The sequence below is a fragment of the Clostridiales bacterium FE2011 genome, from assembly GCA_017569305.1.
Classification (GTDB): domain Bacteria; phylum Bacillota; class Clostridia; order Christensenellales; family Aristaeellaceae; genus Aristaeella.
Genome location: CP069418.1, coordinates 346,029 through 576,714, shown reverse-complemented (window position 1 = coordinate 576,714; position 230,686 = coordinate 346,029). Strand labels below are relative to the sequence as shown.

229 protein-coding genes, 1 pseudogene and 1 riboswitch (1 of these 231 running past the window's edge) are annotated in these 230,686 nt (G+C 51.9%); of the genes and pseudogenes, 143 read left to right on the top strand and 87 right to left on the bottom strand.

What is annotated here, in order from left to right:
- The 11 genes from nadE to JRC49_02650 all read left to right on the top strand — a co-directional run.
- Window positions 1-18, top strand: the final stretch of a protein-coding gene (gene nadE / locus JRC49_02700) for an NAD(+) synthase (GenBank protein QTE71761.1). Its footprint begins 771 nt before the window's first position; the window shows 18 of its 789 coding nt (coding positions 772-789); its start codon lies beyond the left edge, outside the window; the stop codon is at window positions 16-18.
- The gene (gene pncB / locus JRC49_02695) at window positions 15-1,820 is read left to right on the top strand and encodes a nicotinate phosphoribosyltransferase (GenBank protein ID QTE71760.1); all 1,806 of its coding nucleotides are present in this window, start codon (window positions 15-17) and stop codon (window positions 1,818-1,820) included. The genes nadE and pncB overlap by 4 nt, the downstream gene beginning before the upstream one ends.
- 172 nt (window positions 1,821-1,992) lie before the next feature.
- Entirely contained in the window at window positions 1,993-2,730 is a 738-nt protein-coding gene (locus JRC49_02690) for an ABC transporter ATP-binding protein (GenBank protein ID QTE71759.1), read from the top strand.
- Window positions 2,727-4,388: a hypothetical protein gene (locus JRC49_02685; protein ID QTE71758.1), complete on the top strand. Its 1,662-nt coding sequence runs from the start codon at window positions 2,727-2,729 to the stop codon at window positions 4,386-4,388. The genes JRC49_02690 and JRC49_02685 overlap by 4 nt, the downstream gene beginning before the upstream one ends.
- A gap of 376 nt (window positions 4,389-4,764) precedes the next feature.
- Window positions 4,765-5,238, top strand: coding sequence for a hypothetical protein (locus tag JRC49_02680; GenBank protein ID QTE71757.1), 474 nt, complete (start codon window positions 4,765-4,767; stop codon window positions 5,236-5,238).
- A 123-nt stretch (window positions 5,239-5,361) separates the two neighbouring features.
- Complete coding sequence (locus tag JRC49_02675; protein ID QTE71756.1) at window positions 5,362-8,916, top strand: DNA polymerase III subunit alpha; 3,555 nt, start codon at window positions 5,362-5,364, stop codon at window positions 8,914-8,916.
- A gap of 5 nt (window positions 8,917-8,921) precedes the next feature.
- Window positions 8,922-9,362, top strand: coding sequence for a GtrA family protein (locus tag JRC49_02670; protein QTE71755.1), 441 nt, complete (start codon window positions 8,922-8,924; stop codon window positions 9,360-9,362).
- Window positions 9,359-10,285: an ABC transporter ATP-binding protein gene (locus JRC49_02665; protein ID QTE71754.1), complete on the top strand. Its 927-nt coding sequence runs from the start codon at window positions 9,359-9,361 to the stop codon at window positions 10,283-10,285. The genes JRC49_02670 and JRC49_02665 overlap by 4 nt, the downstream gene beginning before the upstream one ends.
- A 133-nt stretch (window positions 10,286-10,418) precedes the next feature.
- A complete protein-coding gene (locus tag JRC49_02660; protein QTE71753.1) occupies window positions 10,419-11,129 on the top strand; it encodes an ABC transporter permease subunit in 711 nt (236 codons plus the stop codon).
- 179 nt (window positions 11,130-11,308) lie between these two features.
- On the top strand, window positions 11,309-12,751 hold the full coding sequence (locus JRC49_02655; protein ID QTE71752.1) for a Gldg family protein: 1,443 nt from the start codon (window positions 11,309-11,311) through the stop codon (window positions 12,749-12,751).
- A 256-nt stretch (window positions 12,752-13,007) separates the two neighbouring features.
- A complete protein-coding gene (locus JRC49_02650; protein QTE71751.1) occupies window positions 13,008-14,498 on the top strand; it encodes a DUF4340 domain-containing protein in 1,491 nt (496 codons plus the stop codon).
- A gap of 145 nt (window positions 14,499-14,643) precedes the next feature.
- Here the strand turns inward: JRC49_02650 and JRC49_02645 are convergent, their stop codons facing one another.
- From JRC49_02645 to rpsM, 6 genes are all read right to left on the bottom strand, one after another.
- Entirely contained in the window at window positions 14,644-15,114 is a 471-nt protein-coding gene (locus JRC49_02645) for a hypothetical protein (protein ID QTE71750.1), read from the bottom strand.
- 253 nt (window positions 15,115-15,367) lie between these two features.
- Window positions 15,368-15,880: a 50S ribosomal protein L17 gene (gene rplQ, locus JRC49_02640; GenBank protein ID QTE71749.1), complete on the bottom strand. Its 513-nt coding sequence runs from the start codon at window positions 15,878-15,880 to the stop codon at window positions 15,368-15,370.
- A 17-nt stretch (window positions 15,881-15,897) separates the two neighbouring features.
- Window positions 15,898-16,842, bottom strand: a complete 945-nt coding sequence (locus JRC49_02635; GenBank protein QTE72771.1) for a DNA-directed RNA polymerase subunit alpha — start codon at window positions 16,840-16,842, stop codon at window positions 15,898-15,900.
- A 41-nt stretch (window positions 16,843-16,883) separates the two neighbouring features.
- The gene (gene rpsD / locus JRC49_02630; GenBank protein ID QTE71748.1) at window positions 16,884-17,480 is read right to left on the bottom strand and encodes a 30S ribosomal protein S4; all 597 of its coding nucleotides are present in this window, start codon (window positions 17,478-17,480) and stop codon (window positions 16,884-16,886) included.
- Window positions 17,481-17,498: 18 nt separating this feature from the next.
- Entirely contained in the window at window positions 17,499-17,900 is a 402-nt protein-coding gene (gene rpsK, locus JRC49_02625) for a 30S ribosomal protein S11 (GenBank protein ID QTE71747.1), read from the bottom strand.
- Window positions 17,901-17,956: 56 nt separating this feature from the next.
- Window positions 17,957-18,334, bottom strand: a complete 378-nt coding sequence (gene rpsM, locus JRC49_02620; protein ID QTE71746.1) for a 30S ribosomal protein S13 — start codon at window positions 18,332-18,334, stop codon at window positions 17,957-17,959.
- 157 nt (window positions 18,335-18,491) lie between these two features.
- Between rpsM and JRC49_02615 the strand changes: the two genes are divergently transcribed.
- The 10 genes from JRC49_02615 (at window position 18,492) to thiC (ending at window position 27,513) form a co-directional block, all read left to right on the top strand.
- Window positions 18,492-18,665: a hypothetical protein gene (locus JRC49_02615; GenBank protein ID QTE71745.1), complete on the top strand. Its 174-nt coding sequence runs from the start codon at window positions 18,492-18,494 to the stop codon at window positions 18,663-18,665.
- Window positions 18,666-19,163: 498 nt separating this feature from the next.
- A complete protein-coding gene (locus tag JRC49_02610; GenBank protein QTE71744.1) occupies window positions 19,164-19,397 on the top strand; it encodes a hypothetical protein in 234 nt (77 codons plus the stop codon).
- A gap of 256 nt (window positions 19,398-19,653) precedes the next feature.
- A complete protein-coding gene (locus JRC49_02605) occupies window positions 19,654-20,115 on the top strand; it encodes an Hsp20/alpha crystallin family protein (GenBank protein QTE71743.1) in 462 nt (153 codons plus the stop codon).
- Window positions 20,116-20,282: 167 nt separating this feature from the next.
- A complete protein-coding gene (gene ftsH, locus JRC49_02600; GenBank protein ID QTE71742.1) occupies window positions 20,283-22,115 on the top strand; it encodes an ATP-dependent zinc metalloprotease FtsH in 1,833 nt (610 codons plus the stop codon).
- 196 nt (window positions 22,116-22,311) lie between these two features.
- Complete coding sequence (locus JRC49_02595) at window positions 22,312-22,590, top strand: hypothetical protein (GenBank protein QTE71741.1); 279 nt, start codon at window positions 22,312-22,314, stop codon at window positions 22,588-22,590.
- 326 nt (window positions 22,591-22,916) lie between these two features.
- A riboswitch (TPP riboswitch) is annotated at window positions 22,917-23,025 on the top strand.
- 188 nt (window positions 23,026-23,213) lie between these two features.
- Window positions 23,214-23,948, top strand: coding sequence for an energy coupling factor transporter S component ThiW (gene thiW / locus JRC49_02590; protein ID QTE71740.1), 735 nt, complete (start codon window positions 23,214-23,216; stop codon window positions 23,946-23,948).
- Complete coding sequence (gene thiM, locus JRC49_02585) at window positions 23,932-24,729, top strand: hydroxyethylthiazole kinase (protein ID QTE71739.1); 798 nt, start codon at window positions 23,932-23,934, stop codon at window positions 24,727-24,729. The genes thiW and thiM overlap by 17 nt, the downstream gene beginning before the upstream one ends.
- Window positions 24,726-25,385: a thiamine phosphate synthase gene (thiE, locus tag JRC49_02580; protein ID QTE71738.1), complete on the top strand. Its 660-nt coding sequence runs from the start codon at window positions 24,726-24,728 to the stop codon at window positions 25,383-25,385. The genes thiM and thiE overlap by 4 nt, the downstream gene beginning before the upstream one ends.
- The gene (gene thiD, locus JRC49_02575; protein QTE71737.1) at window positions 25,382-26,188 is read left to right on the top strand and encodes a bifunctional hydroxymethylpyrimidine kinase/phosphomethylpyrimidine kinase; all 807 of its coding nucleotides are present in this window, start codon (window positions 25,382-25,384) and stop codon (window positions 26,186-26,188) included. The genes thiE and thiD overlap by 4 nt, the downstream gene beginning before the upstream one ends.
- Before the next feature lie 20 nt (window positions 26,189-26,208).
- Window positions 26,209-27,513: a phosphomethylpyrimidine synthase ThiC gene (gene thiC, locus JRC49_02570; GenBank protein ID QTE71736.1), complete on the top strand. Its 1,305-nt coding sequence runs from the start codon at window positions 26,209-26,211 to the stop codon at window positions 27,511-27,513.
- Window positions 27,514-27,583: 70 nt separating this feature from the next.
- Here thiC and JRC49_02565 read toward each other — a convergent pair whose 3' ends face one another.
- The 9 genes from JRC49_02565 to JRC49_02525 all read right to left on the bottom strand — a co-directional run bounded on the left by JRC49_02565 (window position 27,584) and on the right by JRC49_02525 (window position 34,460).
- Window positions 27,584-28,105 carry a hypothetical protein gene (locus JRC49_02565; GenBank protein QTE71735.1) on the bottom strand — a complete coding sequence of 174 codons (522 nt, stop codon included), beginning with the start codon at window positions 28,103-28,105 and terminating at the stop codon, window positions 27,584-27,586.
- Between the two features lie 21 nt (window positions 28,106-28,126).
- Window positions 28,127-29,476 (bottom strand): HD domain-containing protein, encoded by a 1,350-nt coding sequence (locus tag JRC49_02560; GenBank protein ID QTE71734.1) that lies wholly within the window; start codon window positions 29,474-29,476, stop codon window positions 28,127-28,129.
- 280 nt (window positions 29,477-29,756) lie between these two features.
- Complete coding sequence (locus JRC49_02555; GenBank protein QTE71733.1) at window positions 29,757-31,172, bottom strand: family 43 glycosylhydrolase; 1,416 nt, start codon at window positions 31,170-31,172, stop codon at window positions 29,757-29,759.
- A 125-nt stretch (window positions 31,173-31,297) separates the two neighbouring features.
- Window positions 31,298-31,765 carry a VanZ family protein gene (locus JRC49_02550; protein ID QTE71732.1) on the bottom strand — a complete coding sequence of 156 codons (468 nt, stop codon included), beginning with the start codon at window positions 31,763-31,765 and terminating at the stop codon, window positions 31,298-31,300.
- 14 nt (window positions 31,766-31,779) lie between these two features.
- Window positions 31,780-32,232 carry a GNAT family N-acetyltransferase gene (locus tag JRC49_02545; protein QTE71731.1) on the bottom strand — a complete coding sequence of 151 codons (453 nt, stop codon included), beginning with the start codon at window positions 32,230-32,232 and terminating at the stop codon, window positions 31,780-31,782.
- A gap of 28 nt (window positions 32,233-32,260) precedes the next feature.
- On the bottom strand, window positions 32,261-32,731 hold the full coding sequence (locus tag JRC49_02540) for a GNAT family N-acetyltransferase (GenBank protein ID QTE71730.1): 471 nt from the start codon (window positions 32,729-32,731) through the stop codon (window positions 32,261-32,263).
- A gap of 21 nt (window positions 32,732-32,752) precedes the next feature.
- Window positions 32,753-33,256 (bottom strand): methylated-DNA--[protein]-cysteine S-methyltransferase, encoded by a 504-nt coding sequence (locus JRC49_02535; GenBank protein QTE71729.1) that lies wholly within the window; start codon window positions 33,254-33,256, stop codon window positions 32,753-32,755.
- 4 nt (window positions 33,257-33,260) lie between these two features.
- Window positions 33,261-33,731, bottom strand: a complete 471-nt coding sequence (locus JRC49_02530; GenBank protein ID QTE71728.1) for a GNAT family N-acetyltransferase — start codon at window positions 33,729-33,731, stop codon at window positions 33,261-33,263.
- Window positions 33,732-33,788: 57 nt separating this feature from the next.
- Window positions 33,789-34,460: a GNAT family N-acetyltransferase gene (locus tag JRC49_02525; protein QTE71727.1), complete on the bottom strand. Its 672-nt coding sequence runs from the start codon at window positions 34,458-34,460 to the stop codon at window positions 33,789-33,791.
- A gap of 197 nt (window positions 34,461-34,657) precedes the next feature.
- Between JRC49_02525 and JRC49_02520 the strand changes: the two genes are divergently transcribed.
- Window positions 34,658-35,470, top strand: coding sequence for a hypothetical protein (locus tag JRC49_02520; protein QTE71726.1), 813 nt, complete (start codon window positions 34,658-34,660; stop codon window positions 35,468-35,470).
- Window positions 35,471-35,525: 55 nt separating this feature from the next.
- Here the strand turns inward: JRC49_02520 and JRC49_02515 are convergent, their stop codons facing one another.
- Window positions 35,526-36,716, bottom strand: a complete 1,191-nt coding sequence (locus tag JRC49_02515; protein ID QTE71725.1) for a peptidoglycan-binding protein — start codon at window positions 36,714-36,716, stop codon at window positions 35,526-35,528.
- Window positions 36,717-36,983: 267 nt separating this feature from the next.
- On the opposite strand from JRC49_02515, the gene JRC49_02510 reads away from it, so the two are divergent.
- Window positions 36,984-37,736, top strand: a complete 753-nt coding sequence (locus JRC49_02510; GenBank protein QTE71724.1) for a nucleoside phosphorylase — start codon at window positions 36,984-36,986, stop codon at window positions 37,734-37,736.
- 28 nt (window positions 37,737-37,764) lie between these two features.
- Here JRC49_02510 and JRC49_02505 read toward each other — a convergent pair whose 3' ends face one another.
- Together JRC49_02505 and JRC49_02500 are read right to left on the bottom strand one after the other, a co-directional pair.
- The gene (locus tag JRC49_02505) at window positions 37,765-38,532 is read right to left on the bottom strand and encodes a carbon-nitrogen hydrolase family protein (GenBank protein ID QTE71723.1); all 768 of its coding nucleotides are present in this window, start codon (window positions 38,530-38,532) and stop codon (window positions 37,765-37,767) included.
- A 33-nt stretch (window positions 38,533-38,565) separates the two neighbouring features.
- Window positions 38,566-39,240: a hypothetical protein gene (locus JRC49_02500; protein QTE71722.1), complete on the bottom strand. Its 675-nt coding sequence runs from the start codon at window positions 39,238-39,240 to the stop codon at window positions 38,566-38,568.
- Window positions 39,241-39,470: 230 nt separating this feature from the next.
- On the opposite strand from JRC49_02500, the gene JRC49_02495 reads away from it, so the two are divergent.
- Complete coding sequence (locus JRC49_02495; protein QTE71721.1) at window positions 39,471-39,860, top strand: cupin domain-containing protein; 390 nt, start codon at window positions 39,471-39,473, stop codon at window positions 39,858-39,860.
- Here the strand turns inward: JRC49_02495 and JRC49_02490 are convergent.
- Genes JRC49_02490 through JRC49_02475 form a run of 4 tightly spaced genes read right to left on the bottom strand, consistent with a single transcriptional unit; the run spans window position 39,824 to window position 43,276 of the window.
- Entirely contained in the window at window positions 39,824-40,471 is a 648-nt protein-coding gene (locus JRC49_02490; protein QTE71720.1) for a helix-turn-helix domain-containing protein, read from the bottom strand. The genes JRC49_02495 and JRC49_02490 overlap by 37 nt on opposite strands.
- A 15-nt stretch (window positions 40,472-40,486) precedes the next feature.
- The gene (locus tag JRC49_02485) at window positions 40,487-41,245 is read right to left on the bottom strand and encodes a TSUP family transporter (protein QTE71719.1); all 759 of its coding nucleotides are present in this window, start codon (window positions 41,243-41,245) and stop codon (window positions 40,487-40,489) included.
- A gap of 37 nt (window positions 41,246-41,282) precedes the next feature.
- Entirely contained in the window at window positions 41,283-42,395 is a 1,113-nt protein-coding gene (locus JRC49_02480) for a hypothetical protein (protein ID QTE71718.1), read from the bottom strand.
- Window positions 42,392-43,276 carry an EamA family transporter gene (locus JRC49_02475; GenBank protein ID QTE71717.1) on the bottom strand — a complete coding sequence of 295 codons (885 nt, stop codon included), beginning with the start codon at window positions 43,274-43,276 and terminating at the stop codon, window positions 42,392-42,394. Before JRC49_02475 ends, JRC49_02480 begins: the two co-directional genes overlap by 4 nt.
- Window positions 43,277-43,442: 166 nt before the next feature.
- Here JRC49_02475 and JRC49_02470 point away from each other — a divergent pair, with 166 nt between their 5' ends.
- Window positions 43,443-44,267 carry a hypothetical protein gene (locus JRC49_02470; GenBank protein QTE71716.1) on the top strand — a complete coding sequence of 275 codons (825 nt, stop codon included), beginning with the start codon at window positions 43,443-43,445 and terminating at the stop codon, window positions 44,265-44,267.
- An 18-nt stretch (window positions 44,268-44,285) separates the two neighbouring features.
- Window positions 44,286-45,116, top strand: coding sequence for a GNAT family N-acetyltransferase (locus tag JRC49_02465; GenBank protein ID QTE71715.1), 831 nt, complete (start codon window positions 44,286-44,288; stop codon window positions 45,114-45,116).
- A 57-nt stretch (window positions 45,117-45,173) separates the two neighbouring features.
- Here JRC49_02465 and JRC49_02460 read toward each other — a convergent pair whose 3' ends face one another.
- The 6 genes from JRC49_02460 to JRC49_02435 form a co-directional block, all read right to left on the bottom strand.
- Window positions 45,174-45,896 carry a hypothetical protein gene (locus JRC49_02460; GenBank protein ID QTE71714.1) on the bottom strand — a complete coding sequence of 241 codons (723 nt, stop codon included), beginning with the start codon at window positions 45,894-45,896 and terminating at the stop codon, window positions 45,174-45,176.
- Entirely contained in the window at window positions 45,896-46,600 is a 705-nt protein-coding gene (locus JRC49_02455; GenBank protein QTE71713.1) for an ABC transporter ATP-binding protein, read from the bottom strand. Before JRC49_02455 ends, JRC49_02460 begins: the two co-directional genes overlap by 1 nt.
- Window positions 46,593-46,958 (bottom strand): GntR family transcriptional regulator, encoded by a 366-nt coding sequence (locus JRC49_02450; protein ID QTE71712.1) that lies wholly within the window; start codon window positions 46,956-46,958, stop codon window positions 46,593-46,595. Before JRC49_02450 ends, JRC49_02455 begins: the two co-directional genes overlap by 8 nt.
- A 142-nt stretch (window positions 46,959-47,100) precedes the next feature.
- Window positions 47,101-47,763 (bottom strand): peptidoglycan-binding protein, encoded by a 663-nt coding sequence (locus JRC49_02445; GenBank protein ID QTE71711.1) that lies wholly within the window; start codon window positions 47,761-47,763, stop codon window positions 47,101-47,103.
- A gap of 173 nt (window positions 47,764-47,936) precedes the next feature.
- On the bottom strand, window positions 47,937-48,452 hold the full coding sequence (locus JRC49_02440; GenBank protein ID QTE71710.1) for an AAA family ATPase: 516 nt from the start codon (window positions 48,450-48,452) through the stop codon (window positions 47,937-47,939).
- Window positions 48,453-48,490: 38 nt separating this feature from the next.
- Window positions 48,491-49,639 (bottom strand): beta-lactamase family protein, encoded by a 1,149-nt coding sequence (locus JRC49_02435; protein ID QTE71709.1) that lies wholly within the window; start codon window positions 49,637-49,639, stop codon window positions 48,491-48,493.
- Window positions 49,640-49,867: 228 nt separating this feature from the next.
- On the opposite strand from JRC49_02435, the gene JRC49_02430 reads away from it, so the two are divergent.
- The gene (locus JRC49_02430; GenBank protein ID QTE72770.1) at window positions 49,868-50,371 is read left to right on the top strand and encodes a sigma-70 family RNA polymerase sigma factor; all 504 of its coding nucleotides are present in this window, start codon (window positions 49,868-49,870) and stop codon (window positions 50,369-50,371) included.
- The gene (locus tag JRC49_02425) at window positions 50,361-51,620 is read left to right on the top strand and encodes a hypothetical protein (GenBank protein QTE71708.1); all 1,260 of its coding nucleotides are present in this window, start codon (window positions 50,361-50,363) and stop codon (window positions 51,618-51,620) included. Before JRC49_02430 ends, JRC49_02425 begins: the two co-directional genes overlap by 11 nt.
- A 69-nt stretch (window positions 51,621-51,689) precedes the next feature.
- On the opposite strand, the gene JRC49_02420 is transcribed toward JRC49_02425, so the two are convergent.
- The 3 genes from JRC49_02420 to JRC49_02410 form a co-directional block, all read right to left on the bottom strand.
- Window positions 51,690-51,956, bottom strand: coding sequence for a hypothetical protein (locus tag JRC49_02420; GenBank protein QTE71707.1), 267 nt, complete (start codon window positions 51,954-51,956; stop codon window positions 51,690-51,692).
- An 86-nt stretch (window positions 51,957-52,042) separates the two neighbouring features.
- Window positions 52,043-52,624: a TetR/AcrR family transcriptional regulator gene (locus tag JRC49_02415; protein ID QTE71706.1), complete on the bottom strand. Its 582-nt coding sequence runs from the start codon at window positions 52,622-52,624 to the stop codon at window positions 52,043-52,045.
- The gene (locus JRC49_02410) at window positions 52,594-53,469 is read right to left on the bottom strand and encodes an EFR1 family ferrodoxin (protein QTE71705.1); all 876 of its coding nucleotides are present in this window, start codon (window positions 53,467-53,469) and stop codon (window positions 52,594-52,596) included. The genes JRC49_02415 and JRC49_02410 overlap by 31 nt, the downstream gene beginning before the upstream one ends.
- A 209-nt stretch (window positions 53,470-53,678) precedes the next feature.
- On the opposite strand from JRC49_02410, the gene JRC49_02405 reads away from it, so the two are divergent.
- From JRC49_02405 to JRC49_02375, 7 genes are all read left to right on the top strand, one after another.
- Complete coding sequence (locus JRC49_02405; GenBank protein QTE71704.1) at window positions 53,679-54,428, top strand: DUF5058 family protein; 750 nt, start codon at window positions 53,679-53,681, stop codon at window positions 54,426-54,428.
- Between the two features lie 16 nt (window positions 54,429-54,444).
- Window positions 54,445-55,128 (top strand): hypothetical protein, encoded by a 684-nt coding sequence (locus JRC49_02400; GenBank protein QTE71703.1) that lies wholly within the window; start codon window positions 54,445-54,447, stop codon window positions 55,126-55,128.
- A complete protein-coding gene (locus JRC49_02395) occupies window positions 55,125-56,564 on the top strand; it encodes a M20/M25/M40 family metallo-hydrolase (GenBank protein QTE71702.1) in 1,440 nt (479 codons plus the stop codon). Before JRC49_02400 ends, JRC49_02395 begins: the two co-directional genes overlap by 4 nt.
- A gap of 171 nt (window positions 56,565-56,735) precedes the next feature.
- Window positions 56,736-57,659: an SH3 domain-containing protein gene (locus JRC49_02390; GenBank protein QTE71701.1), complete on the top strand. Its 924-nt coding sequence runs from the start codon at window positions 56,736-56,738 to the stop codon at window positions 57,657-57,659.
- 20 nt (window positions 57,660-57,679) lie between these two features.
- The gene (gene fumC, locus JRC49_02385; GenBank protein QTE71700.1) at window positions 57,680-59,053 is read left to right on the top strand and encodes a class II fumarate hydratase; all 1,374 of its coding nucleotides are present in this window, start codon (window positions 57,680-57,682) and stop codon (window positions 59,051-59,053) included.
- Window positions 59,054-59,120: 67 nt separating this feature from the next.
- Window positions 59,121-60,317 carry a hypothetical protein gene (locus JRC49_02380; protein QTE71699.1) on the top strand — a complete coding sequence of 399 codons (1,197 nt, stop codon included), beginning with the start codon at window positions 59,121-59,123 and terminating at the stop codon, window positions 60,315-60,317.
- Window positions 60,314-60,556, top strand: coding sequence for a hypothetical protein (locus JRC49_02375; GenBank protein QTE71698.1), 243 nt, complete (start codon window positions 60,314-60,316; stop codon window positions 60,554-60,556). Before JRC49_02380 ends, JRC49_02375 begins: the two co-directional genes overlap by 4 nt.
- Window positions 60,557-60,604: 48 nt before the next feature.
- Here the strand turns inward: JRC49_02375 and secG are convergent, their stop codons facing one another.
- A complete protein-coding gene (gene secG / locus JRC49_02370) occupies window positions 60,605-60,832 on the bottom strand; it encodes a preprotein translocase subunit SecG (protein QTE71697.1) in 228 nt (75 codons plus the stop codon).
- A 201-nt stretch (window positions 60,833-61,033) separates the two neighbouring features.
- Window positions 61,034-61,720, bottom strand: a complete 687-nt coding sequence (locus JRC49_02365; GenBank protein QTE71696.1) for a GntR family transcriptional regulator — start codon at window positions 61,718-61,720, stop codon at window positions 61,034-61,036.
- A gap of 204 nt (window positions 61,721-61,924) precedes the next feature.
- On the opposite strand from JRC49_02365, the gene murB reads away from it, so the two are divergent.
- The 20 genes from murB to JRC49_02265 all read left to right on the top strand — a co-directional run bounded on the left by murB (window position 61,925) and on the right by JRC49_02265 (window position 86,335).
- Entirely contained in the window at window positions 61,925-62,803 is an 879-nt protein-coding gene (murB, locus tag JRC49_02360; protein ID QTE71695.1) for a UDP-N-acetylmuramate dehydrogenase, read from the top strand.
- Window positions 62,800-63,702 carry an RNase adapter RapZ gene (gene rapZ, locus JRC49_02355; GenBank protein ID QTE71694.1) on the top strand — a complete coding sequence of 301 codons (903 nt, stop codon included), beginning with the start codon at window positions 62,800-62,802 and terminating at the stop codon, window positions 63,700-63,702. Before murB ends, rapZ begins: the two co-directional genes overlap by 4 nt.
- Entirely contained in the window at window positions 63,702-64,688 is a 987-nt protein-coding gene (whiA, locus tag JRC49_02350) for a DNA-binding protein WhiA (protein QTE71693.1), read from the top strand. Before rapZ ends, whiA begins: the two co-directional genes overlap by 1 nt.
- The gene (locus tag JRC49_02345) at window positions 64,685-66,736 is read left to right on the top strand and encodes a hypothetical protein (GenBank protein QTE71692.1); all 2,052 of its coding nucleotides are present in this window, start codon (window positions 64,685-64,687) and stop codon (window positions 66,734-66,736) included. The genes whiA and JRC49_02345 overlap by 4 nt, the downstream gene beginning before the upstream one ends.
- Before the next feature lie 118 nt (window positions 66,737-66,854).
- Window positions 66,855-67,727 carry a hypothetical protein gene (locus JRC49_02340; protein QTE71691.1) on the top strand — a complete coding sequence of 291 codons (873 nt, stop codon included), beginning with the start codon at window positions 66,855-66,857 and terminating at the stop codon, window positions 67,725-67,727.
- A gap of 115 nt (window positions 67,728-67,842) precedes the next feature.
- The gene (locus tag JRC49_02335) at window positions 67,843-68,295 is read left to right on the top strand and encodes a 50S ribosomal protein L9 (protein QTE71690.1); all 453 of its coding nucleotides are present in this window, start codon (window positions 67,843-67,845) and stop codon (window positions 68,293-68,295) included.
- Window positions 68,296-68,393: 98 nt separating this feature from the next.
- A complete protein-coding gene (gene dnaB, locus JRC49_02330) occupies window positions 68,394-69,761 on the top strand; it encodes a replicative DNA helicase (protein ID QTE71689.1) in 1,368 nt (455 codons plus the stop codon).
- A 117-nt stretch (window positions 69,762-69,878) separates the two neighbouring features.
- Entirely contained in the window at window positions 69,879-70,838 is a 960-nt protein-coding gene (locus JRC49_02325; GenBank protein ID QTE71688.1) for a CMP-binding protein, read from the top strand.
- A 158-nt stretch (window positions 70,839-70,996) separates the two neighbouring features.
- Window positions 70,997-71,878 (top strand): hypothetical protein, encoded by an 882-nt coding sequence (locus JRC49_02320; protein QTE71687.1) that lies wholly within the window; start codon window positions 70,997-70,999, stop codon window positions 71,876-71,878.
- A 90-nt stretch (window positions 71,879-71,968) separates the two neighbouring features.
- Window positions 71,969-75,757, top strand: coding sequence for a hypothetical protein (locus JRC49_02315; protein ID QTE71686.1), 3,789 nt, complete (start codon window positions 71,969-71,971; stop codon window positions 75,755-75,757).
- 175 nt (window positions 75,758-75,932) lie between these two features.
- Window positions 75,933-76,640, top strand: a complete 708-nt coding sequence (locus JRC49_02310) for a response regulator transcription factor (protein QTE71685.1) — start codon at window positions 75,933-75,935, stop codon at window positions 76,638-76,640.
- A complete protein-coding gene (locus JRC49_02305; GenBank protein ID QTE71684.1) occupies window positions 76,637-77,935 on the top strand; it encodes a GHKL domain-containing protein in 1,299 nt (432 codons plus the stop codon). Before JRC49_02310 ends, JRC49_02305 begins: the two co-directional genes overlap by 4 nt.
- Window positions 77,936-78,019: 84 nt before the next feature.
- A complete protein-coding gene (locus JRC49_02300) occupies window positions 78,020-78,607 on the top strand; it encodes an accessory gene regulator B family protein (GenBank protein QTE71683.1) in 588 nt (195 codons plus the stop codon).
- 83 nt (window positions 78,608-78,690) lie between these two features.
- A complete protein-coding gene (locus JRC49_02295) occupies window positions 78,691-78,843 on the top strand; it encodes a cyclic lactone autoinducer peptide (GenBank protein QTE71682.1) in 153 nt (50 codons plus the stop codon).
- A 248-nt stretch (window positions 78,844-79,091) separates the two neighbouring features.
- Entirely contained in the window at window positions 79,092-79,430 is a 339-nt protein-coding gene (locus JRC49_02290; GenBank protein ID QTE71681.1) for a peptidoglycan-binding protein, read from the top strand.
- Between the two features lie 86 nt (window positions 79,431-79,516).
- Complete coding sequence (locus JRC49_02285) at window positions 79,517-80,419, top strand: hypothetical protein (GenBank protein QTE71680.1); 903 nt, start codon at window positions 79,517-79,519, stop codon at window positions 80,417-80,419.
- A 384-nt stretch (window positions 80,420-80,803) separates the two neighbouring features.
- Complete coding sequence (locus JRC49_02280; GenBank protein QTE71679.1) at window positions 80,804-82,927, top strand: extracellular solute-binding protein; 2,124 nt, start codon at window positions 80,804-80,806, stop codon at window positions 82,925-82,927.
- A gap of 85 nt (window positions 82,928-83,012) precedes the next feature.
- Window positions 83,013-83,663 (top strand): ABC transporter ATP-binding protein, encoded by a 651-nt coding sequence (locus JRC49_02275; GenBank protein QTE71678.1) that lies wholly within the window; start codon window positions 83,013-83,015, stop codon window positions 83,661-83,663.
- Between the two features lie 250 nt (window positions 83,664-83,913).
- Window positions 83,914-84,417, top strand: a complete 504-nt coding sequence (locus JRC49_02270; protein QTE71677.1) for a hypothetical protein — start codon at window positions 83,914-83,916, stop codon at window positions 84,415-84,417.
- Window positions 84,418-84,559: 142 nt separating this feature from the next.
- Window positions 84,560-86,335, top strand: coding sequence for a peptidoglycan-binding protein (locus JRC49_02265; protein QTE71676.1), 1,776 nt, complete (start codon window positions 84,560-84,562; stop codon window positions 86,333-86,335).
- Window positions 86,336-86,630: 295 nt separating this feature from the next.
- Here JRC49_02265 and JRC49_02260 read toward each other — a convergent pair whose 3' ends face one another.
- From JRC49_02260 to potA, 4 genes and pseudogenes are all read right to left on the bottom strand, one after another.
- Window positions 86,631-87,632, bottom strand: a complete 1,002-nt coding sequence (locus tag JRC49_02260) for an SEL1-like repeat protein (GenBank protein QTE71675.1) — start codon at window positions 87,630-87,632, stop codon at window positions 86,631-86,633.
- A 153-nt stretch (window positions 87,633-87,785) separates the two neighbouring features.
- A pseudogene (locus tag JRC49_02255) lies at window positions 87,786-89,748 on the bottom strand (extracellular solute-binding protein).
- Window positions 89,749-89,752: 4 nt separating this feature from the next.
- Window positions 89,753-90,532 (bottom strand): ABC transporter permease, encoded by a 780-nt coding sequence (locus tag JRC49_02250; GenBank protein ID QTE71674.1) that lies wholly within the window; start codon window positions 90,530-90,532, stop codon window positions 89,753-89,755.
- A complete protein-coding gene (potA, locus tag JRC49_02245) occupies window positions 90,529-92,106 on the bottom strand; it encodes a polyamine ABC transporter ATP-binding protein (protein ID QTE71673.1) in 1,578 nt (525 codons plus the stop codon). Before potA ends, JRC49_02250 begins: the two co-directional genes overlap by 4 nt.
- A 366-nt stretch (window positions 92,107-92,472) precedes the next feature.
- Between potA and JRC49_02240 the strand changes: the two genes are divergently transcribed.
- From JRC49_02240 to JRC49_02185, 12 genes are all read left to right on the top strand, one after another.
- Window positions 92,473-93,471, top strand: coding sequence for a hypothetical protein (locus JRC49_02240; protein QTE71672.1), 999 nt, complete (start codon window positions 92,473-92,475; stop codon window positions 93,469-93,471).
- Window positions 93,472-93,712: 241 nt separating this feature from the next.
- A complete protein-coding gene (locus tag JRC49_02235) occupies window positions 93,713-95,170 on the top strand; it encodes a glycogen synthase (protein ID QTE71671.1) in 1,458 nt (485 codons plus the stop codon).
- Window positions 95,171-95,422: 252 nt separating this feature from the next.
- On the top strand, window positions 95,423-96,364 hold the full coding sequence (locus tag JRC49_02230; protein ID QTE71670.1) for a ribonuclease Z: 942 nt from the start codon (window positions 95,423-95,425) through the stop codon (window positions 96,362-96,364).
- On the top strand, window positions 96,346-98,367 hold the full coding sequence (gene uvrB, locus JRC49_02225) for an excinuclease ABC subunit UvrB (GenBank protein QTE71669.1): 2,022 nt from the start codon (window positions 96,346-96,348) through the stop codon (window positions 98,365-98,367). Before JRC49_02230 ends, uvrB begins: the two co-directional genes overlap by 19 nt.
- Window positions 98,357-98,515 (top strand): hypothetical protein, encoded by a 159-nt coding sequence (locus JRC49_02220; GenBank protein ID QTE71668.1) that lies wholly within the window; start codon window positions 98,357-98,359, stop codon window positions 98,513-98,515. Before uvrB ends, JRC49_02220 begins: the two co-directional genes overlap by 11 nt.
- Entirely contained in the window at window positions 98,512-99,354 is an 843-nt protein-coding gene (locus tag JRC49_02215; protein ID QTE71667.1) for a hypothetical protein, read from the top strand. Before JRC49_02220 ends, JRC49_02215 begins: the two co-directional genes overlap by 4 nt.
- Window positions 99,351-100,052 carry a metallophosphoesterase gene (locus tag JRC49_02210; protein ID QTE71666.1) on the top strand — a complete coding sequence of 234 codons (702 nt, stop codon included), beginning with the start codon at window positions 99,351-99,353 and terminating at the stop codon, window positions 100,050-100,052. Before JRC49_02215 ends, JRC49_02210 begins: the two co-directional genes overlap by 4 nt.
- A 41-nt stretch (window positions 100,053-100,093) precedes the next feature.
- Entirely contained in the window at window positions 100,094-100,252 is a 159-nt protein-coding gene (locus JRC49_02205; GenBank protein QTE71665.1) for a hypothetical protein, read from the top strand.
- A 130-nt stretch (window positions 100,253-100,382) separates the two neighbouring features.
- Entirely contained in the window at window positions 100,383-100,859 is a 477-nt protein-coding gene (greA, locus tag JRC49_02200) for a transcription elongation factor GreA (GenBank protein QTE71664.1), read from the top strand.
- Between the two features lie 32 nt (window positions 100,860-100,891).
- Window positions 100,892-102,811 (top strand): lysine--tRNA ligase, encoded by a 1,920-nt coding sequence (gene lysS, locus JRC49_02195; GenBank protein QTE71663.1) that lies wholly within the window; start codon window positions 100,892-100,894, stop codon window positions 102,809-102,811.
- Between the two features lie 79 nt (window positions 102,812-102,890).
- A complete protein-coding gene (locus JRC49_02190; GenBank protein ID QTE71662.1) occupies window positions 102,891-103,382 on the top strand; it encodes a GNAT family N-acetyltransferase in 492 nt (163 codons plus the stop codon).
- A gap of 30 nt (window positions 103,383-103,412) precedes the next feature.
- Entirely contained in the window at window positions 103,413-103,667 is a 255-nt protein-coding gene (locus JRC49_02185) for a TIGR04076 family protein (protein QTE71661.1), read from the top strand.
- Window positions 103,668-103,719: 52 nt separating this feature from the next.
- On the opposite strand, the gene JRC49_02180 is transcribed toward JRC49_02185, so the two are convergent.
- Window positions 103,720-104,841, bottom strand: a complete 1,122-nt coding sequence (locus JRC49_02180; GenBank protein QTE71660.1) for a hypothetical protein — start codon at window positions 104,839-104,841, stop codon at window positions 103,720-103,722.
- Window positions 104,842-105,175: 334 nt separating this feature from the next.
- On the opposite strand from JRC49_02180, the gene JRC49_02175 reads away from it, so the two are divergent.
- The 3 genes from JRC49_02175 (at window position 105,176) to JRC49_02165 (ending at window position 107,002) form a co-directional block, all read left to right on the top strand.
- Window positions 105,176-105,838, top strand: a complete 663-nt coding sequence (locus tag JRC49_02175; GenBank protein ID QTE71659.1) for a cysteine hydrolase — start codon at window positions 105,176-105,178, stop codon at window positions 105,836-105,838.
- A gap of 166 nt (window positions 105,839-106,004) precedes the next feature.
- Window positions 106,005-106,475: a MarR family transcriptional regulator gene (locus JRC49_02170; GenBank protein QTE71658.1), complete on the top strand. Its 471-nt coding sequence runs from the start codon at window positions 106,005-106,007 to the stop codon at window positions 106,473-106,475.
- A complete protein-coding gene (locus JRC49_02165) occupies window positions 106,472-107,002 on the top strand; it encodes a flavodoxin (GenBank protein ID QTE71657.1) in 531 nt (176 codons plus the stop codon). The genes JRC49_02170 and JRC49_02165 overlap by 4 nt, the downstream gene beginning before the upstream one ends.
- A 158-nt stretch (window positions 107,003-107,160) precedes the next feature.
- On the opposite strand, the gene JRC49_02160 is transcribed toward JRC49_02165, so the two are convergent.
- Window positions 107,161-107,352: a helix-turn-helix transcriptional regulator gene (locus tag JRC49_02160; protein QTE71656.1), complete on the bottom strand. Its 192-nt coding sequence runs from the start codon at window positions 107,350-107,352 to the stop codon at window positions 107,161-107,163.
- Between the two features lie 218 nt (window positions 107,353-107,570).
- On the opposite strand from JRC49_02160, the gene JRC49_02155 reads away from it, so the two are divergent.
- The 4 genes from JRC49_02155 to JRC49_02140 all read left to right on the top strand — a co-directional run bounded on the left by JRC49_02155 (window position 107,571) and on the right by JRC49_02140 (window position 110,859).
- Window positions 107,571-108,767 (top strand): hypothetical protein, encoded by a 1,197-nt coding sequence (locus JRC49_02155; protein QTE71655.1) that lies wholly within the window; start codon window positions 107,571-107,573, stop codon window positions 108,765-108,767.
- A gap of 146 nt (window positions 108,768-108,913) precedes the next feature.
- On the top strand, window positions 108,914-109,480 hold the full coding sequence (locus tag JRC49_02150) for a DNA-3-methyladenine glycosylase I (protein QTE72769.1): 567 nt from the start codon (window positions 108,914-108,916) through the stop codon (window positions 109,478-109,480).
- 20 nt (window positions 109,481-109,500) lie between these two features.
- Window positions 109,501-110,058 carry a leucine-rich repeat domain-containing protein gene (locus JRC49_02145; GenBank protein ID QTE71654.1) on the top strand — a complete coding sequence of 186 codons (558 nt, stop codon included), beginning with the start codon at window positions 109,501-109,503 and terminating at the stop codon, window positions 110,056-110,058.
- A 165-nt stretch (window positions 110,059-110,223) separates the two neighbouring features.
- Window positions 110,224-110,859: a hypothetical protein gene (locus JRC49_02140; protein QTE71653.1), complete on the top strand. Its 636-nt coding sequence runs from the start codon at window positions 110,224-110,226 to the stop codon at window positions 110,857-110,859.
- Here the strand turns inward: JRC49_02140 and JRC49_02135 are convergent, their stop codons facing one another.
- The 5 genes from JRC49_02135 to JRC49_02115 form a co-directional block, all read right to left on the bottom strand.
- Entirely contained in the window at window positions 110,860-111,942 is a 1,083-nt protein-coding gene (locus tag JRC49_02135; GenBank protein ID QTE71652.1) for a phosphotransferase, read from the bottom strand. It lies immediately after the preceding gene.
- 1 nt (window position 111,943) lies between these two features.
- Window positions 111,944-113,149 (bottom strand): GGDEF domain-containing protein, encoded by a 1,206-nt coding sequence (locus JRC49_02130; GenBank protein ID QTE71651.1) that lies wholly within the window; start codon window positions 113,147-113,149, stop codon window positions 111,944-111,946.
- 296 nt (window positions 113,150-113,445) lie between these two features.
- Entirely contained in the window at window positions 113,446-114,651 is a 1,206-nt protein-coding gene (locus JRC49_02125) for an aminotransferase class I/II-fold pyridoxal phosphate-dependent enzyme (protein ID QTE71650.1), read from the bottom strand.
- Window positions 114,652-114,877: 226 nt separating this feature from the next.
- Window positions 114,878-115,342 (bottom strand): DUF3021 domain-containing protein, encoded by a 465-nt coding sequence (locus JRC49_02120; protein QTE71649.1) that lies wholly within the window; start codon window positions 115,340-115,342, stop codon window positions 114,878-114,880.
- The gene (locus tag JRC49_02115) at window positions 115,339-115,779 is read right to left on the bottom strand and encodes a LytTR family transcriptional regulator (GenBank protein ID QTE71648.1); all 441 of its coding nucleotides are present in this window, start codon (window positions 115,777-115,779) and stop codon (window positions 115,339-115,341) included. Before JRC49_02115 ends, JRC49_02120 begins: the two co-directional genes overlap by 4 nt.
- A 291-nt stretch (window positions 115,780-116,070) precedes the next feature.
- Here JRC49_02115 and JRC49_02110 point away from each other — a divergent pair, with 291 nt between their 5' ends.
- The 6 genes from JRC49_02110 to JRC49_02085 all read left to right on the top strand — a co-directional run bounded on the left by JRC49_02110 (window position 116,071) and on the right by JRC49_02085 (window position 121,674).
- Window positions 116,071-116,733 (top strand): lysoplasmalogenase, encoded by a 663-nt coding sequence (locus tag JRC49_02110; protein ID QTE71647.1) that lies wholly within the window; start codon window positions 116,071-116,073, stop codon window positions 116,731-116,733.
- Window positions 116,734-116,822: 89 nt separating this feature from the next.
- The gene (locus JRC49_02105) at window positions 116,823-118,292 is read left to right on the top strand and encodes an SH3 domain-containing protein (protein QTE71646.1); all 1,470 of its coding nucleotides are present in this window, start codon (window positions 116,823-116,825) and stop codon (window positions 118,290-118,292) included.
- 106 nt (window positions 118,293-118,398) lie between these two features.
- Window positions 118,399-118,842, top strand: coding sequence for a hypothetical protein (locus tag JRC49_02100; GenBank protein QTE71645.1), 444 nt, complete (start codon window positions 118,399-118,401; stop codon window positions 118,840-118,842).
- Window positions 118,843-118,934: 92 nt separating this feature from the next.
- Window positions 118,935-119,696: a 4Fe-4S dicluster domain-containing protein gene (locus JRC49_02095; GenBank protein ID QTE71644.1), complete on the top strand. Its 762-nt coding sequence runs from the start codon at window positions 118,935-118,937 to the stop codon at window positions 119,694-119,696.
- Window positions 119,697-119,701: 5 nt separating this feature from the next.
- Window positions 119,702-120,238, top strand: a complete 537-nt coding sequence (locus JRC49_02090) for a PadR family transcriptional regulator (protein ID QTE72768.1) — start codon at window positions 119,702-119,704, stop codon at window positions 120,236-120,238.
- A gap of 140 nt (window positions 120,239-120,378) precedes the next feature.
- Window positions 120,379-121,674, top strand: a complete 1,296-nt coding sequence (locus JRC49_02085; protein ID QTE71643.1) for an MFS transporter — start codon at window positions 120,379-120,381, stop codon at window positions 121,672-121,674.
- A gap of 44 nt (window positions 121,675-121,718) precedes the next feature.
- Here JRC49_02085 and JRC49_02080 read toward each other — a convergent pair whose 3' ends face one another.
- Window positions 121,719-121,970 (bottom strand): hypothetical protein, encoded by a 252-nt coding sequence (locus tag JRC49_02080; protein ID QTE71642.1) that lies wholly within the window; start codon window positions 121,968-121,970, stop codon window positions 121,719-121,721.
- A 257-nt stretch (window positions 121,971-122,227) separates the two neighbouring features.
- Here JRC49_02080 and JRC49_02075 point away from each other — a divergent pair, with 257 nt between their 5' ends.
- The gene (locus JRC49_02075) at window positions 122,228-122,536 is read left to right on the top strand and encodes a hypothetical protein (protein ID QTE71641.1); all 309 of its coding nucleotides are present in this window, start codon (window positions 122,228-122,230) and stop codon (window positions 122,534-122,536) included.
- Window positions 122,537-122,610: 74 nt separating this feature from the next.
- Here the strand turns inward: JRC49_02075 and JRC49_02070 are convergent, their stop codons facing one another.
- The 5 genes from JRC49_02070 to JRC49_02050 all read right to left on the bottom strand — a co-directional run bounded on the left by JRC49_02070 (window position 122,611) and on the right by JRC49_02050 (window position 127,138).
- Window positions 122,611-123,147 (bottom strand): ECF transporter S component, encoded by a 537-nt coding sequence (locus JRC49_02070; protein QTE71640.1) that lies wholly within the window; start codon window positions 123,145-123,147, stop codon window positions 122,611-122,613.
- 172 nt (window positions 123,148-123,319) lie between these two features.
- On the bottom strand, window positions 123,320-124,738 hold the full coding sequence (gene pyk / locus JRC49_02065; GenBank protein QTE71639.1) for a pyruvate kinase: 1,419 nt from the start codon (window positions 124,736-124,738) through the stop codon (window positions 123,320-123,322).
- 321 nt (window positions 124,739-125,059) lie between these two features.
- A complete protein-coding gene (locus JRC49_02060) occupies window positions 125,060-125,959 on the bottom strand; it encodes a hypothetical protein (protein ID QTE71638.1) in 900 nt (299 codons plus the stop codon).
- Window positions 125,949-126,176, bottom strand: coding sequence for a helix-turn-helix domain-containing protein (locus tag JRC49_02055; GenBank protein ID QTE71637.1), 228 nt, complete (start codon window positions 126,174-126,176; stop codon window positions 125,949-125,951). The genes JRC49_02060 and JRC49_02055 overlap by 11 nt, the downstream gene beginning before the upstream one ends.
- 17 nt (window positions 126,177-126,193) lie before the next feature.
- The gene (locus JRC49_02050; protein ID QTE71636.1) at window positions 126,194-127,138 is read right to left on the bottom strand and encodes a hypothetical protein; all 945 of its coding nucleotides are present in this window, start codon (window positions 127,136-127,138) and stop codon (window positions 126,194-126,196) included.
- A 229-nt stretch (window positions 127,139-127,367) separates the two neighbouring features.
- Between JRC49_02050 and JRC49_02045 the strand changes: the two genes are divergently transcribed.
- Complete coding sequence (locus JRC49_02045; protein QTE71635.1) at window positions 127,368-127,634, top strand: hypothetical protein; 267 nt, start codon at window positions 127,368-127,370, stop codon at window positions 127,632-127,634.
- Between the two features lie 32 nt (window positions 127,635-127,666).
- Here JRC49_02045 and JRC49_02040 read toward each other — a convergent pair whose 3' ends face one another.
- Complete coding sequence (locus tag JRC49_02040) at window positions 127,667-128,434, bottom strand: helix-turn-helix transcriptional regulator (protein QTE71634.1); 768 nt, start codon at window positions 128,432-128,434, stop codon at window positions 127,667-127,669.
- A 197-nt stretch (window positions 128,435-128,631) separates the two neighbouring features.
- Here JRC49_02040 and JRC49_02035 point away from each other — a divergent pair, with 197 nt between their 5' ends.
- Entirely contained in the window at window positions 128,632-129,270 is a 639-nt protein-coding gene (locus JRC49_02035; protein ID QTE71633.1) for a class I SAM-dependent methyltransferase, read from the top strand.
- Window positions 129,271-129,398: 128 nt separating this feature from the next.
- Complete coding sequence (locus JRC49_02030) at window positions 129,399-130,730, top strand: MATE family efflux transporter (protein QTE72767.1); 1,332 nt, start codon at window positions 129,399-129,401, stop codon at window positions 130,728-130,730.
- A 188-nt stretch (window positions 130,731-130,918) separates the two neighbouring features.
- Here the strand turns inward: JRC49_02030 and pap are convergent, their stop codons facing one another.
- Window positions 130,919-132,409 carry a polyphosphate:AMP phosphotransferase gene (pap, locus tag JRC49_02025; protein QTE71632.1) on the bottom strand — a complete coding sequence of 497 codons (1,491 nt, stop codon included), beginning with the start codon at window positions 132,407-132,409 and terminating at the stop codon, window positions 130,919-130,921.
- A gap of 283 nt (window positions 132,410-132,692) precedes the next feature.
- On the opposite strand from pap, the gene JRC49_02020 reads away from it, so the two are divergent.
- Window positions 132,693-135,098 (top strand): glycoside hydrolase family 3 protein, encoded by a 2,406-nt coding sequence (locus JRC49_02020; GenBank protein QTE71631.1) that lies wholly within the window; start codon window positions 132,693-132,695, stop codon window positions 135,096-135,098.
- A 123-nt stretch (window positions 135,099-135,221) separates the two neighbouring features.
- Here the strand turns inward: JRC49_02020 and JRC49_02015 are convergent, their stop codons facing one another.
- Window positions 135,222-135,572, bottom strand: a complete 351-nt coding sequence (locus JRC49_02015; GenBank protein QTE71630.1) for a DUF2500 domain-containing protein — start codon at window positions 135,570-135,572, stop codon at window positions 135,222-135,224.
- 196 nt (window positions 135,573-135,768) lie between these two features.
- On the opposite strand from JRC49_02015, the gene JRC49_02010 reads away from it, so the two are divergent.
- From JRC49_02010 to JRC49_01985, 6 genes are all read left to right on the top strand, one after another.
- On the top strand, window positions 135,769-136,227 hold the full coding sequence (locus tag JRC49_02010) for a GNAT family N-acetyltransferase (GenBank protein ID QTE71629.1): 459 nt from the start codon (window positions 135,769-135,771) through the stop codon (window positions 136,225-136,227).
- A 23-nt stretch (window positions 136,228-136,250) separates the two neighbouring features.
- Complete coding sequence (locus JRC49_02005) at window positions 136,251-138,827, top strand: phosphoenolpyruvate synthase (protein QTE71628.1); 2,577 nt, start codon at window positions 136,251-136,253, stop codon at window positions 138,825-138,827.
- A gap of 172 nt (window positions 138,828-138,999) precedes the next feature.
- Window positions 139,000-139,929 carry a YaiI/YqxD family protein gene (locus JRC49_02000; protein ID QTE71627.1) on the top strand — a complete coding sequence of 310 codons (930 nt, stop codon included), beginning with the start codon at window positions 139,000-139,002 and terminating at the stop codon, window positions 139,927-139,929.
- 401 nt (window positions 139,930-140,330) lie between these two features.
- Window positions 140,331-141,935 (top strand): sigma-70 family RNA polymerase sigma factor, encoded by a 1,605-nt coding sequence (locus JRC49_01995; GenBank protein QTE71626.1) that lies wholly within the window; start codon window positions 140,331-140,333, stop codon window positions 141,933-141,935.
- Window positions 141,936-142,204: 269 nt separating this feature from the next.
- A complete protein-coding gene (locus JRC49_01990; GenBank protein ID QTE71625.1) occupies window positions 142,205-143,023 on the top strand; it encodes a class I SAM-dependent methyltransferase in 819 nt (272 codons plus the stop codon).
- Between the two features lie 76 nt (window positions 143,024-143,099).
- Entirely contained in the window at window positions 143,100-143,315 is a 216-nt protein-coding gene (locus tag JRC49_01985) for a hypothetical protein (protein ID QTE71624.1), read from the top strand.
- A gap of 54 nt (window positions 143,316-143,369) precedes the next feature.
- Here JRC49_01985 and JRC49_01980 read toward each other — a convergent pair whose 3' ends face one another.
- The 8 genes from JRC49_01980 to JRC49_01945 all read right to left on the bottom strand — a co-directional run bounded on the left by JRC49_01980 (window position 143,370) and on the right by JRC49_01945 (window position 150,932).
- A complete protein-coding gene (locus tag JRC49_01980; GenBank protein ID QTE71623.1) occupies window positions 143,370-144,065 on the bottom strand; it encodes a metallophosphoesterase in 696 nt (231 codons plus the stop codon).
- 147 nt (window positions 144,066-144,212) lie between these two features.
- A complete protein-coding gene (locus JRC49_01975; protein ID QTE71622.1) occupies window positions 144,213-144,905 on the bottom strand; it encodes a YjjG family noncanonical pyrimidine nucleotidase in 693 nt (230 codons plus the stop codon).
- Between the two features lie 10 nt (window positions 144,906-144,915).
- A complete protein-coding gene (locus JRC49_01970) occupies window positions 144,916-145,518 on the bottom strand; it encodes a class I SAM-dependent methyltransferase (protein QTE71621.1) in 603 nt (200 codons plus the stop codon).
- Window positions 145,519-145,647: 129 nt separating this feature from the next.
- Window positions 145,648-146,952, bottom strand: coding sequence for a TlpA family protein disulfide reductase (locus JRC49_01965; protein ID QTE71620.1), 1,305 nt, complete (start codon window positions 146,950-146,952; stop codon window positions 145,648-145,650).
- Window positions 146,953-147,175: 223 nt separating this feature from the next.
- Window positions 147,176-148,036, bottom strand: coding sequence for an AmmeMemoRadiSam system radical SAM enzyme (gene amrS, locus JRC49_01960; protein ID QTE71619.1), 861 nt, complete (start codon window positions 148,034-148,036; stop codon window positions 147,176-147,178).
- Window positions 148,037-148,053: 17 nt separating this feature from the next.
- Entirely contained in the window at window positions 148,054-149,439 is a 1,386-nt protein-coding gene (gene amrA / locus JRC49_01955; GenBank protein QTE71618.1) for an AmmeMemoRadiSam system protein A, read from the bottom strand.
- A gap of 189 nt (window positions 149,440-149,628) precedes the next feature.
- Window positions 149,629-149,991, bottom strand: a complete 363-nt coding sequence (locus JRC49_01950) for a hypothetical protein (protein ID QTE71617.1) — start codon at window positions 149,989-149,991, stop codon at window positions 149,629-149,631.
- Window positions 149,992-150,158: 167 nt separating this feature from the next.
- A complete protein-coding gene (locus tag JRC49_01945) occupies window positions 150,159-150,932 on the bottom strand; it encodes a hypothetical protein (protein ID QTE71616.1) in 774 nt (257 codons plus the stop codon).
- 159 nt (window positions 150,933-151,091) lie between these two features.
- On the opposite strand from JRC49_01945, the gene JRC49_01940 reads away from it, so the two are divergent.
- The 4 genes from JRC49_01940 (at window position 151,092) to JRC49_01925 (ending at window position 153,961) form a co-directional block, all read left to right on the top strand.
- Window positions 151,092-152,237: a cation transporter gene (locus JRC49_01940; protein QTE71615.1), complete on the top strand. Its 1,146-nt coding sequence runs from the start codon at window positions 151,092-151,094 to the stop codon at window positions 152,235-152,237.
- Window positions 152,238-152,275: 38 nt separating this feature from the next.
- A complete protein-coding gene (locus JRC49_01935) occupies window positions 152,276-152,749 on the top strand; it encodes a GNAT family N-acetyltransferase (protein QTE71614.1) in 474 nt (157 codons plus the stop codon).
- 4 nt (window positions 152,750-152,753) lie between these two features.
- Window positions 152,754-153,173, top strand: a complete 420-nt coding sequence (locus JRC49_01930; protein ID QTE71613.1) for a pyridoxamine 5'-phosphate oxidase family protein — start codon at window positions 152,754-152,756, stop codon at window positions 153,171-153,173.
- A 170-nt stretch (window positions 153,174-153,343) separates the two neighbouring features.
- Entirely contained in the window at window positions 153,344-153,961 is a 618-nt protein-coding gene (locus JRC49_01925; GenBank protein ID QTE71612.1) for a helix-turn-helix domain-containing protein, read from the top strand.
- A gap of 60 nt (window positions 153,962-154,021) precedes the next feature.
- Here the strand turns inward: JRC49_01925 and JRC49_01920 are convergent, their stop codons facing one another.
- The gene (locus tag JRC49_01920) at window positions 154,022-156,391 is read right to left on the bottom strand and encodes a leucine-rich repeat protein (GenBank protein ID QTE71611.1); all 2,370 of its coding nucleotides are present in this window, start codon (window positions 156,389-156,391) and stop codon (window positions 154,022-154,024) included.
- A gap of 223 nt (window positions 156,392-156,614) precedes the next feature.
- On the opposite strand from JRC49_01920, the gene JRC49_01915 reads away from it, so the two are divergent.
- Entirely contained in the window at window positions 156,615-157,670 is a 1,056-nt protein-coding gene (locus JRC49_01915; GenBank protein ID QTE71610.1) for a leucine-rich repeat domain-containing protein, read from the top strand.
- A gap of 37 nt (window positions 157,671-157,707) precedes the next feature.
- Entirely contained in the window at window positions 157,708-158,796 is a 1,089-nt protein-coding gene (locus tag JRC49_01910; GenBank protein QTE71609.1) for a leucine-rich repeat domain-containing protein, read from the top strand.
- An 84-nt stretch (window positions 158,797-158,880) separates the two neighbouring features.
- On the opposite strand, the gene JRC49_01905 is transcribed toward JRC49_01910, so the two are convergent.
- From JRC49_01905 to JRC49_01890, 4 genes are read right to left on the bottom strand one after another with little or no spacing between them, the layout of a single operon-like run.
- Window positions 158,881-159,429, bottom strand: coding sequence for a flavin reductase family protein (locus tag JRC49_01905; protein ID QTE71608.1), 549 nt, complete (start codon window positions 159,427-159,429; stop codon window positions 158,881-158,883).
- A gap of 40 nt (window positions 159,430-159,469) precedes the next feature.
- Window positions 159,470-160,633: an iron-containing alcohol dehydrogenase gene (locus JRC49_01900; protein QTE71607.1), complete on the bottom strand. Its 1,164-nt coding sequence runs from the start codon at window positions 160,631-160,633 to the stop codon at window positions 159,470-159,472.
- 21 nt (window positions 160,634-160,654) lie between these two features.
- Entirely contained in the window at window positions 160,655-160,975 is a 321-nt protein-coding gene (locus tag JRC49_01895) for a carboxymuconolactone decarboxylase family protein (protein QTE71606.1), read from the bottom strand.
- A 23-nt stretch (window positions 160,976-160,998) separates the two neighbouring features.
- Window positions 160,999-161,850, bottom strand: a complete 852-nt coding sequence (locus tag JRC49_01890) for an aldo/keto reductase (GenBank protein QTE71605.1) — start codon at window positions 161,848-161,850, stop codon at window positions 160,999-161,001.
- 138 nt (window positions 161,851-161,988) lie between these two features.
- On the opposite strand from JRC49_01890, the gene JRC49_01885 reads away from it, so the two are divergent.
- Window positions 161,989-162,846, top strand: a complete 858-nt coding sequence (locus JRC49_01885; GenBank protein ID QTE71604.1) for a LysR family transcriptional regulator — start codon at window positions 161,989-161,991, stop codon at window positions 162,844-162,846.
- Window positions 162,847-162,875: 29 nt separating this feature from the next.
- Here JRC49_01885 and JRC49_01880 read toward each other — a convergent pair whose 3' ends face one another.
- The 9 genes from JRC49_01880 to JRC49_01840 form a co-directional block, all read right to left on the bottom strand.
- A complete protein-coding gene (locus tag JRC49_01880; protein ID QTE71603.1) occupies window positions 162,876-163,784 on the bottom strand; it encodes a transglutaminase domain-containing protein in 909 nt (302 codons plus the stop codon).
- 365 nt (window positions 163,785-164,149) lie between these two features.
- Window positions 164,150-164,443 carry a hypothetical protein gene (locus JRC49_01875; protein ID QTE71602.1) on the bottom strand — a complete coding sequence of 98 codons (294 nt, stop codon included), beginning with the start codon at window positions 164,441-164,443 and terminating at the stop codon, window positions 164,150-164,152.
- 39 nt (window positions 164,444-164,482) lie between these two features.
- On the bottom strand, window positions 164,483-164,851 hold the full coding sequence (locus JRC49_01870) for a hypothetical protein (protein QTE71601.1): 369 nt from the start codon (window positions 164,849-164,851) through the stop codon (window positions 164,483-164,485).
- Between the two features lie 79 nt (window positions 164,852-164,930).
- Window positions 164,931-165,227, bottom strand: a complete 297-nt coding sequence (locus JRC49_01865; protein QTE71600.1) for a hypothetical protein — start codon at window positions 165,225-165,227, stop codon at window positions 164,931-164,933.
- Between the two features lie 101 nt (window positions 165,228-165,328).
- Window positions 165,329-165,613 (bottom strand): hypothetical protein, encoded by a 285-nt coding sequence (locus JRC49_01860; protein QTE71599.1) that lies wholly within the window; start codon window positions 165,611-165,613, stop codon window positions 165,329-165,331.
- A 77-nt stretch (window positions 165,614-165,690) separates the two neighbouring features.
- On the bottom strand, window positions 165,691-165,972 hold the full coding sequence (locus JRC49_01855; protein QTE71598.1) for a hypothetical protein: 282 nt from the start codon (window positions 165,970-165,972) through the stop codon (window positions 165,691-165,693).
- 77 nt (window positions 165,973-166,049) lie between these two features.
- A complete protein-coding gene (locus JRC49_01850) occupies window positions 166,050-166,331 on the bottom strand; it encodes a hypothetical protein (protein ID QTE71597.1) in 282 nt (93 codons plus the stop codon).
- A gap of 90 nt (window positions 166,332-166,421) precedes the next feature.
- Window positions 166,422-166,706, bottom strand: a complete 285-nt coding sequence (locus tag JRC49_01845) for a hypothetical protein (protein QTE71596.1) — start codon at window positions 166,704-166,706, stop codon at window positions 166,422-166,424.
- A 24-nt stretch (window positions 166,707-166,730) separates the two neighbouring features.
- Window positions 166,731-166,976: a hypothetical protein gene (locus JRC49_01840; GenBank protein QTE71595.1), complete on the bottom strand. Its 246-nt coding sequence runs from the start codon at window positions 166,974-166,976 to the stop codon at window positions 166,731-166,733.
- Window positions 166,977-167,423: 447 nt separating this feature from the next.
- Between JRC49_01840 and JRC49_01835 the strand changes: the two genes are divergently transcribed.
- The 28 genes from JRC49_01835 to JRC49_01700 all read left to right on the top strand — a co-directional run bounded on the left by JRC49_01835 (window position 167,424) and on the right by JRC49_01700 (window position 202,092).
- A complete protein-coding gene (locus tag JRC49_01835; GenBank protein ID QTE71594.1) occupies window positions 167,424-168,137 on the top strand; it encodes a rhomboid family intramembrane serine protease in 714 nt (237 codons plus the stop codon).
- A gap of 441 nt (window positions 168,138-168,578) precedes the next feature.
- The gene (locus JRC49_01830) at window positions 168,579-169,631 is read left to right on the top strand and encodes a Fic family protein (protein ID QTE71593.1); all 1,053 of its coding nucleotides are present in this window, start codon (window positions 168,579-168,581) and stop codon (window positions 169,629-169,631) included.
- 127 nt (window positions 169,632-169,758) lie between these two features.
- Entirely contained in the window at window positions 169,759-171,261 is a 1,503-nt protein-coding gene (locus JRC49_01825) for an SAM-dependent DNA methyltransferase (GenBank protein QTE71592.1), read from the top strand.
- A 24-nt stretch (window positions 171,262-171,285) separates the two neighbouring features.
- Window positions 171,286-172,428, top strand: a complete 1,143-nt coding sequence (locus tag JRC49_01820; GenBank protein QTE71591.1) for a restriction endonuclease subunit S — start codon at window positions 171,286-171,288, stop codon at window positions 172,426-172,428.
- Between the two features lie 9 nt (window positions 172,429-172,437).
- On the top strand, window positions 172,438-174,279 hold the full coding sequence (locus JRC49_01815) for an AAA family ATPase (GenBank protein ID QTE71590.1): 1,842 nt from the start codon (window positions 172,438-172,440) through the stop codon (window positions 174,277-174,279).
- Window positions 174,280-174,334: 55 nt separating this feature from the next.
- Window positions 174,335-175,234, top strand: a complete 900-nt coding sequence (locus JRC49_01810; protein ID QTE71589.1) for a hypothetical protein — start codon at window positions 174,335-174,337, stop codon at window positions 175,232-175,234.
- Window positions 175,235-175,272: 38 nt separating this feature from the next.
- A complete protein-coding gene (locus JRC49_01805; protein ID QTE71588.1) occupies window positions 175,273-176,298 on the top strand; it encodes a hypothetical protein in 1,026 nt (341 codons plus the stop codon).
- Window positions 176,299-176,342: 44 nt separating this feature from the next.
- Complete coding sequence (locus JRC49_01800; protein QTE71587.1) at window positions 176,343-179,636, top strand: DEAD/DEAH box helicase family protein; 3,294 nt, start codon at window positions 176,343-176,345, stop codon at window positions 179,634-179,636.
- Window positions 179,637-179,690: 54 nt separating this feature from the next.
- A complete protein-coding gene (locus JRC49_01795) occupies window positions 179,691-180,536 on the top strand; it encodes a hypothetical protein (GenBank protein QTE71586.1) in 846 nt (281 codons plus the stop codon).
- A gap of 173 nt (window positions 180,537-180,709) precedes the next feature.
- Window positions 180,710-183,826, top strand: coding sequence for a trypsin-like peptidase domain-containing protein (locus JRC49_01790; GenBank protein ID QTE71585.1), 3,117 nt, complete (start codon window positions 180,710-180,712; stop codon window positions 183,824-183,826).
- Between the two features lie 106 nt (window positions 183,827-183,932).
- Window positions 183,933-184,517, top strand: a complete 585-nt coding sequence (locus tag JRC49_01785; GenBank protein ID QTE71584.1) for a zinc ribbon domain-containing protein — start codon at window positions 183,933-183,935, stop codon at window positions 184,515-184,517.
- A gap of 14 nt (window positions 184,518-184,531) precedes the next feature.
- The gene (locus tag JRC49_01780) at window positions 184,532-184,849 is read left to right on the top strand and encodes a hypothetical protein (protein ID QTE71583.1); all 318 of its coding nucleotides are present in this window, start codon (window positions 184,532-184,534) and stop codon (window positions 184,847-184,849) included.
- 662 nt (window positions 184,850-185,511) lie between these two features.
- Window positions 185,512-186,078: a zinc ribbon domain-containing protein gene (locus JRC49_01775; protein ID QTE71582.1), complete on the top strand. Its 567-nt coding sequence runs from the start codon at window positions 185,512-185,514 to the stop codon at window positions 186,076-186,078.
- Window positions 186,079-186,108: 30 nt separating this feature from the next.
- The gene (locus JRC49_01770) at window positions 186,109-186,702 is read left to right on the top strand and encodes a hypothetical protein (protein ID QTE71581.1); all 594 of its coding nucleotides are present in this window, start codon (window positions 186,109-186,111) and stop codon (window positions 186,700-186,702) included.
- Between the two features lie 14 nt (window positions 186,703-186,716).
- Entirely contained in the window at window positions 186,717-187,121 is a 405-nt protein-coding gene (locus JRC49_01765) for a hypothetical protein (protein ID QTE71580.1), read from the top strand.
- A 48-nt stretch (window positions 187,122-187,169) separates the two neighbouring features.
- Complete coding sequence (gene pepT / locus JRC49_01760) at window positions 187,170-188,372, top strand: peptidase T (GenBank protein QTE71579.1); 1,203 nt, start codon at window positions 187,170-187,172, stop codon at window positions 188,370-188,372.
- A gap of 51 nt (window positions 188,373-188,423) precedes the next feature.
- Window positions 188,424-188,735 (top strand): hypothetical protein, encoded by a 312-nt coding sequence (locus tag JRC49_01755; protein QTE71578.1) that lies wholly within the window; start codon window positions 188,424-188,426, stop codon window positions 188,733-188,735.
- Window positions 188,736-188,738: 3 nt separating this feature from the next.
- Window positions 188,739-189,314 (top strand): hypothetical protein, encoded by a 576-nt coding sequence (locus JRC49_01750; protein ID QTE71577.1) that lies wholly within the window; start codon window positions 188,739-188,741, stop codon window positions 189,312-189,314.
- Window positions 189,315-189,458: 144 nt separating this feature from the next.
- Window positions 189,459-190,034, top strand: coding sequence for a hypothetical protein (locus JRC49_01745; protein QTE71576.1), 576 nt, complete (start codon window positions 189,459-189,461; stop codon window positions 190,032-190,034).
- 360 nt (window positions 190,035-190,394) lie between these two features.
- Window positions 190,395-190,973 (top strand): hypothetical protein, encoded by a 579-nt coding sequence (locus JRC49_01740; GenBank protein QTE71575.1) that lies wholly within the window; start codon window positions 190,395-190,397, stop codon window positions 190,971-190,973.
- 225 nt (window positions 190,974-191,198) lie between these two features.
- Window positions 191,199-195,053 carry a hypothetical protein gene (locus JRC49_01735; protein QTE71574.1) on the top strand — a complete coding sequence of 1,285 codons (3,855 nt, stop codon included), beginning with the start codon at window positions 191,199-191,201 and terminating at the stop codon, window positions 195,051-195,053.
- Window positions 195,054-195,367: 314 nt separating this feature from the next.
- Complete coding sequence (locus JRC49_01730) at window positions 195,368-196,339, top strand: hypothetical protein (GenBank protein ID QTE71573.1); 972 nt, start codon at window positions 195,368-195,370, stop codon at window positions 196,337-196,339.
- A gap of 62 nt (window positions 196,340-196,401) precedes the next feature.
- Window positions 196,402-197,379, top strand: coding sequence for a hypothetical protein (locus tag JRC49_01725; GenBank protein QTE71572.1), 978 nt, complete (start codon window positions 196,402-196,404; stop codon window positions 197,377-197,379).
- Window positions 197,380-197,471: 92 nt separating this feature from the next.
- The gene (locus JRC49_01720) at window positions 197,472-198,263 is read left to right on the top strand and encodes a hypothetical protein (GenBank protein ID QTE71571.1); all 792 of its coding nucleotides are present in this window, start codon (window positions 197,472-197,474) and stop codon (window positions 198,261-198,263) included.
- Between the two features lie 54 nt (window positions 198,264-198,317).
- Complete coding sequence (locus JRC49_01715; protein ID QTE71570.1) at window positions 198,318-199,037, top strand: TFIIB-type zinc finger domain-containing protein; 720 nt, start codon at window positions 198,318-198,320, stop codon at window positions 199,035-199,037.
- A 67-nt stretch (window positions 199,038-199,104) separates the two neighbouring features.
- The gene (locus JRC49_01710) at window positions 199,105-199,335 is read left to right on the top strand and encodes a hypothetical protein (protein QTE71569.1); all 231 of its coding nucleotides are present in this window, start codon (window positions 199,105-199,107) and stop codon (window positions 199,333-199,335) included.
- A 130-nt stretch (window positions 199,336-199,465) separates the two neighbouring features.
- Window positions 199,466-199,750, top strand: coding sequence for a hypothetical protein (locus JRC49_01705; protein ID QTE71568.1), 285 nt, complete (start codon window positions 199,466-199,468; stop codon window positions 199,748-199,750).
- A gap of 221 nt (window positions 199,751-199,971) precedes the next feature.
- Entirely contained in the window at window positions 199,972-202,092 is a 2,121-nt protein-coding gene (locus JRC49_01700) for an FAD-binding protein (protein QTE71567.1), read from the top strand.
- A 240-nt stretch (window positions 202,093-202,332) separates the two neighbouring features.
- Here JRC49_01700 and JRC49_01695 read toward each other — a convergent pair whose 3' ends face one another.
- From JRC49_01695 to JRC49_01670, 6 genes are all read right to left on the bottom strand, one after another.
- On the bottom strand, window positions 202,333-202,608 hold the full coding sequence (locus JRC49_01695; protein QTE71566.1) for a hypothetical protein: 276 nt from the start codon (window positions 202,606-202,608) through the stop codon (window positions 202,333-202,335).
- Window positions 202,609-202,656: 48 nt separating this feature from the next.
- Complete coding sequence (locus JRC49_01690; protein QTE71565.1) at window positions 202,657-202,938, bottom strand: hypothetical protein; 282 nt, start codon at window positions 202,936-202,938, stop codon at window positions 202,657-202,659.
- Window positions 202,939-202,955: 17 nt separating this feature from the next.
- Entirely contained in the window at window positions 202,956-203,105 is a 150-nt protein-coding gene (locus JRC49_01685) for a cyclic lactone autoinducer peptide (GenBank protein ID QTE71564.1), read from the bottom strand.
- Window positions 203,106-203,159: 54 nt separating this feature from the next.
- Window positions 203,160-203,756 (bottom strand): accessory gene regulator B family protein, encoded by a 597-nt coding sequence (locus JRC49_01680; protein QTE71563.1) that lies wholly within the window; start codon window positions 203,754-203,756, stop codon window positions 203,160-203,162.
- 92 nt (window positions 203,757-203,848) lie between these two features.
- Window positions 203,849-205,147, bottom strand: a complete 1,299-nt coding sequence (locus tag JRC49_01675; protein QTE71562.1) for a GHKL domain-containing protein — start codon at window positions 205,145-205,147, stop codon at window positions 203,849-203,851.
- Window positions 205,144-205,851 carry a response regulator transcription factor gene (locus JRC49_01670; protein QTE71561.1) on the bottom strand — a complete coding sequence of 236 codons (708 nt, stop codon included), beginning with the start codon at window positions 205,849-205,851 and terminating at the stop codon, window positions 205,144-205,146. Before JRC49_01670 ends, JRC49_01675 begins: the two co-directional genes overlap by 4 nt.
- Window positions 205,852-206,144: 293 nt before the next feature.
- Between JRC49_01670 and JRC49_01665 the strand changes: the two genes are divergently transcribed.
- The 16 genes from JRC49_01665 (at window position 206,145) to JRC49_01590 (ending at window position 221,396) form a co-directional block, all read left to right on the top strand.
- The gene (locus tag JRC49_01665; protein ID QTE72766.1) at window positions 206,145-207,179 is read left to right on the top strand and encodes a 2-hydroxyacid dehydrogenase; all 1,035 of its coding nucleotides are present in this window, start codon (window positions 206,145-206,147) and stop codon (window positions 207,177-207,179) included.
- A gap of 159 nt (window positions 207,180-207,338) precedes the next feature.
- Window positions 207,339-207,842, top strand: coding sequence for a hypothetical protein (locus JRC49_01660; GenBank protein QTE71560.1), 504 nt, complete (start codon window positions 207,339-207,341; stop codon window positions 207,840-207,842).
- 213 nt (window positions 207,843-208,055) lie between these two features.
- Window positions 208,056-208,388, top strand: a complete 333-nt coding sequence (locus tag JRC49_01655) for a helix-turn-helix transcriptional regulator (GenBank protein QTE71559.1) — start codon at window positions 208,056-208,058, stop codon at window positions 208,386-208,388.
- A gap of 1 nt (window position 208,389) precedes the next feature.
- Window positions 208,390-208,887, top strand: coding sequence for a DUF2812 domain-containing protein (locus tag JRC49_01650; protein QTE71558.1), 498 nt, complete (start codon window positions 208,390-208,392; stop codon window positions 208,885-208,887).
- A gap of 277 nt (window positions 208,888-209,164) precedes the next feature.
- A complete protein-coding gene (locus JRC49_01645) occupies window positions 209,165-211,021 on the top strand; it encodes a Na/Pi cotransporter family protein (GenBank protein ID QTE71557.1) in 1,857 nt (618 codons plus the stop codon).
- Between the two features lie 232 nt (window positions 211,022-211,253).
- Window positions 211,254-212,096 carry an endo alpha-1,4 polygalactosaminidase gene (locus JRC49_01640; GenBank protein QTE71556.1) on the top strand — a complete coding sequence of 281 codons (843 nt, stop codon included), beginning with the start codon at window positions 211,254-211,256 and terminating at the stop codon, window positions 212,094-212,096.
- Window positions 212,097-212,346: 250 nt separating this feature from the next.
- On the top strand, window positions 212,347-213,672 hold the full coding sequence (locus JRC49_01635) for a L,D-transpeptidase (protein QTE71555.1): 1,326 nt from the start codon (window positions 212,347-212,349) through the stop codon (window positions 213,670-213,672).
- Between the two features lie 176 nt (window positions 213,673-213,848).
- A complete protein-coding gene (locus JRC49_01630; GenBank protein QTE71554.1) occupies window positions 213,849-214,550 on the top strand; it encodes an amino acid racemase in 702 nt (233 codons plus the stop codon).
- Between the two features lie 151 nt (window positions 214,551-214,701).
- Window positions 214,702-215,229 carry a histidine phosphatase family protein gene (locus JRC49_01625; protein ID QTE71553.1) on the top strand — a complete coding sequence of 176 codons (528 nt, stop codon included), beginning with the start codon at window positions 214,702-214,704 and terminating at the stop codon, window positions 215,227-215,229.
- Between the two features lie 62 nt (window positions 215,230-215,291).
- On the top strand, window positions 215,292-215,693 hold the full coding sequence (locus tag JRC49_01620) for a GNAT family N-acetyltransferase (GenBank protein ID QTE71552.1): 402 nt from the start codon (window positions 215,292-215,294) through the stop codon (window positions 215,691-215,693).
- 25 nt (window positions 215,694-215,718) lie between these two features.
- Window positions 215,719-216,468, top strand: a complete 750-nt coding sequence (locus JRC49_01615) for a GNAT family N-acetyltransferase (GenBank protein ID QTE71551.1) — start codon at window positions 215,719-215,721, stop codon at window positions 216,466-216,468.
- A gap of 21 nt (window positions 216,469-216,489) precedes the next feature.
- Window positions 216,490-217,203: a DUF554 domain-containing protein gene (locus tag JRC49_01610; protein ID QTE71550.1), complete on the top strand. Its 714-nt coding sequence runs from the start codon at window positions 216,490-216,492 to the stop codon at window positions 217,201-217,203.
- Window positions 217,204-217,302: 99 nt separating this feature from the next.
- A complete protein-coding gene (locus JRC49_01605; GenBank protein ID QTE71549.1) occupies window positions 217,303-218,343 on the top strand; it encodes a low specificity L-threonine aldolase in 1,041 nt (346 codons plus the stop codon).
- A 55-nt stretch (window positions 218,344-218,398) separates the two neighbouring features.
- Entirely contained in the window at window positions 218,399-219,394 is a 996-nt protein-coding gene (locus JRC49_01600) for an alpha/beta hydrolase (GenBank protein QTE71548.1), read from the top strand.
- Between the two features lie 36 nt (window positions 219,395-219,430).
- Window positions 219,431-220,318 carry an EamA family transporter gene (locus JRC49_01595; GenBank protein QTE71547.1) on the top strand — a complete coding sequence of 296 codons (888 nt, stop codon included), beginning with the start codon at window positions 219,431-219,433 and terminating at the stop codon, window positions 220,316-220,318.
- A gap of 181 nt (window positions 220,319-220,499) precedes the next feature.
- On the top strand, window positions 220,500-221,396 hold the full coding sequence (locus JRC49_01590) for a phosphotransferase (protein ID QTE71546.1): 897 nt from the start codon (window positions 220,500-220,502) through the stop codon (window positions 221,394-221,396).
- Here JRC49_01590 and JRC49_01585 read toward each other — a convergent pair.
- The 6 genes from JRC49_01585 to JRC49_01560 all read right to left on the bottom strand — a co-directional run bounded on the left by JRC49_01585 (window position 221,389) and on the right by JRC49_01560 (window position 229,738).
- On the bottom strand, window positions 221,389-223,713 hold the full coding sequence (locus JRC49_01585; GenBank protein QTE71545.1) for a bifunctional metallophosphatase/5'-nucleotidase: 2,325 nt from the start codon (window positions 223,711-223,713) through the stop codon (window positions 221,389-221,391). The genes JRC49_01590 and JRC49_01585 overlap by 8 nt on opposite strands.
- Before the next feature lie 397 nt (window positions 223,714-224,110).
- Complete coding sequence (locus JRC49_01580; protein ID QTE71544.1) at window positions 224,111-226,168, bottom strand: FtsX-like permease family protein; 2,058 nt, start codon at window positions 226,166-226,168, stop codon at window positions 224,111-224,113.
- Entirely contained in the window at window positions 226,165-226,929 is a 765-nt protein-coding gene (locus JRC49_01575; GenBank protein ID QTE71543.1) for an ABC transporter ATP-binding protein, read from the bottom strand. Before JRC49_01575 ends, JRC49_01580 begins: the two co-directional genes overlap by 4 nt.
- Window positions 226,930-227,041: 112 nt before the next feature.
- On the bottom strand, window positions 227,042-228,019 hold the full coding sequence (locus JRC49_01570) for a sensor histidine kinase (GenBank protein ID QTE71542.1): 978 nt from the start codon (window positions 228,017-228,019) through the stop codon (window positions 227,042-227,044).
- Window positions 228,020-228,023: 4 nt separating this feature from the next.
- Window positions 228,024-228,698, bottom strand: a complete 675-nt coding sequence (locus JRC49_01565) for a response regulator transcription factor (GenBank protein ID QTE71541.1) — start codon at window positions 228,696-228,698, stop codon at window positions 228,024-228,026.
- 104 nt (window positions 228,699-228,802) lie between these two features.
- Window positions 228,803-229,738 carry a methyltransferase domain-containing protein gene (locus tag JRC49_01560; protein QTE71540.1) on the bottom strand — a complete coding sequence of 312 codons (936 nt, stop codon included), beginning with the start codon at window positions 229,736-229,738 and terminating at the stop codon, window positions 228,803-228,805.
- A 260-nt stretch (window positions 229,739-229,998) separates the two neighbouring features.
- Between JRC49_01560 and JRC49_01555 the strand changes: the two genes are divergently transcribed.
- The gene (locus JRC49_01555) at window positions 229,999-230,583 is read left to right on the top strand and encodes a formate/nitrite transporter family protein (protein ID QTE71539.1); all 585 of its coding nucleotides are present in this window, start codon (window positions 229,999-230,001) and stop codon (window positions 230,581-230,583) included.
- The last annotated feature ends 103 nt before the right edge of the window (window positions 230,584-230,686 follow it).

Here is a 230,686-nt window from a genome sequence, read left to right as displayed (position 1 = left end):
AAGGACGGAGAACAATGAAAAAGGCACTGGCATTTTTCGGAGCATTTAATCCCCCTACCACAGCACACCTGGAGCTGGCCCGCTACGCACTGGAGCAGACAGGCCGCGAAACGGTGGTGTTTGTACCGTCCCGGTCGGCTTATATCCGGGAAGAACAGGGAAAGGACTATGCCTATTCTGACCGTGCCCGCCTGGCGATGCTCCGGGCGGCCCGTGAAAAACGGCCGTGGATGGCGGTCACTGACTATGAGCTGACGCTGGACCATCAGCCCCGGTCCTATGAGACCCTTTGCCGCCTGAAAGAAGAAGGGTATGACGCAGCCCTGCTGATGGGCTCCGACAAACTGACGGAATTGGAAACAAACTGGAAGTATGTGCGGGAGATTGCTGAGGAATTCGGCATTGTCTGCATGGAGCGGGCAGGAGATGACTGCGGGGAGATTATCCGTGGCAGCGCGTTCCTGACGGAGCTGATGCCCTATGTCACCGTGCTGAAAACACCGGAGGAAACAAAGAATATCTCCTCCACACAGGTGCGGGAACTGATTACCCGCGGTGAGACTCCCGAGGGGCTGGTGCCGGGTGAAATCCTCGGCCTGCTGGGCACGGAACGGAAAGAGCACGCAATGAAGCTGGATCCGATCATTACCTCCCTGCTGGATACCGACCTGTACAAGTTCAATATGGACCAGGTGATCTTCCACAAACACACGGACCTGAGCGGCGAATACTATTTCCGCTGCCGGAATGAGGGGATTGTTTTTACTCCTGAGATGTTTGAGGAAATCAACGCCCAGATTGACCACCTGTGTTCGCTGACCTTCACGAAGGAGGAACTGGACTACCTGCGGTCCATCCGCTTCCTGAAGAGCGACTATGTGGAATTCCTGCGGCTGTGGCGGCCGATCCGGGATTATGTGGAAACGCGGCTGACCAAGGATGGAACGCTGAAGATTACTGTGCGCGGACCGCTGTTCTCCGCCATGCAGTTTGAGATTTACCTGCTGGAGATCGTCAATGAAGTCTATTTCCGCCTGAAGTATGATTACAATGAACTGAGGAAGTCGGCGGAGGAACGGCTGGATGAGAAGATCAAAGCCTTCCAGACCGGAAAATACACCTTCAGCTTCGCTGAGTTCGGCTGCCGCCGCCGTCTTTCCCGGGAATGGGAGGACGAAGTGGTCCGGCGCCTGGCCACGGAGACAAAGAACTGCGTGGGTACCTCCAACGTCATGCTGGCAAAGAAATACGGGCTGAAGCCCATCGGAACCTATGCCCATGAGTTTGTACAGATGTACCAGGGCATTGACTCCATTCCGCTGGCGTATACCAACCATTACGCCCTGGAAGACTGGTATGACGAGTACCGCGGCGACAACGGAACAGCCTTGACCGATACCGTGACCACGGACCTGTTCCTGCTGGACTTCAACCGGGCCATGGTGAACAACTTTACCGGCGTGCGCCATGACAGCGGCGATCCCTATGAGTGGGGCGAAAAGATGATCGCCCATTACAAGAAGTACGGGGCGGATCCGAAGACGAAGCTGCTCCTGTTCAGCGACAGCCTGGATTTTGACCGGGCCCAGGCGCTGTACGATTACTTTAAGGACCGGGCGAAGGTATCCTTCGGTATCGGCACCTTCTGCTCCAACGATACCAGCGAGGAAGCGCTGAATATAGTCATCAAGCTGCAGACGGTGAACGGGCGTGCGGTTGCAAAACTGTCTGATTCGGCCGGAAAGACCATGTGCCGGGACGACGAGTATATGGAGTACCTGGAACGCTCTGTCGCGTTCCGCCTGAACCGCGAAAAATAAGGAAATACAAGCCTAAAGACGCTGTTGAGAAAATAGCGTCTTTTTTTATCCGCGGGCAGAAAAATAGGTACGGATATGTCTCTTATGATTGCATTTTTTTTCCAAACACAGTATGCTATCATCTGATACGTAAAAAACAAGCAAGGGCGGTGAAACCGCCGGAGGAGGACCCATGATTGAGATTCAGAACGTAACCAAAACGTACTCAAAGAATAATAAAAAGGCCGTGGACAACCTGTCCCTGAGTGTAAAGGGCGGCGAGCTGTTCGGCTTTATCGGGCCGAACGGCGCCGGCAAAACCACCACGATCAAAATGCTGACCGGCGTGCTGAAGCCCGATGAAGGCTCCATCACCATGGCGGGACACCGGATGGATTCCGAGCGCCTGGAGGCCCAGCGCCTGATCGGCTTTGTGCCGGACGGAAACGATCTGTATGACCGGCTGTCCGGTATGGAATACCTGAACTTTATGGCGGATATTTACCAGGTGAGCGCTTCCCGCCGGAAGGCCCACATTGAAAAATACCTGCATATCTTTGAACTGGAAGACGCCATCAACAGCCAGGTGCGTACCTATTCCAAGGGTATGAAGCAGAAGCTGGTCGTGATCGGCGCCTTGATTCATAATCCTCCGATCTGGATCCTGGACGAGCCCCTGGGCGGCCTGGATCCCCGGGCAGCTCACCTGCTGAAGGAAGAGATGATCCGTCACTGCAACGAGGGAAATACTGTGTTCTTCTCTACCCACGTGCTGGAAGTTGCTGAAAAGCTGTGCACCCGCATCGGCGTGATCGATCACGGTACTCTGCGTGCCCAGGGCACCCTGGAAGAACTGCGTTCCGGTGAAAAGAGCGCCAGCCTGGAAGACCTGTTCCTGCAGCTGACCGATGACGGAGGAGACAACGAATGAAAAGCTTTCTTGCACTGCTGCGGCTGCAGCTGCTGTCCAGATACGCGGACATGAAACCGCGTAACCTGAAGACAGCGCTGAAGGAAAAGAAAGGCCGCACCATTGGAATGATCATCGCGGTCATTTTCGCGATTGCATATCTCGGCGGTATGCTGTTCTATCTGGAAACCCAGATGATCGACATCCTGATCAGGCTTCACATGCCTGAAATGCTGGTGACCCTGGCGGTGGTCCTTGCCACCACGGGTACGCTGATCATGGCGTTCTTCTTCACCCTGAGCGTTTTGTACCTTGGCCGTGACGCGACTTATCTGGCATCGCTGCCGATCAAGCCCCGGACGCTGCTGAGCGCCAAACTGACCCAGGTGTGGATTTCTGAAACCTGCATTGACGCTCTGCTGATCCTGCCGGCCTGTATCCTCTACGGTGTAAAGACCGGCGCTGAAGCGCTCTTCTACGTCAGGATGATTGTGGTCTGGCTGCTGATTGCAATTCTGCCGATCTGCCTGATTGCTTTCCTGTCCAGCCTGTTGATCCGTCTTTCCGCTCTGTGGAAACACCGTGAAACGATTATGACCGTCGGCGGTATCGCCCTGCTGGTTGCCTATATGTTCCTGATGTCGAACCTTGGCGGCATGACCGGCAGCAGCACCACGGACGGCGGAGCGATGATGGAAAGCTTCGTAACGGGAAGCGCCAGCAGGTTCGCCGGCCTGACGAAGATGTTCCCGCCTGCTGAATGGGCTGCTGAAGGCATGCTGGGCCAGAACAACCAGATGTTCCTTGTATGGATCCTGGTTTCCCTGGCGGCTCCGGTCGTCATGGTATGGCTCCTGGGCTACAGCTACCGCAAGCTGTCCATGATGCAGTCCGAGACACCCGGCGGAAAGAAGAAAAAGTTTACCGGACGGGAATCCTTTACAGCCGGCGGCCAGCTGAAGGCCTGCATCCTGCGTGAAGTTAAGACGATCCTGCGGGTGCCGTCCTACGCGACCAATATCCTGCCGATCTGCTTCATGCCGCTGATGATGGTGATTATCTTCAGTGTGTCTATCGGCAAAGCCGGTGAAAGCCTGAGCGGACTGTTCCAGAGCATGCATCCGGCCCTGATCATGGGCATCCTGGCGGCAATGATGGCCTATATGGCGGGCATGAACCCCGCACTTTCCACCGCGGTGACGCGGGAAGGCAAAGGCCATGATTTCCTGACGGCACTGCCGGTGCCGACCATGACCTTTATCCGCGCGAAATTCATCGTGGGCTACGGATTCGGAGCGGCCGGCGTGATCGCTGCTTCAATCGTCCTGCTGATCATGTATCCTGGCGTGGAACTGCAGGTTATCATGGCGCTTGTGCTGTGCCTGCTGTTCAGCTATGTGAACTGCGCCCTGGCCCTGAGCCGGGATATCAAAAAGCCCAAACTGGACTGGGTGACAGAGCAGGAAGCTGTGAAGCAGAACTTCGGTGTGATGATCTCCATGTTCGTCTCCTGGGGTATCCTGATTGCCCTGGCGGCCCTGACTTACGTCCTGATTGACAAGCTTCACCTGGAGCTGCTGCCGATCTTCGGAATTCTTGCGGGTGCCTTGGTGATCCTGGCCATCGCAACACATGCGATCATGAAAAATAATGCGGAGAAGTATTACTGCAAGGGCTAAACAAAAAGAGGCGAAAGCCTCTTTTTGTTTTAATGAATACTGAAAACTTAAAACTTTGCGATCGCCGTATTCCATTTCTGCATCGTCATAGACTCGCAGAAATGGACGGCTGTAGCATGGGAGGCATATACCGCATCTTCAATCGTCGTGACTTCCCACTGGGAAGATCACTCGTTTCAGATGACCTCAGCTCTGACGAGATTTCTGCCACCGGCAGTCATCAGAGCTTCGCCCGTGCTAAAGCACGGATGCCTCCTCAATAACTTAAAAATGATATAGTGTTTTGGGCTTGTGAATCATTGTGATGGTGATGAGTAATTGACAGAAAATTGAGAAGGAAAGTATAATCAAGGCACTAACCGGAAGGGGAATGAACATGAAGAAGATTATCGGTCTGGTGGTTTGCCTGATGATGCTGGTGAGCGGGTTTGCAATGGCGGATCAGACGGTTGAACTGCTGCCCGGACTGGGCTATGTGGTGGACCTGCCGGATGATATGGAATATGTGTCTCCGGAAGCCTCGGAGAACGGTGTTGAGACCTATTTCAACAACGACCTGGAGATGGACTGCTTCTGCTATCCGAAATCTGAGGCTGAGAACCTGGGCATGGCGGAAACGCTGAAGGAAACCGTGAACGTGCTTAAGGAGAAAGGCTGGGAAGCAGAACTCCGGAAGGTGAACCGCATCACGATGGTATGCGTCCGGATGAAGGATGAATCAGACGGAGCTCCGGGGATCGGATACATCTTTGAAGACGGTGACCTGATGATTGAAATTGACTTCTGGTATGCCACCCAGGAAGCGGCTGACCGGACTGTGCAGATCATGTCTTCCATCAGGCAGGAGTAATCAATCGAATAATTGTATTTCAGCCGGATCCGTGAGGATCCGGCTTTGTGTTTATAACTTGATTTGTGGTATAATCAAGTGTTCATATTTGCACAAAATGGCGGTTCAGCCGCCGGAGGGATTATGAGCTTTACGCATCTTCATCTGCACACGGAGTACAGCCTGCTGGATGGCGCCTGCAGGATCAGTTCGCTTGCCGACCGGCTGAAAGAGCTGGGAATGGACTCCTGCGCAATTACGGATCACGGCGTACTGTACGGCGCGATCGATTTCTATAACGCGATGAAGGAAGCCGGGATCAAACCGATCATCGGCTGCGAAGCATACGTCTGCCGGGACCGGACGGACAAGTCCATGACCGGCCGCGAAAACAGCCACCTGATCCTGCTGTGCGAGAACAATACCGGCTATCAGAACCTGATGTACCTGATCAGTGAGGGCTTCCTGACGGGTTACTATTACCGGCCGCGGATCGACTATAACCTGATCCGGGAACATCATGAAGGCCTGATCTGCCTGAGCGCCTGCCTGAGCGGCGACCTTCCGAAAATGCTGCTGAACGGGCAGGATGAAAGCGCCCATGCCTATGTGCGGGAAATGCAGGAGATCTTCGGCGAGAAGAATTTCTATATTGAAATCATGGATCACAACCTGCGGGAAGAAAAGACCGTTCTGCCCCGGCTGATCAGTCTGGCCCGGGAAATGAATGTTCCGCTGGTTGCGACCAACGACTGTCACTACCTGGAGAAGAAGGACGCACATGCCCAGGAAGTGCTGATGTGCATCCAGACCGGCAAGACGCTGGCGGACGACCAGCGGATGCGGATGGAGACAGAAGAGCTCTACGTCAAGAGCGAAGAGGAGATGCGCGCCCTGTTCCGGCAGGTGCCGGACGCCGTTGACCGGACCCAGGAGATCGTAGATCGATGCAACGTCGAGTTTGAATTCGGTGTAACCCGCCTGCCGCACTATCCGGTGCCGGAAGGCGAAACCGCAAAGAGCATGCTGCGCCGCCTGTGCGGGGAAGGCATGAAGAAGCTCTATCCGGACGCCAAAGAGGGAGATGAACCCTATCAGCGGCTGGAATATGAGCTGTCCACCATTGAACATATGGGCTATGTGGACTACTTCCTGATCGTCTGGGACTTCATCCACTATGCCAAATCCCACGGGATCATGGTTGGCCCGGGCCGCGGCAGCGGCGCCGGCTCCATCGTGGCCTATACGCTGGGGATTACCATGCTGGATCCGCTGAAATACCAGCTGCTGTTTGAGCGCTTCCTGAATCCGGAACGTGTCAGCATGCCTGATATTGACGTGGACTTCTGCTACGAACGGCGGCAGGAGGTTATTGACTACGTGGCCCGGAAATACGGATCGGACCATGTGAGCCAGATCATCACCTTCGGTACCATGGCGGCCAAGGGCGTTGTGCGCGACGTGGGCCGGGTGCTGGGCATGAGCTACCAGGAAACGGACGCGGTGGCCAAGGCGATTCCCTTTGACCTGGGCATGACGCTGAACAAGGCGCTGAAGATCAGCCCGGTGCTCCGGGAAATGTATGACAACCAGCCGAAGGTCAGGGAACTGATTGATACGGCACTGACGCTGGAAGGGATGCCCCGGCATGCTTCCACCCACGCGGCGGGCGTGCTGATTACCGGTAAGCCGGTGGTGGAATTTGTGCCCCTGCAGCGGAACGACGAGGTCATCACCACCCAGTATCCGATGGGCACCATTGAGCGCCTGGGCCTGCTGAAGATGGACTTCCTCGGATTGCGGACCCTGACGGTGATCCGGGATACGCTGGACATGATGCGGGAAACCGGCAAGGACATGAAGCCGGAGGATATTCCGCTGGATGATCCGGCGGTTTATGAAATGATCAGCCGGGGCGATACGGACGGAGTGTTCCAGATGGAAGGCGCGGGCATGACCGGCTTCCTGACGAACATGAAGCCCAGCTGCTTTGAAGACATCATCGCTGCCATCTCCCTGTACCGTCCGGGCCCCATGGAATCCATTCCGCGCTATATCGCAGGCAAGGCGAACCCTGCCAGCGTAAAGTATAAAACTGAAAAACTGCGTCCGATCCTGGACGTGACCTACGGGTGTATGGTGTACCAGGAGCAGGTTATGCAGATCGTGCGTGACCTGGCCGGATACAGCTACGGCCGGAGTGACCTGGTGCGCCGCGCCATGGCGAAGAAAAAGCACAAGGTCATGGAAGAGGAACGGCAGATTTTCGTTCACGGCCTGACAGACAAGGACGGGAACGTCACTGTGCCCGGATGCGTGCGCAACGGCGTTCCGGAGAATGTAGCGAACGAAATCTACGATGAAATGATCGCTTTCGCCAGCTACGCCTTCAATAAGTCCCACGCCGCGGCTTACGGTGTGGTGGCTATGCAGACAGCCTGGCTGAAGCGGTATTATCCCGTGCAGTTCATGGCGGCCATGCTGAACAGCGTGTACGGCAATACCGGCAAGATTGCCGGATACATCCAGTACTGCCGGGGCCGGGATATTTCCGTGCTGCCGCCCAACGTGAACCGGAGCCGCTGGAAGTTTACAGTGGACCGGGACGCGGAAGGAAAAGCCGCGATCCTGTTCGGCCTGGGCGCAATCAAGAGCGTAGGCGAGAATGCTGTGAACGCGATCATCCGCGAGCGGGAAAGCGCCGGGCCTTTCCGGGATATCTTTGACTTCTGCCGGCGGATTGATACGGCGGAGTGCAACAAGCGGGTCACGGAGAGCCTGATCAAGGCAGGAGCCTTTGACGGCTTTGGCGCCAACAGGCCGCAAATGCTGGCAGTATACGAGGCTGCCATGGATGCGAACCAGGCACGGAAAAAGAAGAATGTATCCGGCCAGGTAAGCCTGTTTGATATGTTCGGCGGCGGGGAAGAACAGCCCATGTTTGACGCCGAACTGCGGCTGCCGGACATTCCGGACTGCCCGGCGAAGGCCAAACTGAAAATGGAAAAGGACGCCGCGGGAGTCTATATGACGGGTCATCCGTTGGATGATTATCGGGAGAAGCTGAAAAAGCTGACCTATACGGCGGCTGAAATCACCGAACCCGAAGAGGAAGCCGAGACTCCGGACCTGGACGGAATGTTTGTGGACCTGGGCGGCATCCTGACAGAGGTCAAGGAAAAGGCGACCAAGAAGGGCGACTATATGGCCTTTGTTACCCTGGAAGACATGACCGGACAGATTGAATGCCTGGTGTTCCCCAGGGTGTTTGAGAAATACCGGCTGCTGCTGAACACGGATGAAGCCGTGGTGATCAGCGGCAAGATCAGCGTACGGGAGGATGAAGCTCCCAAGCTGCTGGCGGAGCGGGTAACCCGGCTGGAAGAGTGGACAACGCAGCCCTCCACGCTGCGGCTGGAGGAATTCCGGAAGAAGCGGGAAGCACCGAAAACGGACGCCCAGCTGGCGGCTGAAGCAGAGAAAAAAGTCTTCCTGCGGCTGAGCCGGCAGGATATGGACCGGGCCGGTGCCGTGCTGGCGCTGTGCGCGGGAGAGATTCCGGTTTATATGCATATTCCGGAAGAAAAGATTACACTGCTGTGCCCGAAGGAAAACTGGTGCAGCGCGGATGAAAACTGCATCCAGCGGCTGAGGGATGTGCTGGGTGCGGAAAATGTGGTACTGAAACAAAAGGGGTGAGACTCATGGAACAGAAGAAGAGCCGGGCAGCGGAGATCATTCGGTTTGCCCTGACCGGCGGCGTCTGTTTTGTGGTGGAACTGGCCGTACTGATTTTGCTGAAGGGGAAGTTCGGCGTGGATACGCTGATTGCAACGCCCATCGCTTTCCTGATTTCAGTGATCCTGAATTACCTGCTGTGCGTCGTCTGGGTTTTCCGCGGAGCAAAGAACCGGGGAGCTGGCGCAAAGGCGGGCTTCCTGATTACCAGCCTGATCGGCCTGGGACTGAACGAGGTGCTGATGCTGCTGTTCCGGGTGCTCCTGGGTGAAGACGCTGTGATACTGACTTTCGGATCCAGAACGATCAACATGTATGTGCTGAACAAGTGCATGGCGACGCTGATTGTGATGATCTGGAATTACTTCTCGAAACGGGCGGTATTGTACCGCAGGGCAAAGCAATGATTGAACTGGAACATGTTACCAAGCTGTACGGAAGCATCCCGGGACTCCGGGATGTCTCGCTTCATGTTCCCAAAGGGCAGACGGTGGGACTGCTGGGCCGCAACGGCGCTGGCAAGACCACGGCGCTGAACCTGATGACCGGCTATTTTCCGCCGACAGAAGGCAAGGTACGGGTGGGCGGAAAGGATATGCTGGCTGACCCGCGGGCCTGCAAACGGATGATCGGCTATCTGCCGGAGAAGCCGCCGCTGTATGACGAAATGACGGTGGAGGAGTACCTGGCCTTTGTCAGCGAACTGCGGGAAGTGACCCGGAAAGCAAACCGGGAGCATGTGAACGAGATTATCGAGCTGTGCTCCCTGAAGGAAGTCCGGGAACGGGTTATCGGCCACCTGAGCAAGGGATACCGTCAGCGCGTCGGTATTGCGCAGGCACTGTGCGGCGCACCGGACGTCCTGATCCTGGATGAACCGACGGTCGGCCTGGATCCGCGGCAAACGGTGGAAATGCGGGAACTGATCCGGAAGCTGGGAAAGGACCACACGGTCGTATTCTCCAGCCATATCCTTACCGAGGTTCAGCAGCTCTGCTCCCGGGTGATAATCCTGAACGAAGGACGGATGGTACAGAGCATTGACCTGACGGAGAAACCGGCCGATACCCTGCGGCTGCGGGTACGTGCGGCCGGACGGAAGGAAGCCCTTCTGGGGGCCCTGAAGGGCCTGCAATGCGTACTGCAGGCAGAAGGAGTCAACAGTCCGGAGGCGGGCACAGCAGAGTTCCTGCTGACCTGTAAAACGGCAGATGAGCAGGGAAGGGCAACGGACCAGATTTTCCGGCTGCTGGCAGGGCTGAACGCGCCGATCCGGATGATGACGGAGGAGAAGGACAGCCTGGAGGAGATCTTCCTGAGAAACACATAAGTGTTTCACAGAAAGATCTCAATGAAAACTGAAAACTTAAAACTTAAGACTTAAAAATGATTAAGTTTGTAAGAGACCAGTGATTAGTGAAAAGTTTGCCTGCTGAAGGCAGGCAGGCGGAGAGGAGAAGACCATGAATACGATCCGGAAACGGGAGATACAGGGGTACTTTTATACTTCTGTAGGCTATGTGTTTATCGGGGTATTCCTGATTATTTCCTCCATCCTGTTTTATGTGAGTATACTCAGGACGCGAAGCGGTGAACTGCCGAATTTCATCTATACGATGAGCTATCTGTGGATGCTGCTTTGCCCGATCCTGACGATGCGCCTGCTGGCGGAAGAAAAGCAGAAGAAGACGGATCAGCTGCTGCTGACGAGCCCGGTATCCCTGCCGGGTATTGTGCTGGGCAAATACCTGGCCGCAGTGACGGTGCTGCTGATAACCGCGGGGATGACGCTGCTGTTTGTGCTGGTGGTAGCTCTCTACGGCAGGGTGTATCCGGCGGAACTGGCGGTAAACTACCTGGGATTCATCCTGCAGGGCTGCGCCCTGGCCGCACTGGATCTGTTCCTTTCGGGATGCGCGGGCACACCGGTGACGGCTGCGGTACTGGCATACGGCGCCAACCTGCTGCTGTGGATCCTGGATGAGATGTACGGCATGATCCAGGTGGAATGGCTTTCGGAGATCCTGAAATTCCTGTCCATATACCGGCGGAATGAGAACATGATCAAGCTGGGGCAGCTGAGTTTCGCTGCGATCCTGTATGACCTGTCCTTTATCGCGGCGTTCCTGGCACTGGCGGTGTTCAGGCTCGATCGAAAAAGATATACGCGGTAAAAATCCTGGATTTTTACCGTAATGAAAACTGAAAACTTAAAACTTAAGACTTAAAAATGATTTAAGTTTGTCAGTGCAGAGTGATGAGTGAAGAGTGTAGAGTTGCCCGCGGATGCGGACAGTGAAGGGCGAAGAGTTGCCCGCGGGATGCGGGCAGAAAGGAGAGAAAAACGCCATCCATGAGTAAAGGGAAGTTTAAAACCGGGAAGTGGAAATACGGTTCCGTATCAGCCCTGATGCTGGCAATGGTGCTGCTGGCACTGATTGCGCTGAACGCGGGCGTATACGCGCTGGAAAAGAATAAGGGATGGCGTATTGATCTCTCCTTTAACGGTATTCTGTCCCAGAGCGCGGAAACAAAGGCCGTGATTGAAAAACTGGATAAACCGGTTGAGATCTATGCACTGTTCCGGAAATCTTCTGAAAGGGACTGGCTGGAGCTTCAGGAACTGTTGAATAAGTATGCCGCGTCCAGTGATAAGATCACCTGGAAGCAGGTGGATCCGGCGGTTAATCCGCAGCTGCTGGAGCAGTTTTCGACCGATAACCTGGTGCCGGGAGAGTCCAACTTCATTGTCTGGTGTGAACAGACGAACCGCTTCAGAATCCTTGGCGGCGAGGACTTTATGGGATTGGGTTACAACCTTGAGACTGGCACAATGGAATATGACAGCCTGACGTTTGAAAGTGCCATTACCGGAGCGATTGCCTATGTGGTGAAGGACCGGGTGCCAAAGGCTGTGATCCTGCAGGGACACGATGAGTATGAACTACAATACCTGACAGACTTCCAGAACCTGCTGGAAGCCAATCAGTATGAAGTGGAATATCAGACCCTGAGGGATAATGAATATACGCCGGATCCTGAAGACCTGCTGATTTTCTTTAACGCACAGAAAGATCTGACGGATATTGAGATGACAAAACTAACGGAATTCGCCGCGAAGGGCGGCAGCTTCCTGTTTGTCTGTGATTATAGTGCCCCCCTGGCGAATATGCCCAATTATATGACATTGCTGCGGAGCTACGGATTTGAGCCGCTGGACGGCCTGGTTCGCGCCGATCCGCTGGACAAGAATTCCTATTACGAATCCAATCAGTATTTTCTTTTACCTGTGATGTGCTCTACGGATATCACGATGGACCTGGTGGGACTGGGCAGGGATTACCTGATTATTCCGGAAACGAGAGCCTTCGCGGAACCGGAAGAGGGAGACCGGAACCTGAGCGTAAGCGTTGTGCTTCGCAGCGCTGATACGGCAATCCGCCAAATTGACAGAACAAACATTGCACCCAGCGTAACAGACGGATATCCGCTGGCGCTGGAAGCCCGTCGTATCACCACGGAGAGTTATGTATCCAGAGCTTTTATCATTGGCTGCGGTGAGGTGCTGATAAGTAAATCCTTGTACTCGGTCACACACTGCCAGGAGCTGACGGTGAACGTGATGGAGTTCCTGCTGCAGAATGACGGAACAGGCCTGAATATTACGCCGAAGGATGCGGCACGTCCCGGACTGAAAACGGAAAGCCTGAGCCTGGGATCAATCCTGCTGATTGCCCTGCCGCTGTCGGTGCTGTTTGCGGCACTGCTGGTGCTGGGACCGAGGAAAAACAGATAACATCTGTTTTTCTAATGAATACTGAAGACAATATATTATCAAATGAATACTGAAAACTTTGCGATCGCTGTTACCAAAGTTCCTTCGAAACTTTGACAGCTGTAGCATGGGAGGCATTGGCCGTGCTGAAGCACGGATGCCTCCTCAATAACTGAAAACTTAAAAATAATAGTTACTGAATGCTATCCTAAAGTAAGCTGGATAGTTTATACATAAGATTAGTGGAAATAATAGAGGAATATAAAGCATGCAAAAGGTGGAGAGACAGAAGCATAAGGACCGGAAGCGGAGAAGGCTGACCGGGGTGATTCTGTGCGCTCTTTTGCTGGTGATCTGCGTTGCGGTTGGTTTGCTGCTGCGGGATAAGGCAGAGAAAACGGCATCCGAAGCGAACGTGAAATATGAAGCACAAACAGGCAATATCTTTCTGCACGAAGAAAGCGAACTGAAAAGCCTGACGCTGATCCAGCAAGGGAAAGATCCCTGGACCGTGGAGACAGACGCGGAAGGCAAACTTCATCTGTTGCATGAGGAAACAGGAGAACCCTCTTCCTGGACGGTGGACGAAAACATCGCAGAACTGCTGATGAGCGTGGCCACAAACCTGACCTATGACGACATATTCGCGGAAAAACGGTCAGAATGGGAAGTCGCTCTGGATGCTTTCGGCCTGAAGGATCCGCTGGTAACCGCTGTGTTCAGCTTCCAGGATGGCACAGATGTGACTGTGCATGTCGGGAAATCGGCTGATCCTGAAAACAACAGGTACTACTACATGTCTGTGGACGGAGATGAACACCTGTACGCTGTTTCGGCGGGTATTATGGACGATCTGAGCACGGAACAGACCCTGCTTCATCCGGTCCCGCGGCTGGAGATCCAGAGCGCACTGCTGGACAGAATCAGCGTGAAAAACGCAGACGGAAGCGTCCGGAAGGAATGGAGCCTGCAGGGAGACGTAAAGGACAGGGACGCGGCGGAAAACTGGCAGCTGACGGCGCCTTTTACTTACCCTGCGGATTACAACTCGATTGTAAACCTGAAGGAAAACGCCGGGAATCTACGGCTGGGTGTGTTTATAGAAGAGGCAAACGAAGAAACGCTGAAGCTTTACGGCTTTGAAGAGCCTTCGGCAATCCTTGAGTTCCATACGGCAGCAGGATCCACCGGTACGGTAGGGATGAGCGGCGTGTTTGACGTGAGCGACTGGGAAGAACACCTGTATACCCTGACTGTCGGTGGGAGCAAGAGTGAGATGTCTTCTTACGTCCTGTACGAAGGCTGTATCTATTCCGTCACCGATTTCACAATGAGCGCGTTCCTGAACGTGGAGCCCACAAGCACAGTAGCCCGTTATGTGGTTACTATCCCGCTGACCTCGCTGGAAAGCGCAGTGGTGGAGAAGCATGGCCAGGAGACGGTTTCCTACGTCCTGGAGCCTGTGGAGGATGCCGGGAACGGGGAAGAAGTGACGGAACAGACATATCGCTGCCTGAAAAACGGCGAAGAAATCCCGTATGAGACGTTTGAAGCTGCCTGGGACAGGCTGCTGACGGTGACGGTGAGCGGGAAGCTTTCACAGGAATATGAGCCGGGGAACGTGCATACCAAGTATACGTTCCGCACAGTAAGCGGCAGGACGCATATCCTGGAATTGTCTGACCTGGATCAGATGCACGACCTGGTTACGCTGGACGGAGCAAGCAGGTTTTATCTCATAAAAAACGGGATGACAGACTTGCCGTGAGAAGAAAACGACCCATGCAATGCATGGGTCGTTTTTAATGAATACTGAAAACTTAAGACTTAAAACTTAAAAATTTTATGTATCTGGACGGTTGTTCAGTCTTGGTTGCATCTGCTAATCATGTGGGTTTCATATCAGAAGGAAATTATAGTTCGTAGCCGATGATGTTTTTGCCGGTGTATTTGATGGTGATCTGATCGCCGGAGTTGAAAGCGGGAAGGGGCAGCTCGTTGTCCCAGTAATACCGCTGTTCACGGATGCCGTGTTTGTCCGGCTCGCCGAGGAGAATCAGCCCGGTGCAGTGTACGCCGTCCACAAGGGAGGGCTCTGCTTCCGCGTGGTCATAGATCAGCGTATCAGTGTGCGTACGGCCCTTCAGCGCGGACTGAACCAGCTTTTTATACCGGTGCAGCGGCAGGCAGAACAGCTCAATAAAGAAGACTGCAACGGCACAGAGAAGGGCAAACAGGACAACGCTCAGCCATTCCACCCGGATGATCATGGAATAGATGAACAGGCCCAGGATTACGGCCAGGATGACGCCCAGCAGGGTATAGCGCTTTTTCAGCTGGGAAGAGAGGGAGAAGAGGTCATTTTCCGAGTAAAGGTCTTTCATAAAAGCCACGCTTTCTTAAATTCATAATTCACAATTCATAATTCATAATTATGTGTTGTGCAGACATGAGAATATCATGATGGTTTATGGAAAAAATGTCAAGGCATTGAGTAAAAAAACGGAAATGGTCGTGTCGAAGGATGACATATAAACCCTATGTGTTGATATTAATACATAGGTTTTGAGCAATAAGAAAACTCCTGCCCTTGTGCAGGGGGCAGGAGTTTTTGCTTGCTTGATGTGTCGGTTAATGTCAGACCAGCTCGAGAATGACCATCTCGGCGGCATCGCCGCGACGCGGTCCGAGCTTGTAGATGCGGGTGTAGCCACCGGAGCAGTTCTTTTCCGCGTTGCGGGCCTTGTACTTGGGTCCGATTTCACGGAAGAGCTTCTCTACCACAGGATGCTTGTTGTCCTTGGTACGCTCACGGTATTCAGCCTTGTTCTCGTCGGCATTCTTGGCTTCCTTCAGATCGTAGAGGTAAGCCATCATGATGCGGCGGGCATGCAGTTTGGACGGAGCATCGTTCACCACTTCCAGGGTGACCAGCTGTCCTTTGTCGTTATGGGTTTCCTTGGTGGTGGAAACCGTATTTTCGCATTCGCGCACAGCCAGGGTAATCATCTTGTCGGCGATCCGGCGGACTTCCTTGGCCTTGGCTTCGGTAGTCGTGATCCGGCCGTTCCAGATCAGGTTGGTCACCTGGTTACGAAGCAGCGCCTTGCGCTGATCCGCGGTGCGACCCAGCTTGCGTTGGTTAGCCATGGGAATTCCCTCCTAAATTAGTCATCATTGGGGCGAAGGCCCAGACCCAGAGCGCTGAGCTTCTGCTCAACTTCTTCCAGGCTCTTACGGCCCAGATTGCGGACCTTCATCATGTCTTCCTGATTCTTCTGCACCAGCTCAGCAACGCTGTTGATGCCGGCACGCTTCAGGCAGTTATAAGCACGGACGGAAAGATCCAGTTCTTCGATAGTCATCTCCAGAACCTTGTCCTTCTTGTCGTCTTCGGGCTGCACCATGCTCACGGGCATGACCTGGTCGGTCAGGCTGATGAACAGGTTCAGGTGCTCATTCAGAATCTTGGCGGCGCTGGAAATAGCCTCTTCAGGCTTCAGCGTGCCGTTGGTCCAGATCTCAAGGGTCAGCTTGTCATAGTCCGTGATCTGACCTACGCGGGTATCTTCGACCGTGTAGTTGACTTTCTTCACAGGAGTGAAGATGGAGTCGATCGGGATCACGCCGATAGGCATGCTGGGGGTCTTGTTCTTGTCGGCGCTCACATATCCGCGGCCGCGATCGAGGGTCAGCTGCATCTGCAGATGAGCATCCTCATTCAGCGTGGCGATATGGAGTTCCGGGTTGGCGATTTCAACCTCATCATCCGTTTTGATATCGCCGGCAGTCAGTTCGCAGGGACCCTTCACATCGATGGTGAGCTGCTTGGGGCCATCGGCAAACATCTTGCAGGCCATAGTCTTCAGATTCAGGATGATTTCCGTTACATCTTCCTTGACTCCCGGGATCGTGGAGAACTCGTGCTGCACACCTTCGATGTGCACGGAAGAGACTGCCACGCCGGGGAGGGAGGAAAGAAGCACGCGACGCAGGGAGTTGCCCAGGGTGTGGCCGAATCCGCGTTCAAGCGGCTCGATCACAAAGCGGCCATAGCAGCCGTTCTGTCCAACTTCGACGCAGTCGATACGGGCTTTTTCGATTTCGACGATCATTTCGTTGTACCCTCCTCATTCGGGTTGTCCAGTAATCATTAACGGGAGTAGAACTCGACGATCATGTTCTCCTGAACCTGCAGGTCGATATCTTCGCGGGTGGGAAGAGCGTTGACGGTGCCGGTGAGGTTCTGAGCGTCGAAGCTGAGCCACTTCGGGATCAGCGTGCTGGTTCCTTCACGCAGACTCTTGAACATCTCCATCTCTTCGCTGCGCTTGCGCAGAGTGATCTTATCGCCAACCTTCACCTGGTAGGAAGGAATGTCGACTTTGATATCATTGACCCGAATGTGGCCGTGGCAGACGATCTGACGAGCCATACGACGGGTCTTGGCCAGACCAAGACGGAACACAACGTTGTCCAGACGCTGCTCCAGCAGGCGGAGCATGTTGTCACCGGTGATGCCCTTCATGTTGGCGGCCTTCAGGTAGTACTTGTGGAACTGCTTTTCCAGGACGCCGTATACGAACTTAACCTTCTGCTTTTCCTGCAGCTGGGCGCCGTATTCGGAGACCTTCTTGCGGCGGTTTCCGCCGGGATTGCGGGTGGATTTTTTATTGCCATAGCCCATAACGGCCGGGGAAATGTCGAACTTCCGGCATTTCTTGGCAATCGGATCTTTATTCACTGCCATTTCTGTCTGTCCTCCTTCTTACACGCGACGGCGTTTGGGCGGACGGCAACCGTTGTGAGGAATGGGCGTCACGTCCTTGATCATGTTCACATCCAGACCGGCGGCCTGAAGAGAACGGATAGCGGCTTCGCGTCCGGAACCGGGGCCTTTGACATACACTTCAACCGTGCGCAGACCGTATTCCATAGCGGCCTTGGCGGCGGTTTCAGCGGCCATCTGAGCAGCGAAGGGCGTAGACTTCTTGCTTCCGCGGAAGCCTAGACCGCCGGCGCTGGCCCAGGAAAGAGCATTGCCCTGGGTGTCAGTGATGGTCACGATGGTATTGTTGAAAGAAGAACGGATATGGGCAGCGCCGCGCTCAACGAGCTTCCGTTCGCGGCGTTTACGCGTAGCCTTCTTCAGCTTTTGCTTAGGTGCCATTGATTTTACTCCCTCCGTATTATCCGCATAAAAGCGGAATCAATTCAGTCAGAGACTTACTTGGTGGCTTTCTTCTTGCCGGCGATGGTCTTCTTGGGGCCCTTACGGGTGCGGGCATTCTGCTTGGTATTCTGTCCGCGAACGGGAAGGCCATGACGATGACGAACGCCGCGATAGCAGCCGATCTCAATCAGACGCTTGATGTTGAGCGAAACTTCACGGCGAAGATCACCTTCCACCTTCAGGTTGTGCTCAATGTATTCACGCAGCTTGCTGATTTCGGTCTCGGAGAGATCCTTTACCCGTGTGTCGGGATTCACACCGACTTCCGCGAGCATCTTCTGCGAAGTGGTCAGGCCGATGCCGTAGATGTAGGTCAGGCCGATCTCAACGCGCTTTTCTCTGGGCAGGTCAACACCTGCAATGCGTGCCATTTTAAGTAATACACCTCCGTATGTTGTTTGACCTAAATGGTCAACCGGGAAAAGTTTTGTTTCGCATGGGGCGAGGCAACCCAACCAGGCACCGCGAAACTCGACTCCATGTTGGCTCCTGGTGAAAGCAGGCGCACAACAACACTGACGGACTGCTATGGAAGGTGCAGTCTGCCAGCGCCTAAAGAGACGGGGTTTGATTTCCCACCGGAACACCCGTTTTTCAACGGATGCAGCCGCCCGGCGGCAAACCAGGGCTAACTTCCACAGTTTAGCACAAGGAAAGAAAAATGGCAATGAAAAATTCAAATTAAAAATTAAATTTTTATAAATATTGTTACAAAAGAATAAAATCTGCTAAATTGTGAGAATGGCAAAGTCCAAATGCAAAATTAGGATTGTCTCTTTGCAGAATGTGTTCCGGATATGTTGAGGGTTTAGATCCTGGAGGAGGGAGTCATACAGAAACATAGAAGCAGAACAGTCGGTGTAAGTACAACATCAGGCGGTGTGACATGGCAACAGTGACTAAGGGGTTGGCAGGACGCCCCTAAAACGCGGCAGATAAAAAGGAAATTACTACTGTTTTACTACTACTGGTGATATTTTGCCGAAAATATGAAAATCAACGCTATATGAAAAAACGCCGGCCTTTGAAAAACAAGGGTTCGGCGCTTTTTCAGCAGTAAATCATATTATTGATCAAGCGAATATGTTCCGGCTTTATCGGCTTAGCAGATTGATCAGTGCCAGCCGGATAAGGTTTATAGTTGACTTTGTTCGGCAACAGAGTGATTACTACTACGATTCTATGGAGGAGGAGTAGTCAATGAAAGTGCCGATCAATCAGAAATTCATTGAAAACACAAGGGTTCAGCGCTTTTCGGCAGCAAATCTTTTTTTGCTGATCGAGGAGAAGAATCAAGGATTCATGCTTCTGGATATTAAAAAAGGATTTGTCTTTCAACTGACAGTTAAATACTCAAAAATCCTGGATATATCTATGCAGAAAATTCAGAGCATTGATTTTGGAGACAAAAAATCCGCAAATGAAAATCTTTAGAAATACAATGAATTATCCAGAAATTCTCAGGAAAACAGACTAAGAGGGACAAAAAGCATACAGTCGCCGGATAACGGAGTAAATCGGCCAATCTTAAGTTTGACTTTCTTTGATCAATGAATATAATATAATCAGCGTTCGGGAGAACGGGGTGGCCGGAGACCACAAAGTGCACGACCTGCATAAAGGCCAGATTGCGACCCGGCATGACGGGTGAGAAGCCCGGCGATGAAGGCCATGAATGGAGGTTGTTATTATGAGTACTTATCTTCCCAGCGTATTTGGTGAGAACCTGATGGATGTCTTTGATGACCTTGACGGGAACTTCTTCCGTGGATTTACCCGTCCTGAGCATGTTCTTTACGGCAGAAATGCACAGCACATGATGAAGACGGATGTAAAGGAAACGGATGAAGGATACGAAGTCGATGTGGATCTGCCCGGATTCAAGAAAGAAGAAATCAAGCTGAATCTGGAAAATGGTTATCTGACCATAGCGACAGAGAAAGCACTGGAAAAGAAGCAGGAGAATAAGAAAGGTAAAGTCCTGCGCCAAGAGCGGTACACCGGCACAATGCAGCGCAGCTTCTATGTCGGTGAAACTGTGACCGAGGAGGACATCAAGGCGAAGTATGAAAACGGTGTGCTGAGTCTGACGATTCCGAAGAAGGAACAGCAGAAGGTTAATGAGAAGAAGCAGATCCTGATCGAAGGTTAACTGACATACCCGCCAATCGGCCCATGTATAGAAAATCAGAGGGCTCCGGCTCAATCGTGAGTCGGGGTCCTTTGCTTTTTCTGCAGTTTTTTTCCTGTTATTTCTTCCGCTTTTCACTTGTCCTTCATGTTCAGGATATAAGATACCATTAAGAAGGAGATGGTCTTATGATTAGTGATTCCAATCAGAATAAAAAGCCGCTCATTTTCTACATGGCTGTTGCAGTCATCGTGATTATGCTTCTGAATGCGTTCGTTTTTCCGATGCTTTTGCAGCGCCAGGTTCAGGAAGTCGGTTACAGCGATTTTCTGAAAATGGTGGATTCAAAACAGGTATCAGAAGTATCCATGGATGAAAACGGAGAACAATTGATTTTCATCACCAAAGGCAAAGACGGACAGGACAGCATCTGCAAGACAGCGGTTTTCCCGGATAGCAGTCTGCGCCAACGGCTGGAGGATGCCGGAGTCTCGTTTTCCGCACAAATCCCAACTCAGAACAATCCGCTGATCAGCTTTATCATCAGCTGGATAATCCCGATCGCACTGTTCTGGGCATTGGGCCGGATATTATCAAAGCGGATGATAGGCGGGATGAATGCGCTGAGCTTCGGTAAATCCGGTGCAAAGATTGTTGCTTCAGAATCAACGGGTGTAACTTTCGAAGATGTAGCCGGTGAGGAAGAAGCCAAGGAAGCACTGAAAGAGATTGTTGATTTTCTGGAACACCCGGGTAAATATGCCTCCATTGGCGCCAAACTGCCTAAAGGTGCGCTGCTTGTCGGACCTCCCGGAACAGGTAAAACTTTGCTGGCGAAAGCTGTTGCCGGTGAGGCCAAGGTTCCTTTCTTTTCCATTTCCGGCAGCGAATTTGTAGAGATGTTTGTCGGTATGGGTGCAGCAAAAGTCAGGGACCTGTTCAAACAGGCGAACGAAAAGGCACCTTGTATCGTTTTTATTGATGAAATTGATACAATCGGCAAAAAAAGAGATACCGGAGCCGGCATCGGCGGCAATGATGAGCGTGAACAGACTCTGAATCAGTTGCTGACAGAAATGGATGGCTTTGACGGGAAAAAGGGTGTGGTCATACTGGCAGCAACCAACCGACCTGAATCCCTGGATCCAGCTCTTCTGCGCCCAGGTCGTTTTGACAGAAGGATTCCGGTTGAACTGCCCGATGTCGGTGGCCGTGAAGCGATTCTGCGTGTGCACAGCAAGGGGATCAGAATGGCCGATAACATTGACCTGAAAGCTGTCGCCAGGGCAACAAGCGGTGCAAGCGGCGCGGAACTGGCCAATATCATCAATGAGGCAGCGCTGCGTGCGGTGCGGCTGGGCCGCGATACTGTAACACAGGACGACCTGATGGAAAGTGTGGAAACGGTTATCGCCGGTTATCAGCGTAAAAATGCAGTCTTGTCTGAGAATGAAAAAAAGATTGTTTCCTATCACGAAATCGGTCACGCACTGGTGGCATCTCTGCAGACCAATTCAGCACCTGTGACAAAGATCACGATTATCCCCAGAACATCCGGCGCTCTTGGATATACCATGCAGGTGGATGAAGATGAGCATTATCTGATGTCCCGTGAAGAACTGTATAATAAGATTGTTACCCTGACAGGCGGGCAGGCGGCTGAACAACTGGTTTTCCATTCCATCACCACGGGTGCGAGCAACGATATTGAAAAGGCTACCCGGCTGGCACGCGGGATGATTACCCGCTATGGCATGGGTGATTTCGGCATGGTGGCACTGGAAACACTGAACAGTCAGTATTTGGGTCAGGATACCTCCCTGGCATGTAGTCCTGCTTTTGCGGAAAAGGTTGATGAACAGGTGGTCGCGCTGGTAGAAGAAGCCCGGAAGAAAGCAGATAGTATTCTGCGGGAACACGAAGATAAACTCCATGAACTGGCAGCATACCTTCTAAACAAAGAAACAATTACCGGTGAAGAGTTTATGAGCATCCTGAAGGCTGATGATCAAAAGCCATAAACAGATCGACGGAACTGAACGCTATTGATTCCAGCATGCGTTCAATGCGTTTTACCGGGTAAGGCGAAATGCTGAATGGAGAAAGTGTTACTACAAGATTTTTGAACAGGCGAAAAAGGAGCATTATTTCTTTGCGGACGTGATTGGATGCCTGTACGTGGAAACTGGGAATATTGAGGCTTCCTTTTCATCTAAGATGATTGCGACGATCGATTCGGACAAGCCTATCTGGGATCAGCATGTATTGCAGAACCTGGGGCTGGAACTGAAGGGTAAGAATCCACGGGAACGGGTTGAGAATGCCATTCTGATCTATGATCGGATTGAAAGATGGTATAAGGATTATTTAACTACGGAAGAGGCGTGGAAGAACATCAAGGAATTCGATAGATGGCTGCCATCGTACAGCTGGATTCCGGATATAAAGAAGATTGATTATCTGCTTTGGAGCAGACGGGAGGAGAAATCCGAGTAGTAAAAAATCCCGTTTTACTACTTTTCTACTACTTTTGGCGGCCTCGATTTGCCGCATTTTGCCGCGTTTTGCCGAGCGATGAATTTCATTTTGGAAGGCGCGGGACAGAACTGACCCGCAGGAAACTGCGCAAAACGCGGCATCCTGCGGCATTAGGAGGCATCTTGTACCAGTGATTAAAATCTTATTTATCTGCCATGGGGATATCTGCAGTCCGGCTGCTGGCTTTTTTATGTTTTCGCGGAAAAGAACTTGTAATCCGACAGAAACCGGCATATAATCCTTTCCCGGAGCAGAAACGGGGAAACCCGCGGATGCCCGACAACTGAAAAACGCAGGGGAGCTTGTAGCGACAGGCTGAGAGGAAGGTATGACCTTCGACCCTTAAACCTGATGTGGGTAATGCCGCCGTAGGAAGACAGAATGTGTTGATGCAGGAGAAACCACAGAAGGTTTCTCCTGTTTTTTTCGTCTCCACTGTGTGTGGCGGGCCGAGGGGGAGCGCCCTGGGCCTTGTACAAAGCGATGGGAACCCGTGTTTCGGGGTGAGAGGGGAAAAGCAATTCCCGACCGAGCGAAGCATTACTGACTTCGTATTTCATACGAAAAAGGGGTTCACAAAAATGAGAAAGTCTGACGTTATCCTGAAACTGGTTGTCCTGTCCCTGCTGATTGCACTGGGCGTGGTGATTTCGCCTATCCTCCGGGTGGAAGGCATGTGCCCCATGGCGCACCTGATCAATATAGTGTGCTCTGTACTGATGGGACCGTGGTATTCACTGCTGTGCGCGACGGTAATCGGCATTATCCGGATGCTGACGATGGGTATTCCGCCGCTGGCGCTGACGGGCGCGGTTTTCGGCGCCTTCCTGTCCGGGGTATTTTACAGGATGTCCAAAGGGAAGATCCTGATGGCGGTCATCGGTGAGATTATCGGAACAGGCATTATCGGCGCGCTGGCCTCCTATCCGGTGATGACCCTGCTGTGGGGAAAGGAAGGACTGAGCTGGCTGTTCTATGTTCCTTCCTTCATATGCGGCACGCTGATCGGCGGAAGCATCGCCTATGTATTCCTGCGCAAACTGGCGTCCAACGGGATGCTGGCGCGGATGCAGCGGTCTGTCGGTTCCGTGGGTTATCACGACCAGCCGAGCGTGGTGGCCGACTCGCTGACCATTGCGGCGCTGGGCGGTATCCTCTGGGTGGTGATCAAGGTGGCTTCCACCGCCTTCGGACTGACTGCTCCCGCATGGAACACGGCGGCCATTGCCGCACCGGCCGTCGCGGCGGCCACGGGACTGATCTACTATTTCTGCAAGACAAAGAAGGTAAAGGAAGCAAATGCGAAAGCTGAATGAGATTCGCGCCGCGGTGAGGGACCGGCGTCCCCTGATCCACTGCATCACCAACCCGATCTCCATCAACCAGTGCGCCAACGCGGTGCTGGCGGCCGGTGCGCGTCCGATCATGGCGGAGCATCCGGCGGAAGTGAAAGAGATTACGGAGTCCGCGGACGCGCTGGTGCTGAACCTGGGCAACATCACCGACGTGAGGATGGAGTCCATGGAGATCGCCCTGCGGGCAGCGAAGGAGAAAGGCATTCCTGTGGTCCTGGACGCGGTGGGTACTGCCTGCTCCGGACTGCGGAGGGAATATGCCGCCCGGCTGCTGGCAACCGCCAAACCGGCGGTACTGAAGGGGAACTATTCGGAAATTTACGCGCTGTACCGAACGGCCTACCGTGCCTCTGGAGTGGACGCGGACGCGGCCCTGGGAGAGGACGAGGTCAAGGAAGCGGCGGGTGAGCTGGCAGGGAAGTACGGTATAACGGTGCTGGCCAGCGGGAAAACGGATATTGTGACAGACGGCACACGGTTTGCGCTGATCCGGAACGGTACGCCGCAGCTGGCCGCCGTAACAGGAACAGGCTGCATGCTGGGAGTGCTGTGCGGTGCCTATCTGCCGGTGTGCCCGGGAATGGAGGCAGCCGCGGCTGCCTGCGCCATGCTGGGATGCTGCGGGCAGATTGCCGAAACCGAAAAAGGCAGCGGCACCTTCCTGGTGAACCTGCTGGACGCCCTGAGCACGGTAACGGATGAGCAGCTGGAAGAACTCATTGAGCTGGAGGAGACAAGATGAAGCATTTTGACACGAGCCTGTACTTTATTACGGACAGTACGATGTACGAAGAAGAGGAGTTTCTCCGCCGGGTGGAAGCGGCGCTGCAGGGCGGCGTGACGATCATGCAGATCCGGGAGAAGAACAAGAGCACCCGGGCGTACATCGACCTGGCGGAAAAGGTACACGCGCTGACAAAACGGTACGGGGTTCCGCTGATCATTGACGACCGGGTGGACGTGGCGCTGGCCGTGAACGCGGAAGGCGTGCACCTGGGCGCGGAGGACATGACGGTAGCCGCGGCAAGGAAGATCCTGGGCGAGGACAAAATCATCGGCGCGACGGCGAAGACCGTGTCCTGGGCGCTGGATGAAGCCGCACAGGGGGCGGACTACCTGGGAGTGGGAGCCATCTATCCCACCACAACAAAGGTGAAGACAGTGCTGACTTCCACGGATACCCTCCGGGAAATCTGCGGAGCCGTGTCCATCCCGGTGAATGCCATCGGCGGTCTGAACCGAGATAACATTGACGTGCTTGCCGGGATTCCGGTTGCCGGAATCTGCGCCGTGTCTGCCATCATGAAAGCGGAGGATCCGAAGAAGGCGGCGGAAGAGCTGAAGGCCAGGGCTGAAGCACTCGGCCTGATCCGCCGGAAGGGAGAAACGGAAAGATGAAGACAGTACTGACCATTGCGGGAAGCGACAGCAGCGGAGGCGCCGGGATCCAGGCGGACCTGAAGACGATGACGATGAACGGCGTCTATGCCATGAGTGCCATTACGGCGCTGACGGCGCAGAATACTACAGGCGTGCGGGCGGTTGAGGAAGCTTCGCCGGAATTCCTGGGACAGCAGATTGACGCTGTGTTTGAGGACATTTATCCGGACGCAGTGAAGATCGGTATGGTGGCTTCCTGCGAGCTGATCCGGGTGATCGCGGAAAAGCTGCGGTATTACCGGGCGCGGAATGTGGTGCTGGATCCCGTGATGGTGGCGACCTCGGGTTCTGCCCTGCTCCGGAACGACGCCGTGCAGACGCTGATGACAGAGCTGCTGCCACTGGCCGCGCTGGTGACGCCCAATATTCCCGAGGCGGAGATTCTGTCCGGTATGCATATTGAAACCGCGGAGGACATGGTGAAAGCGGCGGAGCAGATCAGCAGCGCATATCACTGTGCCGTGCTGCTGAAGGGCGGACACAGCGTGAACGACGCCAACGACCTGCTCTGCGCGGACGGGAAGATCACCTGGTTTGAGGGAAAGCGGATTGACAATCCCAATACCCACGGCACCGGGTGTACGCTGTCCAGCGCCATTGCCTCCAATCTCGCGAAGGGGTTCACCCTGGCGGAATCTGTGCGGCGGGCAAAGGAATACATCTCCGGTGCGCTGGCAGCAATGCTGGACCTGGGGAAAGGCGCCGGACCGATGATGCACAATTTTGACCTGAAATCCCGTTTTGCCGAAGAAGCAAATTAATCTGAAAGGAAAGAAGAACCATGAGAGACTACACGACCCAGATGGATGCCGCAAGGAAGGGAATCATCACCCCGGAAATGAAGAAGGTTGCCGCCAAGGAATACAGGACGGAGGAGGAAATCCGGGACCTGGTGGCCAAAGGCCAAGTTGCCATCTGCGCTAACAGGCTGCATACCTGTATTGAACCCAACGGCGTCGGTTCCATGCTCCGGACAAAGATCAACGTCAACCTGGGCGTATCCCGGGACTGCAAGGACTATGACATTGAAATGCAGAAGGTGATGGCGGCAGTCGATATGGGCGCGGAAGCCATTATGGACCTTTCCAGCCACGGCAATACACAGCCTTTCCGCCGGAAGCTGACCGCGGAATGCCCTGCCATGATCGGTACCGTGCCGGTGTATGACAGCGTGATCCACTACCAGCGGGATCTGGCTACCCTGACCGCGAAGGACTTCATTGACGTGGTCCGCCTGCACGCGGAGGATGGCGTGGACTTTGTGACCCTGCACTGCGGGATTACCCGGAAGACCATTGAGCAGATCAAAAAGCACAAACGGAAGATGAATATCGTTTCCCGCGGCGGTTCCCTGGTGTTTGCCTGGATGAGCATGACAGGGGAGGAAAACCCCTTCTATGAATACTATGACGAGATCCTGGACATCTGCCGGGAATATGACGTGACCATTTCCCTGGGCGACGCCTGCCGGCCCGGCTGCCTGGCGGACGCCAGCGACGTATGCCAGATTGAGGAACTGGTGCGCCTGGGCGAGCTGACCAAGCGGGCCTGGGAGAAGGACGTGCAGGTCATGGTGGAAGGTCCCGGCCATATGCCGATGGACCAGATTGAAGCAAACATGAAGCTGCAGCAGACCATCTGCATGGGCGCACCGTTCTATGTGCTCGGGCCGCTGGTGACGGATATCGCTCCCGGATATGATCACATTACTTCCGCGATCGGCGGCGCAATCGCGGCGGCTTCCGGCGCGGCATTCCTGTGCTACGTTACCCCGGCGGAACACCTGGCGCTTCCGAATGTGGAGGACGTGAAACAGGGCATCATCGCTTCCCGGATCGCGGCGCATGCGGCGGACATCGCAAAGAAGATTCCGCATGCAAGGGATATTGATGACCGGATGGCGGAGGCCCGGAGAACGTTTGAGTGGGACAAGCAGTGGGAATGCTCCATTGATCCCGCCACTGCCAAAGCGATCCGTGACAGCCGTGCCCCGGAACATGACGACACCTGCTCCATGTGCGGCAAGTTCTGCGCGGTGAGGAGCATGAACAAGGCCCTGAACGGCGAGTATATCGATATTCTGTAAGCAATGAAAAACCGGCGGCCTGCCAGAGAATGAATGCTCAGCAGGACCGCCGGTTTTGTTATAAAAAATGTTAATTTTCGTCCGGCACAAAGACCAGCTGGCCGTCCTCCAGTTTGATGGTGCCCTGGGTTTTTGTGATCGGCTTATTGTAGCCGTTGGGTCCGCTTTTTTCGACGGTGAGACGGTCCGCAGTGACATCGGTGACGCCGTAATCATAGTCATATCCGTCCAGGATATAAATCTCGTGGCTGATGGGATCCATTACGACCACTTCATGACGGACCATGCCACTGCCGAACATCCGGCCGGTGACCAGGTCCACACAGCCGTCTCCGGTGACGTCAAACAGGTGGAAAGCAGGTTTGTTGTCCTGCAGGTAGGGAAGCCAGAAACCGGAAAATCCATTCCCGGAGTTGCCGAATTCAGAATACTCGCTGATGACATCTTCCAGCACGAGACCGTGGTCCCTGAGATTCTGCTCACCCGCGGCAAAGAGATCCTCCGCGGAAGCAAAGGACACACATACGAGCAGGAGGATTATTCCTATGCAGAGAATCCTCCCGGCGGTTTTTCGGATTGATGATGCGGACATGTCACAGCCTCCCTTGTCAGGTTATTTCCTGATTTCAGACAGAAGGGCATCTTTCTCATTCGGTACTTTGCCATCCATGACAGCCTCCAGCAGCGCCTGCAGGGCTTCGCCGACAGCTTTGCCTTTCAGGCCGGCGGCAATCAGATCCCGGCCGTTGACCGCCAGGTCTTTCAGGGTGAAGCAGGGCTGCTCTGCCAGGAGGGCGTCCAGGGCGGCCATGCGCTCCTTCAGCCGGGCATCCTCCCGCTCCTGTGTGGTATAGCCGGTGGCGACCCGGTCGGAACGATGGATGAGGAAGAGCGTCCGGAGATCTTCTTCCCCGAAACGGTTCAGCCGCCGCAGGAGGAAGGAACGATCCGTATTGATGGCCCCGCTTTCAGTCCGCAGGGGAATATCATGGTGCAGCACCAGGTTGCACAGCCGTTCCCGGGAGGCATTATCCAGATGCAGGGCTTCGGCGGTTTTCCGGGCAATCTGTTCTGAATATTTCTGGTGTCCTTTGTAATGCCCTTCACCCTTTTCATCTGTGGTGCGGGCAGCGATTTTGCCGGTATCATGCAGGAGCATGGTGAGACGCAGGATGGGTTCGGCCGGAACGCCTTCAATCCCGCGGACGGTGTGCTCCCAAAGATCATAGCTGTGATGATGGTTCTGCTGGTCGTAGCCGATCATGGGCCGGATTTCCGGAATGATTTCCGCCAGCACTTCCGGGTATTCCCGGAGGATCCGTCCGGCAGCCTTGCCGCAGAGCAGCTTCAGCAGTTCCTCCCGGATCCGCTCTCCGGCGACACGGGAAAGATCCGGCGCCATCTTCCGCAGGGCGGCGGAGGTGGCAGGTTCGATCGCAAAGTCATAGACAGAAGCAAAGCGCAGGGCGCGTAGAATGCGCAGGGCATCCTCGTCAAAACGCTTTTCCGCCTCGCCGACGCAGCGGATCAGGTTATCTGCGAGATCCTGCTGTCCATTGAAAGGATCGGCGAGTCCGGTATCGGGAGACCAGGCCATGGCGTTGACGGTGAAGTCCCGCCGGGCAAGGTCCTCAGTCAGGTTGTCCACAAAACAGACGGAATCCGGATGACGGTGATCGGTATAATCTCCGTCCACCCGGAAGGTGGTAACTTCATAAGGTTCATGGTTGACCACCACGGTCAGGGTGCCGTGCTTCAGGCCGGTTTCCACGGTGTGCAGATCATGAAAAACTTCCTGCATCTGTTCCGGCAGGGCGGAGGTACAGATATCCCAGTCATGGGGAGCAATGCCAAGGAGCGCATCCCGGACACAGCCGCCGACAACATACGCAGAGAAGCCAGCCCGCGTCAAGCGGGACAGCAGATTGGAAACAGCAGATGGGAGAATCAAATTACAATTCATAATTCACAATTCATAATTCACAATTATTAATTCAGAATTCAGAATTCAGAATTCAGAATTATTAGTGAAAGCCTACATGCTATTTGAGTCAAAAATTATTATAGCATTCTAAAGCATAATTGCTCAAGTATATGTAGTGATGAGTGAAGAGTGAAGAAACTGCCGAAAGCGAGGCTTTCGGCAGTGAAGTGATGAGTGTAGAGTGAAGAGTGTAGAGTTGCCGCTGCGCGGCAGTGAAGAGTGATGAGCGAAAAGTGAAGAGTTTCCGCAGCCATCTGCATTATTGAAGCGTGAAACTACGAAGGGCTGCGGAACCAGGACCGGTATAGGTGAAGTAAAGGGCGTGGACGCCGTCGGGGATAGCGACATCGGCGGTGTATTCGGTCCAGACGTTGGTAAATTCCACCGGGATCGTAGCCAGAGCGGGACCGTCCCAGGAGGTCTTCACTTCGAAGGCGCCGGAGCAGTAGCCACGGACCTCGATAGTGACGGACTTTATGCCCTTGCAGTCAAAGTATTTGAAGCCGCAGGTGGCGCTGTTAAGCATATTCATGATATAGGCCTGTTCTTCGTCGCCGTCTTTGCCGTCCTGGGTGATGCGGGGGAAACAGCCGTCCGACCAGACTCCGCCGCCGTAGCCGCCGGTATAGACAGCTTCCTTATCCGTGAACAGGTTACAGGCAATATAGGCCGGATAGGTGCCCCGGCCTTCCAGCGGGCCGCCGTTCAGGCCGCAGGAGGTCATCTCCACCTGGGCGATGGTGCCGTCCGGCAGGAGGGTCACTTCTTCTGCCATACCCTGGCGGCTGTAGGTGGTACCGTTGGTCTGGCGGTGATAGAAGATATAGGTTTTTCCATTCATCTGCACCAGACCGCCGTGATTGTTGCCGCCGTAGTACATAGGCTTACCGGCGGGTTTATAGCTGCTGATGCCGATATCGTTGTTGCTGACGATGACGCCCCTGTACTCAAAACCATGATCCGGATACCTGCTGACAGCATAGGCCAGTTCATGCATGACGATGGAAGAATAGACAAAGTAATACAGGTCTCCGAATTTCCGGATGGAGGAGGCTTCGAAGAACTCATGGCCTTCATAACCGGAACCGGCGCTGTAAGGACGGCTGGGCATAATGAAGACGGGCTCCTGCTCAATGGTCAGCATGTCCGCCGCCAGCTTTGTGCACATTGGGCCGTGGCGTGAAGCATCCATGGGAGAACAGAAACCGGTGTACAGCCAGGTTGTGCTGCCTTCTGTAATAACGCCGGGATCGAACTGGGGTTCATCCCCGGGCCGGTTGCCCAGCAGGCCGCCTTCCTGATCATGAACATGGCCGTAGAACTCATACTTGCCGGCGGGCGTGTCGCAGACTGCGACGGCGACACGGCTCTGCTTATCCAGCACATAATAGAGGTAATAGCGGCCGTCAGGTCCCTGGGTGACATCCGGGGCGTAAAGGCAGGCTTTGCCTTCCCGGTTGTCCGGGTCATCCGTCTTTTTATAGATGACGCCTTCATACCGCCAGTCTGCCAGGTTATCCACCGGGGCGGACCAGCAGACGTAGTCATTCAGACAGAAAACGTGACCGTTAAACCGGTCGTGGGAACCGTAAACATAAACCCGTCCGTTGAACACGTGGGGTTCGCCGTCGGGGATATATTCCCATCCGGGAAGATAGGGATTGAAAGCCTGCATATCTGACGCCCTCCTGTATCCATTTCCTGCTGATTATTATATATCAGGGAAAAGGGAAAATCATCAGACAAATCAAGGGTTTCAAGGGGACAAAAAAAGGAGGCAGGGGGTCCTGCCTCCAAAGATTATTTACGCAGCTTCCGGATGAGAAGAAGAAACGCGGCGCCGATGAGGACGCCCAGGCTGTTCTCCAAAAGATCGTCGATATCGCAGATCCCGCGATGGCTGACGAGCTGAACCAGTTCGACAGCCAGGGAAGCCAGGATGCCGGCAATCAAGGCGGTACGAACCTTCAGCCTGCTAAAAAGGGCACACAGCGCGGGAACGAGCGGTATAAAGAGAAGGACGTTGCTTTTGACGTTATAGATACTGTCTTCCTGAAAAGGAATGAGATTATAACGCACATCCATGACGGGCGATCGCTCGAAAAAGGTGAGGAAGGCTGTTGCCGCCAGCCAGAGAACCAGGGTGAACCCCTGCAGGATCCGGTTCGCGGCGTCCAGCCGCCTGAACAGCAGTACGGCGGTCAGCAGCATCCAGAGGAGTACGATGAGGCCGTTATGGTTATAGACAAAATCAAGAATGGTATTCATTGAGAACTCCTTTGTCAAAGGCTCAGAAGGTATTTCCAGGCGGGTTCCTCCGGATCGTGGAAATATCCTTCCTCCACCCGGTCCAGCTTATAGCCGCAGGACTCAAAGGCCTTCTGCATGGCAGTGTTAGTGGAACGGGTTTCTCCGCGGAAGAGGTACATGCCGTCGTTTTTCATATCCTCAGTGACCCGGTTCAGCAACCGGGAAGCGACGCCCTGGTTCCGGTAGTCCGGATGAACAGAGACGTTCATGATTTTGACGTAATCATATTCACCCTTCCAGTTATAGATGAAGACATTGCCGATCAGTTTATCCCCGTCGGCCATGGCGTAATAGACGGCTCTCTCGTCTTCCAGCAGTTCCTTCCAGTCCGCCAGCTTCCACCGGTCCGGGGCAGGGAAACAGCTTTCCTCAAGGGAAAGGATGGAATCAAGGCTTTCAATGCCAAGACGTTTAATTGTGTACATGATGGATCAACTCCTGTATGTTATTGTGTCAGTTTCCGGCCGGAGGCTGAATGCTCAGCACATATTTCCAGGCGCTTTCATCAGGATCCTGGAAGTAATGCTCCTCAATCCGGTCCAGCTTATAGCCGCAGGCTTCAAAAGCCTTCTGCATAGCTGTGTTGGTTGATCTGGTTTCACCGCAGAAACGGTACATACCGAGCTGTGTCATATCCTCGGTTACCCGGTTCAGGAGCCGGCAGGCGATGCCCTGGTTCCGATAATCCGGATGAACGGAAACATTCATGATCTTGACATAGTCGTGCTCACCCAGCCAGTTGCAGATGAATACATTGCCGATCAGCCTGTCGCCGTCCATCATTGCGTAATAGGTATCCCGATCTCTTTCCAGCAGCCTGCGCCAGTCCTCTTCCTTCCAGCGATCCGGTACAGGAAAACACAACTTTTCCAGGGCAAGAATGGCATCAAGGCTTTCAATGTCCAGCTTTTTAATTGTATACATGATACTTATATCTCCAGTTATTTATTTGCCGCAGGAGTATTGCTGCTCCAGCCGCAGCAGCCGGGTTTTCCGGTCGAGTCCGCCGGCGTATCCGGTCAGGCTGCCGCCTGCTCCTATTACCCGGTGACAGGGAACGATCAGGGAAACCGGGTTGTGTCCGACGGCACCGCCCACAGCCTGGGCAGACACAGGACATCCTGTCCGTGCCGCAAGCCTGGAAGCGATTTCTCCGTAAGTGACAGTCCGGCCGTAGGGAATGGTGAGCAGGAACTCCCAGACAAGGCGGCGGAAAGGGGTGCCCCGCAGATTCAGTGCGGGCGTGAAATCCGGAATCTTTCCGCTGAAATAACGATCCAGCCATTGTTCCGCTTCCGTAAAAACGGGCAGCATTTTGGGCTGATGATCCGCAGAAAGGGTCGCGGCAAAATGAGCCTGTCCGTCAAACCACAGGCCGGTCAGGCCGTTTTCGTCTCCGGCCAGGGTGATGCCGCCCAAGGGGGATTCATAATGATGTATGCAGTCCATTGCCTTACAGGATCTTTTCCATCCCGACTTTATAGGGAACAAGCCCCAGCTTTTCATAGAACGCCATGGCACCGGGATTGCAGCTCCAGACGTTCAGGGTTACGTTATAGGCGCCTTTTTCCCGGGAAAAGGCAAGAATATGATCATACAGCGCCCGGCCGACACCCCGGCCGCGGGCAGACTCGTTCACGCAGATGTCATCAATATAGACGGTGGTATGCTCCACCAGCAGCTGGCCGCCGGAATGCTGCATGATGCAGAACCCATGCCCCAATACCCGGTCATCTTCATCTGAGCAGACGAAAACCGGCGTTTCTTCATCCGCCAGGATCTTTTCCAGCTCAGCGGCATTGTATTTGGTTGCCGGGCCTTTGAACAGATCCGGCCGACCGTTGTGATGCACCATATCCACCTGGACCAGCAGATCCAGGATGGCGGGGATATCCCGCGATTCAGCGCGTCGGACGTTCAGCATGGTGATTTCCTTCCTTTTGTTGATTCATGAACAAGACAAAAGAACCGATCCGCAACCTCAATCGTCGCCTCTCGTCCTTGGAGCGGACTCGTTGCTCGTTTCGGTTGACTCATTCACCTCGCTTTCGCCTTTGGCGAATGCCCCACTGGGGCACCTCTCGGTTCGTTCCCCCCTTGTCCGGATCTCCCGGATCATGGAGTATTCATTCAGCAGGGTACCGTCCTTCAGGCGGATGGCATTGGGCCTGATGCCGGTAATCCGGAAGCCCATCTTCTCATACAGGGCCCGGGCACGGGCGTTTCCCTCGATAAAGTCCAGTTCAACCTGCAGGATGTCCGGATTGGCTTCCGCGATACGGATCATCTCCTGCATCATGACGGTACCGATTCCCTGGTTCCAGTAATCCTTCACCAGCGCGATTCCGACACTGGCACGGTGCTTCAGCTTGAGGTTTGTGGACCAGCGGATCTGGGCGGTACCAACCACTTTCCCGTCCGCCAGGGCGGTCAGGAAGGCTTCTGTTTCAGAAGCATTGATCCTTTCCAGATAAACTTTTTCAGACTCCGGAGTATACTGACTGCATTCCTCGGGATAGCGGAGGAGGAACTCCGTTTCACAGGCGGTCTGATACAGGTAATCCAGAATGCCCTGGATATCTTCCTCCCGCGGACTGCGGATCAGCACCTGCCTGCCGTTCTTCATGGTATATTCTGTCTCTTTGATAATCATGGCGCCGCCTCCGCTTCTGTTCTTTTTCCCGTGTATTTAGCGATCATGATAGCAGACGGAAACGTGTGCCGTCAACCGGAATAAAAACAATACAAAAACAGGGATAACTGTCACAAATGACGGAGTCAGTCGTTTAATAAACAGAGAGGTTTTGGCGGAGTCTGCCGTCAGGCCGGTTCAGAACGGAGGAAGGACGTATGAAACAATCGGGCAAAAGGGTCTGGTACAGCCACAGGGGAACGGTCATCGTATTCCTGGTACTGCGTATCCTGGTTGCGCTGACCGCAGTGCTTTCAATCATCCGCGGGGATTATGAATCGGTCTTTATCGCGGCGGTTACCTTCTTCCTGCTGTTCTTTCCCAGCATCCTGTCCAGAAAGCTGCGGATTGAGCTGCCGAGCACCCTGGAGATATTCCTGCTGATCTTCATCTTCGCAGCAACGATCCTGGGGGAAATCAACAAGTTCTATGTGCGCGTGCCCCACTGGGATACGGTGCTGCATACGATCAACGGATTCTGTTTTGCGGCTATCGGCTTTGCGCTGGTGGATATGCTGAACCGGCATGAGCGGGTTTCCCTCCGGCTGTCTCCGGTTTTCCTGGCGATTGTGGCATTCTGCTTTTCCATGACCATCGGCGTGCTGTGGGAGTTTTATGAATACGCGGGTGACCGGCTCTTTGTGCTGGATATGCAGAAGGATACCGTGATCCAGGAATTCAACTCCGTAACCCTGGATGAAACCCAGAACAACATTGCAATCCAGGTGAAAGACATCGCGGACGTGGCGGTGATCCATTCGGACGGGAGCGTCCAGCCGCTGGGAGTCGGCGGATACCTGGACGTGGGCATCCACGACACCATGAAGGACCTGCTGGTAAATATGGTGGGTGCGGTGGTGTTTTCCATTATCGGATACTGTTTTGTGAAGAAAAAGGGGAAAGGAAAGTTTGCACCCAGGTTTATTCCCCGGGTGCTGACAGATGAAGAGAAACCGGAGAAACCGGAATGAATACAAAGAACTCAGGCTGCCGGTTCGGGCAGCCTGAGTTCTTTTATTTCAGGGATCAGTCGCTGTAGTCCTCGGAAGCCGCGGACTTTTTCTTTGCGGTATCACTGTAAATCTTGTTCTGGGTGGCGGTGCCGGCTTTGCCGTCCGCGGTCAGGCCGTTGTTTTGCTGGAAAGCAATGACCGCCGCTTCGGTTTTCTCACCGAAATCACCGTCGACGCTGCCGTCCAGGTAGCCGAGATCCTTCAGGCGGTTCTGCAGCTTTTTCACTTCGCTGCCCGTGCTGCCGCGCTCCAGGGTTTCACCGCTGCCGGAGGCAGGTTTGGAACTGGAAGGCGCGCTGGAGGAGTACAGGGCTTCCAGGGTCTTCGGACCGGCCTTGCCGTCCGCCCAAAGCTTGGCTTTCTTCTGGAAAGCGATGACGGCCGCTTCGGTCGCGTCATCATAGGTTCCGGAAGCGGAACCGGACAGCCAGCCCAGCTCGATCAGGCGGTTCTGCATGGTTTTGACCTGCTTGCCGGATTTGCCGTGCTCCAGGTAGGTGTTCTCAGATACTTTCGGGGCTGCGGTGGCTTTCGACTCCTTCGAAGAAGAGGAGGAAGATTCCTTGGCAGAGGAAGTATTCGAACTGTTCAGCTTGGAGAGGGTTTTTTCCCCGACCTTGCCGTCCGCGGTCAGGCCGTGATCCTTCTGGAAAGCGATAACGGCTTTCTCCGTTGCAGGACCGAAATCTCCGTCCGCGGATCCTTTGTAGTATCCCAGCTCCTTCAGGCGCTTCTGCACCTCGCGCACAGCATCGCTGTCAGTAAAGCCCTTCTGCAGGCTCTTGGGAGTGGGAGAGGGGGCGTCAGCCGGTACGGGGGTTGAGGTGGAGTTAGTGGTGATGATGGGGCCGGAGGTGTTAAAGTAATCCGGAACAGGGGTGCTTTCACTGCCCAGAGGCTGAGGAGTGGACGCCGCAGTCAGGTCTATCCAGCCGTTGAAGTCATCGGTAAAGGCCTGGTCTGTGCCGGAGGTGGGCTCCACATAATCCGTGGGTTCGGGTTCGGGAGTTTCCGTAGGCTGCAGGCTGGCGTCAGTCGTGTCCGGGAAGATAACCTGGGGCTGAGCCGGCGGAACAGTGGCGAACTGCCCGGGCGTACCCTGATAGTTGTTATTTGTTTCATCCGCTGAGTTGTGGCAGCCTGCCAGCAGCAGGCACAGTGCCGCAATCACAGCCAGTATGATCAATTTCGTTTGCTTTTTCATGCTGCATTCCTTTCTGTATATCCAGGTTCCATTGCGCATTCCGTAAACGCGCGGGTAATCGGAAACTGCGGCTGTATTCACGGGGGAGAGGGGGGGACCGGCCAAATCAGTTTCCATATATATAAACGATTCCAAAGGGGGATTTGTTCCATCCCTGGCCGATACAGGAAGACTGCGGGAAAAGAAAACCGGTAAATTCGGCTTCCTGAAACAGGCACGCTGTGGTATATTATCCGGAAAGAAGACCAGAGGACGAGGAGCGGAAAGATGATTATTCATTCCTTTGATCCGGACAGCCCGGCAATCATTTCTCCCGGTGATTTTTACGGTGAGGCGCAGCATCTGTGCGACGTCTGCATCATTACCTTTTCCCATGTGATCTTTTCCCATGTGCTGGAGACCTTTCCGCACGAACAGGTGGCGGCAATTCATGCCTGCAACGGGATTACCCCGATCTATCTGCTGACGGTCAATGACCGGCGGATCGGGTTTTACCTGACCCACGTAGGCGCGGCAGGAGCCGGAACAGATATGATCGAGTGCCATCACATGACCGGCGCCACGAAGTTTGTGATGTTCGGTTCCGCAGGAAACCTGAACAAGGACGCGACCGCAGGAAAGTATGTGGTTCCTTCCGAGGCATACCGGGACGAGGGAATGTCCTATCATTACGCGGCGCCTTCGGATTATATCCGTATCCCCGGCGCGGTACTGGTTTCACAGGTGTTTGAGGAACTGAAGCAGCCTTATGTGCAGGGACGTGTCTGGACGACGGACGCCCTGTACAGAGAGACGAAAAACCAGACAGCCCTGCGGCAGCAGGAAGGCTGTCTGGCGGTGGATATGGAACTGGCAGGGGTACAGGCTGTATGCAGTTTCCACGGATTCTCGCTGTACAATTACCTGATTACCGGCGACGTGCTGGACGCTGAAGAATATACAGCGGAGGGCCTGCGGGAAGCCAATCATACGCTGAAGCATTTTTACCTGGCACTGGAGATTGCCAAAAAGCTGTTGTAAAAAAGGAGACGGATCGTCTCCTTTTTTCTTATAAAAGAGTGTCAGATATGGTTTTCCGGCCGAGCTCGCCAAAGCTGGGCTCTTTCTTTTCAAAATCGTATATCAGCAGCCCTTCCTTTTCGGGTTCCAGTTCACACAGGGCTTTGCCGGACGCATCAAACAACATGGTAGGGGCTGTCTGGAAAGACGCTGCATTGTTGACGGCAAGAACCGGACAGACATTTTCCACCGCCCGGGTCCGGATGTGCGCCCGGATCAGGTCATACCGGTCCGGATCCGCCTGGGCGGCAGTATCAGAAAACAGGATCACGTTCAGGTCGGTCTTTGCCCGGTACAGCTCCCGGAAATATTCCGGAAAACGTACCTCAAAGCAGATCCGGATCCCGATCTTCAGCGTTCCGGCCTGCAGGATACCGTCCCGGGTTCCCGGGGTAAAGTTCTCCTGATCCCAGCCCCAGAGGGCGCGTTTGTCATATTCCGTGACGGTGCCGTCGGGTGCAAAGCACAGGGCCGCGTTATAAAAGGAGGATCCCCGGCGGATGATTGTACCGGCGATGAGATGCATCCGGTTCTGTATGGCGGCTTTCTGAAGCTGTGTATGAGCCTCGTTTTTCCGCTCTTCATCGATCTCCTCAGGAGAGGGAAGTGCCAGGGGCGGATAGCCGGTCACAGCGCACTCCGGGAAAACAAGCAGCTCAACGCCTTCCCGGGAGGCCCGGGAAACCGCGTCCAGTATATGGGACATGTTTTCCGTGATGTTTCCGGTCACCGGAAACTGATAAGCACCGATTCTCATCCGAAGCTCCTTTCTTCAGGCTCCTTCCGGATATTACAGGACAAACATAAGGAACAGTACCGGAAATGCCTTCCTGATATCCCGGTTGAGCAGCAGCCAGGTGAGGCCGTAGAAGACGCTGACGAGCAGCAAAGCCAGACCGCCGGTTACGCTGCCTTTGGTAAGAATATGGGCCAGCCCCCAGGTCAGCCCGGCCAGCAGGCCGCCGTAGGGAATCATTGTCCTGTTCCCCTGATGGAACCAGGCTTCGAAGGCTTTCTGCCCAAAGGCGATGAGCAGATACACAAGGCCGGTTTCAAACACATAATAGATATACTGGAAGATAAACTTCAGCCAGCCGTTATAGCGGAATTCTTTAACTACTTTGGACCCGTTCCAGTCATACCAGGAGTAAACAAGCATCAGGACAAACAGGACTGCAATCACAGCCCACCGCCAGGGCTTTACTTTTTCCTGCGGGGCAAACAGATCAAATCCGCATTCTTTCTTCGCCTGTTTTGCAAGGAAGAAAAAGACTGCTCCCCAGCAGATACAGGTGAGAATCCAGTGGGAAATATTCTGGAAGGTTGACCATTCATTTGACGGACAGCCGTAGAGCATGGGTTCCAGTACAATCCAAAGCAGCACTTCAAGGCCGAGACCGGCAAAGGCGATCAATGCATATTCCAGGAACCGGATACCGGTTTTCCTGCTGACCTGCGTTTCCATTTTGCAGTTTCCTCCCGATGATGTGAAATGATAGAAGTGATAATAGCATTGTTTTCCATCTTCTGCATTAGAAGATAATTAAAAGCGGAAACGGATATCAATTCACAATTCACAATTCATAATTCATAATTATATATACTGCCAGTTGATCTGGTTTGAGCAATTTTATACAAGATCCGACTCCTGGATTTGGGTATTCTCTTCCTGTAAAACAGGAAGGAGGTAACCCTATGAACCATGAAACTTTTGAAGCCTTCAATGCCGGACATCTGTGCCAGGAGGACCGGATCATTCCTTTTGACCGGATTCCCTGGTCCGCGCATCCCGTGTTCGAGGGTGTGGAACTCAAACACATTATTACTGCCAAAGATACGGACGGGACATTCAGCTATCACCTGGTCCGGATCGCACCGTATAAGCAAATCGGCGATCATATCCACGAAACGCAGCTGGAAACCCATGAAGTGATTGCCGGAGAAGGCATCTGCGTCAATGACGGATACAGCCAGCGCTATGCACCGGGTGTGATTGCTATCCTGCCAGCAAAAGTGCACCATGAGGTACAGGCAGGCTCACAGGGACTTTATTTGTTTGCCAAATTCTTCCCGGCACTCTGCTGAGATTCTTCCCGGGCCGCGTCCCGGTACTGGGCGGGAGTCAGTCCCACCAGCTTGTGAAAGCATCTGTCAAGGTGGCTTTGATCGGAAAAACCTGTGTCATAAGTCACCCGGGAGATGCTTTTTTCTTCTTCCAGCAGCTTCTGGGCTTTCCTTACCCGGCACTGGATCTGAAACTGATGCGGGGTCAGGCCGAAAGCCTTCCGGAAGCGGCGAATCATATAGTATGGGCTGATGTGGGCGTCCTTAGCCATCTCCTGAATCAGATACAGATTTTCCGGCTGCTCCAGGAGGGCGGTGCGGATTTCCTGCAGATCCATATCTGTTTTCTCCGGCTCTGTGAGGATACAGAGTACCATCATGGAATAAGGCTTGCCGTCCACGGCATTGATCTCATGGAGGGTGTCCGGCGGAATCCGAAAGCTGTCTCCTTTTTCGCAAATCCGGCTTTGGTCATTGACAATAAGCCGGATTTTTCCTTCCTCCACGTATCCAAGAGTCAGATGGGAAGTGTGGGTATGGGGCGCATAGGATTTAGTCCAGTTCCGGTACCGGACGATTTCCATCCGGTCATTGGCCTTCCGGTAAGTGATGCCTTCGGATTGCTTTTCCATATAGCGGCCTCCGGATCAGAAACCGATGATGATCTTCAGGAACAGGAGCAGCAGAACACCCAGGATAACCGGGCGGACGATTCTGGTGCCCTTGTTCAGCGCCAGGCCGGAGCCAAGCCAGTTGCCGGCCATGTTGCAAAGGGCCCCGGCAAGCCCGAGCAGGAATACCACCTGGCCGTTCAGCAGGAAGACCACGAGGGAGGTGATGTTGGAGGTGAGGTTAATAACCTTGGCCTGGGCGTTGGCGGAGGAAACGGACATCCGGGCAAAAACCGTAAAGGCAATGATCAGGAAGGTGCCGGTTCCGGGACCGTAGAAGCCATCGTAGGCGCCGATGAGGAGGGCGGCAGCAACACAGATGATCATGGTCCGGCGGTCCGCCACCGCATCTCCGCCACGGTCTGTGAACAGATGCCGGTTCAGCACAAAGAAAGCCGCGACAGGCAGGACGGCAAACAGGATATACTTCATCACATTCTCGCTGACGAGCAGGGAAAGCTGCGCTCCCAGGGTTGAGCCGGCGAAAGCTGCCAGGGCGGCCGGAACGGCCAGCTTCAGGTTGATGAGCCCGTGACGCAGGAAGCGCCCTGTGGACAGACTGGTGCCGCAGGTGGAGGACAGCTTGTTGGTCGCGATGGCCTGATGAACAGGCAGGCCGGCCAGCAGATAGGCCGGGAGCGAGATCAGTCCGCCGCCGCCACCGATGGAATCAACAAACCCGGCCAGGAACAGCAGGGGACAGACGATCAGAAAAGATAAGGGAGTCAGGGTCACGGGACGCCTCCTGAGAAAATAATCAAAACCAGAATAATCAGCCGATCACAATACACCGGAGATAACGGCCTTCGCCGGCACCGGCTTCGGGCGGGGAAACAAATCCGTTTTTCACAAGGGCTTCATTGATGCTGCCGAAAAGGATGTGCCAGCATTCATTAGCCGTCTCCTTCAGGGGAACCCTGTGCAGGGACGGTGTGATCCCCAGATCCCGCATGCCTTCAAACACATTGGCAACAGGTTTGAGCAGAACCTTTTCGATCAGCTCCTCAATGGCATAAAAAACAACATCATGCTCCGGCCTGAAGACGGGGACACAGGGCTTTCCGTTCCGTACGTAGCCAAAGGCTTCAAGTGCACGGACTGCCCGGATATCCGCTTCCTGACCGGAAGCCAGGGATCTGGCAGCCCGCGTCAGGTCCGACGCGGACAGACCTTTCATGGCTTCATGGATGGAATCGAATGCGGGTGTCAGCTTTCCCTGCTCCTTCAGGCGGAAATAACGGAAGCAGTCCAGACGGTTGCCGTCCGCGTCACCAAAGGATTCAAGGGCGCAGTCTTCCTGCACGCACCGGTTGAAGGAACAAAGCAGCCTGTCTGAAAAAGCATCCAGGGCAGGGCTTTTTTCATAGAGGATCAGCAGGTAATCCAGGCCAGTGGGGTGGGACCGTCCCTCGGAGATGATATCTTCCTGAATGAGCCTGTCGATCATGGCGCCGTCCATACTCCAGCCGCAGAGCAGGTGATACAGGTTCCGTTCCGGAGAAAAACCGTTGTTTATCTTTCCGGCCAGTTCATAAAGCGGCTGCCTGCAGGACATGATGAGATCGGTGATTTTGCCGGCGGCGGAGGCAAAGTGATCCGCCAGCACGGAAGCATCCGATTCAAGGAATACGGGTGTGTCCAGGTAAACACGCTGCCCCTCCCGTCGCAGGACACCGCACCGGATCATACGGTCGATATACTCACTGCCGAACTGTCCGGCCAGATCTTCATACAAAACGGTTCCGGCTTCCCGGGAAACCATGGCTGAAATCAGCGGAGACAGGGAATCCATGAAGTTCCGCGGATTGTCCGGATGGAGGGCCTCATTCTCCTGATCCATCTGATCATACAGATAACAGGAAAACTGCTTTTCTTTGTATATCATTCACAGGCCTCCTGTACGTTCGGCGCAGGGCTCTTTTGCCGGGCCAGCCAGACATTATAGGCCAGGATGGAACAAACCACGATGATGGCTCCGGTGATTGCCAGGGCAGAGACTTTCTCTCCATAGAAGGCAGCAACAAGCAAGGGATTCATAATAGGCTCCATGCCGGTGATCAGGCTGGCGGTGACGGCAGGGGTGCGCTGAATGCCAATGGAGAAGAGAATGTAGGCGCCTCCCACCTGTACAACACCCAGGGCTACGATGGCTGCCAGGGTCGGCAGGGAGAAGTCTGTTTCTCCAAAGCACAAGGGTGTCATCACAAGGCCGGCGGTCAGCTGGCCAAGGAAGCAGGAGGAGATGGCATCCGCGTCCTTGCCGGTATTCATCATGAACACACCGGCATAGCAGACGCCGGACAGGATTGCGACGATGTTGCCGGTCAGGTTGCCGGCCTGGATGCCGTCCACAAAGAACAGCACCACGCCAAGCAGGACCAGGAAGCAGGTGATGAGATCCACCCGACCGGGCTTCTGCCGGTAGAGCAGGGCCATAAACAGGATGACGAATACCGGTGCGGTGAACTGCAGGACAATGGTGTTGGCGGCTGTGGTCAGTTTATTGGCAATGGCGAAAAGCGTGGTTACGCCGATCATGGAAAGGGCGCCGATCAGCACCCGGCGGTTGAAGACAATCCGGCGGTGGGTGACCAGCAGGTAAAGGCCGATGACGGCGGCGCCGATCAGGTTCCGGGCACCGTTGATGGCCAGTGCGGACCAGGGAACAAGCTTGATGAACAGGCCGCCTGTGCTGAAGCACACGGAGGCCAGGAAGACAAACAGTACAGCCCGCCGGTTCTTTCCGGCTTCATCCGGTTTACACATCGGTTCTTACGCTCTTTTCCGTCCTTGATATTCATTCAAAAAAGGGTTCGCGTCAGTTTACTATACCGTGCCCCAAAGGACAAGAGGTAACGTGGATTTTGCATGACAAGGCAGAAGGTATATGTTAGAATCAGCTCTGACAATCTGATGAAACGGAGTTATCTCCATGCGTGTAGAGATAATAAAAGACCTGGAGCCCTGGATGGATTTTATCCGGGAAGTAAACAGCGATCCGGAGTTGGCCAGCCCGTGTATCTGCACACCTTATTACTTTGAACGCAACCTGCTGATGGCAGTGAACCGCCCGGGACAGACCGTGATTGGAGTGTTTCAGGATGACGAGCCGGCAGGACTGTTCGTATTCATTGTCAGTCCGGATGACCAGAATGTTGAGATGAAGGTGAACGTCTGCCGCAGTGCGGAAGCTTATGAAGCAGTGATTGAATATATGCAGGAGGAGTACGCCGGTTATCAGGCAGATTTCGTATTCAACCCGGATAACCGCCTGCTGACGGACTTGCTGATCCGGAAGGGCGCAGCGTTTGATCCTGTACAGGTCAGGATGGTGTTTTCCGGCAACTGCCCCGCCATCGATACCGAGGGTGTGGAAGTGCTTTCCGAACGCTATCATGAACAGTACCTTACTATGCATACCCGGGACGTGTTCTGGACCGGGGACAAAGTAATCGAAGCGGACAAGTTCCGCGTGTTCATTGGCGTTGAAAACGGATCCGTGGCAGGCTATCTGGACGTGACCTGCAAGATGGGTGAAAATGAGGTTTATAACCTGCAGGTGAAGGATCCTGCCCGGGAAACGGAATGGAGCCGGAAACTCCTTGCGAAGGCACTGGAGATGAACCGGCCCAATGGAATGATAGTGCTGGCGAACGAAGATACCGCGGAGGTGAACCTGTTCGAATCCGTTGGTTTTGAAAAAGTACCGGAGCAGCGTTATGCTACGGTGACATGGATCCTGCCGGCTAAGAAATAATCAGAGAAGAAGAGAATTATGATGCAGACAGAAACAATCAAAAACCTGGAATCCTGGAACGACTTTATTAAGGAAGTCAACAGTGATCCGCGGTTTGCCAATCCTACAATTGCTACGCCGGAAGCGTATGAAAATAAAATCATCCGGGCGGTGGATGATCCTGAAAAGCTGGTGCTGGGTATCCTGGAAGACGGGGTACAGCAGGGGCTGTTCGTTTTCAGCGTCCTGAAGGATGACCGGTACATGGAAATGCTGGCCGGCTTTTCCCGCTCCGGAGAAGCATACGAAGTTATGGCAGAATACCTGCAGGAATGTTTTCCGGGATTTGAGGCGGATTTTGTATTCAACCCGGCCAATGACCTGCTGACAGACCTGCTGAAACGGAAAGGGGCGGAACTTGATCCGGAACAGCAGTTCATGAGACTAACCGGAAATCCGCCGGCTGTGGATACCGAAGGAATTGAGCTGCTAAGCGAATCCAGGAAGGAGCAGTACTTTGCCCTTCATAACAAGGATATGTACTGGACCGGGGAGCGAATTGCTGAAGAACCGGATTATTACCGGGTGTTTGTTGCCGTGGAGGATCAGCGGGTGGTCGGATACATAGACGTGACCTGGCCAAAGAGCCCCAATTATGTGTGGGACATACTGGTGGCGGAAGAATGCCGCGGCAAAGGATGGGGCAGGAAACTGCTTGCAAAAGCCATTGAAATGAACGAATCCGGCGGTATGGAGCTGGACGTGAATACGGACAATGCTTCGGCTGTCCGGCTGTATGAATCCATGGGTTTTACGAAAACGGAGGGACGGAATACGGTTTCCGCCTTCTGGAACATTCCGGAAGCATAAAAGTATGAAAAAGAGGGTGCGCATGAAGCGCACCCTCTGCTGTTCTGCAGAATGAGATTAAACACTCAGGTACCGGTCCATCAGCCGGGCTGTGATGATATACATCACAGTGGCGAGGACCAGCGCGATAGCAGACTGAAGCAGGAACACCGTAACAATCCCCAGGGAAGAGGGCACAAGGCCCATAATCTTCTGAATGCCGAAGTTGAGCAGCGCGAACAGGGCAAAGGTGATGACCATGTTGCCTTTTTGCCCGTTTAGCAGGGAAGAAGATATCACATCCGCAAGGTAGGCGGTGGTCACACTGCACAGGATGCTGCAGATTATATAGGCGAGCAGTGCGGCCAGGTGAGGGAACGTAGGGGTGAGACCGATTCCGAAATTCTCCAGGAATGTGGTGATAAACTTCAGTTCCTGCTTGATGAGGGAGAAATCCAGGAGGCAGAGCGCCAGCCCAACGGCACCGATACCCAGCATGGAAAGGCCGTTTTCCGCCACTTTGGCGCCGAGAATGCGGTAGGTGCTGTTGGGCGTCATGAACAGCATGTAGCCCTGGCGGGTGTTCATATCCTTGTGCAGGGTAACCAGGCTGATGATGCCGATCGCCAGCAGGCCGCAGAGGAAGGTGAACAGGAACAGGGACAGACCCAGGGTGGTGGTTGAGTCGTTGCCGGTCCAGTATCCATAGAGGAAGATGCCTTCAAAAATGACGAGCAGCGCGAGGAGAACCATTTTCGGAAAGAGGGTTTTCCTGAATTCATATTTCAAAAGCCGAAGCATTATGCCTGCACCTCCCCGTGACCGAAGATCGCACGGTAGCGGTCCGCCATGGAGACGCCATCCACTTCCCGCATTTCTTCCAGGTCCCTGACTTCAACCAGATGGCCGTTGCTGATGAACACCGCCCGGTCCGCGATTGCTTCCATTTCCTCCACCAGATGGCTGGACAGGAGCAGCAGCTTTTCCGGGACAGCTGCACTGAGAATCGCAGGACGGATTTCGTCCCGGGCAAGCAGGTCAATGCCGTTGAAGGGTTCGTCCAGCATATAAACCTTCGCATCCCTGGCCAGGGTCAGGGCAATTTTCATCTTGGCCACCATACCGCTGGAGAGGGTGCGGATTTTATCCTTTTCATTCAGGCCCATATCATGAAGCATACGCAGGAAACGCTCCATGGAGAAATCCTCAAAGAAATCCTGATAGTATTTTCCGGCGTCTTCAATGTTCATCCAGTCATAGAAATAAGGTTCCGTGGACATATAGGCAACGTCTTTGCGGCTTTCGATTCCAACGGGTGTTCCGTTGAAAAGGACTGTGCCGGAAGTGGGCTTTACCAGGCCCGCCGCCATCTTCATCCAGGTGGTTTTGCCGCTGCCGTTCGGCCCCAGCATTGCGTAAATATGCCCGGGCTCCATGGACAAAGACACACAGTCAACGGCGGTTTTGGCACCGTATTTCTTGGTCAGTTCCTTGCTCTCAAGCATGATCTGTATCCTTCCTTTCATTCAGAAGCCGGACCGCGTCATCACGATCCATTCCCAGCGCACTCAGGTCCCGGAGAAAGCGATCCGCCGCTTCCGAGGCCATCTGCGTGCGGAGGGTTGAGATGGTTTCCCTGTTTTCCGTGACATAGGTTCCCATGCCGCGGCGGGTTTCACAGAGCCCTTCACGCTCCAGCTCCTGATAAACTCTTGCCGCTGTATTCGGGTTGATGGAAAACTGCATGGCCAGGTCTCTTCCGCCGGGCAGTTTTTCCCCCGGGCCGATCGCACCGGTAACGACCGAACCCTTGATCCGGTTGACAACCTGCAGCCAGATGGGGCTCATGGGATCAAAGTCCATAGCCATCCTCCTTTGCAGTGACTTAGTGTACGATGTAGATAGTACACTATGATACACTGCCTGTCAATACCTTAATCAAAAAAAGATCGCACGGACGTATGCTGCCCGTGCGAAAAGGGGAAAAATATGGAAGGAAGGTGGATCACTTATATTGGCTGAGCCCGGATTCCGGACTGGTGGCGTACAGGTACAGATTGGCCAGCGTCAGGGGCCCGGCAATGCCGTCCGTGGAACTCAAGCCGGAAGCCTCCTGATATTTGCGGACGGCGTTTTCTGTATTGGTGCCGTAAATGCCGTCAGCGGAGCCGCCCAGGTAACCCATGGCGATCAGGATGGTCTGGACGGTCTTTACCCGGTTGCCGACAGAACCGTTGCACAGGGTGGAGTAGTCTCCGCCGAACACCGGATCCCGTGCGCCGGCTGCAATCTCCGGCAGGATCGATTTCAGCACAGTCGGAAACTTCTCAGTGGTTTTCGGAGTGACCTGTTTTGAGGTGGAAGCATTGTTCTTCTTTTTCAGCACTGCTTTGAGTGCGCCCTGCGTATCCGCGCCGGCGAGGCCGTCCACGGTCAGGTCGTTTGCTTTCTGGAACTTTTTGACGGCTTCCTCTGTTTTGGATCCGAATACACCGTCCGCCTTTCCTTTCAGGTATCCCAGGGAAATCAGGGATTTCTGCAGGGACTTCACATTGTCACCTGTGGAGTTGAGGGAAAGGGTGGCGGGTTTCACAGCGTAGGAAACGGTACAGACAGAAAGCAGAAGCACAAAAATCAGAAACAGGCTGATAAGCTGTTTTTTCATCATTCTGCGTTCCCTCCTTCAGAATTGGCAGTTTTTTACAATGAGAGGATATCACATTATTTCCAAAATGTAAACAGAATATTACAAAATAATTACACGCAAAAGAAAAATATTACAAATATTACATAAATAAACGATGCGTCCGAAGGCGCATCGTCCAATGCTTTGTACTGGTTTCAGGTTAAAATGGACAGGAGTCTGCTGAGGTTTTCCTCAACGGGCAGGGTGCCGTCTATGCGGGTAACGGGGCAGGAAACGGTATCCAGCCACTGCGTCACATAATCATCCGGGCGGCTGTCGGTCAGGGCGTACCAGCGCTGTTCCTTTTCATACAGATCGCCGCCGGGAAGCACCCGGTTCCCGAACTTCCGGTATGAACGATCCCGTACCCGGAGGCTCAGGATTTCCCTGGGTACCTCAATCAGCACGATATGATCCAGGAAGGCGGGCAGCTTGTCTCCGTAATCTCCTTTGACCGCGGCAAACACAAACCGGCGGTCCTTTTCGATCAGATCCTCCAGGTGCCGGATGACTTCCTCCGTGCTCCTGGGTGCTGAATAGAGATAGGATGGATCATCCTTTGGAAAGTATAAGTCCTCGTTGTCAATGAAACGGTATCCCAGGCGCTCCGCCAGCAGCCTGCCCAGGGTGCTTTTGCCGCAGCCGTTGAGGCCGCAGATCAGGATTCCCATATAAGTTGTTCCTCTGTTTCTGTAATCTGTGAGGAGAATCAGTCCAGCGAAGCGTACATGGAGGCCATCAGCTTCGGGATGAAGCGATAGTGTTCACCCGGAAGGTTGGTGGTCAGGTAGACGCAGGTGAGGTTTTCCTTCGGATCCACGCAGAACCAGTTGCCGAAGGCGCCGTCCCAGCCCCATTCGCCGACGGAACCGTTGATGTCCGCCAGCTCGGGATTGGTCATGACGCGCACACCCAGGCCGTAGCCGTAGCCCCGCTGGGTTTCCCAGCTGTCGCCCTTCCGCTGTTCCGGAGTCAGGTGATCTGTGGAGATCAGGTCAATTGTCTTCCGGCCGAGAATCCGGACGCCGTCCAGCGTGCCGCCGTGGAGCAGCATCTGGGCAAACCGGGAATAATCCTTTACCGTGGAGAACAGGCCGCCTCCGCCGCTTTCAAAATCCGGCTTGGAGACGGGATAATCCCGGTCATCCGGCTTCATGCCCTCAGTAATATGGTACAGGGTGGCAATCCGGTCGCGCTTTTCGGCCGGGACAAAGAAGCCGGTGTCGGTCATGCCCAGGGGATCAAAGATGTTTTCCTTCAGGTATTCACCCAGGGATTTGCCGGTCAGCACTTCCAGGACAACGCCCAGGATATCAATGGAAAAGCCGTACATCCATCTTTCTCCCGGCTCAAAGGCGAGGGGAAGCTGGCCGACGAGGTTGGCATATTCCACAGAACCCGGGAAGGGAAGGCCGCTGGACAGCCATTCGTTTTCCTTTTTGCTGCGGATCCGGCCCGCGGCGGTGTCTCCCCAGCCATAGGGGACGCCGCTGGTCATGGTGAAGAGCTGCCGCAGGGTCACTTCGCCTTTGGCATCCACGATTTCATAGGAACCGTCCGGCTTTTCCTTCGCGATCTTCGGGTTTTTGAATCCCGGCAGGTATTTGCTTACGGGATCCCAAAGCTTGAACAGGCCCTGTTCATAGAGCTGCATGATGCCGGCCACGGTGATGACCTTGGACATGGAGGCAATGGGAAAGATGGTATTGTCAGACATCATTGTTTTGCTTTCAATATCCGCGTATCCGAAGCTTCCTTCAAAGAGGACTTCGTCATTCCGCAGGATCCGCGCGGAGCAGCCGGCAATCTCGCCGGAGTCCACGAAGCGGCTGAGCGTGTTCTGAATCAGTTGGTTCATGGATATACCTCCTTCGGGGGTGAATTATTATTCGGAATGAGATAGTCGGATTATATCATTCTTTTGCGTCCCTGCACAGGGAAAAGATCTGTCGCCTGTGGGGGAAGCAGAAGCCGGGGTCCGGCGTTTCATGAGAGGAAAGAAAAGTTTTTCATTATGTTATATTTCCGGATCAATGATCCGTCTAAACAGGTGAAGGAGGTGAAGCCGGAAATGGAATCTGCCAGGATGCCCGGCAGCAGTCCGGAAGAAACGCTGGAACGGCTGATCCGGGAAAACGAAGTTTCCCTGAAACGGCTTTGCTATCTTTACCTTCACGACAGAAGCCTGGCGGAGGACGCCGTACAGGAAACCTTCCTGAAGGCTTACCGATTCCTGCAGGATTTCCGCGGGGAAGCCAATGAAAGGACTTACCTGACCCGGATCGCGATCAATACCTGCAAGGATATGCTCCGGACAGGCTGGTTCCGCCATATGGACCGCCGGGTCATGCCAGAGGAGCTTCCGGCCCGGGAAGAGGCTGATCCGTACCACCGGGAAGTGGCAGCGGCTGTGATGAACCTGCCGCGGAAGCTGCGGGAGGTGATCCTACTGTACTACTACCGGGGACTGAACATGCAGGAGATCGCGGAGGTGCTGAATATTACACAGCCGGCAGTGACGGGCCGGCTGAAACGGGCACGGGAAAAACTGAAAACAGAGCTGAAAGGGGGCGGCATCGATGAAGAATGAAAAGCTGAAGAACTGCATTGACGATGCTCTTTCCGATATCCGGGAAGATCCCTGGCTGTTGGGGAAAGTGCTTTCCCGTGCGAAGAACGAGGATGGTATGCCGGTGAAGAAGAGGATTACCCTGGGCACAGTGCTGATTATGCTGGTGATTGTCCTGTTGATGAGCGCGGGAATCGCGGCTGTCAGCGGATGGAATGTGCTGGATTTCCTGAATGAATGGGAAGATAAACCCGCTCCGTATATTATGAACACGGTACAGCAGGAGTCGGAAACGGAAAACGCCCGGCTGAAGGTAGAGTCCGTAGTCTATGACGGGGAAACGCTTGCTTTTGATATGACCCTGGAAAACAAGCATCCGGAAGTACCGATGTGGTGCTGGGTAGAGAAGCTTACCGTCAACGGAGAACCTTGCGAGCCGGGCATAGTCTGTGTTCCGGCCAGAAGCGGCAGCGAGGATGGATCGCTTGATGTGGTGAGCAGCGGCTTTGAGGACCAATGGCTGCCGAATGAGGAGTATCCTGACGGGATTGCAAAATGTGGAGAAATCGTCGATCTTTCTCTTATTCATGCTGGCAGAAAAGAGAGCGTCCATGTGGAGATGAGGGTGAGGACATATCGCCCCATCCGTCCCGTGACGCTAATTGATATCGACGGATCTTTCCGCGAAGAACTGGAACAGAAAGCAGCAGAAGGTTACTATGCGATACCGGGTTATCAATGGGATCAAATCCTCTATCCGGAAGGGCATTTCTGTCCTGAGGAAGACCTGAGTATCTGCCCTGAAGGCTGGTCCATTGCGGTTTCAGGCTCTCCGGAGGAGAATGGCATGGGCGGTATGACGGAGGAGCCCATGGAGATCAGTTTTGACGCCCCAAAGACAGAGCTGGTGGAAGGAACGGTTCATCTGCAGCCACAGGAAAGCTATGAAAACGAATACTGCACCGCGGTATTTGAAAAAGCCCAGTTTTCTCCCCTTGGACTGGAACTGACACTGCGGGTGAAACCGAAAAATGACCAGTGCGTGCCCAAGGGCGTCTGCCGCCTGGCGGACGGAGAAGGCAACCGGCTGACCGGGAGCAGCTTCTTTCCGGACGGGAGAGAAAGATATGCTTCTGATGAGTATGAAGGGGAACTGATCTGGCAATACCGGTGGAAGTTCCTTCAATTTGAGGAACTGCCGGATACCATAGCCCTGACCTGTACACTGGAAAACGGTGAGGAACTGTATTTCCCTGTGAAGGTCAGATAAGCAGAATAAATGAAACGGAGAACCGGAATAAACCGGTTCTCCGTTCTTATATCTGCCTGTTTTTTCTCCTTACCGGGAGCCGTTCCGGATGGTGCGGATGAGATAAAACCAGGCAACGGATTCAGGAATCATCAGGAGCAGGGCGACAGGGCTGACGAGCGCCCTGTGGAAAGCGAGACCCGGCCGGATGGCCGCATAGGTTACCCCGCAGGCCAGCCAGCTGAACAGGACGTCCATCACCGTCATGGCGATGATCCTGATCCGGCTGGATTTGTTCCGGATGGCGTCGGGTTTGGTTTCGGTTCCTGTCGGGTTTTCTCTCACTGTGAGACTCATGGTTCAATCCTCCTCGGGAGCATGTTCTTTTCCGAACGGTTATACGTATCCGCGCAGGAGGACGGCAGTAAAACTCAAGAAGTTTTTCAGAAGCTGATGATTCTTTTCCAGTATTCAGTTAATGCGTTACGGACTTTTTCAGACTTGAGATATACAGGATCCGGCTGTGTTTTACTCCAGATAATGGCCTCGGAGCCTTTAATAAGAATCCTCGCGAGCGTCATGTCATCCACATCCAGGGTATTTCCGATTGCTCCGCTTTCCTTCAGCCTGGTAAATGCACGGGCCAGCGGGGGGATCATTGCTTCCAGGGTTCTGTCATGCAGGGCGGAACGTACGGTCCAATGGAGTTTGTTTCCCTGAAACATGCGGGTGTAGGTATCAGCGGTCCGGCCAAGCTCGTTCAGGAAACAGTCAATGATCTGATCCATATTCAGCGTATCGTCATCCAGAATAGCGCTGACCCGTCTGGTATATGCTTCCATGAAACTTTCCGCCACTGCTTCAAAAAGCGCTTCTTTTGACGCAAAGAAATGATAGAAGCTCCCCGTGACAACATGGGCTTCCTCCAGAATCATTTTGACGGAAGTTTTTTCAAAACCATTTTCGAAAAAAACCTTAGCGGCGGCCTGGATGATTACGTCCCTTGTTTCGCCTCTTTTTGCCATAATTCCCTGTCCTTTGCAAGATCATTGGCCGAAATATACGGATTCCGGTACAGTTTACGCTTTTCCGGGAGCCCCATGAATCTGACAAGCAGCGCTTTCGAATCCGCCGCGTTCAGGAGCTTCCGGTCACCTTCTGTTATATTATACCCGATTGCACGTTTCGGACAACTGACAACGCATGCCATACAGTTGGCGCAGTGATGCTGAAAGGCAGGTTTTCCGTTTTCCAGGATAATATTCCCGCAAGGGCAGACCCTGCTGCACAGACCGCATGAAATACAGTCAGCGCTGATTGTAAATGGGTTGTCCGCATACTTCTGCAATTCCAGATACGGAGTCATGACACGCTCCCTTTTCCGCCGGATAAATGCGCCTGCACGGGGATAATCCCGTTTTCTTCGCCGGACAATATCCTCTGCAATTTTCCGAAGTTTCCGTTCAGCCTGCGGTACCATCAGTTTTGCGGAAGGGAAGGGTGGATACACAATGGCATAGTTGGCCACATTGTGTACCTTATTGCCGTAGTCCAGGGCTATTCCCCTGGCAGAAAGAATTCCGGCAAGTCTCTCACAGGCTATTCCACAAATAAAACTGGGCATAGCGACTGCAAATATATAGGCGTTCGGATTGACGGACAGTTTTTCCACAAAAGCGGCTGCCGGCGCAGGCATGGACCAGTGATACACAGGAAATATAAAGCCAATGACGTCACAGTCTGTTGCCGGTACTTCTTCCGGATTGACTCTCATGGATATGATTTCCGTATCCTTCAGCTGCTGTGCGATCACCCGCGCTGCCCGCATACTGTTTCCTGTTCCTGTAAAGTAGTAAATTCTTCCTTTCATGGATTGTCCCCCTTCAATATAGAATATCGTTCTACAAAATCATAACAGAGGGAGATCCCAGGTGTCAAGAGAAAATAGAATAACGTTCTATAAAGTTGAAAAGATAGATCCGTAATGAGCAGCAAGGAGAATAGTATATTCTTGAAGCCGGGTTCCTGATGTAATATAATTCTGATGATATCGGTTATCCGGACAGGAGGAATATGCATATGAGCGTTCTGGAGCAGCTGAACGGCGGAGGAGTGTATCTGATCTGCGGTTCAATCGTGGCATTTATTGCCGTGGTCTGTGTGATTTTTATGGTGCGCGCCTGGCGTGCGGGTAAAGCCCTGGGCATGGACGTGACCCGGATGAAACGGGCGGTTACGGCCAGCGCAACCTTCTCCGTTCTGCCCAGCGTGGGCATCCTGCTGGGCGTCCTGGCCCTGAGCGGGAGCCTGGGCGTACCGTGGCCGTGGCTGCGGCTGTCCGTGATCGGCGCCCTGCACTATGAGACGCAGGTAGCGGATGCGGCGGCGGAACAGCTGGGCGTCTCCCTGGGATCCGGCCAGATGACGGCCCAGGCCTTCCCGACGATCGCCCTGCTGATGAGCATCTGCATCATGTGGGGAATGATTCTTTCCACTCTTTTCAACAAGAAATACCTGCACCGGCTGCAGCAGGGCGGGAAAAAGGAAACCCGCACCGGCGGCGGTTTCGGTGACAAGGCGATGGCGGCCATGTTTATCGGCATGGTGAGCGCCTATATCGGCAGCTATGTCGGCGGATGGATTTCCGGCGGCGGGCTGTTCTCCTTCTCCGGCAGCTGGACGCCGCTGGCGGTTGTGGCCGCGGCGGCACTGGCGATGGCCGTGTTTACCTACTTCTCCGAGAAGAAGGGCATGGCGTGGCTGGACAACTTCTCCATCGCGGGCAGCATGCTGATCGGTATGCTGGCGGCGGTGCTGATCGGGCACTGAGAGGGGAGTGAGAGAAATGGACAAGCAGAAGAACTATGAAACTTACCTGAAATCCACCCACCGGCTGGGTCGGATTGTTTCCATGATTACGCTGGTGCTGCTGGTCGGCGCACCGTTCATGATCGGCACGCTGCTGGGCGCGGGTCCGGACCTGGGCGCGGTAGCCCGGGGCTTCCTTTCCGTAGGCCTGGTCTGGACGGTTTCCAGCGTGGTGGAATTCCTGGTCTACACGCCCATGCTGGGCGCCGGCGGAAGCTATCTGGCTTTCATTACCGGCAACCTGATTAACATGAAGATTCCCTGCGCCATGAACGCGAAGGAACTGGTGGACGCCAAATCCGGCACAGCGGAGAACGAGGTGATCGCGACTCTGTCCATCGCCACTTCCGCCCTGGTGACGATTATGGTGCTGGCACTGGGTGTGGTGCTGCTGATTCCGCTGCAGCCCGTGCTGCAGAGCCCGGTGCTGGCTCCGGCTTTTGCCAATGTGGTGCCGGCGCTCTTCGGCGCCATGGCCTATAAGTATTACCGGAAGGATCCGCTGCTGGCGCTGATTCCCCTGACGGTGATGATTATCCTGTTCACGCTGGTGCCGAGCCTGACGTCTTCCACCAGTTTCATGATCATTCCCGCCGGCGCGCTGGCGATTGCCCTGGCCTGGATGAAATACCGCCGGGAGACGAAGGGAGCAGGTGCATGATCGTACTGTGGATTGTGCTGGGACTGATCGGCCTGCTGCTGGTTCTGCTGCTGGCCGCGGTGATCCGCACCCTGTTGATTCCGGGAAAGCAGTCCACCTACCGGCCGGATCCGGATCCGGAACGGGCGGAAAGCTATGCCCGGAAGCTGGCTGACATGGTCCGGTATGAAACGGTGTCCGTGCCCGGAGAAGATCAGCGGGAGAAGTTCCTGGGCTTCCATAAGGTGCTGGAGGAACTGTTCCCCCTGGTGCACCGGGAACTTGAAAAGACGGAGATTGACGGCAACCTGCTGTTTTACTGGAAGGGGCAGAAAAGCGACCGCCCGCTGGTGCTGATGAGCCATCAGGACGTGGTACCCGCGGAAGGCTTCTGGGAACATGAACCTTTCTCCGGGGATATCGCAGACGGCAAAGTCTGGGGCCGGGGAGCCTCTGACACAAAGTGTTCGGTAATGGCCTTCTTCCAGGCGGTGGAAGAGCTGCTGGCAGAAGGATGTGTTCCGGCACAGGACGTGTACCTGTCCTCCTCCTGCACGGAGGAATGGGGCGGAGACGGATGCCCGAAGCTGGTGGCCGAGCTGGAAAGACGCGGGGTGAAACCGTATCTGGTCTGCGATGAGGGCGGCGGCATCATAACCGAACCCATCGGCGGTATTCACGGCAACTTTGCCATGGTGGGCGTGTTTGAAAAAGGCAAGGCGGACGTGCGATTCACCGCCAGATCCGGCGGGGGCCATGCCAGTGCTCCGCCTGCTCATTCCCCGGTGGCAAGGCTGGCTGCCTTTGTGAACGAGATTGAGACACATCCCGTTTTCCGGCGGAAGATGCCGAAGGAAGTGGCAGCGATGTTTGAAACGCTGGCACCTTATGCAGGCTTTCCGCTGAAGCTGGTGCTTTCAAACCTGTGGCTGTTCCGGCCGATCCTGCTGAAGGTGCTGCCCATGATCAGCGCGCAGGCAGGCGCCATGATCCGGACCACCATGGCCTTTACCCAGATGAGCGGATCCGACGCCTGCAATGTGCTGCCCCAGGAGGCGAGCGTTTCCGCCAATATGCGGTTTATTCCGCACCAGGGCATGGAAGAAAGCCTGGGGATTGTCCGGAAGCTGGCGGAAAAGCACGGGCTGGATATGGAAGTGCTGGCAGCCAATGATTACACAGAGCCGGTGGATATCCAGGGAGAAGCCTTCCGGACAGTACAGCGCGTGATTGCGGAAACTTTCCCGGGCTGTGCCGGAAGCCCCTATGTGATGACCGGCGCCACGGATTCCCGGTTCTATCAGAAGATCTGTGACAACGTGGTGCGGTTTGCTCCGGTAATCTACGGACCGGAACAGATGAAGGGGATGCACGGAGTCAATGAAAATATTGAGTATAATTGTTTGCCGGGAGCGGTGGATTTTTACCGAAATCTGATAAAGTCTGCAGGCAAATGAAATAAATACACTTTGTGAATTTGTGAAATATGGCTTCGCCATATGAAATACCGGCCGTCGGCCAATGTGAAATGTTTGCTTCGCAAACGTTGTATTTACTTTTAATTCGGATTGCAAGGTATCCGGGCAATATGGTAATATGACGGGGAAAATACAAGGAGGAATAAAGAGATGAAGCATAACGGAATGTGTTTCAGGCTGATCGCGATCGTGCTGGTGCTGATGCTGGTGTTTTCCTGCGGGAATGTGCTGGCGGAAGAAGGGGGTTCCTCCTGCCCGGCAGCGGAATCCGAAACCGTGGCAGCGCTGCTGAATGTACCGGATTTTAAATTCTTTGTGCGGGAAAACGGAATCGGCAAGGGTTCCTGCCCCATCTATACTGCCCCTTCGGAGGATTCCATCCGGCTGGCTGACGGAAAAGCGGCCTGCAACGTGGAGATCGAAATCAGCGTGGGCGGCTATGTGGACAGCTGGCTGATGGTCCGCTGCGAATTGAAGGACGGGAGAGCCCGCGTGGGCTATATTCCGCCGAAGTACTGCAAGCCCCTGAAGGCGAATATTTCCAAACTGACTCTTGTCAGCATTCCTGTGAAACTGGCTCAAAGCATTGATATCACGGACAACCCGCGTTCCAACAGCACGCCTTTCGGGACGCTGCAGAAGGGGACGGAAATTACCATACTCGGCAAGTATACCTATACCGGCAACTGGTGGTATGTGGAAACAAAACTGAACGACAGGCTGACCCGCGGCTTTATCGATCGTGACTGGGCGGCACTGAAGATCGACGGCAAGGTTTATACCGGCAATGAAGAGCTGGGTTTCCCGGCGCTTTCTCCGAGGAACACCGCAAAAACCGGCATGATCACCGTTAACGGCAATTCTGACGACGCCATGATCGTGCGGAGAAGGTCGGATCCGGAATCCAGCATGGTGGCCCGGATCTACGGAGGCGAAAGCTATCCCTGCTACGCTGAGGAAATCGGTTCCACAGAGAAGACCTGGTATTACATCTGGGTGGACGGCGTATGGGGATGGATCTCATCCGGCCATTCGGAGTACACGGCGAACGATGAAATCACAGACCTGGATTAAACGATAAGGACAGGAACAGCATGACGTACAGAACAGAACACGATTCCATGGGTGAGGTCCGCGTTCCTGCGGACCGGTACTGGGGAGCACAGACTGAGCGGAGCCGGAACAATTTTCCGATCGGCGCCGGACGGGAAAACATGCCGGAGGAAATTATCCGGGCTTTTGCCGTGCTGAAAAAGGCAGCGGCACTGGCAAACCGGGAACTGAAGCCGGCAAAAATGACGGCGGAAAAGTGCGATGCGATCCGGCAGGCGGCTGAGGAGATCCTGGCCGGCAAACTGGACGGGCATTTCCCGCTGGTGGTCTGGCAGACAGGCTCCGGTACCCAGAGCAACATGAACATGAATGAAGTCATCGCGAACAGGGGAAACGAGATCGCAGGGCAGAAGCTGCTGCACCCCAACGATGACGTGAATATGAGCCAGTCCTCCAACGATACTTTCCCCACGGCGATGCATATTGCCGCGGCGGAAGCCATGGAACGGACAGGCGCGGCCCTGACCCGGCTGAAGGATGAGCTGATCCGGCTGGAGAAGGAAAACGCGAACGTGCTCAAGTGCGGCCGCACCCATCTGCAGGACGCGACGCCGATCCTGTTCTCCCAGGAGATTTCCGGCTGGCGTTCCAGCCTGGAAAAGGATGAGGAACTGCTGAAGCTGGCGGAGAAACCGCTGCTTTCACTGGCCCTGGGCGGCACAGCTGTAGGAACAGGACTGAATGCCCCGGCGGGCTTTGACAGCCTTTCCGCCACGAAGATCGCGGAAGAAACCGGACTGCCCTTTGTGACAGCGGAGAACAAGTTCCACGCCCTGACATCCAAGGATGAAATGGTGTTTGCCCACGGCGCGCTGAAGGCGCTGGCGGCGGACCTGATGAAGATTGCCAATGATGTCCGGTGGCTGGCCAGCGGCCCGCGGCTGGGACTGGGCGAGATTATGATTCCGGAGAATGAGCCGGGATCTTCCATCATGCCGGGCAAGGTGAATCCTACCCAGTGTGAGCAGGTGACCATGGTGGCAGCACAGGTGATGGGCAATGACGTGACAGTCGGCATTGCGGCCAGCCAGGGCAACTTTGAACTGAACGTATTCATGCCGGTATGCGCCTACAACTTCCTGCAGAGCGCACGGCTGCTGGCGGAGAGTATGGATTCCTTCCGGGAACGCTGCGTCAGCGGTATCCAGGCCAACCGGGAAAAGATGCAGGAGAATGTGGAGCGGTCCCTGATGCTGGTGACAGCCCTGTCTCCGAAGATCGGCTATGAGAACGCGGCGAAGACCGCGCAGACAGCGCACCGGGAAGGGCTGAGCCTGCGTGAAGCGTGCGTTAAACTCGGTTTCCTGACGGAAGAAGAGTTTGACGCGGCATATCATCCGGAAGAAATGGTTTGAATGAGGTAGGAGGTAGGAGGTAGGAAGTGGGATGTATATCCTCCAGACTGCCTGCTAGCGATTGATAATGACGGAAAGACTGTATTACGACGACGCATACCTGTGGGAATTTGAGGGGAAAGTCACGTCGATAAAGAATGGGACGCGGCCGGGAGAATGGGTAATTACCCTGGACCGGAGCGCTTTCTATCCGACTTCAGGCGGGCAGCCCTATGATACCGGTACGCTGACCTTCGGCAAGGTGACCGCGAAAGTCACGGACGTGGAAGTGGACGCCGACGGGGAAGTCGTTCACACAGTGGACAAGGAAATCCCCGTGGGTACTGCGGTGCGCGGAAAAATAGACGGCGCACGGCGTACGGATCATATGGAACAGCATGGCGGCGAGCATATGCTGGCCGGCGCCATCTGGGAAAAGCTTGAGGGGACGACGATTGGCCTGCACCTGGGCCAGACGGAATCCACCATTGACGTTTCCCTGCCGGAAGGCCGGACCCATCTGACAGAGGAAGAAATCCTCATGCTGGAAAACACGGTGAACGAACGCATCCGGATGGACGCGCCGATCCGCTGCTGGTTCCCGGATGAGGATGAACTGAAGCGCCTGCCGCTGCGCAAAGCGCCCACAGTAACGGAGCATGTACGGATTGTGGCCATGGGGGATTTTGAAATGGTCGCCTGCGGCGGTACTCATCCTTCCTCTACCGGAAGAATCGGACTGATCAAGATTCTTTCCGCTATTCCGGCCAAAGGAAAAGTCCGGGTGGCTTTCGTGTGCGGCGGCCGCGCGGTGAGCCTGTTTCAGACCTATATGCGCTATGCCGACAAGGCCGGTGCGGCACTGAGCTGCCCGGTGGACAAGCTGTCCTCAGCGGCCAGCGACCTGAAATACAGGCTGTCAGAAGCGGAAAAACGGGCCAACCGGCTGGAGACCAGGGAGATCCTGGCATCCATGACGGAAGCCGGAAATACGGAAGACCTGCCGGGCGTGACGCTGTGCGTGCTGACCATGCCGGAGACTGACGGAAGGGCCGTGACAGCGGCGGTATCTGAGTATATTTCCGCCAAGGGCAGGGCCCTGCTCCTGTGCGCCGGAGAACGGCTGACCTTTGCCCGGTCTGCGGACGTGAAGATTGATATGAATGACCTGATCAAGCGGGTCGCCCGGGGCGGCGGCAGGCCGGATATGGCCAGCGGCGCGGGAATTCCGGAGTGTGTATCCGTGGCCCGGAAGATCCTGATGACGGAGGGAATCAGCAAATGACGGAAGAAAAAGACCTGATCCGGATCCGCTGGCACGTGGACCGTACCCAGGATCCGGCAATGTACATGCTGATCTGCCTTCATCCGGACTATCCGAACCTGCAGGTGAGCGTTTCCTCCGGCGAGGTGACCGAGCGGGTAGCCAAGGCAAAGCTGATGCAGGAAATGTTTGAACTGGGAGAAAAGCTGGGAATCGAGCCCAGAAGGCTCCGGTTCAAGATTAACGGAATTGAAGAGTAAAAGAAAACGGCTGCTTCCACGGAAGCAGCCGTTTAAATATCGATTGAATTACTTGATGACCAGCATGAGCAGGCTCAGCACAACGAAAACCGCGGCAGCGATCTTGGTGCACAGGGCAAGCTTGGCCTCGAAGGTCTTGGCCTTGGACTTGCTGAGATAGCTGTTGGACTGGCCGGTGATGGCGCTGATGCCGCCTTCTTCAGAAGACTGCATAAGAACGGAAACGATCATAAAAAGCGCTGCGATGATCAGCACGATAGAAATAACAGTAGCCATAAGAACAAAACCTCCTCGATAAATCAGCCCGCATATCATAACATAAGGGATTAACGATGTCAATTGAAAAACTGAATTCTCATGGAATTCAGTTTTTTCAAATTCACAATTCATAATTCATAATTCATAATGATGTGTGTTTTCCTATGTGATGGAAAAACCAAATACAATTCTGAACTCTGAATTCTTAATTCTGAATTATTACAGTTCCCGGTTCTGCTTCCTGGCAGCCAGGGCGGTGAGGCAGCATTCCTTACTGCGCTCAATGTGATGCTTCATCAGGGTTTCGAAAGCGGGCAGATCCTTCTGTTCCACCAGGTCCACCAGCTTGTGATGCTCCGCATTGGCGTCGGACCGGCGGTCCTCCTGACGGATGGCCATGGCGGAAAAGCGGCGGATGTATTCATCCTGGCCTTCAATGACCCGCAGGATGCGGTTCTTTCCGGAAATGGAGGTCAGCCGGGTATGGAAGTCACGGGCGATGGGGGAGAGGTTCTCCACATCGTTCTTCGCATCCAGCTCATCCATCCTGGCAAGCATTTCCCGCAGCTCGGCGATGTCTTCCGCCGTCGCGTTGGCAATGATGTCCGGCAGCGTCAGCATTTCCAGACTGTTGCGGATGGTGTAGATCTGCTCCACGTCATCAGCGGTAAAGGCGTGCACGATAACGCCCCGGCGCATGACGTATTCTACGAGACCGTCCCGTTCCAGCTTCCGCAGGGCTTCTCTCAGCGGCGTGCGGGAAATGTGAAGACGATCGGCGTAATCTGTTTCGACGATCCGTTCACCGGCAGGAATTTCACCGGTAATAATGGCCTTTTTCAGCACTTCGTAAGCGATTTCCCGAATGGGCCGGCTTTCCATCATAGGCTGGAATGACAGGGACATGCTCTTTCCTCCTCATCAATAAGTACAGAATTTTTTCTGCACTTTGTATACAAATTACAGCAAAAAAACAATTTTGTCAATAAGTTGCAGAGAAAGGGATAAAAACGGTATAATAATACGTTAAATTTATTTCCTGATTCTTTGATCAGAAAGCATATTTACAGAGATTACTGTTGCTGAAAGGGCAATGAAGGAGCGGGATACATGTTCGAGAAGTTCAACGCACTGGTGAATGAGCCGATGAGTGCGCACACGACGCTGAAGCTCGGCGGGCCGGCAGATTATATGGTTTTCCCCCATGACGAGGAAGAGATTGCCGCTTTGTTTGCCGAGGCCTGCGCAAACAACGTCCCGGTGACAGTGATCGGACACGGGAGCAATCTGCTGGTGCGGGACGGCGGTATCCGCGGCCTGGTGATCTGTATTGGAAAGAACATGCGCCAGATTACCCGGGAGGGCAACATCATCCGCGCACAGGCCGGTGCAATGCTGGGCACTGTGGCGATGGAAGCAGCGGAAGCCGGACTGCGGGGACTGGAATTTGCTTCCGGGATTCCCGGTACCGTGGGCGGCGGCGTGACTATGAACGCCGGCGCATATTGCGGAGAGATTGTGCAGGTAGTAAAGGAAGTACACGGTATTTATCCGGACGGCAGGAAGATCTGCCTGAGCCGGGAAGAAATGGACTTCGGCTATCGTCATTCTGTTGTAATGGAAAAAGGCTTTATCGTTACGGAAGCCGTTTTTGAACTGGAACCCGGTGATCCGGCTGTGATCCGCGCGAGGATGTCTGAGCTGAACGCGAAACGCGCTGAAAAACAACCGCTGGACCTGCCCAGCGCCGGCAGCACATTCAAACGCCCTGAAGGATATTACGCTTCCGCACTGATTGATCAGTGCGGCCTGAAGGGATACAGCATCGGCGGGGCACGGGTGAGCGAGAAACATGCCGGCTTCCTGGTGAATACCGGTAAAAGCAGCAAGGATTTCCTGAATCTGATGCAAAAGGTGCAGGATATAGTGGAAGAAAGGGCTGGTGTCCGGCTGGAGCCGGAGATCAGGATAATCGGTACAGATTTATGAGATATATCATCGTCACAGGCCAGAGCGGAGCGGGCAAGACGGCCTGCGTCCGCTATCTGGAGGATAAGGGAAGCTTCTGCATGGACAACATGCCGCCGATGATGCTTCCGAAACTGATCGAAGCCTTTGACACAACCCCGGTGAAGCACCAGACGGTGACGATCGCTGTGGACGTGCGCAGCGGTGAGTTTTTTGACGCCAACGCCGTGGCGAAAATGATCCGGGAACTGCGCCAGATGGGTCATCAGATTGAGCTGATCTTTATGGAGGCCAGCGACGAGACGCTGCTGGACCGCTACAAGGAGACGAGACGGGAACACCCCCTGTGCCAGGAAGGCCTGACCCTGATCGAGGCCATCGTGGAGGAACGCACCCGCCTGCAGCCGCTGCGGGAAACCGCCGGCTACGTGATTGATACCACGAATATGACTTCCCTGGCCATGAAGAAGGCGCTGGACAAGGCCCTGGGCGATCTGTCCGATACGGAACCGCCGATCCGGGCGGAAATCCTCAGCTTCGGTTTCAAAAGAGGCCTGCCGCGGCAGGCTGACCTGGTGGCGGACGTCCGCTTCCTGCCGAATCCTTTCTATATTGAAAACCTGTGCAGGCATTGCGGCCTGGATGAAGATGTGCGCAGCTTCGTGATGGATCATCCCACCACGCAGGAGTTTATGCGCCGGTATACGGAACTGCTGGATTTCCTGATTCCCCATTACCGGGAAGAAGGTAAGCGCCGGCTGGTGATCGCCATCGGCTGCACCGGCGGAGCCCACCGCTCTGTCGCCATAGCCGAAGCCCTGGGACAGTATCTGCGGGAGCAGGGACTGCCGACGGAAATCAACCACAGGGACCTGTTGCTGGAGCAGGCACGCTGGACAACGCCGGTTGAGGAGGAATAATGCGCACTTCGGACACGCGGAGCTTTTCCGCCGGGGTAAAGGAGGAGCTGATCCGGCTCCCCCTGGGGAAGTCCTGCTGCATGCTCAGCGAGATTTCCGCCCTGACCCAGACCTCCGGCCACCTGTCCTTCCGGGGCGGCGGCTGGATCTCCGTCAGTTACCGGCTGGATAACGCAGGTACGGCACGACGGCTTTTTCAGCTTCTGAAAATGCGCCTGGGGGCCGCACCCAAGCTTCATTTTGTCCAGACGAGCCAGCTGGGCGGCCGCCGGAGCTGTGTGCTGACCCTGGGAACGGATGATACGCGGGCCTTGTTGAACGCCCTGCATATGGCAGAGGAAGACGAGAACGGCCAGCTCCACCTGAAACATACCGTTCCGCGCCATCCCATGACGCGCCAGTGCTGCCGCCGGGCTTTCCTGCGCGGAGCATATCTCGGCGCCGGAACGATGACCAATCCGGAAAAAGGGTATCATTTTGAGTGGAAGGCGGATGACCGGCTGGCGGATACGCTGGAGAAGCTGCTGGAGAAATGCGAGCTGCCTTATCACAGCTACCTGCGGAAAGGCCAGCGGATCATTTACCTGAAGGACGCCCAGCAGATCTCCGATATGCTGGCTGTCATGGGCGCCGGCAGCAGCGTGCTGGAAATGGAAAATATCCGGATCAACAAGCAGCTGCGGGCCGCAGCGACGCGGGCTGCCAACTGCGATGAACATAACAGTGAAAAAATGCTGGACGCGGGCCAGAAACAGGCGGAAGCCATCCGCCGGATCTCACTTGCCCGCGGCCTGTTTACCCTGCCTCCGGCCCTGCGGGAAGTGGCGAGACTCCGGGTGGAAAACCCGGATATGAGCCTGCAGGAACTGGGAGAAATGATGGATCCGCCGGTGGGCAAGAGCGGCGTGAACCATCGGCTGCGCCGCCTGATGGAGATTGCACAGCAGGTGGAAAAAGAATACGGGAAAGGGGGAGAAGAAGCATGATGATCGCATCACTGGCATACTGCCTGATGTACCTGTTTTTCGGTGTGATGACGGTCCGCTTCCTGCTGCCCCGGCACCGCCCGCTGAACCGGCTGTGGCTGGGAATGAGCCTGGGCCTGCTGGAGGAAATGTGGCTGCCCGCCCTGGGCGCTTTCCTGTTCCGGTTTGAGGTGGAAGCGCATGCTTTTGCCGCGGGCGTCCTGTTTCTCCTGACCGTTTTGTGCTGGTTCCTGCGGGACAAGCGCACACCGGCGGAATGGGATGAAAAGGAAAGCGAGCTGCTCCGGCAACTGCTGATTATCGGTGTTCCGCTGACCATCCTGGGCATCTGGCTGCAGTACAGCCATGTGATGCGTGTGGACGCGGACGGAAACTGGAATGTGGGGCAGAGCACCTACGGGGATCTGCCGATGCACCTGAGTTTTGTCACCGGACTGGTCGGGAAGAAGTTCCCGGCGGATTATCCGTTCTTCCCCGGAGCGCGGCTGAGCTATCCCTTCCTGACAGACAGCCTGAGCTCCACCTTCTATCTGCTGGGATGCAGCCTGCAGGCTGCGGTGATCATTCCCGGATCGCTGATGATGGCCCTGTGCTATATGGGCGTGCTGGTGCTGGCACGGGATATGACCGGCGGCAAGAAGACCGCACTGCTGGCAGCGGCACTGTTCTTCCTGAACGGCGGACTGGGCTTCCTGTATGACTTTGACCAGGCAGGCAGCGGCACCTGGACGGTGCTGGATGAGGACGCTCCCTTCCTGACAAGGATGGGACAGACGATATCCGACTGGTTCTCCACCGCTGCGGAACGGGTTAAGCTGATCCTGACGGGTTATTACAAAACGCCCACCAACCAGCCGGATCCCAACAACCTGAGATGGAGCAATGTGATCTGCGATATGCTGGTTCCCCAGCGGACGACGCTGGGCGGCTGGTGCATGGTTGTGCCCTGCTTCTATCTGCTGAATACGGAATTCCGGGCGAAACTGCTGGACCGGGAGAACCGGAACCGGGGGCTGATCCTGCTGGGCATCTGGGCAGGAGCGCTGCCCCTGATCCATACCCACAGCTTCCTGGCCCTGGGACTGGCGTCCCTGGGTGCCATGTGCTATGACCTGATCCACGGGGATCCGAAGGCGCTCATGGAGCGCAGACCCAGGTGGAGAATCCTGCTCCGTTACGTGGTTTACGGCCTGATCGTCCTGGCACTGGCGGCGCCGCAGCTGTTCTGCTTTACCTTTGGCCAGGCCTTCCAGGAGGATTCCCATTCCTTCCTGAAGCTGCAGTTCAACTGGGTGAACAATCCGGGCGGAAACGGCATGCGGGATCTGTATCTCTGGTTCTATATCAAGAATATCGGCCTGCCGGTGCTGGCACTGCTTGCAGCGCTGTTTGAAAAGAAACCGAGGAACCGCCGGATTTTCTGGATGGCGCTGCCCATTATCCTGGCAGCGGAATTCATCCGCTTCCAGCCCAATGAATATGACAACAACAAGCTGTTTTACCTGGCGTGGCTGCTGTGCTGCATGATCATCGCGGATTGGGTATCCGGCCTCTGGAAACGCCTGGAGGGCTTCGGCGGAAGGCGGTTCCTGGCGGTACTCGCGGCGTTTGTTACCTTCTTCAGCGCCGGGCTGACGATCTGGCGCGAATGCGTTTCCGACTATATGGCTTTCAGCGCCGATTCCGTGGAAGCCGGCGAATACGTCCGGGACAATACTCCGCAGGACGCTGTGTTCATTACCGGAACACAGCACCTGAATCCGGTACTTTCCATCGCCGGACGGACAATCGTGTGCGGACCGGATCTGTGGCTGTACTATCACGGCTTCGATACGTGGGAACGGAACCGGGACCTGGAAGATTTCTATGAGGATCCGCAGGCAAACCGGGATGTTCCGGAAAAATACGGCGCGGAATATGTGCTCGTCTCCAGCTATGAGCTGAGCAGCTACAACGTAGACGAGGAAGGCCTGGAAGCATTGGGCGAAAAGGTCTTTGAAAACAGCGAGGCGAGCATCTACAGGCTTGCCCCTGCAAAAACCGAATAAAAGTGTAAATTTGGATAAAAATTCCTGTTCAAAAAGGTGGGATTGTGATAGAATAATCACAAATCCCGACCGGCGAGGCCGGATCACGTTTTATCAACTGAACAGGAGGAATATTTTCATGAAGAAGACCGGTATTGCTGCTATTGCCCTGCTCGCCATCGTGGCCATCGTCTTTGCTGTCCTGTACTTTACGGGAAACGGCGATCTGACCAAGGCTAAGAATGACCTGACCGCTCAGGTTGAGAGCCTGACCAATGACGCCACCAAGGCCGCGGAAGACGCTGCTGCTTCCCTGAAGACCGTGACGGATGAGAAAGACGCTCTCGCCGCTCAGGTTGAAACCCTGACCGCTGATGCTGCCAAGGCTGCTGAAGAAGCCGCTGCCCAACTGAAGGCTGTGACGGATGAGAAGGATGCCCTTGCTGCCCAGGTTGAAAGCCTGACTGCTGACGCCGAAAAGGCCAAGACCGATGCGGAAAGCGCACTGCAGACCGTGAAGGACGAAGCTGCCAAGGCTGCTGAAGAAGCTGCCACAGCTCTCCAGAGCGCGAAGGATGAAGCTGCTGCCGCTCTGCAGACCGCCAAGGACGAGGCTGCTGCCGCTCTGAAGACCCTGACGGAGGAAAAGGATACCCTGGCCGCGAAGGTGACCGAGCTGACCGCCGCCGCCGAGACGACCGTTACCGTCGCCGCGGATGACGTGAAGGCCCAGATCGAAGCGCTCACCGGCGAAAAAGACGCCCTGACCGCGAAGGTTGATGAGCTGACCGCCGCCGCCACCAAGGCCAAGGAAGAAGCAGAAGCCGCCCTGAAGACCGCTGCCGACGAAGCGAAGACCACCATCGATGGCCTGAACAAGGAGATCGAAGAGCTGAAGGCTGCCGTGGACTTTGACAATATGGACGAAAAGGGACTGAAGGGCATCGTCAAGAAGCTGACTGAGCCCCTGAAGAAGATCGGCCTGGAAATCAAGGAGATCGTTAAGGAATAAGATCCTCCCTGAGCTTGTATTTACCTGCCCGCTTTCATCTGAAAGCGGGCGTTTTTCTTGCTTTTTGAAGGGAAATGGGATAAAATATTCATAATGTGCAGGAGGTAGATTCAACATGAAGGTTGTATTGTTGAAGGATGTCAAGAATATTGGTAAAAGGGACGATATCGTTACGGTGAGTGACGGTTACGCCCGGAATTTCCTGTTTCCCCAGAAGCTGGCGGTGGAAGCCACTCCCGGAGCAATGAAGGAAATCCAGCGCAAGCGTGCGGCGCAGGACGCCCGTGAGGCGGAAATGCTGGCTGAAGCGAAAAACAAGGCCGCGTCCCTGAAGGATAAGGTGATTGCGCTTGAAGTCAAGTGCGGCGACAAGGGCCGTCTGTACGGCTCCGTGACCAGCGCCGAAGTGGCCGACGCACTGGAGAAGCAGCACGGCGTCAAGGTTGACAAGCGGAAGATCGATATCGGCGATCCCATCCGGGAAACCGGTATCCGGGAAATCTCCGTGTGGCTCTATTCCGGCGTGACCACATCCATGAAGCTGGACGTCCAGCCCATGAAAAAGTAATTCAGAATTCAGAATTATCAGCTATTCGCATCACAGAACCGGATTTGTCATTCTGAAGCGGGGTATAAAATCCGGACAGGTAAGAAGGAAATACAGGAATGGACATCAGGGAAGAAACGGGGAGCATGGTGCCGCCCAACAGCGTTGAGGCGGAGATCAGTGTCCTGGGCGCAATGCTGCAGGACAGCTCTGCTGTGCTCCGCGCGGCTGAACAGCTGGTGCCCGAAGACTTCTATCATCCGGAACATGCGGAAATCTTCCGTGTGATGGCGGAAATGAACCGCCAGCAGATGCCTATTGACCTGGTGACATTGCAGGCTGAACTGTCCCGCAAGGGTTCACTGGAAGGCGTCGGCGGAATCCGGTACCTGATGAAGATCAACGCGGACGTTCCCACCGCGGCCAACGTCCGGTCCTATATTGATATTGTCCGGGAAAAGAGCACCCTGCGGAAGCTGATTGCCGCGTGCAAAAACATTACCCGGGAATGCTACACCCAGGACAAGGAATTACAGGACGTACTGACCGGCGCGGAAAAGGCGATCTTTGATATCGTCATGAACCGCCAGGAAGGGGAAGAACTGAAACCCCTGAGCGAAGTGCTGGTCAACACCTATGAGATCATTGAGGAACTGGCCAGGCAGAAGGGCCAGATCGCCGGTGTCCCCACGGGATTCACGGACCTGGACAACATGCTGACCGGCCTGCACGGGGGCGAACTGATTATCATCGGCGCGCGCCCGGCCATGGGTAAAACATCCTTTGCCATGAATATCGCGGAATATGCCGCGGTGAACAAGGGCAAGGTGACGGCGGTATTCACGCTGGAAATGCCCCGGGAACAGATTGCCATGCGTATGCTGTGCTCTGACGCCCGGGTGGACATGCAGCGGGTCCGTAAAGGAACGCTGCATGACGACGACTGGGTCAAGCTGGCCAAGTCCCTGGGACCGCTTTCCGCGGCACCTATGTATATTGACGACACGGCGGCCCTGTCGCCCACGCAGCTGCGGTCCAGATGCCGCCGGCTGATGATGGACAAGGGCCTGGACCTGATCGTGGTGGACTACCTGGGACTGATGAAGTCAGACGGCAAGTCCGAAAGCCGCCAGCTGGAAGTCAGTGAAATCAGCCGCCGGCTGAAGGCCATTGCCCTGGAAATGAAGATCCCGATCATCGCCTGTGCCCAGCTGAGCCGTGCCAACAAGGACCGTATCGATAAGCGGCCGCTGCTGAGCGACCTGCGCGATTCCGGTTCTATTGAACAGGACGCAGACGTGGTTATGTTCCTCCACCGGGAGGAATACTACAATAAAGAGACCGAGGACAAGAACATCGGCGAGGTGATCGTGTCCAAACAGAGAAGCGGTCCCCTGGGAACGGTCAAGCTTGCCTGGCTGAGCGAGTTCACTACCTTCGCGAACCTGGCGAGGGAACAGATGAACGGCGGGGAAGCACCCTTTTAATCAATGCATAATGCATAATGCATAATGATGAGATACGGGACTGAACAATTCAGAATTCAGAAATAAGAATTCAGAATTATAAGATATCAGTACAGAGGTTATTGGAGAGAAGCGTTAATGGATAATTATTCGGTTTGCCAGCTGCAGCGGGACATGCGGTATGAAGGATTCCTGCTCATCCGTTCCGCGGAGAAGCGGAAGGACAGCAAAGGCAACGATTATGTGGATATGAATCTGACAGACCGGACCGGCGAGATTAACTGCAAGATCTGGAACTGGGATCCGGAAGCCGAAACTCCGGAAGCCGGACAGCCGATCAAGGTTCGCGGAACGATCCAGGAGTATAACGGACGGCTGCAGCTGCGGGTTGAAAAATGGCGGCTGTGCACGGACGACGACCCGGTGGATATGAATGCGCTGGTTCCCTGCGCACCGCGGAAACCGGAAGATATGCTGACAGATATCGAGGAAGCAATTGAGAGCTTCTCGAATGAAGACCTGAAGAAGCTGACCCGGGGAATGCTGAAACTGGCCGGAGACCGGCTGAGATGGTTTCCTGCCGCACAGCGGATGCACCACGCGGAACGCAGCGGCCTGCTGCATCACACCACGGATATGCTCCGGCTGGCGGACGCGATGCTGAAGATTTACCCCTGGCTGAACAGGGATCTGCTGATGGCCGGCGTGATCATTCACGATCTGGGCAAGATTGAGGAAATGAAGAGCGACCAGACCGGCAACGTCACGGACTATACCCGGGACGGACAGCTGCTGGGTCACCTGGTCCGCGGCATCACCAACCTGAACAAGGTGGCGGAAGAAGCCGGAGTGAGCGGGGAAAGCCTGATCCTGCTGGAGCATATGCTGCTGAGCCACCACGGTGAGAGTGAATTCGGCAGTCCCAAGCCGCCGATGTTCCCGGAAGCGGAAGCGCTACACTGGATCGATATCATGGACGCCCGCATGAATACCATGAAGAGCGTTACAGATAAAACGCCTCCCGGCGCCTTCAGCGAAAAGATCTTCAGCCTTGACAGGAGAGTTTATCATCCGCTGTACGGTGAGGAAGACGAGTAATTCAGAGTTATAACTTTACCAGGATGATGGAAGAAGATATGGCTGTGATACGTTCTATATGAATGTAGAGCAGAGTTATCCTGGAAGAGCAGAGTGAAGAGTTAAGAGTGAAGAGTATAGAGTGAAGAGTTTTACTTCGCAAAGGAGGAAACAAAATCATGTGGAAGAAAAGGATTCTCTGCCTGGTACTGGTTCTGTGCTCCATTCTGGTGCTGTCATCCTGTCAGAAGAAAGAAACCTTCATGACGCTGGACCAGCAGCAACAGCAACAGCAGCAACAGCAGCAGACTGCTTCTCAGTCGTCTGACGCGCAGAATCTCTTCGGGGAAACGGCGCTGCCGCAGCAGACTGCTAAAGACTGGGACAGCGGAGATTATAATCCGGCTTCTGAAGAGGGCGGAGACGAGGAATTCCTCGAGAACCTGAGCAATATCGTGGATGTTCAGACTCCTGCTCCCACCATGAAGAGCGAGTATGCCGGAGCTACCCCTGTGCTGGTCGACCCGATCGACAAGCCCACCCCCACGCCGCTGCCGCCGCTGACCTTCAGCTATCAGAAGTATACAGCATCGGCTCTCCATCTGACCTTCGAAGGTCCTGTGGGCTGGGTAGAAGATGACAGCATGCCGGATACCTACATCCTGACCAATCCGACGGCGGGTGTGGACTATGCGGCGCAGCTGTCTATCCAGCTGGTTCCCGTTGACAAGGCCAGGAACAAGAACGAGCTGATCAAGGAAGTCAAGACCAGACTGGACGAAATCGGCGGCACCTGCCTGAAGTATGAGCGCTCCCAGACTGCCGGTCGTAAGTTCATGAACGTGGATGGCGTCTATGCCAACTACAAGGCAACCACGCTGGATGGCGCCAAGATCGCGGGCCGTATGATCATCTCCTGCGTCAACAAGACGCTGTATATCCTGCACGTCAGCTATCCGCAGGGCTATACCGGCGACTATGTGGACAAAGTGTATGACAAGTTCCGTCACACGGTGAAGATTATCGATACGACCGCAGCTGCTGCCACCAAAACAAACTGAATCCTGGTTTTTATGTAAATACCGGTCACGACGCGCTCTCCGTTTACCGGAAAGCGCGTTGTAGTCTACTATCTGGAGGCAATTCTGAAGATGTTAAAGTCAAACCGCTGTATTGCGTTACTGCTCGTACTGGTGCTGCTGTGCGGGATGATCTCCGCAGCCCAGGCGGATGTGGTAACGCTGGGTATCTATTTCTGCGGCAGGAAGGTTTCCGCAGACGGTACGGAAAATATCGTCCGGCTGGATGGTACGTTCCGCGTACTGCAGAACGGCGATGAAATAGGTACCATCGAGGCGGGTAAAGGAACCCTGACCCTGCCGGATACGGAACGGATCCGGATTGTCCCCCTGGCGGAAACGATTGATCCCGAATGGGACCTGAGCAACGCCACCTGCGATGTAACGCCTGACGGCGGCTCAACCTACACCGTGCCGGTGATCGTGGAGCAGCTGAAGGACGGCGCCGCAGCGGCTCCCCAGGCTGCTCCCGCGGCAGAAACGGATACAAACGTCATTCCGCTTCCGGAAGATGAGAACGACGATGATACGGAAGAGCCGGAAGATTATGACGATGAAACGGACGACGAAGAGGATTTCGATGCGGAACCCGCACCGGTCAACAACGGTGCTGTGACCACACCGACAATGCCGCCTTACGATCTGTCCGCGATCGCTCCGACTCCGGAACCGGAATGGAAGATGCTGACTCCCGGAGATTCCGTCATCCGTATCTATGCTTATTCCGATTCGAACAGCAACGGCATACCTAACGAAGCCGAAAAGGGGATCGCCAATGTGATCGTCTGCCTGTTCACGGAAAATGAAGAAGCTGTGGCGTCCGTGACCACCGGTGCTGATGGATTTGCTGAGTTCGGCAATGTACCGGAAGGCAACTACCGCATCAAGGCAATCCTGCCCAGGGGCTGGGCCTTCAACAAGAAGAGCCGTGAACACGAGGCGTATGCCAGCCTGTTTGACTTTACGATTGACGGTGAAGCCATGAGCGACGTCTTCAGCGTCGGCGCAGGCAGTGTTGCCACCCCGGGAATCTCCCTGGGCAAGTGCCTGCACGTCAGCGGTACCTGCTGGTTTGAGACACAGGTGGACGGCCTGTTCTCAGACGGTGAAGCGGTGCTGCCGGGCGTCAAGATCGAGCTGGACGGCGAAAAGAACGGCCTGCATTATGAGACTGTTTCCGACGAGAACGGTAACTTCTATATCGACCGGGTACAGCCTGCCGCCTATAAGCTGCGGGCGTATACGCCGGAAGGCATGATGTTTACGCGGGCGGCTTCCCGTAACGGCAAGAAGACTGTGATTGCCAAAGATGGCGTGACCAGCTATTTTCACAGGCTTGACCTGAATGATAAGGAAAGCAAGGAAAAGCAGTATATCGGCTTTACCTGGTCCGGCATCATCTCCGGTATCTGTTTCCAGGATGCCAACTATAACGGCATTTATGACGAGGGCGATCTGCCCATGGCCGGCGTTAAGGTTACCGCGATCAAGCAGGCCAAGGATGAGGAAGCGGCCGTGACCTATTCCGGTGAGGACGGCACCTATGTGCTGAGCGGCCTGCGCGCCAACACCTATAAGATGCGGGCGCTCCTGCCGGACGACGGAAGCGACTTTACCAGGACCGTCAGCGATCCGCTGGGCAACCATTTCGCGTCCAGGCCGGGCAGACGGGAAAACTTCTGGCAGAACTTTGAACTGGCCAACTCCCAGCAGCGCGAGATGAACGTCGGCGTTATCTACCCGGCAACTGTTACCGGTTATGTCTATATGGACAACGACTTCTCCGGCGACATGAACGGGAAGGAAAAGATTGTGACCGGCTACATGGTGAAGCTCCTGGATGCGGATGGAAACGTCGTGGCCCAGGACAAAACCAGCGTGAAGGGTAAGTTTGAACTGAAGGACGTCCCGCCCGGAACGTACAGCCTGAGCGTGAACAACAGCAGCTTCCCGCAGCTGAAGGAATATGCCTTTACCCGCCTGGGCGAGGGCAACGTGATCCTGAACAAGACGAACGGAGAAGGTTATTCTGAAAACTTCACCCTGGGCCTGGGCGAAAAACGGTCCGGGATGGATATCGGTTTGATCAAGCCCGGCACTGTCAGGGGCAGCGTCTTTGCGGACCGGAACGACAACGGCGTCCGGGACGCGGATGAAAACGGCCTGACCGGTGTGACCGTCCGCCTGATGGGCGAGGAAGGCGAAGCCTTCAGCACCGTGATCGGTGAGGACGGTAATTACCTGTTTGACGCTGTGATGCCCGGCAGCTATACGCTGGAATACGTGCTGCCTGAGCATGCAGTATTCGCACGGACCACTGCCGGCGGCAATACCATTACCGGTGACGGAACCGGTACCAGCGCATCCTTCAGCATGAAGTCCGGCGACGAGGTGGAAGGCCCGGTATGCGGCGCCCTGACCCTCGGACGGATTGAAGGCAAGGCATGGATGGATCATGACGGAGACGGCGACTGCGGAGTCGATGAAGAATCCGCCGGCGGCATCACCGTCACCCTGACTCCCTCCCGCAGTGAACTGGAAGAGATTACCGCCACCACCGGTGAGGACGGCGCTTTCCAGTTGAACGACCTGCGCCCGGATACCTATACGCTGACCGTGAGCGCCCCGGCACAGTATGTGCTGAGCCGTACGGATAACCTGGACCTGCCGCTGATTGCCGGCAAGGACACCCAGTCTGTCCAGCTGCCCGTGATCATGGGCGCTGTCTGGAGCAATCAGCTGCTGGGTATTGTGATGCCCGCGTCCCTGAGCGGACAGTTCTGGCTGGATGAAAACAACAACGGACTGTTTGATCCTGACGAACAGACACCCGCCGGCTATGAAATCACCGTAACCGATGATAAGAACGGCAAGGTCTTTGATATCCTGCGTACGGATGAAGAGGGACGCTTTGCCACCTCCGGTATGATCCCCGGCAACTTTACCCTTTCCTACACGCTGGATGAACAGACCATCGCGCCGAAGGAAGGCAGCAGTGATTTCCGTGAGGAAAACGGCAAGCTGGTGCTTTCCGGTATCACCCTGGCGGAAGACGAGGAACGCAGCGGCCTGCTGCTGGGTATTGTCCGCTACACATCCATCGGCGGTACTGCCTGGATTGACCGCGGAAACGGCACAATGGAAACACTGGGCGGTACGGCTGTCTCCCTGCTGGATGAGCACGGAGAAGTCCTGAAGACTGTGACCACCGGCGAAAACGGCTCATACCGCTTTGACAAGCTGATGCCCGGCAGCTATCAGCTGGACGTGACGGTACCGGAAGGCTGCGTCATCATTGAACCCAATGATCACCGGCTGAGCGGAGACCAGATTTCCGTGATCACGGATACCGTGAACCGGAAGGGCACTTCCGACATGATTGACCTGAAGATGGCTCAGGATCAGATGAAGATGGATATCGGATGCGTCCTGCCCGGACGGATGGGCGACCTGTGCTGGGTTGATCTGGACGGAGACGGACTGCAGGGAATGAATGAACCCGGCATTCCGAACGTGAAGATTGTTCTGATGCGCGACGGCACGGCCGTGGCAGAAACGGTAACAGATCAGTACGGCTTCTACCGCTTTGACGATCTGTATCCGGCTTCCTACACGCTGCAGGTGACCGCTCCCGCTGAAGTCAAACCGACAAAGCACCGGACAGATATCCCGATGATCTCCTCCGTACTGGAAGAGGATGACAGGGAAATCTGCGAATCCGTTGAGATCCAGGTGGAAAGCGATAAGGCTAACTATAATGCTGATATCGGCTTTATCTGCCGGAAGAACGGCGTTTATCCCGCCGGCGTCGGAGAGGGCAAAACCCAGAAGTGGGTTGCCAGCTACAGCGACGACGACTAAGCAATATCAACCAAACAGAACGGCTGCTCCGAAGAGCAGCCGTTCTGTTTTATATAGTTGAAATACAAAAAAATTAATACAATATAAAAACACCAATAAACAGATTAAAAAGAGTAATTGAAACGTCTATATAATGGGAAAAATATGGTTGTGGGAAGGAATGTATCGAAATCATATGAATATTGCAATTTGTGATGACAATCCGGAAGATCGGTCACAATTGAGGGACATGCTGACGCCATACAATGCGAAGGAAAAACTGAATATCAAGGAGTTTTCTTCTGGCGAAGAACTAATAATGTCAAACGAGGAAAAATTTATCTGGGATATTGTTTTTCTGGATATAGAGATGGAAGGAATAACAGGCATTGAAACCGGGAAAAAGCTTCGTAAGCTTCGGAGAGATGTAATTGTCATCTTTGTCACTAGCCATATAAACTATGTTTCTGATGCGTTCAGACAGAACGCATTTCAATTTCTTGTCAAACCAGTTCAGGATAAGGAATTCAGGAAGGATTTTGAACGAGCTCTACGTTTATGGCGTAACCGACATAAACAATATGTAATAAAATCAGGAGATAAAACCTATGTCATAAAATACAGCGACATACTTTATCTCGAAGCATACCATCGACATATAAAAGTACACACAGAAAAGACAGACTATGAATGCATTGGTAAGTTGAATGACGAGTATCAGAAATTGAAACCCTATGGATTTGTTCAATGCCACCAGGGATATATCGTGAACATGGGATTAATATCAGGATTCAGCAAAACAGAAGTGACAATGAGTGATGGAAGTGAGGTGCCGATCAGCAGACGACTTTATACAGTAATGATGAGAGAATTTAACATGTATATTGCGGGGAAAATGGTATGATATGGTTGCTGTATATTATAGATCTGGTGGGTAATGTACTTGAAGAACTAATAGCTGTCTCTTATTTCAGGTTTATATCAGGAGAAAAATCCAAATCTCGTAAAGTGTTGATTGTCGTATGTGTGTCTTTGGCTTTGCTCAGAATGATTCCATATTTTACTATGGACGGAGAATATCCAACGATGATTGCCACCATCTTGTCTATTTTTTTTATCTCACTATTTTACAATTTGTCGTGGATAAAACGTCTCATATTTATACCTCTTCTTTTTATATTAATTGCAATATCTGAATTGCTCACAGGCTTATTGATGACAACATTGACCGGCATTCCACTGAATGAGGGAATGAATATGATTCTGTTCAGTGCTGGTGCAATTATGATTTCCAGAATGGTCATGTTCTCATTACTAAAAATAATACAGTATATGGTTCCATCCTTTGGAGAAAAAATACCTGGCTATCTGATGTGGCCATTGCTTATGCTCCCTGTAGCAACTTTTTTGATGGCTTGTCCCATGGCTGCCTATAGTTTTTCAGAAGGTCCATCAGACAAAACGTTATCAGCCACATGTGCTGTGATTCTGCTTGCTTTAACTAATGTTGCGCTGTTCTTGCTCATTGAACATCAACAGAAAGAGGAGAGAGAGAAAAACAGATTTTTTCTTGAACAGCAACTAACTGAGGAAAAAATGTCTTATTATCGAGAACTGACAGAACGTCAACAGATCAGCAATAAGACTATGCATGATCTTAAGAACCAGATGTTTGCATTAACTGAGGCTATAAAGTCAGAACCGAACAGGACAAGGGAGATTATAGAAAGTATTGCCGGGAAAATATTTGCGGCTTCACCAATGACTGTGACCGGAATAGAATCGGTAGATGCGCTCATTTTTTCGAAAAAACAAAAAATGGAACTGTATGGAATCAGATATAGTGAGTCTGTGCATTATTCTCCTGGATGCACTTTTGATCCGATGGATCTTTGCATTCTTCTGGGGAATCTGCTGGATAACGCAATTGAGGCAAACAATAAGGTAAAAGGCGAAGACAGATTTGTTTCACTGACGATGATGCAACAGGAAAGATGGCTGAGTATCACCGTAAAAAATGCAGCTGTGGAAACGACAATCATTGATGAAAACACAATCCATACAACCAAAGAGCTTAAAGAATTACATGGATTTGGACTGAAAAGCATTCGAGAAATAACTGACAGATACCAGGGGAATTGTACTTTTAGCTATGAAAATGGAGAATTTATCGCATATGTTTTCTTGCAGGATGCCTGATTGAACCGAAGTTGATGCGAAAGCAACCACTTTTGTTCAGGTAATTGATTATAATCGAGTTGGATGATATCTTCTTCGCAGGTGATGAAAGTGATTGAAGAACAGGCGAAAAGGATATCATCCTTTTATATCTCACACGGGGTGATCGATGAGAAGGAAAGAGAGATTTATGATTATTGTTATGAGATTCTTGTTTCAACTTTGCTTATCACATTCATCATCTCGTTGATTGGAATCGTGACAGATTATCTGGGTTGTACGATTTGCTTTATGGTGACATTCGCCATGTTGAAATCTACAGTAGGGGGATACCATGCAAACAGTCACTATGGTTGTATTGTCGGCACGGTGGGTATTTACCTGATTTATAGGACTCTGGCAGCTATTATTCCGATGGAGATTATGAGCAGATTGTCAGTGATTCTTACAGTGTTTTCCGGCTTGACAGTATTCTTTCTGGCACCTGTCGGTGTAGAAAAAAAGCCACTGGGAAAACGGCAAAGAAACATGTTGAAAAAGGAAAGCCGAATTATGATTTTATGCCTGATAGCTTTATCTTTAGTGATTATGAGAGGTGCCCCAAAGTACGCTTTCTCTTTGGATTGCGGAATGATGGCGGTTTCAATTACGTTGATCATCGAACATAGAAAAGCAAAGGAAGACAATCTATGAATGTATGGACAATAAGCAAAGATGCCAATTCAAATAACAGATGGTATAGGAAAAAGGCAACCTAAAAAGGAGGAAAAAACATTATGAACAAAATTACAAAATTCCTGGTTTACTGTGGTGGCATAATTTCGACTCTGGCAGTAGTATTGGGACGCATCTCTGCTGCACGTGCATGCAGTGTCTGGCTTTATCAGCCTAAGGTGCCGGAAGAAATGTTAAGAAAAAAAGAATGGTAATTGTTATACCAAGGATGTAATTGGGTATAACGGAGCGAAGGTTCCGGTTATATACAAAAGAAGGGGAAAGGAGATGAAAAAATGCGTGTACGTATTCGCAATCCCGGTAAAATAAAAATGTTCCCGCAAACAATGCCGGCGAAGCATTCACCGTAAAAACGGTGATAGTTGTGTGGGAACATAAATACATTATACCTAATCCCGAAAAATATCAAGAGATAGAGTCAATTATGAAAGGAAAAAAGAATATGAATAAGAAGATTAAGGTTTTTGCTCTTGTGATGGCTATTATGATGATTTTTTCCAGTATCGCTTTAGGTGAAACCTGGTCACAGAGGTATCATAAAAATGTATTGCGGAGAGGCTGCGGATCGAAAAACAGTCCGTCACTCAAGCCCTATGTAAAAAATCTTCAGGGAGACATCAATAATACCGGTTATGGATATTGTGGTGCTCCTGACGGTATTTACGGAAGCTTGACTTTTGACGGTGTATGGGCGTACCAGGAGTTTAAAGATCTTGATATTGACGGAATTGCGGGGAACCAAACAAAGAGCACATTGTTTTATGATCCGGAGCGGTATTAAGTAAGTGAACTTGCTCCATATGCATGCTATTTGGTATGCATATGGAGTTGTTTCTATAATTTCGATATCCAAAGAGGTGATAAGCTATGTATTTATCAAAAAAATTTTTCCGGATGGTTTTATGTGTCTTGCTTTATTGCTTGACCCTATTAATCCCTATCTTCAGTCATGCGGCGGATAATAACGGTACAGGAATTCGAGAAAAGATCTATCGGTGTATTCAAACAGAATTGGGATATACAAAGGAAGATCTGATTCTCAATAATCTTATCAATAATGATGATGGCAGTTGGGAATTTAGCTTCATCGTGAAAAACCCTGAAGAAATGACAAATGGTTTAGTGACAGGTAAAATGAATGCAGATGGAAAACTAAAATCAATCGAAGCACCGACTACTGTTTCAATGTTTGAATGGCTTAATCAGGAAATACGAAAGAGCATGTTTAACTATAAAGATGTATATAAACTTAAACAATTATGGGTGTCAAAACTGGACTGCATTCCTGAGGAAGAACAAAAACAATTTGATCGTTTGCATGAGTATAATCCGATTCTGGATTTTTTGCGGCATGATATTGTTTTACCGGATGAAAACTGTATTACCTATGAAAAAGCTGTGCAACAGAGTATCAATTATATTGAAAAAATAGATGGTTGGACAACAGAAATGACAAAACACATTGGGATTATATGCGAGGTAGTTCATATTCCTTCAGATATGGATCATCCTGTATATCAATTTATTTATACAGTTGCAAGCAATGCAGAGTTTCAAAAAGCTGGATGGCTTCACGAAGGATACACGGAGACTGATTCAAAGCGAATCAGAGACATGAGATCAGAAGAAAAAAAAGTCTTTGGCAGAAATATTCCTTGCGCTCTTAGCGTTCGTATTGATGCATTAACAGGCGAGCAGGTTGGAGATATTTATTTGGATACGCCGCCTGTAGAGGATTACGGGTTTACAGCAATTATCCTTTGGAAATAAAAAATGATAGAGCTTTATGGAAAAAGAGCGGCCAGCAAATTAAATAAATCATTCCAGTTTTTCAAAAGCATATTACAGAACTTGGATTTGTAATGATTGAAAATGAGTGGATAATGAAACGATCATAAAGATGAGAAAAGAGTTGATATATCATTTATTCATTATATGGTGGCGTTTCTTCCAGCTTGCGGCTAGACGAATTGTGGATCGTGTAGCAGTCAGAGAGAAGATCTGCCAGTATTGTGATGCTGTATTTGGTTATACAAAAGATGAGATAACATTTAACAATTAAATAAAAATGACAGATGGAATTTTATCCTCTGAGTCAAGAAGCTGGAATAAATGACAAATGGACTATTTAGCCTGATGGGAGGTTTGAGTTATATGAAACGGATTATGAGCATTATTATTATTATGATTGCTGTTTTTTTCTGCACATTATCCATAGCTGAAGAAAGCGTTGCTTATCACACACAAAAAATCCTGTTGAATGATGATTACACAGATTTGGTAATTTGTTGTGGAGGAACGCTGTATGTTCGATCTGAAAGTGGCATATACAAGCTTAATGGAGATGGAGAAAAAGCATTGCTCATTTCCGCATCAGAACTTCCTTCAGATATAGTATTGCTTTTGTCAGATCGTAATTGCATTTATGCGATACAATATAATAATGGAGAAGCGACGCTTATACAGATCGTAAAAGATAATGGAGAGATTATAAATCAACCAGTTCTGTTACTTGAGGATGTTTCATGGAAAAGTATATCAAATTGTGTTCTCCGGAACGGGGTTTTGTATTATGAAGCCAGCGACGGTGATTATTCGGATTCTTCTATTGTAATGGTAACGATCTCAGATAATACTAGACAATCCCTACAGATTGAAAACCTTTCCGGGTTTGATGTGATGAACGATGGCAGAATTATGGCGCTTACAATTGAGGAAGAATGGATGACAAGAAATGTGTTTTTGAAGATTATCTCTTCAGACAAAAAAGACATTATTGAATGGACGCAGATAGAAAATGAAGAATATTCGTCAAAGCTTCTGTATGATGAGTACACTGATACTGTCTATTTTATGGGACAGAGAGAAGTGTATAAAGTTCAGAAAGGCGAGCAGCCATTATTGACAGGTATATCTTTTTCACAGGATATTTGTTCCAGCTGCCTTCTTTCTAATGGTATCGCTATTGTTTCTGGGATTTCGTTGAATATATATTCATTCGGAGAGGGTGTATCCAGTCAACGCATGTCTCTAACCATTTGCGGGCCTTATGCTGAAGATGAGTTTTTTATTTCCTTTTATAAATCACATCCTATGACAGATATTCGTACGATTGACGCTTATACAGCTGAACCCGAAGAACGTTTTATCAGTGATATGCTTAATCAAAACCCAGAAATTGATATCTATATTCTTCACGATCTGAATCTTCTGAGAATGATAAAGAGTAAGGGGTATTATGTTGATCTATCTGTTTCAGATGTAATCAAGGAAAAGATCAGTCGCATGTATGAACCATTTAAACAAGCATTTACATACGATTGTAAAGTAGCTGCATTTCCGCATCCGTGGTATGTGTTTTTCACAACAATCAGTTATAATACTGATCTTTTTCATGACTTAAATCTTATGGTGCCAACTACTTGGAATGAATATTTTGATTTTTGTATAGAGTGGAAAGAAAAATATGAAGATGAGTATCCCGAAATTTACGTAAATCCTTTTGTGCATGATCTTTCTTTTGTTTCGCTTCTTGCACAATATGATGATGAAATGACACGGAATGGGGAAAAAGCTGATTATCAGAGCGAAATGATAAGAACTGTGCTGGAAAAGTACTTGAAAGTTCAGCAACTATATATGAACAATGAAAGTACAGGGAGACCGCTTTTTTATGACTATGACTTACAGGTGGCTTCTGATGATTCTGGAGAATATTATCTGTTACCTTTGACATTTATAAAGGAATCCGAACCAATATATACCCCAATGGAAGAAGACGTCTATTATTTCGTCGCGAATCCTTATAGTAATCATAAACAGGAAGCAGTGGATTGTATTGCTGCTGCTGAAGACATTACAAGGATGAATGATCCGTCGATATATACGGACATTCCAGATCTACCACTAGAGAACGCCTACTATGAAGAAGGATTACGTATGTATCAGGATACCCTAGATATGTTGGAAGCACGTAAAAAAAGTAATGAGGATGATCCTGATACATTATTGGAAATAAACGAAGAAATAGAAAAAACAACTGAGGAAATGAAAGATTATGAAGAAAATAAACGCTGGTGGTTTACTGAAGAGGATATGGTTCCATACAGGGAGATTAATAATCATGTATACTTTAGTGATTTTAATCCGATTCGAGAACTGCATAGCGATGATCCGGACTTTTTCAATCAGGTAACAGAAGAAAACTTGCCAAGCTTTCTTCATACACTTGATAATAGGATCAGAATGATTCGGATAGAGCAAGATAGCATTAATTGATCAATACTACATAAAAAACAAGCTCAAATAATATAACATAGAAATAATATAGGATACTATATCCAATGATTTGAAAGGAGAATAAATGAAGTTAATTGTCAGTCACCTGACAAAAGAAATCGAAGGAATAAGGATTCTTTCAGATGTGAGCTTTCAAATCGATGCGGGAGAATGCCTGGGTGTGATAGGAACAAAAGGAGCCGGGAAAACAACACTTGTTCATATTATACGAGGTATATATAAACCAACTTTAGGAACGGTAATGCTTGATGGCTGGAAAGATGGAAGCAAGGAATATACAGAAAAATTAAGCAAAGTAATAACAGTTCCAGAACAATCTGAGTTTTATGAGTTGTTGACTGTCTGGGAAAATGTTGAATTATACTACAGAATGTATTATCAGGGCATGAGTTCAGATGAGTGCTGGAAAAAGACTGAAAATGCATTGAGACAATTCGATTTATATGAAATAAAAAATCTGAAGATCACCTTTTTATCTGAAGACCTTCGACAACGGCTAGCTTTTGCTCGTGCAATTGTTGCTGATCCGGAATTGTTAATTCTGGACGAACCATTTCTAAGGGAAGAGATTGACAGCGCTTTGATGCTTGAAGATTGCCTATATAATTATAAAAGAAAGGGAACCAGTGTATTATTACTATCATCAGATCAAGCGATGACAGAAAAAATAAGCGATAGGGTGGTGTGGATCGGGGAAAAGTCATGTGTTGAATAATCATAGATACAGATGGGAAATGGTTTTTTTATGAGAATAGATATAGTAATTCTGGTAACGATTAAGTGGAATAACTAAATAGAAAGGGATCTGTATGTACGCATTTATATGGAAACGGATTACAGTGCTAAAACATACCTGGATCAGAGTCCTGCTCCTGATATCGTTGCCGGTTGTGTTAACGATGATATTATGCTTGCTTCGCTTGCCGGCAGAGACTGCAGCTGCGTATACCGCTGTTTGCGGGTTGATGCTATCAAGTACGATTGTCCATGATCCTGATGATTATCTTTTATATGAAATGCTTCTAGAGCGACCTGTGATGCGATTGAATTTTATATTATCTTATTTTATCATTCCCGGATTGATGATATATGCAACTTATTATATTCTGTCGGTATTTACAGCATCGCTTTTTCAAAGCCCGATTCGATGCATATGGACGAAGCCAAAGATTGTAATTGTTGGTGGTGCTTTTTCTGTTATTGCATTTGCGGTTAAAAACGGTCAGTTATATAATAACAGAAGATGGGTAGCCAATGTTTCTATGGCTTTATTTGCTGTGATAATTGTATTACCTATTCTAACAATGTGTGATGTAGTATTGATAAAGGAACACATTCTACAGGTCTTTTCTGTTGGCGCTATTTTGGGACTGATTGTTCTGGTATTGTTTATGTTGATACGTAATAACGAAAAAAGTATTGTGGCTTTGAAAGAAAGACGGAAAGACAGATTTACTGCCTCAAAATAAATCCCGACGGCTGCTCTTCGGAGCAGCCGCCTTTTTATATTTGTTGAATAAATACTTGCACAAAAGTTACGAAAGTATTAAAATATTAATGATACGCCGAAACAAAAATCGGCGGTCAACGATGACTTCCGAGGTGGTCTGGATGAAACGGTTGCTTACTTTGCTGTTGGCTCTGATCCTGCTGTTTTCCGCCTGCGCTTTTGCGGAGATGGAGGACGACGGAGATGACTCCAATCCTGTGCCGGTCGAGGCGGATGACGGAGACGATTCCAATCCGCAGCCCGTGGACATGATGGAGGATGAAGAGCTGGAAGTGCAGGAGGAAATCCTCCAGGGCAGGGTGCTGCAGTTCGGGGATGAAGGAGACGACGTCCTGGCGCTGCAGACACGGCTGAAGGATCTGAAGTACTATACCGGCAATCTGTCCGGCCGTTACCGGGAAGGTACCAGGAAGGCTGTTGAAACCTTCCAGGCTGATTTTGAACTGGACCAGACTGGCATTGCCGACCTGCGGACGCTGTCTATCCTGTTTTCCCTGAATCACCGGCCCCTGCGGTACGGCTCCTCCGGCGAAGACGTCAAGGAACTGCAGACGCAGCTGACGGAACTGGGATACTACAAGGGAAAGATCAGCGGCAATTACCTGGAAGCAACCCGGAAGGCCGTTGAGACCCTGCAGAAGAAAAACAACCTGGAAGTGAACGGCGTAGCCGACGCAGACCTCCAGGATATGATTGCGGCAGGACGAATCCTGAGCAAGAGCGAAAAGCCGGACGATACCAATACACCGGCTCCCAACCTGTCAAACTATCTGGTGGACGACAATGAAAACGGCGTGGCCGTGGCGGACGTTGCCTTTGAGAAGAAGCTGAAGAGCGGCTCCTCCGGCAAACTGGTCAAGACCATGCAGGAACGGCTGACGGAGCTGGGATATTACGAAGGCCCCATCAGCGGCAACTTCCAGAAATATACCACCCGCGCCGTCAAATCGATCCAGACCCAGAACGGCCTGGAGTCCACAGGTGTGGTGGATGAAGAAACATGGAACGTGATCTTTAACGACGCCCGGATCGTGATGCCCGGCGCGACGCCGAAGCCCACACCTGAACCCACCCCGGTGCCCTTCCACATTGTTGTGGACGTGGCAAACCAGGTAACCTCCGTTTATGGACGGGATGAGAACGGGGAATACACGGTACCGGTCCGGCAGATGCTTTGTTCCACCGGTATGAAAGCCACTCCCAGCGACGTGGGTGACTGGGTGCTGAACGGCCGTCATTCCACCTGGTGTATCTTCCCGAAGTGGGGCAACAGCTATGCCCGTTACTGGACGCGTATTAACGGCAGTATCGCTTTCCATTCCCCGATTTATACAGCGGTGAGCAACTCTGCCATGAAGATCAGCAGCTATAAAAAGCTGGGCCAGCGGGCCAGTCACGGTTGTATCCGCCTGGCGGTCTGGGATGCAAAATGGATTTATGACAATGTAGGCGTCGGAACAGTGGTTTCCATCGTTGAAGGTATGGATCCGGATCCGGAGCTCCGCGACGCGCTGAAGCTGCCGCCGCTGGACACGAAATACTGCACGCCGATCTCCACGCCGGTACCCACAGCGGAACCGGAATACAGCCTGGACAATGTGCCGCAGCTGGACAAGCGCCAGCTGAAGGAAAACAGCCAGGGCGAAGACGTCTACTGGCTCCAGAAGACGCTGAAGGACCTGGGTTACTACGATACCAAGGTCACCGGAAAGATGCTGAAGAAGACCGTGAAGGCGGTCAAAGCCTTCCAGCAGGATCACGGCCTGAGGGCCAACGGCGGCGTCAACCAGGAACTGATTGACCTGATTGCGGAGACCGCACGGAATGCGAAGAATCCGCAGGAGACACCGGCACCCATTGCGACACCTGCTCCCTAAGCGTAAAAAATACCGCTGCAGTTTGCAGCGGTTTTTTTCGCTTAGGGAGAAAACAGGAATCCATTTGGATTCCTGTTTTTAATGAATAATGAAAACTTAAAACTGAAAACTTAAAAATGGTGGTAAAAATCGTTTCCGAATGCGGAAGCGATTTTCTGAATAATATGCGTCCTTCGGACGTAGTAAGGGATTCCTCCACGCGCCCGCAAGCGGGCTTGGTCGGAATGACAGCTTTTGTTCAGGTTGGCAAATGTTTTCATCACATCTGGAAAAGGTTAATGTAATAATTTTGAATTTATTTAAACGCGTTATAGACCTGCAGGGCGGTTTCATGGCCGGCGAGGGCGGCTTTTTCATACCAGCTGAGGGCCTCTTCCATGTTCATCTCCACGCCCTGTCCGCACTGATACGCATAACCGAGGGCATACATGCTGCGGGCGTTTCCAAGTTCCGCGGCTTTCCGATACCATTCCAGGCACTTCTGGACGTCCTGGGAGACGATGGAGCCGGTCATGTACAGATAGCCCACATAGTCGCAGGCCAGATTGCTGCCTGCTTCCGCGGCCTTGAGATAGTATTCCATTGCCTTGTTCTGGTCTTTCTCCACGTCGTTTCCGCGGAGATAGAAGTAGGCAACGCTCATCCAGGCATCCGCGTCCCCGGCCTCAGCAGCCTTGTAATAGTAATCCAGGGCAAGGGCGTAGTTCTGCTCCAGGACGGAGCCGTCCTCGTAGAAGGAGCCGACATACCAGTGTCCCTCCGCACTGCCGAGATCGGACGCTTTCCGGTAGCAGTTCAGCGCTTCCACGGGATCCGATTTCATATCGATGCCCGCGTCATAGAGCCGGCCCAGGTACACCCAGGCGGGAGCATATCCGGCTTCACCGGCCTGCCGGAGGCAGGCGATGGCCTGATCGATATCCTTGCCGACGCCGATCCCTTTTTCATAGAACTGTCCCAGCCGGAGCAGGGAAGCCGGATCACCGGCGGCAGCCAGATAACGCACAGCCGGGAAGGCGACCTGCGGACGGGGATCCGCCGCCTGCTGCTCCAGAGAAGCCTGCTTTTCCTTGCCGCAGCTGCTACAGGTATCGGAAAGGTTCCGGGTGCCGCAGTCACAGCAGGTCCAGGCAATGGACAGCTCATGGCACTGATCGCAGATGTTCGTCGTGGTTTCCGCACCGCAATACAGGCAGATCCATGACGGTTCCTGCGCCGGTGCGGCTGCCAGGGCAGGGGCACAGAAAAGCAGCAGGACAAGCAAAAGGGAAAGGATGCGTTTCAATTCACATTTCATAATTCACAATTCACAATTAATGGTTTTAAATAACAGAATGGAAATCAAGCGTTTTCGGTGAAATTCAATTACCTTAACGCTGAAGGTTAATCATACAGCAGGATCAGAGTAATAATTCTGAATTCTGAATTCTTAATTCTGAATTATCTATGATTACTGCATCTGGACCTTGATCAGCAGCTCAGGGGTTTCATTCTGGAGCAGCTTGACGTACTGATAGATTTCATCCTTTTCGTAACCCATGCGGGGCAGGTAGCCTTCCACGCCGTCAAATTCTCCGCCGGGAGCGGTGACGTCCTCCAGCACCTTCGCGTTGGGGGAGGTGTAGCAGGTTTCCACGGTGATCATCATGCTGTTGTCATAATCCAGCACGTAGTTGATGAACTCATTGGCCAGCTTGGGATTGGCGGCGTTGGAGGGGATGAACATGCAGTCAATCGCGATGTTGGTGCCCTGGGTGGGAGCCCAGACAGCCAGCTTTTCATTTTCCATGCTGGCGTAGGCGGCGTCGCCGCTGTACATCATGGCGATCCACTTTTCACCCTGGGCCATACCGTCGATCATTTCATCGGTCACGAAGGAGGGGTGAATGGCCTGCTTCATTTTGACCAGCCAGTCATAGGCTTCCTGCAGTTCGTCAGGATTGTCGGTATTCATGGAATAACCCAGCGCCTTGAAGGCCATCATGAAGACATCACGGGGAGAGTCATAGATGAAGGCATGACCGTCCAGTTCAGGATCCAGGAGGATTTCCCAGCCCTTTTCCTCTACCTTGGCGGGATCGATCTTCGTGGTGTCATAGCAGAGCACAACGTTCTGCCACAGGTAGGGAGCGCTGTAGGTGTTATCCGGATCGAAGTAGAGCCCCTTCATGGTGTCAGAGATCTGATCCAGGTTGGTGACGATTTCTTTGTCCAGGGGCAGGATCCGCTCTTCCTTGATCAGCCGGTCGATCATGTAATCGCTGGTGACCACCACGTCGTAGGAGACGCCGGTCTGCAGCTTGGTATACATTTCTTCCGGGTTGCTGTTCAGGGAGTAATTGACGCGGACGCCGAATTCCTTTTCAAAGTTATAGATGACCTCATCATCGATGTATTCGCCGTAGTTGAACACATTCAGCGTTCCGTCCGCCAGCGCGAACAGCGGCAGGCACACCAGGCAGATGATGAGCAGGGCAGAGATCAGTTTCTTAGACATTTTGGGGTTCCTCCTTTTGGGCTTTTTTATCTTTAATAATGGGCACCAGGTTCGTGAGGAGCAGGATCAGGGCAACCACCACGACAAGCAGGGTTGCCATGGCGTTAACACTCAGATTATACCGCTTCATGGACTCAACGTACATGGAAATAGTGTTGATTCCGGGACCGGCGTTGAAATAGGAAACCACGAAGTCATCCAGGGACATGCTGAAGGCGAGCAGTGCGCCTGTCAGGATCGCGGGATAGATCTGGGGGATGATGACCTTGGTCAGGGCCTTCCAGGGGGTGGCTCCCAGGTCCAGGGCGGCTTCCGCCACGTTGTCATCCAGCTGCCGCAGCTTCGGCATGACGGACAGGATGACGAAAGGCGTACAGAAGGAAATATGGCTCAGGATCAGGGTAAGCATGCCGGGCTGAAGCTTGATGGACATGAACAGGAGCATCAGGCCGATGGCTGTGACGATATCCGGGTTCAGCACGGGCAGGTTGTTGATTTCCAGTACCACGCTGCGGATCAGCCGCCTGGCCTTGGACAGGCCGATGGCAGAGATGGTTCCCACTACCGTGGAAACGACGGTGGAAATGACCGCAACGATCAGGGTGACGTAAATGCTCTCCAGCATGGTACGGTCTTTAAAGAGGCTTTCATACCAGCGGAGGGAGAATCCGACGAAGTTGGTCTGGGATTTCCCCTCATTGAAGGAGAACAGCACCAGGTAGACAATGGGCAGGTAGATGAACAGCAGGACCAGCACCAGGTACAGGGAAGAGAAGATCCGTGAGGAACGTTTTGCCGGCTTTTTCTGCAGCGGTTCGCCTGAAATATCACCGGGCTGCTTCTGCTTGGCAGTTTCCAGCTCGGTTTCTTTCTGTAAACTGACCCCCGCCAGATATTTGTTACTGACATTTCCCATAATATCAGTCCTCCTCTGCGCTGCGGTCCAGCTTCCTGGTCGCCCACATGGCGGTGATGATAATCAGGGCCATGATCAGGGAGATGGCGCTGCCGAAGTTCCAGTCACCGGTTTTCTTGAAGCACAGCTCGATCAGGTTACCGATCAGGATGACTTCTCCGTTGCCCAGCATCCTCGGGATAAAGAAGCTGGACACGGCGGGCAGGAATACCAGCGTAATGCCGGAGATGATGCCGGGAACGCTCAGGGGCAGGGTCACCTTCAGGAAGGATTTCACATTGTTGGCGCCTAGGTCGTGGGCGGCAATGAGCAGGTTGGGATCCAGCTTGGCAATGGCGGTATGGATCTGGATGATCATAAAGGGCAGGAAGTCATAGACCATACCGATGAATACCTTGAACTCGCTGCTGAAATCGAAGTTCAGCAGGATGCCGCGCCAGGCATAGGTCTTCAGAACCATGTTGATCCACATGGGAAGGGTCATCAGCAGGATCATGAAGGTCTGCTTCCTGTCCGGCAGGTTCGCGATGAACAGGGCAGCCGGATAGCCGATCAGCAGGCAGACGACGGTGGTCAGCAGCGCGATGCGCAGGCTGGTGAGCAGGATCCTGATAAAATCGGGATCCCTGATGAACCGGGCAAAGTTATCCAGGGTGAACTGGAAGGTGAGCGTGCTGTTGCCGGTATTGGTAATCGCGTAAAGGAAAATCATCAGCATCGGAGCAACGATGAAAATGCCGATCCACAGGCAGTAGGGATAGCTCATCCGGAAGAAGGATTTCATTCCACCACCGCCTTATGCATGACATGGATATCATCCGGTCCGAAGAGCAGGCCTACCTTGTCGCCCACTTCGTGATGGGAAGTGGTTTCGACTTTGTATTCCCGGCCCTGGGTGGCGAAGGTGATATCGTAGGAACCTTCCTTGATGTCCGCAGGATCGAAATCGAACTTGACGTCCGTGATGTCGATGGAGGAGTCATCCTGCAGGTTCCAGGCTTCAGCGCTGGCCCAGGTCTTCAGGTCGGTGGAGATGGCCATGGATTCCTGGATTTCATCCGGGGTGATGAAGAAGTCCAGGGCGCTGATACCGATGTTGTGGCGGGCGTCTTCCACGTATTCCGGATGGACAACGTAGACCTTGACGGTCACCTCGGTGTGCTTGTCCGTGCCGAAGGTGATGGTATAGACGCCGGGACGGTTTTCAATATTGTGGCTGACGTGGGTCAGGGAGATGTCGCGGTTTTCATCGTCCCAGGCCTGTGCGTTGGCGATGGAGATGAAGTCCTGATCGGTCATCTCCTTGTTTTCCAGGTCGTCGGAGTCGACGTAGAAGTCGTTGGCGCTGATCTTCTCGCCGGCTTCCTCGTTATAGATGTCGTGCTGGGTAACAACGTTCATCTTGACGGTTTTGCTGGTACCGGTCTTGGTTTCCACCATCAGCTCATAGTGGACGCCCTTGAACAGCACGCTCTTAACTTCGCCCCGCAGGACGCCTTCCCGGGGCTTCACGATGGCGATATCTTCGGGACGGATCAGCACGTCCACCGGCTCGTTCTGCCGGAAACCGAAGTCTGTGCACTCAAAGGTTTTGTCGTCGAAACGGACTTTGTAGTCCGCCAGCATAACGCCTTCCATGATGTTGCTCTCGCCGATGAAGCGGGCGACATAGGAGTTAACAGGCTCGTTGTAGATTTCCAGCGGGGTGCCGATCTGCTCTATGGCACCGGCGTTCATGACCACGATCTTGTCGCTCATGGTCAGGGCTTCTTCCTGGTCATGGGTGACGAAGATGAAGGTGATGCCGACCTCCTGCTGGATGCGCTTCAGTTCCCGCTGCATCTCCTTGCGCAGCTTCAGGTCCAGGGCGCCCAGGGGCTCATCCAGGAGCAGCACGTTCGGCTCGTTGACCAGGGCGCGGGCGATGGCTACACGCTGCTGCTGACCGCCGGAAAGCTTGGTGACGTTCCGCTTTGCGTAGCCTTCCAGGTTTACCAGGGAAAGCATACGGTTGACTTTCTGGGTAATGATATCGTTCGGCTGCTTTTTGATGCGCAGGCCGAAGGCGATGTTTTCAAAAACATTCAGATGGGGGAACAGGGCGTAGCGCTGGAAGACGGTATTGATCTCCCGCTTGTAGGCAGGGACGTTGTCGATGCACTGGCCGTCAAAGATGACCGTGCCTTCGTCCTGCTCCAGGAAGCCGCCCAGGATACGCAGCAGCGTGGTTTTGCCGCAGCCGGAAGGACCGAGCAGCGTCACAAATTCATTTTCATAAATGTTCAGATTGACACCTTTAAGTACGATCTGGCCGTCAAAATTCTTGACGATATTCCTGAATTCGATCAGTTTGCGCATGCCGCTCTCTCCTTTTTCGTGTTTCCATAAGAATACAATTTAAATCATACTCAAAACCGGGGATCATGCAACAGATTCTTCCAAAAAATACAGGAAGAAAAATGTATTTTTTTCTGTAGTGATTTTTACCATTCCGGATACCCTTGAGACGTGATCGTTTCCAACCGCCAAACAGAAGGATCGGGGAGATGTTTAAAACATTGGCCTGGGAAGGCTCTGCCCCTACGGCGGGTATGGGCGGAGTACAGGAAAAACACATGGAAGGTAGGTTGAAAACAGGACGGCGGGGGAGTAATCTGTTCCGGAAGTGTTCCGGTAGGCTAAGGAGGGAAACCCGACCGGATAGAAAGAAAGGACTATTTTGGAATGAAGAAACTGACTACCCTGATGATGATCATGATGCTGCTGCTGTGCAGCGTTTGCCTGCCTGCCCTGGGCGAGGCAGCCGAAAACATGGAAACAGCGGCTGTGATTCCATACCGGTTTGCCTCCGCGGAGGAAGGCCGGGAACTGATGCTGGCCAATAAAGCGTATTATGATACTTTTAACGAGAACAAGATCGGATTCATCATGCACAAGAACGACGTGTCCATGGAAGAATACCTGGATTTCGCCGGGCAGCAGGTGCTGGACTGGACAGACGCGGAAAAGGAACTGATCGACCGCTGCATGGCTATTGTGGAAGCGTCCTTTGTTGACAATGGCTGGAAAATGCCGCCGCTGGAAACCGTCGTGTTTATCCGGACCACCATGGAGGAAGAGGGCGGCGCCTTCGGATACACCCACGGCACACAGATCTACCTTTCCGGCTCGCTGGAACAGTACGCGGCCCTGGCACCCGAGCAGATTGACGTGCCGGTCGCCACGATCCTGGCGCATGAGCTGTTCCACTGCCTGACCCGCTGCAATCCGGATTTCCGTAAGGATATGTACTCCATTATCCATTTCACGGTGGATGACGCGGAATATGAACTGCCTGCCTCTGTGATGGAATACTACATTGCCAACCCGGACGTGGAGCACCACAACTCCCATGCCACCTTCCTGATCGACGGGAAGGAGACGGAGTGCTACACCGCCTTTGTGACCACAAAGCATTGCGAGAACGAGAATGAAAGCTTCATGAATTTCGGCGTCACGGCGCTGGTGCCGGTGGATGGAACCGATACCTGGTACACCGCGGAACAGGCTTCCAACTTTGACGCGGTTTTCGGAACCAACACGGGCTACGTCATTGATCCGGAAGAATGCCTGGCGGACAACTTCTCCTATGCCGTGATCTACGGGGAGAAGGGACCGGAAGGAAACGGATATCCGAATCCGGAAATCATTGAAGCCATCAGCAAATATCTCATCGGAGAATGAGAGAGTTGCTGACTAATTCAGAATTATGAATTCAGAATTCAGAATTAATACTGATACCGCGAGTGGGTAAAGATGACAGATGGTATTCCTGAAAGTGGGAGTGCCATCTTTTCTTTGTTTAGGTACTTATAATTCTTAATTCTTAATTCTGAATTCTTAATTTCCAATACGCCTGTTATCTGGTATAATAAACGTAGAATGTCCAATCAACCGGGATCAGAATGACAGGAGGAGAGAGACCATGGCCACAAAACGGAGAATAGCCTTTGTCGGATCCGAATGCTATCCTTTTGTAAAAACGGGCGGTCTGGGAGACGTGATGTACGCGCTGCCCAGGGCGCTGGTAACCAGGGACTGCGAGGTACGCGTCATCCTTCCCCTGTATGCCTGCATCCCTGCGAAATACAAGGAAAAACTGGAATACAAAGGCTCCTTCATGATGGATCAGACGTCGGACGGGAGAAACTTCTACGTCGGCATCATGGAACTGGAGATGGATGGGGTTATCTATGACTTTATCGACAACCGGGAGTTCTTTGACTGGGGCAATCCCTATACGGGACTGTGGGAGGATATTCCCAAGTACTGCTTCTTTGCCAAGGCGTCCCTGGCGATCCTGAATTACCTGGACTGGGCGCCGGACGTGATTCACTGCCACGACTGGCAGGGAAGCCTGGTACCGCTGTACAAGCGGACGAAGTTCTGGAATTCGCCGGTGGGCAAGGCCAAGACCGTGCTGACGATCCACAACCTCCGGTTCCAGGGCATCTGCAGCATTGAGCACCTGAAGTATTGGTCCGGCCTGCGGGATGATCTGTTTGATTATCCTGTACTGAAGCACAATGAGGACGAGGCCAACATGTTCAAGGGCGGCCTGGCCTTTGCGGACCGGATTACCACCGTGAGCGAAACCTACGCCCAGGAGATCCAGACGCCGGCTTTCGGCGAGGGCCTGGACGCGCACCTGCGCTATCACAGCCCGCGGCTGAAGGGAATTGTGAACGGCATTGACGTGGAGCAGTGGGATCCCGCAAAGGACGCCCTGCTGGCTGCTCCCTATGACGTGGAAAACGCCGTGGAGCGGAAGAAGGAAAACAAGCGGGCCCTGCAGGAAAAACTGGGCCTGACCCAGGACGACCGGAAAATGGTCATCGGCCTGGTTTCCCGCCTGACGGACCAGAAGGGCCTGGACCTGGTGGACGCCATCTTCCCGCAGCTGATTGACGGAAACACCCAGGTGGCGGTGCTCGGCACCGGCGATCCGCGTTATGAGAGTGCTTTCCGCTGGTTTGAGGGACAGTATAAGGGCGACGTATGCGCCTATATCAGCTATAACGAAGTCCTGGCCCACGCGATCTACGCCGGCGCGGACGCCTTCCTGGTGCCCAGCCTGTTTGAGCCCTGCGGCTTGACCCAGCTGATCGCCATGCGCTACGGTACGGCCCCGATCGTCCGGGAAACCGGCGGCCTGAAGGATACGGTGCAGCCCTTCCGCGGCGACCTGAACGAAGGCAACGGCTTCACCTTTGACCGCTATGACGCGAACCTGCTGCTGGAGGCGGTAAACCAGGCCAAGACCGTGTTCTTTACGGACCGGGGCGCCTGGGACGAGATGGTGCGGCGGAACATGCGGAAGGACGTGTCCTGGGAACAGTCGGCGGAGAAATATCTTTCACTTTATGACGAGGTCATAAAGTGAAAGTAAATGAATACTGAAAACTTAAAACTTAAAACTGAAAAATAATGATTAGTGAATAGCTGTAAGTGATGAGTGATGAGTTTTCAGTGAAGAGTGTAAAGTTGCCGCTGCGGCGGGGGAGATTTCTCCACGCGGGCGCATGAGCGCCCTTGGTCGTAATGACAATATGAAGTCATGGATTGACCATAACAATTATGAATTATGAATTGTGAATTATGAATTCATAGTCTAATCCGGAGGATTGATTAACCGATGCTTGAGTTTTGCACGCTGGGGACCGGCGGGACACTGCCGATTCCCGAGCGGGCGTTATCTTCCCTTTATGTCCGGGTGAACGGGCGGAGCCTGCTGATTGACTGCGGTGAAGGAACCCAGGTAGGCATCCGCCGTCTCGGCTGGGGATTCCGCTGCCTGGACGGGATGCTGTTGACCCACTATCACGGGGACCACTGTACCGGCATCGCGGGTCTGCTGCTGAGCCTGGAAAAGGCGGGAAAGGATGAGCCCTTCCATATCTGGGGTCCGCGGGGACTGAAGCGCGTCGTGGAAGGACTGTGCGTCATCGTGCCCCAGCTTTCCTTCCCGGTGATGCTGCACGAGCTGCCGGCCGAAGGCGGGGACGTGGAGATGATCGGCCTGAAGATCCGGGCTTTCCCGGTGGATCACGGCGGCATTCCCTGCTTCGGCTACCGGATGGCGCTGGATCGGGGCGCGGTCTTCGACCCGGAAAAAGCAAAGGCACTGAATGTGCCCATGAAGGACTGGAAACGGCTGCAGCAGGGAGAAGCGGTGCATGTGGGCCTGAAGCGGATACTGCCCGGAGACGTGACCGGCGCGCCCCGCAAAGGGATCACGCTGGTGTTCTCCACGGACACCCGTCCCTGTGAAACGCTGGAAAAGAACTGCGCGGACGCGGATCTGCTGATCCTGGAAGGCATGTACGGCACGGAGGATAAGATGCCCCAGGCCCTGAAGAACCACCATATGCTCTTCCGGGAGGCTGCGGAGATCGCACGGAAAACGACGCCCGGGGGACTGCTCCTGACCCACTTCAGCACCAGTCTGGAGGATCCGGAGGAGTACCTGCCGGAAACGAGAACGATTTTTGAAAGGACCTGGGCCGCAAAGGACGGTGAGACCGTTGTGATGCGCTACCCGGAAGGCAAGGAAAAAGCATGGATCAGTTTGTCCTGAAGGCGCCCTATGCGCCCTCCGGAGACCAGCCCCAGGCCATAGAGGCGCTGGCGGCGGGCATCCGGGCGGGACTGAAGGACCAGATCCTTCTGGGCGTCACGGGCAGCGGCAAGACCTTCACCATGGCTTCGGTGATTGAAAGAGTACAGAAGCCCACCCTGGTCATTGCCCATAACAAGACGCTGGCGGCGCAGCTCTGCAGTGAGCTGAAGGCTTTTTTCCCGGACAGCCGGGTGGAATACTTCGTCAGCTATTATGATTATTACCAGCCGGAAGCGTACATCGCTTCCTCGGATACCTATATCGAAAAAGACGCCTCCATCAATGATGAGATTGACCGCCTGCGCCACTCGGCCACGGCGGCGCTTCGCGAGCGGAAAGACGTGATCATCGTCGCTTCCGTCAGCTGCATCTATTCCATGGGCGACCCCAGCGAGTATGAGGGACAGATGATCTCCCTGCGGCCGGGCATGGAATACAGCCGGACAAAGCTGATCCGGGACCTGATCGACATCCAGTATGAGCGCAACGACGTGGAGTTTGACCGGGGAACCTTCCGGGTCCGGGGAGATACGATCGAGATTATCCCTGCGGGTGAAAACCAGAAGGCCATCCGGGTGGAGCTCTTCGGGGATGAGATTGAGCGGATCTCCGTCATTGAGGCGGTCAGCGGCCATGCACTGGCTACCCTGGAGCATGCGGCGCTTTTCCCCGCGACGCACTATGCCACGGATCCCGCTCACATGGAGGAACACATCGGGGATATTGAAAAGGACCTGAAGCAGCGGATTGAGGAGTTTGAATCCCAGGGCAAGCTGCTGGAGGCCCAGCGTATTGCCCAGCGCACCCGCTACGATATCGAGATGATGCGGGAGATCGGCTACTGCCAGGGCATTGAAAACTATTCCCGGTATTTTGACGGCCGGAAGCCCGGGGACGCTCCCTATACACTGCTGGATTACTTTACCGGGGACTTCCTGGTGATGATTGACGAAAGCCACGTGACCGTGCCCCAGATCCGCGCCATGTACAACGGAGACCGGGCCAGGAAAAACACGCTGGTGGAATACGGATTCCGCCTGCCTTCCGCCTATGACAACCGGCCGCTGCTGTTCAACGAGTTTGAGGAGCGCATCGGCCAGACTATCTTTGTATCCGCCACGCCCGGCCCCTATGAGCGGGAGCGGGCACAGCAGGTGGTGGAGCAGATCATCCGGCCGACGGGCCTGCTGGATCCGGAGGTGATCCTGCGGCCGGCCACCGGCCAGGTGGATGACCTGGTGGGCGAGATCCGGAAGGTGACGGAAAAGGGTGAGCGGGTGCTGGTTACCACGCTGACCAAACGGATGGCGGAGAGCCTCACCGAGTACCTGAAGGAGCTGGACATCAAGGTGCGGTACCTGCACAGCGATATCCAGACCATGGAACGGATGGAGCTGCTGCGGGACCTGCGCCTGGGCGAGTATGACGTGCTGGTGGGCATCAACCTGCTGCGGGAAGGCCTGGACCTGCCGGAGGTCGCGCTGGTCGCGATCCTGGACGCGGACAAGGAAGGCTTCCTGCGGAGTGAAACCTCCCTGGTGCAGACCATCGGCCGGGCAGCCCGCAACGTGGACGGCCGGGTCATCCTGTACGGCGACCAGCTGACGGAAAGCATGGCAAAGGCCATGTCAGAAACCAACCGGCGCCGGGCCATCCAGGAGGAATACAACCGGGCCAACGGCATCACGCCGGAGAGCGTGCGCAACGCGATCCGCAGCGTGCTGGAAATCACGCGCAGGGTGGAGGAAACCGCTCCTGCGGCGTTGAATGAAGATGAACGTGCCGCCCTGATGCGGAAGATTGAGGACGAGATGCTCACCGCGGCGAAGGAGCTGGAATTCGAGCGCGCCGCGCAGCTGCGTGACAGGCTGCTGGAGCTCCGGGGTGAAGCGCCCATGAAGGACGATAACCAGAGCCGGCGGCACAGACGAAGGGAGAGAACAAGAAAGAGTGAACACTGAACATAAATCCGGGCATAAGCGTCTCTGGCTGGGGCCGGTGCTGCTGGCCCTGCCGTTCCTGGCGGTTATTGGTTTCGCGGCGTACCGATTCGGCCCCACGCTCCTGCGGGTCATCAGCGTGCTGATCAAGGGGGCCGTCGTATCATGAAAAAGTTTTTCGCGTGGTTTTTTGCCCTCCTGCTGACCGGCAGCCTGATCCTCTTCGGCGTGTGCCTTGTGGGCCATCAGGTGATTGCCCCGGCCATGGGAGACGAAGGAGCGCCCGTCAGTGATTCCCTGATCCGGGAGGAAAAGGACCTGGCCCGGGAACGGATCACCGCCCTGGCGGATCTGTACGGCTTTGATCCGGAACCGGTCGTTGCCGCCGTGAACGAGGACGTCCTGAAGGACCTGAACAGCCAGGCATCCCTGTGGTGGAGCAGCGTGCTGCGGGACGGCAGGGCAGGGAATGAGCTCCGCTGGGATACCAAAGAGGTGGAGCAGATCCTGATGGAGGATCCTGCTGTGCAGGAGAATCCGGATGAAGCGGCCTATTTTGCCTACTCTGTGTCGGAGGAGATCCATAAGAGCATTGTGAATATGGTACTGCCCATGCGCCAGCTGGTTTTCAGCCTCGGGCTGGAGAAGGCCGAAAAGCGGGTGGACCTGGTCAATATCGTGGAGTTTTTCCTGGGCATGCCCTGGGCGGCGCTGGCACTGTGCGCGCTGTTCGCCGGGCTTGCAGCCCTTTTTGACGGCCGGCCTCTCCGCCGGGCGCTCCGCTATATCGGTTCCGCCCTGGGAGCCGCCGCGCTGGTCATGGCGGCGATTGCGGTGCTGTATCTTTGCGCCGGCATCCTCCCGATGATTCAGGAGGCATCTGCCGGCCTGACCCTTCAGTACCAGAGCGTGGTCACCGGCTCCCTGCTGCTGACTGCCGGGATTGTGGCGGTGTTTGCGGCAGGCTGCGTAGTGTGCCTGCTGAAATGCCGGGAGAAGAAAGCATGAAAAGAGTGCTGACCGAATACACCTTCCGCACGGACCGGGTTGACCGGCCGCTGCGCCTGGCTGTGGCCTCAGACATCCACAGCTCGGCTTTTGACGACGTGCTGGAGGAGTTCGGCCGCTGCGACGCGGTGCTGGTTCCGGGCGACCTGGTGGACCGCCACCGGCAGAACAACAACAATGCCCTGCGGTTCCTGGACGTGGCGCCGGATTACGCCCCGGTGTTCCTGTCCATCGGCAATCATGAACGGAAGTATAAACACCGGGAGGAGTTCCTGCAGCGGGTGCGGGACAGCCGGGTAACCCTGCTGGACAACGAAAGTACAGTCTTTCAGGGCATCCGCCTGGGCGGACTTTCCAGCGTCCGGGGCGGCGTGCCGGACAAAGCATTCCTGGACCGGTTTGAAAAGGAAGAGGGCTACCGCCTCCTCATGTGCCATCATCCGGAGATGTACCGGGACTATGTATCCGGCCGGGATATTGACCTGACCCTCTGCGGCCACGCCCACGGCGGCCAGATCCAGATCGCGGGCCACGGCCTGTATGCGCCGGGGCAGGGATTCTTCCCGAAGCTCACCCACGGCCTGTATGACAACGGGAAGATGCTTTTGTCCCGGGGCATGACCAACGGCGCCAAACCGCGGGTTCCACGCATCGGCAACCCCTGTGAACTGATTATTCTGAACATCACCCCCGTGTGATGTATCCCCATAAAAGAAACACACAGAAAGGACGGACAGACATGGATCAGCAAGACCTGAAACTGCTTACGGACTGGTTTGACCAGAACCAGGATCACAAGCTGAATTTCATCGAAAAGGAAGCCATCAAGCTGGCAGTGAAAAAAGCCTCTACAGTCGGCGATCTGCTGAAGACCGCACTTGATCTGCTGAAGAAGTAAGGAATCCCCCAAAGCGTTGACAATTTAAGGGGAAGAAGGTATAATGCACTTCATCCTCAGAAGATCCTGAAACACCTTGTACCGGGAGCGGAAGCAGGGTGTTTCTCTTACTATGAAAGGAGTCTCCATCATGCCTGAAGGAACGATCCTGACCGAAAGCGGTCTGAAGAAACTGGAAGAGGAACTGGACTATCTTGTTTCCGTCCGCCGGAATGAGATCAGCGAGCAGATTGCCGTTGCCCGCGGATTCGGCGACCTGAGCGAGAATGCCGAATATGACGAGGCGAAGAAGGAACAGGCCAAGGTGGAAGAGCAGATTACCCGCCTGCAGGCTACCATCCGGACCGCCACCGTTGTTGCGGATGACGACATCACCACCGAGAAGGTGTCCATCGGTACCGTCGTAAAGGTGAAAGACCTGGATGACGGCGAGACCTATGAATACTCCATCGTCGGTGCGAACGAAGCGGATCCCATGGAGAACAAGATCTCCAATGAGAGCCCCGTGGGCGCGGGCCTGATCGGCATGAAAAAGAACCAGACCGCCACCATCGTGATCCCCGCCGGTACGCTCCGGTACAAGATCCTGTCCATTCGTAAGGACTAATTTAACGAATACAGAAAAGGAATGAAGCTGATATGGCAGATATGGAAGTTCAGAACCTGAACGAACTCCTCCAGATCCGCAGGGACAAGCTGGCGGAACTGCAGGCAGCGGGCAGGGATCCCTTTGTCATCACCAAGTATGACGTGACGCATCACAGCAGTGATATCCGGGACAATTATGACGAGCTGGAAGGCAAAGAAGTTGCCATCGCCGGCCGGATGATGTCCAAACGCGTCATGGGTAAAGCTTCCTTCTGCAACATCCAGGACCTGAAGGGCGGCATCCAGTGCTATGTGGCCCGGGATTCCATCGGTGAAGATCCCTACAAGGACTTCAAGAAGATGGACATCGGCGATATCGTCGGTCTGAAGGGTCAGGTTTTCAAGACCAAGACCGGTGAAATCTCCATCCATGCCAGCGAGCTGACCCTGCTGAGCAAGAGCCTGCAGATCCTGCCGGAGAAGTATCACGGCCTCACCAATACCGATATGCGCTACCGCCAGCGGTATGTGGACCTGATTATGAATCCGGAAGTGAAGGATACCTTCATCAAGCGGTCCAAGATCATCAGCACCATCCGCCGTTACCTGGACGGCCAGGGCTTTATGGAAGTGGAAACGCCCATGCTGGTTGCCAATGCCGGCGGCGCCGCTGCCCGTCCCTTTGAAACGCACTTCAACGCGCTGGATGAAGACTTCAAGCTGCGCATCTCCCTGGAGCTGTACCTGAAGCGCCTGATCGTCGGCGGCCTGGAGCGGGTCTACGAGATCGGCCGTGTTTTCCGGAATGAGGGCCTGGACACCCGCCACAATCCGGAATTCACCCTCATGGAACTGTATCAGGCCTATACCGATTATCACGGCATGATGGACCTGACCGAGAACATGTTCCGCTATGTGGCCCAGGAAGTGCTGGGATCCACAAAGATCGTGTATAACGGCATCGAAATGGACCTGGGAAAGCCCTTTGCCCGGATCACCATGGTGGACGCCGTGAAGCAGTACGGCGGTGTGGACTTCAACGAGATCCACACGGTGGAGGAAGCCCGGGCTGCCGCAAAGGCGCACAACGTGGCTTATGAAGAACGCCATGGCAAGGGCGATATCCTGAACCTCTTCTTCGAAGAGTTCTGCGAAGAGCATATGGTTCAGCCGACCTTCGTCATGGATCACCCGATCGAGATTTCTCCCCTGACCAAGATGAAGCCCGGCAATCCGGACTATGTGGAACGCTTCGAATTCTTCATGAACGGCTGGGAAATGGCCAACGCTTATTCCGAGCTGAACGATCCCATTGACCAGCGCCGCCGCTTTGCCAAGCAGGAAGAACAGTTTGCCGCCGGCGACGAGGAAGCCAACCATACGGATGAAGACTTCCTGAACGCACTGGAGATCGGTATGCCGCCCACCGGCGGTATCGGCTTCGGAATCGACCGGATGTGCATGCTGCTGACGGACGCCGCCGCGATTCGTGACGTGCTGCTCTTCCCGACAATGAAGAGCCAGGGCGCCGCGAAGAACGAGGCGAACAATGCCGCCCAGGCTGCCGCGAAGGAAGCCCGGGAAGCCGAAAAGATCGACTTCTCCAAGGTGGAGATTGAGCCCTTGTTCGCTGATTTCGTTGACTTTGAAACCTTCTCCAAGAGCGATTTCCGCGCGGTGAAGGTGCTGGCCTGCGAAGCGGTGAAGAAGTCCAAGAAGCTGCTCCAGTTCACCCTGGATGACGGCAGCGGCACGCCCCGCACCATCCTCTCCGGCATCCATGCTTTCTATGAGCCGGAAGAACTGGTCGGCAAGACCTGCATCGCCATTACCAACCTGCCGCCCCGCCCCATGATGGGCATTGAAAGCTGCGGCATGCTGCTCTCCGCCGTACACAACGAGGAAGGCGAGGAGAAGCTGCACCTGCTGATGGTGGATCCCCATATCCCGGCCGGCGCCAAGCTCTACTGATTACTGAGAACCTGGACAAAACAGATCACAGCCCCGTTTCCTTCACCGGAAAACGGGGCTGTTTTGAAAGGAAAAAGCATTGGAGAAAGAACTTCAGATCAGGCCTGTGAACGAATCCGACGCGGAATTCCTGTATCAGCTGATGAACTGCCCGTCTCTGCTGGAGCGGCTGAACGAGGTCCCGACCACCCGGCAGGACTGGACAGACGCCATCAGCGAGTGGCAGAAGGACGAGGATGAGGAAGACTATATCGTCCTGGCCGGAGATATCCGGACGGGCTGGCTGGGCGTTAACGGCCTGCGGGGAGGGGACGGCATCGCGTACCTGAAGATGGCGGTCTTCCTGCCGGAATACCAGGGAAAGGGATACGGAACCTGTTCCATCCGGGAAGTGCTGGACAGCCTGAAGCAGAGGGGCATTGAGCAGGTATTCCTGTACACCGACAGCGACAACGCACCTGCGCAGGCCTGCTACCGGAAGTGCGGGTTCACCGTTGCGGAAAACCTGACGGAGACTATGTCCAACGGCAAAGACGTGGACAGGGTGAAAATGGTATCCTGCCTGAAATAAGGGCAAATAAGATACACTTTGGAGGAAAATATGAGCTATACTGACCGGAAAGTCAAAGTTACGGTGGTTGAAAGCCACTGCCCCAAATATAAGGTGGGCGATGTGATCTGCTTTGAAGGAAGCGAGATCGACAAGGAGCACAGCGACAGAATCTGCATGGTCGCCATGAACGCACTGTATCCTTTCATTTACGCGTTCCGGCGGGGCGGCAACCTGAGGAACGGCCCGTATCAGTGCACCGACTGCGGTGAAACGGTCAAGTTCACGGTTGAAAACATGGACTGAAACAACAAACCGGCTTCATGATGAAGCCGGTTTGTTTTATGCGTGTGGTTCGTCAGCCGTTTTCTTCTCCGGTGAGTTCCGGGGCGGAGAGGGAAGCGACGGGGACAAAGCCGCGGAACAGGCCGTTGGCATTTCCTTCAATGTAGGCGTAATCCCCCAGGATTCCCAGCAACGTGACCTCGGCGCCTTCGGAAAGGACGGCGATGGATTCACCGGAGAACAGCGGGTCATCCGTTACCGTCGCGGTCTGCAGCACCGTGCGGACATCGCCGATCAGGGGCAGCGGGGAAACTTCCGCCTTCTTCGGCAGGGCCTTGGACTGGATATAGCCGACGCGGTAGTGGGAGGCGTCGATGGCGTACTGGATCATGATCCAGCCGTTCTGCTCCCCGAAAACCTGGATCCAGTCGTTGGTGGAGACGGTCGCCTTTCCGTTTGCGCCGCGCAGGTAGTTTTCACCCGGGCCGGAATAGACTTCGTACTTCTTGCCGCCGGTGAATTTGATCACTTCCGCGGACAGCGTTCCGCCCGGAAGCGTGGGGGCGATGGTCAGCTTGTTCCGTGCTTCCTTCAGCGTGCCGGGCAGGCTGCTCAGGTTTACATACCGCAGGTCTGTCTGCACGGTGCCGTAGGCGCTGCCCTGGTACTCTTCGGCGTCCTGGCCGCCGTAGTAGGCAAGGCGGGTTTCAGAGGCCACGATGGTGACCCAGGCGATTTCATCGCGGAATTTCCACAGCTGCCAGGTGCCGTTTTTCTGCTTATTATAATAGGCCCGCTTTTCAAAGCTGTGGATGTCAGAGGCCGCGTTATAGGGGTGTTCATAGTTCTGGATGAGGACGATGCCGCCCTTTTCCCAGTCTTCTTCAACGGTTACCAGCCCGGTGCCCTGGGGAATGGCCTTGCCGGTCTTTGCGTAGATGGACCAGCCGCTGCCCTTCGGATTCAGGACGTACAGGATGTTGGTTCCGTTTTCTGCCTGCATGACGACAAAGGCGGAGCCGGAATGCTCCAGGTAGCTTGTCGCCGTGTAGCCGGAAAGGGCTTCTTTCTTCAGGGCTTCGTGGATCTGATCAGGGATGGTGACCTGGTCCGTGGCGCTGTAGCCGTCCGCAAACGCGGCCGCGGCCGGGATCAGCAGGATTGCTGCCAGCATAACTGCAAGAAACCGCTTCATAACATATTCCTCCGTTTTTTCCTTATTTTCATCATATCATGTGCTGCAGTGAAATGAATGTCTTCACTATATCGTACGAAACAGGGGAGGCTTTCCTTCCATTTGTTCAAAAATGATTATTTACCGGAAACATGCAAAACTTGTATCATTAGCTTCCATTTTGGCATCGGCCGAGGCAGAAGAGGCATGATATAATTGATCCAGAGCAATTTGTATTCTGTATGCAGTCGTCATAAAGGGGGCAATCTATTCCGCTGCGGGAACGGAATGGAGACGGTACTGAACCGGTGTTTCTTTACGGCAGATGACAATTGAAAAAGGAGGAATCATAAGCATGACCAGAGGGACAAAAGCATTCAGTGTTTTCCTTTGCGCACTGTTGACGGTTGTTTTTTGCTTTGCCTGCACGGGGGGACTGGCGGAGCAGGCCGGCGGTGATCTGCTGCTGGTGATTGACATGCAGAACGCCTATACGGCGGAAGGCCCCTGGACCTGCCCCAATATGGCCCGTGCAACGGAACAGATCATTGCCCTGATTGAATCCGGCCGGTTTTCGGAGGTCATTTTTACCCGTTTTGACGCGCCGCAGGATCCTGTCGGCACATGGAAGGACTATAACGTCATCAACCGGGAGGTCAATGAGGACGTATGGATGAATGAGATGGTTCCTGAACTGGCACCATACCTTACACAGTATCCCGTCTTCTCCAAGTCCACATATTCGTCCATGACTGTTCCGGAAATCCGGGAGGCAGCGGAGCAGTGCACCGCGCGCGGCGGCTCCGTTGTGCTGACGGGCGTGGTCAGCGAGTGCTGCGTCCTGTCCACCGCCTTTGAGGCAATCGACCTGGGCTGCCCGGTGGTTTATATCACAGACGCCTGCGCCGGCTGCAGTGATGACCTGGAGGCGGCGGTTGTCAGTGTGCTGGCAGGACTGGATTATGTGCAGACCACGATCCTGGATAGTGCCGCATATCTGGAAAAGGCGGCGGAATAAATCCTGGCCCCCTGTATGATGTTTCCTGCCGGAGCCGGCCTGTAAAGGCCGGTTCTTATTTATGGAAACAGGCAGAAAAAGGTTGACAGAAAATAAGTAATATGTTACATATAATCTAAACATGTAATATATTACATGCTTTAAAAAAAGAAGGTGAGAAGATCTTATGAATTATGATGAAGCGATGGGCATGGGCAAGGTGGAGTTCGGGCAGATGCCGCCGCAGGCGTTCCTGCTGGGTCTCCTGAGCGCCTTTGATAACCGGTACCAGGCTTCCGCGGACAGCTTTATGAAGGAGATCACCTGGAAACAGTTCTTTGCCATCATCTGCGTCAAGCTGTGTAAAGAGCCGCCCACGCTGAACGATCTGGCGGAGATCATGGGCAGCTCCCACCAGAACGTGAAGCAGATCCTGCTGAAGCTGGAGCGCAAGGGCTTTGTCTCCATGACAACGGACGGAAAGGACCGGCGGAAGCAGCGGGTTGTGCTGACGGATTATTGCCGGCAGTTCTGTGAGAAAAACGACGCGCCCAGCCAGGCAATCATCGGCCGCATCTTTGAAGGCATTGATGAAGACAAGCTGAAGACCACTATAGAGACCATCATGACCATGGAAAGGAATGTGAGCAAGCTATGAAAACAATCGTGATTTACACTTCCCAGACGGGCTTTACGAAGCGCTATGCCGAATGGATCGCGGAAAGAATGAACGCGGACATCCTGGACCTGAAGGAGGCGAAGAAGAAGCCGGACAGCTTCTTTGGCGGATATGACGCCATCGTCTACGGTGGATGGTGCATGGCAGGGAAAGTGGCGAAGTCCACCTGGTTTCTGGGGAAGGCTCCCGGCTGGAAGGGGAAGAAACTGGCTGTTTTCGCTGTCGGCTGCAGCCCGGACGGTACTCCGGAGGTGGCTGAATCCCTGAAACAGCTGCTGACGGATGAACAGCGGCAGTATATCAAAGCGTTCTACTGCCAGGGCGGTATCAATTATGAGCGGATGAGCTTCCCTTACAGGATGGCCATGAAGATGTTCGCCAATTCCCTGAAGAATAAGAAGAACGCGACAGCCAAGGATAAGGAAATGGGAGAATTCATTGCGCAGAACCATGACCTGGCGGATATCCGGTTCATTGAACCGATTATCGCTTACCTGGAAGCATAAGAAAATCCCGGCTTCGGAATGAAGCCGGGTATTTTACTGGCGGCGATCTGTCAGGGACAACTCAACGCAAAGATGGCATTCATGCAGGTACCGATGCATGAATGCCTTTATGTTCAAGAGGGAAGGCCTCCTTCTTACATGGAAAGGAGACTGCAGCGTCAGGCGCCGATCAGCTCGGACCGCTTGACCTTGAAGTAGTCGGCAATGTCGTCAATCAGCTCCTCATCCGGAACAGAAAACCCGTGTTCCCAGTTGGACACGGTGCCGCGCATCAGACCGAAGATTTCATCCAGCGCAGCTTCACTCAAATTGCGGGACTGCCTTAATTCCCTGATCTTCTCGGCAAACATTGATATACCTCCTGTCGTTGTTTGACTTTCTCTGATCATCTGAATAAAGCATAATTCTCTTTTGTGAAAACGCAGTGAACTGATTGTGAAATCAGTGAACATACTATATGAACGTATGGGAAGTCCGGATTCTTCCCGTGCAAAAGCATCAGGAACAGATATTCAGAGTAAAACGTTGAATCAATGATATCCCTGATAACAGGAAAAGGAGAAAGTATATGAAGCGTAATCTGTGGATGAGGATACTGACAGCCTGCCTGTGTGCGGTACTGATGGTCTGCTCTGCATATGCAGATACAATCGTGGATATAGGTAAGGAAGGCTATGAGAGACTGGTATGGTGGGATACGCTGCCGGACGGACGGCTGCTGTTTGCCGGAAACCGGTCAGCCAAAGAACAGGACGATCAGGACCAGGCATGGCTTGTATGCCTGAATCAGGACTGTACGGTAAGCTGGGAATACCTGGACGAGACTGTGGGAACGGTTGGCTTTTATCATGCACATGTACTGCCGGATGGAACCATCGGAGTATGGTTCTGGCAGACAGGAGAAAATGAAGATACCATCTCAAGGCAGTCGCTGAAATTTTTCACCCAGGACGGCAAACCGACCGGAAAGGAAGTAGTGCTGACCTCGGATGAATATGTGACCATCAATAATGTTACTCCCTCGTACCTGGTGAGGAATCACCAGACAGAGAAAGAAAGCTGGAGTGATATGATTGACTGGGATGGCAATGTGATTACCCGATTTGGCGGCGAGGGAGGTATGCACCATCCATACTGCATGATTGAGGAGGAAGACGGGCTGATTCTGTTCGGTTCCCGCTGGACAGATGAAACGAAAGATAATATCACGAGGACAGACTTACAGGGCAATGTGATCTGGAAGAAAACAATACCCAGTCCGTGGCAGGATGATATTGAGCCGGAGATTGATTGCCCTGTGAGGACAGAGGACAGCGGATATCTGATCGTACAATATAATGATATTAACCAGCCTGAAACAAACGGGAGGAGCATGCGAACGGCGATAACAAAACTCGATCGGGACGGAAATGTTATCTGGACAAAACCGGTGGATGAAGAAGAGTCCGTGTGGTTTTATGGAATGACGATGTATAATGGGAAAACTGTCTTGGTATATGAACAGCCCGCATATAACGGAACACAGCGGTACGTATGGAGATTCCACTGGTTTGATGAGAGTGGCAATGAACTGGGGAAGACAGAAATGATGCCGGATGATCTGCTGGCGTTTTTTGAAGACCCGGAACAGAAAAACCTTGTTATTGAAGGGATTCAGCTTGTGCCTATGAAGGACGAATTATGGGGGATCGCGTCTGTGTTCGAAGGAGAAGAATATGGTTACGCCACGAGGAATGACGTTCTCATAAAAGTGCCTGAAGTCTGATCTGTAAATAAACAATGAACAGGCCGCCGCATAAAACGTATGCGGCGGTTTTGCTTTCGGGCGGTATAACGTGATATGATGGGTGCAGCAATCAAAACGGAGGATCACAGATGGGAAACTGCGACTGGGGTTTCACCTTCGAGGCAATGAAGGTTTACCATGATACGGAGTGGGGTGTACCGGTGCATGACGACCGGAAAATGTTTGAGCACCTGATGATGGAAGCCATGCAGTGCGGCCTGTCCTGGTCCCTGATGCTGAAGAAGCGGGAGATCTTCCGCGCCTGTTTTGACGGGTTTGATTATGACAAAATCGCGGCCTATGACGAGGCGGACGTGGAACGCATCCTGAACACGGAGGGGATGATCCGCTCCCGCCAGAAGATTGAGGCGGTGATCAACAATGCCCGGTGCTTCCGGAAGATCCGGGCGGAACACGGCAGCTTCTGCGACTGGCTGTGGAAGCACACCGGCGGAAAGACGGTTCTGTACATCGGCCATGAAAGCAAGGGAATCCCGGCAAAGAACGGCCTGTCGGATGAGATTGCGAAGGAGCTGAAGAAATACGGCTTCAAGTATATGGGCAGCATAACGGTGTATGCCCACCTGCAGGCCTGCGGCATCGTGAACGATCATGATCAGAACTGCCCCTGCTATCAACGGATCAACGCGGCCAATCCTACCGTGCGGAAGCGCAGGGACCGGGAAGGATAAGATGGACGGAGGAAGCACGGATGAAAACACGGAAGTTTGCCCTGATTGCCTGTCTGCTGTGCGCGGTACTGCTGGCCCTGTTTTTTGTACTCCACGACAAGGGACGTGCTCCGTCTGCCGGCGAGGGAAGCTGCGGCAAAAATCTGTCCTGGAAGCTTGAACAGGGAACGCTGACCATTTCCGGAACCGGATCAATGGACAATTACAGCGAGGTCCATCGCACCAAATACGGCGGCCAGCCGGACAGCGCATCCATCGGTACAAACAGCCCCTGGGACCTGGAAGATATAAAACATGTTGTGGTTCGGGACGGGGTCACCTCCATCGGATACTGCGCTTTTTCCGGCCATCCGGAGCTGCTCAGCGTCCGGCTGCCGGATACGGTGACCCAGATCGGCACCCTGGCTTTTCATAACTGTGCCGCACTGAAAGACCTGAACCTGCCGGATTCGGTGGAGCGGATCGGAAAAGACGCGTTCCAGAACTGCCTTGACCTGAAAAGTGTTACGGTGGGCAGGGGAAGCTTTGCGGAACAGTATTGCAAGGAAAACGGCCTGGAATGCAGGTATGAGGAATGAAACCGCAGCGGAAGAATGGCGGGATAAAAGAACAACATATTATGATGCTCACGGCTCCATTACGAAAACGTAAGCTCTATTTCAGGAAGCACACAGGTGACCGGATCGTTGATTAAGCATCCGGAAAAACCGGATAAGAACTGATTGTGTTGAGGAGTTAATGGAATGAATAAACTTTGTCTTTTGCTGATGACCGCTGTACTCTGCTGCACAGCCTGCCTGGCTGGGGCTGAAAATGAAAAAACCATGCCCGAGGCCTATGAGCAGGTCCTGGACATGGTAAAGAAGGGCATGGCCGGGGATCCGGACACGCTGGAAAATGAGGATTTCAATTCGGTCATTTATCTGGAGAACCACTACAGCAATCAGAAAGTCGGCTGGGCGCTTGAGGACCTGGATGAAGACGGGGAAGACGAGCTGCTGATCGGCCGTACCGCTTATGATCCGGAAACAGACGTCCTCTGGATTTTTGACATCTGGACCATGGCGGAGGGCAAAGCCCAGCTGTTTGAGCGGGGCTGGGAACGCAACCGCATGTACCTGACGGCGGAGGGCGGCAAAAAATGCTACGGCCTGTATTTCGAAGGCGCCAACAGCGCGTTTGAGAGCATTTTTGAGCACTGCCTCATCCGCGGCCTGGAGAAGAGTGAACAGGAAACCATTATCTGCTTCACCGATATCGATACGGATACCGTCACCTGGACGCTGAATGACGCGGAGATCGAAGAGGCGGAGGCCCTGAAGAAGATCGACGAATGGAGGAACATCATCTGCCCCGTGGAGATGACGGCGCTGGAATAATCAGATGACAGCCAGCTGCTCTTCGGGCAGTTTGGCAATCAATGAAAGCAGGCTGAGTATTTCACTTTTCAGATCGGTGCCGAGGGCATACCTGAAATAGCATAATACCGGCCATTGGGCAATCATGACAATCCAGGCATACCATACGAGGGCCTGCCTTTCCAGATCATCAGCCTGATAGATCCGGAGCATGGCGCTCATTTGCTCCCGATAGGAAAGAAGCGCTTTATTCAGCCGGAGACTTGCAGTCTCCGGTTCTTTGTTTTCCTCATCGTAATCGAAGCCTGCCAGATTGACCAGCTGATTAACAATGACTTCTGTTCCGGCCAGGTTGAAGTCGATAAATCCGGCAAAATGCTGATCCGCGTCGATCAGGATATTGGAGAAGTTCTCATCACCCTGGAAGACGCATTTCGGCAGCTCTCTGTATACGGATTTCAGCTTGCTCCGGATATCCTCATGCCGTGCCTGCAGCTTCTCCGCGAGAGCATCTTGCTTCAGATCCTTCAGGAGACTGATCAGCGTGTTGAAGTTCTCCTGCTTTTCATCAATGCCGCCGGGAAGGTCAAAAGGGGACAGGTCAAAAAGACTGTACATACCCATAACGGGCGACAGATCTGCGTTTTTGTTTCTTTGTGCAAAGCGGGCAACGGAAGCCTGTATCTCATGCACAAGCTCCGGCTTGTTCTTTATATCCTCGCTGCCGGCAAGCGGCATGTCGATATATTCGGTCAGATAGCATTTCATTCCGTTCCAGGAATGCAGGTAGTTTCCAAAAGGATCAGCCAGGAAACGGGGACAGCAGATACCGGATTCCAGATATCTCTGCACCAGCCGGGACAGGTCATCCAGTCTTGATTCCGTCATATCCGGTGCGACACAGAAACGGAGCACCCACTTGTTTCCGATGATATAATTCAACCGGATATCAGAAGGGCTCCGCGTAGTATCGATCAGTCGTATTGCCCCTGTACAGGATATACCGTAATCCCTGAGGATCGGGATAATATCCGCACGCCGGGGAACCGGAACCCCTTCCGGGAACCGGTCGCCTGTCTGAAAAGAATCTTGAGGATAGTTCATATTACATTGCCTTCAGGATGCTCTTACGTTCATACATATGCCGGTCTGCCCGCTCAAACACACGGCGGTAACTGTTGTCCTGGCCGGGCCGGAACTCCGCCAGGCCGCTGGCAACCACGGCATTGCCGCAATGAACGTTCATCTCCACATGGGTTTCAAAGGCTGACATCAGGATTGACCGGTTCCGGTAGTCTTCTCCCTCCAGCAGGGCCACAAACTCGTCGCCGCCGATGCGGTATACGGGGCTGTGCTGGAACTGCCTGCAGATCATTTTGCACGCTTCCTGGATGTACCGGTCTCCGGCCTCATGGCCCAGGGTGTCGTTTACCTGCTTCAGGCCGTTCATATCAAAGACAACCACGCCGAATTCCCGGATGCTTCCGTCGGCGATCCGCTCATCCAGGTGCTTTTCTGTTTCAACGTAGGCATGGGTATTCTTCACACCGGTCAGGGAGTCGGTATAGGCCAGGTGCCGGGCGGAGCCCAGCTCCATCTTCTGGCGCTGCTCGCGAGCCAGTATTTCCTCCAGCTCCTTGCGGCGGTCTTCCTTCATATCGCCCACAACAAAGGTGTGCAGGATGCAGACGCTCAGCAGACAGCCCATGGAATACATGGGAAGCAGGGGATAAAGCACCTGAAGCACAACCATCACGGTCATCGTGACCCCAAAGGATCCGATGGCTTTGTAGTGGCGTTTGATGGCTTTTTCAGCTTTCCGGGAAACGACGAAAACATAGATGGCGGTGGCAATAAACAGCAGTACCTGGAGTCCCAGCAGGATGTACCGCATCATGCCCGCGTGGTAGTTGCCCGCGGGGTCAAACCAGAACATCAGGGGGGCGAAGATATTGAGGAACAGGACCAGGCCCACCAGTACCAGGAACATCCATCCGGCGATGGAAAGGAACTGCATGAGCTTGCCGTTCAGCTTCAGGTAAAGGAACACATACCGGGTCCACATGAACACGGTGGCGGCCATGGCAACAAAATACAGCACGGTGTCCGCCGTTGTAAGCGCAACAAGACGGGCGTCATAGAAGACGCCCCACAGGATATCTGCTATATAGAACAGCGCCACGGCCAGAATCAGTCCGCGGTATGCGTCCGCGGCAGGGGTACCTTTCCGGTAGTGGGCGTTTCGTATAACGTCGTAGTTGACGATTACGTGTACCAGCAGGGCCAGCAGGCCGGTCGTCGAGTAGGTCATTCAAGCAACTTCCTGAAAATTTATTCAAAAGTTCCAGCCAATCGCCGGACCTGAAAATGATCCGAAGAAAACGATTGCATGGAAACTGTCAGAATCGGTTTATCATTTGTGCCGGATATTACATCTATAACCGGTACACTTTCTGACATGGCGGTATTATACCATATCAGGCGCAAATCCAAAAGCCTAATGTACAGACATTTCAACGGTTTCAGGCATTTTTTACAGAATTGTAAAAACCTGCGGAGCACAACTGAACACCGCAGGTTTGGTTTGCTTTTGATCCTGTCCAAAGATTATGTCCGGAACACATACTGCTCCAGCCGGCCGAAGGCCTCCTGCACTTTGTACAGGGGCAGGGCCAGGTTCATCCGGATACACCAGGGACCGTTGAACAGCCAGCCGGGCTGCCAGGCGACGCCCACATCGGTTCCCTGAACCAGCAGCTCATCAATGGTCAGGTTATGGGCCTTGCACCATTCCTCGCAGTCCAGGAAGAGCATATAGGTGCCTTCCGGCTTCATGACGGAGACGCCCGGGAAGTGATCCCGGATAAAGTTACAGGCAAAGTTGATGTTGCCGCTCAGGGTTTCGCGGAGCTCATCCACCCATTCTTCGCCTTCCGGACCGTAGGCACCGATGAGTGCGTGCATGGAAAGTACGTTCATGTTGTTGTAATCGCTCATGGTGGACGCCTTGCCCTGGCGATCCCGGAGCCAGTCGTTATAGATGATGTGGTAGCTGCCTACCAGTCCGGCCAGGTTGAAGGTTTTGGACGGGGCGTAGAAGGCGGCGGTGTGGTTCCGGGCATATTCGGAGACGGACTGAACCGGCATGTGCTTATGCCCGTTGAGGGTCAGGTCAGACCAGATTTCGTCTGAAATCACCCACACGTCATGCTTTTCAAAGATCTCCATGGCTTTCCGGATCTCCTCCGGTTCCCAGACCCGGCCGCAGGGATTGTGGGGGCTGCAGAAGATGGCCGCGTGAATTTTGTTTTCCACAATCTTCTTTTCCATGTCCTCGTAGTCCATCCGCCAGACGCCGTCCGCGTCCCTGACCAGTGGGTTGTGAACGAGATGGTAGCCATTATAATGCAGGGCATGGGTGAAGCCGATGTAATGGGGCGTCTGGATCAGTACGTTGTCTCCGCGGGAGCACAGCACATTCAGGGTGGAGAGCACTCCGCCCAGCACGCCGTTTTCATAGCCGATGTGTTTCTTTTCCAGGCCGGTAACGCCGTTGCGCTTTTCCTGCCAGCGGATGATGGACTGGTAATACTGATCTGAGATATTGAAGTATCCGAAGGCCGGGTGCTGTACCCGGCGGATAATCTCTTCCTGAATCGCGGGACAGGTGGCAAAGTTCATATCCGCCACCCACATGGGGATGGCGTCAAAGCCTTCCTTCGGCGCACCGGGCGCCCCTTCATGTCCGATGTCATCCAGGGCAATGGCATTTGTTCCGCGGCGGTCGGGAAGGGTGGTAAAATCGTATTTCATGTGAGGCCTCCCAAATAAGAGATGACAGTATTATAGCATAGAGTAAGGGTGTAAATGAAATAAATCAGCTTCGCTGATTTGTGAAATATTTGACTTCCGTCAAATATGAAATATTGAGCCGCAAACGGCTCAATGTGAAATATTCGGGCTTACGCCCGGATATGAGAGTAAGTTGTTTCCTGATTCTGTAAAAGAAAAACCGCCCGCGCGAAGCGGACGGTGAAGATCATACGTTCTCTTTCATTTTCCGGTTCAGGTCGTTGACGCCTTTGCGCATGCGGTTGTACTCAATAATCCAGATGGCCGCGTAGATGGCCAGGAAGATGCCGATGTAGGTCAGGAAGCCGCCAAGGCTGTGCTTCATCCACTGCATGAAATAGGCGATCGGCAGGGTGATCAGGGCGACCACCAGCAGGTGAACCACGGTCATCTTCGTCAGGCTCCAGTCTGTTTCCCAGATGACGGTCGCGCCGGCGAAGACCGCGCCGTACAGCAGGGAGCAGATAAACTGGATCAGTACGGCGTTGATTTCGGAACCGCAGTCCTCAATCAACGCGGGGACAACCGCATAGTAATGTCCGTCTCCCTTGCACAGGGAAATGATAATGGTAATCACGGTGCTGATCAGCAGTCCGATGGGCATGCCGATCAGGGCGCGCCGCAGCGCTTTATTCCAGAGCTGTTTATTCATATGCCCAATACCTCCTTGATTTTTGACACATAACGTCTTGAAACGTAGGTTTTGCTTCCGTCAGCCAGTATGACGCAGATTGTGCCGGTAAAGCTCAGGTCAAAGCTCCTGACCTTTTTCAGGTTGATGATTTCCGAGTTGGAAATCCGCACAAAGCGCGAGGACTTCAGCCGCTCCTCGGCTTCGTAAAGGCGAAGCCGAAGCGTGTATTCACCCGTGGGAAGCACGGCGTATACCTTGCCGTTCGCGGCGTAAATCCTGAGGATATCCTTTTCGTCCAGAACGGTGACGGTGTCCTCACGGAAACCGGCGATCATCTTTGGCTCGGATTCGGACAATGCCTGTACCAGGGCATTGACTTCCTCCGTGAGCTCATTTGCCATGACAATCACCTTTGGTTCTGTGACCGATGGATCGATTCTGACTTCAACCTGCACTTTTCTGGCTCCTTTCTCCCGGGTGATTGCATTATATGGGAAAGGGGAAAGGTTTTCCACTGTTTTGCGACAAGTGGTCGAAAAAGAAACATAAACGGATGAAATATCGCTTCGCGATGTGAAATATATGACTTCGTCAAATGTGAAATATTGAGCCTGCGGCTCAATGTGAAATATCCGTGCTTACGCCCGGATGTGAAAGTATGTTTTGCCTTGCCTCTGTAAGGGGATGGGTGATATGATACTGAAAGACAGAAAGACAATCAAAAGAATATACAGGAGGATTCGACGATGATGTATGCGCTGATCCCGGTATGCCTGTGCCTGATGGTATTGTTCCTGATGAAGGAAAGTAAGAAGGAATATGTTCCGGCGGTAATCCTGAAGGGCCTGGCATCCGCCTGCTTTGTGATTCTGGGTTTCCTGCTTTCCAACGGGTCGAAAACCGCACAGCTGATCACAACCGGCCTGCTGCTGGGCGCCATTGCGGACGTGTTGCTGAATCTCCGTCTGGTCTTTCCTGAAAAAGGACAGCCCATCTTCCTGATCGGCATCCTGGTATTCCTCAGCGGGCATATCCTGTACCTGGTCGCGGTGATGAGGGGCGCGGCGCACTGGTGGATCTGCGTGATCGCCGGGGTCATCCTCACAGCCCTGCTGATGACGTGGATTTTCAAGCAGATCACGGCAAAGAAGGCGTTCAAGATCTTCGGCGTGGTCTATATCGGCGCCATTGTGCTGCTGAACTGCGTAGCCATCGGGAACCTGATTGTTTCGCCGTCGGCCTTCAATGCTGTGTTCGCGGCCGGGGCCATCCTGTTCCTGCTCAGCGATATTGTCCTCATCCTGAATACCTTCGGCAAGGAAACGAAGCAGAGCCTGCGGGTAACAAACATCAGCCTGTATTATGCCGGGCAGATCCTGATTGCCCTGAGCCTGATGTTTTTGAAGTGAGAAACGGCAGCAGGAATGTATTTCCTGCTGTTTTTTATTGGGAAGAAATGGATGCTGTATCCCGTTTCAATAAACGGAGGTGGCTGACGATGAAAACCACAAAACAGAAACGTCTCTTTATGCTTGTGCCGGTATGGCTGCTGCTCTTTGGACTGCTTCTGTGGGCAGGGACGGCGTTGGCCGGCTCGAACCCGTTGCATGTGGCGGTGAAGAAAGGGAACGGGATCTCCGTGTATACGGCTTCTTCAGGATCAACAAAGGCCGGAATCCTGTACAACGGATATGACAACGAACTGTCCCTGGATCAGACCAACGGGAGATATGAATGCTATCTGACCGGCAATTATTCGGTGTGGATCGATCTGAAAAAATCCTCCCAGATTCCGGAACCGGAATGGCACGACGGAATGGACAACGATCAATGGGATGCAGACTATGCTGAATGGGAAAAAAATCTGCCCTGCGATATCTTTCTGGCGGAAATCATCGAAGACGATTCGCCTGTTTACAGTACACCACAGAACAAACATGTATTGGTCCGCCATGCGAAAGGCACCCTGGTCAGGGTATGCGGTGAATTTGGAAACGATTACCTGGTGGAAGCCTATTCTGCGGGCTTTGTGGCGAAAAACGCGGTACGCAAAGTTTCTGACCTGACGACGGAACAGCGCGATTTCCCGTTTATCTATGACAAACTCCCGGTTCAGACAGTTTATGCTTCCGAAAAAGAGCCGGTATACTTTACGACCTCGGCGAATGGATACAATGAACAGTCCACTTATTATGGATATACAGAAAATACGGAAGTGACTGTTCTGCGGGACCTGGGAGACTGGGTACAGCTGGAGTATGGGATGTTTGTGGAAAAACGCTTCCTGGATCCGGAAGGAGCACATTCCTATCCGACAGCCTGGGTGAAATGCGAAGGCGTGCTGGACCGGCTGAACGTCCGGTACTCCGCGGACAAGGACGCGGTTTCCCACGCGAAACTCTGTTCCGGCATACCGGTACATGTGATCTCCCAGAGCGACCAGTGGGCGGTGATCTTTTTCACCGGTCCTAACGGCGGATACAGGCTAACCGGCTGTGTTATGAAAGAGTATCTGTCCTTTGACGGTAAAAATATAGAGCAGAGCGGCATCACCCAGGTGCGTCTGAAGCAGGACCTGGGCGGGGACGAGAGGGGCGTCCGCTTTTATGAAGATGGAGAATACGCGGGGCTGCCAGCGGGAACGCTGCTGAATGTATTCGGCGTTGTGCCTCCCATGAGCAGCCATTCGGACACGACCGAAATCTATCTGTGCGAGACGGAGGACGGCCGTTATATCGAGATCTGGAAAAGCGGTGTGCTGGAGCCTGTGAATACGGAAACAGGCATCTTTGCCAAGGTCAGCTCCGCGGTCCGGATGCGGACGGAACCCGATCCGGAAGCCAAGGTGCTGTACCAGGTGAAGGCGAAGACGAAGGTGGAGGTCCTCCTGCGCGGGGAGATCTGGACAATCGTGAAATATAAGGGCGAAATCGGTTATATGATGAGCCGTTACCTGAGCTTCCCGTAAGGCGTTTTCCGGATCAGGAAGAAAAAGGCGGTTTCAATCGTTAAGTTGACAGGACTTCCTGTCAGCTTTTTTCGTGTGACAATTTTTATGAATAAGGAGAGCGTATATGAGAGAGAAGAAGCTCTTAATCGCCGTGATTGCGTTATGTGCACTGATCATCATCGGCTGGGTTTACGTCGGCGTCATTGCGCCCTATATCTCGTGCCGCCGGGCAGAAAGGGCCATCGAGGCCGTTAAGCTGCCGGAAGATACGCAGGTTTTTCTCAAAACACGGGCGGAGCAGTCGGAAGTAAACTGGGAGCATGTGCGGGGTGAAAAGGTGGTTTTCTGCGAAAACGGAACGGAATATGTCCGGCTGTTTGTTGAGGAAAACAATGATCCGGAAAAACTGAAATATATCCGTGTATGGTCGATGGATACCCCGGACGATATGAGCATCTATGCATACGACCGCATGGGATCGAATCCTGTGGACAAAGAAACACAGAAAAAGATGCTGTTTGACGGGATGGACAAATACGTCAAGATCCTCTACCAGTATCCATACTGATTCTCAAAGCTGACAGATTATCCTGTCAGCTTTTTCCTTTTACTTGACAGATAATAAAAAGGGGATTATGATATTTCCCGCAATATATCAAAATGATATATTGCGGGAGGAGTTTTATTGTCATGAGACAGAAAGTACGCAGAACCATTCTCTTTATCGCATTCCTGCTTTTCCCGGTCACGATCTGGTATTTTTCCCCTGCGCTGATTATCCAGGCCGCGTCTGAACATATTATGAACGGCAGCTTCTTTGTGTCTATGGCCATGCTGGCTGCGTCCCTGTTCCTGGGCCGCGCCTGGTGCGGCTGGCTCTGCCCGGCCGGCGGCATGCAGGAGTGCCTGATTCGCTGCAATGACAAGCCGGCAAAACAGGGCTGGCGCAATCATATCAAGTATGTCATCTGGGTCATCTGGATCACCCTGGTGATCGTAACCTTCATCCTCGGAAAGAACAAGGTCACTGTTGATTTCTTTTACCAGACGGATCACGGTATCTCCGTCACGGAAATCCATAACTATGTGGTATACTACGGAGTGCTGATGATTCTTGTGCTGCCCGGCCTGATCCACGGCAGGAGAGGCGCCTGCCATTACCTGTGCTGGATGGCGCCCTTCATGGTCATCGGCAGCACTGTCGGCCGTTTCCTGCATCTGCCCCAGCTGCATATTGAGGCGGACAGGATGCAGTGCGTTTCCTGCGGAAAGTGCAGCAAGGCCTGCCCGATGGGTCTGGACGTGAAAGCAATGACAGAAAAAGGAATCAACGCAAAGTGCACCGAATGCATACAGTGCGGTGCCTGCGTGGATGAATGCCCGAAGAAGGCGCTGAAATACCGGATGAGCTGGAGGCGGTAAACGATATGCCGAAGGACAGGAAGATCGATATGGTGATTCTGGGCCTGCTGGCCCATGAAGACATGACGGGATATGACATCAAAAAGCGGATTGACCATGAGATCAGCTTCTTCTGGAAGGGCAGCTACGGGAGTATTTATCCTGCCCTGAGCGGCATGCTGGCGGCCGGGCAGGTGGAGAAAACCGGGGCGTCTTCCGGCTCCGGCCGGGAAAAGATCCTGTACCGGATTACCGCCGCGGGCAGGGAGACGCTGGAAAACTGGCTGAAGGATTCCAAAGCTGACAATGACCTGAAGTATGAAACCCTGGTCAAGCTCTTTTTCGGCCGGTCTGCCGGGAAGGAAGTCACCATCAGGAATATTGAGATCTTTGAAAAACAGGTAGAGAAGGACCTGGCTGCCCTGCAGTTTTTCCGGAAAAACCTGGAGCAGGTGTTGCAGGAAGAGGACCATTTGTACTATTATCTGACTGTGCTCTTCGGTATTGAAACATATGAAGCGTATCTGAAATGGTGTGTGAAAGCAAAAAAGCTTTTAATGTAAAGAAAAGGAAAGGTGAAGGGGAAATGTTCCTGGCCGTTGTCTCGGCTCCATGCAGGGTTTGAGGGACTGTATGGAGGAATAATATAAGCCTCAGACTTTGCTTCTAAAAAAGAAAAAGAAAAAATAGGAGCAAAGGAAAAATGAAATTCGATAAAATCAAATCTTTTGGAAAAGGTTTAAAAGACTTTCTGATTCTGTGGAGTACACAGAGTCTGTCTCAGCTTGGCAGTGCCATGACTTCGTTTGCACTGACCCTGTGGCTTTATGAAACCACCGGATCGGCCTTGAAGACGGCGGCGCTGACCATCTGCTCATATGCGCCTTACGTCATTATGAGCATTTTTGCGGGTGCCCTGACGGACAAGTTTGACAAGAAGAAAACCATGCTCGTCTGCGACCTGCTGGCGGCGCTGTGCACCGTTACGGTGCTGGTGCTGTATCTGACTGACAATCTTGCCGTGTGGCACCTTTACGCAATCAACGCCTTCTCGGGCCTGATGAACACGGTGCAGCAGCCGGCCTCGGAAGTGGCCACCACCCTGCTGATCCCGAAGGAACAGTATCAGCGGGCCAGCGGGCTGCATTCCATGTCCAGGTCCATGATCTCCGTCCTGAATCCGCTGTTCGCGACGGCCCTGTACGGAATGGCCGGATTGAAGCTGGTGATTGCGGTGGACCTGGCTACCTTTGCGATCGCGTTCCTGACGCTGCTCTTCCTGATCCGGATACCGGAGGTGCCGGTGACGCAGAAAGAGCGGATGTCGGTGCTGGTGAAGGAGGGCGTCGCATATCTGAAGCGTACGCCCATGATCCTGACCATGATCCTGTTCATGTCCGGCGTCAACCTGGTGGCGTCCGCCTTTGACGCAACCCTGCCCGGCTACGTGATCCCGAATCCCCGGGGCGGCACATCCATGCTGGGGATTGTAACCGCCTTTTCAGGGATCGCCATGATCCTTGGAAGCCTGCTGGTCTCGGTCCTTCCCAGACCGAAAAACCGCATGCGGGTGGTCTATGTGACGATGCTGATCTCCCTGAGCGTGGAGAACTTCCTGCTGGCTTTCTGCCGGATTCCGTGGATCTGGTGCCTGAGCCAGGTGGTCGGCTGGATCCTTGTTCCGGTGATGAGCGCAAACTATGATGTGATCTTCCGGAGCACCGTGCCGGTGGAACTGCAGGGGCGGGTATACGCCTGCCGGAACTCGCTGCAGTTCTTTACCATCCCCATCGGGATGCTGCTGGGCGGATGGATGGTGGACAGCGTCTTTGAACCCTTCATGGCAAGATGCGAAACCGTGGAGCCCCTGACATTCCTCTTTGGATCGGGAAAAGGCTCCGGCGCCGCAGTGGTCATGTTTGTGCTGGGCGTGGCGGGAACGATCCACTGCCTTGTCTGGGGTCACCGGATGAAACAATTCCACTACAGCGACAAATAAAAAGCAGCGGCAGGAGTGAACGCTCCTGCCGCTTTTTACTGTGCTCAGCAGATCCGCCGGGTGTTGAGTACGCTGTTGACCGCCCAGCCCATGCAGCGGGCCTGGTGCAGCAACTCTTCGCTCTCGTTCCGGGTGTAGCTCCAGCGGGTTTCGGAACCGGCCTGGAGACGGCTGCGGAGGAAGGCACCGATTTTTGCCATGAGGTTGGAGATACTGCTCCGGCGGGCATTCCTGCGGCTTCCTTCGAGTCCCATCATCTTCACAGTGTTGTTGCTCATCGTAGTCATGGCCATCATCATCGTTTCCTCCGTTCGCTTGATCTGATATCATGATAAACGGCTTGACATGGAGATTGAACACCCAGTTCGTATAAAATGAAAAATGATTTTTCTACAAAACGTAGAATAGGCGGCGCAAATGTGACAGTAAAGCTGTCCCTTTGTCACATGTGTATTGTGGAATGCTATTATTTACACCATTGTTACATGATGGTGATGACACTGAAACACGGTACCTGATACAATGGAAACTGCAGGAAGGGAAGGTGACAGCAGTGAGTGAGAACAGGGGCAGAAGCAATTTCGCCCTCATGGACGAAATGGAAGAAAATGAGATGCTGGAAAGCCGCGGGACAGGATATATCGAGCGTTGGACAAAGCCCCGGGCATATCAGGGCCGCGTATATGAGCTGCTGCGCAAGGTGGGGCTGACGCCGATGCTGGCGATGGGACTGGTCATGCTGATCCCGTGCCTGTTTCTTCCGCCGGTCTTCCTTGCGGCCTTCGGCTTCGGCGGGGTGCTCCTCGTGTTTGGAATATTTGAAAAGATCATCCTTGACAGGTCTGAGAAAAGGAAGAAATAATGAATTTTCCTCCTGAACATAAAAAGATCCGGCAGCAGATGCCGGATCGTTTTTTTGTATAACCGGAACGGAGTTTACCTCCGGACCGTTTTTTCGAAAAGCTTTCTCAGTCCCATGGGATACAGCAGCAGGATGGCAACCACCGCGCCAAAGCCGGCCTGGAGGATCTCAAAGGGAAGCTTCAGGATGGCGTATTCGGGTGTGGAGTAGACATAGGCCCGGCCCAGGGTATAGCCGATGGTCATGATGATCGCCCCGACGGTGACGCCGATGACGGAGGAAGCGGCCTGCTTTCCGAACAGCACCTTACGGGAGATCAGGGAGACCACCACGGCCTGCAGGCCATGGGTAACCAGGGAGACAAACATGGGCGCCGGATAGAAGAAGAAATCGCCCAGAAAGGAGCCGACGCCGCCGACCAGGAACGCGGCGAAGGGATCCAGCAGCACAGCGGCCGTGTTGATCACCACGTCGCAGAAATACAGGTGGCCGCCCGGCACCGGGATACTGAAAATGCTCAGGGAAAGAATAATGTTCATGCCCATAAAGAGGGCGGTCATGGTCAGCCAGATCAGGGAGCCCCTGCGGATGGAATAAGCTGCGGTCGTCATGTTAAGTACCTCCTTCAACCTTGCTCGTGTTGGTGAGGAGTATAGACGGAAAGTGGCACTATGAAAAGTGCCAGAATCACACAAAAACATAAGACCAGATTTAAAACAGAACAGTATAAAAAACCCGTCTCCATAACTTGCTGGAGACGGGTTAAAAGTGCGTTGTTCAGTTTCAACTGATGCACTCTACCTTGATGGTATTGGTGTTTCCGGGATCGCCGTTGATCTGGCCGCCGGTCAGCACCACGTTGTCGCCGGGTTCCAGGGTGAAGATTTCCCGGGCAATCTTCAGATCCTGCCAGAACATGACGTCCATGGAGGAGTAGCTCTCCGTCAGCACCGGGGTGACGCCCCAGGACAGGTTCAGCTTCCGCCAGACCCGCTCATTGGTGGTGGTGCCGATGATATCCACCGGGCAGCGGAAACGGGAAACCATGCGGGCCGTACGGCCGGAGATGGAGTTGACCACGATGGCCTTGGCCTTCACGTCCACGGCCATGGAGCAGATCGCGTGGGAAACGGAGTCCAGGTTGCTGTTGATGGAGAACTCCATGGTGCGGAAGCGCTTGGCATAGTTGATACCTGCTTCGGTGAACTGGGCCGTTTCGGCCATGGTCTGCACCGCCTGGACAGGGAACTTGCCCGCGGCGGTTTCGCCGCTGAGCATGATGGCGGAAGATCCGTCATACACGGCGTTGGCCACGTCGGAGATTTCGGCGCGGGTGGGACGGGGATTCTGGATCATGCTTTCCAGCATTTCCGTGGCGGTGATTACCCGCTTGCCCAGCATGCGGCACTTGCTGATCAGGTACTTCTGCAGGGCGGGAACTTCCATGAAGGGGATTTCCACGCCCAGGTCACCGCGGGCCACCATGATGCCGTCCGCGACCTCGCAGATTTCCTCCACGTTGTCCACGCCGCTGCGGTTTTCAATCTTGGCGATGATGTCGATGTCCTTGCCGCCGTTGGCATTCAGCAGGTCACGCATGGCCTGCACGTCGGACTTGGAGGACACGAAGGAGGCGGCGACGAAGTCCACGCCGTTTTCAATGCCGAAGAGCAGGTCCTTCTTGTCCTGCTCGGACAGGAAATCCTGCTTCAGCACCTTGCCGGGGAAATTCATGCTCTTCCGGTCAGACAGGACGCCGCCGTTCTGCACGCGGCAGATGACGTCGTTGCCCTTGACCTCTTCCACCTTCATGATGACCAGTCCGTTGTTGATCAGCACGGTGTCTCCGGGGAACAGTTCATTCGTCAGGTTGGCGTAGGTCACGGCAACCCGCGTTTCATCTCCCAGGATATCCTCCGTGGTCAGGGTGAACAGATCTCCATCATGGAGCGTCACGGGACCGTTCGCGAAGGTTTTGATTCTGTATTCCGGTCCCTTTGTGTCCAGCATGATGGCGATGGGCAGGTTCAGCTTTTCCCGCACAGAGCGGATCAGCTGAATGCGCCGCAGGTGCTCCTCATAGGATCCGTGGGAAAAGTTCAGCCGGGCAACGTTCATGCCCGCCTGACACATAGCGGTGAGGGTTTCTTCATTCTCACTCGCCGGGCCGATGGTACAGATGATTTTGGTTTTTCTAAGCATGATATTCCTCCAGGATAAAGTCAAAAACAGAAAACAGTATCTGCGGTACTGCAGATACTGTTATTATAGTTGTTTTATTCGTTACAGGCAACTGTGAAAAATGTTTCAAAACAAGCCATTAATTACAATTCACAATTCATAATTCATAATTCAGAATTAGTTTTATTCTACGCAGAAGGATGCTCCTGTTACTTGAAGGTTTACATCTCCAGAGGAGGCCACAATGTGGCCTTGGTCAGGATGACAGGGAAGACATGTAGAATCATTCTACAATTATGAATTATGAATTAAACGGACACTGGATAACCAGTGTCCGTTCGCTTACCATTTAGGCCAGATTATCTCATGCCCTTCCGCCACGCAGATCCCGTCTTCCCGGGCAAGCTTAACGGTGAAGGATTCATCCTTCTTTCCGCAGATCTCCCGTACGGGATCGCCGCCTTCGTTTTCCGTTTCAATGACGAGGTATTCGGCCACGGGACGGGGAGAGAAGGTTTCCGGAACGCTGAGGGGATCATACTCATCAGAGCGGATCAGCTCGTGGTCAGCGTTGTACTGGTAAATGCTGACTTTCACAGGCTTGTCAGCCAGCAGCATTTTGACTTCCACGCGCATGGAGCGGGTGAAGGTTTTTATTCCTTCCGTCCAGCTCAGGTCCTGCGTTTTGTGGGTGGATACGGAAGAACAGAGCCCCAGGCTCGGCGCCATGCCGGAGGCAGTCCTGACGGCATAGACGTCGCCGTCCGCGGTCTGGTAGATTGGATTGAAAAAGAACAGGTAGTCGTCTTTTCCGCGAGCCAGGTAGAGGGTGCCGGTGAGGCTTTCTTCGGTGATGTTATCATCTGTCTGTGAATGATAAACCTGAACGTCTGATACACCACCGTCTGATATGGTGGTTGAGCTGTTCACGCCGTCTTCACCCGTAGTGTCGGCAAGCATGAACGGGATTCCGTCAATGCCTTCAAAAACGTAATTCACGTCCAGATAGGGTTCCTCTTCACCGTCCACCTCGATGGTACCCTGCTTTTCAACCCGGGTGGCCGGGTAGTGGTAATCGTCCGCCTGATCCAGGCTGTCACGGGTGATCAGGAAGCCGATGAGCCGGTCACTGTTTTTCACCTGGATGCCGGTGGACAGGTTCACCACGCCGGTTATGCCCAGGATAAAGGCTGCCGCCAGGATGCAGCAGGCAAGGATAATGATATATTTCTTAGTCTTCATCGTCGTCCTCCAGAACTCCGTCAAACTTCAGGATATCACCAACGTCACACTGCAGGTAATAGCAGATCTTGTTGATCGTACCGAAACGGATACCCTTTGCCTTTCCACTGCGCAGAATGGACAGATTGGCCTCCGTGATTCCGATCAGCCCGCACAGCTCTTTGGAAGTCATGCCGCGGGCTTTCAGCACGTCTTCCAGACATACCCGGATTGCCATAGGACGCCTCCCTCCGGTCAGATAAACAGGCTGTTGCCATCCCGCAGCTGTTTGTTTTCAATCAGCAGGCGGGACAGCAGCAGGATCACAAGGACAAAGAACAGATCCGTGACAGGCAGGTTTACTTCCGTGCTGACATTGGACAGCTGCGGCAGCAGAAGAACCTGCGCGATGTACAGCAGGGCGGTAAGCCCGCTGGTAACAGCCAGGGTGATACAGCTCAGGCGGCTGAGCTTTCCGGCAGCCTCTGTAAGGCCTTCCTGCTCTTCTGTGGCGGCTGTTTCCAGCAGGGCCAGCATGCGCAGGGCAACCAGGATATCCAGCACCAGGGGGACAATCACTGCAATCAGGCTCAGCAGGCCATGGATGAAGCCAGCCGTACTCATTTCGGTTCCCGCGGGCGTCAGGATACTGACAAACAGGTTAATGACAAGCTGCGCGGTGAAGTAGATGCACAGCGCGCACAGGATATTCCGCAGGTAGCGGAAGAGCTGCTCCCGGTTACCGTTCCGGAACAGGCGGATCAGCCTGAGCACAACGAACAGGATGAGCACTGTCCAGACGGAAGTGGAGAGGAAAACCCGGAGCGCACGCTCGTAGCTTTCAATACCGCCCGGGATCTTGCCGTAGAACATGCCGGGATTCAGGATGCCGTAGAGCGCCACCGGCAGGATAAGGGCCAGCACGAACAGGGCAATCCTTTCCGCCAGGGTTTCCCGGCCGCCGGGATAACGCAGGGCAAAGAAAAGCGGGATCAGGGCTGAAAGCGCGATCAGCAGCATTGCAACCCCGTTGCCGACGGTGCCGGTAAGGGAGAGGGATCTCATTCCCAGGGCAATCTGTTCCAGTGGGAAGGAGAGCAGGGAGGAAAAGAGCGTCGGAATCATCAGCGTCAGCAGGGACAATGCGGCCAGCAGAATCCCTTCCGCGATCAGTACCCGGATCAGCGTTTTCCGTTTCAAAGAGATCACCCCGTTTGATGAATTATTGTTTTACGATAATCATAATATCATAAAATTATCGTTTGTCAATAATTTTCAAAACAAGTTTTGTGATTTTTTTGGGATTAAGGCAATGCCGGAAAAATAACGCTGTTTATTTTTCGGATGTGGTTCTGTATTCATCTGCCGAAATCGGGCACAATAATAGCAAAGAATGGAACATCCTGACAGATGGAAGGAGGGGAACAGGATGCGTAAAGGACTTTGGGATACCTATAATGCCGGGCAGGACGAGGAAAGGCTCAGAACAGCCAGGTGCCCGGAATGCGGCAGTGACAAAATCATTGAAGGCGATCTTATGGCGACCGCCGGCGTAGCTTTTGTTCCTGCCATCCAGGAGACGGTGGTTCCCCGGGGCTGCGGGGTGCGGGCGCTGGCCTGCCGGAAGTGCGGGGCGGTGTTCGGGCTGCGGCTGAAAGATAAAAAGCATCTGATCGTTGAAGAATCAAAAAGCTGACAGGATAATCCTGTCAGCCTGGGTTGGCATTATTACAGCGCCCGGAGGGATGCTTTCAGTTCATCAAGATCCTGCAGGGCGGATTGAATAAATTGCTGCTGTTCATCTCCTGAAGTGATCCTGGACAGGACGATTTCCCGGGAGGAATAGAGGGAGGGCAGGGATTCTGCGATATTCCTTGCCTCCTGCCGGCGGTCCAATTCCATCAGGCAATAGCACTTGGACATTTTTGCCTGTACTGTTCTTCCGGTTTCTCCGCAGTCCAGGAAGATAGTCCTGTCTGCCCAGGAGATGGCTTCCTCCAGCAGGCGGGTGCGGTCTGCACCGGTGCATTCCAAGGCGTACTGACGGGCTGTCCAGCTCATCAGGTGGTTCACGGAAACGGATAACTTCCACTGGTTCATGGAGGCTTTCAGCCGGGTGTAGGCTTCGGCTTTTTTCCCGGCTTCAGCCAGGGCGCGGATTTCCTTGCCGAGATTCCGGACGTCCTGCAGGCGCTGCGCGGCGTCATGCATCAGCAGGGAATCCACTGACACCTGGAAATAGTCCGCCAGCAGGGGCAGGAGGGAAATATCCGGCATGGAGGCGCCGTTCTCCCACTTGCTCACGGTCTGTGCGGATACATTGAGGCATTCGGCCAGGGCTTCCTGGGTCAGGTTTTTCTCCTTCCGGAGCTTTCTGAGATTGCTGCCAAAGTTCATGGTCAGCTCCTTTCCGGCAAGCGGTTTGCTGCCTGCCTTCGCGTTGTTCCCCTGCAGGATACCCTGTGAGCCGGGAAAACAGAATACAGCGTCTCGCAACCTGTCTCCACCGGCAGTTGAATTATAACACTGAGCTGAAAGAGATGAACACACATAAAAACGAGAAAACGACATTCCTGTAAAGATGTGTTTGCATAATTTGCAATGTTGGTATAGAATAATGACAGAAGTCAAGTAAAAACGTATTAATTGGTGACAGAAGCTTTTCTTTCTGTCACTAATAAACGACGGGTGATATGATGTATTGGGATGAAATCTGGGAAGCAACAGACCAGAAGCGGATCACGGCTTATGTGAAAAAGTGTGACCTGACGCCGGATGCGGTGATCAGGTACCTGCATAAGCGCGGGGCGGTATCGGTATGCGATGCCGGCTGTGGCTGCGGGCTGTTCTCCCTGAAGCTGGCCGCGAACGGGTTCTCCGTATCCGGTTTTGATATTTCCGCGAAGGCGGCGGAGATCTCCTCGGATCTGCTGAAAAAGAAAGGGTATTACGGGGATTTCCGCGCAGCCGGGGTGATGAAAACCGGATATGAGGATCACGCTTTTGACGCGGTGGTATGCATGGACGTGCTGGATCATATGCCGCTTCAGGAAGCAAAGAAGGCCGTGCAGGAGCTGTGCCGGATTACCCGGCCGGGCGGCTGCGTGATCGCGTCGGTGGACGGGCCGGATGAAGAGTATGAGACGGAGCCCCATACCGTGAATGAGGACGGGGACTATCTCTATACGGAAGGCAAATGGAAAGGGAGAGTCCACCATCCCTATACTCCGGAGGAACTGGGAGAAATGACCGGCAAGCCTTATGTGATGCTGGAGGATCCGGACGACCGGAAAGGACAGTACACTATGGTGATCCGGAACTGGGAAAGCTGAAAAAGTGAATGATGAATTCATCGGAATGCTTCGGCATTCCTTTTTTCTTGCGTTTTTGGATTCCTCTGCTATAATGGGTGTCCACATGAAAGGGAGGAGGGGATTCTGTGGCCCGGCTGGATCTGGATATGACCGAGGGAAATATCTGGAAGCATATGCTGCAATTCTCGATTCCCATGGCCATCGGACTGCTCTTCCAACAACTGTACAATACGGTGGATACCCTGGTGGTGGGCCAGTTCGTCGGGCAGGAAGCCCAGGCGGCGGTCGGCTCCACGGGACCGATTATCAATACCATCGTGGGCTTCTGCGCAGGCCTGGCCACCGGCGCGTCGGTGGTGATTTCCCAGCGGTACGGCGCCCATGATGACGAAGGCCTCAGCAAGGCCGTGCATACCACCGTGGCCCTGACCTTTGTGGTCAGCCTGCTGGCGACGGTTTTCGGCCTGATGATTATCAACCCCATGCTTCGCTTCATGCAGACGCCGGAGGACGTGATGCCGGAAAGCTCCTGCTATCTGACCATCTACTTCGGCGGGGTGTCCGGGGTGCTGTTCTATAACCTGGGCAGCGGCATCCTGCGAGCGGTGGGGGATTCCCGAAGACCCCTGATTTTCCTGATTATTTCCGCCCTGCTGAACACGGTGCTGGATCTGCTGTTTGTGCTGGCCTTCGGTATGGGCGTGGACGGCGTGGCCTATGCCACGGTGCTGTCTCAGATTCTGTCCGCCCTGCTGATCATGTTCACCCTGACAAAGGAGAAGGGGAACTACGGTATCCGCTGGAGGAAGCTCTGCGTGGACAAGCGGTCCCTGTCGATGATCCTGAAGATCGGCCTGCCCAGCAGCATCCAGGCGGCGGTGACCTCCTTCTCCAATGTGTTCGTCCAGTCCTACATCAACCAGTTCGGCTCCGCCTGCATGGCGGGCTACGGCGTGTACGGCAAGATCGACGCCTTTGCCCTGATCCCGGTGCAGAGCATCAGCATGTCTTCCACCACCTTTGTGGGCCAGAACTGGGGCGCGAAGAAGATCCCGCGTGCCCGGGAAGGCGTGCGGACAGCCACGGTGATGAGCCTGGTTTCCACCGCGGTACTGGGACTGGCTGTGTTCCTGCTGGCCAGGCCGCTGATGAATTTCTTCTCCCCTGAGGAAGAAGTGATTGATTACGGCATTCGCTTTATCCGGATTGTGACGCCGTTCTATATCGCCATCTGCTTCAACCAGATCTATGCCGGTGCCCTGCGGGGCGTGGGAGACGCCACCATGCCGACGGTAATCATGCTGGCCTCCTTCGTGGTTTTCCGGCAGATTTACCTGGCGGTAACGAAGACGCTGGGTGCCGGGTTCCTGGCCGTGGCGCTGGCCTATCCCGTGGGATGGATCCTGTGCTCCACACTGCTGATTATCCGGTATTCGCGGAGCGTGCTGGTGAAGGGAAAAACGGAAATCGCTGAATAAAAAAGTGATATTTTCTGTTGACGAAGGGAGAATAATTTGATATCATGTCAACGGTTAGTTAAGCCTAACTGCCAAGCGGTATCAATCGGGATATGCCAGCCCGAATGATATACCATGAACATACCTCCAAAGAAATGGGATGCTGCCTTGCGGCAGCATCCTGTTTTCTTTGACTGTTTCTTTGTGCCTCAGCCGTAGGTGTTTTCAAAGTGGGATTCGCAGGCTTTTTCCAGCGCTTCCACAATAATCCGCAGGGCTTTGATCCGGGCGTAGTGTTTGTCGTTGGATTCGATGATGAACCAGGGGGCGTTTTCCGTGCTGGTTTTCTGGAGCATTTCGTCCACCGCGGTTTCATACTGGGGCCACTTTTCCCGGTTCCGCCAGTCCTCTTCGGTGATCTTCCACTGCTTCTCCGGGGTGTTCTGCCGCTCGTTGAACCGGGCCAGCTGGGTATCCTGGTCAATGTGGATCCAAAACTTGAGCAGCACGGCGCCCCAGTCGGTCAGCTGGCGCTCAAACTCGTTGATCTCGTTATAGGCCCGCTTCCAGTCCTTCTCGGAGCAGAAGCCTTCCAGCCGCTCCACCATGACACGGCCGTACCATGTGCGGTCAAAGATGCAAATGTGCCCGGTGCGGGGAAGCCGTGTCCAGAAACGCCAGAGGTACTGGCGGTTCAGTTCGTGGGGTTCGGGGGAGGCAATAGGATGCACGTCAAAGCCCCGGGGATCCAGCGGATAGGCAACCCGGCGGATGTTGCCGCCCTTGCCGGCGGCGTCCCAGCCCTCATAGCAGAGGATCACAGGGATCTTCTTACGGTAAATGACGTTGTGCAGCTCGCTCAGACGCTTCTGCAGCTTCTTCAGCTCTTTCTTATATTCCTCTTCCTCAATGGCTGGGGACAGGTCCACCTCGGAAAGTTTCGGCATTTTCAGCAGGGGGAATTCTTCCTCAAAGGGTTCGCCGGTATAGCGGCCTTTCTCCAGCGCTTTGTCGATCTTTTCCACCAGCAGCTTCATGGCGTCACGGACAGCGGCCTTTTTCTTTGTGCCGTCCAGGATATGCCATTTCACCGTTTCATCGGTTTTCTCCATGAAATCGTCATAGGCCTTGAGAAACTGCTTGTATTCCCGGTGCTGCCACAGGTCGTCCGGGGTGACCCGCCACTCGGTATCCGCGCTTTCCGACAGGGCGCTCAGGCGCTCAAACTGCTCCTCTTTGTCAATGTGCAGGAAGATCTTCAGTACCAGGTAGCCGCCGTCCCTCAGCTGGCGCTCAAACTCGTTCACGGCCCGGACACGGCGCTTGTATTCCTCTTTGGAGATTTCCAGCCGCAGCTGCTTGCGGACCACGTTTTCCATCCAGCCGGAATCCAGGAAGATGAGCTTGCCGTTTTCCGGAATCGCGGAGGCATAGGGGTACAGGAAAGGATACCGGGATTCGCTTTCCGGAATCACGGCGGGGGAGACCACGTTATAGAAGCGGGGATCGATCTCGCTGATAATCTCCTTGATGAGGCTGCCTTTGCCGGCAGCGGCCCAGCCTTCGATCAGTACCAGCACCGGCAGCTTTTTCTCCCGCAGCAGCTGCTGGGTGGCAATCAGGCGGGCACGCAGCTCTTTGATTTCCGCGTTGAGGGTATCTTTATCCTCTGGTTTGCATTTCTCAAAATCCTGAAGCATAAATAAGAACCTCCTTCAGTCCACAGGGGGAAATGTGCAGTTTTGCAGGTGAGGATATTATAGCGGATTTGGGTGGATGTTTCAACCGAATGGAAGAGGACGTGACAGAGGGACAGACCTTCTGTCACATTTTTTTCAAAAATCGTGACAGGAACGTACTGTCCCTACAGTCACGTCCATTTTCGACCGGGAAGCATAAATAATCTCTTGACTTAAAGCTTGCTCTAAGATATATCATACCTTGGTGACTGAAAAAACGGTGGAATAGTTCAGGAGGATCTGTATGGAGAAGTGGATTCGCGCGCGTTATCTGCCCGGTATTCCCCTTGGAAAAGACGGAAAGCGGGTAACCGCAGGCAAGGAAAATATTGCCCTTTCCCGCAGGGCTGCGGGGGAAGGTATGGTGCTGCTCAAAAACCAGGGCGTTCTGCCGCTGCGGCATGGCTGCAGGGTGGCGCTCTTCGGTAAAGCGTCCGCGGACTATGTCAAGGGCGGCGGCGGAAGCGGCGACGTGACCGTGGCCTATGTTCGGGACATGTTTGACGGGATGATTGAAGTAATGGGCGAGGAAGCCGTTTATCCGGGCACCATGAAGTATTACCGGAACTATGTGGCCGCCCAGTATGAGGATCACTGGGTGCCGGGCATGGTGGCGGAGCCGCCGGTGCCGGAAGTCCTGCTGCAGGAAGCCCGGGAGTTTACGGATACCGCCGTTATCTCCATCAGCCGTTTCTCCGGCGAGGACTGGGATCGGAAGTCTGACCGGGCGAAGATCACCCGGAAGGATCCGGTGACCGGCGACGCGGTCAGTATGAGCGACGTGCTCTTTGAACGGGGAGATTTCTATCTTTCCGACGCAGAGCGCACTATGGTGGAAACTGTCAGCCAAGCCTTTGACAAGGTCATCGTGGTGCTGAATACCGGCGGGATGATGGAAACTGCCTGCTTCCGGAACAATCCCCGGATCCAGGGCCTGCTCCTGGCCTTCCAGGGCGGCATGGAGGGAGCCTGCGCCGCGGCGGAGCTGCTGGCCGGCGTGACCTGCCCTTCCGGCAAACTGCCGGATACCCTGGCGGAAAAACTGGATGATTATCCCGGATGTGTGGATTTTTATGACAGCGACACCTATGTGAACTATACAGAGGATATCTACGTCGGCTACCGGTACTTTGAGACCATTGCCGGGGCAGCGGAGAAAGTGGTTTATCCCTTCGGTTTCGGCCTCAGCTACACCCGCTTCTCCCTCTCGGAGCAGCAGGTGAGCTTCACGGAGGACGAGGCGGAAATCCGGGTGAAGGTGACCAATGACGGAGGCTGCCCGGGCCGGGAGGTTGTGCAGGTTTACTTCAGCGCGCCCCAGGGCCTGCTGGGCAAGCCCGCGAAGGAACTGGCCGGATACAGGAAGACGAAGCTCCTGGCGCCCGGTGAGACGGAAGAGATTGCAATCCGTTTCCCGCTTTCCCAGATGGCCAGCTATGACGACCTGGGCAAGGTGGCCCGTTCCGCCCGCGTGCTGGAAAAGGGCGAATACCGGTTCTTCATCGGCACCAGTGTCCGGGACGGCGCCTGGGCGGAGGAAACCTGGATTCTGGCGGAAGACCGGGTGACCGAACAGCTGACTGCCCGCATGGTGCCCACTAACCTGGAGAAGCGTCTCCGGGCGGACGGCAGCTATGAGAAGCTGCCCACTGCCCCCTGCAATGATTTCAACTATACCGCGCTGGCACCCATGACGCCGGAAGTGCTCTTTGCCAATCCGGAGACCCGGGCGATTCCGCGGATCAGCCATTTTGCCCCCAAGGACGGCATGAAGCTGAAGGACGTGGCGGAAGGGAAGATGACCCTGGAGGCCTTTGTGGCCGCGCTGCCGGCGGAAGACCTGGCGGCCCTGCTGGGCGGACAGCCCAATGTGGGCCTGGCAAACACCTTCGGCTATGGTAACAACCCGGTTTACGGCATTCCCAACATCATGACGGCGGACGGCCCTGCGGGCATCCGCTTCCATAAGGACATCGGCGTGACCACCACCGCCTTCCCCTGTTCCACGCTGCTGGCAGCCAGCTGGGATCCGGAACTGTGCGGCGAGGTAGGTACCGCGGTGGCGCAGGAAGCCAAGGAAAACAACATCATGGTCTGGCTGGCGCCCGGGGTGAACATTCACCGGAACCCGCTGTGCGGCCGGAACTTTGAGTATTATTCCGAGGATCCGCTGCTGGCGGGCAAGCAGGCCGCGGGCCTGGTCCGGGGCGTGCAGAGCGAGCATATCGCGGCCACGCCGAAGCACTTTGCCCTGAACAACAAGGAAACCAACCGCCGCAACTGCGACGCCCGGGTTTCCGAGCGGGCCATCCGGGAAATCTACCTGCGGCAGTTTGAGATCGTGGTGAAGGAAGCCCATCCCTGGTCCCTCATGTCCAGCTACAACATCGTGAACGGCCACCGGGCCAGCGAATACAAGGACATGCTGACCGGCATCCTTCGTGAGGAGTGGGGCTTTGACGGTATGGTGACCACCGACTGGTGGACCCTGGGCGAGCACTACAAGGAAGTGGCAGCCGGCAACGACATGAAGATGGCCACCGGTTTCCCGGAGCGGCTGCTGGAGGCCCTGGAGAAGGGCGTGCTGACGCGGGAAGAAATGGAAAAAGCCGCAGTGAACGTTCTGCGGTTGATCCTGAGAATTGACTGAAACAAGCGAAGATAAAACAGTGAAACGTGACAGAGGGACAGCCCTACTGTCACGTTTTTTAAACGGTTACAGCAGGGACTGTCCCTGCAGCCACGTTCCACTTGCGCTTTGAATATTATGAACTTAATCCCTTTCAAATCCGTGGTAGCGGGTGCCCTGGTGGCTGAGCTTACCGTGATCGGATTCGGAAAGCATGCCATACTCGGTGCCTTTCACGGGGAGTTCCAGCCGCTCACCGTTTTCCAGCTGGAAGGTCACGTAGTAATTGGTATGGGCATGCTCGTGGCCCCATACTTCAGTTCTTTTCGCAACCACCGTCGCATTCACTGTCACATCAGGTGAGTTGTTATTCTGGCTCCACTGCGAGACGCCCTTGGCGATAGCGTAAATAAGGCCGCCGATGATAAGCACGACAATTAATGTGCTGAAAGCGTCAAAAGCGCCGGTTCCGTGTGTGTAAAGCATGCTGTTCATCTGCAGGCACTCCTTTCATCATAACAGTGTTTTGCTGTAAGTATAATACATGGAAAAGGCCTGGAATAAAAGGAATTGTTTGGAAAAATAGAGCGGGTTATTGTACGAAAAACATAAATTATGATATACTTTGTTTGACGGCAAGGGAGTCAGATTTGATTCCTTTGTCTTTTTGTTACCGGAGGAATGAATTTTAATGGCACTGAGATTCACATGGACTGACGGAAATGACAAGGTTTTCAGGGATTTTTACCTGATCACGGAAGCGTATTACAGCCGGATTGTCGGCGGAGAGGAGAACCGGCGGCAGTTTATCCCTTACAACCTGTCTTCCGCGGTGGAGGACGTGCTGCTGGTATACAGGAACGGAACCCCGGTGGGCTGCGCCGGGCTGAAACGGTATTCTGATACGGATGTTGAGATCAAGCGGGTCTGGGTGGAACCGGCCTGCAGGGGACGCCGGATCGCTACCCTGATGATGGCGATCCTGGAAGATAAGGCGAAAGCGAAGGGCTGCAGACGGACGGTGCTGCAGACCCGGGAGATCATGAAGGACGCCGTCGCACTTTATACGAAACTGGGCTATCAACGGATTGACAACTACCCTCCGTATGACAAGCTGGAGGGCGCGGTATGCTTCGCGAAGGAGCTTTGAGCTGACAGGGAGGAGGCTTCCTCATGGCTGCGTTTGACCGGGTGCTTTCGGGTATTCCGGCGCTGGATCAGGTGCTGGACAATATCCGGATGGGAGACAATGTGGTCTGGCGTGTGTCAGACCTGGATGAATTCCGCCGTTTCGCGGATCCCTTTGTGGAGCAGGCGAAGAAGGACGGGCGGAACATCATCTATTTCCGGTTTGCGAGCCATCCGGAGCTGGTGCCGGAGTGCCCGGAGGTCAAGCGGATCTGCGTGCCGCTGTCCCACCGGTTTGAAACCTTCACGGTGGAGATCCACAAGGCGATTGAGCAGGAAGGCCGGGATGCTTTCTACGTGTTTGACTGCCTTTCGGAGCTGCAGACTGCCTGGGCCACGGACCTGATGATGGGCAACTTCTTCCGGGTCACCTGTCCCTTCCTGTTTATCCTGGATACGGTGGCCTTTTTCCCGATCATCCGGGGCAGGCATTCCTTTAACGCGATCACCAAGATTATGAACACCACCCAGCTGTTCCTCGACGTATATTCAGACGCCGGGCGGGAAACGGTGTATATCCGTCCCCAGAAGGTGTGGAACCGGAGTTCCGAAACCATGTTCCTGCCGCATCTGTACAAGCCGGCGGAGGGAACGATCAGGCCTATCCAGGACGGCGTGCAGACCAGCCACTTCTATCAGGTGATGAACAGCTGCCAGCGCACGCTGGAGGAGCAGTATGTGGACTCCTGGGACCGGTTCTTCACCCAGGCGAAGGTGCTGCATGAAAACCGCATTCCCGTGGAGGAGCAGTGCGGCCGGATGTGCAACATTATGATGACCCGGGATGAGCGGCTGCGGGTGCTGGTCAAGAAGCATTTCAAGCCGGAAGACTATTTCCGGGTGCGGGATCACATGGTGGGCACCGGCATGGTGGGCGGCAAGACCTGCGGCATGCTGCTGGCCCGGGCGATCATCCGGAACCTGGCGCCGGACATTGACAGCGTGCTGGAACCCCACGACTCCTTCTACGTGGGGTCCGACGTGTTCTATACCTACATTGTGGACAACGATTTCTGGGATATCCGGGTCCGGCAGCGGACGGAGGAGGGGTACTTCCCCCTGGCCGGGGAACTGGCGGAGCGGCTGCGGACCGGGCATTTCTCCCGGGAGATCCAGGAGCAGTTCACTCATATCCTGGAATACTACGGGCAGGATCCCTATATCGTCCGATCCAGCAGTATTCTGGAGGATGGTTTTGACAATGCCTTTGCGGGGAAATATGAATCTGTGTTCTGTGCCAACCGGGGCACGCCGGAGGAGCGGCTTGAAGAGTTTGAGAACGCGGTGAGGACGGTGTATGCCAGCTCTGCGAGCCTTTCCGCCCTGGACTACCGGAAACGCCGGGGACTGGATAAGCGGGATGAGCAGATGGCACTGCTGGTGATGCGGGTTTCCGGCTCGGCCTACGGATCCTACTATATGCCCTGCGCCGCGGGCGTGGGCTACTCCTTCAGTCCCTACAAGTTCCTGAACGATATTGATTCCTCCGCCGGCATGCTGCGGCTGGTGGCAGGCCTGGGCACTTCCGCCGTGGACCGGACGGAAGGTTCCTATCCGCGGCTGGTGAGCCTGGACAAGCCGGAGGTGACCAACTTTACCACCGTGGCGGAGAAACATCAGTTTTCCCAGCGGAAGGCGGAGGTTGTGGACCTGAAAACCCGGAGCTTGAACCGGGTGCCCCTGGACGACCTGGAACCGGTGCTGCCGGCCTATGTGAAGAACCAGGTGCTGGAGCATGACACGGAGGCGGAGGCTTCGCTGCATGAGCGGGGCGTCTGGCGGAATATCTGTTTTATCTCCTGCCTGGGCCTGGTCCGGAACCGGGAGATGATGGAGAAGATGCAGCGGATGATGCAACTGATCCAGAAGGAATACGGCGAGCCGGTGGATATCGAGTTCACGATCAACGTATCGGAAAGCCGGGAGTACATGATTAACCTGCTGCAGTGCAGGCCGCTGCAGGTGTTCAAGGACGGCGGGGGAGTCGCCGTGCCGGAGAATGTGCCGGCGGAGGACATTCTGCTGGAAACGCGGCATGCCTCCATGGGCCTGTCCCGCCAGGTGAAGCTGGATCGGATTGTCTATGTGGATCCGGTGAAGTATTACCAACTGCCCTATAACGAAAAGACGGCAATTGCCGCCCTGATCGGCCGGATCAACTGGAAATACAGGGACACAGGGATGCATTTGATGCTGCTGGTGCCCGGACGGATCGGGACCTCCTCGCCGGAGCTGGGCGTGCCCACGGCCTTCTCGGATATCAGCGGGTTTGACGCGGTGTGCGAGATCGCTGAAAGCCGGGCCGGGTACAACCCGGAACTGTCCTACGGCAGCCATATTTTCCAGGACCTGGTGGAGGCGCAGATTCTCTATACCGCGGTCTTCCCGGGAGAGCGGACCATCCACTTCCGGCCGGAACTGCTGCAGCAGATGCCGAACCGCATCGGGGAGATTCCCGGCGGGGAGGAAAAGCAGGACGTGGTCTGCCTGGCAGACGTCAGTGCCCTGGACTGCCGGCTGTATCATGACCTGACCAATGAGCATATCCTGCTGAAGTTCTGAGAAAAAGAAAACCTTTGACGGGGATACCGGGGGGACGGTTCCTCTGGTATCATTCACGCATGATACCGCAGGAACCGTCCCCCCGGTATCCCTTTTTTTGCTGTCGTTTTATTGCGTGAGATGGTATAATGATGCCGTTTCTGAGACCGTTGAAGAACCACAGGAGAAGTATATGACGATCTATATTGACGCCGATGCCTGTCCGGTGACGAGGATTGCCGAGCGCATCGCGAAGGAGCACAGCATCCCGGTAACACTGCTGTGCGACACCAATCATCTGCTGACGTCGGATTACAGCACGGTCCGGACCATCGGGGCCGGGGCGGACGCCGTGGACCTGGCCCTGATCAACCTCTGCCGCCGGGGCGATATCGTGATCACCCAGGATTACGGCGTCGCGGCCCTGGCGCTGGGAAAGGGCGCGAAGGCAATCCACCAGAGCGGCATGCGGTACACGGATGACAACATTGACCGCCTGCTGATGGAACGGCACCTGGCCAGGAAAGCCCGACAGAGCGGGAAGCATCACCTGAAGGGTCCGGCGAAGCGCACGGAGGAGGATGACCGGCGTTTTGCGGAGAGCTTTGAAAAGCTGATCAGTGAAAGTGAATATGTGTGCCGGATCGCGACCCGGGAAGAGATGGAGCGGAAGTGGAACGCGGAAATCGAGCGCAACACGGAGGACCGGGAAAACTGGATTGTCTGGAAGGCAATGGCCATCAAAAACGCAGAGGACGGTGCCAGCATTCCGTATTACGGATTCCTTGGACAGGAGATCATCTGCGAGGCTACGGCAGTGCTGAAGCCGGAATATGTGCAGAACGGCGAAGGCCTGGCGGATGAGCATACAGCCTATCTGTGCGCCTTCAGGACCAACGAGGCTTACCGGGGACAAGGATACTTCTCAGCACTCATGAAGTTCATGCTGGAGGACCTCCGGCGGAAGGGATATACGAAGGTGACAGTGGGCGTGGAACCGGAGGAGGAAACCAACCGGCGGATCTATGACCATTGGGGATTCAGCGAGCTGATCAAGCGCTCGCAGGAAAGCTATCCCGACGGGACGGAGATCGAAGTGGAATACTACGGGAAGAGGCTGTGAACCGGACACAAGGGAGTCCGGTTAATTCAGAATTCACAATTCATAATTCATAATTATCGCCTGCGGGCGGGGAGATTTCTCCACTCCGCCTTCGGCTCCGGTCGAAATGACAACGAGAGCGCAACGGTTTTTCCATAGCCAATGAATACCTCAGCTTATGGCTGTCATTCCGACTAAGGCCGAAGGCCGCATGGAGGAATCCCTTACTATTAATTCTGAGTTCTGAATTCATAATTCTGCATTGTCATCGCCTCAGACGATGACGTGGTCTCCTCCGGAGATGTAAATCCTCAACATATACGGAATTTCTTATGTAAAGAATCCAAAAAATCCTCATTTTTCCCAACCTTTTTCAGACTGGTGTGTCTGTATAGGTGAAAGCTTTCAGAAAGGAGGATCTCATGAGGAAACAGGAAGCGGAGAAAATCCTGGAATCCTGGCTGAATCCGGTGCTCGGATTTGCGCTGAAACGGTGCAAAACCCCGGAAGACGCCGAGGATCTTTCCCAGGAGATCATCCTGCGGGTTTACAGAGCGCTTCTTCTGCGTGACGACGTGGAAGACGTGAGTAAATTCATCTGGACTGTGGCGCACAATGCCCTGTGCAACTACTACCGGAGCGCATCAAAGAACATGATCGGCATTCCGGTGGAAGCCCTGGCGGATCTCCCGGCCGAATCCGCGGAAGACGCGGAAGAGGACGCGGAGACGGTGGAGCGCCTGAAGAAGGAGATTGCCTATCTGTCCGGACTGCAGCGGAAGATCGTGATCGCCTATTACATCGACCACAAAAAGCAGGAACAGATTGCCCGGGAGCTCGGCATTCCCGTCGGAACTGTGAAATGGCATCTGTTCGAGGCGAAGAAAGAGCTGAAGAAAGGAATGGGAAAAATGAGAGAAGCAAGCAGCCTGAAATATAATCCCGTCCGGTTTGTAACCCGGGGAATTACCGGGAGCCTTGGACGGAAAGATGTATATGATATGTTCGGCAGCCCGCTGGTGCAGAATCTTTGCTACGCGGTACGGGATACCTGGAAAACCGTGAATGAGATTGCGGATGACCTGGGCGTTTCTCCGGTTTACCTGGAGGACGAGGCTGCCCGTCTGGAGGAGTTTGGCTTCCTGAAAAAGAAGGGCGATAAGTACCTGGCGGACTTCCTGCTGGAGGAGCCGAGTCTGGACTTCCTGCGGCTGGAAAATGATACTTACAAGGCGGCGGCGGATCTGTTTGCCGATGAACTTTATACACGGCTGACGGAGAGGGGCGTCCTGGATTCCCCGGCTATTACCGGTAGATGGAAGACGGATAAAAACTTCCTGCTGTGGGCGCTGATTCCCTATATTGCGGCCTGCTCCGGAGACAGCGTCCGGGAGATGAAGATTTCCTTTGAGGAAGCCGCGACGGTCCGGAAGGACGGCGGAACCAACATCTTTCACGCGCAGGTCCGGGAAGCAGTGCCGGAAGAATATGAGGCGATGAACGGCTGGTTCGGTCCCTGCTGGAACGGGGACGGGAAACACATCCTGTGGCAGGTGGGCAGCGAATGGTCAGACAACCTGCAGGAACGGGCAATGAACTATCAGGAAGACACGGCGAAAATCCTTGCCCTGTATGAAAGGGAACAACAGGAAAAGCTTTCCGTGGATGAGTATGCCTGGCTGGCCCAGATGGGACAGATTGTCCTGGACAGTGAGGATCGGGCGCAATGGCAGATCGTGGTGCTGGACAATCAGCAGATCCGGGAGGAACTGCTGGCCATCGGCACAAAGATCCGGGAAGAAAAAGCAGCGGAATTCAGGAAACTGAAGGAGAAGTATACCCAGGCTGCCCTGAAGAACCTGCCCTCCCAGATGCGGAAGATGAAAGAGTTTGAATTGCAGTTCCTGTTCAACTCGGACGGCCGGTTTGTGTACTACTGCCTGAAGAAACTGGTGAACAGCGGGAAACTGACGCCCCCTCCGGAGGAACAGAAGAAGGCTATGTCCACGCTGATCATGCCTGCGTGAAAAAACTGCAAAAAAGTGTTGACACAGGGTTAGGCCCCGTAGTATAGTCTGTCCAATATATTCAGAAAGGAGCTCTCCTCAGGATGAAGTACGGATACATCGCTCTGGCTCTGCTGCTTGCGAACACGCTGAAGCTTGTCCGTGCTATTCTGCTGTGCCCGTACAGAGATAAGAGGAGAGTCACCTGGTAATGTTTTATCAGTTAACAAGCCGCTTATCTCTTATCAGATAAGCGGCTTTATTTTATCTATCCAAAGGAGGAGAGAAAAATGACAGACTTCGACAGGGTAAAAGAGTACTACAGGTTCTTTGATGAAAAGAACCGGCTGGTGAACAGCGGCAGTGGCAAGCTGGAGTTTTTGATGAGCATGGAACTGCTGAAACGCTGGCTGCCTGGGAAAGGGTCAATTTTTGACCTGGGCGGCGGGGCCGGCGCTTATTCCTTCCCGCTGGCGGCGGAAGGGTATAAGGTGTTCCTGGCCGACCTGTCGGAGGAACTGATTCAGCAGGCAGAGGAGCAGAACAGGGAGGTTGAACACCCCGTAATCTGCAATGTGGTGAACGCCATCGACCTGAGCCTGTACAATGACGGCCAGTTTGACGCCGTGCTCGTGATGGGGCCCCTGTATCATTTGCTGGAGGCGTCCGAGCGGGATCAGTGCATCGCCGAGGTCAACCGTGTCTTAAAGCCGGGCGGCATCGTGTTTGCAACCTTCCTGCCTTATCTGTCCGGAAGCGTCGGCGTTGTGGAGCGGTTCTTCGGCCATCCGAATCAGGTGGACGCGGATACCATCCGGGAGGTTTTCCGGTCTGGTAAATTCAACAACCTGACCAACGCAGGTTTCCAGGAAGGTTACTATCCGACCTCGGAGGAGATCGAGGAACTGTTCCGGAATCACGGGTTCAGCAAACAGCAGATCCGATCCATCCGCGGCTTCGGCTGGAAACGGGAAGAGGTGCTCTTCCGGGCGCAGGAGAAGGATCCGGACATGTTTAAGGTCATGATCGACATGATCAATGAAACGGCTGAAAACAAGGCGATCGTTGAGACCTGCGGCCACGCGGTATACGTGGGGAAGAAGGCGTAACGGTTTTCCGGGGATGGTTTTGGCCATGTGATTCGTTCTATTTTCAGTATCCCATATGAATCTCTGGAGGTGAAATATGAAAGTACTGAAACTCATAGGCGGATATATCGCACTGGCCGGATTCTTCATCTTTGTGGACCAGTCAGGCATCGGAATCCAGAAAAACATAAATGCCGTAAAGAAGTGGGCGGCCGGGGAAACCGAGAAGCTGCACTTCATCCAATATTGGAAAGAACAGGCAAAACTGAAGGAAAAACCCGAGCAGCCGTATGAAAGCGGCAGCGAAGAGTAAAAACGAGCGGCGGGGAGTCAAACTCCCTGCCGCTTTATTGTGTTTCTGTATTGACTACGCTTTGAATTCCCGGATGGAACCGAAGAGGAGGGTCAGCTTGTCGATATCCTTTTCCGTATGGAAATGCCCGGCGTACCAGTGCCTGTAGGTCAGCCGATCATCAATGCTGTCCAGCCAGATCTCGGTGGTCTTGTCCACCACGCGCTGGTCAATGAAGGTGAGGAATACCTCCGTGGGCACATATTTGAGCGGCGTGGTGTGGGACAGTACCGCGTCCACCTGCCAGTTCCGGGCGGCCAGGGTGCTTTCCACCTTCTGTTTGATGGCGTCGGACGGCTGCTCATCCGCCCACCAGTTCCAGCCGTTGGCCAGGCGGTAGAACTTGTCCACGCTGTAGGCGCCGCCGATGACCACGGTCTGGATGCCGCCCAGATCGTAGACCTCGCCGTCCATGGCAAAGAGCAGGTTCGGGTAAGCGTCCTCCACATAGACTTTACCGCCGTGCCATTCGGCAACGCGGTAGGAGGGCAGGGTGGCCGGGCGCATCTCATGATTACCGTGAATGGAGAAGACCGTGATCGGCAGCTCGGAAACATTGTGCTTGCTGTTGGCATCCCGCTGTCCGCCGAAGAAGTTGAAGCCGGCGTCGCCCAGGATGATCATGATATCCTCCCGGGTGGTTTCAAAACGCTGGCAGAATGCAAAAAGGCGGCTGAAATCGCCGTGCGTATCTCCGGTAATGTAAATCATATTCCTGCTCACCTCCGCTTCTGTGGATAGGCTGAAAGGACGTTCATTTCTTCTGTAAACAGTATATCATGAAACAGCGGGACTGTCCCGGATTATATGGTTTCCGGCATGAAAAAACCGAACCCTGGGCGGGTCCGGTTTTGACGTTCAGTTTTGGAGTATTTCCAGCACCTCGTGGAGGTCGGAGATGGTGTAGTCGATGGCATAACCTGGTCTTGCGGGCAGACGGTCCGGGTTATACCAGCAGGTTTTGATACCGGCGTTGTTGCCGCCGCGGATATCGCTGGTGAGGGAATCACCGACGATCAGGATCTTTGACAGATCCGTGGGCCGGAGGACATCAAACACAGCATTGAAGAAGCCCATGTTGGGCTTTTCAGCGCCCACGCCTTCAGAAAGGAAGGCACCGTCCAACAGATCCTTCAAGCCGGAATGAGTCAGTTTTTTATTCTGGGCGGCCACGGTTCCGTTGGTGACGGCATACTGCTTCACTTTGCCCCGGAGGGACCGGACGATATTGATGCTGTCATCCCGGAAGACGATGGTGTCACCCAGGGCAAGCTGGTACCGGTCATTGAACGCCGGCGCCAGGGAGGCGGGAACGCCGATCTCGGTGAAGAACTGCGCAAACCGGCCTACCAGGATCTGGGGCTTGGTGAGCTCGTTCCGCTCCAGCCGCTCCCAGAAAACTTCGTTGATTCGTGAGTAGTGCCGCACCATTTCATCCGTACATTCGCCAAGGCCGAATTCCCGGAACAGGGCCTGGACAGCCGCTTTCTCGGCGGCCTTGAAATCCAGGAGGGTGCCGTCCACATCCCAGAGAATGGTTGTGAATTTCATCTTGTGGACCTCATTCGGCTTTCTCAGCAATGCAGAACATGTTGACCCAGCTCTCATCCTGGCGTTCCGGACGGGCGTCATGGGTCAGCCACATGTCCGTGATCCGGAAACCGCCGACTTCATCCGTCAGGGCGCGGAGGGATTCCTCCGTGAAGTCGGAGAAGAGCCTGCCGTTCTTTTCCCGCTCTTCCGTTCCGTATTTGAAGGAGGCGTAGAAGACGCCGCCCGGCTTCAGGGCGCGGTGAATGCGGCGGAAAATGTCGGGCAGGTCGGCTTTGCACACGTGCAGCAGGGAAGCGCAGGCCCAGACCGCGTCAAAGGTGTCGGTGTAGTCCAGCTCTTCAAAGAACATATGCCGGACAGGGCAGCCGACGCGCTTCCGGGTGAAATCGCACAGCTCCTTGCAGCCGTCCACAGCCAGCACCTGATAGCCTTTCTGTGTGAAATACAGGGAGGCTTTGCCGGCGCCGCAGCCGAGATCCAGGATGTGTCCGCCCGGGGCAACCTGCTCCAGGAAACGGCTGTAATGCGCGGTCATATCCACGTCCGCAGTGCGGGCGATAAACTCTTCGGTGTGATCCTGATACCATTTCAGTGAGTCGTTCTGGTTCATGGTTCGCTCTCCTGATAATTATTGATGAAGTGAGTACCGGGAAATGATAGCACAGCACAACCAGGAAAGTAAATAAAACCGTGACAAGAGAACCGTCCCCTTGTCACGGTGGTGAATTTAAATCAGGGATCAGTCCTTGCGGACGAGGATATCCCACTCGCCGAAAGCGTCACCGGTAAAGAGCTCAAAACCGGGGTCGAAGCTGTAGCCTTCCGGGACTTTGAGCAGCTGGACGTGGTAATTTTCCACCGGGGCATTGAAGCAAACCAGGCCGTTTTCATCGGCAATCTGCAGGGTGCAGGCAGCGTCCGTGCAGAAGTTTGCCTTTACATCCGGCACAGGGGAGCCGTACTGGTCAATGAAATGCAGAAGATAGGCTTCTGATTGCGCGGCCTTTGACTCTTCATCCTTCACATATTCCCAGCTGATGTCCGGAGCGTCTTCACGGTACCAGTCCGTGAATTCATCAACGGCTTTTTCATCAGGAAACAGAAGGATGAAAACCGATTGATCATCAATTGTGCGGGATTCAAAAACACTCATCACGACACGATGACCGTAAGTCAACAGGTTTATGGGTTGTTCATAAACATAGACATTCCTGTCCGGATCCAGCAGAGAAGACAGCGCATGAAGTGATTTATCGGTATCGGCCTGAATCCAATAACACATATCGGCAGGCTGCACTTCAGGAGATATTTCAAAACGAAGATGGGCAATATCGTCAGGGACGATGTAGCCGAATTCGACATTGCCGTCATCATCATTATAACGGATGGCGACCTTTCGGGCACTTTCATTCTCTACATAATATGCGAGGGTTCCGGAAACCGGGAAAGCACAGGTGGACGCTTTCATGGGGATATAATTCAGTATTCTGGATTCGGTGTAATCATCACCCACAAAGGTATCCAGCACCCGGGCCAATTCCTCCGCACTTTCAAACGCATTGCTGTGCATGAAACACAGATTGCCGAAACGGTCTATCACCACGGTCTGCGGAAGCCGGAAAACCCCGAGATACTCGTTCAGCCCTGTGCCGGCGGTTTTGCTCATGGGAAAGGGAACTTTGTTTTCGATACGGATTTCCGCAATATCCAGGAGGGTGTCATCCGGTTCAAAATCCAGACCGATGAACGCCACCCGGTCTCCATACTGTTTGTATAATTCGTTCAGAAGCGGCAGTTCACGGATACAGGGACCGCACCAGGAGGCGAAGAAGTTAATCAGCACTGCTTCGTGATCCTTCAGTGCCTCAGACAGCGTGAACTCATTCTTTTTGGTATCCTTTACCGTGAAGTCGGGGAAAGGTTTGCCCAGAACATCGGCCTCACCTTCGCCGAAGAGACGAATGAGGGGATCTTCCGCCCAGGCAACAGGGAGAATAGAGGAAAGGAGCATGACAGTCAGCAGGAAAATCAGTGCCTTTTTCATTGTGGTGGTCTCCTTTGTGAAGATGCGGAAATGACAGGTTTTGTTTCTGCGGATAATATATCACAAGTGACAGGAAAAACGCAAAGAAAAGATGTAACGAATGCCAGATGTACGGACAATATGACAAAGGGACAGTTCCGCAACCGAAACAAACAGCGGATTTTGCATTTGCTGCAAACCCGCTGTGCCGATTGAGGTTGCGGAACTGTCCCTTTGACAATCTTTACACATTCCCCGGATAGACATAAAGTAAATGCTTCTGGGCGGCCTGGACGAGGGAATAGAGGGTGTTGATGTCCGTGGGACTCCTGTCTGTCATGCGGTGACGGGGGAAGAAGCGGGAAATATGCAGGGGGATTTCCCGGCCCTGCTTGCCGCCCTGGACGTTCTTCAGGCCGGCGACCCATTCGCTGAGGGCGAGCATCTCGTCCACGTTGTCATTTTCCCCGGGGACGATGAGGGTGGTCAGTTCCACATGGCAGCGCTTCACGGCTTCCTGGATAAAGTTCATGACGGTCTGCCGGTCTCCGCCGAGGACCTCTTTGTAATACCGGTCGGTAAACCCTTTCAGGTCTATATTCATCGCGTCAATATAGGGGAGAAGCTGGCTGAGGATTTCCAGGTTCGCGGTGCCGTTGGTGACCATGACGTTGAGCATCCGGTTTTTATGCACCAGCTTCGCGGTATCCCGGACGTATTCCCAGCAGACCAGCGGCTCATTGTAGGTGTAGGCCACGCCGATGTTTTTGCTGGGCAGATAGTAGGTGGCCAGGTCGGCCAGCCGCTCCGGGGACATGCACTCTGTCTGGATGGTGAAATCCCGATTGCCCTCCCGCTGGGCGATTTCATGATTCTGGCAGAAGGGGCAGCGGAGATTGCAGCCCAGGCTGCCCACGGACAGGATCATTTTGCCCGGGTGAAACTGCTTCAGCGGTTTTTTCTCGATGGGATCAAGGGCCAGAGAGGAAATCCGGCCGTAATACAGCGGTTCAACCCGGCCGCTGACTGCGGCTCTCGCGCCGCAGGGGCCGGTCTGTCCGTCGTGCAGTTCGCAGTGCCTGAAACATACGTTGCAGAAAGCCATCTCTCAATACCGTCCTGTCAATAATGCCTTACCACTTCAAAACGCTCCAGCGTAACAGGTTCATTCTCCCGGATGCCGCCCTTGCGCCGGGCGATATCCACCTGCTCCTCCACGGTGTCCACACCGTCCAGGTCCGGAAGCAGGAGGCCTCGCCTGGATCCGCAGCTGACGATGACGCCGTAGCGGCGGACGTCCAGCTCTGCCATGCTGCTGATTTTTTCCGGCGCGGAAAGGACGTCCACATTGATTTCCAGCCACTTCAGCTCCTCCGGCCCGATGGGATCAAACCGGGGATCCCGGGTGGAGGCACTGACGGCGTTGCTGATAATCTCCTTCGCGATGTTCTCCCGGGTCGGCAGGAAGGTGCCGATGCAGCCCCGGAGCTTGCCCTCCTTGTGGATGGAGACAAACACGCCGGCCTGCTTCCGCTTCATTTCGTCCGTGGCCCAGTCCGGAACCTCCGGGGTGGTCCGTTCCAGCACATAGGATTCCACGGTTTCCCGGGCCAGGCGGACAAAGGGATCTTCCGCCTCATGGCGCCTGCGGAGCTTTTCCTCCTGCGCCGCCCGGTACTGCTCCAGGAAGTGACGGTTTTCATCCGGACCTGCGGGATGGAAGGAGCAGATGCCGTAGCCGACGCCGGTGACGTCCTCATGGGAGTACACCTTTGCTTCCACGGCCAGCCCGTCCAGGGCGCCGGCCATGATCACAAAGGAACGGTGGCCGCATTCGGCTGCTTTGTCACAGAAGGTTTCGTCAAATTCCAGCATCTCGCCGAAGGCAGCCCGTCCGGCTACGTCCATGATCCGGGCGTCATATTCCGGCCCTTCCTTGGCATAGCCGTAAGGGCCATAGGTCTGCAGCTTATGGGACAGGTCTCCGCTGGCAATGAGCACCGCCTTGCGGCCGGTCTGTTCCACCGCCTTGCGGAGCATCATCCCGAAGGTATAGTGATCCGCCAGGGAAAGGCCGGAGAGGCCGATCCGCACCAGGCGGTAATCTGTATATTGCTGATCCACAAAGTACAGGGGCACCATGGTGCCGTGATCCAGGTGCTTATCCCGCTCGCCCAGGATGCCGGCGGGGAAGTCCTCCGCCCTGGCAAGGGCACAGAGGGCCTTCACCAGCTCCGTATCGTACTGCTTGCGGAAGGAAACCTCCGGCGCCCGGAAGTTACCGAAGTCCCCGGAAGCATGATCCCCGGGGGAAATATGGAAATAATCGGCATAGAGCACACTGTGGGGGCTGGTTACGATAATGGTTTCCGGTTTGATTTCCGCGATCTCCGAGGCAACAGCTTCATAGGCCTGAATGGTTTTCAGGACCTGGTTTTCACTTCCTCTGCCCACCTGGGGAACGATCATCGGGGGATGGGGAACCATATATGCGGCAGCGATGGACACAGGGATGCCTCCTTTTCCGTCTTCTGCTTCGTATCAACTTATGGGAGCTTTTGAAACACACCTTCAATACTTCTACAGGAACAGGGAAGTTACCTGCCGGGTAAAAAGGAAAATATAGGCTTTTGATGCAACAAAAAAGGGAACGATAATCATTTCTATCGTTCCCCCGGTATAGCTGCCAGTGATTGCTCAGCTGTTGCAGCTGCGAGCCTGAACCGTGATGAAGTCGTTCTTTTCTTCCTCTTCAACCGCGGAGGCGCTTTCCCGATTTTTCCTGCTCCTGTAATACAAGAGCAGGCCGATCACCATGCCGATGGCAAGGCTCTTCATTCCGAACAGGCTGCCAAGGACAGAAGGCGCGATGTCGACCAGCAGACCGAACACAGGGATGATTACGAATACCACCGAAAGAATCAGTGCGATGGCTGCGGCGAGGATAATCCAACCGCCCATCATCAGTACAAGCAGGCCGGCCAGAAAGCCGCCAACTGATCCTCTGTGTCCATGCAAGCGGCCACGAGGACCCATGTTCATGTTCTTCATCAAGATCATTTTCAGGATCCTCCTTTACATCATTCGGCAGGGCTCATTCCCTTACCGTGATCCAAGGATAACATGGATCCCCATCCCAATACAGAACGAAAAAGGACGAATAACCGCAGTTATTTTTCCAAAAGCTGAAAGTCCGGACAAGGAACCGTCCCCTGTCCGGAACACTTTTACTTCTGATCAGGCAGTTCCTCGGCAAACTTGTTTGCAGAGAGAACAATCAGCTTCTGGAAGCCATCATCCTGCAATATGTTGCTGTACATTTCCATTATTGCCTGGGCAACTGCGGCATTCTCCATAAGATTCATGCCGGGTTCATAGGGAATGGTTTTCCTGTCGCTGAGGTCAAACAGCGGTTCTTCTGCATCACAGTAATCTAAGCTGCAGATACACTCAATTTCTTCAGAAGGCATTGTCAGATGAGCCTTGATCCGCCCGTCTTCGAGCTTTTCAAAGCGGCAAACCAACTGACCGTAATTGTACGTGCCAGGAGTTAATGCCGGAGTAGTTTCGGCATTGAACAGGGGTTTTAAAAGCTCCGGCAAGGCAGGCACTTTTTCAGGGTCAATACTTGGAATATAGGTCTTAAATAGTTTTGCTAAGAATACTCGCGGGGGACATTCATCACCGCGGAAAAAGACCCTTTCACTGCAATTGGACAGCGTCAGGCTTCCGTTTCCGTCCGGAAGTTCTTCCGCCCAGAGTGCCAGCAGCTCCTGTCCGTTCCGCTCCATACTGAGTGAAAGCTGTACCTGATCAAATTGATCCGTGGTTAGAAGACGATAATGCGCGGAAGGCATATCAATGCGTTCATTATTGACGATAAAAACCAGCTCTTCAAAATCCATAGCAAAGCCGCAGGTGTATTGAACAGGGCTTTCAGCCAGTGCGGCCTGCCCGCACAGAAGGATCAGAACCAATAAGCATGCGAGAAATCGTTTCATTTCCTAACTCCTTTTAAACAACGAGATTTGCAGTCGCTTATCCGATTGTACCACGGATAAACCGTCGGCACAAATTGGGAAGCATCCGCTTTTGTTCCCCTTGTTATTTCCACGCTTTGACGTATAATGAACATAATATTTGAGAGCGGGGGAAGAAGCATGAACAAGACTTCCATCCAGACGGAAACGCAGGAAAAGGACGTTTCCCGGGAGAAGATTATCGTCAGGACAAGTATCATCGGCATCATCGCCAATGTGCTGCTGGCGGCGTTCAAGGCAGCAGTCGGCCTGCTGAGCCACTCCATCGCCGTCATCCTGGACGCGGTCAACAACATCTCCGACGCGGGCAGCTCCGTGATTACCATCGTCGGGGCCAAGCTGGCTGGCCGTGCACCGGACAAGAAGCATCCCTTCGGCTACGGCCGGATTGAATACCTGAGCGCCATGGTCATTTCCGTGATCGTGCTGTACGCCGGCGTGACTTCCCTGGTGGAATCCATCAAGAAGATTATCAATCCGGAAGCCCCGGATTACTCCGCCGTTTCCCTGATTATCATCGGGGTGGCAGTGCTGGTGAAGTTCTTCCTGGGCCGGTACGTGAAGGCCACTGGTGAGAAGGTGAACAGCGATTCCCTGATCAACTCCGGCGAGGATGCCCGGTTGGACGCGGTTATCTCCGCCTCCACGCTGGTGGCTGCCGCCATCTTCCTGATTTTCCATATTTCCCTTGAAGCCTGGCTGGGTGCCCTGATCTCCCTGGTGATCATCAAATCCGGCGTGGAGATGCTGAAGGACACCATTTCCCGGATCCTGGGCGAAGGCAACGATCCGGAACTGGCCAAAGGCATCAAGCAGACAGTCCGGAGCTTCCCGGACGTACAGGGAGCCTATGACCTGGTGCTGCACAACTACGGCCCGGAAGCCTGGAACGGCTCCATCCACATCGAGATCCCGGATACCTATTCCGCGGACAAGCTGGATGCCCTGATCCGGGATATTGAGGAAACCGTCTATAAAAAGCATAACGTGATCCTGACTGCCGTGGGCGTCTACTCCATGAACACGAAGGATCCCTTCATCACCGAGACCCGGAAAAAGGTACAGAGCATCGTGCTGGCCCATGAACATGTGAAGGGCATGCACGGCTTCTACCTGGATCAGGAGAACAAGCATATGCGCTTTGACGTGGTGATCAGCTTTGACGCCCAGGACCGTACCGCGGTCTGGCAGCAGATTGTGGCGGATGTGCAGGAAGCCTTCCCGGACTATGAGCTCCGCATCGCCATGGACCTGGACTTCTCGTAAAAAGGATACAGGAAATGAATAATTATACGATCAGAAAAATGACAAAGGACGACTGCAGTGCAGTCGCCCATGTCATTTCAACATCCTGGAAGGAAACCTACCGGGGAATTATTCCGGAGGAAGAACTGAACCGGACCGATGAGCGGACCATCGCGGAGAACAGCCGGAAAAACTTCCCGGAGGAAAACCACCAGTTTGTGCTGGAGGCGGGCGGCGTCATCGCCGGATACATGAACGTGGGCCTGACGGATGAGAAGGAATATGAGCGCTGCGGGGAAATCCATGCGGTCTATCTCCTGAAGGAGTTCAAGGGCAAGGGCTTCGGCCGGAAGATGGTTGAGGCCGGCATCGCGGAACTGAAGGCCATGGGCTGCGACAAGATAGTGATCGGCTGCCTGGCGGGGAATCCATCCAACAGCTTCTATGAGCACATCGGCGGGAAACTGATCAAAACCAGGATTTACGAACGGCTTCAGCTGCCGGAGAACGTATACTTCTTTGAAAGGATCTGAGAAGATGGATCTGAAAGAGATTGAGCGCTTTGTCGGAAAACAGGATGTGAGTTTCGTCTGCTCCATGGACGATGACGGTTTTCCAAATGTCAAGGCCATGCTGAAGCCCCGGAAGCGGAATGGCCTGAAGGAGTTCTGGTTCTCCACCAATACCTCCTCCATGCGGGTGCGGCAGTACCAGGACAACCCTAAAGCCAGTATTTATTTCTATCACAAGGGACTGATCCGCTATGAGGGCGTGATGCTCAAGGGCACCATGGAGGTGCTCACGGACCAGGCAACCAAGGACATGATCTGGCGGAAAGGGGACAGCGTCTTCTACAAGAAAGGCGTGACCGATCCGGATTACTGCGTCCTGAAGTTTACCGCGGAAAGCGGAAGGTACTACAAGGACCTGAAGACAGAAAGCTTCACAGTGGAATGAAAGAAAAATGGACACTGGAGACAATCTCCGGTGCCCATTTTTCCTGTCGTTCCCCAAGCTCAACCACTGGTTGAAAAAATAAAGGGGCACGTTATTGCTCACGGCGGCGGCTTATGTTATTTTGATTGTGTCGTAAGAGCAAGTCTATGAGAGGAGAATGAAGTCCAGACATGAAGATCGGGGAAAACATCAGGGCGCTTCGTAAGGCACGCGGCTTTACACAGGAACAATTGGCGGACATGCTTGGCATTTCATTTCAGGCAGTATCCAAGTGGGAAAACAATGCAAACACGCCTGATATCTCTCTTCTGCCTATGATCGCAAAAGCGTTGGGCACGTCGATTGATCAGCTGTTCTCCGAAAACAATCCCGGTTCATGGGAAGGGGCGGAGATGATCAAAAACGACGATGTGATACGGATTGTGCAATTACAGGGGCACAGGATTCTGAAGGCGATACCTGCCAGTCAGAAAAACGTATCTTTTTCTATCGCCTTTCCTCGTGACTGCAATCAGGAGACGCAGTATTTTAAGGTTGAAGTCTTTGGGAATGTCATCACAGACGGTTCCATCAACGGGGACGTTATCTGCCATGGCAATATTGACTGCTCAGATATAAATAGCAGCGGTCCGATTCAGATTTCGGGAAACCTCTCTGCGAACAGGATCAATGCGATGGGAGGAAAACTCGTTTGCAGAAGCATCGCTGAATGTCATGAAATTCAATGTGCCGCGATTGAATGCAAAGGAGATATTCACGCCACAAATATGATCGCTTCAGAACAATAAAAGGAACTGAACGGCAAAACAAGAGCAGCGCCGGATGGCGCTGCTCTTGCTGTTTAATGGTTATTCCGCGCATCCCGGGACGAAGACCGGCATGGGTTCAGGCGCCGGGGCGTTGGGATCCTTTTCCGGGGCTTCGCCCAGGGATTCAAAGGCCAGATCGTACTTTGCGGCATAGGCCTGGGCAGTGCTGCCTTCATAGCCGCGCAGGGTGGCCTTGGGGCTGTCATCCAGGATGTTGAAATCCATCTTTGCCCGGTATTCATCAGAGAAGTTCTCGTCATCCTCCATGAGAACCGCTTCCGGATTCAGTACGGTGAGGGATTTCAGTACGGAGTTATCCGCGAAGGCATAGCCGGAGATGTTGCACACGGAAGCCGGGAGCGTGACGCGCTCCAGGCAGTCAGTGAAGGTGAAGCACATCCACGGGATGGTGGTGATGCCGTCCGGGATCTCAACAGTCTTCAGGTGCTGGACGTGCTGGAAGGCCCAGGGAGCGAGGGCTTTCATTTCCGCCGGGAAATCATCCTTGCCCAGGTGCTCCGCTTTTCGTCCGGCGGGATATGCCAGCAAGGTGCCGTCATTATCAAACAGCATGCCGTCTATAGACTTGCAGGTCTTATTATCCGGGGAGACGTTGATATCTGTCAGGGATTCCATGGAAGAGAAGTCATTGTAGAAAGAGTTTCCGTCAAAGGAGGCGGGAATCTCAACGACTGACATCCGGGCAGCACCGAGAGCGGCGCCACCGAGCCATTTCGTTCCTTCCGGAATGGCATAGGTTCCGCCCACATTCTTTCCGTCCGGATAATACAGCAGGGTTTCCCTGTCGGCACTGAAGAGCACGCCGTCCACGGAGACGAAGTTCTTATTGCCCTGGGCAACCTTGAACCGCTTGAGGGCAGGCGTGATATTGAAGGCCTGCATGGATCCGAGCGTCTCCAGGGAGGCGGGCAGGGTGATGTCAGCGAGGTTCGGGCAGTTGAAGAAGCAGTAGCACTGAATCTCCTTCAGGCTTTCCGGCAGGATGATCTTCCTGGCGTTGCACCGGTCAAATGCAAATTCGCCCAGAACTTCGATGCCGTCAGGTACGATGACTACTTCTTCATCAATACCGGTATAACGCACCAGGGTTGTGCCGCTGGTTTCGAAGAATCCGTTTACTTCCACTTCGAGCTCGGCGGGTACGGTTATTTCCCCTTCTTCAGTTTGGAGTACGATGACATCGGGAGTCGGGACTGCAGAGGCAATGTCTTCGCTATTCGCAGCGGTCTGTAAACTGCTGTCATCGGCATTCAGGGCTTCAAACTCAATGCCCCATTTTTCGGCAAAAGTCTGTACATTGCTGCCGGCAGTGCCGCAGAGTACGACGCTGCTGTTTGCATCGCTGAAGACATTAGCACCGTTTGTGCCTTCGCCCCAGGAGTCCTCCGGGAAGTAAACATACTCGCCGGGCAGCGTAACCTTCTTCAGGTTCTGACAGTAGGAGAATGCATAGCCGGAAATGAAATCTGTGGCAGCAGGGAACGTCACGCTCTCAAGGGAATGCGCTCCCATAAAGGCCATCCAGTCTACCGAGTGTATTGTATTCGGCAGTTCGATTGTCTTCAGGTATTCATTTCCCTGGAAAGCAAATGCACCGATGTTGGTCAGCCCGCGGGGAAAGTCTTCCTTTTTCAGGACTTCACCTTTCTTCGAGGCCGGATACAGTACCAGCGTACCGTTGTGCTGGTACAGGACGCCGTCCACAGAGTAGAAACAGGATTTGTCGGAATTGACGGTAATCTCTTTCAGACCGCTGATGCAGGAAAAATCGCCACCCTCGTCATGCAACGTTGTCAGCGTGGAAGGAAGCTCAATGGAAGACAGTGAAACACCGCTGAAGGCAGAGTACCCGATTTCTTCCGTTCCTTCCGGAATGGCATAGGATTTGTAACGGTTCTTTCCTGCGGGGTAGTAAAGCAATTTTTTACCATCCGCGGTAAACAGGACGCCGTCTATGGATGTATAGTTCGCGTTGCCTTCCGCCACATTGATTGCCTCAAGCTTCTCATTGTTGCCAAAGACACAGGCCTGGATGATCGGATCGCTGTATTGTTCATCGTATTCGTATTCCAGGTTGGTCAGGGAGGCAGGCAGTGTGATTTCCTTCAGATTGTAACAGTTCCCAAAGGCATAACTGCGGATCTCCTCCAGGGTTTCGGGAAGGATGATCTTCGTAGCAGTACTTCCGCAAAAAGCGGATTCGCCGATTTCGGTGATTCCGTCGGGAACGGTGACTACATCCTTGAATCCTTTGTATTTCACCAGGGTTGTGCCGTCAATTTCAAAATCGCTGTCCGCGCTTTCCGCGGACACGGCGAAACAGAGCGCACATACAAGCAGCATGCTGATGATAAAAGTAAACAGTTTCATTCCATACTGACGTTCCATTCCGTCACATCCTTTCTTTGTGTTTCCTTTGCCCTTTCAGAGGCTTACATATATATAGACGCAGAAGCCTCTTGTTTTGTTCACGGACTGCAAATTTGTTTACACCATTGTTACATCGCTGTGAAAACAAGGTAACAGCAGGCATGATATATTCTCATCAGGAACAGGCGGGCCAGTGCACAGCCCGCAGGCCAAATGAAAGGGAAAAAGGGGTTTGTCTGAAATGAAAAAGTGTCTGAGCATGATCCTGGCGGTACTGCTGCTGTGCGGAGGAATCATTACCGGTTCCCTGGCGGAAGGTGAGTTTGAATATACGGCCAAGGGAAAGAAAGCGGAAATTACCGCAATCAACGGAGAAGGCGAAGTTGAGGTTCCGGCGGAACTGGACGGAAATAAGGTTACGTCCATCGGTATGCATGTTTTCAACTGGAATAACACTGTAACAAAAGTGACCCTGCCGGAAGGCTTGCAGAAAATTGAACGCGGGGCTTTCGCCGGCAACAATAAACTGACGGAGATCAATATTCCGGACAGCGTGACCTCCATCGGCAACGGAGCATTCTCCTCCTGCTCCGCGCTGGAGACCGTTGAAATCTCTCCCTATCACAAAACCTACGGCATCTGCAACAAACAGCTGTTCCTGAAAAAGAACATGACTCTTCTCCGGTACTATGGAACCGAAAGAGGCACCTGTGAAGTTTTCTGGGGCATCAAGACCATTGGAGAAGAAGCGTTCAGCGGCAGCACAGTGAGCACCATCATCCTGCCGGATTCCGTGACGGCAATCGGCCCCTGCGCCTTTATCAGCTGCGGAAACCTGAAGAACATCTTTATCCCCAACAGCGTGAAGTCCATCGGCGTCCAGGCTTTCTGCTTCTGCGATTCCCTGGAAAGCATATCGATTCCCGCCAGTGTGACCAGGATTGACCCCGGTATATTCGATTACTGCGGAAAGCTGACGGATATCCAGATTGATCCGGCCAACAAGAAGTATGAGGCACAGGGCCTGTTCCTGATTGACAAAACAAAAAAGATGATCATCAGCGCCCCCAGCTCCCTCAAGGGAAAGGTTGAGATTCCGGACGGCATCAAGGAGATCGGAAACGGCGCCTTCCAGGGATGCAGTGATCTGAAGGAACTGACCATTCCTGACAGCGTGAAGAAGATCGGTGTCAGCGCCTTCTGGAACTGCAGCAGGCTGGTGGTCAAGGCCCATGCCGGTTCTGCCGCCCAGAAGTACTGCGAGCAGAATGATGTCAAATTTGAAGTCATCGAATAATCATCAGTTTTACATAAAGGAAAGGAAGTTTACTTCAATGAAAAAGTGTTTGAGCATGATCCTGGCGGTACTGCTGCTGTGCGGAGGAATTGTTTCCGTTTCCCTGGCAGAAGGGGAGGATCTGTATGAATATACGGTAAACGGCAAGAACGTGGTCATCACCGGCGTGAAGGACAAGGAGATCAAAAAGGCTGAGGTTCCGGCTGAAATCGACGGTAAAAAAGTGACCGTCATCGGGTCGCAGGCCTTTTACGGCTGCAACGACCTGAAGACGGTGGTCCTTCCCGAGGGTTTACAGAAGATCGAATACTGTGCGTTTGAAAACTGTACGGAACTGGAATCCATCAATATTCCGGACAGCGTGACAGAGATCGGAGACGAGGCTTTCGCAGCCTGCTTTGTGTTGGAAAACGTTGAGATTTCTCCTTATCATAAGGTCTTCGGGGTGAACAGCGACATCCTCTTCCGGAAAAAGGACATGACCCTGATCAAGTACCTGGGCCAGGTGGAAGAGGATGCAACGATCATTGCGAACGAATACGATGTGTTCTGGGGTATGAAAACGATCGCGAACGACGCGTTCAACGCCTGCAAGCTGACAGCCATCAATCTGCCAACCACTGTCCAGAATATCGAAAGCTGTGCTTTTGTGTCCTGCCATTATATGAAGGAAATGGTGATCCCCGAAGGCGTGAAGACCATTGGATCCCAGGTGTTCATGCATGACTACGCGCTGGAATCCGTTACTATTCCGTCTACCGTGACGAAGATTGGCGACGGTATCTTCAACGGCTGTGACAAGCTGAAGGAAATCAACATTTCCCCGAAAAACCGCAACTACGAGACAAAGGACCTGCTCCTGATCGAAAAGAAGACCCAGAAGATCATCGGCGCTTCCTGCGTCATTGAAGGAAAGCTCACCATTCCGGACGGCATCAAGGCCATCGGCAGCGTTGCTTTCCAGAGCTGCGGGAAGATCACCGAGCTGACCATCCCGGACAGCGTGAAGACAATTGAATGGGGCGCCTTCTGGAACTGCGACCAGATGACCATCAAGGGCCATGCCGGTTCCGCTGCCCAGAAGTACTGCGAAGAGAATAACATGAAGTTCGAAGTCATCGAATAAGCGGAATTTCATCAGAAAACACAGAATGCGATACGAAAAACGGGCAGGAGAATGAATCTCCTGCCCGTTCTCATTTTCATGGGATTATTTCAGCTTCAGGCCGTCCCGGAAGGCGTTTCCGACGGCTTCTCCCACCACGCGGTATACGTTGAAGGACGGATCGAAGATGATCGGCTTCAGTTTGCCCAGATCCACCTTTCCATCCGTCAGGATGCTGTCATCTGCCTGGGAGGCCACGATTTCGCCGATCAGGTAGCCGGTTTTCGGATCCCAGGACCTTACTTTGCACTCCAGCGTCAGCGGATACTCCTCAATGATCGGCGCGTTTACATGCGCGCTCTTGTGCACGTGGCATCCGGCTTTCTCGATTTTATTGACCTTGTTCCCGGTCTCCATGCCGAAATAGTCGGAGATCGTGACGGTTTCCGCCGTGCCGAAGGCCACGGTGAAGGCTCCGGTTTTCTCAAAGTTGTCGGTGGTCTTATGCTTCGCGAGCATCAGGGTAATTTCTCCCATATCGCTCTGCATCCCCCAGGCAGCGTTCATGGCGTTCGGGACGCCTTTTTCGTCATACGTGCCGATGATAAACACGCCTTCCGGGGTAATAATGGATTTGTTTCCGGTGAATTCCATATACTTTTTCCTCCTGCACTTTATGGGTTCTGTTTCTGCTTTACAGGGAAGCAGTCAGGATCTTGGTAATATCCTGCTCCGTCAACGGTGCCCAGGCGTTCTCCAGCCCTTCGTTCACCGCGATATGGTGCGCCATCTCCCCGATACGGCTTTCATCAATGCCCACGTCCTTCAGGTGCATCGGGATGCCAATGGATTCAAAGAACTTATACGTTGCGTCAATGGCTTTTTCCGCAATCTCTGTTTCCGGAAGGTTGGCGTCGATCCCGAAAACGTTGATGCCGTATTTCACAAACCGGTGCAGCGTACGCTCATTCAGGATGTGCTTCATCCAGCGGGGCGTGATGATGGCCAGTCCCTCTCCGTGGGTGATGTCGTAATATGCGCTCAGTGCATGCTCGATGCCGTGGCATGGCCAGCCGGAGGTGCTGCTGCCCAGGGCATAGATACCGTTGCATCCGTAGGTACAGGCCAGCATCATCTCGGCGCGCGCAGTGTAGTTTTCCGGATTCTCCAGGCACTTCCGGGCGTTGACCATCAGGCTCTTCAACCCTGCCTCCATGAAGCCATCCGCCAGCAGGGAGGATTCCTCGCAGAAGTACTGCTCCATGATATGGTTCATGGCGTCCGCACAACCCGCCGCTGTCTGCTTCTTTGAAACGGTGAAGGTATAGGTCGGATCCAGGATCGAAACGGCAGGATAAAGCAGCGGATCGACGTATCCGATCTTGTCGTTGGTTTCTGTGCGGGAGATGACTCCGCCGGGATCATATTCGCTGCCGGTAGCGGCCAGCGTCAGGACATCCACGATCGGGAGCGCAGCCTGTGCCTTGACTTTGTAGGAGATCAGGTCCCAGGGATCGCCATCGTACTTCGCCCCGGCGGCAATGGCCTTGGAGCAGTCCAGTACGCTGCCGCCGCCCACGGCCAGGATTACGTCCACCTTGTTTTCCTTGCATAGCCGGACGCCTTCCAGCACGCTGGGGTCATATTTCGGGTTGGGCTGGATTCCTGAAAGCTCAATAATCTCCCTGCCCGCAAGCAGCTCCTTTACCTTGTCATACAGCCCGATCTTTTTGATGCTGCCCCCGCCGTAGGTAAGCAGGATTTTCGGGCCAAACTGGTTCATCACTTCCGGCAGTTTCTCGATGGAGTCCTTGCCGAAGATCAGCCGGGTAGGGGTCATATAATCGAAATTAACCATCTCTGTTTCCTCCTTCATTTATCATTCGTCGCCGTAGATTTCCTGGATCATCGGGAAGGTGCTCCAGGCTTTGGGCCATCCGCAGTAGAAAGCCAGGTGGGTGACAATCTCCACAGCCTCCTCTTTTGTGACGCCGTGCTCTTTTCCCAGGATCAGATGTGATTTGAGCTGCGGATACAGTCCTGCAGAAAACAGTGCCGCAATGGTGATCATGCTGCGGTCCCTGGCGGAGAGCTCCTCTTCCCGGGACCAGACTTCTCCGAATAATACGTCGTCATTCAGTTCGGCAAACTTGGGAGCCAGTTGTCCCAGGCGTTCTCTGCCGGCAGTCTGCTTTTTCATTGCGATACCTCCTGTTTGTCTTTTTATCCCTCAAAGGGAAGATGCATGGAAGCGTATTTTTCTACGGTTGCGTCATCCGGTTCGTAATACTTCTTTGTACCGTCCAGCTTCGCGATTTCCGCCATTTCTTCATCTGTAAGGGTGATGTCAAAAAGATTGAAGTTGTCGCGGATATGATCGGGGTTTTTCGATCCGGGGATGGTGATGAACCCCATCTGTGTTGCCCAGCGCAGAACGATCTGTGCGCTGCTCTTGTGATACTTGTCCGCCAGCCTGCTGAAGACTTCTTCCTTCACCAGCCCAGGATCGCCGTGACCCAGCGGATACCATCCCATGAGCCGGGTGCCGTATTCCGCCAGCCTGTTCATGATCTCCTTCTCTGTGCAGTAGGGATGTGCTTCCAGCTGGATCACATGGGGTTTGATTTCTGCTGCCGCCAGCAGCCGCTCCAGTTTTTCACCGTTCATGTTGGAGATGCCCAGGGAGCGGGCCTTTCCTTCCTTGTATGCTTTTTCGATCAGCTTGTAGCCGGCCATGAAACTGCCGGAAGGCTGATGGATGAACAACAGATCCACATACTCGAGGCCGAGACGCTTCAGCGTTTTTTCCACGGCTGCTTCATCCTCATAGACCGTCGGCCAGATCTTTGTGGAGACAAAGACTTCCTCCCGTTTTACAATGCCGTCACGGATGGCGCGGGCCAGAGCTTTGCCTACAGCTTCTTCATTCATATAGGCATTGGCGGTGTCGATCATCCGGTATCCGCCCTTCAAGGCGGCGTAGACGGATTTATCTGCGTCTTCCGGGGAAATCATGAAGGTGCCGATGCCGAGAACGGGAACCTCGACGCCGTTATAAAGCCTGATATATTCCATGTTGATGCCTCCTTCAGTATGCGTTTTGGGTGATCCTGTGATCTTCCTGACAACTGGAGTTTACAACAGGAAAAAGATAATGTACAATGCCAATATCGGAATCTGCTATATCAGAAACGCATAGTGGAGGGAACGGAATTGATCGAGATTCACGTCCTGCAGCAGTTGGTTGCCTTTGCAGATTGTGGCACGCTGTCCGCCGCTGCGGAAAAACTGCATACGTCCCAGCCCGCACTGACACGGTCCATGTACAGACTGGAGGCAGATCTTGGTGTTCCGTTGTTTGTCCGGAGCAAGAACCGGCTTGGCCTGAATGAAACCGGCGTCCGGGCAGCGGAATACGCCCGGCGAGTCCTGGATTCGGAAAGGGATTTTGAAACCCAGGTGAAAGCCTTTGACCGCAGCCTGCATACGCTGTCGGTCGGCTTTTGCGCACCGGTTCCTCAGGAAGTCCTGACGCCTGTGCTGAACACAGTCTTTGAAGGGATGACCCTGTCCGCAGACATGAAGGATGACGCAGGTTTCCCGGATGCGTTACGGCAGGGTGTTTATCAGCTGGCGGTGATGCATTGCCGACCGGAGGGGGACGAGTTTTTCTGTAAGAAGTGCGGACACGAGGATCTTTTTATTTCCGTCAGCCCGTCCAATCCGCTGACATTCTATCCTGAAATCCACCTGAAGGATCTGGATGGACTGTCCATCCTGCTGTTCAGCAATATCGGGTTCTGGGCTAACTTCCACCGGGATAAAACGCCGAATACAAAATACCTGCTGCAGGTTGACCGAAGTGCTTTCACGGAGCTGGCAGCAGGATCTGATTATCCGGTTTTTGCTTCAAGTTATTTTATCCGGCAAGGTAATTCAGTGCCGGGTAGAGTGAATATCCCCATCGTGGATTCGGAATGCCATACGGATTTTTATCTTGTCTGCCTGGAAAGGGATAAAGGAAAGTTTAAGAAACTGTTCGACAGTATCAACGACAGAACCATATACTGAACAGGGAAAGCGAAAAACTAAATAGCCGGTTATGAATTACTTTCTACCGGTGAAGCTGTAATGGATTCCACAGAGACGGGGATCAGACGCGCATTCTCATTGATTTTCAGACCCTTGGGAAACAGGATGTAGACTTGCTCTGTTTCTCCTGTGCTGTTGTCTGTGCAGTAATGCATGTAGACCATGTTTTTGGCAATGTACAAAAAGTTCTCATAGTTCTGCCGGAGGGATTTGTTTAAATCCTTTAAATTGTCGGCTGGTGAAACAGGCGTGCAGAATTCCTTGTTCGCGATACGCTCCCTGATCTCCAGCACAGACAAGGGTTTTCCGCTTTCATCCACCCAGTAAAAATTGCTTGTGATATCCAGCATAACCCATTGGTTCAGTTTGCTGTCCCAGACTTCGTTTACCACATGGCAGTCTGAATCATAGACCGAGTTCGGATTAATCCAGACCTTCCGGGAATAGATCCCCAGGGCGAGACACATCTCATTCAGGATCTGGGCTTTGGCCCGGCAGTTGATCCCGTGGGACTTGTTATCCAGGCTGTACTCCAGCAGCGAAAGGGCATTCATTTCAATATGGTTGTCATAATTGGACTGATGGCGCAGCCTGCCCGCATACTCGTTCATGAGCGCTTTGGCTTTTTCAAACTCCGATCCGTTCCCGGCTGTCTTGTCTATTCCGTGACGGGCAATGAGCTTGCTGTACTCGGCGTTATCGAAATCATAGGTAATCCGGCAGTTCTCTCCGTCCCGGAATTCAGACAGTGACCGGATGATCCCGGCTTCCATGGTATAGATCTGCTCTGGATCCTGGAGATAGGACGTATAGGTAAGCCAGCTGCCGTACCCGGACAGGAGATAACCCGCCAGTCCGGCGGACAGCAGGAAAAGCACCAGAAGGATACAAAACACAACCTTCATTTTTTTGCTCATGGGAAACACCACCTTAAGATATTCCAGTAAAAGCAACACGCAATGATCACAGGTTTCATCCGGATATGAATTATAATAGAATATGAACAGAATTGCGACCCAATAAACCCAATAACCAAAAAAACAAAATCGAGCGGCACCGGAAAACCGGTGCCGCTCTTGTGGGGGAAGGGGATAGGGAAAAAAGGGAGATGTATGAAGAAACATCCTGCCGAATTCCGCCGGCAGTATTGGGATAAGCTAGATCAGGGCCGGCCGTTGTCCCTGTTGACAAGGACAGTATATCCCGGGAACCTTAAGTGAAGCTTAAAGGAAAAAGAAAAACAAAAAGGGATCCTGAAAAGGATCCCGGGAAACAGCCAACCTTAATGCGGTCCACTGGTGCAGTAGGTGCGGATATCCACGGTATACTCTGACACTGCCCAGCTTTTATGACAGTAATCACAGGTGTCCGTTCCGGTCACCTTCCAGAACTCCCGGATATGGGTATGCGGACCGTGATTATACTGGCAGAACCCGCAGTAAACCGGAGCATCCTTCTTCACCCAGCTTTCCCTGTAGGTACAGTTCTTATGAGTGCAGGCCAGCGCCGCAAAACATATCGACACAGCAGACAGCACTAAAACCGCGGCAAGGACAAACGCCAGTAGCTTTTTCATGTTTTTACTCCCGAAAATATTGTTTTACGTTGAATTTACTCAGTAACTATATACTTCCCGCGGGTTGAAGCGCTGTCCGCACTCACATACATCGTATACAATAGTCAGGTAGGGAGACACGTGATAATATGAGGTGCCTTCGGATCCTTTCTTCTTTGTATGTTTCTCCAGTCCAACTTTGAGAACATATTTATCAGCATCTCCTCCACACTCCAGACAATGGGTATAGATGATTTCAACGATGTTGTGATATGGCGTATCTCCTCTGCTGGTAACACCATATCTGTGTCCGCCTACAGCGTGTTCACCGCCGCAGATGGTGCAGTGGTAGAAGGTTTCAGCAACCACACTGATAATGGGTAATGCAAAACAAACAACCAGCAAAAGGATCGCTATAGCTCTTTTCATGTTATACTCCTTTCACATCAATCACTGAAAACAAGAAAGCACGATACGCATGGGCGCATCGTGCTGAACAGGCTGTTGATCAAGTGTTGGGGCTGTAGGGGCAGTATTCTGCACCTTCAATAGTGTCAAGATGGAGATAATACAGTTTGCCGCAGTCGCATTCATATACGGCATATACATTATAAATTGGAACCTTATGATAATGAGCATAAGTGCAGGAATGGCATCCCTGTACATAACTTCCGTTCCTTGTGGAACGGTATGTCTCAACTGTCTTAAACACATACACGTGGGAATGGCCGGCAGCCAGGGTAGTGCCTACGATAGAGAGAACCAGCACCAGGACGAGACACAGAGCAATTAATCTTTTTTTCATGGTATTATTCTCCTTTTTTTTGAATCGAAACGGTCTGCATCAGACGGGCCGTTCCTTAACAGGGTATACAAATATCAGTCAGAATGTTGACAACCGACAGCTCAGTGAGCGCACGAGCAGGTCACACTGATGGTGACTGTCTTTGTGTCGATATAGCTATCATGGCAGTTCGGGCAGGCATACACCGTGATGATATCCTTGCAGCTCTTAACGTGTGCATGCATAACAGACGTATTATTCGGGCACATTGTCATTATTGGTGTGGTATAAAATTTCGTGGTCTGGTAAACCTTCGTGTAATAATGGGTAATGCATCCAGCCAAAGCTGTTGCCGCAACGGAGCAGATCAGGACCAGCGCACAGATGAGAGCCAGAGTCTTTTTCATTTGAATACTCCTCCTAAATAATGATTATTTACCCGGTTTACAGGAAACCAGAAAAAGAGACAGCAATCAGCCTGTTCTCAGTGAGCACACGGGCAGTTATCGCTGAGCAGGGTGGTGACTGTTTTAATGTCTGTTTGATGGCAGTTTGGGCAGGCGTACACAGTGATGAGATCCTTGTAGTTCCTGGTGTGCGCATGGGTAGAATGATTATTAGGGCACTGTGTCCAATAGTGATCGGAATAATAGTACGAGGTCTGATAAACTCTCTCGAAATGGTGGTTGGCGCACGCAGCCAGAGCAGTTGCCGCAATGGAGCAGATCAGTACCAGGGCGCAGATGAGAGCCAGAGTCTTTTTCATTTGAATACTCCTCCTAAATAATGATTATTTACCCGGTTTACAGGAAACCGGAAAAAGAGACAGCAAGCAGCCTGTTCTCAGTGAGCGCACGGGCAGGTTTCGCTGAGGAAGGTTGTGGTTGTCTTGGTGTAGGTTTCATGGCAGTTCGGGCAGGAGTACACAGAGATGAGATCTTTGTATTTCCTGGTATGTGCATGGGTATAAGGATTATTAGCGCACTGTGTCCAGTAGGGCTTGGTATAGAATTTCGAGGTCTGATATACCAAGTTGAAATGATGGCCGGTGCACGAAGCCAGAGCTGTAACCGCAATGGAGCAGATCAGCACCAGTGCACAGATGAGAGCCAAAGACTTTTTCATGGAATACCCCTCCTTAAATAGAATAATGATTTAACCCGGTTTACATGAAACCGGAAAAGAGCCAAAGATCAGAAAACAGTCAGCTGACAATCAGGGCTGGCAAGGGCAGCTCTGGTTGATAAACGTCTTGACGATCTTGGTATAGGTATCACCGCACTTCGGGCAGTAGTACACATACACCTTGTCTTCATAGTTCAGAAAATGAGGATGGACATACTGGTTATACTCACAAGTCGTCATGCAGTAGGGAACGGAAGAAGTACCGGCAACCGTCTCGTGAATCAGGAAATACGAATGAGTGCAGGCAGCCAGGGCTGTTGCCGCAATGGAACAAACCAGCACACCCGCCAGCAGGAAAGCCAGGAACCTTTTCATTGACAGACCCTCCCAATAAAGTATTTAGTTATTGCCGACAACGCAGAGAGCATACACAAAAAAGAACCCCAATACTACCCAACATGCACAACTGGTCAGTTTATCTGCATCATTGGAAGGGAATTGATCAAACAGACTGAAAAACTGCTCATTCCTTGTGATGGCATAAAGAAAAGACAGCGCCTGCTGCGCTGCCTGAAGGAGGAGAAAAAGAGTATGAAGAAACATCTTTTTGCCGGAGCCCTGGTCCGGCAGGGAGATGGTATTCACTAGATCAGGGTCGGCCGTTTCCCCTGTGAACAACTGTAATATAATCAGTGAACCTTAAATGAGTCTTAACAAAACAATACAAATTAAAAAATGAGTTCAATTTAGTCATTTCCCCCCAAAATGACTAAATTGAACTCGGAAATGATGCAATTGAAAAGGGGGCAGCATCCCTGAATACTGCCTCCATACATAAGAAGGAGAGCATGAAGAAACTCTCTGCTTGCGTACACAGTATACGCCCAGAACACCCCCGGAACCACTGAACCTGCATAAGTGGTCGAAAAAACTGCAGAATTGGTAAAAACAGTATCCAAACGCGTCCGACGCGTTACAAGTATTGCAGTGACGTAACATTGGTGTAAAATCCCGCCAAACCTGTTGTTTTCAAGCTTTCCGCATGATATATTGCATTCAGATCCTAGGAAATAAACTCAACAGGAGACGAGTATGGCTGGTTCAGTAATCATCACTTGCAAGAAATGCGGCATGCCGCTGAAGAAGGGTACCAAGGTCTGCTCTTACTGCAGGCAGGATACCGGTTATCTGATTAACCGTGCCCCGAAGGAAAAGAAAACAGGCATCCGGATCCTGGGACATACCATCCGGCTTCCCTGGGTCACCCTGATCCTGGTAATCCTGAATGCTGTTGCAGGCATCTACAAGCTGGCCGGAGGAGAATCTGACGTACTCCGGAACTTTGGTATGTACCAGGGTGCCCTCCAGCATGGAGAGTATGGCAGGATCATCCTGAGCAGCTTCCTGCACCTGGGATTCCCGCATTTCATCGGCAACATGTATGCCCTGCTGACCTACGGCTTCGTCTTTGAAAACCGCATCGGCAGATGGAAGTACCTGGCCATTTACCTGGTCTCCATGCTCGGTTCCGCTTTGCTCATCAACTTCGTGGGCGGCAACGCCCTCCATGCCGGTGCCAGCGGCGCCATCTGGGGTCTGATGGCAGCCAACCTCCTCTACTGCATCTTCACCCGCAGAAAGTTCCTCTATATGCTCTACGCCCTCCATGCGGTCATTGGCAACGTCCTTTACACCTTCTCCTCCCACGTCAGCTGGCAGGGCCACTTCGGTGGAGCCATTGCCGGCGCCATGATCGCTCTCCTGCTCTTCGCGAAGGAAAGAAAAGAGAGCAAACCGATCTTCTGAAAAGAACAACAGACAAAAAACTACAAACCAACAAACACAGAATCCCGGCAGCTACCGGGATTTTTCATATCCAGAAAAAAAGAAGGCAGCGAATCAGCTGCCTAAAAGGGAAAAGGGGAAGGGAAAGTATGAAGAAACATCACACCGGCGGAAACAAAACCGGAAGTGATGGAATCCGCTAGACCAGGGTCGGCCGTTTGCCCTGTTGACGGGGATAATATAACCCGGGTTGCTTAATTGTACCTTAAGGGGATTGTATTCATTTTTTTCTCAACATAGAAAGATGTATTTCTGGTTTCAATTTGATCACAATCGTATTCAATTTGATCATTTGAAAGCAAAATGATCAAATTGAATTGACTTTTGATCAAATTAAATATAAAATCAATTTGATCAAAATGTGTACAAATGACTAAATTGAAATGCAGAAAGAGGCAATTGATGAGAAATTTTGATTATCAGAATACATACAAGAAACTGCTGACACCGGAGATCGTATCTTTTACGAATCAAATCCATGAACAGAAAGGGCAGCAGAATCTCTTTATAACTGCACATGCCGATGTACTTGCCGAGCTTCTGGAAATTGCAAAAATCCAGAGTACGGATGCATCCAACCGTATTGAAGGCATTATTACAACGGATGCAAGGTTAAAACAGCTCGTGCGGGATAAAACTATGCCCAAATCGAGAAATGAACGGGAGATTGCCGGATACCGGGATGTCCTGACAACGATTCATGACAATTATGATTATATTCGTATAATACCTAATCATATTCTTCAACTTCATCGCGATCTGTATAAGTTTAGTAATGCTTCTATTGGTGGAAATTATAAAAACGCAGACAACATTATTGCAGAAGAACTGCCTGACGGCACAAAAAGAGCGCGTTTTATTCCGGTCTCTGCCTGGGAAACGCCTCAAGCTATGGATGAACTATGCAATGCATATGATGAGGCACTCAAAGATCCGGAGAAAGATCCGCTCCTGCTGATCCCTATGTTTATTCTGGACTTTCTATGCATCCATCCCTTTAATGATGGAAACGGGCGTATGAGCCGTTTGTTGACGCTTTTGCTTCTGTATCGCTCCGGCTATATTGTTGGAAAATACATCAGCTTGGAAAAAATAATCTCGGATAGTAAAGAAACCTATTATGAAGTACTGCAAGCCAGTTCTACAGACTGGCATGAAGGTACCAATGATTATCTGCCGTTTGTACGGTATATGTTGGGAATCATCATTGCAGCATATCGTGACTTTGATTCCAGAGTGGATATTTTGATCACAAAAGGACTGACAAAGCCGGGAAGGATCGCTGAGATTATTCGGGGGACTACCGGACAGATAACGAAAATTCAGATTATGGAGCAGTGCCCGGATATCAGCCAGGTGACCATTCAGCGAACATTACGGGAATTGCTTGCAGATAAAAAGATCATTAAGATTGGCGGCGGACGCTATACATCTTATACCTGGAACTGGGAGTGAGCATCCGCGATTGACGAGCAAAGCGAAGTCAAAGCGGTTAATGCCACCCTTGTTACAGGAACATGCGATTGGCGAACCGAAGGTGAAGACAGAGCAGATGTGACGATCACAGGGAGGAAGATAAAGCATGATTACCGGGGAACTGAAAAATAAGATTGACGGTCTTTGGGAAATATTCTGGATGGGTGGTCTGACTAATCCTCTGGACGTAATTGAGCAGATGACCTACCTCATGTTCATTCATGATTTGGATACCACCGATACTCTAAGGGCAAAGGAATGTGCCATGCTGGGATTGCCGTTCGAGAGCATCTTTGCTGAGGAAGTGCAGATTGGTACACAGACCATTGATGGTACCCAGATGAAATGGAGTGTGTTCCATGATTTTCCTGCTCAGAAGATGTATAGCGTGATGCAGGAATGGGTATTTCCTTTTATCAAGAACCTGCATGGAGATAAGGAAAGCGCTTACTCTAAATACATGAGTGATGCTATCTTCAAAGTGCCTACTCCCTTGATGCTGGATAAGATCGTCACAGCTATGGACGGCATCTATGAACAGATGGCAAAGATCAGCGATACCGATGCCCGTGGCGATGTTTATGAATATCTGCTTTCAAAGCTGTCCACTGCTGGCGTGAACGGCCAGTTCCGCACACCCCGTCATATCATTCGGATGATGGTAGATCTGATGCAGCCCAAGCCGGATGACCTGATCTGTGACCCGGCTTGCGGTACCAGCGGCTTCCTCGTAGCTGCCAGTGACTACCTGAAGGAAAACAAAAAGTCAGAAGTATTTTTCAACAAACAGAACAAAGACCACTACATGAACCTCATGTTCACCGGCTTCGATATGGACCGTACCATGCTCCGTATTGGCGCTATGAATATGATGACTCATGGCGTGGAAAACCCTTTTATCGAATATCGTGACAGCCTCAGTGACCAGAACCCAGATCGTGAGAAATATTCCCTGATTCTGGCAAATCCGCCTTTTAAAGGTAGCCTGGATGCTGAAACAGTCAGTACAGACCTTCTCAAAATCTGCAAAACCAAAAAGACAGAACTCCTCTTCCTGGCGCTTTTCCTGAAAATGCTTAAAACAGGCGGACACTGTGCCTGTATTGTACCGGATGGTGTATTGTTCGGCTCCTCAACAGCACACAAAGCTATCCGGAAAGAAATAATTGAGAACAACCGGCTGGAAGCAGTCATCTCAATGCCTTCAGGTGTGTTTAAACCTTATGCCGGTGTAAGCACGGCAGTGTTAATTTTCACAAAAACCAACCATGGCGGAACTGACAATGTGTGGTTTTATGATATGAAAGCCGATGGCTTCACCTTGGATGATAAGCGTTCAGAAACAAAAGAAAACGATATTCCGGATATCATTGCGAGATTTGGCAATCTGAAAAGTGAAACAAATCGTGAACGCACAGAACAATCTTTTTTAGTATCTAAGGATGAAATTGTCCAGAATGAATATGATCTGTCGATCAACAAATATAAGAAGACTGAATATAAACCTGTGGAATATCCACCGACAGAGCAGATCATGTCTGAACTGAGAGAATTGGAAAAGCAAATCAACATAGAGATGGATGAACTGGAACAACTGTTGAAACAGTAAATTTGGATTTATGGGGGTGATGAGATGCGAAATCTCACATTTGTTGATTGTGTCGATGTTGTAGGAACAGCTTGCCCACCTTTTCCAGGTACGAAAAAATACGTTAGCACTGGAGCTATAGATATAGATCACATAGTTGATGCCGACACGGAGACCGTTGATTATGCTGGAAGACCATCAAGAGCTAATCTCGTAGCTGTTGCAGGCGATGTACTGTTTGCAAAGATGCAGGGCACAAAGAAAACACTATTAGTAACGGATGCCCTTGCCGAGAGTATCTATTCGACTGGGTTTTGTGCTGTGCGGCCGAAGAAAGGTATACTAACAGAGAGGTGCCTTTATCATCTGCTCACAAGTCAAATGTTTCTTGCACAAAAAGATAAGCACTGCTCCGGAGCTACACAAAAAGCAATAACAAACGCAGGTCTCGAGAAAATAGTAATCAACGTCCCAAATATTGAAGAACAGGAGACGATTGCAGATCTGCTTGATGCAATCAATAGGATAATCAGCCAACGCCAGCGCCAGCTCCGTGCCCTCGATTCCCTCATCAAAGCCCGATTTGTCGAGATGTTTGGCGATATAATACTTAACCCGTATGGCTATAAGAAGGAGAAGTTGAAGCTGACTTGCAACATTGTAACTGGCAACACGCCTTCCAGGTCAGTTCCCGAGCATTATGGCCATCATATAGAATGGATTAAAACAGACAATATTGTTGCAGGTCAACTACATCCAACAAAGGCGACTGAATCTCTGTCAGAAGAGGGTATGAGAGTCGGAAGAACGGTTGACAGCGGCTCTATACTTATGGCTTGTATTGCAGGAAGCATTGCGAGTATCGGAAGAGTATGTGTTACTGACAGAACGGTATCCTTTAACCAACAGATCAATGCTATCATCCCTGAATCGTACAACACACTCTTTCTATACGTGATGTTACAACTGTCAAAGGAGTATCTTGTCGAGGACATCAGTATGGCTTTGAAGGGCATACTGTCGAAATCCAAACTGGAAGATAAAGAATTCATAGTTCCTCCAATTGAACAGCAGGAACACTTTGCTGACTTCGTCTCCCAGGTCGACAAATCAAAAGTTATTGTTCAGAAAGCACTGGAAGAAACACAAATGATGTTTGATAGTTTGATGCAAGACTACTTTGGTTGAGGTGATAATATGCAGTTGATTGATAGCATTACTATCCGGTATTTCAGATCAGTATATACATTAACTCTTGACAATTGTAAGGATATAACAGTACTCGCAGGAAAAAACGATGTTGGAAAGTCCAATATTCTTAAAGCACTAAATTTGTTTTTCAATCAACAAACAGACTATTTACAACTATATAATTTTGTAGATGATTATTCTTTGGATCGAAAAGAAGATGTTCGCAAGGATACAATACGTGGTCAACAGTTTATTTCTATATCGGTACGTTTTAAACGCGGTGATATGATGCAGAACTCATTGCCCCCTACATTTACTGTTACAAAGAGATGGGACATGCATTCCATGGAACCTAAAACAACGTCAGACGTTCAGACTAGAATGCAGCAGTATGCGCGTAAGCAAGGTATAAAATATTCTGAAAAGACGACGACAACGTTCTTAAGTACTTTTCTAAATAGGATAAAATTTATATATATACCTGCAATTAAGGATGAACGCATATTTAGTTATGCGCTAAATGTATTACAAAATAGTCTGTTTGATTCAAAAAACAAACCAATACTTGACGCCCCAATTGATGCTGCAAACAAGGCAATTCAGAGTATTATTAAAGAGTTGCAAGATGATTTTTATACTGCGACGGGGATAAACAATTATGTTGAGATGCCGAATACTCTAAACTATGCAAAAGGATTGCTGCAGATAAATACAGAGGTAAAAACAAAAAATGCAAAAGGAACAGTAGCTATTGACAAAAGAGGAGATGGGATTAGAACACACTATATTCCCAAAATACTGAATTATGTGGCAACGAAATCGAAGAACAAGTACATTTGGGGATTTGAAGAACCTGAAAACTCATATGAGTATAGACGTTGTATTCAAGTTGCAGATGAATTTGAGAATTGTTACTGTAAGAATAGTCAGATATTTATTACAAGTCATTCCCCATCGTTCTTTAAAGAAAAGCCGAATATAAAAAGCATCAAAATAATAGGCTGTCAAGACGGCAGGACAGCGCTTCTAGACAAGAATACTGGGTTGGATGAAGAACTAGGATATATAGAATTATATAAACATTTTATTGATAAAGTTAGAGAGTTAGAAGATGAAAATGAGATAAAAGACGCAGAAATAGAAGGATTGAGAAGGAAACTGGTGAATATCACTGTTCCGACAATACTGACCGAGGGAAAGACAGACGCTGATTTACTCAAAATTGCAATACAAAAATTGGGAAAGACTTCCTTTGCCAATTGGAATATTCAGCCAATTGCGTGTGATAAAACATCAAACAATGATGTGTTGTTGAGGTATTTACGGGAATTACGAGACAACAAACAACACACATCTCCGATTATAGGCATGTTTGACAGAGATACAAAATTATTATCACAATCTGGAGATGAGCAATCAGATATACGACTAAAGGAATATGAAAAATTTATAGACAATGTATATGCTTTTGCTATTCCAGTTCCTCATAACAGAAGAGAAAAGGATCAAATATCAATAGAACATTATTTTACAGATAATGAAATAAAACTAGAATTAGATGGCAAAAGGTTGTTTATAGGAAACGAATTCCACAAGACAGGAATTCACATCGAGAAGCCATATCATTATAAGGATGGAGCAAAAGTAGCAAAAACCATAAAAATAATAGAACATGAATCAAATGCATATGTGACAAATCTAGATGGTACGGGGGATTATAGTATTTCAAAAGCTCGCTTTGTTGATGCAATTAAAGAAGATAGAGAAGGATTCAAGGATATATCATTTGCTGAGTTTGAAAAGATTTTTTCAGTGCTGGAGAAGATTAGTCAAGATTTTTGTTCATGAATAGAATAATTCAAATTGATTTATTTGAGGACGCTGTATATCAAGGAGGAAGCTAATGTTTAAGCTTTTTACAGAACGGAATAAAAAGCAAACAGAAGAAGTTGATGTATATACTTATGATAACTTTTCAGCGCCGTTTAGAAATCAAGTGTTTTATATTATCAAGGATATGATTAATGAAATAAATAAATACTATACTAGTGATAACATATGGATGGAAATACATAATAGGTTTTGCAGAGAAAAAGGGATAAAAAATATGGATGATGACCATAGCTTTTATCCTAGTAAAATTGAAAGTTATATTGATAAATCATCGGATGAAGATTTGTTGGATTTCATAGATTTTGCTTTTCATGTATCAGAGGTACTTGCAACTAATTTACACTATACGCAAACACAAGCATATGTGAAAAACTCTATTGCTGAATTGAACTATAGATTTCAACAACATAAATATGGGTATGAGTTTATTAGTGGGGAATTGATTCCCATTAATGATATGTTTATACATAAAGAGTATATTAAACCAGCATTGAATCTACTACATGCTAATGGATTCAAAGGAGCAGAAGAAGAGTATAAAAATGCATTTGAAGCTCTTAGAAATAGAGAAAATAAAGTGGCTATAATAGAGGCCGAGAAGGCTTTCGAAAGCACAATGAAAACCATTTGTTTGAAGAATAAATACGCGTTTGATCATGAAAGGGATTCGGCGAAGAAACTTATTGAAATATTGAAATCCAATTGCTTTTTTCCAGAATACACTGAAAGCCAGCTAAATGCTGTTGCTACAGCATTAGTCAGTGGTGCGCCAATGGTGCGAAACAGAACTTCAGGACATGGGCAAGGAGAAGAAGTAATAGACATACCAGATAGTTATGCTAAATATGTTATAGGATTAGTGGCGGTCAATATAGTATTCTTAGTTCAGCTCCATAAAGAAAAATGCTGATGTTGTTTCTTCTATCTATTTTATGAGGTGATACTGATATGAAAGTGACTTTTTTGATTGGAAATGGTTTCGATATTTCAATGGGGCTGAAAACGTCATATAGAGATTTTAAAGATTGGTATTGTGATCAACCATGTGACGATGCTACTATAATTGCTTTCAAAAAGCATATAAAAGACGATATGCTAACCAACGGTGAATACTGGTCGGATTTTGAAAAAGGTCTAGGGCAGTATACCACTGAATTTACTTTGGAGACTGTCCAAGACTTTATAAAGTGTTACAATGATGCACGTACTAAATTGTTGGAATATATAAGATTGGAAGAAGCTAGAATTGATTCGGAGACAATCAATCAAGAGTTACAAGGTTTTGTTAACGGATTGTCCGCATATTATTCTGAACTTCGCCCGAAAGAAAAAATACAAATTGAAAATATTTATCCAACAGGAATGAATGACAATATTGAAATCAATTTTATAACCTATAATTACACTAGTGTACTTGATAAATATGTCTCTAAATATGGCAAAAATGCAATACACACTTGGCGTGCTTCTGGTATTGATCGTCGGATGTTCATGAATAGAATAATACATATCCATGGAACAATGACTGAGTATCCTATCTTTGGCGTAAATGATGAAACCCAAATTGCAAATCAAGAATTATTGAAAAATCAACAATTTAGAAGCATCATGATTAAATCTGAAAGTATAAATGAGATAAGTGTATTGTGGTATGATGATGCAGAACAGATGATTATGAATAGTAACATAATTTGTCTATATGGTATGTCTATGGGGATTACAGATGCAAGATGGTTTAGCTCGCTAATGAAATGGCTAAAAAGCAGTCAAAATCATTTTCTTATTGATTATTGTTACAATAAGAATCCATCAAATATGATCTCCATTAATCGATGGTCTGAGTTAAAAGATGAAGAGAGAAAAAAACTAGCATCTTATTCAAAATATACTGAAACAGAGTTAACAAGCATTATTCCAAGAATTTTCATAATCGAAAACACAAAGAAAGTGTTTGTTCGAAAAAAGGAAGAGTAATATAAATTTGATGATAAACATAAGCTCTTGCCAGAGGTGATCCCATGACCAACTTTGATTTCCTCACAGCCAACCCAGGATTTGTTTCCTTCGCTGAGCCGGCCATTGCTGCTGAAAAGATCTATTCCATAGATCCTGCAGCCTGTGTGATGACATGTCGGCGGGCGATGGAGAATGCTGTCAAATGGATGTATTCTGTTGACAGTGCTCTTGCTATGCCTTGGGATGATAAGTTGGTCAGTTTGCTGAGTACAGAGGAATTCAGAGAGATCATAGATGATAACCTGTACCGTAGACTGGATTTCATCCGTAAGGTTGGAAACAGTGCCGCTCATGATACAAAGAAGATTACCAAAGAACAGGCAGCATTGTGCCTTCAGAATCTTTGGGTGTTCCTGGATTATGTAGCCTATTGCTATGGCGATAATTATACATCCGGCCAGTTTGATCTGGCTTTGCTGGAAGCACAGACTGCACCTGTAGCTGTATTGCCTCCGGAAACCGAAACCAAGCTGGAAGAACTGATCCAGGAGAACGCAAAGCTTCGGGAAGAACTGACAGCCAAACGAGAAGAACAACAGCAGACATATACGCCCAAGCCTCTTGAAATATCTGAATATAAGACTCGGAAGCTCTATATCGACGTTATGCTTCAGGACGCAGGCTGGACTAAGGGAAAAGACTGGCTGGACGAAGTGGAACTGCCTGGTATGCCCAACAAGAGCGAAGTGGGCTATGCGGATTATGTACTTTATGGGGATGATGGTAAGGCACTGGCTGTGATCGAAGCCAAACGCACTTGCGTTGATGTGGCAAAGGGACGCCAGCAGGCGAAACTGTATGCTGATTTGCTGGAGAAACAACATAATCGTAGGCCGGTTGTTTTCCTGACCAATGGTTTTGAAACCAGGATTGTAGACAACAAGTATCCGGAACGCAGGGTTGCCATGATTTACAGCAAGCGGGATCTGGAGAAACTGTTTAACCTGCAACGGATGCGTTTACCGCTGAACTATGTACAGGTAGATAAGAAGATCGCCGGACGCTATTATCAGGAAGAAGCAATCAAGGCTGTCTGTGAAAACTTTGATGAAAAGAACCGTAGGAAGGCTTTGCTGGTCATGGCTACCGGCAGCGGCAAAACCCGCACGGTGATTGCCCTGTGCAAAGTACTGCTTGAAAAAGGATGGGTGAAGAACATTCTTTTCCTGGCAGACCGTAACTCGCTGGTGATCCAGGCAAAACGGAATTTTGTCAATCTGATGCCTGATCTGTCCGTGGTGAATCTTTGTGAAGATAAAGAGAACTGTGATGCTCGCTGTGTTTTCTCGACTTATCAGACAATGTTCAACTGCATTGATACAATTCACGATGAACAGGGAGAAAAACTGTTCACCAGTGGGCATTTTGACCTGCTGATCTGTGATGAAGCACACCGTTCTATCTATAACAAGTACAGGGACATTTTTAACTACTTTGATGCTCCTTTGGTGGGCCTTACTGCTACACCTAAAGATGATATTGATAAAAACACTTATGATATCTTTGACCTTGAAAAAGGTGTGCCTACCTATGGATATGAACTGGCACAGGCTGTAAAAGACGGATATTTGGTGGACTTTATCAGTGTGGAAACAACACTGAAATTCATCCAGCAGGGTATTGTATATGATGAGCTGTCGGATGAAGATAAAGAAGCTTATGAAAATACTTTTGAGGACGAAAACGGTGATCTTCCTGAAAGCATCGAATCCTCTGCTCTGAACGAATGGATCTTCAATGAGGATACTATTCGCGAAGTACTGCGTATACTGATGGAAAATGGATTGAAGATCGATTACGGAAATAAGATCGGTAAGACCATTATCTTTGCAAAGAATCATACTCATGCGGAAAAAGTACTGGAAGTATTCGGCAAGAGTTATCCAAACCTGACGAATTACGCAAAGGTCATTGATAACTATATGACCTATGCTCAGAGCGCTATAGACGAATTCTCTGAACCCAACAAGCTCCCTCAGATTGCTATATCTGTGGATATGCTGGATACCGGTATCGATGTGCCGGAAGTGCTGAATCTGGTATTCTTCAAAAAGGTGATGAGTAAAGCTAAGTTCTGGCAGATGATTGGCCGCGGAACCAGGCTTTGTCCCGGGTTGATCGATGGGGAGGATAAGAGCAAGTTCTATATCTTTGACTTCTGCGGAAACTTTGAATTCTTCCGGATGAATAAAGGACGGCCGACAACCAATACCATGGCACTGGCGGGTGCGCTTTTCTTCTTGAAAGCCCAGATTGCTTATAAACTTCAGGATCTGGCTTATCAGACTGAACCGCTGATGACCTTCCGTGAAACACTGGTACAGGATATGCTGGAGAAAGACCAAGCACTGGATCGGCAGCACTTTGCAGTGCGGCAGCATCTGAAGGCAGTGGAACAGTATGGAGATCCGGTAAATTATGAAGCGTTGACCTATGAAAACACGCTGGATATAAAAGACGAACTGGCACCGTTGATTGAGCCGGAACAGGATGATCCCAAAGCCTTACGTTTTGATGCCTTGATGTATGGAATTGAATTGGCATACCTGATGGGAGAAAAATACTCCAGAGCCCGTCATGATCTGCTAAACAAGGTTTCAGCTATTGCGGGTGTTGCAAACATCCCGGAGATTATGGCTCAGAGTGATCTGATTAACAAGATCCTACATACCGACTACCTGGACAATGCGGGAATTAATGAGTTTGAGCATATCCGGGAGAGCCTTCGTGATCTGATCAAGTATATTCCTGTAGAGAAGATCATCTACCAAACGAATTTCGATGATGAAGTACTAGCTATAGACTGGAAACAGTCTGAACTGGAAAGCGATGACCTGAAAAATTATAAAGCCAAAGCAGAGTTCTATGTTCGTCAACACCAGGATCAGGAGGTCATTGCAAAACTGAAGGGTAATATTCCGCTGACAGAGCAGGACGTTTCAGAACTGGAGCGAATCCTGTGGAGCGAGATCGGCAGCAAGCAGGATTATGAGAGAGAAATTGGTTCTGTACCATTGGGCGAGTTTGTCCGCGGTATTGTTGGCCTGGATATGAATGCAGCTAAAACAGCTTTTGCAGAATATCTGGGTAACACACAGCTGGACAGCAGACAGATCTACTTTGTGAACCAGATTGTAGAGTATATCGTGCATAATGGTATGCTGAAGGACTTCTCTGTATTGCAGGATCCTCCGTTTACTGATCAGGGAAGTATTGTGGATGTGTTTGATATGGAAATGTGGGCTGGAATAAAGAAGACCATTGATCAGATTAATGCAAATGCTTTGGGTGCGTAAAAGGTAATTGAAAGGTTTGTGATGATATTGAATTCAAACAATTACGAAGCACTTGTGGGAATAGTAAAGGCTTTAGAAGATTTACCGATATTTAAAAGCATACAATCTATTGATGTTCAACAAATTGGACAAGCATTGATAACGCTTTTTCAACCCTATAAAGAAATATCAGAAACGATAAAAGCTAACATAGATTATTATTTGCCGGCCTTAGAAAAGCTATGCGAGATTTCTGCAACACATAAAGCGGTTAATAATCTGGGGCAAAATCAATATGTGCTGAGGAAGAAAGTTTCTATAGAATTGGTTGAAGAGGTAAACACGGCAGGTAAGTCTTATGTGATTGATGGCGCAATTGAAAAGTACATAGAGAATGATGACTTTGTAAAAGAAACGATAGATTTAATCCGAAATGGGATGGCACATAATCTAACTTTTGAACAGGGTGTATCTGCTTTATATCGAAATGAATATAATTCTGCAATATTGACATTTACAATAGTGTTGGATAGGATGCTATCCGAAGGATCAGAACAAATTAAGAATGTGCATATTAAACCACGCGTGGAAGCAATACATCAAAGAATCAAAGAGAGAGGCGACTTTTATATAGACGATCTCGAAGCAGAAGATTATGTTTTGTTATTAACATATAAAGACGCTCTTGATTCATTTGGCAGTGATAGTGATTTCAAAAAAGAAGAACCAGAGTTATTAAATCGTCACTGGATAGTACACGGACGAAGCAATAGAGAATATACACGCTTAGATTGTATAAAGGTATTGAATATGATCTATGGGACAATACGTATGACCGAACTGGGTAAAAGAGACCACGAAGATTCAAACTCAACAGATAATCATAATGTTGATAGCGGAATCGAACAAATAAATGAGTAATAAGTTATAGGAAATCGTCGCATTGAAACGACGATTTCTTTATATATTTATGAAAAACCTTTATTGATACATTGTTGTATGATATGATGAATAAAACCAACTAGAAACTATGTAGAAGTAAAGAAGAAACGCCTTTAGATAACAGATCATACCATGGCGAGAGGGGAATCTCTATGAGGAAACTCTTAATCAGTTTGGGTATCATTATACTGTGTATTGCTATAGCTTCTTGTACATTGGCTGGAGGCTTTTCAAGTGATGCGGACGCAATCGAGAAAGCTGCTAAATCTGTGTTAAAAATATATGTTTATGAGAGCATGTTTGATGAAGAACCGTTTGCAACGGGTAGTGGGTTTGTTGCCTTTGATAGTTCAACACTTATAACAAATTACCATGTAATTGATGGCGCGAGAGTTGTTATTGCGTCAGATGATGATGACAATACATATGAATTGGACAAAGTTTTATGCGCAGATGAAAACTCGGATATAGCGATTTTGCGTTTCTCTGAGAAAACAAAACTGAAAGCACTGGAGTTGTATCCGGATGATCAATTAAAACGAGGTTCTCCAGTGGTAGCTATTGGCAGTCCTAAAGGATTGAAGAACACTGTATCAACAGGCATTGTCAGTTATCAGTTTGTTACAGAAGGAATACCTGAGATACAGATTACTGCACCGATTTCGCCTGGAAGCAGCGGAGGTGCTTTATTTAATGATGATGGAAAAGTAATAGGTGTAACATCGGCAATATATAAAAGCAAAGACGAGTACGGAGAGAGTACAGACGCTCAGAATCTTAATTTTGCTGTGAATATTGCTGTGGCACAGGCTATGTATAATGCCTGGGATGGTAAAGAATATACATTTCGTGATCATAAACACACCGCCAAAATGGATTTTTCAGGTGTGTATAAGCATGATAACATTGCTGCTACTGAGTCAACAGATAAAGAAGTGACGTCTCAGAAATCTTCTTCAACGACAGAAACATGGATTTGCTTGAATTGTGGAAAAGAGAATACAACCAGATACTGCCAGGAATGTGGAGCTGAAAAACCATATTGGATATGCGTATGCGGCAAGATCAATAGCAGCAACAAATTCTGTGGAGAGTGTGGTCAGAACCATATACAATTAATTGAATCACTTAATGTGGCAATTGAAAAAGAATCAGAAAATGATTATGCCGGAGCTATAACAATTCTGGAAGCACTTGGATCATATAACAGCGGTTCATATAAAACCAATGCAGGAGATCATGTGGAGGCAAAATCCCGAATAAGCAAATGTTATTATGAACAGGGTATTTATTTACAAGACAATAATGGAGATCACGATGACATAGTCAAAGCCTTTACAATGGCAGGGGATTACAGTGATGCAAAAGAGCAGATTAAAGGAGAGAACACCCGTTATTTAAAAGCATTTTATGATGAGGGTGTTAAACTCCTCAATGATGGGGAATTTGACAGAGCAGTGGAAGCATTCCAGAACGCTGGATCGTACTCGGATGCAACTGAGCAGATAAAAGCAGTATACTATGCTAAAGGACTAAGCTTGTTGAATGAGCAGGATTACACACAATGCAGAAAAACATTGGACAAGGTAGGGGATTATCAGGATGCAAGTACTATTATCCTAAGATCATATTATGAAGAAGCAGAGATGGCTATAGAGAATGGTGAAAAAGATAATGCTAAGAAGCTGTTTTCTAAAGCTGGAGACTATAAAGATGCAAAAGATAGAATCAAATCTATTGAGGAAGAAGAAAAGGACAAGGTTTACCTTGCGGCTAAAGAAGCATTTGATAATAATGATTTCGAAAAAGCAATAAAACTATATAAGCAGATTTCTGGATTCGGTGATGCAGATGAAATGGTTGTTAAGGCAAGCGTTGCAGAGATACAGTACAAATATGAAAGTATTTATACAAACCCTGAAGCAATGTCAGAGAAAAAATGTACGGATTTAGAAAGTCTTCTCGTAAAGCTTGATGCATATAAGTCTAATTCTAATGCAATAGAGTTGTATAAGAAAATATGCTATGCAATAGCACAGTTTAAGCAGAAAAGCAATTTGACTGTAGCAATAAAATACTATCAAATGGCTGAAGATTATCTTGATTCTGAAGAGCAATTGTTGAATGTAAAAAAACAACGGATAGATCAGTTGGTAAAACAAGGGAATATCGCAACAGTAATACAATATTATGCAGATGAATTTGGACAGTATGAATTGATAAAACCAGAAAGTCAAGGAGATCATGTAGAAGAAATATTGGTATATATAAAACTTCTTGGTATCAAAACAAAAGGGAAAATTGATACTAAAATCTACAAAGAAGAGTACATCCCATATGTACAAACAATAGAAGAACATTTTGGATTTAATAACGACGGTTTTATTACAATAGATGAATATATGGAATTATCAGATGCTATATGTACGGGAGATGATAGCAGTAACGTTCAGGCATTACTGGAGAAACTTACGGATCTTTCATTTATTCAGAAACTAACAGAGAAGCATAGTGTATATGAAAATAAATATACAAACAGTATAAAGAAAGCGGAAAAAGCTCTTGGATTGCGGGAAGATGGTATTATTACTAAAGATGAATATAATGCCATCATCTCTTTAAACGTTGAAAAACCAGAGAAACCTCGCAATCTGAAGATGTCAGTAAAAAACGATACTGTAACAATCACTTGGTCAAAGGTAAAAGGAGCAATTAACTATGAAGTGTGGCGAGGTTCAATTCTTTTAGGGACAACCACACAATCCAAATGGGTAGATAAAGAAGTTGAAACTGGCAATTATTATACTTATAAAGTTATAGCAAAGAAATATACAGTTGAAAGTAATGCAAATCTAGTGAGCCAATATGTATCTCCGTATTATAAACCCATAAGTATTTCAATACTTAATGGAAGCAAGAATTTTTATAAAGGAAAATATGTAAAATTAAGCGGGTTGAAGATTGGTAACTGGACAATTGATATAGGAGATGGTAATTTTCAAAATACTTTAATCGCAAAGAGTTTGGCACAGAACAATGATAATTGTGATGTGTATTTGTTGTGTTATTCAGGTAACTCTTATGTTGAGATTGTCCTGGAAGATTATAAGAGTTGGGGATGGGACAATAAAACACAGGACTTACTAGGAATGATTAATAGAATATCCAGCATAACAGTAGAAGGCCAGGTTAATGAAGAATACTCCTCTTGGGGTGTGTTAGATGGGGTGCCTTCAGTGATTATTAGTCGAATAAATTGGTATTACTAAAATATATGGGAGGATAATAGGATACAGTATTATCTCTCGACACACCACCATCTCTCCAGCTATAATGTCTCCAGAATTGTTTCACATCTTACCCAGGAGGCTAGCTATGAAAAAATGCACAGCCTGTGGTGCGACGTTTGACGATACCAGCAAATTCTGCCCTTATTGCGGAACGGAGTACGGGCCGGAGGAACGTCCTGCCGGAAACAGTGAAGAATCCGGCGGGCAGCCGGAGCAACCGAAGAAGGAAAAGAAGATAATAAACAATACACAAGGGATGATGCTATGGCATAAGATTGTATTGTTCCTTGTGGGGATAAGGGCTGTACGCTGCCTGATCAGGGGCCTTTCCATACTGAGAGGTTATGTTGACTCAGATGTACCTGAAAGTATGGTTCCAGTGAGGAATCTGTTTCTTGGTATTGGGATAGAGAATATAGCCATTGGCGTTTTCGCAGTGATCTGTTTATACCGGCTGGGAAAGTATATGAGAAGCGGTCCCGGATCTGTGAAGATACTGTACGGGATGAGTATTGCAGGATCTTTGATCCTTACGATGTGGCTGGTTTCCATATCACCGAATGCTGATCTGTCGATGACGGGAATAGCTGATTCTTTTTTGCCTGATATTCTGATGCTGGTTGTCAACAGCATTTACTATAGCAAACACAAGGATATATTTGTGAACTGAGAGGATCTATAACCATGGTTGGAAAGTATAAAGTGATTACCCTCTGTGGAAGTACCCGCTTCAAGGATGAATTCATGGAAGCCCAGAAACGGCTGACCCTGGAAGGGAATATTGTTATCAGCGTAGGCATGTTCGGACACTCCGGGGATAATGAGGTCTGGACAGAAGGCACCAAGGAAATGCTGGATGATATGCATAAGCGGAAGATCGACATGGCGGATGAGATTTATGTGATTAACGTAGGGGGATATATCGGAAGCAGCACCAGGTCGGAGATTGAGTACGCGAAGAAGACGGGAAAAAAGGTAAGATACCTGGAAGAAACCAATTAATACTTAAAACTTAAAACTGAAAACTGAAAAATAAAGCGTCCTTCGGACGTAGTAAGGGATTCCTCCACTCCCTTCGGTCGGTCGGAATGACACCATCGCGGAAACATATCGCATTGGTTGAGATGACAGGGTGGACGCTCCGGCGGGGCGATTTTGATACTTCACTATAATTCCATAAAAATCACTTGAACGGTATCCTTGCCATGTGATAATGTTAGTATGTGAAGCGACTGTGGGCAGAAAGTGATAATTCTCTAAATCGTATAGTAATGTATAGTAACGTGTAGTTGCGTAAAGTGGTTTTGCGTGATAGCATTAAGATGCGAAGTGACTGTGGACAGAAAGTGTCTGCAGTTTTTTTGTGCCTGCGGCACTGAGTAAGGGACTCTTCCATTTCGCTGACGCTACAGTCGGAATGACATTATCGCAACGGCGGGGAGATCCATTCGACGCGGCCTGCGGCCTTGCTCAGGATGACATCATGCAGGTTAAGATGTTCCTTGCAACGGGAGCAAAGTATGATTCGGGAAAATGACGAAAGGTAAAGCACTCAAACACTAAACACTAAAAACACTCGAATTTACAGGATTGTTACTCGACACCCGCGGAGTGGCAAGTTATAATGTCACCAGAGTGTTCAAGCTGAGTCAGGAGGCCCGGAGATGAAAAACTGTACAAGCTGCGGCGCACCCGTCAAGGGAAGCAGTAAAGTCTGCCCGTACTGCGACACTGTGCTTCAGGATGAAAGCGGTGAAGGGATCACTGTGTCTGAAGCCAAGGCAGCAGAGTATCCGATGAAATGGCATAGTATCGTGCTGGCACTCCTGATCATCGGGGCGGTTTTAAATGTCCTGATAGGCATCGTTTTTATCATGAGAGAGAACGTGCTGACACCTCGCGGACTGATGGATATCACAGAATATAAGAACAAGTATTCTGAACTGGTGAATAGCTACCGGTTTATGAATGTGACACGCATTGCTATGGGCGTATTTCAGGTCATCGTATGGAAACGGCTGAAGGGATATAGGTCGAACGGACCAGTTTCCCTGAAGGTCATGTATGTGCTGGGAATTGTCCTCAACATCGTTAATTTGAGCTGGATGTCTTCTGCTATGAACACGAATATGTTCAATGTCTGGAACTGCTGTTATATCATCGGATTGGTTGTGATGCTGATCATCAACAGCTCATATTACGCCAAACGCAGTGAACTGTTTGTCAATTAAGTCCAGAATCAAGGGAAGAGGGCAGCGGAAATGAAAAAGTGTGCAGGATGCGGCGCGGAGTTTGACGACACCAGCAAGTACTGTCCTAACTGCGGGGCGGAATACGGAGAGACGGCAGCGGCATATCAGCCCAGTATTGCGGAAGAATACCGCTGGCATCCGGAAAGGCCGAAGAAGGCAGAGAAGGTTATCAACAGCGAACAGGGGATGATCTGGCACAGGGTTCTGCTCTTCTTCCTGATCGTGAATGCCATCTGGAGCATTATCACCGGCATCGGATATATGAACCGGTATCGTGATCCGGAATGGATTGCTTTCTTCAAAACGGTTAAGGGACTACAGACCTATACTGTTTTCTGCGGCGTGGCGCAGATTGCCATCGGGGTATTTGCGATCACGGTGTATAACAGGCTGCGGAGATACAAGAAAGAGGGTCCTTCTTCCCTGAAAGTGATGTATATCATCTGCATCATTGTGCCCATGGTTCTGCAGGTCTGGCAGGGAAGGATTCTCCCGCAGTCGAAAATTGACAGGCTTACGCTCCTGGATATCATGAAGAACATCATGATGCTGGGGATCAACAGCACCTATTATGCCAGACGCAAGAACCTGTTTGTGAACTGAGAGGAACAAGGAATATGCGGATTCGCGCGACACGTTCCAGCGTGTGCCTGGGAGATGACTTCGCCGGACCGGAGGAAAAGGATCTGGTTCTGGACGAACAGGCGCGTCTTTCGGACCTGATGAAGCAGCTGGCCGGATATGTGCCGTATTTCGGCAATGTGGTATGGAGTATTCGGTGCGGTGATAAGGTCATCGGCTACCTGTACAGTCCCGGGGAAAAGGCGGCATACCGGTATAAGCTGACAGCAGGGAATAAGCGGGTGTCTGAGCTGGGAGACGAAACTGTTTTCTGCAGGTATTACTCCGGCGAAGATGTCCGGATCAGGAAGATAAAGGTCTTTTCCCTTCCGGGAACGGTAAACCTGAAAAAGATCATGCTGTACGAGGAACAGATGAGAAAGGAAGGCTTGCTCTTCTGACGGCGGCAGCAACAACAGAGAAAGCAAAAGAAAAGAGGCAATCAATCCATGAGCAGTGTGAAAGAACGGTTTTTAAGATATGTGCAGGTGGAAACTACCAGCTGTGAGGCCAATGAGTGCTGCCCTTCCACACCGGGACAGAAGGTGCTGGGAGAAATGCTGGTAAAGGAAATGCAGGCAATGGGCGTAAGTGGAGCCCGGATGGATGAGCACGGCTATGTGTACGGATTCATCCCCGCAAAGGGAAAGACGGACGCGCTGGCCATCGGGCTGATCGCCCATATGGACACATCAGACGCAGTGCCCGGAAAGACTGTGCCCCAGGTGATTGAGAACTACGACGGCAGCGTGATCCGCCTGAAGAACGGGGTGGAGATCAGCGGCTTCAGCTTCCTGGAAAGCCTGAAAGGCCAGGATCTGATCGTGACTTCCGGGGATTCCGTGCTGGGAGCGGATGACAAGGCCGGGGTTGCGGAAATCATGACCCTGTGTGAAAAGATGCTGGCGCCGGACGCGCCGGATCACGGGAAGATCTGCGTGGCATTCACGCCGGACGAGGAGATCGGCCGGGGCGCGGACCTGTTTGATATTCCCGGCTTTGGGGCGGAGTTCGCCTATACGGTGGACGGCGGCGCCCTGGGCGAACTGGAATATGAGTGCTTCAACGCCGCATCCTGCAAGGTAACGGTGAAGGGTGTGAATATCCATCCCGGCAGCGCGAAGAACCAGATGATCAACGCGTCCCTGGTGGCGATGGAGTTTGCCGGCATGCTGCCGCCCTGGGAGCGGCCGGAGCATACCGAAGGGTATGAAGGGTTCTATCACCTGATGGAAATGAGCGGCAATGAGGAAGCCGCGGAACTGAAGTACATCCTGCGGGATCATGACATTCGCAAGCTGGAAGGCCGCAAGCAGATGATGAACACTGCCTGCGAAGTGCTCAATAAGAAGTACGGGGACGGAACGGTCTCGGTTGAACTGAGGGATTCCTACCGGAACATGAAGGAGATTGTGGAGCAGCATCCGGAAATCCTGGAGCGGGCAAAAGCGGCTTTCCTGGACAACGGTGTGGAACCCATTGTGAAGGCCATTCGGGGTGGAACGGATGGCGCCCAGTTGTCCTTCCGGGGACTGCCGTGTCCCAACCTGTCCACCGGCGGATACAATTTCCACGGAAGGAAAGAACTGATACCGGTGCAGGCGATGGAAAAGATGACGGAAGTACTGGTAACACTCGTGAGTGTGAAATGAAATAATGGCAGCAAGCCAATATGACAGTTACTGTGACTACGGAGGGTTAACGTGTCTGAGAACGGAAAAAGGTCCAACTTTGAACTCCTGGATGAGATGGAGCAGAAACAGCAGCTGACGTTTAAGGATGAAACCTTTGTTGATCCGCAGCCGGATGGAATAAGATATGCCAGGAAATGGCGCTGGATCAGGCCTGACGCAAAGCTGACTTTTCCGGTAGTGGTGCTGATTGCCTGGTTTGTTCTGTGGCTGACAGGCTATATCCCGGGGCTTTCCTGGCTGGGTGACATTTGCATGGTGGTTATGGGCATAGGCATTGTGGGAAGTATCTGGGAGATCTGGTTTAAGAAGAAAGGTGAATGACGTATGCAGAACTATGACAATTTCTCTATGGAGAGGGACAAGATCAGAAAAAGAGGGAGAACCAACCTGCGGGTGATCATATTCGTCCTTGCGGTTGTTATCCTGGGCGGAGCGCTGATCCGGAATGAAACACAGGAAACTGAACGGAAGGTGGCACTGGACGGAGAAGTGCTGCTGAACGGAGATATCAGTTTTGAAGAAGCGGACGCGAAACTGAGGGAAGCCGGGTTTGTGCCCGTGGAAAGCGACGTTTCCCCGGAAGATGCGCAGGTACAGCGGTACGAGGGCCGGAAAGTATACGGCCATAAGGCGGATATCAGCTTACTGGGGTATACTGCTCTTGGTAAAAAGAGCAATATGCTGGCGATTATCCACTGTTTCACGGAAGACCCGTTGACAAACATGGAGAACCCCGGAAAGAGCTTTACCGACGTCCGGGAGAAACTGACGCAAAGCCTGGGAAAGGAACCGACAGAGGAAGAAGGCTTTCTGTACTGGGAACTGAAAGGCAGATCAACGGTAATCATGGGCTATATGCAGAATGGGCTCTGGGAACTGATGTACTCCTATACCAAGTGACCGGCACAGCAGGAAGAATATGGAAAAAGAATCCTGAGAAAGGATTCTTTTTTTGAATTTACATGGCTGTTACATCACAGTGATGACATTGAAACAGGAGGCAGATTATCATGAGAGTATCATAACAGAAGGACAGGTGAAGGCATGCGAAGGAATGACGATCCCGTAAAGACAAACACACGCCGGGAAACAGGCAAGGCGCTGATACTGGCGGCGGTGTTTGTCCTGATCATATGCTTCGCCTGGATGACATACAGGTGGTGCACGCAGAGGCATGAGGCGCTGCCCGGAGAAGTGATCCTGAATGGGCGTATGAGCTTTCAAAGGGCGGATGAGAAACTGAAGGACGCCGGGTTTAAACCAATGGGGTTAAGCCGGCAGTATAAGGATGTGACGAATCAGTATTACGAGGGCGTGGATGTCTGCGGCTATACAACGGAGTACAGTTATCTGTCGGAAACCAAGAACCCGGAAAACCGAAGCCTGCAGATTGTGCACGTGTTCAAGGATACGGAATCATCCAACCTGGATAACCCGGGAGAGATCTGCAAGACGGTTGTGGAAGAACTGACAAAGATCATCGGCAAAGAACCGGAGGAAGGGAAAGACGGTTACGGAACGGAGAAGTACCTGTTCTGGACGCTGAAGGCCAGTACCGAAGCTGTGGTGCTGTATATGGGAGACAAGAACCTGATGCTGATGTACGTTTATAATAAATAAACGAACTTAAAACTTAAGACTTAAAACTAGATCCTTCGGCTGCGCTCCCTTCGTACCCCTTGCTCAGGATGACATTTTTATCGGAAATCATTCATAAAAAAATGAATGATGTGGTAGCTACGGCGAGGGAAATGTGATTTGCGTAAATACTGAACGGAGAATGAAGATGATTATGAAGTCTGGGGTGCTAAAGTCTGTGGCAATTGTGCTGGCGTGTGTGGTGGTTTATGTTGTCATCGGGAAGGCCATCGGTGCCGCGATGGACGGAATGCAGGTTGTGATGTAAAAGGATGTTGCCTTGCGGCAAGCATGAAAGATATAATGGCGCCAGTAAGGTGACAGATACGGAAGGGCAGCATAATGGACAACAGAACGGACGAAAAATGGTACAACAAAGAGTACGGAATGGATATCAAAAAGGTCCTCATTTTTGTTGGCATTGTTTTGATCATAGCTGCAGCATTCTATACATATGGTGCATTGAACAGTGAACGGCGTGTGCCGGTATTGCCCGGGGAAGTAATTCTGCATGGGAATACATCATTTCAATATGCGGATGAAAAAGTGCAGAAAGCAGGATATATTCCAACAGGTGAAGTTACCAAGGTTGGAGTGGCAACATGTCAAATGTATAAAAGCAGCGAAGCCTTTGGGTATAAAACCAAAGGAAGCGAACTGATCGTTGTGGCATATGGCCGCACTTGCTTTATGCATTATTTCACAGATGACAGTTTTAGTAATAACACAGAGAATCCGGGAACAACTTTTAATACGATCCAGGAGGAACTGACCAGCAAAATCGGAGAGGCTCCGATCGTGGAGGAATCAGAACTTCACGGAAAAGTGTGGAAATGGGATTTACGGAACAAAACAGAAGTGGATTTGTTTTATATAAACGACGGTGTTGTGCTGGTTATGTATATCTATAAGGAAAGTTGACAAGAAGTATCAGGCATAGCACTTGCTTTCGGCGTGATGAAAGATCACGCCGATTTTTAGTTCATCAAAATGAAAAAGATGTAACAGCGGTGTAAAAAAATTATCACAGCATGAACGAAACGAGGTTGATCCACGTCTGTTTATATGGAGCCCAATTGAAAAGGGGAAATGGAGAAAGGATGTGACGGAATGATACGTCAGAACCGGTGTAAGATTATTACTCTCATGATCAGCATGCTTTTGGTGTGCGTACTTTGCTTTGCCGCAGGAGCGGAAGAAGCGGGGATCAAGATTGACGAGCAGAATTTCCCGGACGCTGCCTTCCGGAATGCATTACTGAAATTTGATGCCAATAATGACCGGGAACTCAGCAAGAGCGAAATATACGGCATTACAGAACTGAGCCTGATGTCCAGGAACATTGAAAGCCTGCAGGGCATTGAGTACCTGACTGAACTGAAGGAACTCTCGTGCGGCAGCAACAAACTGAAGACACTGGACGTGAGCAAGAACACAAAGCTGACGAATCTTTACTGCGGGGAAAACCAGCTGACGGAACTGGACGTGAGCAATAACCCTGAACTGGTAGAGCTGAACTTCGTCTGGAACGACGTCGGGACGATTGACACCAGCAACAATTCAAAACTGAAAGAGCTGGCAGTGTCCGGCAACCCGGTGGGCAAACTGGATCTGAGCAACATGCCGGATCTGGAGGAGCTTTTCTGCCCCTGGAGCGGGATCACGGAACTGGACGTGAGCTACAATCCAAAGCTGTACTACATCAGCGCCATCGGCAACGCACTGACGGAGCTGGATCTGAGTCACAACCCCAAGGTGCGGGTCCTGATGGTTGAGGACAACAGGCTGGAGACGCTGGATATCAGCAACTGTCCTGACCTGATCAGCCTGGTGGAGGAAAAAGAAGCCAGCAAGGATTCTACGTATGGCGAACCGGGATCAGTGGTATGGACCGTTGGTGATAACAAATGGGGTTCCGGTACACTGTGTATTAACGGCAATGTGAAACTGTACACGGGCGTCGGCGAATATGCCGAAGCAAAGGTGCCGGAAGTCAAAGCTGCGGCTGTAGATGCCGGGAAGGATACTGCAGTGGAATATGCCAATGCATATCCGGAACTCACCAGTGATGTTGAAAAGGAACTTCTGTTTGACTTCCTCTGCAAATGGTCGCAGGGAGACACAAATGAGCTTCCGGAATGCTTTGTTCCCGAACAGAGAACAAGCAGCGCAGCTGTGAAAGCAATGGTGAATGACCTGCTGGAACTGGGAAAACCGGTGAGCTTCCAGATTAACAACGTAGTTGCCGGCGGCAGCGGTTATTACAGGGCATACCAGTGCACACTGGAAATGGCCCATGAAGATGGAGAACCGGCACGGTGCGTGCAGGTGGAAATCAATGTGAATACCGGCGCGACAAGGGGCGTTGACGCAGCGGGCATAAAGACCGTGGAACCTGCGGAATTCAACCCGAAACAGAAGGTCTACTCTCTGGCAACGGAAGATGTGGTCCGGGATAAGTTGGCGGCGCAGCTGCGGGAAGAAAGCGCAGAAGGAGAACTGATTCCGGTCGGCGAGAGCGTCGAGAAGAACGGCGTACGCATTGAGATGATCTCCGGCCTTGTAAGGGGTACAGACGCCTGGATTTACTATACCGTGGAGGACCTGGAAGGTAAGTACGATGACTGCAGTCTCGATGTAAGCCTGAGAAGTAATATCGGTGACCTGGAATGGTATGCACCCAAAACGCTGTATCACGACCTCAAGGCACACAAGTACTACAATCTGGTGCATGTCCACTACGAGGATATGGTCAATACCAATGAACGGGAGATTATCCTGACATTGGATGGCTTATATTTCCTCCAGACCGGATGGGCAGATCTTTCAGGATTGGCTGCGGAGTGCAACGGAGAAGCGAAGAACATAACAACGGCCCCGTCGGACGTGTATCACAGCGATTACCAGCATGAAGGCAGAGACCTGACAGAGGAAGAAAAGAAGATCCTGGACTGCAGTGAACCTATGAATCTCCAGGTGGCGCCTGGTATTACTGTTAATGGTATCGGCTGGATTGACGGAAAACTGCATGTGCAGCTCAAAATGGATTCGAATGATTATCGCTATGCTTATCTCCTGATGGACGGACAAGAATATTATTTCGCTGACAGGAACCTTTCCTACAGCCCGCTGCGCTGGTATACAGGCAGCACGTCATACGAGGAGTATGTGTTGAATTACAAACCTGAAGAGGCGGAACAGCTGAAGTTGTCGGTTCAGGCAACATACACCAAGGAAGGGAAATATGGTTTCTGGGATATAAAGTTCCCGCTGAGCACGATCTGTCCTGACGTGAAGGTGAAGACAGAAGAGAAGACAGAGGAGAAGACTGAAGCGCCGGAAACCGCAGCGGAAAATACCATCTCTGCAGGGGCGGAGGAAATTCAATACATCAGCTCCTATCCGGAGACCCTGCACGACTACAAGAAATATACCATCTGGGAATTCTTCTGCAGATGGGCGCAGGGCGATACGGACGAACTGCCGTACTCTTTCATACATGACCAGAGAGTCGGCGGGGAAGAGACACAGCGGAAGATTGATGAGCTGTTGAAATGGAAGCCCCTGAGCTACAGGATTGATGACGTAAAAGTTGCGAATGGAGAAGAGACATATTACTGCACGGTTGAGATGGAGCCGGACGCAAGCAAAGATTCGCGGTATGAACGGGTAGTCATCAACATGATCAAGGACACCGAATGGTACTACGGTATTGACCTTGACGGCATTCAGTTCCTGGGAGCCCCGGAAAGCCTGCCGACCGATAATGTGATCTCCCTGTCCGGGGAAGCAATCATCAGGGATCAGCTGGACTACTTCTACCAAGGCGTCCGGGAAAAACTGCAGCCCATCGGTGAGACCCATGACTGCAAGGGTATCCGGATGGAAGTGATCTCCGGATATGCAGAAGGCAAAGATACCTGGTATCTGTACTCCCTGCAGGATCTGGATGGAAAAATGGAAGGCTTCAGTCCGGATACCTGGGATCTGGAGGACGATATCGGAGCCATGGAATCGTACCAGCACAGCAAGCTGTACTGTGACGAAGCTGAGCATAAGTGCTATTACCTGCTCCACCTGACCCATGAGTCCGAAATCGCCAGCGATGAAAAAACCGTGAAGCTGACGATGAGGAGTATTCACTTCGACAGCAACGGCTGGGCTGATCTGATTCCGCTCCTGAAGGAACACATGGAACCTGTGGAAGGTGTACATCCCACAAAACAGCTTTGGGACAGAGACTGGGAAAATCCGGACAAGGTACTGAATCCGGAAGACTACAAGGTTCTGGATTATACAAAACCGCTGGACATTGAAATGATCCCCGGAGTCTATGTGACCGGCATCGGCTGGATTGATAACCAGCTGCATATACAGATCAGGATGGCGGACGGCCTGGATGGATATTCTGAGTGGATTGACAGCATTCTGTACGGAAGATCCGGTTATGACAGACAGATTCCCTATACGCCTCTGAGCTGGTCCGTTGGCAATCTGTATTACGAAGAGTATATGTACAGCTATACGCCGGAGGACATCGATGGATTGAGTCTGATCCTGAGTGTGAACATCTCCAAAGACAGGATAGACGGTCCCTGGGTTGTCAGGTTCCCGCTGAGTACCATCTTCCCGGAAGTGAAGGAAAAGACGGAAGAGTCGGGAACGTCCTGGCAGGACTTCGGCGAAGTGAAGGAGCCGGAAGCTACCGAACAGGTAACGGATGAAGTCGTTGAACTGGAGAATTCACCGTATTATGTACCGTTTGACGAAACAGCGCCTGCGGAAGAGAAACAGACGTTCAAACTCGAATTGAAGGACGGCGCATTTGTGCTGACTCAGGGCGATATTTCCTACCGCCTGAACGATGACGGAACGGCCACTATCACGAAAATCGGGAAGGAATTCGGTGACCCCATCGAGATTCCGGAAACCGTCACCGTGACGTTTGACGTGAACGGCGTGGACTATGAGGCGTTCCTGGAGTACGTTAACAAGAAGTAAAGCAGGCAGGATGAAATGTTGACTGCGTCAACATGATATATCTGACTGCGTCAGATGTGAAATATTCGGACCATGTCCGAATATGAAATATCGGCCTATGGCCGATGTGATGAATGGTTAAACCAGAAGAAGCTCATGCAGCAGCAAGCTGTATGAGCTTCTTCTGCATCACGAGGAATAAGAAGGGACGGATTAACGTCATATAGGCAGATGTGTTGAGAAAAGGCGCGGGGTACGGTATAATGCGGATTTGAGTGAGGAATTGGAAGAAAAAGTCAGACGTTCTGTTTACAGGGAAAGCGAGGTGCAGCCGGATGAGAAAAGGTCTGCGTGGAATCGCGTTTATGATGGCTCTGATACTGGTCCTGTGCTGCACAGTGAGCGCACTGGGAGAAGGACAAAAATACCAGATTGAAGAGAATACCGGGGACAATCAGAAAAATTATCCCTATAAGGTGGTAACGGAATCCGCAGTGCTGTACCTGGGCAAAGAAGATATCGAACTGCTGGGCGAGGAAGCTTTCTACGACGGAATGTACAAACTGCTGGAGAATATGGATCGAGACTTCGCCGATGCTCGGGAAGTGATGAAGGGTTTCCTGAAGGATGAGGTCGCACCGATTTCGATCTATACGGACTTTATCGGCCGGGCGGAAGAGGCACAGTTCTACTCTGGATATTACTATGGCCCGGAAAAAGGAATCAGGCTGTTTCATAACTGGGAACAGGCTGCAGAAGTCTTACTGCATGAGTATACGCATTATCTCACTTATGGCTGCGCGACGGTTGAAGTGACAGCAGGTGCTTGGGGTGAATGCATAGCCGAGTATGTTTCGAAGATCACCTGCCGGAATTACACGGCAAGAGCCTGGCATTACGGACTGATGGAAGAAGAAAAAACTGTCTTTGCAGCTAATGGATGGGTTGACGAGGAAGGATATCCGGACTATAGGGTGTATTATCACGGTGTGGCCTGGATGTTTGGACAGCCATTCGCCATTGATACGCGTTACCTGGCTGTATGTGACAATATGATGACCATGACCAAAGAGCAGCAGGAGCACCCGATGCTTAACTCCATTTCAGATCTGGAGGGTGGTTGCTTTATTGAATTTCTGCTAGAACACTATGGGAAAGACCTGGTGTTTACCCATCTGAACATTGACGGTAAGGGAATCCGGGAAACATACGGAAAGAGTTTTGAGGAGCTGTTTACGGAGTGGAAGCAGGAAAACGAGAAGCAGTGTGAAGAATGGGGTATAACAGCATTGGCGAATGGGAAATGATACCCGGAAACAGGAATAAAAAGTCAGACGTTCTGCTTACAAGGAAAGCGAGGTACAGCCGGATGAGAAAAGGTCTGCGTGGAATCGCGTTTATGATGGCTCTGGCGCTGGCCCTGTGCTGCACAGTGAGCGCACTGGGAGAAGGGCAGAAATACCAGATTGAAGAGAATACCGGGGATAATCAGAAGAATTATCCCTATAAGGTGGTAACAGAATCCGCGGTGCTGTACCTGGGTAAGGCAGACATCGAGCTGCTGGGCGAGGAAGCTTTCTATGAAGGGATGTATAAACTGCTGGAGAACATGGAGCAGGACTTCGCCGACGCCAGGGAAGTGATGAAAGGTTTCCTGAAAGGTGATGTGGCGCCGATTCCGATCTATACGACTTTTGCCGGGAAAAGCGAAACCGTGACTGACGGTGCGGGTGCTGAGTATTTCGGCAAGGAGAAACGTATCATCAGGCTGTATACGGGATGGGATGCGGCAGAACGCGGTCTGCTGCATGAGTATGCCCATTACCTTACATACAGCTGCGCAACATTTGAAATCCCAACAACAGCCTGGGGAGAATGTATCGCGGAATATATATCCGAGATAGCTTGCCGGAACAACATGGCAAGGTCAGACAATTACGGGATGGCTGAAGAAATAAAAGAAATATTTGCAGGCAACGGATGGGTTGATGAGGAAGGATATCCGGATTTCAGGGTATATTATCACGGCTGGGCCTGGCTGATGGAACAGCCATTCAATATAGGCGAACACTACATGGCAGTTTGCAACAGCGTGATGACCATGACAGAGACCCAGCAGGAGCATCCGATGATAAACTCCATCACTTATAAAGAGGCAGGATGCTTTACTGATTTTCTTGTGGAACGATTCGGGAAAGACCTGGTATTTACTCATCTGAATGTTGACGGTAAAGGGTTTCAGGAAGCATACGGAAAGAGCTTTGAGGAGCTGTTTACGGAGTGGAAGCAGGAAAACACAAAGCTGTGTGAAGAATGGGGTATAGTATCATTGATGAATGGGAACTGAGACAATGATGCCATAATCGCTGATACAGGAGGACTGAAGACAATGCGCAATGCATAATGCCCAATGAAATAAAAATGAAGAGAGGTATATGCATGAACTATTTTGTGGAAGGTTTACAGGGGAGCGGAAAGAGCACGCTGGCCCGCATGATTGCAGAAAAGAAACCGGAGTATGTTTTAAAGCAGGAAGGGGATTATTCCCCGGTGGAACTGGCCTGGTGCGCGTATCTGAACGAGGATCAGTATCAGGAAATCCTGAAGAAGTATCCGGAAATGCGGAAGGAAATAGAGGAAAAAACATATGACGAAGGAGAAAAGAAGATTGTCTGCTACACGAAGATCCGGACCGACAACCACGGGTTCTACCAGGATCTGGAGCAGTATGAGATCTACAATAACCGAGTAAGCTGGGAAGAATTCCAGGACATTGTGCTGAGCCGGTACCGGAACTGGAACCAGGATGGGATGATCTTTGAATGCTCCCTGTTTCAGAATACGGTGGAGGATATGACCCTGTTCCGGAACGCTTCAGATGAAGAGATCATCGCGTTCTACAGGAAGGTCCGGGAAGCGCTGGAAGGAAAGGAGTACCGCATCGTGATCCTGAAGGCGGAAGATGTACGGGGAAACCTGGCGGTGATCCGGAAGGAGCGCTCCGATGAGCAGGGAAACGAACTGTGGTTCCCGCTGATGATGCAGTATTTCAATGAATGTCCCTACGCAAAGGCCAGGGGACTGGAAGGCGAGGAAGCACTGATCCGGCACTTTATTCACCGGCAGGAACTGGAACTGAGACTGTGCGAGGAAGTGTTCCCGGATAAGTACAGCGTCCTGACATCGAAGAAATACACTGAGGAAGAGATCGACGCGCTAGTCAGGAGTTAGGAAGTAGGAGGTAGGAGGTTGCTGCCTGGCGACAGCCGGGCAGAGAGGCAAGCAATGCAAGCAATAAAATGTGAAGTATGCGGGAGCACAGATCTGATCAAGAAGGACGGCGTCTTTGTATGCCGATACTGCGGGATGCAGTACAGCCTTCCGGAAGTGCAGAAGATGCTGGGCACCGTAAAGATTGACAAATCGGAAGAACGGAATAACTACTTTATCCTGGCCAGGCGTTTCTTTGCCGGGACCAACTATGCGGACGCCCTGAAGTACTACGATCTGGCGCTCCGGGAGGATCCGCAGAACTGGGAAGCGATCTACCTGTATGCTGTCACATCCGTGGCAACGCAGGATTGCAACTATCTGTACAGGAACCTGGAAAGCATCATCAACATGTCCAAGGTATACCTGAGGCAGATTGCGACGGATACCCCGGAAGAAAACCAGATGGTGGATGTGAACCTGTTCATTGACGCGCATGCGCTGTTTATCCGCAAGGGAACAGAGCTGATGGCGGAATACATCCGAAACAGCGGGGCAGACATGCGAAAACCGGAGAATTATTACTATGCCTTCGGTTACAGCGCAATTGACGTTTACGGTACGCTGCGGGAACTGTTCAGCTGCTTCCCGGAATGCATTGAGCGGTATGAGGAGTTCCTGCTGGAAATGATCACCGCCAGGCCGGAATGCTTTGAAAGGAAAGCCAGGAAGGAAATCCTGAAGCAGTTGTCTAAAAAGATAAAGAAGAGAAAACGGGTCAAAGTGAAAAGTTGAATCAGTGATGAGTGAACAGTGAAGATTTGCCAGCCTGTGAACAGGCTGGCGAAAGGAGGAGACACACATGTCTATGCCGTTTGAACCGGAAGAGATTGATGATCTGGATGAAATCCTGCTGGACGAAATGGATCAGGAGGAACTGGCGGACTTCAAGGAGCAGCTTCTGGAAACACTGGACCAGATGATGACCCTGGAACCGGATCCCGATATGGAAGAGGAAGAGTATTACGAGTGGGAAGACCGGGTCAATATCCTGCATGATATGATTGACGCGATTGACGCGAAGATCAACTAAGAATTAGTAATTGTACAGGAGTGAAAATGCCGCCATGTGCCGTAAGAAGAAAAACAGCGATCGCGAAGAAACCGTATTTGGAAAAGGGTCCAGGATTTTTATCGGCCTTCTGTCGGCTGCTTTGGTTTGTTTGCTGATCGAAATAATCTATGCAGCGATTAAAATGCACGAAATCAATGGAAGGTTGGGCAGTAAAGAATCCTTTCTTGAGATCCTGATGAGAGCCCTGGGGTTTGCTTTCCCTGTAAAGACGCTGGCGATCGGCCTGGTATTCGGCGTTGTCTGGTATGTTTATAGCAAAAGAAGGAAAGATATAAACGACGCGATGGAAGCCGCGGAAGAAGAAAAAGCGGCGGAGGAAACCGCTCCGGAGCAGGAAGAGTTTATCGAGCCTGTACAATACAAACAACAGTGACGAGGTTCCTGAAAGGACCGGTTCGCAGAGGCGGATCGGTCCTTTAAAGTGCCTGGAAAGCGTAAGACTTCCGGACAAGGAACCGCCCCCCCCTGTCCGGAATAATATCGTCAGAAATACTGTATACACAAATTGATATAATTGTTTAGTAAACAAGAGAAGAGTATAATTTACCCATGGAAAACCTATTCTTTTCTGTCAATATAAAGGAGGAAGACAGTATGAAGAAATGGATTGCTCTTCTTCTGAGTCTGGTGATGGTCATGAGCGTCATGAACATTGCCGCGGCCCAGGAACCGCTGACTGCCACAGTGGCAGGTTTCGGCGGAGACGTAACAGTGACCGTTGAGGTGGACGGCGAAGGCAAAATTGTCTCCATCGCTGCGGACGGATCTACACAGACGCCTGATGTGGGCGGCAAAGCAGCCAATGACCTGAATGAGGGTGCGCTGGCTGGACTGGCCGGCACAGAACTGGCTGAACTGGACGCTACTGGAATCGAAGGAATCACCGGTGCAACCGTGACTTCTGAAGCAATCAAGACCGCTCTGGAGATGATCAAGGCAGAAGCTACCGGAGCGGAAGCGACTCCCGTGCAGGACGGCACCTACACCGTGACTGTACCCGCTTATTCCGTGACCGAGCAGATGACGCTGAACATCACCTTCGAAGGCGGAAAGCTGACCAAGATTGAGACCGTGACTGCGGGCAACACCCCCGTGATCTTTGCCACGGTTGAAGAGAACCTGTATCCCCGGCTGATCGAAAACCAGAGCCTGGAAACCGACGTGATCACCGGCGCGACCGTTGCTTCCGGTGCTGTGAAGCAGGCGGTTGAAAAGGCGATCGAAATGGCGGGTGGAAGCGTTGCCGACTGGCATGCCCCCGTGGAGAAGTCTGACGCTGTTGTCGAGCTGAACGACTATGACGTGATCGTGGTCGGTCTCGGCGGCGCCGGCATGACTGCTTACCTGTCCGCTGCAGAGAGCGGCGCGACCGTGTTCGGTATTGAAAAGGCTGCCAAGATCGGCGGCAACTCCACCAACACCGCCGGCCCCATGGCCATCAACCCGCCGTCCCGCGTGGAAGCCAACGGCGGCCAGATCGTTCCTCCGGAAGAACTGCTGGCTGACTGGGCTGAATACACCACCATTGACGGACAGCAGGACGCCAAGCTGGACGTGGTTGAGATGTTCATCAACAACTCCGGCGAAACCCTGGATTGGATGGAGAAGTATTCCTTCCAGTTCGGTGATGAGATGAAAGCCTTCTTCCATCCTGCCGGATGGAAGGTCTGGACTTCCTACGCTGGCAAAGACGGCAAGACCAAGGATGACGCTTATGTGGAAGCCATGGAAGCTGCCAAGGCCATGAACGAAAAGAACGACTACAAGCTGGAGCTGACCGCGACCGAGCTGCTTGTGGAAGACGGCAAGGTGGCCGGCGTGAAGGCAGTTGCCTGGGACGGCACCACCTACCTGGTACATGGCAAGAGCGTGATCCTGGCTACCGGTGGTTTCATCGGCGATGAGGAACTGTCCAACGAATACATCCACGGTGTGTGGAGAACCGAAGCCATGACCCAGTGTGACGGCGCTGGCATCAAGATGGCCCAGAACGCTGTGAACGCGAACCTGTACAACCTGGACGTTGTGCCGGTATCCCACATCGCGCAGGTTTACAACATCGTCCGCAATGATGACCTGACCGCTGACCAGAAGGCCATTCTGACTTCCCTGGCGCTGGACAAGGCTTATCCCGTGGTGGGCGAGGACGGCGTAAAGGTGAATGACAAGATCGGCATGTTCTTCGCGTTTGACGTATGGGCAGCCGGCCCCACCTACTACGTGATCTACTCCGAGAACGAGATGAACGGCTTCAAGGAGAATGGCCTGGCCGCCGCGAACACACCCATGTTCCTGGCCCAGGGCGGCACTGTGGAAGCCGGTGTGCCGGTTGCTGACCTGGATCAGATCCTGAGCGTCGGCGAAGCTTACGGCGACGTGTTCAAGGCTGATTCCCTGGCAGCCCTGGCTGAACAGCTGGGACTGGAGAACCTGACCGAGAATGTGGAAGACCAGGGCGGCGCCTACTATGCCATCAAGGGCGCTTCCTACGTATACTCCACCTGCGGCGGCGTGGAAGTTGACGCCAACCTGAACGTTGTGGACGTGGACGGCAATCCCGTGCCCGGCCTCTACGCTGTTGGTAATGATTCCCTGGGCGTGCTGCTTGCTTCCGAAAAGGCCTATGTGACCTACGGCGGTGCTGCTGCCGGCTGGGCACTGACCAGCGGACGGCTTGCCGGTGCTTACGCCACTGCGTATGCCAAGGGAGAGTAAGGCTGCTGTGCAGCAATGGAATACTGATCTTCGATCAATGTGAAATGCCCGGTTGAAGCCGAGCGTGAGAACAACCCAAAAACCATGAATAAAAGATTGCCTGTCGGATTTCCGGCAGGCAATTTTATCAAGGGATTCCTCCACGCAGCCGCAAGCGGCTTTGGTCGGAATGACAACGTGTATATGCGCAAGACGGAAAAAGTCCGGTTCCCCAAAGGAACCGGACTTTGAAAAAACAGATTAATGGACTTCTTCAGAATAGGTGGTGGTAACCAACTTAGTCGCGCCGCAACCCTTGCTGCAAACATAGCGCTGTGTCAACTCATACGTATATTTCGTATGAGTATGCGGGTTAGCCATCTTGATGCATCCATGGGGTTTGGCAACAGTCGTAGTGCTAATGACTCTCCGAGTGGTGGACACATCGTACCAGCTGTGGTTGCAGGCCGCGAAGGCGACTGCTGCGATGGACAGGATCATGATGGCAACGAGGACCAAGGCGATGGACTTCTTCATTGTGTCTTCCTCCTTTTTTATTTATTTTGATTGAATAAAGTCCCTAGGTTAATGAGAATAGGGGCAGTACTCTGTATTGGGATCATAGTATTCATGGGTCCAGCTGTCCCCGCAGGAACATTCATATCTTTCAGTCCTGCGTCCACCGACATAATGATCATGCGCATAGGGGCAGTTATGGCACCCGGCTACATGATGCGGGTTGGAGTAGTAGGAACTGAAGGTCTTTGTGACCAGCGTGTACGAATGTTCATGCACTGCGGCAAGACAGAAGCCTGCAACAGCCGCAAGAAGAACGATAATAAGGACTACAGTGATAGCTTTTTTCATGTGATTAACCTTTCTTGTCAGTCGTCCTGTTTCATGCAGTCCGGAACCTTCGGCTGATAGAAATAGTATGTGCAGGCACGGGCCGCGGAAACGCGTCCGAGCACCAGCGCAAACACGGAGGCCGCACCGGCCAGGTATACCAGGATAGCAGTCAGTTTCTTCTTCATTTGGGATCTCCTCCTTTTTTTATTGCACGGAACCTGCATTCCGCGACATACGGATTAAGAGTTGGACGTCTCTGCTTTTGAGAACTTGATTTTGCCCACAATCAGGGATGCAGAAACAGCCGCGATGGCACTGCTGACAGAGAAAGCCCACTGGGGACTGATATCTTGCAGCAGCAGGAACAGGACAACCATGCAAAGGAACAGAACGAGCAGACGGCTGTCTTCTTTCAGCTGTCCTTTCTGACGCCTGCCGAGGGGCTTGTTCTCCGTTCCTACGGGTGCAAGCAGGAAAACCGTAATCCCGGCGAATACGGCGAACACAGCAGCCACGGCGGACAGCACACTTGCAGGGATCAACGCAGCTATGAGCCTGTATAAAAGAAAAGTGCCGACTGTACCCGCAAAGCAGGCCAGGTGGCTGTCCGCATGATAGCCGCCGGCAGTGTTTTTCAGCAGGGCGAAAACAAGCATGAAACAAACCGTCTGCGCCAGGAAACCGGTCACCAGGCCGATGAGGGCGACGGCAGCAATATTCAGCGTCGTGGCAAGCAGGACCTCATAGCAATAGTCATACTTCTCCCGGTCCGGTTCATTGATAATCCCGTTTGAGATACAAAAGGATGATATCCTTTTTGCCTGAGACGCTAACATTTTTCATCACCTGCAAAAAGAGATATCATCTTGGCGTTTTTAATTCAATTATTTATGCAAAAGTGGTCGCTTAATCTGCAATTATGGTACGGTCATGCATCCTGAAGAATCAGATAAGCGGTGAAGTCATGATCGGTGGAACGGAAGGTACAGTTTCCCTGGTATTTGGCGGCTATTTCGTTCACACTGCTCAGGCCGAAACCGTGCAGTTCCTTCTGTGCTTTGGTGGTGTGGATTGTCTTGCCATCAAGCTTGACGGTTTCCACAGCCGCGTTTGTGATGGTGATGCTGAGCCACATTTCCTGCTGTGTTATGGTCAGGGAGACGAAACGTTTGTCGGGATCCACCTTTTCGTTGGCTTCAATTGCGTTATCCAGCAGATTGCCGAGGAGAACACACAGATCCAGCGGATCAAAGGAGGTTCCGGGGGAAATGTGTACTGACTGCTCATATCGGATGCCGTGGAGTTCCATCTGCTGCTTCTTGGAAAAGATAAGAGAGTCCACCGCATCGATGCCGGTAACGGTCATAGGGGAGGCGGCAAAGATTTTGCCGGAAATGCTTTCCATGATTTCCCGGGTTTTATCCGAGTCTGTTTTCATGGCTTCAGACAGGGCGAACATTTGATTTTTCAGATCATGCATGGTTTTATTGCTGATCTTCTGCCGCTCCGCCAGCTCCCGGTAAAAGGCAATCTGTCCTTCAGTCTGCTTCTGCATGAGCTGCATACGGTTTTTTTCCTTTTCCTCCCGCTGCTGGTATTCCAGGAGGAAGAACAGGCCGATATTGGAAAACGCCAGCAGGATCATGGCACAGGAAGCCATCAACGCCCGGGGAGAAGGCCCTTCCAGAAGATTGAACTCGCCCAGAATATAGATCAGCATAAAGGAGGCTACCGGCAGCATGAGCAGGGGAACCATGAGGTAGCCGGAAATCCGTTCACCGAAGGACGGTACGATGAACTGGATGACCTTGATAATGGAGATCAGCACCATTTTGGAGATCAGTACTCCAGCTGCATTGAACAGGATGAGCTTCTGCCCGGCTTCAACAGAGATGCCGGTTGCAACGGAAAGCATTCCTCCGACCATTGCCTCAGAGAACATGGACAAGATAAAAAGGATCGGAACGAAGATAAACCGTTTGACTTTCGTCATCTCAAACATGAGAGAGAAGGCAATGAATGTGATAACAGCGCCAGCCATGTTTATCAGAGAGTTGCGGAATATGAAATATATGGCTATACGGAACAGCGTGAAAATGATGAACATAGAAATCATACCCCGGCCAGACTTCAGCTTGTCACCGGAGATAGAGCGGAAGTAGGAAATGGCGACCATTTCTTCCATACAGTTTCCGATCAGATCAACAGCATAAAACATCCAGTTCATATCAGTTTCCCCGCCATATACAGATTGAAATCGCTCATCAGGTTGGTATAATGCCGCCGGCTGACCGGCACTTCAGCTCCATTATCCAGTTTCACTGATGATTTGGTGATGCTGACAACCCGGCTCATATTGACGATGAATCCCTGGTGGCACTGGGCAAACCCAAAGGGCCTGAGCTTGGCATATTCCTCCTGGAGCTTGCCGACACATTCATAATCCTCATCCGAGGTATGGACAAAAATATGACGGTGGTAGGCTTCCAGGTAAAGAATGCTGCGGTATTCCAGCATGTTGCTGGTGTTGCGCCATTTGATCAGATAACGACGACGGCGGTTTTTCCACACACGGAGCGCACGCTCAAAATCCTTCCGGAAATCCTCTTCCTGGACAGGCTTGAGGAGGAATTGGAAAGCGTCCTGGCGGAACGCGTCTGAGACATAGCTGACATGGCTGGTGACAAAGATGACAATCATATCCCGCTGCAGCTTCCGGAGACGCTTGCCGGTTTCAATACCTGTAAGGCCGTCCATCTCAATATCCAGGAAGACAATATCCCAGGATTTGCCTTCCTCACAGGAGGCAAGAAGGTCTTCACCGCGGCTGAACTCCGCAATATCCAGATTGTTGGAAGCAATGTAGGGAGATAAGAGCTCTTTCAGTTTTTCCCGGTATTCGGGAAGATCATCACAAACGGCAATATTCATAGAGTATTCACACCCCTGTCCGTATGTTCTACTTCGTCCGAAGACCGCAGGTCTCTGCAACAAGTATATCATATTTTACAAAAATCATAAACGTCCGTACTGATTTTATCTTGTATACTTTACAAACAGAACAGACCAGAATCAGCTGCGAATGTTGAATTACAGGCGCATAACGATTGACGGGGATAACAGGAAGCTAAAAAGATAATCAACAGGAGAAAAACGCGTTGTGGTATAATCTTATGTAGAGAACAAACTGACCCGGGAAGAGGGAGAAGGAGGAGAGACAGATGATCAAAGTTGCTTTTTATGACGCTAAGGCATATGACAGGCCTTCTTTTGAGTATTACGGCGGGCAGCAGGATATACAATTCCGGTTCCTGGAGACAAAGCTGAATGAGGATACTGTGGATCTGGCCAGAGGCTGCGACGCAGTTTGCGTTTTTGTGAATGACACAGTGAACGCCGCAGTGATTGACAAGCTGTATGAGTATGGCGTGAAGATCATCGCACTCCGGTCGGCAGGATATAACAATGTGGATATCCGGCACGCCTTTGGGAAAACCCATGTGGTGCATGTGCCTGCGTATTCCCCTTATGCTGTGGCAGAGCACGCCATCGCACTGCTGCTGACCTCGGTTCGCCGCATCCATAAGGCCTATAACCGGACAAGGGAATTCAACTTCTCCCTGAACGGGCTGACCGGATTTGACTTTCATGGAAAAACGGTGGGCGTAGTAGGAACCGGAAAGATCGGGCGGATCTTCATCGATATCTGCCGGGGCTTCGGCATGAAGGTGATTGCCTATGACCTGTTTCCGGCTAAAGACAGCGGGATTGACTACGTAGCGCTGGATGAACTGCTGGAGCAGAGCGACATCATTTCCCTGCATTGCCCGCTGACAGATGAAACACGGCATATGATCAACGCAGCGGCGATTGAAAAGATGAAGAAGGGTGTGGTGCTGGTCAACACGTCCCGCGGCGGCCTGATCGACGCGGAAGCGCTGCTGGAGGGTATCAAGGCAAGGAAGATCGGCGCTGCATGCCTGGACGTCTATGAAGAAGAAGCGGACGTATTCTTTGAAGACCGATCCGGGCACATCATGGACGATGAGTTGCTGTCTCGTCTGATTTCCATGCCGAATGTGATTGTGACCTCACACCAGGCATTTCTGACGGAGGAAGCGCTGAACAATATTGCAGAGACCACCGTGAACAATATCCTGTCCTGTTTCCGGAATGACGGAGTATGCGATAATGAGCTGTGCTACCGGTGCGGCAGTATTGAACAGTGCCGGAAGGAACGGAAACAAAAGTGCTTCTGATTTGAAGGAAAAAGCAGAGCAAGACAAAGGGAATCGCCCCTTTGTCTTGCTTTTTGTTAATTGCGCAGATTATTGAACCAGTTATGCAGGTTTGGTTGTAATGAGGAAGCCTGGCGCGTAATGTATCTGTAAAATCATCTGCATAAAGGAGCCAGAGACATGAAAGAGAAAAAGATTATCCTTTTCGCGGTCATTGCGGTTATCATTGCGACGCTGTTGTATGTTGTTTACGCTTATACCGAGCATGACCATGAGCATGATCATAATCATAATCATGAATCTGGCAAGATCAATATTGAACAGACCATTACCGATGAAGAACATGAATATGTGACGGAATGCTCGTTTACATATGAACTGCCCCATGGGGGAGACCATGAGATTGATATCATCGTTACTGAAAAGACAAAGATTATTGTGGAAAGCATGGAGTGCGACAACCCGTGCATGATGACCCTGTCCAAGGACGGGAATAATATCTGGACTGAGCAGATGGTGGAAGGAAAGGAAATGGGCCCGGGAATCGGAGAGGGCGAGTATAAGCTGCTGATGGAGTACAGTGAGGGCAACGGCAAGGGAAAAGTTGTGATCGATGACGGAGAAGAACATGAAGAAGAGCATGATCACGAACATGAACATGATGATGATCATGTTCATGAATGAAATATTGCCTGCGGCAATGTGAAATAAATCGGCAGTGCCGATTTGTGAAATGTTGCTTTGCAACATGAAATATTAGATCATAGATCGAATGTGACAGATACTTGTGTGCGCTGGATTGAGAGCCGGCGCACATTTTTATTGGGAGGGGGTATTGACAACTATATCGGGAGACGATATAATCAGGCTACGATATATCGAAAACCGATACAATGGATGGAGGTGACAGAAGTGCCAGACTATCCGGCATTGACAGAGCAGACATATTATATACTGCTGTCTTTGTGCAAACCCAGACACGGCTACGGCATCATGCAGCAGGCAGAAGAATTGTCCGGCGGACGGGTGCGGCTGGCGGCGGGAACGCTGTATGGCGCACTGACAACCCTGTGCGATAAAGGATGGATTACCTTACTGCCGGCAGATGATGGAAGCAGAAGGAAGGATTACGCCCTGACTGAAAAGGGAAAGGGAATTCTGGTTCACGAAGTGAAGCGCCTGAAGGAACTTGTGCGGAACGGGGAGACAATACTGGGGGAGGAATTATAAGATGGAAACGATGAAGATCCGTAAATGGTTCTTTGTTTGGGACTATGACAAAATGGAAGCCTGGCTGAACGGCATGGCTATGGAAGGCTGGGCGCTGGATGAAGTAGGAATCTGTGAATTCCGGTTTGTTCGTTCTGAACCCGGAGAATACGGCGTTAGGGTACAGATGGGCGTATGTGATGAGAATTACGAAAGGCTGCTGAAGGAAGACGGTGTTGAATGTGTGGGACGCCTGGGCCCATGGGGATTCTACCGAAAGAAAACAGAAGACGGTCCCTTTGAACTGTACTCTGATATAGATTCCAGAATAGATCATATCAATAAGATAGCCAGGGTGCTTACTGTGATAGGGGCGCTCAACATATTCATAGGCTTGGTCAATGTGCGTAACGGGTTTTCCTGGGTCAATCTTCTGTGCGCAACGTTTCTGATGTACTGCCTGGGACGTATACACGGTAAAAGGGAAGCGCTGGAAAAAGAAAGACTGCTGCACGAATAAGGTTGCTGGGCAACCTCAATGAAATATTGCCTGCGGCAATGTGAAATAAATCGGCAGTGCCGATTCGTGAAATGTTGCTTTGCAACATGAAATATTCGATCATAGATCGAATGTGACAGATACAAGGGAAACGGTTTAGCCATTCCCTTGTTTTGTTTTTTTACTGGCGCGTGTGACTTCTTTTCTTTACGGATGTGTCTGATTTTGATATGATAAAAAAGATTTAGGTGTTTTTACTATCAGCAATCCTTGAGATCAGGCGAAAGAGACGAACGAAATGAACTTTTTTGATATCCTGTCCCTCCTCGGCGGTCTGGCGATGTTCCTTTACGGAATGCGCCTGATGGGTGATTCCCTGAAGGAGAATTCCTCCGGAACACTGAAAAACGTCATGGAAAAGGTGACGGACAATCCTCTTACGGCCTTTGTGCTGGGCATCGCGGTGACAGCACTGATCCAGTCTTCCACAGCAACCATCGTGATTACATCCGGTCTGGTCGGCGCGGGAATCCTGACGCTGCACCAGTCCCTGGGTATTATTATCGGCGCAAACGTGGGTACCACAGTTACCGGTCAGATTATCCGCCTGCTGGACCTGAACACCTCCGGAGACACTTCCTTCCTGCGGTTCTTCCAGCCTTCCACACTGGCACCCATTGCCCTGATTATCGGCATCCTGCTGATTATGACCGGCTTCTTCCGTAATTCCCGGTCCATCGGCAATATCGCCATCGGCTTCGGTATCCTGTTTTCCGGCCTGCTGAACATGACCAGTGCCGTAAACGCACTGCAGCAGTCAGGCATGGTAGAAGAGATATTTTCAGGTCTGGGCGATAATCCATTCCTGGGTTACCTGGCCGGCGCAGGCGTAGCCTTTGTGCTGCAGAGCTCCTCGGCAACCATTGGTATCCTGCAGGCGTTCTCCGCAGGCGGACTGCTGACCTTCAAGGCGATCTATCCGATTATCGTCGGCGTCTACCTGGGGGACTGCGTGACCACGGCCATTGTCTGCTACATCGGCGCGAACCGGGAATCCAGGCGCGTCGGTATTGTCAACATCCTGTACAACCTGAGCAAGTCGGCCATGGTGCTCATTGTGGTGGCAATCGTCCATCAGACAGGCCTGCTGGACAACCTGTGGGATGCCAGGGTGAACTCCGGTATCATCGCTAACACCAATACGATCTTCAACCTGGTTTGCGCGGTTTGCCTGCTCCCGACCATCGGACTGTATGAGCGGCTGAGCGACAGGATTGTGCCGAAGAAAAAGACGGAAAAGAGCAAATACAGCGCGATATTCGAAGGCCTGCGTCCGGTGTTCTTCAATACGCCTGCACTGGCACTGAACAGCTGCTATGAAGCGCTGCAGACTATGTTTACCATTGCCCGGGACAACCTGGACAGGGCCCAGCAGCAGATTGAGAACTATTCCAAGGAACGGTATGACACCATCAATGCGGAAGAATGGGAGCTGGACAAGCTGACGGACCATCTGAGCCGCTACCTGGTGGAACTGCTTCCACACCTGCAGAATGAGCAGAACTCCGCGATGCTGAACCAGTATTACAAGGAGTCGACGGAGTTTGAACGACTGGGAGACCAGGCGGTCAAGATTGCCGATATCGCGGCAAAGCTGTCAGAGAATAACACCGCCTTTTCAAAGAAGTGCGTCGGGGAACTCAAGATCCTGCAGGAACTGATTCAGGATATCCTGAAGGATTCAGAGGAAGCCTTCTCCGGAAGGGATGAAGAGGCTGCTTCCCAGATTGAGCCCAAGGTACACGTGGTGAATGACCTGATCAACGAAATGACGCAGAATCACCTCAACCGGATGAGTGCCGGAGAATGCTCACTGCTGGCAGACGCGTATTTCTCCAATCTGATGGCGGAATACAAGCGCATTGCCGGTATCTGCTCTAACACCGGTATGGCTACGCTGGTTCGGATCCATCCGGAACTGGCTTCCCGTGAACACAGATTCCTGGAAACGCTGGATGAGAACGGTGACGCGACATACAGAACCGTGCTGAAGCAGACCCGTAAGCTGGTGTTTGACAAGCTGAAGGAACAGGAGGAAGGAGACGGACAGCAGATAACGCTGGACGACGTCCTGCCGGAAGAACAGAACGCGTAAAACTAATGAAAACTGAAGACTGAAAACTTAAAAATGTTATAGTGTTGAGACGTAAACAGCCTGCTGAAACAGCAGGCTGTTGTTTATAATGAAGCGGGATTTCAAGTTTCTGGTTTTAACCAAAGGATAAGCAGGAAAAAAACAAATTTTGCAAATTTGTTGAACATTGTTTGCGTTTGTTGTAGAATAAAGTAAATTAACCGGCGGAAGGCCGGATGGAGGAAAAAAGAATATGAAAAACCAAGGCAAAGGGACCATCTCTGTTTTCTGCGCGATCATACTGATCGTACTGACCTGCTGCACCAGACTGGCCGGGGCGGAACAGGCACCGACGTTCAAGTACCCCTATGGCGTATTTCTGAGCATCTGCGAAAACATTGAGCAGTTTGCGGACTATGAGATCGTTGTAATTGACGCCCAGTACTATCCCAAAGAAGAACTGGACGTGTTCCGGAGTAAAGGACACAAAGTCTTCTCCTATATCAATATCGGTTCCCTGGAAGATTTCCGGGATTACTATGACGAGTACAAAGACCTGTCCCTGGGTGCCTACGAGCACTGGGAAGAGGAAGTGTGGGTGGACGTTTCCCAGAAACGCTGGCAGGATTTTATGCTGAATGATATCGCAGCCGGCCTGCTGGAGAAGGACATTGACGGCTTCTTCGTGGACAACTGCGACGTCTACTATGTGCATCCGAAGCAAGAAATCCTGGAAGGCTTGACGGTGATCATGAAGGGCCTAAAGGCAACCGGCAAAAAGGTGATTATCAACAGCGGCGATACCTTCCTGGACGCTTACTGCGAGCAGGGGGGCAAATGGGACGACGTGATCAGCGGCATCAACCAGGAATCCGTATTCTCCACGATCCTGTGGGATGAAGGCACTTTCGGCACGGCGGAACCGGAAGACCATGAGTACTTTGTGTCCTACATTGATCGCTATGGCTCCCAGGGGGCAGAGATCTACCTGCTGGAGTACACGATCGACGAGGAACTGGTGAAAGAGATCAAGGCTTTCTGCGAGGAAAGAGGATACACGTATTATGTGGCGGACTCTATTGAGCTTGATGGCTAAGGCCATCAAGCTAATGAATACTGAAAATTTAAGACTTAAAACTTAAAAATGGTGGAAAAATCGCTTCCGGTAACGGAAGCGATTTCTATGAATTTATTCGAACAATCGAGCTGCGTTCGAAAGTTTTAGTTGCTGACGGCATAGAAGTGCGTGAGTGTGAAAACTTGAAAAAGTGAGTGGGCAAGGGTACAATAAGGCATACTGTTGTTAACAGTATGCCTTAGATTTTCCAAAGGAGTATTTACTCGGAATGAAGATAAAATCCCTGTTTTGTTTACTGAGCGTCCTGGTGCTGCTTGGCTCATGTATTCCTGCCATCGCAGAAGATGAGATGGAATACGAGGAAGAAGAGGGCTGGCTGGATCTGGATGAGGGCACGGCATCTGAAACTGCAGATGAACCGGCAGAAGAACCTGCTGAAGCAAGCACATCGGGTGTTTTTACGCCTTCCTACGGCAGCAAATATACAAAGGATATCGGTTCCTCTTACTGGACGACGCCCATGGATATCAGCAACGAGCAAGTTGTATGGAATATGCTCATGGAGCCGATTACCGTTGTGGATCTGGGAAAGGTAAAGGGAAAAAGCCGTTCCCAGCTGACGAAGATGCAGACCTACCTGTACCAGGAACCGGATGATAAGTCCAAGATCCTGGGCGAGGTATCCAATTTATCCCAGGGCGTGCGTGTGATTGAGAACCTGGATAACGGATGGTCCCTGGTGGAGTGCTATTCCAGCTCTTTCTTTTCCAAACCGGCAACAAAGACCAAGGCATGGAATATTCTTGTGAGCGGATACATTCCGACAAAGTACCTGAAGCAGGTACAGCCTACGAGCCGGCTGGCCCTGGTGGTGGATAAGCTGGCACAGCGGCTGTATGTATTCCAGGAAGGCAAGATGATCGCCACGCTCCTGTGCTCCACCGGCCTGGTGCAGTGGAACGGATCGAAGTATCAGCCGTACAACGAGACCCGATCCGGTGAGTTCCTGCTGATCAACATGACCGGCCAGCTGACCAGTGACCGGCTGATCTGCTCCTACGCAATCCGCTTCAATGGTGGAGATGAAGTGCATGAAGTGCCTCATCAGGAAAACCGGGATGGGAGCAACAATTACAAGTCTACCGAGCCGAAACTGGGTACCAAGTGCAGCCACGGCTGTATCCGGGTACAGCGCCTGAAGACTCCTGATGGAATCAACATGGCCTGGATTTATAACCTGGTCAATTCCGAGAACCTCTGCGGCAAGGTCAAAGTGGTGATTTGGGAAGACTGGCAGGGAAGACAGCTGCCAATACCGGATCCGGATACGAAGCTGTATTACAATCCGAACGGCGGATCCTACTACCACAGCGAGGATCACTGCACCAACGGCAAGGGGATCACCTTCACGGAGTTCTCCTACTCCCAGCTGGATGAGGAGCCCTACAGCCACCTGGAAGCCTGTCCCAACTGCGCACCGGCACGACGACTGAAGGAAATTCAGGAAATAAACGAGCTGTACGCTGAGGGCGGAGACCATGAGGAACTGCTGAATTCGCTGCGGCAGGACTATTATGACTATCTCAAAAATTAATTAATACTGAAAACTTAAAGCTTTGCGATCGCCGTATTCCATTTCTACATCGCTTATGGCTCGCAGAAATGGACGGCTGTAGCATGGGAGGCATTAGCAGTGCTAAAACACTGATGCCTCCTCAATAACTTAAAAATATACTGTCTGCGGACAGGGAAAATGAGTAAGTTGTTTCTATGAAGAAGATTGGACTGGTGGGCGGGACAGGACCCGAATCCACCCTCATGTACTATAAAGAACTGAATACAAGAATTGACAGGATGACGGACGGCAAAGCAATGCCGGATATCGCCATCGAGAGTGTTAATTTCCGCCGGGCGTGGGAGTATGTTGAGCGGGGACAGTATGACCTGCTGGCAGACTACCTGGCAGAAAAGGTGAACAGCCTGGTTGCCGGCGGTGCGGAGATCGTTTCCCTGACAGCGGGAACGATGCATATTGTGCTGGGCGAAGTGCAGGAGAAAACCAAGGCTGCGCTGGTCAGCATCCCCAAGGCAGTATGCCGGGAAGCACTGAACCGGGGATACCGGAAAATCGGCCTGCTGGGCACCATCTTTACGATGGAGCAGGATTATATGAAAACCGATTTCAGGGAGGCCGGCTTTGAGGTTGTGATTCCTGAAAAGGCAGACCGGGAGCTCGTTGCCAAACGGATCCTGGAGGAGCTGGAAAACGGCATTGTGAAGGAATCCACGCTGAAGGAGTTCCAGGGGATTATCCGGAAGATGCGGGATGAGAAGGGAATTGAGGCGGTTGTGCTGGGATGCACTGAGCTGCCGATGATCCTGAATCCCGGAAACTGCCCGGTAGACTGCCTGGACAGCGTGGAAATACACATTAATGAACTAATTAATATGGCAATGGAAAAGTCAAATTGAAAATGAAATATTCCGAAGCAACAAAAAGCAGCTTCGGAATGTGAAATTTCTGCCTTTGGCAGATGTGAAATAAAGCCGCAAAGCGGCTTTGTGAAATATTGGCCTTGAGGCCAATGTGATGACTAAGGCATTCGGGAAGGAAAGACGATAGATGTTTTATTTTGTCAGGCACGGGGAGACCGTGTGGAATGTGGAAAATAAGATCTGCGGGGCAACGGACAGCCCGCTGACGGAGAAGGGTCACCAGCAGGCAATTGAAACGGGAAAGAAGATCCTGGCGGAAGGCATTCACGCGGATCTGATTCTGTATTCTCCGCTTTCCAGGGCTAAGGATACAGCGCGACACATCTCCGAGGTCACCGGCATACCGATGCAGGAAGAACCGAGACTGTTTGAACAGGCATACGGAAAGTATGAGTCTACGCCGCGAAACGGAGAAGAATTCTTCGAGGCAAAGAAACAGTTCCTGAACCGATATGAGGGCGGGGAGTCCATGCTCCATGTGGCACAGCGGATCTATAACCTGATTGATGACCTGAAAAAGGATGACCGGGACTTTATCCTGGTGGCGCATAACGGCATTGCCAGGGTGGTGGAATCCTATTTCCGGGAAATGACGAATGACGAGTATTCAGGATTTGGGATTAAGAATGGAGAAATAAGGCGATACGATTTTTAATCGTATCGCTAATGAATATTGAAAACTTAAAACTTAAAACTGAAAAATAAGGTAATACTGAAATGGAGATCAGAGAATATAAGCATTATGACGAGCGGGAGATCATCGGGCTGTATTCCGCGGTTGGGTGGAAAGCCTATACAGATGATCCGGAAGCTCTGCGGAAAGGCTATGAAAACTCCCTGCTGGTGCTGGGAGCATATGAGGGAGAACAACTGATGGGCATTATTCGTGTTGTCGGGGACGGGGAAACAATTGTGTTTGTCCAGGATATCCTGGTTTTTCCGGAATACCGACGGAAGGGCATTGGAACGGCCTTGCTGAAGGAGATCATGTCCAAATACGGTCATGTGCGCCAGATTGAACTGGTGACGGACAGCAAGCCCGAAACCATCGCCTTTTATGAGTCTGCCGGCTTCCGAAAACTGTCAGATCTCGGATGCACCGGCTTTATGAAATTCTGAAGTGATAAAGGATAAGATAAAGAAGATGAAAGAACAGGCATATTTTCTGGAAGAGATCGCGGCTAACGGACATGTGGCACTGAATGTGATGCAGTATGACGGATGGCTGCTGCGGTTCTCTGAAGGATTTACAGGCAGGGCAAATTCCATCAGCGTGATTTATCCTTCCCGGAAGGGAATTGAGGAGAAAGTGGCATACTGCGAGAAATGCTACGCGAAGCAGGGACTGCCCACACTTTTCAAACTGACAGAGTATGATACAGAACTTTCCAATTACCTGGAAAAACGGGGCTATAAGGTGGTCACGCCTACGGACGTGATGATCCTGGACCTGAAGAACACCGACCTGGCGGCGGATATGAGCGAATGCGTTTTCGCGGAGAAACCGCAGGAGTGGCTGCCGGCCTATTTCGAATTTGAGAACAGAAAAGGAAAAGAACAGGAATTGTTCCGTCAGATTGTTGACAAAGTAGTCGTTGATACGATCTACTGTACAGTAATGAAGGACGGAAAACCTGCCGCCTGTGCGTCAACTGCGTCTGAACAGGGATACGTTCTGCTGCATAACGTGGTTGTGGATCCTGCACAGCGGGGACAAGGCCTAGGCGAAAAGCTTTGCCGGGCGATCCTGGCCAAAGCGAAGGAAGACGGCGCAAGGTATGCATACCTGCAGGTGGTGCAGGGGAACAATGTGGCACTGAACCTGTACCGGAAGCTGGGATTTGAAAAGGTATATACTTACTGGTATATGAAGCAGGTTAACAGGGAACAGTAAAATTATTGTGGGGAAAATACTATGACCGGGGCAATCATTAACACTGCTGCCATCATTGTTGGCGGAATCTGCGGACATCTGTTCGGAAAGCTGCTGAAAGACCGCCATCAGGAGACATTGACGATGGCCTGCGGCATTGGAACGCTTTTTATGGGCATTGCAGGCGCAATGAACTATATGCTGCATCACAATCTGCTGCCCAGCGGCGGATCCATGTTGGTGGTGGGATGCCTTGTACTTGGCGGCCTGATCGGTGAGATCATCAATATTGAAAGCCTGTTCGAACGCTTTGGCGAGTGGCTGAAGAAAAAGACGGGCAATGCCAGGGACAATCAGTTTGTGAACGGGTTTGTGACGGCATCGCTGACGGTGTGCATCGGCGCAATGGCGATTATGGGATCTATCCAGGATGGGATATCCGGAGACTGGTCCACACTGGGCACCAAGTCTATTCTGGACCTGATTATCGTGATGGTAATGACCTGCTCTCTTGGGAAAGGTTGTGCTTTCTCCGCTGTTCCGGTATTGATCTGGGAAGGTTGCCTGACGCTGCTGGCTTCAGCCATTAAGCCGATTATGACAGAAGCTGCCCTGGGCTACCTGTCCCTGGTGGGTTCTGTGCTGATTTTCTGCGTCGGACTTAACCTGGTATGGGGAAAGAAGATCCGGGTGGCCAATCTGCTGCCGGCGGTGATCCTGGCGGTTGCAGCGTCCTTTTTGCCGATTCAGTTCTGACAAATCGAATGATGCAGCAAGGAGTATATTCAGCATACAGCGAATGATAAATCCTGTTGTTTAATCGTTAAAACCATTTCATGTGCGGAGGTAACCAAGATGATCTCCTTTGAAAGCGACTATATTGCCGGGGCACATCCAGAGGTGCTCAAAAGACTGATTGAGACGAACCTGGAATCCCTGCCGGGATACGGTTCGGATCCATATTGCGAAAGCGCCAAGAGAAAGATCCGTGAGACCATCGGCATACCGGAGGCGGAGGTGTATTTCCTGACGGGAGGTACACAGACCAATGCTGTCGTTATCTCCACGCTGCTGGCAGATTACGAAGGCGTGATTGCCGCAAAAACCGGTCATGTGAGCGTGCATGAAGCGGGAGCCATTGAGTACACCGGCCATGAAGTGCTGGAGGTGCCGCAGAAGGACGGAAAGATCGCGGCAGAGACGCTGAAGGAGTACCTGACGGTGTATTACGGCGATGAAAGCCATGAACACATGACATTCCCGGGGATGGTGTATCTTTCCCATCCGACGGAGTATGGTACGCTGTATACGAAGGCGGAACTGGAGAGCATTGCGGCGGTCTGCCGGGAATATAAGATGTCGCTGTACATGGACGGAGCCAGACTGGCATACGGCCTGATGAGCCATGATACCGATCTGACCCTTTCTGACATTGCCAGACTGTGCGATGTGTTTTATATTGGCGGTACCAAGGTGGGCGCCCTATGCGGTGAAGCAGTTGTGTTCACCAAGGGTAATATGCCGAAGCACTTCCTGACTTCCGTAAAGAAAAGGGGAGCGCTGGTGGCAAAAGGCCGGCTGCTTGGCGTGCAGTTTGACGCACTGTTCACGGATGACCTGTATTTCCGGATTGGCCGTCATGCCATTGAGATGGCTGATAAGCTGAAGGAGATCTTCCGGAAACACGGGATATCGTTCTTCATCCAGTCACCGACCAACCAGCAGTTTGTGATCCTGGAGAATCACCAGATGGAGAAGATTGCACAGAAGGTGGCTTTCAGCTTCTGGGAGAAGCTGGATGAAGAACATACTGTGGTCCGTTTTGCAACGGGCTGGTCAACGACGGATGAAGATCTGAAGGCGCTGGAAGAAGCACTGGAAACAATGAATAATTAACGGTTGGGAACAGGACAAAAGAACCGTCCCCTTGTCTGGTTAGGAGGTATAAGCTATGTCATATGAATTCAACACGCTGGGTGATTTGCTGAGCAACCCGAAGATCCGGCCGATTGCGCGAGACGCGATCCGGAACAGGAACCTGAAGAATGAAGAAGTATGGAATATGACGCTGAGCCAGCTGACAGAAGATCATGTTTTCTTCGGAAATATCAATAACGGTATCCAGCGCCTGTATGAAGCGGCGGATACCGGAGAATGGTATTATCCGCTGTACAGCGAGGAAGAGTGTGCAGAGGATGAAGCACGCAAGGGCGTCAGCCTGGTGTGGTTCCCGTCAGCCGATCCGGAGGCGGATAACCGGCCGTTTATACTGGTGGTGCCCGGCGGTGGATTTGTGAACGTGTGGAACCTGACGGAAGGCTGGCCGATTGCGGAACAATTCAACCGCTGCGGCTACCATGCGTTTATCCTGACTTACCAGGTGGATGGAGAAGACAGTCTGCTGAAAAAGAACATGGATGACTTTGCCCGGGCGCTGCAGCTGATCCGGGAGAAGAAAGAACAGTTCCATGTGCAGGCAGACCGGTATATCACCTGCGGATTCTCTGCGGGCGGATACCTGATCTGCCTGTGGAATACGAAGATGGGATATCCGGACCACAATCTGCCGAAACCTGAGGCATGCTTCCCGGTCTATTCCGTAGTGAGCATGAAGTACGACGATGACGATGATGGTGAAGATGAGGACGATACGGAATGGCAGTACCGGATATTCGGCTGCCCCGGTGAGGAAGCAGTAAAGGGAGACTATGAGATTCCGGAACACGCGGAAGGTTTTCCGCCCTGCGCACTCTTTGCGACAGCCGGAGATGATCTGGTTAATCCGGAGCATTCGAAGATGCTGGCCAGGGTACTTGAGAGTATGAATATTCCCTGCAGGCTGGAAATCGGACCTGAAGGCGGACACGGCTTCGCGGACGGCTCCGGCATGTGTATGGCCGGATGGACAGAACGCGCCGTTAAATGGTTTGAATCACTTCAGAAATAAAGCATAAAAACACACTGGACGCAGCGGGGTGATGACATGGGGGATAAGACAAACGATCGCAGATCGGTCATCATGATCGTTGCGTCCATGCTCATTTTCGGGACAATCGGCCTTTTCAGGCGGTATATTCCGTGCTCTTCAGCATTCCTGGCTTTTGTGCGGGGAATTCTCGGCGGACTGCTCCTGCTGGCTTTTACGCGGATAAAGAAAAAGAGCACAGGAGAGAAACTGCCGCGGCAGACGGTGACCTGGCTGGCTGTTTCCGGGGCTGTGATCGGTATCAACTGGATGCTGTTGTTTGAGGCATACAATCATACGACTGTCGCAGTGGCGACCCTGTGCTACTATATGCAGCCAACGATTGTGATGCTTGTTTCGCCGCTGCTGTTCCGGGAAAAACTGACTAAAAGAAAAGCGATCTGCGCTGTAATAGCTGTGATCGGTATGGTGCTTGTTTCCGGTGTGACTGAGGGCGGGGGAGCCGGAACAGGAAACCTGAAAGGTGTGCTGCTGGGCCTTGGCGCAGCGGTATGCTATGCTTCCGTGATTATCATGAACAAGAAAATCACCGGCGTGGACGCATACCGGAAGACCACGATTCAGCTGCTGTGCGCCGGGCTGGTGATGGTCCCGTATATGCTGCTGACAGGCGGAATTGACGGGGCAGGATTCAACACCACCGCTGTTATACTGCTGCTTGTGGTGGGGGTTATACACACAGGATTTGCCTATGTACTTTATTTCGGCAGTATGGACGGGCTGAAAGCGCAGTCCATTGCCATGCTCAGCTATATTGATCCGGTGACAGCCCTGCTGCTGTCTGCACTGGTGCTCAGGGAGCCGCTGAGCGCGGCGGGAGTAGTGGGGGCGGGAATGATTCTTTTTTCTGCAATATTTGCAGAAAAAAGAATTAATGAAAACTGAAAACTTTGCGATCGCCGTATTCCATTTCTGCATCGTCATAGACTCGCAGAAATGGACGGCTGTAGCATGGCAGTCGTTACCCAAATCATAGATTTGGACAACTGCTCAATAACTTAAAACTTAATAATGAGAGTGTGTTACAAAACTGGTTGAGAAAAAAACGGTTATGGGGATTTGATATATGGGTATTTATCTTGAAAAAACGGAAGATGTGGGAGCACTGAAGCCAGTGCTGGAGAAGCTGGCGGGGATCAGCGAGTTTGAGGCATACCGTTTCTGCGATGATTTTGCGGATATCCATAAGCGGTATGACGTCTTTAAGATTGTGTATTCCGGCGGGGCAGCCATCCTGAAGCTGTATGATGAAGCCCCGGAAGCTTATGAATGTGAGAAAAAGACATATCAGTCATTTCCGGAAGGGGCGCCGGTTCCGCAGGTACTGGGCTTTGCTGATGGATTCATGCTGTCAGAGTTTATCCCCGGCGATGACCTGAAGGAAGTTACGGATGAAACGGCTGCAGCCGCGGGAAGGTCCGTTGCGGAGATTATGAACGCATTCCCGATGGACAGGGAGTATGACAGGACAGAAGCGGATAAACTGATTGCCCGCCGGAAAGAACGGGCGGAGTTCCTGCAGAATGAACCGCTGCTCCGGGAAGCATATGCAGCATACCTGGACAGACTGAAGGATATGCCGCTGACCATGGAGAACGGTGATTTCCTGCCAATCAACTGCATATACAACGGAGAACGGGTTTATATCATTGACTGGGAGTTTGGCGGCTTTCTGCCCTATGCCCTGGATATTGCCCGGTTTATGGCCCATTCCGGAGAAGGTAAAGAATATACTTACCGCATGACAGACAAACAAAAGCAGATTTTCATGGATACAATCTATGAAAACCTGCTTGTGAAACCGGCGAGGGGTATCTTTGACCGGGATGTTCAGATGGCTTTACTGGATGAGCTGATCATTATCCTGAAAAGATACTTAACGGATCTGACTGTGCCGCGGGAAGCGGAGTTTGAGTTGTACTACAGCCGGGCCTGCGCCATCGCAAAGAAACTGCTCAGCTGAGGGGCTCATAGAAATTGAAGAAATACAGCCCGGAGGTGCCCTGAACGTAGGTGGTGAAGCGGTCGGAGTAGAATTCAAGTGCCTGCTTGTCCCGGGCGCCGACATTCACGATGATCCAGCCGCCATAGGCTTCTTCCAGCTGCCAGAGGCTCAGGTCATCTTCGGACGGGCCTTCGGTCAGCTTCAGTCCGCCGCCGGAGACGCAGGAAAGATACCGGCCTTCCAGATCGGAGAATGAGAAGCGGCCTTCCGTGTCCACATGGGCTGTGAGCAGCAGCGCGTTTTCCGGCAGGGTATCCACGAGGAACTCCCCATAGGCATTGATCTTTGTATCATCCAGGCCGCCGTTGGATTCACGGGCAGTGAGCGCACAGCCCTGGGATTCGTTATACAGGACATAAGTATGGCCGTCCTCTGGCTTCTGCGCCAGGGAAGCAACCTTTGTTCCTTCGTAAGCGGGGAGCGCGGCGGGATCCGCAGAATAGACAATCTTCCAGTACCAGGTAAAGGCGTCCGGCGTCAGGGCGCCTTTTTCTTCTGTTTCCTTGCGGATGTAGGCCGCAATGGAGTCCTGGATCGTCATGCTGCCGCCATCCTCCAGCTGGGACCAGAGAGCATCATCCGCACTGAAAGCGCGAAGGCCGCAGCGCTCGTTGCCCAGGAGATAGTTATTCACGGCAACCAGGTAAAGAGCATCCCGGTCAAAGGCCCGGCCATTGGCAAAATCCTTTATGCCGATGCGGTGTTCCTCCGACCTGGACATATCGATCACAAAGTTCAGACCGCCGAAAAGGATATTGGTAAACTGATCTCCCATGGTATGGAAATACGCGTTTCCGTTCATGACCCGTACAGTCAGGCGGTTCTTTGCGTTTTCTTCCATGATGGACAGGATATCCCGGCCGTACATGGGCAGAACCAGCAGATTGTTGGCATATCGGTACAGGCGGTAGATATCCTTCATGCTGATGTTTCCGGGCCAGATGGTGAAGCCGGTGCTGCTGACGGAGGTTATGGCCATATCCACGTCCAGGTGGTCCAGACCGGTAGCTGCTTTCAGGGATTCCAGGCCGGATTCGCCGTATTTCAGCCGCATGGCTTCTGTACCGCTGTCCATCATGGCAGCGCTGACCAGATCCATGGAATCCGTCTGCTTTGTATAGAATTCGCTGCTCTTGTCCCAATAGCCGCCTGCGATGCCGACGGGTGACTCCACATCGGCTTCGGCAATCTCCGCGTAGGGACGGATGATTTCTTCCAGGGCAGAATCCGTATCAAAGGCACGGAGCTGCAGGTTTTCGGAAGAGAGCATCTGCCACTGCAGGGTGCCGTTTTCATCCTCTGAAAAGCGGAAAACGGTCTTTGTCAGATCCTGACCGCCGCCATTGACTACAGGAATCTCTTTCCCGGCGGCATTGGGGATGAAGGTGTTGGAATAACCGGTGGAGTGGTCATGACCGGCAATCAGGAAATCAATGCCTTCTGTTTCCCCGATCATCCGCATTCCCTGACTTTCAGTATTGGCACCGAAGAAAAGACTGATATCCGTATCCCCGATACCGCCGTGATAGGAGACGATGATGAACTCACAGCCTTCTTCCTTCATGCGGGGAAGGTAAAGCTCCGCTTCCCGGGCGTTGGAGAATTCGTCATTTCCTGGATGGACAAAACGAATGCCGGGATAGTTGACGGGCAGATCCCAGCGGGTGATATCCACGTTTTCAAAGCCCAGGATGCCGATTTTGTGCTCATGTCCATTGACTGTGACGGTTTTGATGACATAGGGCGTAAAGACGTTTTCTCCGGCTTCATGGGCCGGGTCACTTCCGTCATAACAGGCATTCGCTGCCAGGACGGGAACCCCGTTTTCCTCCAGCCAATGATAGGTATCGCTCATGATATCCCAGGCATAGTTGAATTCATGGTTGCCCAGAACAAAAACGTCATAGCCGATCTCCTTCAGGCATACGGCCATGGCAGGCTGGTCTGTGGATTCTCCGGAGGCGCGCATGAGCAGCTGAACCTGGGAGACAGGAGTACCCTGGAAAAGGTCGCCGTTGTCGATCAGCAGGACGTTTTCGGGATCGTACTCCTGACGGATCTGCTTTACGGCAGTGGAAACCCGGAGCATATTGTTGTTTTCGGCAGCTCCGGTGAGGATATTGGTATTCCAGCACTTGCCGTGCATATCTGTTGTGGAGAGAATTGCGAAATCGGTGAAGGAGCCGGGGGCAGGTATGGCAGACGGCTCCTCAGCAAAGGCAATGCTGAAGAGGAATAAAACGCAGAGAAGAAGAGAAAACAGCTTGCGTGGCAAAAAAATACCCCCCTGACTGTAAATATATGGTGATAGTATTATAACATACAGAAAAAAGTGGAGGTAGGAAGTAGGAGGGAGGAGGTATTCAATTAATACTTAAAACTTAAAACTGAAGACTTAAAAATGAGCGTCCTTCGGACGTAGTAAGGGATTCCTCGACGCGTCCTTCGGACTTGCTCGGAATGACACTCTAGCGCCCTGCCGTATGGTTGTTCCAATTGAGTTCCCGAATGTGAATGGGCGGGGAGATCTTTCGACGCGCTCATTTCATTCACTTGCTCAAGATGACAAGTTTAGGGGCATTGTGTTCCGATTGAGTTTCCGAATTTTGATGGGCAATAAAAGAGCCTGCCGGGATGGCAGGCTCGAGAGAAGAGAGTGTGTTGTCAGGGGATTAGTCGTTCTGACTGAGTCCGCTGACAATGCGATAGTAGACTCGTGAAGTCAGGCGGTAGACGATCGCATAGAAGATGCCGAATACCACGAAGCTAATGAGCGTTGTGCGCATGAAGAGCGCGACGTCTGTCAGGCTGAGGATAGCAAGCATTTTCCGGATCATCGGGAAAGCAAAGATCAGGTGCAGACCGGCGAAAGCCAGCGGAAGGGCGAAGACCGTCAGCAACTGAGAGCTGATGCTGGAACGGATTTCCTTCTTCGTCATACCAACTTTCTGCATGATATCGAAGCGCTTGGCATCCTCGTATCCTTCAGAGATCTGCTTATAGTAGATAATCAGCACAGCAGCGCAGACGAAGACGATGCTCAGCAGGATGCCGATGAAGAAGAGACTGCCATACGTGCCGTAGAAATCTGCGGAACCTTCAGCACGGGAATCTATGGAGATCCATCTGGTGGAATCATCCGTGAAGAGGTCATGGAGTCTTTGCCTGACGTCATAATGCAGGATCATTTTCAGGTCGGTGTTCTCCTCGTCGGACAGACCAGTGTCAAAGTTGTATTTCCACATGGACTGGATTTGCCGGCCGGACACATCCTTTTCTTTTTCCAGGCCTTCGATGGCAGTGGTCAGGTCAGCAACGGCGACGGTCATGGTCGGGAAACCCATACCGGAAGTGGTGCCGCCGGTATCTTTCCGTTCATAATGCCGGATTTTCCAGCTGCGTGTCTTATTGCCCATGGCCAGGGTCAGGGTATCATCGGTATAATCCATGCCGTCGGTGATCAGCACGATCTCATCAGCGGCGAGATCCAGAGGGTTATTGTCCGAAGTTTCAATGGAATCGGGAGAAACCAGGTAGATTTCCCGCAGATTGTTGAAATCTGCTCCCAGGCTGGCTGTTTCATAATCACACTGGATGAAACCGTCGGCCTGGACACCGCTAAGGCTGATGAACCGCTCTTCCTGGATATTCTTCGGGGTAATGTCGTTTTTCTGCAGGACGTCCAGGATCGCAGAAGCGGCCTGGTCCGGAGTGCCGTCCATCAGCTTTTCGGGATCGTTCAGGTTAACGGAGAAGTTAATCTCACGGGGATAGTTTTTTTTCAGGGAATCCTCTGCACCGAACCACATACAGGTGGTGGTGGAAAGCATGACCAGAATCATCGTGGCGATGATGCAGATGGAAGCCAGACCGGCACCGTTCCGTTTCATACGGAAGGCCATGGAGGAAACGGAAACGAAGTGCTTTGCTTTATAATAGTAGCCTTTGTTTGACTGCAGGATACGGCACATCTTTACACTACCGGTGACCATGAGAAGATAGGTTGCAATGATAACCATCACTACAGCAATGAAGAACAACAGGATAGCTGTAACCGGGTTGCTGACGGAAATGGCGATATAGTAGGCACCGCCAAGAATAAGCATGCCCAGGATGGCGAACAGCCAGTTGCCTTTCGGGGGCTTTTCACCGGCATTCTCAGACTTCATCAGGGAAACAGCATTGGCACGGGCGGTGCGGATGACTGCGGAGAACATGAGCAGGCCAAAGATGAGGGCATAGAACAGGAGGGTCTGCCAGATGGAGGCGGCATGGACACGGAAAACAAAGTCGATTGTACCGCCCAGCAGGTTGACCAGTCCCAGCTCTGCCAGCTTGGAAAGGAGAATGCCCAGGAACAGGCCGCAGGTTATCGCGATAGCAAAGGTGATGACATTTTCCCAGGCGATGATACGAACCAGATTCCGTTTGCCCATACCCAGCACGTTGTAAAGACCAAATTCATGGGAACGGCGGCGAAGCAGGAATGAGTAGGTATAGTACAGGAAAATCAGGGAAAAGACCAGGATGACATACCGGCCCAGATTCATGATATCACGCACGACGCTGGCGCCTTTTACAATAAGTGCAAGCGCCATGGGGGAATTCAGGTAGCTGAGAATATAGAATACAGCCACCATGCAGATGCAGGTCAGCAGGTAAGGTCGTGAAAGCTGACGGTTTTTACGCAGACCATCCCATGCCAGGCGGGGATAGAAGAAGGTCTTCACGCCCGCTCACCTCCCTGGGCCAGCAGGGTCAGCGTGTCAACAATCTTCTGATAGAACATATCATCGGATTCCTCACCGCGGTACAGCTGATGGAACACTTCACCGTCACGGATGAAGAGCACACGGCCGGCACGGCTGGCGGCACGGGCAGAGTGAGTAACCATGAGGATGGTTTGGCCCATACGGTTGACATCCGCGAAAAGGCGGAGCAGTTCGTCAGAGGATTTGGAATCCAGGGCGCCGGTGGGCTCATCGGCGAGGATCATTTTAGGCTGTGTGATCAGGGCGCGGGCAACGGCCGCACGCTGTTTCTGACCGCCGGAGACTTCATAGGGATACTTTTTCAGCAGGTCTTCAATCCCCAGGGAAACCGCAATGGGCATAAGGGTAGCCCTCATTTCCTGATAGTCTTTACCGGCCAGCACCAGGGGCAGGTAGATATTATCTTCCAGGGTGAAGGTGTCCAGCAGGTTGAATTCCTGGAATACAAAGCCCAGGTTGTCACGGCGGAAGGAAGCCACTTCATTCTCCTTAATCCTGGAGAAATCCTTGCCCTCCAGCAGGACGGTGCCGGCAGTGGCCTGGTCCAGCGCGGCCAGGATGTTCAGCAGGGTGGTTTTACCGGATCCGCTTTCACCCATGATGGCAACGTATTCGCCTTCCTCTACGGAAAAATTAACATTCTTCAGCGCTTCGACGGACTGACCGCCGAACCGTGTTTTATAAACTTTCTTCAGTCCTTTGACTTCGAGCAGACTCATTTGCGAGTTCCTCCTTACATTTCGTTTACGCCCTTATTGTAAAGGCGAAAGCCGATCCATTCCATCGAATCGGCTTACAATAAGAGAGGCAAAACGAACAAAACTGTCACATTTACTCAATATTCAGTTTCCGGGAGCCCAGATCCACCCGTACGGTTGTGCCCTGATCCGGTACGGATTCAATGGTTATGCCATGTCCCAGATTGTCGCATACACGCTTGCAAAGGCTCAGTCCCAGGCCGCTGGCACACTTATCTGCCCGGCCGGTGAGACCTGTATAGCTGCGCTCAAAAACGCGGGGCAGATCTTCCGGGGCAATACCGATGCCGGTATCACGGATGCACAGAACGGCAGGATCCTCCAGATATACAGATACGGAGCCTTTCGGCGTGTATTTGAGGGCATTGGAAAGGAGCTGCTCCACCACAAAGGAGAGCCACTTTTCATCCGTAAGCACTTTAATGTTTATGGGGGTATAATCCAGCTTCAGCTTCCGGCTGATGAATTCCCCGGCAAACTGCTTGAAGACCGGGCGCAGGATGCTGTCCAGATCTGTTTCACGGATTACGTAATCCGTACTGCTGCCTTCCAGCCGCAGATAGGTGAGCACCATGGAAACATATCGCTCAATACGGCCGAGATCGGCCAGCAGGACGCGGGCCTGGGCAGTATCCTCCTGCTGCAGGCGAAGGCGCATGGAAGCAATGGGCGTTTTGATCTGGTGTGCCCAGAGGGTGTAATAGTCCATCATGGCGTTCATATCCGTTGCGGCACGGGTATGGGCTTCCCGGTTGCGCTCCCGAAGGAGACGGACGATTTCACGGTAGTCCGCGGCTTCCACATTCCGGACTTCCGGAAGGTCCGTATCCATCTCCCGGATGGCGGAGATCAGCTTATGCATGTGCAGGGTCCGGACATAATCAATGATCAGCGCAATCAGCCCCAGAACCGCACACAGCGCGGCAGGGTAGAGTACCGCCTCTGTCGGCAGGTGATAGAGGGTAAAAGAGAAAGCCATGATGCCTGCAAAGCAAGCGAACAGCAACAGGATGGCGGCTTTGCTCCTCAGATATTGTAAGAACAGTTTCATCTTCTTACCCCACCAGATAACCTTCACCGAATTTGGTAGTAATAAAATCACTCACGCCGGCGGCTTCCAGCTTTTTGCGCAGACGGCCCACATTGACCGTGAGGGTGTTTTCATCCACAAAGGAGTCTGTTTGCCAGAGGGCATCCATCAGCTTTTCCCTGCTGACGATCTTCCCCTTGTTCTGCATAAGGGTGAGCAGAATCCGGTATTCGTTCCGGGACAGATCCAGCTTCTGCCCTTTACAGGTGAGACTGTTGTCTCCGGTGTTCAGGACGATGCCCTGGTGCTCCAGCACAGGAGCGGAACCGGCAAAGTCGTAGGACCGGCGGAGCAGGGCCTGTACCTTTGCCACAAGGACATCCGGATCGAAGGGTTTGGCAATGAAATCATCCGCGCCCATGTTCATGGCCATGATGATGTTCATATTATCAGAAGCGGAGGAAACGAAGATCACCGGCACAGAGGATGCTTTACGGATCTCTGTACACCAGTGATAGCCGTTCATGAAGGGCAGGGAGATATCCAGCAGCACCAGGTGCGGCTTAACCCGGTCAAAGTCCTCCATAACACGGCGGAAGTCCGTGACTGCCTCGGCCTTAAGACCCCAGCGGGACATGGCGGCGCAGACGGCGTCGGCAATGCCCTGCTCGTCCTCCACGATGAGAATACGATATTCCATAGGAACTCCTTTGAATACAGGCGGTAATAGCGGCTTCAGGGAAGCGGCAGCCTGTATCTGGATTTTACCATATTATTGAAGGAATGGACAGAAGGAGACCGGCGTTATCCGATTTCCCCGCGGGCAAAGAGGTTATCCTTTCCCATGCCGCAGACATAAGGATTGCTGTCATAGAGGTGACAGAAATCCAGGAAATCTTTCTTCTGTTCCGGGTCGTTCATGATTTTCACCAGGATTTCATTGGGAATTGTCCTGGCAAAAGCTCCGGGGCCCGCCAGCGTAACATCCTTCACGCCGCAGTTTTCCAGAATCTGCTTCAGTTCATCTGGCATAAAGTGATAGGTGATGCACCAGGGCGTCTCACCCCGGTCGTAAGCTTCTTTGGTTTCTTCCACATCGCACAGGAGACCGGTATCCAGCGTCTTCAGCAGGTTCTTTTCCCGGAAGGTGAAGCCGTCGATCATCTGCTGTCGGCTGTTCAGGCACCACTGAACCCAGCTGTCGGAGCTGTTTTTATCCAGGATGAACTGATTTTTCTGCAGGGGATTGGCCAGATAGGGCAAGGCACCAAGACGGCTTGAGACGCTGAACATGATCCGCTTTTTCGCGATACGCACCAGCTCCCGGATTGTCTGCTCCTGATTGGGCCAGGTATAGGAAATGGGTGCGTCAAAGGACATGACCAGGTCAAAACTCCGGTCTGTATAGGCAGAGAGATCTTCCAGGGCACCTTTGACAAAGGTGATGTGGTCGAGGACGCCTGCTTTTTCTGCCAGCTCCCGGGCTTTGTCGATCATGGCCTGGGAGATGTCGAAGTGGGTTACCTGCAGTCCCTGACGGGCCAGCAGGATCGAGAAGCGGCCGCAGCCGGCACCGCCGTCAAAGACGGTCTGAATGCCGTCCAGGTGGCTGAGCAGCTCCCGCTCGATATGCGCCTTCTGCACGATATCGTCGATGAAGGTCTGCTCCCGTTCCGATTCCAGTTCTCCCTTGTCCGGGAGGTTCCACATCCGTTCGGAAATCTTTGTGCTGTAATCCATATTTCTCTTCTCCTTCCGGCTTGTGTACATTATAAACTAAAACGCCACAAATAATACCCTTTCAGGCATTATTTGCGGCGTCGCTCAAAACGTACATCACACACAAACCATGTATAAATATATCAGAAACACAAAACATGTCAAGAAAATGACCAAACTTGCGTGAATATTGAAAATAAAAGGCAGAAGATGTTTGACATTAACCGGTTTTCCGGTTACGATGAGGGCAATAATCTGAATATGACCGGAGGATGCGAGCGATGAAGACTACACTGAACCGGTCCGCGGCGGCGGGCGTCCTGATCTGTATGGGCTGTATTGTTAACCTTAAGGTAGGCGGCGGCATTCCGGGAGCAGTGCTCTTCAGTGCCGGACTCTGGTTTGTGGTGAACTTTGACGCGGAACTGTTTACCGGACGGGTAGCACGGAATGACTACGATCCCCTGCAGAAACTGATCATGCTGGTGATGAATGTGATCGGCGCAGGCGTATGCGGCATTCTGGCTTCGCTGTGCCTGCCGGAAATCCGGGAAGCGGCACAGAAAATCGTGACAGGCTACCAGGATCCGCTGAAGGTGATCTGGCAGTCCGTGATGTGCGGCATGTGCATGTATCTGGCCACTACCCAGCCGAAGAACAAGGATATCAGCCGGCTGCCCTTTGTTGTATACGGCGTGGCGCTGTTCATCCTTTCTTCCTATGCTCACTCCATTGCCCTGGCGGGCTACGCGGCCATCGCGCAGGGGATTGCCTGGTGGGTGATTCCGCTGGCAGCGGCGGGGAACGCGGGGGGAAGTTATCTGATTAAGTTTTTGCTTATGCAGAAAACTAAATCAGATAACTGAATGAATACTGAAAACTTTGCGATCGCCGTATACCATTTCAGCAGCGCCTGCAGCTTGCAGAAATGGACGGCTGTAGCATGGGAGGCATTCGCCGTGCTGAAGC

What these genes read in the sequence shown, in the direction of transcription:
- JRC49_01735 (QTE71574.1), top strand. Translation starts at nt 191,199, where the DNA reads ATGATCAGCATGCTTTTGGTGTGCGTACTTTGCTTTGCCGCAGGAGCG.
- JRC49_02440 (QTE71710.1), bottom strand. Translation starts at nt 48,452, where the DNA reads ATGGGAATCCTGATCTGCGGCCTCAACGGCTGCGGCAAAAGCACCCTG.
- JRC49_02310 (QTE71685.1), top strand. Translation starts at nt 75,933, where the DNA reads ATGAATATTGCAATTTGTGATGACAATCCGGAAGATCGGTCACAATTG.
- secG (QTE71697.1), bottom strand. Translation starts at nt 60,832, where the DNA reads ATGGCTACTGTTATTTCTATCGTGCTGATCATCGCAGCGCTTTTTATG.
- JRC49_02610 (QTE71744.1), top strand. Translation starts at nt 19,164, where the DNA reads ATGAAAGTGCCGATCAATCAGAAATTCATTGAAAACACAAGGGTTCAG.
- JRC49_02340 (QTE71691.1), top strand. Translation starts at nt 66,855, where the DNA reads ATGAAGAAGACCGGTATTGCTGCTATTGCCCTGCTCGCCATCGTGGCC.
- rapZ (QTE71694.1), top strand. Translation starts at nt 62,800, where the DNA reads ATGAGATATATCATCGTCACAGGCCAGAGCGGAGCGGGCAAGACGGCC.
- JRC49_02210 (QTE71666.1), top strand. Translation starts at nt 99,351, where the DNA reads ATGAAAAGAGTGCTGACCGAATACACCTTCCGCACGGACCGGGTTGAC.
- fumC (QTE71700.1), top strand. Translation starts at nt 57,680, where the DNA reads ATGACGTACAGAACAGAACACGATTCCATGGGTGAGGTCCGCGTTCCT.
- JRC49_01575 (QTE71543.1), bottom strand. Translation starts at nt 226,929, where the DNA reads ATGAGTCTGCTCGAAGTCAAAGGACTGAAGAAAGTTTATAAAACACGG.
- JRC49_01815 (QTE71590.1), top strand. Translation starts at nt 172,438, where the DNA reads ATGCAGTTGATTGATAGCATTACTATCCGGTATTTCAGATCAGTATAT.
- JRC49_01730 (QTE71573.1), top strand. Translation starts at nt 195,368, where the DNA reads ATGAGAAAAGGTCTGCGTGGAATCGCGTTTATGATGGCTCTGATACTG.
- pyk (QTE71639.1), bottom strand. Translation starts at nt 124,738, where the DNA reads ATGCTTAGAAAAACCAAAATCATCTGTACCATCGGCCCGGCGAGTGAG.
- JRC49_02525 (QTE71727.1), bottom strand. Translation starts at nt 34,460, where the DNA reads ATGATTATCAAAGAGACAGAATATACCATGAAGAACGGCAGGCAGGTG.
- JRC49_02305 (QTE71684.1), top strand. Translation starts at nt 76,637, where the DNA reads ATGATATGGTTGCTGTATATTATAGATCTGGTGGGTAATGTACTTGAA.
- JRC49_01920 (QTE71611.1), bottom strand. Translation starts at nt 156,391, where the DNA reads ATGGAACGTCAGTATGGAATGAAACTGTTTACTTTTATCATCAGCATG.
- JRC49_02470 (QTE71716.1), top strand. Translation starts at nt 43,443, where the DNA reads ATGCGTGTAGAGATAATAAAAGACCTGGAGCCCTGGATGGATTTTATC.
- JRC49_01710 (QTE71569.1), top strand. Translation starts at nt 199,105, where the DNA reads ATGTCTATGCCGTTTGAACCGGAAGAGATTGATGATCTGGATGAAATC.
- JRC49_02020 (QTE71631.1), top strand. Translation starts at nt 132,693, where the DNA reads ATGGAGAAGTGGATTCGCGCGCGTTATCTGCCCGGTATTCCCCTTGGA.
- lysS (QTE71663.1), top strand. Translation starts at nt 100,892, where the DNA reads ATGGCAGATATGGAAGTTCAGAACCTGAACGAACTCCTCCAGATCCGC.
- JRC49_01715 (QTE71570.1), top strand. Translation starts at nt 198,318, where the DNA reads ATGCAAGCAATAAAATGTGAAGTATGCGGGAGCACAGATCTGATCAAG.
- JRC49_02250 (QTE71674.1), bottom strand. Translation starts at nt 90,532, where the DNA reads ATGAAATCCTTCTTCCGGATGAGCTATCCCTACTGCCTGTGGATCGGC.
- JRC49_01845 (QTE71596.1), bottom strand. Translation starts at nt 166,706, where the DNA reads ATGAAAAGGTTCCTGGCTTTCCTGCTGGCGGGTGTGCTGGTTTGTTCC.
- JRC49_02680 (QTE71757.1), top strand. Translation starts at nt 4,765, where the DNA reads ATGAAGAAGATTATCGGTCTGGTGGTTTGCCTGATGATGCTGGTGAGC.
- JRC49_02615 (QTE71745.1), top strand. Translation starts at nt 18,492, where the DNA reads ATGGAAGGTGCAGTCTGCCAGCGCCTAAAGAGACGGGGTTTGATTTCC.
- JRC49_02175 (QTE71659.1), top strand. Translation starts at nt 105,176, where the DNA reads ATGACCAGAGGGACAAAAGCATTCAGTGTTTTCCTTTGCGCACTGTTG.
- pap (QTE71632.1), bottom strand. Translation starts at nt 132,409, where the DNA reads ATGCTTCAGGATTTTGAGAAATGCAAACCAGAGGATAAAGATACCCTC.
- JRC49_02410 (QTE71705.1), bottom strand. Translation starts at nt 53,469, where the DNA reads ATGAAAGGAAGAATTTACTACTTTACAGGAACAGGAAACAGTATGCGG.
- JRC49_02545 (QTE71731.1), bottom strand. Translation starts at nt 32,232, where the DNA reads ATGTACACAATTAAACGTCTTGGCATTGAAAGCCTTGATTCCATCCTT.
- JRC49_01995 (QTE71626.1), top strand. Translation starts at nt 140,331, where the DNA reads ATGAGGAAACAGGAAGCGGAGAAAATCCTGGAATCCTGGCTGAATCCG.
- thiM (QTE71739.1), top strand. Translation starts at nt 23,932, where the DNA reads ATGCGAAAGCTGAATGAGATTCGCGCCGCGGTGAGGGACCGGCGTCCC.
- JRC49_02205 (QTE71665.1), top strand. Translation starts at nt 100,094, where the DNA reads ATGGATCAGCAAGACCTGAAACTGCTTACGGACTGGTTTGACCAGAAC.
- JRC49_01720 (QTE71571.1), top strand. Translation starts at nt 197,472, where the DNA reads ATGAACTATTTTGTGGAAGGTTTACAGGGGAGCGGAAAGAGCACGCTG.
- JRC49_02265 (QTE71676.1), top strand. Translation starts at nt 84,560, where the DNA reads ATGAAACGGTTGCTTACTTTGCTGTTGGCTCTGATCCTGCTGTTTTCC.
- whiA (QTE71693.1), top strand. Translation starts at nt 63,702, where the DNA reads ATGCGCACTTCGGACACGCGGAGCTTTTCCGCCGGGGTAAAGGAGGAG.
- JRC49_02180 (QTE71660.1), bottom strand. Translation starts at nt 104,841, where the DNA reads ATGAAGCGGTTTCTTGCAGTTATGCTGGCAGCAATCCTGCTGATCCCG.
- greA (QTE71664.1), top strand. Translation starts at nt 100,383, where the DNA reads ATGCCTGAAGGAACGATCCTGACCGAAAGCGGTCTGAAGAAACTGGAA.
- JRC49_01950 (QTE71617.1), bottom strand. Translation starts at nt 149,991, where the DNA reads ATGATCTTGATGAAGAACATGAACATGGGTCCTCGTGGCCGCTTGCAT.
- JRC49_01770 (QTE71581.1), top strand. Translation starts at nt 186,109, where the DNA reads ATGAAAAAGTGTGCAGGATGCGGCGCGGAGTTTGACGACACCAGCAAG.
- JRC49_01640 (QTE71556.1), top strand. Translation starts at nt 211,254, where the DNA reads ATGAAAAACCAAGGCAAAGGGACCATCTCTGTTTTCTGCGCGATCATA.
- JRC49_02420 (QTE71707.1), bottom strand. Translation starts at nt 51,956, where the DNA reads ATGAGTCTCACAGTGAGAGAAAACCCGACAGGAACCGAAACCAAACCC.
- JRC49_02345 (QTE71692.1), top strand. Translation starts at nt 64,685, where the DNA reads ATGATGATCGCATCACTGGCATACTGCCTGATGTACCTGTTTTTCGGT.
- JRC49_02490 (QTE71720.1), bottom strand. Translation starts at nt 40,471, where the DNA reads ATGGAAAAGCAATCCGAAGGCATCACTTACCGGAAGGCCAATGACCGG.
- JRC49_01565 (QTE71541.1), bottom strand. Translation starts at nt 228,698, where the DNA reads ATGGAATATCGTATTCTCATCGTGGAGGACGAGCAGGGCATTGCCGAC.
- JRC49_02045 (QTE71635.1), top strand. Translation starts at nt 127,368, where the DNA reads ATGCGTAAAGGACTTTGGGATACCTATAATGCCGGGCAGGACGAGGAA.
- JRC49_02035 (QTE71633.1), top strand. Translation starts at nt 128,632, where the DNA reads ATGATGTATTGGGATGAAATCTGGGAAGCAACAGACCAGAAGCGGATC.
- JRC49_02315 (QTE71686.1), top strand. Translation starts at nt 71,969, where the DNA reads ATGTTAAAGTCAAACCGCTGTATTGCGTTACTGCTCGTACTGGTGCTG.
- JRC49_02595 (QTE71741.1), top strand. Translation starts at nt 22,312, where the DNA reads ATGATTGCGACGATCGATTCGGACAAGCCTATCTGGGATCAGCATGTA.
- JRC49_01615 (QTE71551.1), top strand. Translation starts at nt 215,719, where the DNA reads ATGAAAGAACAGGCATATTTTCTGGAAGAGATCGCGGCTAACGGACAT.
- JRC49_02560 (QTE71734.1), bottom strand. Translation starts at nt 29,476, where the DNA reads ATGAATTGTAATTTGATTCTCCCATCTGCTGTTTCCAATCTGCTGTCC.
- JRC49_02110 (QTE71647.1), top strand. Translation starts at nt 116,071, where the DNA reads ATGATGTATGCGCTGATCCCGGTATGCCTGTGCCTGATGGTATTGTTC.
- JRC49_02445 (QTE71711.1), bottom strand. Translation starts at nt 47,763, where the DNA reads ATGATGAAAAAACAGCTTATCAGCCTGTTTCTGATTTTTGTGCTTCTG.
- JRC49_02510 (QTE71724.1), top strand. Translation starts at nt 36,984, where the DNA reads ATGATTATTCATTCCTTTGATCCGGACAGCCCGGCAATCATTTCTCCC.
- JRC49_01750 (QTE71577.1), top strand. Translation starts at nt 188,739, where the DNA reads ATGCAGAACTATGACAATTTCTCTATGGAGAGGGACAAGATCAGAAAA.
- JRC49_02095 (QTE71644.1), top strand. Translation starts at nt 118,935, where the DNA reads ATGATATATTGCGGGAGGAGTTTTATTGTCATGAGACAGAAAGTACGC.
- JRC49_01925 (QTE71612.1), top strand. Translation starts at nt 153,344, where the DNA reads ATGAAGATCGGGGAAAACATCAGGGCGCTTCGTAAGGCACGCGGCTTT.
- JRC49_02270 (QTE71677.1), top strand. Translation starts at nt 83,914, where the DNA reads ATGCTATCAAGTACGATTGTCCATGATCCTGATGATTATCTTTTATAT.
- uvrB (QTE71669.1), top strand. Translation starts at nt 96,346, where the DNA reads ATGGATCAGTTTGTCCTGAAGGCGCCCTATGCGCCCTCCGGAGACCAG.
- JRC49_02300 (QTE71683.1), top strand. Translation starts at nt 78,020, where the DNA reads ATGAAAGTGATTGAAGAACAGGCGAAAAGGATATCATCCTTTTATATC.
- JRC49_01900 (QTE71607.1), bottom strand. Translation starts at nt 160,633, where the DNA reads ATGGTTAATTTCGATTATATGACCCCTACCCGGCTGATCTTCGGCAAG.
- JRC49_01690 (QTE71565.1), bottom strand. Translation starts at nt 202,938, where the DNA reads ATGAAAAAAGCTATCACTGTAGTCCTTATTATCGTTCTTCTTGCGGCT.
- JRC49_02335 (QTE71690.1), top strand. Translation starts at nt 67,843, where the DNA reads ATGAAGGTTGTATTGTTGAAGGATGTCAAGAATATTGGTAAAAGGGAC.
- JRC49_02130 (QTE71651.1), bottom strand. Translation starts at nt 113,149, where the DNA reads ATGACCTACTCGACGACCGGCCTGCTGGCCCTGCTGGTACACGTAATC.
- dnaB (QTE71689.1), top strand. Translation starts at nt 68,394, where the DNA reads ATGGACATCAGGGAAGAAACGGGGAGCATGGTGCCGCCCAACAGCGTT.
- JRC49_01695 (QTE71566.1), bottom strand. Translation starts at nt 202,608, where the DNA reads ATGAAGAAGTCCATCGCCTTGGTCCTCGTTGCCATCATGATCCTGTCC.
- JRC49_01825 (QTE71592.1), top strand. Translation starts at nt 169,759, where the DNA reads ATGATTACCGGGGAACTGAAAAATAAGATTGACGGTCTTTGGGAAATA.
- JRC49_02230 (QTE71670.1), top strand. Translation starts at nt 95,423, where the DNA reads ATGCTTGAGTTTTGCACGCTGGGGACCGGCGGGACACTGCCGATTCCC.
- ftsH (QTE71742.1), top strand. Translation starts at nt 20,283, where the DNA reads ATGATTAGTGATTCCAATCAGAATAAAAAGCCGCTCATTTTCTACATG.
- JRC49_02260 (QTE71675.1), bottom strand. Translation starts at nt 87,632, where the DNA reads ATGAAATGTGAATTGAAACGCATCCTTTCCCTTTTGCTTGTCCTGCTG.
- rpsD (QTE71748.1), bottom strand. Translation starts at nt 17,480, where the DNA reads ATGGCAGTGAATAAAGATCCGATTGCCAAGAAATGCCGGAAGTTCGAC.
- JRC49_01810 (QTE71589.1), top strand. Translation starts at nt 174,335, where the DNA reads ATGTTTAAGCTTTTTACAGAACGGAATAAAAAGCAAACAGAAGAAGTT.
- rpsK (QTE71747.1), bottom strand. Translation starts at nt 17,900, where the DNA reads ATGGCACCTAAGCAAAAGCTGAAGAAGGCTACGCGTAAACGCCGCGAA.
- JRC49_01890 (QTE71605.1), bottom strand. Translation starts at nt 161,850, where the DNA reads ATGGAATATATCAGGCTTTATAACGGCGTCGAGGTTCCCGTTCTCGGC.
- JRC49_01915 (QTE71610.1), top strand. Translation starts at nt 156,615, where the DNA reads ATGAAAAAGTGTCTGAGCATGATCCTGGCGGTACTGCTGCTGTGCGGA.
- JRC49_01635 (QTE71555.1), top strand. Translation starts at nt 212,347, where the DNA reads ATGAAGATAAAATCCCTGTTTTGTTTACTGAGCGTCCTGGTGCTGCTT.
- pncB (QTE71760.1), top strand. Translation starts at nt 15, where the DNA reads ATGAAAAAGGCACTGGCATTTTTCGGAGCATTTAATCCCCCTACCACA.
- JRC49_01765 (QTE71580.1), top strand. Translation starts at nt 186,717, where the DNA reads ATGCGGATTCGCGCGACACGTTCCAGCGTGTGCCTGGGAGATGACTTC.
- thiE (QTE71738.1), top strand. Translation starts at nt 24,726, where the DNA reads ATGAAGCATTTTGACACGAGCCTGTACTTTATTACGGACAGTACGATG.
- JRC49_02565 (QTE71735.1), bottom strand. Translation starts at nt 28,105, where the DNA reads ATGTCCGCATCATCAATCCGAAAAACCGCCGGGAGGATTCTCTGCATA.
- JRC49_02390 (QTE71701.1), top strand. Translation starts at nt 56,736, where the DNA reads ATGAAGCATAACGGAATGTGTTTCAGGCTGATCGCGATCGTGCTGGTG.
- JRC49_02540 (QTE71730.1), bottom strand. Translation starts at nt 32,731, where the DNA reads ATGTATACAATTAAAAAGCTGGACATTGAAAGCCTTGATGCCATTCTT.
- JRC49_01570 (QTE71542.1), bottom strand. Translation starts at nt 228,019, where the DNA reads ATGAAACTGTTCTTACAATATCTGAGGAGCAAAGCCGCCATCCTGTTG.
- murB (QTE71695.1), top strand. Translation starts at nt 61,925, where the DNA reads ATGTTCGAGAAGTTCAACGCACTGGTGAATGAGCCGATGAGTGCGCAC.
- JRC49_02005 (QTE71628.1), top strand. Translation starts at nt 136,251, where the DNA reads ATGGCTGCGTTTGACCGGGTGCTTTCGGGTATTCCGGCGCTGGATCAG.
- JRC49_01645 (QTE71557.1), top strand. Translation starts at nt 209,165, where the DNA reads ATGAACTTTTTTGATATCCTGTCCCTCCTCGGCGGTCTGGCGATGTTC.
- JRC49_02135 (QTE71652.1), bottom strand. Translation starts at nt 111,942, where the DNA reads ATGAACTATCCTCAAGATTCTTTTCAGACAGGCGACCGGTTCCCGGAA.
- JRC49_02295 (QTE71682.1), top strand. Translation starts at nt 78,691, where the DNA reads ATGAACAAAATTACAAAATTCCTGGTTTACTGTGGTGGCATAATTTCG.
- JRC49_01895 (QTE71606.1), bottom strand. Translation starts at nt 160,975, where the DNA reads ATGAAAAAGCAGACTGCCGGCAGAGAACGCCTGGGACAACTGGCTCCC.
- thiW (QTE71740.1), top strand. Translation starts at nt 23,214, where the DNA reads ATGAGAAAGTCTGACGTTATCCTGAAACTGGTTGTCCTGTCCCTGCTG.
- JRC49_01555 (QTE71539.1), top strand. Translation starts at nt 229,999, where the DNA reads ATGAAGACTACACTGAACCGGTCCGCGGCGGCGGGCGTCCTGATCTGT.
- JRC49_01820 (QTE71591.1), top strand. Translation starts at nt 171,286, where the DNA reads ATGCGAAATCTCACATTTGTTGATTGTGTCGATGTTGTAGGAACAGCT.
- JRC49_02125 (QTE71650.1), bottom strand. Translation starts at nt 114,651, where the DNA reads ATGAAATACGATTTTACCACCCTTCCCGACCGCCGCGGAACAAATGCC.
- JRC49_02000 (QTE71627.1), top strand. Translation starts at nt 139,000, where the DNA reads ATGACGATCTATATTGACGCCGATGCCTGTCCGGTGACGAGGATTGCC.
- JRC49_01935 (QTE71614.1), top strand. Translation starts at nt 152,276, where the DNA reads ATGACAAAGGACGACTGCAGTGCAGTCGCCCATGTCATTTCAACATCC.
- JRC49_02505 (QTE71723.1), bottom strand. Translation starts at nt 38,532, where the DNA reads ATGAGAATCGGTGCTTATCAGTTTCCGGTGACCGGAAACATCACGGAA.
- JRC49_01630 (QTE71554.1), top strand. Translation starts at nt 213,849, where the DNA reads ATGAAGAAGATTGGACTGGTGGGCGGGACAGGACCCGAATCCACCCTC.
- JRC49_02530 (QTE71728.1), bottom strand. Translation starts at nt 33,731, where the DNA reads ATGCTGAACGTCCGACGCGCTGAATCGCGGGATATCCCCGCCATCCTG.
- JRC49_01830 (QTE71593.1), top strand. Translation starts at nt 168,579, where the DNA reads ATGAGAAATTTTGATTATCAGAATACATACAAGAAACTGCTGACACCG.
- JRC49_01610 (QTE71550.1), top strand. Translation starts at nt 216,490, where the DNA reads ATGACCGGGGCAATCATTAACACTGCTGCCATCATTGTTGGCGGAATC.
- JRC49_02645 (QTE71750.1), bottom strand. Translation starts at nt 15,114, where the DNA reads ATGAAAGACCTTTACTCGGAAAATGACCTCTTCTCCCTCTCTTCCCAG.
- JRC49_02090 (QTE72768.1), top strand. Translation starts at nt 119,702, where the DNA reads ATGCCGAAGGACAGGAAGATCGATATGGTGATTCTGGGCCTGCTGGCC.
- JRC49_02415 (QTE71706.1), bottom strand. Translation starts at nt 52,624, where the DNA reads ATGGCAAAAAGAGGCGAAACAAGGGACGTAATCATCCAGGCCGCCGCT.
- JRC49_02235 (QTE71671.1), top strand. Translation starts at nt 93,713, where the DNA reads ATGGCCACAAAACGGAGAATAGCCTTTGTCGGATCCGAATGCTATCCT.
- JRC49_02070 (QTE71640.1), bottom strand. Translation starts at nt 123,147, where the DNA reads ATGACGACCGCAGCTTATTCCATCCGCAGGGGCTCCCTGATCTGGCTG.
- JRC49_01650 (QTE71558.1), top strand. Translation starts at nt 208,390, where the DNA reads ATGGAAACGATGAAGATCCGTAAATGGTTCTTTGTTTGGGACTATGAC.
- JRC49_02675 (QTE71756.1), top strand. Translation starts at nt 5,362, where the DNA reads ATGAGCTTTACGCATCTTCATCTGCACACGGAGTACAGCCTGCTGGAT.
- JRC49_01930 (QTE71613.1), top strand. Translation starts at nt 152,754, where the DNA reads ATGGATCTGAAAGAGATTGAGCGCTTTGTCGGAAAACAGGATGTGAGT.
- JRC49_01985 (QTE71624.1), top strand. Translation starts at nt 143,100, where the DNA reads ATGAAAGTACTGAAACTCATAGGCGGATATATCGCACTGGCCGGATTC.
- JRC49_02660 (QTE71753.1), top strand. Translation starts at nt 10,419, where the DNA reads ATGAATACGATCCGGAAACGGGAGATACAGGGGTACTTTTATACTTCT.
- JRC49_01740 (QTE71575.1), top strand. Translation starts at nt 190,395, where the DNA reads ATGGACAACAGAACGGACGAAAAATGGTACAACAAAGAGTACGGAATG.
- JRC49_02100 (QTE71645.1), top strand. Translation starts at nt 118,399, where the DNA reads ATGAGAGAGAAGAAGCTCTTAATCGCCGTGATTGCGTTATGTGCACTG.
- JRC49_02325 (QTE71688.1), top strand. Translation starts at nt 69,879, where the DNA reads ATGGATAATTATTCGGTTTGCCAGCTGCAGCGGGACATGCGGTATGAA.
- JRC49_01790 (QTE71585.1), top strand. Translation starts at nt 180,710, where the DNA reads ATGAGGAAACTCTTAATCAGTTTGGGTATCATTATACTGTGTATTGCT.
- JRC49_02550 (QTE71732.1), bottom strand. Translation starts at nt 31,765, where the DNA reads ATGAATACCATTCTTGATTTTGTCTATAACCATAACGGCCTCATCGTA.
- JRC49_01600 (QTE71548.1), top strand. Translation starts at nt 218,399, where the DNA reads ATGTCATATGAATTCAACACGCTGGGTGATTTGCTGAGCAACCCGAAG.
- JRC49_02655 (QTE71752.1), top strand. Translation starts at nt 11,309, where the DNA reads ATGAGTAAAGGGAAGTTTAAAACCGGGAAGTGGAAATACGGTTCCGTA.
- JRC49_02215 (QTE71667.1), top strand. Translation starts at nt 98,512, where the DNA reads ATGAAAAAGTTTTTCGCGTGGTTTTTTGCCCTCCTGCTGACCGGCAGC.
- JRC49_02515 (QTE71725.1), bottom strand. Translation starts at nt 36,716, where the DNA reads ATGAAAAAGCAAACGAAATTGATCATACTGGCTGTGATTGCGGCACTG.
- JRC49_01775 (QTE71582.1), top strand. Translation starts at nt 185,512, where the DNA reads ATGAAAAACTGTACAAGCTGCGGCGCACCCGTCAAGGGAAGCAGTAAA.
- JRC49_02425 (QTE71708.1), top strand. Translation starts at nt 50,361, where the DNA reads ATGAAGAATGAAAAGCTGAAGAACTGCATTGACGATGCTCTTTCCGAT.
- JRC49_02500 (QTE71722.1), bottom strand. Translation starts at nt 39,240, where the DNA reads ATGGAAACGCAGGTCAGCAGGAAAACCGGTATCCGGTTCCTGGAATAT.
- JRC49_02120 (QTE71649.1), bottom strand. Translation starts at nt 115,342, where the DNA reads ATGAATAAACAGCTCTGGAATAAAGCGCTGCGGCGCGCCCTGATCGGC.
- JRC49_02080 (QTE71642.1), bottom strand. Translation starts at nt 121,970, where the DNA reads ATGATGGCCATGACTACGATGAGCAACAACACTGTGAAGATGATGGGA.
- amrS (QTE71619.1), bottom strand. Translation starts at nt 148,036, where the DNA reads ATGGCTTTCTGCAACGTATGTTTCAGGCACTGCGAACTGCACGACGGA.
- JRC49_02060 (QTE71638.1), bottom strand. Translation starts at nt 125,959, where the DNA reads ATGAAGACTAAGAAATATATCATTATCCTTGCCTGCTGCATCCTGGCG.
- JRC49_02150 (QTE72769.1), top strand. Translation starts at nt 108,914, where the DNA reads ATGAAGGTTTACCATGATACGGAGTGGGGTGTACCGGTGCATGACGAC.
- JRC49_02555 (QTE71733.1), bottom strand. Translation starts at nt 31,172, where the DNA reads ATGCAGGCTTTCAATCCCTATCTTCCCGGATGGGAATATATCCCCGAC.
- JRC49_02395 (QTE71702.1), top strand. Translation starts at nt 55,125, where the DNA reads ATGATCGTACTGTGGATTGTGCTGGGACTGATCGGCCTGCTGCTGGTT.
- JRC49_02460 (QTE71714.1), bottom strand. Translation starts at nt 45,896, where the DNA reads ATGCTTCGGCTTTTGAAATATGAATTCAGGAAAACCCTCTTTCCGAAA.
- rpsM (QTE71746.1), bottom strand. Translation starts at nt 18,334, where the DNA reads ATGGCACGCATTGCAGGTGTTGACCTGCCCAGAGAAAAGCGCGTTGAG.
- thiC (QTE71736.1), top strand. Translation starts at nt 26,209, where the DNA reads ATGAGAGACTACACGACCCAGATGGATGCCGCAAGGAAGGGAATCATC.
- JRC49_01910 (QTE71609.1), top strand. Translation starts at nt 157,708, where the DNA reads ATGAAAAAGTGTTTGAGCATGATCCTGGCGGTACTGCTGCTGTGCGGA.
- JRC49_01940 (QTE71615.1), top strand. Translation starts at nt 151,092, where the DNA reads ATGAACAAGACTTCCATCCAGACGGAAACGCAGGAAAAGGACGTTTCC.
- JRC49_01780 (QTE71583.1), top strand. Translation starts at nt 184,532, where the DNA reads ATGGTTGGAAAGTATAAAGTGATTACCCTCTGTGGAAGTACCCGCTTC.
- JRC49_01975 (QTE71622.1), bottom strand. Translation starts at nt 144,905, where the DNA reads ATGAAATTCACAACCATTCTCTGGGATGTGGACGGCACCCTCCTGGAT.
- JRC49_01990 (QTE71625.1), top strand. Translation starts at nt 142,205, where the DNA reads ATGACAGACTTCGACAGGGTAAAAGAGTACTACAGGTTCTTTGATGAA.
- JRC49_02285 (QTE71680.1), top strand. Translation starts at nt 79,517, where the DNA reads ATGTATTTATCAAAAAAATTTTTCCGGATGGTTTTATGTGTCTTGCTT.
- JRC49_02140 (QTE71653.1), top strand. Translation starts at nt 110,224, where the DNA reads ATGAATAAACTTTGTCTTTTGCTGATGACCGCTGTACTCTGCTGCACA.
- JRC49_01725 (QTE71572.1), top strand. Translation starts at nt 196,402, where the DNA reads ATGAGAAAAGGTCTGCGTGGAATCGCGTTTATGATGGCTCTGGCGCTG.
- JRC49_02690 (QTE71759.1), top strand. Translation starts at nt 1,993, where the DNA reads ATGATTGAGATTCAGAACGTAACCAAAACGTACTCAAAGAATAATAAA.
- JRC49_01745 (QTE71576.1), top strand. Translation starts at nt 189,459, where the DNA reads ATGCGAAGGAATGACGATCCCGTAAAGACAAACACACGCCGGGAAACA.
- JRC49_02015 (QTE71630.1), bottom strand. Translation starts at nt 135,572, where the DNA reads ATGAACAGCATGCTTTACACACACGGAACCGGCGCTTTTGACGCTTTC.
- JRC49_02465 (QTE71715.1), top strand. Translation starts at nt 44,286, where the DNA reads ATGATGCAGACAGAAACAATCAAAAACCTGGAATCCTGGAACGACTTT.
- JRC49_01590 (QTE71546.1), top strand. Translation starts at nt 220,500, where the DNA reads ATGGGTATTTATCTTGAAAAAACGGAAGATGTGGGAGCACTGAAGCCA.
- JRC49_01660 (QTE71560.1), top strand. Translation starts at nt 207,339, where the DNA reads ATGAAAGAGAAAAAGATTATCCTTTTCGCGGTCATTGCGGTTATCATT.
- JRC49_01850 (QTE71597.1), bottom strand. Translation starts at nt 166,331, where the DNA reads ATGAAAAAGTCTTTGGCTCTCATCTGTGCACTGGTGCTGATCTGCTCC.
- JRC49_01620 (QTE71552.1), top strand. Translation starts at nt 215,292, where the DNA reads ATGGAGATCAGAGAATATAAGCATTATGACGAGCGGGAGATCATCGGG.
- JRC49_02520 (QTE71726.1), top strand. Translation starts at nt 34,658, where the DNA reads ATGAAACAATCGGGCAAAAGGGTCTGGTACAGCCACAGGGGAACGGTC.
- JRC49_02435 (QTE71709.1), bottom strand. Translation starts at nt 49,639, where the DNA reads ATGAACCAACTGATTCAGAACACGCTCAGCCGCTTCGTGGACTCCGGC.
- JRC49_02405 (QTE71704.1), top strand. Translation starts at nt 53,679, where the DNA reads ATGAGCGTTCTGGAGCAGCTGAACGGCGGAGGAGTGTATCTGATCTGC.
- JRC49_01835 (QTE71594.1), top strand. Translation starts at nt 167,424, where the DNA reads ATGGCTGGTTCAGTAATCATCACTTGCAAGAAATGCGGCATGCCGCTG.
- potA (QTE71673.1), bottom strand. Translation starts at nt 92,106, where the DNA reads ATGCGCAAACTGATCGAATTCAGGAATATCGTCAAGAATTTTGACGGC.
- JRC49_01805 (QTE71588.1), top strand. Translation starts at nt 175,273, where the DNA reads ATGAAAGTGACTTTTTTGATTGGAAATGGTTTCGATATTTCAATGGGG.
- JRC49_02320 (QTE71687.1), top strand. Translation starts at nt 70,997, where the DNA reads ATGTGGAAGAAAAGGATTCTCTGCCTGGTACTGGTTCTGTGCTCCATT.
- thiD (QTE71737.1), top strand. Translation starts at nt 25,382, where the DNA reads ATGAAGACAGTACTGACCATTGCGGGAAGCGACAGCAGCGGAGGCGCC.
- rplQ (QTE71749.1), bottom strand. Translation starts at nt 15,880, where the DNA reads ATGGCTAACCAACGCAAGCTGGGTCGCACCGCGGATCAGCGCAAGGCG.
- JRC49_02475 (QTE71717.1), bottom strand. Translation starts at nt 43,276, where the DNA reads ATGTGTAAACCGGATGAAGCCGGAAAGAACCGGCGGGCTGTACTGTTT.
- JRC49_01560 (QTE71540.1), bottom strand. Translation starts at nt 229,738, where the DNA reads ATGGATTACAGCACAAAGATTTCCGAACGGATGTGGAACCTCCCGGAC.
- JRC49_01675 (QTE71562.1), bottom strand. Translation starts at nt 205,147, where the DNA reads ATGAACTGGATGTTTTATGCTGTTGATCTGATCGGAAACTGTATGGAA.
- JRC49_02275 (QTE71678.1), top strand. Translation starts at nt 83,013, where the DNA reads ATGAAGTTAATTGTCAGTCACCTGACAAAAGAAATCGAAGGAATAAGG.
- JRC49_01875 (QTE71602.1), bottom strand. Translation starts at nt 164,443, where the DNA reads ATGAAAAAGCTACTGGCGTTTGTCCTTGCCGCGGTTTTAGTGCTGTCT.
- JRC49_01800 (QTE71587.1), top strand. Translation starts at nt 176,343, where the DNA reads ATGACCAACTTTGATTTCCTCACAGCCAACCCAGGATTTGTTTCCTTC.
- JRC49_02380 (QTE71699.1), top strand. Translation starts at nt 59,121, where the DNA reads ATGACGGAAAGACTGTATTACGACGACGCATACCTGTGGGAATTTGAG.
- JRC49_01905 (QTE71608.1), bottom strand. Translation starts at nt 159,429, where the DNA reads ATGGAATTCACCGGAAACAAATCCATTATTACCCCGGAAGGCGTGTTT.
- JRC49_01970 (QTE71621.1), bottom strand. Translation starts at nt 145,518, where the DNA reads ATGAACCAGAACGACTCACTGAAATGGTATCAGGATCACACCGAAGAG.
- JRC49_02450 (QTE71712.1), bottom strand. Translation starts at nt 46,958, where the DNA reads ATGGACTTTGATCCCATGAGCCCCATCTGGCTGCAGGTTGTCAACCGG.
- JRC49_02430 (QTE72770.1), top strand. Translation starts at nt 49,868, where the DNA reads ATGCCCGGCAGCAGTCCGGAAGAAACGCTGGAACGGCTGATCCGGGAA.
- JRC49_02535 (QTE71729.1), bottom strand. Translation starts at nt 33,256, where the DNA reads ATGGACTGCATACATCATTATGAATCCCCCTTGGGCGGCATCACCCTG.
- JRC49_01625 (QTE71553.1), top strand. Translation starts at nt 214,702, where the DNA reads ATGTTTTATTTTGTCAGGCACGGGGAGACCGTGTGGAATGTGGAAAAT.
- JRC49_02455 (QTE71713.1), bottom strand. Translation starts at nt 46,600, where the DNA reads ATGCTTGAGAGCAAGGAACTGACCAAGAAATACGGTGCCAAAACCGCC.
- JRC49_02670 (QTE71755.1), top strand. Translation starts at nt 8,922, where the DNA reads ATGGAACAGAAGAAGAGCCGGGCAGCGGAGATCATTCGGTTTGCCCTG.
- JRC49_01870 (QTE71601.1), bottom strand. Translation starts at nt 164,851, where the DNA reads ATGAAAAGAGCTATAGCGATCCTTTTGCTGGTTGTTTGTTTTGCATTA.
- JRC49_02480 (QTE71718.1), bottom strand. Translation starts at nt 42,395, where the DNA reads ATGATATACAAAGAAAAGCAGTTTTCCTGTTATCTGTATGATCAGATG.
- JRC49_02290 (QTE71681.1), top strand. Translation starts at nt 79,092, where the DNA reads ATGAATAAGAAGATTAAGGTTTTTGCTCTTGTGATGGCTATTATGATG.
- JRC49_02400 (QTE71703.1), top strand. Translation starts at nt 54,445, where the DNA reads ATGGACAAGCAGAAGAACTATGAAACTTACCTGAAATCCACCCACCGG.
- pepT (QTE71579.1), top strand. Translation starts at nt 187,170, where the DNA reads ATGAGCAGTGTGAAAGAACGGTTTTTAAGATATGTGCAGGTGGAAACT.
- JRC49_01855 (QTE71598.1), bottom strand. Translation starts at nt 165,972, where the DNA reads ATGAAAAAGACTCTGGCTCTCATCTGCGCCCTGGTACTGATCTGCTCC.
- JRC49_01965 (QTE71620.1), bottom strand. Translation starts at nt 146,952, where the DNA reads ATGAAAAAGGCACTGATTTTCCTGCTGACTGTCATGCTCCTTTCCTCT.
- JRC49_02030 (QTE72767.1), top strand. Translation starts at nt 129,399, where the DNA reads ATGACCGAGGGAAATATCTGGAAGCATATGCTGCAATTCTCGATTCCC.
- JRC49_02085 (QTE71643.1), top strand. Translation starts at nt 120,379, where the DNA reads ATGAAATTCGATAAAATCAAATCTTTTGGAAAAGGTTTAAAAGACTTT.
- JRC49_02365 (QTE71696.1), bottom strand. Translation starts at nt 61,720, where the DNA reads ATGTCCCTGTCATTCCAGCCTATGATGGAAAGCCGGCCCATTCGGGAA.
- JRC49_01670 (QTE71561.1), bottom strand. Translation starts at nt 205,851, where the DNA reads ATGAATATTGCCGTTTGTGATGATCTTCCCGAATACCGGGAAAAACTG.
- JRC49_01605 (QTE71549.1), top strand. Translation starts at nt 217,303, where the DNA reads ATGATCTCCTTTGAAAGCGACTATATTGCCGGGGCACATCCAGAGGTG.
- JRC49_02495 (QTE71721.1), top strand. Translation starts at nt 39,471, where the DNA reads ATGAACCATGAAACTTTTGAAGCCTTCAATGCCGGACATCTGTGCCAG.
- JRC49_01595 (QTE71547.1), top strand. Translation starts at nt 219,431, where the DNA reads ATGGGGGATAAGACAAACGATCGCAGATCGGTCATCATGATCGTTGCG.
- JRC49_02165 (QTE71657.1), top strand. Translation starts at nt 106,472, where the DNA reads ATGAAAACAATCGTGATTTACACTTCCCAGACGGGCTTTACGAAGCGC.
- JRC49_01680 (QTE71563.1), bottom strand. Translation starts at nt 203,756, where the DNA reads ATGTTAGCGTCTCAGGCAAAAAGGATATCATCCTTTTGTATCTCAAAC.
- JRC49_02155 (QTE71655.1), top strand. Translation starts at nt 107,571, where the DNA reads ATGAAGCGTAATCTGTGGATGAGGATACTGACAGCCTGCCTGTGTGCG.
- JRC49_02055 (QTE71637.1), bottom strand. Translation starts at nt 126,176, where the DNA reads ATGGCAATCCGGGTATGTCTGGAAGACGTGCTGAAAGCCCGCGGCATG.
- JRC49_01865 (QTE71600.1), bottom strand. Translation starts at nt 165,227, where the DNA reads ATGAAAAAAAGATTAATTGCTCTGTGTCTCGTCCTGGTGCTGGTTCTC.
- JRC49_02105 (QTE71646.1), top strand. Translation starts at nt 116,823, where the DNA reads ATGAAAACCACAAAACAGAAACGTCTCTTTATGCTTGTGCCGGTATGG.
- JRC49_01860 (QTE71599.1), bottom strand. Translation starts at nt 165,613, where the DNA reads ATGAAAAAGACTCTGGCTCTCATCTGTGCGCTGGTCCTGATCTGCTCC.
- JRC49_01700 (QTE71567.1), top strand. Translation starts at nt 199,972, where the DNA reads ATGAAGAAATGGATTGCTCTTCTTCTGAGTCTGGTGATGGTCATGAGC.
- JRC49_02375 (QTE71698.1), top strand. Translation starts at nt 60,314, where the DNA reads ATGACGGAAGAAAAAGACCTGATCCGGATCCGCTGGCACGTGGACCGT.
- JRC49_02605 (QTE71743.1), top strand. Translation starts at nt 19,654, where the DNA reads ATGAGTACTTATCTTCCCAGCGTATTTGGTGAGAACCTGATGGATGTC.
- JRC49_01785 (QTE71584.1), top strand. Translation starts at nt 183,933, where the DNA reads ATGAAAAAATGCACAGCCTGTGGTGCGACGTTTGACGATACCAGCAAA.
- JRC49_02185 (QTE71661.1), top strand. Translation starts at nt 103,413, where the DNA reads ATGAGCTATACTGACCGGAAAGTCAAAGTTACGGTGGTTGAAAGCCAC.
- JRC49_02685 (QTE71758.1), top strand. Translation starts at nt 2,727, where the DNA reads ATGAAAAGCTTTCTTGCACTGCTGCGGCTGCAGCTGCTGTCCAGATAC.
- JRC49_01945 (QTE71616.1), bottom strand. Translation starts at nt 150,932, where the DNA reads ATGAAACGATTTCTCGCATGCTTATTGGTTCTGATCCTTCTGTGCGGG.
- JRC49_02280 (QTE71679.1), top strand. Translation starts at nt 80,804, where the DNA reads ATGAAACGGATTATGAGCATTATTATTATTATGATTGCTGTTTTTTTC.
- JRC49_02665 (QTE71754.1), top strand. Translation starts at nt 9,359, where the DNA reads ATGATTGAACTGGAACATGTTACCAAGCTGTACGGAAGCATCCCGGGA.
- JRC49_02010 (QTE71629.1), top strand. Translation starts at nt 135,769, where the DNA reads ATGGCACTGAGATTCACATGGACTGACGGAAATGACAAGGTTTTCAGG.
- JRC49_01685 (QTE71564.1), bottom strand. Translation starts at nt 203,105, where the DNA reads ATGAAGAAGAAACTGACTGCTATCCTGGTATACCTGGCCGGTGCGGCC.
- JRC49_02170 (QTE71658.1), top strand. Translation starts at nt 106,005, where the DNA reads ATGAATTATGATGAAGCGATGGGCATGGGCAAGGTGGAGTTCGGGCAG.
- JRC49_01655 (QTE71559.1), top strand. Translation starts at nt 208,056, where the DNA reads ATGGAGGTGACAGAAGTGCCAGACTATCCGGCATTGACAGAGCAGACA.
- JRC49_01980 (QTE71623.1), bottom strand. Translation starts at nt 144,065, where the DNA reads ATGATTTACATTACCGGAGATACGCACGGCGATTTCAGCCGCCTTTTT.
- JRC49_01880 (QTE71603.1), bottom strand. Translation starts at nt 163,784, where the DNA reads ATGAGCAAAAAAATGAAGGTTGTGTTTTGTATCCTTCTGGTGCTTTTC.
- JRC49_02145 (QTE71654.1), top strand. Translation starts at nt 109,501, where the DNA reads ATGAAAACACGGAAGTTTGCCCTGATTGCCTGTCTGCTGTGCGCGGTA.
- JRC49_02160 (QTE71656.1), bottom strand. Translation starts at nt 107,352, where the DNA reads ATGTTTGCCGAGAAGATCAGGGAATTAAGGCAGTCCCGCAATTTGAGT.
- JRC49_02240 (QTE71672.1), top strand. Translation starts at nt 92,473, where the DNA reads ATGAAGAAACTGACTACCCTGATGATGATCATGATGCTGCTGCTGTGC.